The organism is Paenibacillus sp. P46E (assembly GCF_001909095.1).
Classification (GTDB): Bacteria; Bacillota; Bacilli; order Paenibacillales; family Paenibacillaceae; genus Paenibacillus_AQ; species Paenibacillus_AQ helianthi.
The window spans coordinates 57,672-288,357 of record NZ_LVYZ01000033.1; the positions used below are offsets into that span (position 1 = coordinate 57,672).

The window sequence follows — 230,686 nt, forward strand, 5'->3', positions numbered from 1 at the left end:
AGGTCTTACGCTCCACCAGAGAAAATACGGTCAGGCCGCGCTTGCGCAGCTCCTCCATCGCGGCCGGCTTATCTGAAGCAGTCAGCTTGCCTTTGATCGGCCTGCCTGCGGCAGTTTTTACCTGATATTCAAACAGAGCCATCAGGCGTTCACCTCATTTATGTATACTTTGGCCACTTCCGGGCGAACAAGCCCCTGTGCCAAATAGTCACGGATGCTCATCTCCAGCGTATGCATACCCAGCGCACGGCTCGTCTGCATGACATTCTTGATCTGATGGGTCTTGTCAGTGCGGATCAAATTGGCAACAGCCGGAGTATTCACCAGTATCTCCGTTGCGCACAAGCGTCCCCGGCCGCCGGCTCTTGGCAATAATCGCTGGCTGATGACAGCGAGTATGACGGATGCAAGCTGGGAGCGGATTTGCCCCTGCTGCTGTCCCGGAAAAGCATCGATGATCCGGTCAATCGTCTGCGGTGCATCTGTTGTGTGCAGCGTGGCAAGCACCAGATGTCCTGTTTCTGCGGCTGTGATGGCCGCAGCCATCGTCTCCAGATCCCGCATCTCCCCGACAAGAATCACATCAGGGTCCTGCCGGAGTGCGGCACGCAGTCCGCTTGCAAAGCTTCCAGTGTCACTGCCCACTTCCCTCTGGTCCACCAGGCATTTGCCATGCCTGTGAAGAAACTCGATGGGATCTTCAAGGGTAACGATATGCTTGCTCTCCGATTGGTTAATGGAGTGGATCATAGCGGCGAGCGTAGAGGATTTTCCGCTGCCCGTCGGGCCGGTAACCAGAATGAGGCCTTGGGGTTTAGTCGCCAGGAAAGCCAAAAGTGGAGGCATGCCCAATTGTTCCAGAGAAGGAATCTCTGCCGGAATCGACCGGGCAGCAATGCTGATGCCGCTGCGCTGCCGGTAGACATTCACCCGGTATCTGACCCCATTATCCAGCGGGAAGGAGAAGTCGATCTCTCCCGCCTCATCAAAAACCCTACTATGGCGCTCCCCCATCAGTATTCCCGCCATAGCCGCTGACTCCCCGGATGTAACAAGCTCTCCTTCAATGGGATGAAGTTTGCCGTCAATCCGTATCACCGGCGGAGAGCCTACAGAGATGTGCAGATCAGAAGCTCGGGAAGAATATGTAGTGTGCAGCAGTTGAACTATGTCTCTTGTCGATGTCGGCATGGTCTTCCTCCTCCCTTAACACTCTCGATGAATCATCCAAGTTCAAATTAGTGGGACACTGTTTCGCGCATAACCTCCTGAAGCGTGGTCATGCCTTGCGCAACCTTGAGGAAGCCGTCATCCATCAGCTGCACAAGCCCATGCTTCCGGGCAGCCCCCTTCAATTCTTCGACCGGGGCCATGTTTGTAATCAGTTCCCGCATAGAGTCATCAATCGTCAGCACTTCATGGATGGCGATGCGTCCGCGGTAGCCCGTCGTATTGCAGCTGCCGCAGCCCCGGCCGCGGTGCAGGCTTTCTGCCGGCAGGCCATGCTTACGGAGCACTATTGCCTCCTGTTCGGACGGCTTATACGTTTCCTTGCAGTCATTGCAGATCTTACGGACTAGCCGCTGGGCGACTACACCGATCAGCGAGGATGCGATGAGATACGGCTCGATCCCCATATCCCGAAGCCTGGAAATGGTGCTGATGGCGTCATTGGTGTGCAGCGTCGACAACACAAGGTGGCCTGTCAGCGAGGCTCGAACCGCAATCTCGGCGGTCTCCGTGTCGCGGATCTCCCCAACCATGACGATATTCGGGTCCTGCCGCAGAATGGACCTTAGCCCGGCCGCAAAGGTCAATCCGACCGCAGGATTGACATGAACCTGATTGACTCCTTCCAGCTGATACTCCACCGGATCTTCAACAGTAATAATATTGGCGCTTTCCACATTAAGCTGGTTCAGTGCAGAATACAGGGTCGTCGTTTTGCCGCTGCCGGTGGGTCCGGTAATTAGCAGAATGCCGTAGGGCCTGGCGATCATTTCCCTGAAGGCGGCCGCATTCCGCTCGCTGAAGCCGAGATTTTCCACCGTTTTGATGCCTGAGCTTAAATCCAGCAGCCGCAGCACGATTTTCTCCCCGTGCATGGTCGGCAGCGAGGATACGCGGATATCGACCATTTTGTAGTCGAACTGCATCTTGATCCTTCCGTCCTGTGGCAGCCGCCGCTCCGCGATGTTCAGCTTGGCCATAATCTTCAGCCTGGCTGTAATAAAGCCCTGCATCTGCTTCGGAATTACCCGTTCTGTCCGCAGCGATCCGTCGATCCGGTAACGGATCGTAAGATGGTTCTCCCCCGGATCGACATGAATATCGGAAGCACGCAGTGCAACGGCTTGCTGGATCATCTGGTTGACCAGCCTGACAATCGGAGAATCCTCATCCGTGATTTCGGTTTCTTCAATTTCTTCCTGGGTCGGCAGCTCCACCATCATCTGGCTCATCGAATCACGCATGCCGTAATGACGGGCTATGGCCCGCTGCAGCTCATCCCGGGTGGAAATAGCTGGTTCAATCCGAAATCCGGTGCTCATCCGCAGGTCTTCAATAGCGAAATAATCCAGAGGGTCAGCCATGGCAACCATCAGTTTGCCGCCCTCCTTCATAAAAGGCAGAACCTGATAGCGCTTGGCCATGCTCTCCGGAATAATCTGCGTAATGGCCGGATCAATCTGATACTTGAACAAGCTGACATGTGGAATACCGAGCTGAAATTCCAACACTTCAATGAGCTGTTGTTCGGTAATGTAACCTTGAGAGATCAACAGGTCACCGAGCTTGCGTTTGCTCTTTCTCTGTTCGCCGAGAGCCTCAACCAGTTGTTCCTGAGAGATGATCCCGTTCTCTACCAGCAGATCTCCAAGTCTTTTTTTTATGATTGGCAACGTCTGCTCATCTCCACACTATCTAGTTTTAGTTTCCAATCAGATACGCACGGTAACATAGTTTCGAGGAGGAGTAGTTCTAAATCACTACTTCTCTTCAACAATAGGTGAAAATATGTAATTAAGTAGGATTCACTCAACAAAAATAAGTATACATTGCCGAAAAATAGTTCCAATTACTTAAAATATAGGGTATTTTTTCATAGATAATTATTGCCTATACATGTAAATTGTCCTAGAATGATATATAGCATATAACTGTTTTTTTTACAATTCGGATTTCCATTTCCGGTCAATTTCATACAAGATTCGTAGTTTATAGTATGTTCAATCTATTATTCGGGGGGAATGGGCAGATGGAATTCATAAGACGGAGAAAATGGATCTTTATCCCTGGAATCGTACTGCCGATTCTTTTGATCGCCGCATTTATTCAAGGTTATGTATTGCCGGTGAATGCTACCGACAATCATTATTCAATCCGTATTCTGGAGATTACCGATCCAACCAGCCCGAGCCTGAAGCTGAGTTCTGCCGACCTTTTCCCCCTAAGCGAGCTGGACGCTCTGCATAATCAACCCAACGTTCAGATCGACACCATGACCATGAAGAGGTTCGTCTCGCTGCGTGAGAACTGGGACGGCAAATATGATGCTGTCTATATCGGCAAAGGCGATTTCAACACAGCAAAAGTCAACAGCACGGGTAGCAGCAGCAGTGATGCCCGAAGCAAAGCCCATAACACCACAAGTGTGGAGAACGACATCACTCTTCTTAAGGCTAAGGAAATAACCGATTATTATATCAACAAAGGCTTATATGTGTTTTTCAGAAACGAGACTTTCGACGCGCAGGAATCATCTGTTGCCAAACAAGGCCATTTGTATGCCTCCTTCAATACATACCGTACAGCATCAGGCTCCAAATCCAATGTCGTTTTCCTTCCAAATCTGACTGGTCTGAACGCCTTTACTGATAAAATAATAGACGCCTCCTCACCCTATATTGCCGGCCTGACCCAGCGGCCAAGACTCACGCTGACCAATAAGACGAATATTGTAAGCTACCGTGATAAGCCTGATCATGTCTACGTATCCGGGGACACTCTCAGCTTCGATGTCAAGCTGGACAATGTTTCCGACTTCACGCTACATCCCATAAGGGTCCGCTTGTTCATCAATGTGGATTCTTCACTGCCCATGACCGAAAGCAATGTCGTCGCTACCGAAATGATGACCTCTTCTTCGGGTACAATCCGCTACAAACTGCCGTCAACCTATTCAGGACCGCTATACTGGAAAATGGAAATCAGCGATACCCTTACCGGATTAAAGGATTTCGACGCAGATGTTATCCGGTACAGAGGGATTAAACCGGAGATTCATGTTCTTCAGGTTATGCCTGCTGACAAACCGGACAGCAACCTGCTCAGCACGACCAATAAGAACATGACTGCTTCCTACTTATCTAATACCGATTACGAACTGAAAATCACTGTGCTCGACATGAAGGGGTTCAACACCTACATCGCCCAGCATATCAGCGCCACGGACCGGACCTCCGGTCTGAACGGCAACTACGATATGATCGTATTTGGCTTTCAGGATATGTACGACCGCGTAACCACACCGATGTTATCCCAAGCTGCCGCCGATGCGGTCAAGGCCTTTGCTGAAGAAACCCGGCAAAGCCTGATGCTGACGCATGACACCATTTTCCGCGAGGTTGATGCGAATCCGGCTACACCGGCTTTGGACCCATACGTGGAGAGTACCGTCAATGGCGTTAAGAACTACAATTACTGGAGTTCATACTTCCATGACATGGTCGGACAAGCATTACCAAGGACTTACCTGGGCGGTCAGGCAGTCAATCCTTCCACCTCAGTCGTGCCCGTTAACGAAGGGCTTTTGACACAGTATCCTTTCGATCTAGGCAGGGTTGCCTTAAGCTCAAGCACGGGACGGTACACGGTAGCAACGACTCATGACCAGTTCTTCCCGCTGAATCTGGAACGGGCCGACGTCATTCCCTGGTACAACATTTCAGGATCGAATCGGGATACCGATGACAGCTACAACCATTTCTATACGTATTCTGTAGGTAACATCACCTTTTCCGGTACGGGCCATACCAACAAGAACTTCCCCCAATGGGAGCAGATGCTGTTCGTAAATACAATGTACCGTGCCTTTACCGGAGCCAATCACGCTCCCGAAATTACAGTGGCCATGCCGCAGGATCACAGCACCAAACCGTCTTATCAGAACAAGCTTGTTGTCAGCTATACCGTCAATGACTGGGATCTTAGTGATAAGAATCTGATCACTGGTATCAAGTTCAAGGCAGGTAATGAATACTTGCCTGATTATGCGATGGCCGACAAGACTGTGCAGTCCGGGGAGACGGTAACACAGACCTTTAACAATCCGCTGCCCACCGGTGGTGCTCTCCAAATTGAGATTACGGCAAGGGACAGCCAAGGAGCTCTGGCGACCCAAACAGTGAATGTGGCGGTAGAATACGTGGAGTCCAAACTATCCCTCAGCCGCACCGTTTCGTCGGACACGGTGGAACGCGGAAAAGCTGTGACCCTTGCCTACACAATCACTCCCAACCCTATCCCGGCCTATACTGTACCAAATGCTGAGGCCAGCAGCCAGTTGATCATTTCAAATATCGGGTATTCCGAGAAATTCCCGGCCACGCTGGAGTTTACAGAGCCTCTGCCGGCAGGAATCACCAAAAGCGGCAGCCTTGCGGAGGGATACACACTAACGGGGAGCTTCGCTGATATCAGGTATGGATTATCCAGGGATGGAACAACTTTTGAGCCCGAGTCCAGCCAGCCTGTCACATTCAACCTGACCGTTGTCCCAAGTGAGAAGCGCTCTTATGACCTGGCTGAGTGGAGTTCAAAATTGACGTACAATGAGGTACATTCCGTCAAGACGGGGGGAAGTACTTCGGAGGTATTCGATTCCGTAAGTACACTCAGCAATGAATATAACGCGTTCATTTTAGGAAATGTGAATTTGAGGAGCACCAGCACGGAGGGACGTATCGCCGCGGCCGGCAATGCAGAGTTCACCAGCTACAGCCTCAATGGACAAGGGGGCACCCGCAGTAATGCATTGGTCGTCGGAGGGAACTTTATCTTCAACGGAGGAAACGGCGCTGCCATCCGCGGGAACGTCACCTATGGGGGCACCTCGGCCATTACGCCGAACAATTCCGTTACGGGTACCGTAACCCAAGGGGCTCCCATCAACTTCGCAGACAGCCAGAAGCTCCTGCTTCGCCAGTCCCAGGCCCTTGGTTCTTTAACGGCAAACGGCAGTGTGGACAGCTATCTTAATTTTACAGGTACAGATAATAATCGGAATGTTTTTGAGGTCAAAACGAATGTATTGAATAATATAAAAATCAAAGCTCCCCAAAGCTCGACCGTTATCATCAATGTACATGGTGAATCCGTCTCGGTTTCGGGCGGGTTTGATTTAACGAATATACAGAGCAGTCATATTATTCTCAATTTTCCGGAAGCCACATCCATAACCATCAACGGTGTTGGAGTCCAAGCAAGCGTGCTTGCTCCTGTAGCCAGTGTGCAGTTCGATAATGGTCAGCTTACCGGAACCCTTATCGCCAAAGAGCTGCGTACCAATAACGGAGGTTATCTGCGACTCGGGGCATTTACCGGGACTCTTCCAGAGGTAGTTAAGGACCCGGAACCTGTCTATCCGCAGAAAACAATCTACTTTAATCCGGCAAGCTTCAAAGCGATTGTTAAAGTAACAGGGCTCACCCTGCAGAATGCGCGGATTAATGTAGACACTGAACTGGGGATGAAACCCATGGTCACGGTCCTCCCTGACGATGCAGACAACAAGGATGTCTTCTGGTTATCCCTCAATCCCGAAGTTGCTACAGTTACCGATGAGGGAGTAGTGAAAGGGCTTCAGGCGGGTACCGCCACTATTCAAATTAGGGCAAGAGACGGCAGCGGCATCACGGCAAGCGCTTCTGTGGAGGTAATTTCTCCCGACCTTAACATTATCGGTTCCAACACAGCTTATGTGGGGGAAGAGGCCCGCTTTGAAGCTCTGTACAGTACCGCTGATGAGATTACGGGGTATGAATGGAAGATCAAACCGGGAAGCGATACCGCCGGGGCAGATCTAGTGGTATCTCCCGATTCACCTTTGAAGAACCATGCTTTTCTGGTGGCTGATCACTCCGGTCAGGCTACGCTCGTGGCACAGGTCAATACCAACGTCTCGCCTGCCGGGGCCGCCACCAAAGAGCTTACGGTGACCTTCACGAATCCGGTACGCCAAATCAGGATTGATGGATTATCACTGGTCAACGTCGGGCAGCAAATCCCGCTGCAGGTACGGGTAATTACGCCAGCCAATGCAGATCCTGCAGTCTACACCTGGAGTCTGGAAGGCGACGGTGGAACCTACGCAGAAATAATTAGCGGCACGGACACCAGCAGTATTCAACTAAAAGGATTAAAGGTCACCGCTACAGACCACCCTATCACCGTTAAAGTTACTACACCGGGACCGGTGCCGGAACAACCGGTAACGGCCACAGCTACCCTTACCGTTGGTGCCAGATTAACCGGTCTTAACCTGCCGGATTCGATTAGCATTGGAGTAGGGAGTGAGAACTCACACAACTTATTCAATACCCATGAACTTACCCTGTTCCCTGAGAGCATGACACTGGCAGATATCCAGGGCAAACTGGAATGGACGAGCAGCAACCCGGCCGTGGTGACAGTACAGGACGGACTTATTACCGGACTCGTCAAAGGCTCTGCCTTCGTCACCGCTGTCTATAAGGACGATCCTTCCATTCAAGATACCATTCTGGTCAAAGTCACCAATGAAGACCGGTATTAAGTAACCACACCCAAACACCCCCCTGCTGCCTACAGCATCAAGTGCTGATAGGCAACAGGGGGGTGTTCATGTATCTGCTGAAGTCAATGATTAACTACTATGGATTCTGCTCAATTCAGCTTCAATCCTTCTACACGGATATTGACCGCTTTGACACGGGGGAGACCTGCCTGCTGATCGTTGAAAATCTGATCGTTATAGGATGCTTTGAACCGGATCAGGCGGTTGTCAGGGGTAATATTGATATCACTTGCACCTCCGGCTGCACTGCCCCGCACCGCATTTATGGTCAGATCCCCCTTGGCGAAGAAGCCCCCGCTCAGTGAGAAGATCGACCCTACACCATACAGCTCCGCTGCGGAATCCGTATAGAAAAAAGCATCGAGCGGTGCCGGTTCATCATTGGTGAAAGCGGCCAGCCGGTTGATCAGAATCGGGCCTTGCGAGATAAGCACCAGCTCCTTGCCGTTCAGGCCCTTAATCGACGCATCCTCAACGGTGGTTGTATATTCTTCTTGCCCATTGATGACTTGCGGCTTCTTATACACAAAGAGGGTAGAATCAAACTCCACTTTGCCTCTGATCTCTACTTTGCCTGTCACGAGAATATTAGCACGTACCTGTATGGGTGTAGCGCTGCCGTAATTATTGATCCTCAGATCGCCGTCAATGATATACCAGTTGCGGGGTGAGGCCGAATTCTTGGCGTTCCCCGAATACGTGATTCCCCTCAGTTCAGTACCGTCCAAGGTCAAATCCCCGTCGTAAATCACTGATCCTTCAGGCTCAGTCAGACGCCGAACCGCATCAGCGTATTCTTGTTGAAGCTGCTTCCCATGGTCCGAGACATCATCATGGTCAGGCTTCGGCGGAAGAACCGGGTGGTCAAACAGACTGGAGTATGTGCCTGTCAGGTAGGCCGCCAGTGTACCGTTCTTCAAGTTCCGGGAGATGTCTGTTCCACTGGCTCCGCTGCCTATGGCCTCGGTGACTTTATCAATGAAGGAGGATTCGACATCCATTTCAACAAAGCTGCGGTGGTTTTTGATTTTGACATTTTCCTGTGGAATCTTCCCGGTCATCGATATGGCTGGAGTGATTGTATCTGCTGTACGATCCGGTAACCCCTGCTCCTTATACACCAGTTTACGCAAAGATTGAATATGGGCTTCGCCCGTCAGTTCAAAGGGCTGGGATGTAAAAGTATGATTAATGGTTTTGTAGGTGTATTGAGCAGTATCATTAATAGTCAGCGTATCGCCGGCATAAATATTACCCTGGATATAAGGTGCACCGTTAATAGTCAGATTCTTCTCTGACCCTAATGTATATTTAAGAAAATCAGGAGATGTGTCGATAACCACCGTCTGAGTCAGCGTGCGCTTTACCCCGTTGACCTCAGCCTCAGCGTTCAGAGTCAGTCTGTAGCTGACAGATTGGCCGGCTTGACCCGTTCCCATTCTTTCCGAATGAATGTTTGTAATTTTACCAACTGCTTTTCCCCCATCGGCTTGGAGCAGATCAGTACTGGTAAGAAAACCATTGGAACCCGCAGGCAGATCCTGAAGGAAACTGTTGATTTTGTTATCCAGATCGGCTTGGCTTACGTCCACACCTCTATTAATTTCATCATTCAGGCCAGCCGTAATGTAGGCAACCGCCTCGTCCAATGTCTTTTCCGCCAGGTGAAGGCTCTGAACATCGTTCTTTCGCGTCTCTGTCCGCTGGGCTCCTCCAACCGTTGCACTGAGCACCCCCATCCCCAGAATGGTCAGCAGCAGAACAATAAACATGACCAGTACAAGTGCGGAGCCCTGTTCTCCATGAAGGTGCCGGACCGGATCTCCAAGCCTTCTCTTAAAATTCATTTTGCCCGTTAGTGGTTCAGACATCGGCCCTTGGCCTCCTAAAATCCGAATTTGCTGTTCAATTCCATGCTGTAAGTTCTGCCGTCATATTCCTGTGCCAGTTTCAGTGAGATATGGATCAGTCCGCTCTCGTAGGGAAAAGAGATTTGAGGTGCCCTCCCGTCAGCCGCAGAAGAAGAAATGCTTGAACCGGAGAGACTCGAATGCACTGCAGTCCTCGGATCATCCTTGTCAGGAGCCGCTGCTTGCGCACCGATTACAAGCTGGCCTTGGGCAAAAGCAATTTTGATCACTTCGTCTGCAGCCCCTTCTCTTGTTTTTTTCAGTAGAATGCCGTCAGTGGTATTTTCCACGATTTCAGGAGAAAACGTATATAGCTCATTCATAATGGAGGACATCACAATGTCCGCTTCATCTCTTAGTGAATTTTCAATCGTAATTTTGTGATAGCTTCGTATACCAAACATCGTAACCACTGAAATCATGCCGACAATCAGCGAGAACAGCGTCATGGCAGCAATCATTTCGATCAAGGTAAAACCCCGTTCGGACTTCAAACGCTCAGCGTATTTTCTCATCCGTGATATAACCCTCCACTACCGTACTTGAAGTACGGCCTTGAGGGCCGCCGGGTCCCGTGACAGTGACTTCAACCGGAATTAAATAAGGTGCCATTTCCTTCTTACGTTCGTCCATTTCACTCTCATCACCACCACTGATTCTGCCGGCCAGCATGTCCTGATGAAGATTCACCTGGTAGACAATGTTCACCTGATAGCTGATATTATTGATTACCGGATTCAGTACGTTGGCGAGTGCATTGGCGTCCGTAACGACGGTTTGATACGCCCCACAGCTTGCCGCGGCTTCTGTAATGGGTACACAGTCTGAGGCCTTAATGCTGGAATGCCCCGGTATGGCGGGATTTGCCCCCTCTGCCTGCTTCCCCTGAAAATATAAACTCATCGCCTCAAAATCCTGCTTCTCCGCATAAAACAGCGCATTGCGCGCCAGGTTGACCATGATCGTTCGGTTCTGGTTCGATTTGGAGTAGGACATGGCGTTAGTGAAATAGGAGGTCAGCACCAATGAGACAATCGAGAGAATAACGATGGCTGCCAAAACCTCAATCAAGGTAAAGCCCTGCTGTCTGTTCCATAGAGGGCTATGCTTGTCCTTCCGATGCATTCCGTCCGCTCCTTGTTCCAGATTTGATCTAGCCTGCATTTAATTTCATTGCCGGTGGGCCAGTTATGTATTTGTGATTTCAAAAGAATACCGTGTCTTCAGTCCTGTATCCAGATCTAAATCCATGAAACTTTATACCTATTTCCATTATATTCTTTCTGTTCCTGAACCAGCAATCCTTGTGTGTAAGAATTCTAGAGATTTCTACAATTTATATCTAATTTGTGCTGTGCTATCATTTGGGCTGAATGGAAAGGAGACAACAATATGGCTTTGATCGAATGCAAGTTTTATTCGGATGTACTGGGACTGAGCACCTCTATGACGGTGATTCTGCCGCAGCAGACCACTACACAGATCGGCATGACTAATGTAACTAAAGGCAAGCTTCACCCCACACTCTATTTACTGCACGGCATGTCGGATGACGATTCCATCTGGCTCCGCCGCACCTCCATTGAGCGTTATGTAGCCCAAATGGGGATCGCCGTGGTGATGCCGCAGGTACACCGGAGCTTTTATACGGATATGGCTGAGGGAGGACGGTACTGGACCTTTATCAGTGAAGAACTGCCGGCACTCGCCCGATCCTTTTTCCCGCTGTCACCGGAACGTGAGGATACCTTTGTGGCCGGGCTCTCGATGGGCGGTTATGGGGCGATGAAGCTGGGACTGCGTAAGCCTGAAACGTTTGCGGCAGCGGCAAGCCTGTCAGGAGCACTCGATATGGCGCATAATTTCTTAAATTGGGAGGATCCAGCTAAGAAGACTCCGGAGTACGAACAGATTTTTGGCAAAAAGAGTATTGAAAATACCCCCGATGATCTGCTCTGGCTACTGAAAGAGGCCGACCGCTCCAAGGGACCGAAGCCGCTCCTCTATCAATGCTGTGGCACGGAGGATTTCCTGTACACGGACAACCAGAGCTTCCGCAAGGCTTGCGCCAAAACTTCATTGTCCTTAACCTATGAGGAAGGCCCCGGCGAACACGAGTGGGGTTATTGGGATACCAAGATCCGTGATGTGCTGGCTTGGCTGCCTCTAGGTAAATGAATGAAGACCTGTACCTGAGCCAAGTGGAAAAAGTAAACTGAATTCTCACCACTTCGGCTCCTCTGCAGGTCAAAATGCCCCACACAAACCTCTCATAAAAATGATTAAAGGCTCATTTAAGTTCACTAATTCCACACCACTCCAATGAAGCTAAGGTTCCAATTGGGTGTCATGGTAAAATGAAGCCCCTGGACTCGCAATGAATTCATCAGTCCGCTTGTCTTCATTCTTTAGTTTTTATAGAGCAAAAAAGACTATCTTCCCCACATCCAGTGATGTGGCAGGAAGACAGTCCCTTGATTCCAGCAGTCTATGTTCAGCCAATCGGCCTCTTCTTACCCTATAGTATTCACATGCTGCGCTATCCACTCACTGGTGTCATTCAGCGCTGCTTCTGCCCGCTGGGTCGCGGCAATGACTTGCACAGATGCCGTACCGCCATAGACGTTGCGTGCATTCACAACAGCCTCCGGCTGGAGCACGGCATAGATCTGCTCATCGAACAGCGGGGAGAACTGCTTGAATTCCTCAAGTGTCAGATCCAGCAGGAATTTCCCTTCGTTAATGCAGTACAGCACCGTCTTGCCAATCACCTCGTGCGCCTGGCGGAAAGGCAGCCCTTTGCCTACCAGGAAGTCAGCGATATCAGTCGCATTGGAGAAGTCTGTATTCACGGCTTCACGCATCCGGACTTTGTTCACCTTCATGGTGGAGATCATAGGAGCGAACAGCTGCAAGGCACCCGTCAGGGTAGCTACGGTGTCGAACATGCCCTCTTTGTCTTCCTGCATATCCTTATTGTAAGCGAGCGGCAGGGACTTGAGCACGGTCAGCAGGCCGATCAGGTTCCCGTAGACACGGCCCGTTTTGCCGCGTACCAGCTCTGGTACATCCGGATTTTTCTTCTGCGGCATAATGCTGCTGCCTGTGCAGAAAGCATCATCCAGCTCTACGAAGCTGAACTCCGTGCTGCTCCACAGCACCAGCTCCTCACTGAGCCGGGAAAGGTGAGTCATCACAAGTGCGGCGTTAGCCAGAAACTCGACGATGAAGTCACGGTCACTGACGGCATCCAGGCTATTCTCATAGACACTGTCAAATCCGAGCTGCTCCGCCACAAAATGACGGTCAATCGGGAAGGTAGTTCCCGCAAGCGCCCCTGCTCCCAGCGGCAGTACGTTGATCCGTTTGTAGCTGTCCATCAGACGCTCCGCATCGCGGCGGAACATGGACACATATGCCAGCAGGTGATGGGCGAACAGAATCGGCTGGGCACGCTGCAGATGCGTGTAACCCGGAACGATGGTCTCCACATTGTCCTTGGCTTGCCCAATCAGCGACTCCTGCAGCTCATGCAGCAGGGCTACCAGTTCCACTACGCGGTTACGCAGATACAGGTGCATATCCGTAGCCACCTGGTCGTTGCGGCTGCGTCCGGTGTGCAGCTTGCCGCCGACCGGGCCGATCTCCTCGATCAGATTCTTCTCGATATTCATATGAATGTCTTCATCCGCTACGGAAAAAACAATCTCACCCGCACGTACCTTATGCAGCACCTTGTTCAATCCGTCCTTGATGGTTTCTACATCCTCCAGCGGCAGGATGCCGCATTTGCCCAGCATCGTGACATGGGCCAGACTGCCCTGCACATCCTCTTCTGCAAGTAGCTTATCGAACCCGATAGAGGCAGTGTATTCCTCCACCAGCTTATTAGTCCCTTTGGTAAAACGTCCGCCCCACAGCTTGCTCACCTGTTGTATCCTCCTCTATTGACGTTAGAAGGGCCGCTCCTGTCCTGACGGGAGGAACGGCCTTCTGCTGTCTGCTTATGTTTGCCTTATCTATATGCCTAACGCTTATCTATTGATTCGATTCCGCCACGCCCGCAGAAACCTTCAGACGCAGGGCATTCAGGCGGATAAAGCCTGTTGCATCCCCTTGATCGTAAGCCTGAGTCGGATCAGCTTCCATGGTGGCGATATTCGGATTGTACAGGCTGACCGGAGACTTCACACCGGCTCCGATGATATTGCCTTTGTACAGCTTGACGCGCACGGTGCCTGTAACGTTCTTCTGGCTTTCCTTCACCAGCGCCTGCAGTGCAAGGCGCTCAGGTGCGAACCAGAACCCGTTGTATACGAGTGTGCTGTATTTGGTAATCAGGCTGTCGCGCAGGTTCATTACTTCACGGTCCATTGTAATGGACTCCATTTTGCGGTGGGCTGTGAACAGGATCGTTCCACCCGGCGTTTCGTACACACCCCGGCTCTTCATGCCGACAAAACGGTTCTCCACCATGTCGACGCGTCCAATACCATGCTTGCCGCCCAGCTCGTTCAGCTTCTCCATGACTTGCAGCGGAGTTAACGGCTCGCCATTCAGTGCGATACAGTCGCCCTTGAGGAAATCCAGCTCCAGGTATTCCGCTTCATCCGGAGCATCCTCCGGTGCGTTACTGAGAAGGAACATGCCTTTGTTCTCCGGTGCACTTGGATCGAACCAGGGATCTTCCAGCACACCGCTCTCATAGCTGATGTGCAGCAGGTTGCGGTCCATGGAATAAGGCTTGGCCGCCGAGGCCTGAACCGGAATTCCATTGGCTTCCGCATAAGCGATCATTTCCGCACGGCCCGGGAACTGGTTGCGGAATTCTTCAAGCCGCCAAGGCGCAATCACCTTGATGCTTGGCGACAAAGCCGCCGCATTCAGCTCGAAGCGCACCTGGTCATTCCCTTTGCCGGTTGCGCCATGGGCAATAGCCGTCGCGCCTTCAGCAATGGCAATGTCCACCATACGCTTCGCAATCAGCGGACGGGCGATGCTGGTACCGAGCAGATACTGGCCTTCATATAAAGCGCCCGATTGGAACATCGGGTAGATGAAGTCATTCGCGAACTCGTCGCGCAGGTCATCGATATAGACCTTCGATGCACCGGTAGCGAGGGCTTTTTCCTCCAACCCTTCCAGCTCTTCCTTCTGTCCGATATCAGCTGTAAATGCAATAATCTCAGCGTCATACGTTTCTTTCAGCCATTTCAGGATGACCGAGGTATCCAGCCCGCCGGAATAGGCGAGCACTATTTTTTCTTTAGCCATGGGGGTGTAACTTCCTTTCGTGTGGGGGGTATAGGATGAACTTCTTAAGACTGCTTATAGAAATCGGTGCCCGGGCGCAGCTGCGTGAAATGTTTGGACTTTCGGCCGCTGTTATAATCGGATTTCTGTGATTTTAAGCCCGCAGGCTGCGGGGGAAATCCGATTATAAAGGCGGACGCATTCGCTCCTACAGTTCCAAACTTTCACTCCGCTGCTTCGCACCAGATTCTAACGCTCAATATTAAGTTCAACCTATATAATGTTTTATATAGTATAAGATCAAGCAAGAGCCTTGCCTGACTTGCATAATCAACCTTCATTTATCCATATCGCTGCTAACTCTGAGCTTTAGTTTAGCCCGGCAAATCGCTACTTAGCCCATCAAAGCAGCCATCAGCGCTTTTTGTGCATGCAGACGGTTCTCAGCCTGGTCGAAGATGACCGAGTTCGGGCCGTCGATTACGCCGGTGCTAACCTCTTCCTCACGGTGGGCCGGCAGGCAGTGCAGGAACAGATAGTCGCTCTTCGCGCCTTTGACCAGTTCTTCGTTGACCTGATAGTCCTTAAAGGCGGCCTCACGCGCGAGTTGCTCGGCTTCGAAGCCCATGCTTGCCCATACGTCCGTGTAGATGACATCCGCGTCCTGTACGGCTTCCTGCGGGCTGCGGGTAACCACAATCACTGAGCCGGTTTCCTTGGCAATCTCGCGTGCCTCTGCCACTACAGCCGCATCCGGCTCATAGCCCTCGGGTCCGGCAATGGAGACATGCACACCCAGCTTGGCACCGCCGATCAGCAGGGAATGTGCCATATTGTTGCCATCGCCGATATAAGCCAGCTTCAAGCCCTTCAGCTTACCCTTATGCTCATAGACGGTCTGGTAATCGGCCAGCACCTGGCAGGGATGCGCCAGATCGCTTAGTCCGTTGATGACAGGAACCGAAGCATATCGAGCCAGATCCTCCACTTTATCATGGCCGAAGGTACGGATCATAATGCCGTCCAGATAACGCGACATCACCTGTGCCGTATCGCCCACGGTTTCTCCGCGTCCAAGCTGGATATCATTTTTACTCAAGAACAACGCATGACCTCCAAGCTGGAACATGCCCACTTCGAATGATACACGAGTCCGAGTTGAGGATTTTTCAAAAATAAGCCCAATCGTCTTCCCCTTCAGCGGCTGGTAGACCTCACCGCTCTTCTGCTTGCGCTTGAGCTCGATCGCCAAATCAATCAAATACGTGATTTCCTCCGGGCTGTAGTCGTTCAGCTCCAGCAAATCACGGCCTTTGAGCTGCTGCGCGAGTTTTCCGGTATCGCTGTGTACTCCCTGGCTCATGAACCTGCCTCCCATTTTCCATTGTTATAGAACGTGAACTTAAGAATGTAATATACGGAGTTGCCAGAAAGCCTTAAGTATAAGGCTTTACGGCAACTCCCTGCTTCATTCTTAAGTTCATCTTATTTAGCATAAGTATGAATGAGTTCCGAAAGGATGTCCACCGCCTGGTGGATCTCCTCGGTGCTTACATACAGGTTAGGCAGCAGTCGAATGACATTCGGTCCGGCCTGTACGAAGAGCAGCCCGCGTTGCTGTCCGGCCAGCACGATATCCGCTACAGGTGCCGCACATTCAATGCCGATAAGCAGGCCTTTGCCGCGGATCTCCTGCACAAAAGGTGTATCTGCCAGCTTCTCTCCAAGCAGCCCCTTCAGATATTCGCCCATCTCGGCAGCACGCTGCGCCAGATTGTCTTCAAGCATCGTTTCGATCGTCGCTTCCATCACTGCTGCCGCAAGTGGCGTTCCGCCGAAGGTGGACGCATGGCTGCCTGGGCTGAAGGCTTCACGCAAATAACCTTTGCCAAGCATCACACCTGCGGGGAAGCCACTGGCGACTCCTTTGGCCAGAGTGAATATATCCGGCTCAATGCCGTAGTGCTGATGCGCAAACAGCTTGCCTGTGCGCCCCATACCGGTCTGCACCTCGTCCACGATCAGCAGCAGTCCGTGCTCCTTGCACAGTTCTACCACCGCATCCAGGAACTCCTGCTGCACCTCCAGCACGCCGCCTTCAGCCAAAATCATTTCCAGCATAATCGCTGCTGTATTCTCAGAAATAGCCGCCTTCAGCGCCGGAAGATCATGCAGAGGCACGGTCTTGAAGCCTGCCGGGAGCGGCAGGAAGCCTTCTTTTACCTTCTGCTGTCCGGTAGCCGTCAGCGTCGCCAAGGTACGTCCATGGAAGGATTGCTCGAAGGTAATCACTTCATAGCGGCCCGTTCCCTTCACCTTCTGGTGATAACGGCGCGCCAGCTTGATCGCTGCTTCATTCGCTTCGGCCCCGCTGTTGCAAAAGAACACCTGATCCGCACAGCTGTTAGCCGTCAGCAGCGCCGCCACCCGGTCCTGCCCCGGAATGTGGAACAGGTTCGAGACATGCCACAAGGTATCAATCTGTGCCTTCAGCTTGGCCCCAACCTTCTCCGGTGCATGTCCCAGACTCGTTACAGCCAGGCCGCACATGAAATCGAGGTACTTGTTGCCCTGATCATCCCATACCCAGCTACCTTTGCCCTTGACCAGACTGATATCGTATCTGGCGTAGGACGGGAATACCGCACTCAGCTTGGCAGGAGCAGCCTCCTGAACCTCCGTTTCCACTGAACGGTCCTGCGGCGCCCCTGTCAAAGAATCCTTTTCCGCTTGCGTAAGCTCACTCATTCTTAGTCACTCTCCCACCATGCTGCTTCCGGTATTCCCGTCAGCGCTTGTTATTAGTTATGAACGAATAATCCGTGTTCCCAGCTCTTCACCCTGCAGCACCCGGCTGAGTACCCGCGGCTCTTTGCCGTCAACAATCACTACTTCGGACACACTGCCCTGAATACAATCGATCGCCGCGCGTACTTTGGGAATCATCCCGCCATAAATTTCGCCGCTTTCGATCAAGTCTTCAATCTGTCCCACCGTCACAGACGGGAGTACGGTTTTAAGGCCATCCAGTGTACGCATTATGCCCGGAACATCTGTAACGACGATCATTTGGGGCGACCCGGTAAAAGAAGCCACCGCTCCCGCCGCCGTATCCGCATTAATGTTGTATCGCTGACCTCCGGCATCTACACCAATCGGCGCGATTACAGGGATATAGCCCATCGCCAGAACCCCCCGCACAATCTCCGCGTTGACCTCTGTCACTTCACCAACCAGCCCCACTTCAGCACTGTTTGCGACCAGCCGGGCGGTGATCAGCCGTCCATCCACACCGGATAAGCCTAGCGCCTGCCCCCCGCTGCCCTGAATCCTTCGGACAATCGCCTTGTTAATGCTTCCGGCCAGCGTCATCTCCACCACATCTAGTACTTCCTCGGTCGTCACCCGCAGGCCGTTCACGAAGCGGCTCTCAATGCCAAGCTTCTCCAGATTGCCGGAAATTGCCGGCCCACCTCCGTGCACGATGACGGGCTGGGCACCGCTCTCTTGCAGCTCCCGCAAATCATCAAAAAATGAATCCGGAAGCGCCGCCAGCGTACTGCCGCCACATTTCATCACGAACAGTCCGCCAGCCTTATGATCCTTAGTAGGTTCTATAGTCATTTTTCGTTATCCTCCCCGTAAGCGGAGTGCCAGCCATAAATCAGGTACGGTATGCAGCATTAATGCGCACATAGTCATACGTCAGGTCGCAGCCCCAGGCGGTAGCCTTGCCGTCTCCGTCAGACAAAGCTACGGTAATCAGCACGGTATCGCTTTTTTGCAAATAATGCAGAGCTTTCTCTTCATCAAAAGCCACTGGCCGGGACTGCTTGAGCACCTCAATCCCGCCAAGTGATATATCCACCCGTTCCGGCGATACCGGCACCCCTGCGCGTCCTACTGCGGCAATCACTCTCCCCCAGTTGGCATCCGCGCCAAAAATCGCCGATTTCACAAGACTGGAGCCAACCACCGTCTTGGCAATCGCAGCAGCAGCCTCATCATGCACCGCACCACTGATCTGCACCTCAATCAGCTTCGTCGCCCCTTCACCGTCACGGGCAATGGCCATGGCCAGACTCTGGCAGACATGCGTAAACGCCGCGGCAAAAGCATCCCAGTCCGCATGCAGACCTGTCAGCTTCTCATTCCCCGCAAGCCCGCTCGCCATCGTAACCAGCATATCATTCGTGCTTGTATCCCCATCTACCGTAATCATATTAAAAGTCGTATTCGTCGCTGCGCGCAGCAGATTAAGCAGATCCTCGCCGTCAATTACAGCATCCGTGGTCATGAAACCCAACATCGTTGCCATATTGGGATGAATCATCCCCGAACCTTTGGCTGCTCCGGCAATCGTTACTTCTGTATCCCCGACCTTTACTTTCACACAGCATTCTTTTTTGACCAGATCTGTGGTGAGGATCGCCTGGCAGAATTCCTCCGCGCCGGCAGCTCCTCCATCCAGCTTCTCAGGCAGTCCGGCAATCCCGCTTCGCACACAGTCCATCTTCAGCAGTTCACCGATCACACCGGTAGAAGCAACCGCAACATCCTGATCATTCACGCCTAAGCGGCGGGCAGCGGCAGCACGCATTTCATAGGCATCGGCTTCGCCTTGATCACCTGTACAGGCATTCGCATTCCCGCTGTTCACGATAACTGCCTGAAGTGTACCATTCACCAGACTCTCCCGTGTTACCTTAAGCGGTGCAGCCTGGAAAACATTCGTTGTATATACAGCAGCCGCTGTCGCCGGAACTTCGCAGAGGATGGCTGCCAGATCATTGCGCTCTGTTTTTTTGAGGCCGCAGTGCAGCCCGCCAGCCTTGAATCCCTTAGGTGTCGTAACACTTCCGCCTTCCACGACGGTAAAACCTTGCTTCTCATTCATTGTATTGTTGACCGCCGAACCTTAAGGATACACTGGTGTGTAGCCCAGGCCGCGGGTTTCCTCCCATCCCATCATCAAATTCAGGTTCTGAATCGCTTGCCCTGCTGCGCCCTTAACAATATTGTCAATGACGGATACAATGGTCACCCGGCCTGTACGGGCATCTGTGGCAAAACCGATATCACAATAATTAGAGCCGCTGACCTCTTTGGTTGCCGGCAGCACACCAGCGTCACGAACCCGCACAAACGGCCGTCCTGCATAATATTTACGATATAAGTCTACAAAATCCTGCTCGTTGTACCCACCGTTCATCCCGGCGTACATCGTACTCATAATCCCGCGGGTCATCGGCACCAGATGTGTAGTGAATGTTACCGTCACTTTCTCTCCGGAAATTTCCGTCAGGGTCTGTTCAATCTCCGGAATGTGCTGATGCTTGTTCACCTTATACGCTTTGAAATTCTCGTTGATTTCGGAGTAATGAACCATCAGACTCGTTCCCCGGCCTGCCCCGGACACACCCGATTTCGCATCAATGATAATGCTGTCATGCTTGATCCAACCCGCCTGCAGCGCCGGAATCAAGCCCAGCAGCGAAGCGGTAGAATAACAGCCTGGATTGGAAATGAAATCTGCCCCGGCCGTACGTTCGCCGAACACTTCGCATAATCCGTATACAGCCTGCTGCAAATAGGAATCTGACGGAGCTGGATGCTTATACCATTGTTCATACTCTGCACCGTCCTTCAACCGGAAGTCACCGGACAGATCGACGACCTTCAGACCTGCCTCCAGCAGCTGCGGCACCAGCTTGGCACTGACCCCCGACGGCGTTGCTGTAAATACCACATCCGCCCTGCCGGCAATCTCCGCCGCGTCCACTCCATCCAGATTGCGCTGCACAATCCCTGTTAAATGCGGAAACCCTTCCTCAATAGGCGCACCTGCGCTTGAAGAGGAAATCACTGAAGTAATCTCTATATCCGGATGGTTCTGCAGTAGCCTGATCAGCTCCACGCCCCCGTAACCCGTTGATCCAACAATTGCCGCTCTCAGCTTGCCTGTCACTGTCATCCCCGCTTCCTGCCTGTTATGAATATCATGAATACCGTCCTTGGAAATATGTATTATTATACGACCCAATTAATATAAATACAACATGTAACGTCAAGTTTATTAAGCAAGAAAGATACTAGCTTGAAGTACATTACTCCTTTTTTCAAAAAAAGAGTGCAGACCCCTAAGGAGACTGCACTTCTCTTTTAAACCCTTCGCCCAGCACTTCATGTGCCTCTGTAATAATAACGAACGCCCCCGGATCAACGGAACGCACAATTGCCTTCAGCCGGGTAATCTCATTTTGGCCCACAACGACCATAAGCACTGTACGGTTATCGCCCGTATAGCCGCCTTGCGCATTCAGCTTGGTCAGACCACGATCCAGATCGTTCAGAATCGCCTGAGAGATCTCTTCCGTCTTATCGGCAATGATGTAGGCCACTTTGGTCGTGCTGAAGCCAACCTCCAGCGCGTTGATGACCCGGCCCGTCACAAATAGGCCAATCAGCGCATACATTGCCTGTTCCATTCCCAGTACAAAAGCAGCCAGCGTAATCACCGTACCATCCAGCAGCACCACAGACAGCGAGAAGCTGAATCCCGTAATCTTCTGAATGATTTGCGCCAAAATGGTCAAGCCTCCCGTGGAGCCGCGCCCGCGGAACACCAGCCCAAGACCCAGCCCCACCCCAATCCCGCCATAAATAGAAGCAAGCAGCGGATTCGTGGTCGGCACAGGCCCGTTTTTCGTCAAAAAGATAAACAGCGGCAGCACAAAGCTGCCCAGCAGCGAACGGATTCCATATTGCTTGCCCAGGAATATTACCCCAAGAATAAACAGCGGAATATTCAGCGCCCATTGTGTGAACGCCGGTTCAGCCCCCAGCCAGGCCTCCGCGAGTACGGATAACCCCGATACCCCTCCGGAAGCGATTTGGTTCGGCAGAAAAAACAGATTAAAAGCAAGCCCCGTAATCAGTGAGCCCACCAGAATCAGCACAATATCCACCGTATGGCGCAATGGCCCGTTCAGCGGAATCAGCGGGGGTTTATTGCGTGAATTGATTTTTTGCATGCAGAATTATTCTCCTTAACGTTTATACTTGAAGCTATTATACACCCTAAACTTCTCAAAAAAATTCCTACACCTCCGAAGACGCGTAGGAATTATCGTTATGCACTTATTCAGCTTCTGTCTTAATCTGGCTGCGCAAATATCCGTCGATAAAAGCGTCCAGATCGCCGTCCATCACCGCTCCAACATTACCGGTTTCCACGGAAGTACGGTGATCCTTTACCATACTATAGGGATGGAATACATAGGAGCGGATCTGGCTCCCCCATGCAATATCCGATTGCTCGCCGCGGATCTCATCGAGATGCTGCTGCTGCTCCTGCAGCTTGCGCTCATACAGTTTGGAACGCAGCATTTTCATGGCCTGTTCCCGGTTCTTGATCTGCGAGCGTTCATTCTGGCACGTTACCACTACGCCGGTAGGCAAGTGAGTAATACGCACCGCAGAATCCGTTGTATTGATATGCTGACCGCCTGCGCCACTGGCCCGGTACGTATCGATCTTCAGATCCTCGGTACGGATATCCACCTCTACATCATCTGCAATCTCGGGTACCACATCACAGGATACAAACGAGGTATGGCGTCTGCCTGAGGCATCGAACGGGGAAATGCGCACCAGCCGGTGTACTCCCTTTTCAGCTTTCAGATAGCCATAGACGTTGTAGCCTTTGATCAAAAGCGTAACACTCTTAATCCCTGCTTCGTCGCCCGGCAAGTAATCCAGGACTTCTACCTTGAAGCCGCGCTTCTCCGCCCAGCGGGTATACATGCGCAGCAGCATCTGCCCCCAATCCTGGGACTCCGTTCCGCCGGCACCGGGATGCAGCTCCAATATGGCATTGAGCTTGTCATACGGCTGGTTGAGCAGCAGCTGCAGCTCGAATTCATCGACCTTGCCAGCCACACTGCGAATCGTTCCGGCGACCTCTGCCGCCAAATCCTCATCGCCCTCTTCATCCGCCAGCTCCGCCATCATCGCCGCATCATCATATTCCTGCTGCAGCTTCTCATACTGATCCACGGATGATTTCACCGCATTCATCTCGGCGATGACGCCCTGCGCCTTCTCTGGATCATCCCAGAATCCGGGCGCTGCCATCTTTTCCTCGAAGTTGGATATCATCTCCTGCTTCAGATCTAAGTCAAAGAGACCCCCTAAGGTCGGTTAGTTTCTTGCCTATTTCACGCAGGTCCTGCTTAACATTAGGATCAATCATGTGTGATCACTTCACCTTTCAAAATAAAATCATTGCGCCGGGGCGGCTGGATTGGACATTGTCCATATAGTTGATACCCTCGCAGTCAGAAGCTCGTTCTCTTCAACACTTAGTTTCGGTGGTTGCCGTAACTGCGGGGAATGTTTGGACTTCCGGCCGCTGTTGTTCACAATTTCCTGATTGGAGACCGCTGCTCGCGGTTGAAATCTGTGAACAAAGGCGGACGCTACCGCTCCTACAGTTCCAAACTTCCCCTCCGTTACTTCCACCTCATCCAGGTTTCAAAAATTACGCCTTCCGCTTCGCTCAGGAATCAACATAGCTCCCAAAACCCAAAAAAGCGGCCGGGCCGCAAACGGGGAGTCCCCCGGGCCCAGCCGCTTTTTATTGTCATTATAACCCTTGAACTGTAGAGCAAGACATCAAGTACATGAAGTACAGTTCTGTAAACAGCTTTTGCAGATTAATGTCTGCGCACTGGTTTACTGAAAAAGATAAAGCTGAAAGACAGAAAATCAAAAGGCCCGCTGTACTTACGCGTTCTGTCCATGGCAGTTCTTGTATTTCTTGCCGCTGCCGCAAGGGCATGGATCGTTGCGGCCGATAGCCGCCTCAACATGCACAGGCTGCTTCTCGGCAGGCTCGCCATTGGTGGAGATCTTATTCTCTTCCACTACGGATTGCCGTTCCTGATTGGTTTCAATATGCGCCTTCATAATGTAGGTCGCAACTTCCTCCTGAATGGTAGCGGTCATGGCATTGAACATTTCAAAGCCTTCAAATTGATATTCGCGGAGCGGGTCAGTACCGCCATACGCGCGCAAGTGAATCCCTTGACGAAGCTGATCCATCGCATCAATATGATCCATCCATTTGCTGTCAACCGAACGCAAGACGATAACCTTTTCGAATTCACGCACCAGCTCAGAGCCAAGGCGTTCTTCACGGGCTGCGTACTTCTCCAGCACACGGCCGAAGATGAATTCGATGATCTCTTCAACTTCTTTGCCCCATAGATCGTCCCGTGTCAGCTCGCCTTCTTCCAAAAGCTTGCTGTTCACATAATCAGCAACCTCCTGCAGCTCCCAGTTCTCGGGAATATCGTCACTGCAGTGGGCATGAACAATACGGTCAATAACCGGCTTGATCATCTCAACTACAACGTCTTTGATATTGTCAGATTCCAGAATCTCGCGGCGCTGCTTATAGATAATTTCACGCTGCTGATTCATAACATCATCATATTGAAGCACAACTTTGCGAATATCGAAGTTGTTGCCTTCGACACGTTTTTGGGCGGATTCTACAGCACGCGTGATCATACGGCTCTCAATCGGCTGATCCTCTTCAAACCCAAGACGGTCCATCATGTTCAGCACGTTGTCCGCACCAAAACGCTTCATTAATTCGTCGCCGAGCGACAAGTAGAACTGAGTGGAACCCGGGTCGCCTTGACGTCCCGCGCGGCCGCGCAGCTGATTGTCGATCCGGCGTGATTCATGGCGTTCTGTACCAATAATATGCAGACCTCCGAGATCTGTCACCCCTTCACCGAGTACGATATCCGTACCGCGTCCAGCCATATTCGTAGCAATGGTTACGGTTCCTGGCTGACCTGCATGGGAGATGATCTCTGCTTCCGCCGCATGATGCTTGGCATTGAGCACCTGGTGTCTTACACCTTTGCGTTTCAGCATTTCCGATACACGTTCGGAGTTCTCAATAGAAACCGTACCTACCAGCACGGGTTGATTCTTTTTGTGGCGCTCTACAATTTCTGCTACCACTGCATTAAACTTACCGTTTTCGCTTTTGTATACAACGTCCGGCATATCCGCACGCTGGTTCGGTTTATTGGTCGGCACCTGCAGAACTTCCAGACCATAGATCTTCTTGAACTCTTCTTCTTCGGTCTTCGCTGTCCCCGTCATACCACCCAGCTTACGGTACATCCGGAAGTAGTTCTGGAAGGTAATAGTAGCCAGGGTCATGCTCTCATTCTGCACCTGAATTTCTTCTTTGGCTTCGATAGCCTGGTGCAACCCGTCACTATAACGGCGCCCTGCCATCAAACGGCCGGTGAATTCATCGACAATAACAACCTCGTCCTCATTCACTACATAATCAACGTCGCGGCGCATAATTACGTTCGCCTTGAGCGCTTGAACAATGTGATGATTCAGGGTTACATTGGCATGGTCATACAGATTCTCCACTCCAAAAGCGCGCTCTGCTGTAGCCACACCCTTTTCAGTCAAAGCCACGGATTTCACCTTGATATCAACTGTATAATCCTCTTCCGCGGTCAGTCTCTTTACGAAACGGTCTGCCGCATAATACAGCTCGGTCGATTTCTCGGCCTGTCCGGAGATAATAAGAGGAGTCCGCGCTTCATCAATCAGAATGGAGTCAACTTCATCAATAATACAGAAATAGAGCGGACGCTGAACCATTTGCTCCTTATAGAGCACCATGTTATCGCGCAGGTAGTCAAAACCGAACTCGTTGTTTGTGCCATACGTAATATCGCAGGCATAAGCTTCTTGCTTATCAGCATGGTCCATGCCGTTCAGGTTTACCCCAACCGTCATACCCAGGAAGTTATAAATTTGTCCCATCTGCGCACTGTCGCGCTGGGCCAGATAGTCATTGACCGTTACAACATGTACACCTTTGCCGAGCAAAGCGTTCAGGTAGACCGGCAGTGTACCTACCAGCGTCTTCCCTTCACCTGTCTTCATCTCGGAGATCCGGCCTTCATGCAGCGCCATGCCTCCAACTAATTGAACGTCAAAATGCCGCATGCCCAGCGTCCGTTTGGAAGCTTCGCGTACGGTTGCAAATGCCTCGGGAAGAATTTCCTCCAAGGTTTCGCCCTTCTCAATCCGGGCACGGAATTCATTGGTTTTGGCTTTCAGTTCTTCATCCGAAAGTGATACGAAATCGGGCTCCAACCCATTAATTACATCGACCGTCTTCATGAGACGTTTGACATCACGTTCATTGGTGTCGCCGAATATTTTTTTTACAAGTCCTAGCATGGTTAACCCCTTTCATGCAACACAGATGGTGGAACCGAGCCCATCCTCACTAATATTGAAAGGGCCATATATGATTTCGATTCCGCTGCTTCATAAATTGTAACAGTTTGTAAGAGAAGCCGCAATACAAGCAGCCGCAACCTTATTTTTCAAGTGATCTCATTACTGCCAAAGTGCCGCTATTTTGTCATAAACACGTGTATATACGCACAAGAGCCCTATTCGCTTATGGCGAATAGGGGCTCGGTTAATTTTCTTTTGTCAGACTGAAGTAAATCTCTGCTCCAAGTCGGTTTACGGCTTCATGCATCCAAACCTAGTCTTGTTCGATCAGGCCATACTTGCCGTCATTGCGTTTGTAAACAACGCTAACTTCAGAAGTATCAATATTGGAGAACACGAAGAAATTATGTCCAACCATGTTCATTTGCAGGATCGCTTCTTCTACATCCATAGGCTTCAAAGTGAAGCGCTTGTTCCGCACGACTTCCAAATCATCGTAATCCTGTTCCTCAACAGCAATGCTGCTTGGTGCTCCTTCCACAAAGAGCGTTTTCAAGCTTCCTTCCTGGCGGAACTTACGATTGAGCTTGGTCTTGTGTTTGCGAATCTGGCGTTCCAGCTTGTCCACCACGGCATCGATGGATGCGTACATATCATCGCTGCGGTCTTCCGCACGAAGCGTTACACCTGCCAGCGGGATCGTGACTTCCACCGTATGAAGGCCGCGAACAACGCCAAGCGTCACATATCCTTCTGAGGTAGGGGGTGCATCGAAGTACTTCTCAAGTCTGCTGAGCTTCTTATCAACATAGTCTCTCAAAGCGTCGGTCACTTCAATTTGTTGACCTCGAATGCTGAATTGCATGGGCACTCCTCCTTTGTTTACATAGCCATTATACCAAATTGTCAGGGCTAAGTAAAAAAAAAATCATGACAGTGTTTACATCTAGCTAACAAAAGATGTCACAGCCCCTCCATATACATAAACAGTCCGGCCAGAGCAACTTGAGCTGCCTTGGCCGGACCTAGTGTTATCGGTTAAATATTGCAATTATCCAGCTCTTACTTGGTTTGAATACGCAGAATTTCTACGGGTGACCAGACACTGCCGGAACCTGTAATAAAGTACACCTTGTAGCTCGTATTGGCAGTCAGCCCAGTCAAGCTCAGTGTCTGTCTTACCGCCGGTAATGGCGCTGGAGTAATCCAACCTGTCCAAGGTGCGGCAAGTTGGGTCCCTGAGCTATCTTGACCGACAGCAATCTGCGCTGCAGTTGGATTAGCCGCATTCGCCGGCAGGACAACATATCTTACTGGAGCCGAAGCACCGCCTGTCTGCCCATATTTCACATAGACATCTGCTGTCACTGTTCCCATCTGACCTGGTTCAACCAGCGTGATCGATGTCGGAGTGCTTGTAGTTGTCTTCAAACGTAGCTTCGATACCGTTGACATGTTTCCGGCAGTATCAGTTGCGATGATGTATGTTGCATATTCTGTATTAGGCTGCAGGCCGTACACTGAAAAAGAAACGGTGGAGCCTGCCATTGCAGCTTTCGTTCCGTAGTTCACTCCTTGGGTTCCAGCACTTGTCATTCCCTGTTTCACCTGTGAGGCACTAGGGTCCGGCATGCTGCTGCTGTATGGAGCCACTACATAATAGACCGATCCGGTTACTGACGGAGTAAGGTACACATCTGCTGTCACTGAACCAACATGTCCATAAGTTACGCCACTTACTGTTGGTGCAGTAGTACTACCTCCACCTCCACCGCCACTACCACCACCTGGTACAGGGGTTGCAGTAGGAGTAGGAGTTGCGCTAGGAGCAGGTGTTGCCGATGGAGTTGGTGTAGGGGTTACTCCAGGGGCAGAAGGTTTAAATACAACCGAATTGCTGATAATCCCTACAGCCTCTGCCCGGGTCAGCGATCTCTTGGGACCAAAGGTTCCATCCGGGTACCCGTTGATGATCTTTTTACCTGCTGCGGCTGCCACTGCCCCTTTTGCCCAAGCGGCAATTTGAGCATTGTCTTTAAAGGTTGTAGAAGTTGCGGCGGTATTCAGGCTAAGCAATTTGGCAGCAATGACTGCTGCTTCTTGTCTGGTCAATGGATTAGCGGGACGGAATGTTTTATTCTCATAACCACCGATATAACCGGCTTTCACGGCTTTCGCCACCTCGGAGTATACCCAGTTAGTCTTGTTCACGTCGGTGAAGCTGATCGTTCCCGTATCCTTGAATCCGAACAGACGATTAATCAACGCTACATATTCGCCGCGCGTTATCGCCTTATTAGGCTTCACCGTACCATCCGGGTAACCGCCTAGATACCCTTTATTCAGCCAATCCTGCAATTGCGTCTGCGCCCAGTGTCCTTGAATATCCTTGGGGGCAGGTGCAGCAGAGACACTACCTAGAGATCCGAGTAACATGCTTGCACCCAGTATCCCTGTCATTAATCCACGCCACGTCTTTTTCATTCTGCTTTTCATCCTCCTGAGTGTTTGATGGGCATAGGCTTACTGCATCGCTCCTGAACAACGGTCTCGTCCACAAAGCCACACGCCTAAGCATAAAGAATGTACGTCGAGGCAAGATAGAAAGCCCAACGTCTCCTATTACCCAAATCCTGGAGAATGTTAACGTTTTCCGTTAAATTAATTTTACACTTTGTCTAATTCCAACTTAATTTCGACACATTTGGAATGACTTTTTGTAAAAAATAAGCATTAAAAAAGACCCTGTGGGGAGATCCCCAGGGTCTACGCTAGCGTTGTCTCAATTGCTAACCATCTACCATATATGTAGGTCGGCTGCGCCGGATGATTATAATTTGATGACGTTAGCTGCTTGTGGTCCGCGTGCACCTTCAACGATGTCGAACTCTACGGATTGGCCTTCATCCAAAGTCTTGAAACCGTCAGTTTGAATCGCGGAGAAGTGTACGAATACGTCGCCACCATCGGCAGTTTCGATGAAACCATAACCTTTTTCTGCGTTAAACCATTTTACTTTACCTTCCATTGACTAAACATTCCCTTCGTCATCAGATGAACGTGAGTCTTGCTCACAACTCGACTATACCACCGCTGCTTCTCCATTGTCAATTGGAATAGTAAATGTTTACTTTCAATATTTTACCATTCAATAATCAACCAAATTCAAGCACAAAAATGTGATATCAAGATCAAAAAAGGAGCAGACGGTATATAATACCCGGCTGCTCCTGAGATGAAACATTTGGAAAAACATTATTTTCGGCGGTCCATGAGAATGCTGTCCGCACTGTATTTCGCTTCATATGCACTCCGCTGCACTTTGGCATGGTTGCGCTTCTGCAGAAAGTCCTGGGCCTCCAACCGCAAGACATTCATGCGGTCTAGCAGGGCATAGTCATGCTCCAAAATTCGATGAATTTCTTCCTTTTGTGCAGAAGTGGACTGACAAATTGCGACTTGTTCTGCAATCGAATCGACAAGCTCTTGCCGTTCCTCTACGAAAGTCTCAAGCTCCTCATACGTCGCTTCCTGAAGCCGGCCCATCATCTCCCGAGTGAGCTGGTCCAGACTGCGGATAAGTTCATCCATTCGCGATCTCGGTCTGGCCTGCCGCAAGCTTCGAGGCTTGGAGCCAGGTTTCACGGAGGTCGGTCAGATAGCCCAATGCTTCTTCAGCCTTCTCCGGGTTTTTGCGGATGTTGGCTTCTATTAACAGATGATTCGTATATTCATATAGAGAGAAGAGGTTCTTGGAGACTTCATAAGACTGGTCCAGTGTACTCATCAGTTCACTAATGATTGTTTGGGCTTTGCCGAAATTAAGGTTTGTTTTCTCATAATCCATTTTGTTCAATCCATCCATTGCTGTTCTTACGAAACGAATGGCTCCATCGTAGAGCATCATTACCAGTTGGGCAGGCGTAGATGTCTGAACAGAAGATTGCCGGTATTTCTCATAGGGAGAAGTCATCATGCGTATTCACCTCTATCGGTTAATGTGCTACGAAACTGGACAAGCTGGCGGACTGGGAATTGTATTTATTCATAGCTGTTTCCATGGCTGTAAATTGTTTGTAATAGTTTGTCTCCATATCGGTTAGGCGGGTAGTCAGTGTACTGATACGCTTATTTATATCTTTTAACTGCTTGCCCATAGTGCTCTCTTCTTTGTACGTTGCGTTCAAATCAGAAGAGGTTTTCAATGTTCCTGCTTTATCTGCCATAACACTAAGTACATTATTTAGGCTATCAGAGATTTGAACAAAAATTCCACTCGGCTTAGAAGTATCTGTCGATGAATATTGGAATAAATTCATTACACCCTGAGGATTGTTATCTATTGCACTCTTAAGCTTGTCCACATCTTTAATATAGATCTTACCTTCTTCATAGTACTTACCTGTTCCAATACCGATGGAGGCAAGATCCACACCACCTATACCATTTAATCCCGATTGGATGGCAGATCTCATTTTGCTTATAGCCGAAGTAAGAATACTATCATCTTTCAATATACCGCTTTTGGCCCTAGCTTGCCAGTTTTTAACATCATCATCATTCATACCCTTTTTCTGATCGTCTGTCAGAGGGGGATATGAGCGATATTTTTCTTCACTTGTCTTAGTGTTCAATGTATTCAATAATTCATTGTAATCTTTAATAAAAGAAGTGATAGTTTCCAATGCCTTTGATGAATCGACTGAGGTTGTGATTTTTGATGCTTTTCCATCTTCGGTTTTTCCAAGTAAAGTAATAGATACACCGTTTAAAAGAAATTTATTACTTTCAAAATCTTTGCTTATACCATCTACTGTAATATTAGCTTTTTGTGCAAGTGAGGTTGTCGAGGGTCCACCGGAAGTATTAAATACATTTAACAGTCCGTTCTCGGCAGCTCCTGGGGCCGATACGGATATATGCTTATCAAACTGATTCGAGGTTAGAATCATTTGGCCTTTGACCTGATCAAAAGTAGCTGTAAGCTTCACATCGTTATTGGAATTGATGGTGTTAACGACTTCAGATATTGTCTTACTCTCATCAAAAGAAAAAGTCTGGCCATTTACGATCATTTTATAAGTAAACTTACTTGGATTACCAGGATCAGCTTGCGCAGTAAAACCAGTAGCCGCTGCAACTTGTTTCAATGTGCTTTTGGAAGTAATATCAGTCAATACAGATGTAGTTGTTACCTTCTCATTTGATGCCAATTGATTGACAGTCACATTCATCGGTATTTGGTTAGCATCTGCGGTTGCCTCTGCAGACAATGCAGTCGTATTTCCACTTACTGTGGCCTTCATCGCATTCATCGCTGAGGACTTTTTATAGGTATCCAGTTTATTATTACGAAAATCAACAAGCTTGCTGTTCATTTCCCGGTAACTATCTCTTGTCCACTCCATAATTTGTTTCTGCTGATTCAATTTGTTCAAGGGTTCACGCTTAGCTGTCATTAACTGCTTAACCATGGAGTCTACATCCATACCGGATGCTAGGCCACTAATTCTCATATTATTCTCCTCCTCACTCTATATCCGTTCATCTATTATAATTCCGGCGAGTTCCATCATCTTAGCCACAAGATCCAAAGTTTTCTCGGGAGGGATTTCCCGAATCAATTCTCCAGTATCCTTGTTAAGTACTTTTACCATTATGGCATGAGTTTTCTCATGAATACTGACTTCAAGAGTAGTGGTAGGTCCCTGAAGGGCTTTTACCGCCTTTTCAATATTCCGTACGAGTTGTTCTTCACCTACCGTGACACTTGCACCCTGTTTTTCCATTTTGTTAAGTTCTTGGGCGTTAGCAGGTGTTTTTATGTCGGATACCTTGTCTTTTGCCAAAGATGTCCCTGCAAGATTGTTCGAAGCCTGTCCTCCACTTGCTGACAAAGAAAACTGTACATTCATCATTGAGCCCTCCGGAAAACAATTTACTATATATATCGGCTTTCGTTAGCTGAAGTTTTAGGAAAGCTCAAATAAATAAAGAAATAAAAGGAATTTAGATACTGATCAACTCACCAGAATGACAAATTTAAATAGGCCCTCAAAAGAGAAGGCCATACAGTATGTATATAGGGTCGAATCTATAATATATATTCTTGTTTACACTTAGTTCAGTCAAAAAGAAAAGAAGACCCTAGATAATCTAGGATCTCCTTGAAGTTCGTTAAGATTAACGAAGCAATTGAAGAACGCCTTGTGGCTGTTGGTTAGCTTGAGCCAACATTGCTTGTGCAGCTTGAGCAAGGATGTTGTTCTTAGTTTGCTCCATCATTTCCTTAGCCATATCTGTATCACGGATACGTGATTCAGCAGCTGTCAGGTTCTCGGACGAAGTGTTCAGGTTGTTGATTGTGTGTTCCAAACGGTTCTGGAATGCACCCAATTTAGCACGTTCGGAGGATACTTTTGTCAATGCATCATTGACAGAAGTAATTGCCGCTTCTGCACCTGTTTGAGTAGTGATATCAATGTTATTGATACCCAGACTTTTTGCATCGATTTTGTTGATATCAACTTTCATCGATTGGTTTTGGTTAGCACCGATGTGCATTGTTAATGCGTTGTTAGTAACTACTACGCTTGTATTGCCAGCAGCAGCAAGAGCAGTATCCACTGTCATTTTGAATTGAAGACCGCCTGCTTGGAAATCGCTATCTGTGATTTTCAAGTTAGCTCCATTGGAATAAGTTGTTGAAGCAGCAGTATTAGTAATCGCAAAAGCACCTGCACCAGCATAAGTAGCATTCAAATTAAAGGACATTTTACCTTCAGCAACTGTACCAGCAGCTGCCTTAAGTGTAAATGTAGTTGCTGTTCCATCTGGGGCAGTACCAGTGAGTGCACCACCAGCTGCTGTATCAATTGCAGATCCACTAGCTACAACAACGCCATCTTTATTTTTCAGCGAGATATCAAACTTAGTTCCACCAACAGCTTTTGTTTCCATTGTATAGTCGCCAAGGTCCAGACCTACAATCTTAGTTGCAGCCATATCAAAGTCGCCAGCAGCCAACCCAGTTGTGTTAGTTTTAACATCAGCGTTAATTGTTGCAGCAGCAGTAGTGGTAATCTTGTACGTGTCAGTTGCCAAGCCGGAGTCAACAACATTAACTGGCTTCAAAGCAAGTGCATTAGTGCCTGTGAAATTTGCATTGTTACCAACAGAACCATCCAACAATTTCTTGGTATTGAATTCAGTTGTGCTGGAGATACGATTGATTTCGTCTGTCAGCTGGGAAACTTCTTTTTGAAGTTCCTTACGGTCGGAGTCAGTGTTCGTATCATTGGAAGATTGAACGGCCAGCTCACGCATACGTTGCAGAATGCTATGGGTTTCGTTCATTGCACCTTCAGCTGTTTGAATCAAGGAGATACCGTCTTGTCCGTTTTTGGAAGCCATGTCCAAACCACGGATTTGACCACGCATTTTTTCGGAGATTGCCAGACCGGCAGCATCGTCACCGGCACGGTTGATGCGAAGACCGGAAGACAATTTCTCGATGTTCTTGTTAGTTGCTGCAGTGTTGCTACCCAATTGACGATGTGTGTTCAACGCCGCGATATTGTGGTTAATAATCATTTGATATTTCCTCCCTGAAATTAAGTTAGTTCCACATCCATGTGGTAAACGCCGAACCATTAAGGTCGGCCGCCCTGCCGGATCAGCGTCTAATACATATATCGACGGCATGCCCCCAACTGTTTAGAGCATTTCAAAGATTTTTTTATTTATTATTCGAATTCCTCAGAAATAACAAGAACCTACCCTTGATTAGCGGGGGTAGGTTCTTATCTCAATATATGCTATATGATCTTAATCTTTGCTACTGGGCCCACGCAACCGATGAATCAACGCATTCAAATCAGATTGCTGAGGCGCTGCAGACTCGCGGTTAGCCTCCTGTATGGAGAGGTAGACTTCCTTACGAAAGATATCAACATGCTTGGGAGCTGAGATTCCAACCTTCACCGTATCTCCATCTACACTTAAAATGGTTAGTTCTATCTGATCCTGAATGACAATGGACTCTCCTTTTTTCCGGGAAAGCACAAGCATATCACCCACCAACCTTTCCATCCATAGCCTGCTGCTCTTGTATTAGGCTATGTTTTGTATGATAAGGAGCTTTATGCAGTACAATTTGTTTGCCGAAACGGTCAGAAGGATTCAATACAATAGGAGCAAGCAGATTAATTGTAGAATGCTCCACCTGTTCCTTTAATGTTATGATGCAGCGAACGGCCACATTCGAGTGGATTCCCAACTCCTCTGCTTCATCATCAGGCAATTCAAACTCATAGGTGGGGTAGAAGTCAAACGGATCACCCAATAAAAAGGATAACCCCTCCTGCTTCACAGATTGCAGCACCCAAAAGGGGGACTCTTCCATAGCAATTAAGGCGAAATCAGTTTCTTCGTCAAACCCAGGAATTCCTTTGGAGAAATGGTATAGCTGTTCCTCATTCACTTCAACTTTTCCCCAAGATAACGTTTCTATAATCAAGTTTTTCACTCCTCAAAAGTTTTGCCAGGCAAAACTGTCGTCTTAATGATTCTCTTAATCGCATATATGATAACAGAAAAGCTATAGAAGCGCTCTCGGCACATCTATAGCTTAAAAAGCTACATTTGAACATTTACTTCCGGGGGAATAAACTGCACGGAAGCATACTGCTGCATATATATATTTAGCTTACCACGAGTGTATTCAATTTCCGGGCGGTGTCTCTCTACTTGTATATCGACTTGGGCAGGGCGGAAATCAATCTGAGGTGCTCTCGTTTCAAAGTGTATATCTACATTGTCATAGGATGCCGGACCTCGAATCTCAGGAAACGAGTTCGGTTCAGTATCCGTACCGTAGACCTCAGCAATAGTATTGCCTGGTTTGAAAAACTCAGCCATACGGTTCCCCTGATCTACCTTTCTGGCGATTCCCTGAAGATAAAGCTGCTGAATTCCAGAATAAATCCGCTTATTCATTTCCAGCATGCCACCACCATAATAGGCCGCCCTAGCCGCAGATTGATCTATCTTTAGCTCAGGACGAGTGGATTGAACCGTGAGTTCACTAGGAGTGGTAGTAATATTCACTTCAGCTTTGGGCTGCGAAATAGAGTATGCGCCCGGATCAGCGTCAATGCCGATCAGTGCTGGCGTCTGTCGAATCTGCAGTATAGGCTGCATTGGCGAGTACCTCCTCAGTTATCTGATGAAGTCCACGAGAGAGGTTGATATGATCTTGGCTCCCACTGACAGTGAAGCGTTATAGATATTTTCTTGAATCTTGGACTGCATAATTAGTCCCTCGTAATCTGCATCCTCAGTCTTGGCCTGCAGATCGGTCAGATTCGTATTCAAATCACCTAAGCGATCCTGCATTAATTCCACACGATTGGTCTTGGCACCTATCTCAGAGCGGGCTGTCAAAAGCTTCTCAACACGTGTATCGATATTATTGAGTTGGTTAGACACTCCCTTATAGTCACCAGACTTCAATGCTGCTGAAATATTGTTGAAAATCGTAAAAACATTGTCAACATCCCCTGTGTTACCAAACACGTCATTTCCAGTCATATTAATAGGTAGTTGTACTCCTTCACCCACAATATAATTTATCTGCCCCGGATCTGTAGTGATAGCTTGAGACACATCATAGGTCCCGTCTGCACCTTTGACAAAGTCATATGGTTTGGAATCATATTTCTCGCCGTTAAAGATATACTTCCCGTTAAGTTTACTGTTCGAGATATCCACAAATTGTTCCTTCAATTGCATTACTTCCTGATTGATGCTATCTAATGCTGACTGAGGGTTAGTACCATTGGAAGCCTCAACAGTCAATTCCCGAAGACGTTGAACGACATCCCCAGCCTGACCCAGAACGGTATCATTATAATCAAGCCATGAAATTGAGCTGTCTACATTCTTAGTATACTGCTCGTTAGATGACAACTCGGCACGGTATCGCAAGGAGTAAGTAATCCCTACCGGATCATCGGAAGGCTTGTTGATTTTGCGGCCGCTTGACAGCTGGAGCTGGGTATCGTTCATGGTACGCGCATTCCGGTTCAGGTTAAGCAGCAGCTGTGAATTCATCATATTGGAGGTTACCCTCAACATAAGCTGTTCCTCCTTTATCTGCCGACGGTGCCGGTAGAATTAATTAGTTTGTCGAGCATTTCGTCATAGGTCGTCATAAACCGCGCAGCGGCACTATAGGCATGCTGGAATACCAGCATATTCGACATTTCCTCATCCAGGGACACTCCGCTTACAGACTGGCGCCGGGAATCCACCTGTTCTACCAGATAATCCGCATTTTTCGTCTGGCGTGTGGCTTCCTGGGATTGAATCCCTAATTGACCCACCATGGAGCTTAAATAAGATCCAACAGTTCCGGTCTTGGAGCCATCCGCTGTAGTGAATGTTTTGTTGTCCTTCATATTGCTGAACAAAAGGGCAAGTGTATTATTGCCTTTAATTACGGATATATTTCCTGCACTGTCCGTACTGGTCCGGAGCGAGGTCGCGAACAAGCTAGGATCTGCAGCAATTTCCGGATTCAGCCGAAGGTTGCTCGCGGTGATCGCTTCCCCGGCCACAGATGGTGTGAAGAATGGGCGGCCTGTACTGCCATTCATCGCATACCCCAACTGATGCAGGCCATTCAGACCCTTGACTGTAGTTTTCAAATCGCCTGTTAACGGGATAGGGACTGCAGCACCCGCAAGAAGTGTTGTTTTGGTGCCATCGGCATTGACAATTTCTGAATCCTTGAGCACGGTGGTGCCAGCAGGAAGGTTTGAACCAGCGGGAATGGTAACCTGCACTTCGCCATTGGCGATTGTATTGGCCATATCATCCAACTGTTTCTTATAATCCGCGACGTAGGTTTTGCTGGAAAAGATCATGCCGTAAGCCTCTCCGGCCTTGAGATCACCAGAGGCATACGCCGTGTTGAGAAACGCACTGTCTACAGTTGCTGTAACGGCTGGTCCTTGAACCAGCTGCTGCGAACCCAGCGATATATTATAACCGGCATCAGTCTCCAGAACCGTGATGTTCGCAATCTTGGACAGCTTGTCTGTCATCAGGTCACGCTGATCCCGCAAATCATTGGCGTGATCGCCCATACCTTCGATTTTGGCAATGGATTGATTCAGGTCAGCGATAGAGCTCAAATAGCCCTGAACCTGTTTTCCTTTGACATCAATATTGGTACTGAGATCCCGGTCCAGATTGCTTAATTGAGTACTCATGTAGTTCATTGCATCCGTGAGTGACTCCGCAGTCTGCACAACAATCTTACGGGCTGTAGGATCTTCAGGGTTCTTGCTGAGGTCAGACCAGGATTTCCAAAAGTTATCCAGCACCGTGCGAATGCCTGTATCCGAAGGCTCATTCACGATGGCTTCGAGCTTGTCCAGTGTATCGGATTGGATGCTCCAGTTGCCGCTGGCGGAGTTCTCTCCCCGGTACTGATCGTCCAGGAACATCTCGCGGATACGCTCGATGGAAGTGAACTCGACCCCGGTACCCATCTGACCAGGAACAGTGGAATTCGTAAGACCGTATGCTTCAATGGGAGAAGCGGCCTTCATATTCACGCGTTGGCGGGTGTAGCCCTCCGTATTGGCGTTGGCGATATTGTGTCCGGTTGTGTTGAGCGCAGCGGTCTGTGTGAACAGGCTTCGTCTTGCCGTCTCAATTGAGTGAAATGTGGATGTCATGCTACTGGTTCCTCCCTTATGATAGCTCCGGCAAAACGGCTTGCAAGAACGATAAGTCTATCCGCGTGCGTCAAAAAGACCCGGCCGAGTGGAGCCACTGCCCTTGTCGGACGGATGATGGTAAGTAAAATCCTGGTTCGGTCTTCCGACCAGTAAATCCAGGGAATAATCTATAAAGGTAAGCGACTGCTCAATCAGCTTTTGATTCAGCTCATTGGCCTGCTTCAAGCGGCGTAGCGTGCCTGAAAGCTTCTGCTGAATATGCAGCAGCCGCGACTTGTCTTCAGGATCAAATACAAGACGTGAGAGCTCAGAGAGGTTCAGGTTCAGGTTGGAACGAATCCCGACCCCCTGCAGAAAAGCATATGCGGCCTGCGCACGCTGCTCTTCGAGCTGCTCAATTAGCTTCATTAGCTTGGATTCCCGGTTCAGGATGTCAATCAGACCATCCACCTTGTTATCCATAATCGTCTGTTTCTTAAAAGCGGCCAGATCCAGCATTTGAATATGTGCTTCGTCCAGCCGCTCAAGCAATTCCAGCAATGTTGTCAATGGCATGGGTGTCTTCACCTAATTCTCGGAGGATTGCTTAAAGTAGGGGGCGAGTGTGGCTGCGAGCTTGGCTGCATCAACTTGGTAGGTACCTGCGGAAACTTGCTGTTTCAAGCTTTCAATCTTGCTTGCACGTTCGGCGTCAACTTCTCCGCTTTTCTGTGCCTGCAATAGCTTTATCGCTTCATCTGAGATCGAAACCTCATCCTTGCGTGTGCTTTTCTTCAGTTGTTCCTGTCTAGGCGATTCCGCGCTGCGTTGATACGGGTTGATCGCATTAATACGTCCGGTCTCGTTAATTTTCATAACTTCCACCTTCCTTTTAATATAAAAAAGCCGATAATCTTTACTAAGTTTATCGGCCATCTTTGAAACATTCTTTATACCTGCAAGTGTTATTTTGCAGATTTAATTATTCACGCATCTTGTCAACGGCCCGGTAAGCACCTTCCCCAGACTTTTTGGAGGGTTCAGCCGGAGTATCTTCTTTTACTGCATTGGTCAGATCTTTGCGCAGACGGCTGCGGCAGCTGTCGCACATATGGCCTTCCCGGATTAAGGTTCCGCAGACTTCACAAGGGTACATCATATTCGGCGCATTCGCTATAGAGATCCGGCCTTCACGAATAAAACGGGTAATCTCCTTGATCGAAATTTCCGTTGCATCGGACAGCTCCTGAATATTAGTGCCTCTGTTTTCGCGTAAATAACTTACGCAGGTTTCATATTGATGTTCCAAATCCTTAATGCAGGGCTGGCACAGGTCCATAATATTTTTGACGTATAACCGGCCGCACCGTGGACAATTGTCTAGATTCATTTTCAGCAGCGGCTCCCTTCCATACATTTTGTGCAGCTTGTAATATCTTATGCTCCTAGATTACATGATTGCATAAGCTTCGTCTATCATTAGTATCGGCTAATGAGGTGCAATCTGTTTATATTAATTTTACAAATAAATACTGAAACGTTGCTTAGATTGGGCAGAATCACGAACGTGCCCAGGTCAAACTATATATATCCGCTGTACAGCCCAGGCTGTCAATCAATAATTGAATAGTTTCTGCACAGGCCCGGATCGTACTTCCTGTCGTATAGATATCATCAATAATAATGATTTGCAGGGGCTGTGACTGAATCTGCCGTCCGGCTGACTCAAGCCAATGGGTAAACTGTGCTCTAATGGCAGGATCCGGGTTGACTGCAAAAGCATGCTTCATATCCGCCAGCCGGTCGGCTCGGCTTTTGAAGCTCTGTTTACCGGTATGACGGGTACGGACCAGCAGCGGCAGCTGTGGGATCCTTCTGCGCCGGGACAGAACGTCCGCCAGACGCTCGGCCTGATTGAACCCGCGCTCAGCCAGCCGGGCGTTACTAACGGGAACCGGAACCAGCAGATCCGCCTGCCATAGGCCGGCACGACTGATGCACTTGAATTTGCCTTTGATAGCAGGAAGCCTCGAATGGTTTTGCCGGGAACCTTCACCGCGCGGTTGCCCCCGCTCTGCTTGTAGGACCATATATGCCCGATCCAGCATCAGACCGAGTACGGGAGCCAGACGCTCGTTCCCTCTGTATTTATACTGGCCCAGTACCTCACGCATTACACTTGTGTAGGCTACCGCACTGCGGTTGCAGATTATCGGAATCGGGTCGCTACTGCGGCTGCAATCTGGACAGCCCACATGGCGGCCGCATTTGGAGCAGCGCGGATTACGAATCCAGGGAATGGAGGTCTGGCAGATCTTGCAAACTTCTGGAATCTCTGATGAGACTTGAGTTTTTTGGCCGCAAATGAGGCAGTCCGAGGCGGAAGGAGCAAGCAGAGACCTGGCGATTTGGAACCATGTGCTCATAGGGTTCATAACCCCACTCCCTTGCTTATGTACCCTTGTCTGCGGGCAATGGTATTCATCGTTCGAATCTGTGCGACTGCTCCCCGTTGTGATTTGGTCCATTGCGGAGAGAAAAACAAAACGGTTCCTGCCGGATCTTCTTTGGAACGCCCTGCTCTGCCAGCCATCTGCACCAGTGAGGCTTCATCAAAAAGGCTGCTGTCCGCATCCAGTATAAAAACATCACTGCGGGGAACGGTAACTCCCCGTTCGAGGATTGTCGTCGTAACAAGAAGTGAGATGGCGCGGCTGCGGAAAGCCTCAACCTTCTCCGCTCTTGCCGGGTCCCGGGAAGAGGTGCCCTCCATAGCTGCTCCGGGAAAGTCCTGGCGGAGAAGAACCAGTAACCCTTCGATGTGGGCTATTCGCGACACAAACAGAAAAATTTGCGCCTTACGCGTAAACGACCTGCGAAGTGCCTGCAGCAGATTTCCGGGCAGCGCGCCCCGCTTCAGGCATACATGGACGGAAGACATTCCAACATGCCGGGGCACCGGCAGCGGATGTCCATGGAAGCGGACAGGTACCCTTGCATGCGGCAGCTTGCCTGCACGGGCTAAACGCTGCAAGTCCATTGGCGGTGTAGCTGACAGGTAGATGAACGAACCCCCTGGCTTGCAGGCATGCTCTGCCGCATAGGCTAGCATAGGATCGTTGTGGTAGGGATAGGCATCGAGTTCGTCGATGATGACAAGATCAAAGCTCTGATAAAAGCGCAGCAGCTGGTGGGTAGTGGCCAGAGTCAACTGGCCGTGGGTCCAGCGGTCTGCACTGCCGCCGTATAGCACGGCGAGCGTCTCCGCCGGGAACGCCTTGGATAGCCGCGGCGCCAGCTCCAACACGACGTCGCGCCGCGGTGTGGCAACGAGCGCACAGCCTCCAGCAGCGAGCACGGCCGCAAGGAGCGGGAACGTGATCTCCGTTTTCCCCGCTCCCGTGACGGCCCAGAGCAGGAACCGCTCTGGGCTCCGGGCGGCGGAGCGCTGCCGCGGCTCCGCCAGGAACCCCAGCGCAGCGCCGGCGGCCCCCGCCTGCGCCGCGCTAAGTCCCCACCGGCGTGCCGCCACGGTGGGAGAAGCCCCGGCCGTGCACCGCACGGCCGGAGAGGCCGCGCTGCGCAGCAGCAGCGCGCAAGCCCGGCTGCGCCCGAGTGCGAGGCAGGCCTCGCAATAGGCGCAGCCCGCAAGGCCGCACGCGGCGCAGGCTGTGCGGCCCGTGGTGGCGCTGCCGCAGCGCAGGCAGCGCTCTTCCGCGCGGCGGGTACCCGCGCCGCGCCGGAGCAGGCGCAGCTGTGGCAGGCGGAGCGCCGCAGCGCGCAGGAGACGGCCGGTGACCGCAGGGAGCCGGCCTGGACCAGGCAGGCGCGCGGAGCCAGCGCGCGCCGTGGGCCATGCCCCTGTGCTGCGAAGCGCAGGGGCTGTGCCAACAGCGGCCTCCACGCTCAGCCGCCCCTGCAAATGGCAGAGCTGAACAGCCTCTTGCCACTGCCCAGCTAATCCGGGAAGCCGTTCCTCCAGCAGCGCCTCGACTTCAGGCTGGAGTAAAGAACGGCCATCCAGTACTTGCATCAACTGCTCTGCCGCAGCTCCAAGGGCAGCCGCGCATATCGCTTTATCACTACCTATAGCTGATTTGTAGTTTCCATCGTCAATGAAGATCCTCTGGTCGTGTTCAGCTGTTTTTTCCCTCTCCTTCAAGAGTCGGCCCATATTCCAGCTGCCGCCGCTAATTCTCTCCACGTCAATTTCAGCTCTGAGCACCCCAGCCATATATTCCCCCCAGTCCGCCTCCTCCCATTGCCGCGCTGCCAGGGAGGAATCCCAATGCTCCCTCAGCTTCACCGCCCAACCGAGAGGAAGCGCCGAAGAGAGGAGCACTAGCTTGTCCGCAGCCCTACTATTCCATCCATCCCTTTCTCCCCCGGTACCGCTCCACCATATCCTGTCAACCTTCATATGGAGTGAAACCCACAGACTCCATTCTCCTTCAAGCTCTACCGCATATACTGCTGCCTGCACCTGCTATACCTCCTAGAATTTGTTTTGGCAACTTCCCGATAAGTTGAACTGTGGATTTTCGTATTAAGATTGGTCGTAACAGCAGAGAATGTTCGGTCTTCCAGCCGCTGCCCAATTGCAGATTCGCAATTCTATTTTTTATGTTTTTTTAAGTTCAGCTTCTCTAATTGGATAAAACCAAATTAATACTCTTTATTTCTGGGTTCTCCTTACCTGCGACTTCCAAAACAACACAAAAAAGCACACTTCCCCATTTCTGAAGAGTGTGCTTCACCCGTTTCCTGCTTTGTTTGCATATGTTATGATTATTCGCCTCGCTTTGATCTGCATCCCCTGCTCCACGGTATTTGCAGAAAAGGCAGCGGCACCGATTGTCCGGTCCCCCGTAAATCCACTATGATTCCAGATTGAAGATTTAGATCCGATTCAAAAGCACAGACCGGCATAGCAGGAACAAATTCAAGTGCGGATCCGTTCCGGGCAAGCCTAGTAGCTACATCCAACGTTGCATCACTGGATCCGTCATCCATCAAGGTTACCTGTAGCATCTTTCCGCTAAGAAACGAATGGAAGGTCAGCGCTCTGATATACCATTCCACTACATATTCATGATTACGGGTAATGAGAATGTAATGAAGCCGTTTGCCAGATTGACTACCCTGCCGGGATTGTTCCCGTTTACTCAGCATATGAACCAACACTACTGCAAAAACATAGATGGCCGCAATCCATATTAACTGGGCTACCATGGAGATACACCTCCTCTTATACCGACAATATATGCCGGTGATAAAAGGTCGGTGACTGCCCAGAACAGACTGTATTCCCTTCAAATATGCTGCAGACTCAACCAATACTTTGACTGCAGCAGAGCAGCTGCAATCATTATATGTAAAAGCTTAACCTACCACCTACAGGGTTACCCACCCATATTTAATCGAATTAATAACAGCCTGTGTTCGATCGTCAACCTCCATTTTTTGGAGAATACTGCTTACATGGTTTTTGACGGTTTTTTCGCTGATAAACAGATATTCACCAATCATCTTGTTGCTCTTGCCTTCAGCCATCAGCCGAAGCACTTCTGCTTCACGACGGGTCAGCGGATTATTATCGCCTGCAACAAATTTGACACCAGCCTCTTTAACCGCAGTTTCAGCAATAGCCCCTGTTTCATTGAGGTATGTCATTCGGCGCAGCTGGTTGATGAGCTTACCCGTTACCTTTGGATGAATGAAGGCATGGCCTTCACAGACTGAACGGATTGCATTAATAAGCGATTCCGCCTCCATATCCTTCAGCAAATAGCCATTGGCACCTTTGCGCAGCGTTTCAAATACATAACTCTCATCATCATGAATCGATAAAATAATGACTTTGACATCCGGGAACATTTCCCGCAGCTTTTGTGTGGCTTCCACACCATTTTCAATCGGCATATTGATGTCCATTAGTACAATATCAGGTTTGGTTTCATTGCAAAATTCAAGTACCTGAATACCGTCACCGCATTCCCCTATGACCTCAATATCTTCCTCCATATTTAAAATCCGCTTAAGCCCTTCACGAAACAACTGATGATCATCGGCCAAAAGAACTTTAATGGGCGACTTGCCAGGATTCTGGTTTTCCATCACATTACTCCTTCCCTTTTTCCACATTCGTCGGAATGTGAATTACGATTGTTGTGCCCTGATTCTCGGCTGACAGTATTTCCATTCTTCCTTCGAGCAGTTCCACGCGTTCACGCATGCCGACCAACCCAAAACTTTCCCGATTTGCCTGTTCACTGATTTTTTTCACATTGAAGCCTAATCCATTATCCTTCACGACAATCTTGATCAGCTGTGCCTGATAGGTGATCTCCACCAATACGTAGCTTGGAAAAGCATGCTTGGCCGCATTCGACAACGCCTCCTGGACCAGACGGTATACGGCTGCCTCCATAGCTGAAGACAGCCGGTGCTCCTTGCCCCTCGTTTCAAAGGAGGTGCGGATCTTTGTCTTTTCCTCATAATCATGCACGTATTTTCGAAGTGTCGGAATCAGACCCAAATCATCGAGCGCCATCGGACGCAGATTAAAAATCACCTTACGCATTTCTTCCAGACTGTATCTTACCTGCCCTTTCAAGTCTATTACTTCGTCCTGTACCAGCCCGAATTCCTGCTTTACCAGCATTCTTTCTACAATTTCCGTCCTTAGGACTAGATTCGCCAGCATTTGAGCGGGACCGTCATGAATTTCCCGGGCAATTCTTTTCCGTTCCTCTTCCTGAGCCAGGATTATTTTGAGTCCAATCATCTGGCGGTTCTTCGCAGATTCGACAATTCTGGTCACTTGTCCTAGTTCTCCGGATAGATATTCCAAAACAACACTCATTTGCGAACCAATAGATTCTGCCCGCTCTACCGAATTTTCGACACTGCGGACCCGCAGCTGCAGCTCGTCCCGCCTGCTCCGAAGATAGACTTCCCTCTCTCTGGTCATCATGAGCTCAAGCTGGAGCTCTGTTGCTTTCTCGTACGCGATCCGGATATCCTTCTCGGAGTAGCGGACAAAGTCCCGGCTGACCTCCGTCAGCCGAATACGGGAGCGGTGGTACTGCAGCTCCAGCTTGTCTACCTTTTGCAATGTTTCATCCGTTTCATCCATGACCCGCTGCAGTTCTTTGGTGAGTGCAACAAGCTCATCCCGTGCAACCTGCAATATTTCAAATATCTGATACTTGCTGCTCTCCATCACGTCGATGGTATTCTTAATGACGCGATCTATCGCATCGGCTTGAAATTCCACGGATGCTTGCCCCATTTCTATCGGATCATATTAAAGGCTTTCCTTTAATATTACCATATCACGATTCGATAGTTACGGTCTTCGTTTTCTGTTCCCATTTTACGGTCAATCCCAGTTGTTCTGAAACCAATCTGAGCGGTACTAAAGTCCTGCCTTGTAGGATTAAAGGCGCTACTTCAGCACTTTGACGTTTACCGTTCAATACAAATTCCTTCATGTTTACGGTCAGATCAAGCGCCTTGGCTCCACGCAGCACCAGAATTTTTTTGGTGTTCTGATCCCATAAGGCACTTCCGCCAAATGCATCCATAACTACCTTTATCGGCACATAAGTGCTTCCATTTTTGACAATTGGAGCCACATCAATCGGATTCTTCACACCGTTTAGTGTAATAGATTTGGACCCGATGCTCATTGCGGCAGTTCCCTTTGGAAGTCCGGCTTCACTCGATAGAGAAGGCATGACGAATGACAGATTGTCAAAAGCAACTGTGCCTGTCTTAGCCCTTTCATCCTGGCCTTCCTCCACATTCACCACATACAGACGCTTCAAGGATGCCGGGAACTTGATGCCGGAACCTGACAAATCAATATTGAGGTTTTTCCAGCCGTTCCAGTCGATCACTTTGGCCAGATCGATATATGAAATAGCTCCGCTTCCATCCACCACTTCTGCCCTCAGCCAGTTAAGGCTCATATCCCCCATCACATCAAGTGACATCGACGTTGCCGCAGCCGGTATGCTCTTGCCGCTGGTTCCGTTAAGCTGGGCATATGCGTACATTTTGCCGCTGCCCGCAGTCATATCATAGCTGAGTGACAGTACTTTGGAGCCCGCTTTTTCTGCGCTGCCGGCTGTAACTCCTGCAGTTCCCTTAACACTGCTTACATTGGATGTGAATGCGACAGGATAGCCAACATTTTCAAAATCCTCCCACGGGGTAGCAGTTGCTGCAGACAAGACAACTGCAGTGCTGAATCCGTCATAACGGGCAATAGCATATCCTGTCGTGACCCCAGGATCTACGGAATCAACCGTCAGCTTGCCGTCATTCACACTGCCCTTAAAGCCTATCAGTTCCCATTTCAATGATGCTGGCGGAACGGTAAGTGAAGAACCATTTTGGCCCACAGCTGTCACAGGTACTGATACTGATGCACCGGCTGCGAGTGGCGCTGTGGCTGTTCCTACCGTTAGGCTTGAGAGGTTCTCTCCACCTAGTACCGTAACCTTGGTAGAGGCAGAGGCAGACCCGCTGGAGGCTGTCAATGTAGCTGTGCCTGCTTTGACAGCAGTAGCTTCCCCGCCGTTTATGGTTACACTTCCGTTACTTGAAGTCCACGAAGGATTTCCCGAGGCCACATCGATTGGATTGTAGTACGTATCATAGCCTTTTAAAGAATAGTTTGCCTTTTGTCCAATCAGCATTGCCGAGCTGCCGCTAATCTTGATCCCTTTCACTTCCCCTTGCGGAGCCGAGGTATAAACACCCACCCCGTTGACAATACTCCGCTGCTCGGTACCATACTCGGTATTGAAGGTCAGGGTTGTCGAGGTTTCGGCAAGCGGCCTGTCTACCATGGTTGTAGAACCGCCTCCGTCCAGATTCAATCCTTTCCAGACACCGATATTTGTCATGAAGGTTTGCAGCTCAGTCAGCGACATACCCGCACTGTTGGCGTTGTCTTCGACTGCAATTACGTACACATACCGTCCATCCTGTGAGTAGCCCAGCGCTGTGCGTGCACGATAGCCTCCGATACTGGAGGTCGAGCGGGAAAACGTTGCCGCTTGTCCGTTATTTACCAGAATGGTATGCCCGCCAATCATCATCTGCAGGCTGGCTGGATCAAGCTCCTGCTGCGTGGTTTTGGAACGCAGCGTGTATACACTGCTAAGCTTTTGTCCTACAACCAGATGAGCTTTGACGAACTGGGCTCCCAGCCCGTGTGTCCGCAGGATGTAGGCTCCCTTTGGAACCGCTACTGGCAAAGCTTTGTCCGCTGAAATTTGGGTAATGATATCGTTTTCTACAAGCACCTCGGTAGGTGTAGTCGAGCTGTTCTTTGGCCGGTCCAAAGCCGTCCAGGCATCTGTATAGATATACGCTGCGTTGGCATGACTATAAGTCGAGCTGCCGCCCTCCGGGCTGTATGCACCTTTATTGATACCTGATAACGGAAATTGGGCTCCGTCCTCCGCAGTAACCAGTCCTTCGAATGAATACTCATCGATCACGGGTTTGCGGTCTTTGGTTACAGCAAAAGCGTACATTCCGTCAAGCTGTGAAGGTGTGGATACCACAACCCCGCCGGACACCTGCCCACCAATGGGTGCACCTTCACCGCCTGTATTGAAATAATCTCCGTTAACTGCGGCTACTGCCCCAGTCTCTGCAGCCATACCTCCGGTGCTTTGCCGCGTAGTCAAATGCCCGCCCTTGCCGGTCATGACATCGAGGGATACGTAAGCATTATTAAGATCGACGCGGATGACATCCGCAAGACCGCTGGCTGATTTCCCGGAACGGGCTGTTGTGTATTTATATTTCATCATAATAGCGCCTGAAGTAATAACCTCTTCACCCAGCTTGGTAACGGCAAAGGAGGAGGCTGCCTCCGCGACCGGTGCCGGCCCTGAACTAAATTGCGGCATACCTTCAATGCCTAGGACGGGCATGATCCACAGTACTCCTGCCAATGAAGCTGCAATCCACTTTTTGGCGGCTGGCTGCTTCTTCATTTCCTGCAACTTCTCTCTACTTTTCTTCCCCATGAAAACTTCATTCATTTCAGCGTAACTCTCCCATCTCTTTTTTAAATATCAAGAATCTCTCAAAGGCTGGGAACACATTCCTAGTTTCCCGCTACCCTTTAATAGACTGATTTTAAGAGGAAAAGTTGCGAATATTGCTAGATTTAAGCTAATTCCTCTTCTTCTTGGAGTGGAACAGAGAATGCAAAAAAGGCCCCGCAAAAGCGGAGCCTTAAGTATATTTCATTTGATTATTTTACAGATATCCTGCCATGGTCAACATCCGTTGCAGCATCACTGCAGCTTGGGCACGTGTGGCATTACCCTGAGGCTGGAATTTGGTGGTAGTCATTCCCAGGATAATTCCTTGCTGTACAGCCTTAGCCACAAATTCAGCAGCCTGACTTTGAATGCTGGAACGATCCTTGAATGCCGCCAATGCGGAAGCGGAGCTTCCATTCAGGGTGATCGGATGCCCGGTATACTCCATAGCCCGGATCATCATAATTGCCATTTGCTCACGGGTGATATTATCACTCGGACGGAACGTAGCATCCGTATTTCCGGTAATAATCCCAGCTTTGGCGGCTGCGCCAATATAATCGCCTGTCTGGGTTGAAGGCTGTACGTCTCTGAAGCGCTGTGCCGTCTCCCGGTCTCCCAGCAGCCCCAGTCCCCGGCTGAGCATAATAGCAAACTCAGACCGTGTAATCTTCTGCTCCGGCATAAAAGTACTGCCATAGCTGCTGTCGATAATATTCTTAGCGGCTAATTGAGAAACGACCGTTTTGCTCCAATGGCTGCCCATGTCGGAAAAACTCCGGGTCGAAAGGAATGTACCGACTACTTGATTGCCGGTTGTGCTGGCTTTGATCACTGTATAACTGCCCGCTGCGCTGATTTTGGTTGGGAGATACGCAGCATCATAGTATGCAAGATCTAATCTGGCAGCCGAAGTCTGGTCACCATTCAGCGTAGCAGTTGTACGCACTGTATATTCTGCAGGGACACTCAACGCAGTAGTGCTGGTATAATTTCCGTTAACCGCAGCACTTAGACGGATATCCATAAGTCCGGTTATGGTCCGAAGCCCCTGTGACTGCAGCTTTTGCTCAAATGGTGTAAAGGTGCCGGCAGGGACCTTCTCCATTCGTAAAACAAGTGAGATATTGTTGCTGTCGGCAATCAACGTTGCGGCAAGACTGTTCATATTCACGTCATTTAAGCCAAGGCTGTATAGATGGTCACCATAACGGACCAGAAATACCGCCTTGCTGTCACGGTTCACTGCATCCAGCAGAGGTTTGAGCGGTACACTCACATAAGCAGATGATTCCGTTGAAGGTACCTCAAAAGCCACTGTAGAACTGCCGAGTTTGTATACATAATCGTAACTGGCCTTCAGGCGGTCAGCGGTCAGGTTATATCTTTTTGCAGATTGGCTGTACACCGAACGGTCATCTACCGGGGTAGAGGAATCGCTTTTGAGCAGAGGATATTCTTTTCCAAACTCACTGGCTGCCAAGGTCCCCAGATAAGAGGGGCGGCCTGCTGTAGAGGTATTCCCTGCAACGCCCGTCAGATTTTGTACCGAAAGCGCGCTAAAGGAAGATAAGATAGTCCCGCTTTGATCCGAGATAGTACCTGAACTAGACATGTAGGATACGTCCACTGCTTGACCGGTCTTTGCCACGCTGGACAGTACCAATTTGAGTGTATTGCCGGACAAGTAATAGTTCTGCACACCAATACTGCTGCCGTCAAATCTGACACCGAATTGACTCGCATTCAGTGTTGATGAAGCCTGCATGGTTTTGCTGAAGGTCAAAGTCAGCTCATCCCCTGTAATGGTTGCTGAACTGATATTAGGGACTGTAGTACCGCTTGTACCGGAAACACTCACGGGCTGAAGGTTAAGGTATGGTCCACGGTTGCCGTTCAGATCGCTGATTCCTGTTGTTCCTGGTACGTACGAGACTGTAGTCGACTGATTCACTACCAGCGCACTCTGCAGCGTTAAGGTGACTAGCGTTCCACTAACATCCACTCCCGTAACGTAGTTCGGTGTACTGCCTACCAGAACTGAAAACTGGCTGTTCATCGGAAGACTGGTTGAAGATAATCCCTCATTATAGGTCAGTACAATTTTGTTGCCTGAACCGGTCGCATTCTGAAACGCTGGTGCAACCGTGTCCCCGCTATTACGGATATAGACATCGCTGAAATTTGCTACATTCTGTCCATTTGTATCCTGTACCGGATAAGAGCCCGCAGAATATGACACGCGAATGTTCTGGGTGTTTGTCGCTGCATTATTCAAGCTCAAGTAAACCGTTGCCCCACTGGAGGTAATCGTATTCACCCCAAGAGAAGAACCATCTGCATATACATTGAATTGGCTGTAAGCATTAGAATTGGCCGCTTTTAGAGTATCATTAAAATTCAGCAAAACAGTTTTCCCGGTAAGTATTCCGTCTTTAAGAGTCGTTAAAGCGGATTGGACTCCATTGGTAACCTGACGCTGGGAGAAGGTACTCGCAACATTCCCGCTCAAATCCTGAATGGTCCGAAGTCCTCCTGTATAACTGATCTTGATAACCTGGCCCACAGCAACTCCTGTACTGAGCGTGATATAGATACTGTCTCCCTGAATGGAGATGCCATCAATCGCACGCTTCTCATCGTTAACAGTCACGATAAAGCTTGAGGGCAGCAGCGACGCATCAGTCTTTAGTATTTCATCATATTTCAGACGGATAGTGCGGGTATTATCCAGTTGGGCAAGCGTGAGCACGGGAGCTGTCTTGTCCAGCGAATAGGTCTGAAAGCTCCAGGCATTTTTGCCGCTTAGTCCGCCATAGATAACCTGACTATTGTTAGCATCGACAAAAGCGCCATTGGCAATATCCAAGTAGTACGTCGTATTATTCTCTAATGCCGCGGATGGAGCTACGATAAACTCTTTGGCCGTAGCACCCGCCGATAAGTTTGAAAGCAGTTTTGTACCATCCCCTTTATAAAGGGTTACCGGATTTGCCACCGTAGTATTCTGTACAACATTCCTGTTAAATGTAATTTTGATCGTCGGATTAAGTCCTACAGCTTCGCTGCGGTCTACCGGGGTAAGCGATTCGATACCAAACCCTGTAATCTCACTTGTAGTATAGCTCCATGTAAGTGGCCCGGAGGCAGGGAATAAATTGCCGTCCTGATCATAAAAGGCTCCTTGCGGCACAGAAACGGTATACATGGTTTTCTCCAATAACATGTTCGCAGGCGAGGCCGCATCTACTGTGATAGTTCGTGTACCGCCTCCTGTAACCGCTGTAGAATTGACATTAAAATATCTTGTACTCCCTGCACTGTTGTTAATGGGGGTCAGTGAGATTGCGCCTGTATTCGGCATCATCGGGCGGTCAAAACTCAGCTGGATATCACTTGCAGGATGAACACCAGTAGAACCTCCAGCAGGTGAAACGGTCCCCCCCACTCCATTGCTTTTGGCCGTAAAACTCCATACGCTGCCGCTGGATATCCCGGAAAAAGTGCGGTTATCGTCATCTTTGAGCGCATAGTTGTCGATCAGTACATAATAAGTACCGCCTGGCGTCAACCTACTGGCCAAGGTCATACTTACAGTAGTGGTAGTACCATCGCTCTGCACATTAACATAGGGTTCTCCGTCTCTGAATTTGAACTCCTGAACAAGTGTATTGTCGGCTGAAGAGATGAGCTTTGCGGACCCTCCGCCTTTTTGCAGCTTCTTGTTGAGCTTGAAGTTTAACTGGTTCAGTGTTGTAGAATCAGGCCGCGAGTTGTTCACTGGTGAGAATTCAGTAATAGACACGGCGGGACTTACTTCGGGAGAAGTGGTGAATGTCCAGTTTGTCGCCGATGACTCCGCTCCCGAGCTATCTTTGAATAATCCTCTCGGAAGTGATACATTATAGCTTTTGTTGGGTTCGAACGGCTTATTAGGCCCCCATTTAATTTCAAAGTAATTAGAGGTTCCGACCAACCCGAGACTCCCTACGGGAATAGTGGCAAAAGGTGTTCCTGCCTGGGTAATTGTGATATCTCCGCTCTGCGGAGTCACTACATGGTCAAAACTCAGTTTGATCGAGGAGCCTATGTTGATATTCGTCTCCCCTGCAGCAGGTGAAGTAGCAGACAACCCGAACTCACTCGCGGCGAATACCGGCGATGTCCCAAGGCCTAGTGAAGGAGAGACTGTCCCCAAGAGTAATTCCCCTGCCAAAATGAGTGCTGCCCATATGGTAACTTTTCTTTTCATGTGGTGATAGACTCCTCTCAAGCCATACATTCGTTTTTACATATATTCTTATATTTCGGCTACAAGGCTTCCAAAGTTTAGAAGGCTTCCAGGATGGGGTAGAGGGGAATACTAACCATCACATTTCCAGGCGCACAAAAAAGCCCGCAGCAGCTGGCTCTAATGATCAAAGCGCTGGCCTGCGGGCGAACATATAATAAGGAAGAGATCCGTTATATCAGAACAATAGGCATGCCTGGTGTTGTAAAAATCACCTGTTTCTTACAGTCCCGCCTGTGTCTTTAGCATTTCGGCTTTGTCAACCCGTTCCCACGGAAGGTCGATATCCGTACGTCCAAAATGGCCATACGCTGCGGTTTGTCTATAGATAGGCTTACGCAGATCCAGCATCGAAATGATTCCGGCTGGACGAAGATCAAAATTGCTGCTAATCAGCTCGGCAAGTTTTTCTTCACTGATTTTACCTGTTCCGTATGTATCTACATTAATCGAGACAGGATTCGCTACCCCAATGGCATAAGCCAATTGAATCTCACATTTGTCAGCCAAGCCGGCAGCGACCAGATTCTTAGCCACGTAACGGGCAGCATATGCCGCAGAACGGTCAACTTTGGTTGGATCCTTCCCTGAGAATGCACCGCCTCCATGGCGGGCATAGCCACCATAGGTATCGACGATAATCTTACGTCCGGTCAGACCCGCATCGCCTTGTGGACCACCAATGACAAAACGTCCGGTCGGATTAATAAAGTACTTCGTGTTTTCATCAAGCAGTTCAGCCGGAACTACAGGCAGAATCACATATTCCTTAATATCAGCTTGAATCTGTTCAAGTGAGATTTCTTCTGCATGCTGTGTAGAGACTACGATGGTGTCCACTCGAACCGGTCTATCATTGTCGTATTCAATAGTTACCTGTGTTTTACCATCGGGACGCAAATATTCCAAGGTACCATCCTTACGGACCTCAGACAAGCGTCGGGCAATACGGTGAGACAATGCAATCGGAAGCGGCATTAGTTCAGGAGTTTCATTGGTAGCAAAACCAAACATCAGTCCTTGATCACCGGCACCAATATTCGCAGTTTCCTCAGCAACCTGTGCAGGGTCTCTGTTCTCCAGTGCAGCATTCACCCCTTGGGCAATGTCTGCCGACTGTTCATTTAATGAGCTCAAAACGGCACATGTATTATAGTCAAAACCGAATTTCGCACGCGTATAGCCAATTTCCTTGATGGTATTGCGAACAATTGCCGGGATATCCACATATTCCGATTTGGTGCTGATCTCACCAATGACCAATACCAGACCTGTTGCAACCGCAACTTCACAAGCCACACGGGCATTAGGATCATTAGCCAAAAAAGCATCGAGAACCGCATCAGAGATCTGATCGCAGATTTTATCCGGATGTCCCTCGGTTACGGACTCTGAAGTAAACAAATGACGTCCTTTAATAGACAATACAACAACCTCCCATATTGTTTATTTGACACTGTATAAAGGGATTTTTCGTGAATACCAGACTAAATATCTCATAAAAAATAGAATTGGACCAGCCTGTCCACTTCCGTCTAGCATTACTTAATTCCCTCGACTCAATAATCATAGTTACTGTTGAATAAGTTCAAAAAATGAACCTTTTCCGATTGGAAAAGGTTATGGCTTTCCTCAAAAGTCATATTATCTTATTTGCCGGATGGTGTCAATTCAAGGCATTTTTATTTAAAAAGAGACTGCTCGGCCTGTTTCACAAGCCTCTTGGTAATTTCTCCACCAACAGATCCATTGTCTCTGGAAGTAAGATGTCCCAGATAAGAAGATCCATACCCCATGGAACCACCGGTTACACCAAGCTCAGAGGCAAATTCAGTATCTGCCCCCACGTTAGAAGGAGCACCATATAAACCAAACTCAGAAGCAATTTCGTACTGCATTTGTTTGAGCATTGCCCGGCTTTCGGGTACCACTGTACGATTAGCACGTGCCATAATCAAGCACCTCCTGATGATTTTTAAGAATACAGGAAGTATTGTGCGCTTGATCCATAATCCCAAGTCATTTCAATGTTTGTCAGTCGTGGCAATACGTTCCGAGAGTATGATCAAGCTATCTTTAGGGTATCCTATCTGGTAATACGAAACGGCTTAGCCGTCATTCAACGTGAAATATAAAAATCATTTATTGTGTGAAACATATAAACCCTATAACAAAAAATAGTTATGCACTTTCTAAAACACGTGTATTCAGTGTTGGTTATTTTAATGTATATGTGCCGCGAACCATGACAACCAGCCCCAACGTTTGACCATCTTGGACGGTTATCCCCCGGCCTTCACGTGGAAAAGATAGCAAGTGGTTTGTCGGAGCTGCAGTTCCATTGGCAAGATCTATTCCGTCGGTCAGGTCACCGACGCCATTGCTGTCTTGCGTAGTGATTACTGCCTTACCAGCACGTACAATAAACTCCGCACCCGCTCCGGCAATCAGGGTTTGACCTGGCTTCACATCGACGATAACATACGCAGTTGAGGCAATCTGGGCCGGTGTACTTGATGGTGCAGGGGGAGGCGTTTTGGTTGGCGCGGCAGTTGTTGCGGGGGTAGCTGTTGCCACTGGTGCTTGAGTAGCAGTCCCACCACCCTGAAGCGCTTTCTGAATTTGCTGATCCACATAACTTTTGGTTACAACCGGATCATCGGCTGTTCCTGGCTGTGAACCCACACTTGCTCCTTCGGCAGTCAAGTTCAACATTAATCCAGCCCAGACACCGCCGGCCATCACCGCTCCAACCACTATTGTTTTCCAGAGAGTTTTCATTGAATTCCTCCATTTGTGGGATGAAAGCCACTAATAAAAAAAGAATAGCCTCCGAAGAGGCTATTCTTGGACTTCGGTAAAACTTAATTACTTGGCAACGTTGATGCTTGTGCCAGTAGTAATGTTGTTGCCTTCACCATCGGTGATGGTAGCAGTGTCTTTAACAGCTACAGAAATTGCATTTACATATACCGCGTTCAGGCTCAGTGCACCTGCTGCATCGGAAGTGTAAGCAACGATTTCTTCAGCTTGAACGCCTGCAGTAGTACCATTTTCGATGTAAAGTACCGAAGCGCCATTGTAAGTTCCAGAAGCAACGTTAATGTTTGCGAAGTACTTGCTGCCAGAACCATTGATTGTAACGTTCTTAGCTTCAACGTTGTTCACTTTGATTGTCAGGTCGCTTGCATCTACGCCAACTACATTTTCAGAGAAGTTGATAACCAGTCTAGTGGAATCATCAGCAGAAATTGTAGCAGTTGTAAGTGTTGGAGCTACACCATCAACCAGAGCAATGCTTGGAGTCAGGCTTGGAGTGATTACATTACCCAGAGTATCCTGGATACCTGTGATCAGCAATGCATATCCCTTAGAAGCAGAAATTCCGCTTGTTGGAACATACAAGCTAACTACTACTGGAGTAGAAGCAGTACCGCTGTAGTTAGTAGTGATATAAGAACCAGCTGGAAGTGCTTTTGCATCCAATGTGTAGTTATTGATATCACGAACTGTTGTCAAGTTAAGTCCGTTTGCATCTTGAATAGTGAATTGGATGCGTTGGTCAGTACCAACTTTACCTGTAGCTACTGGAGCAACTGTAATAGCAGGTTTAGTAGTATCTGTTGTGCTTGTAGCAGAAATTGCTACAGTTTGAACAGAAGCTGCATTACCGTTAGCTTGTGCGGACAGATCCTTAACGAATCCAGCATCCAAACGCAGTGTGTAGTTACCGGATGCGAATCCAGTTACATTGTTAAATGTTACAACTCCATCAGTATTAGTGTAAGTTGAAGTTGCTACAGTAATAGGAGTTGCAACACCAGTGGAATCATTGATCAGTGTGAAGCTAGTTCCCTTAACATTTACGTTTTCGGAGAACTTCACAACCAGACCTGTGCTTCCGTAAGTCGCACTTGTAACAGTTGGAGCAACGGTGTCTTTTGTGAATGTAACTGCTTGAGTGCTAGTTGCACTTGTAGTGTTACCCAGAAGATCTCTGATTCCTGTTCCAACAACGACTGTACCATTAAATACACCGTTGGTAAATGTGAATGCTGGTGCAGTCAGTGTGAATGTCTTGGAATCACTACCCGCTGCAGGAGTGAATGCTCCTTGGCTTACACCGCTGGAGTTAAGCAAAGTGAAAGTACCATTCAAGGAGTTGATATCAACTGCTTTGCTGAATACCACTTTGACTGTCTTCTCACCATTTACAGTGAAGCTCGAAATTGCAGGAGCATCAAGATCGGACACTACAGTAACAGTAGCTTTTGTTGGGTTAGGTGTAATGAAGTTTCCAGCAAAGTCTTGAACATTCAAGAAGGAAACATCATAAGTTTTGCCAGTTACCAGTGTGGAACCAGTAGTCAGAACGACTTCGTTCAAGCTCGATCCAGTGGCAACACCAGCGGCAACGCCATCTACATAAGCGATAGATCCAATTTGCACAGGCTCACTGAATTTAACGGTTACTTTGTTAGTAGTAGCTTTTGCAACAGAAGTTACAGATACGATTGTAGGAGCAGTGGTATCAGCAACAGTCAACAATGTAGTGTAAGGAGCTACTTTTTCTGCGGAACCAGTTTTGATAGCGTCTGTTACAGTTACAGTGTATTGACCTTTGAAGTACTGAGTGCCGGACAATGTCAGAGTAAGCTCTGTTTTGTCATCGGACAATGCAGCACCTGCAGTGTTAATAGTAACTCCTGGTGCAGTACCCAGATTAGTAACACTTACGTTTCCATCAACCAAAGTACCATCGCTGGCAACTACAGTATCAGCATCAAGCGGACGGTTGAATTTAACAACCAGCTGTTTGCTGTTTGGAGTTGTTACAGAAAGTACTTTTGGAGCTGCCAAAGTTACTTTTTCTGTATAGTCATGATCTTTGTATTTGAAAGTGATTGGAGTTTCTACGCCCTGTACCAGAGCGGTAGTCAAAGTTACTGTAACAGTTCCTTTGTCAGCGAAAACAACAACAACGTTCGTTGGGCTAGTTGCTTCGATGGAAGTCACAGCTGGCTTAGCAGAAATTTGATCAACTGCATAAGCTGCTTCTACTACCAAAGAGCGAGTAGCGTTAGCTTTGAAGTTAGTACCTTTAGCTACCAGACCTGCATTAATAACGGCTTGAGCATAGCCCTTAGCCCATGCGGATGCGGAGTTATCAGTTGTAGCTGGAGTTTCAAGTTTCAAAGCGCGGAACAATACAGCCGCTACTTCTTCAACTGTTACTTTACCGTTGTAGTCGAAGATACCTTTAACAGTATCTTTACCTTGCATCAAGTTAGCTGCAGTAGCTGCTTCGATGTAAGGCACTGCCCAGTTGCTGGCTGTGTAACCTTTATCTTTGTAAGACAGTTTGCCAGTAACTTCGGAAAGACCGAACAATTTAGTAACGATCTTAGCGAATTCAGCACGAGTCAGATCTTTTTCAAGATGAGCTTGACCGTCTGGGTATCCATTAAGAACACCTTTAGCTGCCAAAGCATCAAATTTTGCTTGTGGAGTTGTTGCAGTTTCACCAAACGCTACAGAGGCAAACATCGAGAATGCCATTGCTGTAGATAATGCTACGGATAAAATTTTCTTCATAACCTTTTTTTCTCCTCCTTGGACGTTCATGAACTGAGATTTTTCTTTAGTTGGGTAGCTCATGTCACTCATTAGCCGATGCACCCCCTTTCCCGAGTTGAGCATATTAAGTATAAATAATGTCTGTGACGGGTATCACAGAAACTTGTAAACAGGTTGAAGACAGAGTAATACTAGATTCCTAATTCTACCTAAGTATTATACAATGTGCCTCAAGTCACGTAAAGCTAATTTTTCCAATCGGCTATGCTCTCCGATATTGCAAATGCCGTGGGTAAATGACTCTACACCTTAAACGCAGAAGATTCAGAAAAGTTGCGCTTTGTTCAAAAATATTTTTCGAAGCAACTGACCCGGAACCTTTCCATTAGAAGATACAATATGTATGTTCTACTAACTATTGTTAATGATGGGCGGCTACGGGACTCAGTATAGCATAGAGGCTTTAAAAACGTCATTAAGCAATATTTGCTAAGTTAATAAACATAATCATCCTATTTCAAACCTTTTATTGATAATCCGCGCAAACAAAAAAGCGCCGTTCTCGGCGCTTGTCTCTATAGCTATGGTCTAACGAATCTTCATTGATAGCTGAATCAATTCCTGACGTTTCTCAGGACTAGCGTTTACATTCTCGTACATTGCATCAATGGCCCCGCGATTTTCGCGGTAGGTCTTCTCATGTTTGATTGTAGTATGGGACCATTCAATTAGAGTATTCTCTGCAGTGACAAGATCATTGTATGCATCATGGAATCCCGTAGCCTGTACAAGTTCTTCCATAACCTCCTGCGTAATCTCCTGCAATGCACGTTTTGCGGCAATTTCCTTTTCCATAACTTTTGCTCTATTCTCAAACGCATTCTTTGCTTTCATGTAATCCAGCTGTGCTTTTGATAAAATCGGTTTCATCGATGGCTTTCACCTTTCAGAAAATATTATTTTCTAAGTTATTGTAACGTAAAACGATACAGATTACAAAGTTAATGTCGATGGCAGATATTTTCCATTACAAAAGAACAGGCCCGCGAACAGTTTTCGCGGACCTGTCGTTCTATTCCTACATTAATTGAAGGTTTTTGGGAAAATGCTTGTGCTCTTCTGGAAGAGTGCCACAGCAATCTTTCCTGCTTCCGCTCTGGTCAGCTTGCCCTTTGGATTGAAATTATATACCGGCTTGGTTTGACCCGTAATGGTTACTGCACTACCTTCCATGATTTTAGCTTTCGACACCGCGTCTATGGCTGGTCTGGAGTAGAAATCCATACTTCCCGAATCCACAAATGATTTGGTGAGGGTGGTCAGCAGCTTGGCATCATTGAGGGCCATTTTAAGCTTAAGGGCTCTTGCAATCATTACTGCAGCTTGTTCTCTTGTTAGTGGCTGATCCGGACCGAAGAATCCATCGCTTAAGCCTGTTACGATCCCTGCTCTGGCCGCGGTCTCAATATGTTTGTAGTTCCATGTTGTCGAAACTGCCTCCGGCACAATATCAAAGAAAGTTTGCTGGCTGTTATTGTAGCTTAGAGGGATATTTAATCCTTTTACCAGCAAGGTGGCAAATTCACCACGTGTAGTCGTATCATCGGCTCCAAATTGGTCAAATCTAAGATTTTTCATAATACCTTTGGAGTACAGCCCGTTCAAAAGGTTTCTTGCCCATGGATGATTCGTGATGTCTGTGTATCCACGACGAAGTTTCATTACTGTATAATATCCGAATTGATCAAAAGGCACGGTGATCGTGTGTTTCTTCGTATCAACCTCACCGCCAATGTTTTCCCATTGTCCCGAATCCGTATAACGGTACACTGTTATTGTTGACCCAACTTCATCCACAATATTCGGACTAAATGTCAGGGTCAGATCTCCACGCTCTGAAGGAACAATTTTACGTTCTGCTTCTATTTGTGTGAAGTTACCTTCTACCGAGTATGGCGCAATACCATTTGTAGCCGGTTTGTAAAGTGCAGTTCCCTTAGTTCCCTTTTCCCCAAGACCCCCGCTAATCCAGTAAATATCGGAAACCCGGGAGAAGTTATTGGTTTCTACGGTAGAGTTAAAACGTAAAACCAAATCGGAAGGAATCAGCAATGTGCTTTGGCCTCCTGGTGTACGTGCATCTGCATCAACGTTAATCGTGTTACCATAATCATTTTTACGTTCAACCACACCGTCCACCGGATCTGCAATTCCGAATAACAGCTTGGTATCAGGATAGTACTTGGCCGCACCGGAACTGTTGTTGCCTTTCATTAGTGTGCCCTTTGGAAACGAGAGCTGTAGTTCTTTGTTAAACACACTATACTTAGCAGCAACCTTTTCAGCCATAAATTGCGTGTCTACTTGAACGGCACTAGCGTAGTAGACAGTGATAGTATCATTAATGGTTGCCGCAGCACGGACAATCTGAATTTTAATTGTAGTAGCCTTATCCGGCTTCAAGCCAACATAATCCAGAGTAAATCTGTTCGGTAAGTCTGTACGTGGAACAGCTTCAAACTTATCAACTAAAACCTTTGTTGCCCCTTCAGCTTCAATATCAAAGCGGACAAAGTTTTTATTGACGACGATCTGTTTTCCGACCGTTTCTACTGGAGATAAAATACGGTATGGAGAAACTTCGCGTTCCACTTCCATACGTTGATTCGTGCGCGCACCGGTTTCATTAATTAATTCCAGATTATATACAATGCTTCCTGCGGTTTCTGCCGGAATATCCATGATCCGGAGAATGAAATCCTTGCTGCTACCCACAAAATCATAGTAGTAAGTCTTTCCTCTGTAAGTGAACGACTCTGGTCCTTTTTGAATCGAGTCTGTACCCAGTGTTGCATTATCCAGGGAAAGGAACAATTCAGAACCTTGGTACAGGTTAAGCTTGTTCGCCGCTCCACCTCTGAGTACCAAATCGTAGCTGGTTTGACTTGTAACATACTTTTCGTCCTTATAGATGAACTCAGAAGTCAAACCAAGAATATCGTTAAGCTCTTTATCCGTATAGACCTTTATATCCGTATGGCTGAGCGCAGCTCTCCCTTTTGACAGTTTAGGATGGAATTGCGACAGGTTAGAAACATTGGTATCTACAATATAGATTTTCAGTTCTTTGCGTATCTCCCTCTTATTCCCAACATTGTCCATAGAGGTCCCGGTGAATACAATTTTATTCTCTCCATATACAAGTGGCCCCTTCGCGTCTATGTTCAATGTAAATGAGAATTTTGGGTTACTTGTTGGATCAAATTTGTCAGAAGACTTAAGTGGCGGATCCAGTTTGGCATTTGAAGTTCCGTTGACGAAAAATTGGGCATTGCTGATATTCTCGAACCCGATATATTCACCTGATACCAACATAGTATTTGCATTGCTAGCTGAACTAAACGTATAGGTCTGTCCATCATTTAAGTTTGCTACATAAATATAGTTCTTAGAGACATAAGCTATATCCGCATTATAGAAGGATTGCGAGTTTTTAAACTGAAATTTCACCTTCTGCTGTCCATTGGAAAAGCCTTTAACTTTATAGACAACCTCATTGGTACCAAGATTAGAGAGGTTAAGCTGTGGCTCTAGCTCCAGCGATGCCCCCAAAGGTAGGTAAGAACCCAGTAAGGTTGTAGGTGCCGCGCTTGACTTCACCATAATGAAAAAATTAGGCGTTTCAACTTCAGCACCGTTTAAAGGAAGTTTTGATAAGGTTTTAGCGTCAATGGTAGCTGTAGGATCTTCTTTATAACCTGAAAGATAGTACATATCCGTAATGACGTTCTCACCCGACAGAAACTTATAGGTTTCTTTAACCGATGTAGTATAAGTCCCGTAAGTAATTCCAATGATTACATTGGAAGTTCCTGCAGTAATCGTGAATGGATTTGTAGTCTGGAATGTGATCAGACGGTATTGAGGCGTCACGCCATCCGGAGCCGGGATAATAATTTCTTTCTGTGCTGTTGTGCCAGGAACTGTTATGAGACCACCGTCAGCTGCAACTGTATATGATTCAAGTATATCGACTGGAACCACTGTGTCATTTATCTTGACTTCATGGTCGACTTCAAAGGATTTAGTACTCGAATTATAAGGCAGCAACACCTGGCCGATGATTTTGGCAGATGTGGCTGTATCGGTTAATGTAGGGACATTATCTAGTATACTGTAAGCTTTATCAAGTGGTGTTGCAGATGTTGTTTTGCCGTGAACAATTTTCAGATCAGTAAATGGCTTATTGGTGTCAAAGTAATATACCGAACGTTTAATTGAAATGGAGTCGGCTGCATTCTGCACAACAATGTCCAGCGTATTCTCTCCGGATTTCAAAGTTAGAGCCGGTGTAAAGAAGGTTCCATCCTCAAGAAGAGAGGTTTGCAGGGAAGAACCCCCGTTGAGGGATACGCCTACCTTGGTCGCGTTCGTCACATTACCTTGCAGTGTAATCTGCTGGTTAGGTACAACAACCTTTGTACCTTCATTTAAATTAATCGCTGTAGGTCCTCCTCCAAGCACTTGGAGCGAAGAAATGTACGGGACCTTATCATAAAGGACATAAAACGATTCGGAGCGTGTCAATGAGCCCTGCATCCCTGAGAAAGTGACTTTATTATATCCTGTGAAAAGGGTGAGGCCACTTGCAATGAACCGGTTATCAGGGTTTAATGTGTCTGTAGTTACCGCACCAGTAGTAGTATGTGTCTCATCGGTAACCCACTTCCCCCCACTCTGCGTCATCTGTTGCACAGTCACTTTCATAGTGGAAGCTGTTACCTGTGCATAGGTACCCGTAATGGAGAAGTTAGGGGCGCTTGTCTTATATACTGTATTTCTGTTAATTTCCGTCAAAGAACCTGCGGCAGCTGTCTGGTCAAGACTTGCTGTATTCCGTAGCGTGAGATCATCCGGACTGAAGTAGGTCGTGGTCGCAGTAGTTGCTGCCGCTGCTTGCGGCGTGTATTTGCCTGGAAACATGGAAACGATCAGAGCCGCCAGCAGCAGCCAAACGAATGGTCTCTTAAAGCGTAACATGTGTTGTATCTCTCCTTTGAGTATATGTTCTCGATATCCTTCACTTTGTTCTTTATCGGTTATAGTGGCAGAATTTTTTAGGAATACAATAAAAAAGCTCATCCTAAAAAGGATGAGCTTTGTAAATTAAAGGAATATAATTGCATATTTCCGTATTTATTGCCTTTATGACTTGGAACCGCGCTCCGGACTGACCTTCATCCGCATTCTTAGCAGGAAGTCAATTAAAGGACGTTTGGTCTTACTGATGACACCCGTGATCTCTGCGCCGATCTGAAGAAAGAAGAGCATCACGCAAATGACGACGAAGGTTACCCAGTTGGCTTCATATAGGGACGCAGACGTTTGGATCACAGCCAATACCCCAAAGAATGCGGCAATCCCATATATAATCAATACTGTCTGTCTGTGGCTGAAGCCGAGCTCGCGCAGGCAGTGATGCAGATGACCTTTGTCCGGAGCGAAGATTGGTTTCTTCTGCAGCTTCCGGCGGACGATTGCAAAAAACGTATCCGACAGCGGAACTCCGATGATCAACAGCGGTGTAATAAAGGATACAACCGCAATCTGTTTGAATCCGAGCAGGGCAAGAAGCGCAAGGCAGAAGCCCAGGAACAGCGAGCCTGTATCACCCATGAAAATTTTGGCGGGATGAAAGTTAAAGAACAAGAAACCCAGAATACTACCCAGCAGAAGCAGACAAAGCAATGCAACCATCGTGTTGCCCATCAAAAATGCCATGACAGCAATAGTAGCAATCGCTATACCTGAAACCCCGGCAGCAAGCCCGTCCAACCCATCGATCAGGTTAACGGCATTTGTCACTCCGACGATCCAAAAGATGGTCAGCGGAATGGCGATCCAGCTTTCGAGAGAAGAATACGTATTATTAAATGGAATGTTTACGAAATCAACGGTAATCCCAAATCCAAAAACAACGATACACGCTGCGGCAATCTGGCCCAATAGTTTCACCTTTGCCGAAAGTTCGAACCGGTCATCCAGTGCTCCGATAAGAACAATCAGTCCGCCGCCCGATAGCAGCGCTTTGATGAAACTTGCCTCCCGCGGAGTAAAATCATAAGGGATAAGCGGCAACACGGCAAGCAGACCTAACACAAACGCCAGAAAAATACCTAGTCCGCCGAGGCGGGGCATGATCTTAGTATGCACTTTACGGGCATTCGGCACATCCGTGGCACCAATCTTAATTGCGAATTTCTTCACCAGTGGTGTCAAAAGCAGTGCAAGTCCCATGCACACAATGAATCCGGCGATGTATATGATTAACATTTGACCAGTCGACCTCCATTTCTCTACCGCATTGAATTATACGCTGAACGTAAAACAAATTCCAATTCCGTTTTTAGGCTGTTGAACGGATTTTTGTACTAAATAACCGCGTTTCTCTAGACTTTTGTCACTTTATCTTTCTCACGCAGCACTTTTACTGCGAATTTCGGCAGCGCAAGCATTCTTTTGTAACGGGTTGGCTCCTTAAGAAGGCGATATAACCACTCTGCACGAAGTTTCTGGAAGGCTTTTGGCGCCCTGCGGCTCTTTCCAGAGATCACATCAAAGCTCCCGCCGACACCCATCATGACCGGGATGTTCAGCTGGGTTTTGTATTTGGCGATCCAGGGCTCCTGACTATCTGCTCCTCTGGCGACAAAAAGCAGGTCAGGCTGAGCTTTGACGATTTCACTAATAATCGCCTCATCCGCATCGGGACCAAAAAAGCCGTCGTGATAGCCCGCAATGATGATACCGGCATACTGAGTTTGTAACCGGGACGCCGTCTCGCGAATCACCTCAGGTGTCGAACCCAGCAGATATACCTTCCAATTGTAGCTTTCTCCCCGGTGCAGCAATTCATGTAACAGATCAAACCCTGCTACGCGCTCAGCTACAGGCTGTTTGCAGTATTCCGCAGCCCACACGACACCTGTTCCATCGGGTACCACCAGTTCGGCTGATTTCATAATTTCCATATACGCCGGATTCTCCAATGCCGTCATTACCATGATTGGATTGGCTGTAATAACCTGATGCGGCTCACGTTTTTGGATGGCATCAGTTAAATAGGACACGGTGGCTTTCATATCAATTTTGGATACCCGGATGCCAAAAATCGGCACCGTGGGGATCACACTGTCTGCTTTCATGTATCAATCACCCTTTACGGCGGAAATATTCAACAATTTGCCGGGCTGGTGCCTCTGCCTCCTGCACTAGTGAAGCAATAAGCGGCTCATGTTCAAGCTTCCACCCATCCGCCGCTGACAAAAGTTGCAGCACTTCTGCAGCGAGCTTGCCGCTGTCCAGTGAAGACGTCGTTCCAATAGGCTGGCAGCCAACCCTTTCTAGAAAATGGTCAATCTTCGGATCGTAAGAAATGCCAATGAGAGGCACCCGTCTGCCTGCAGCATAAATCAAGCTGTGCAGCCGCATTCCGATTAGAATATCACATTCCCCTACCTCCCGCAGCATTTGCTGCGGATGCAGTGCATCCTCGCTGATACTGACTACCCCACCATACTGGGAGATTTCATGCTCCAGCTTCTGCATGATATACCTTGAGGCCTCATTATCAGATGGATGGTGGAAAGGCAGAAATTTAAGATGAAGCGGAGTCTGCCTGCAGGCCTTCAGCAGCCCCTCAGCGATAGCATCCAGCTCTCCCCGGGATTGTTCCCAGAAGCGTACCGAAATCCCAACAGTCTGAACTGCCTGCGGTGAAAGAGTTCCTTTGCTGCTCGCAACTTGATCTTCCGGAAGGCTTAAGCCCATCACCGGGTCAGGGACCACTTCAATCTTATTCTGGCCTAACCCCATGGACTGCAGCAACTCACACGACTGCTCATCCCGTACTGAGATATAGCTGCATTTGCGGAAAACCGATTTGATCAACGGGTGAAAAAGCTTGCGGTTGACCGGGCCAATTCCCTGAGCATAAATAAAGGTCGGTTTACCCATCCATTGAGCGAGCTTGATAATACCAAGGTAGTATGGGATAGTCTTGCTCCCGGTCACATCCTGCAGCAGGCTGCCTCCCCCGCTAATCAATCCTGCACTTCCGGCAATGGCGCTTCGCACCTCTCCCAGCTTCATGCGGTGTACGGACTTTACGCCATAGGCCGCTGTCGTCCATTCGGGATCTATCGATAGTACAATAGGTTCGATAACTATCCCCGTCGCCAGGGAATGCTTCTGCAGTGCAATAAGGATAGACTGCAGCACCGCTTCATCTCCACTGTTTCGGAAACCGTAATACCCCGAGATGATTATTTTCTGAGGAGCGGCGACCATCGTTTCCAACACCCTTCTACCAGCTGCCATACCCCTACTGCGATCAGACCAATAATCAGGCCCAGTCCAAGTCCCAGAAGTCCACGAACCAGTGAAATCAGAACTGGAGAGTGAATATGGGCAAAGGTATCAACCATGGAGAGCTGGCCGATAACAGCAATGATCATGATAAAAGCGGCATTCCGGTATTTATAGGCCATAAAAGCCCCAAGGATAAACAGCGGATGAGCGAGCAGGAATTCCTTGTTGCGCGGACGGACCCCGACTGCATTCTCAAGGAAGTTACGGAAAGACATTTCCAGAGAGCTTACATTGCCGTTATTACCGGTCCGGCTCAGATAGTACATCCCCAAGATTCCCAGCACCCCGGCAGCTATTACCCAGGCTAAGGTAATTGGCGTCTTCAGAAGCTTACCGGTCTTGCTCAGAACGAACTCTCCACGGTACAGCAGCACATAGACAGCAATCAGCGCAATTGGCGCCAGATGCAGCAGACTCACACCACGGAACTGATTGAGCACGAGGCTATAGGTGATATTGTTCAGCAGCGCGATGACAAATGGCACGGCACTCAGGGAGATCAGTGCAGTTTTGATATAGAGTACCAGACTGTGGGTCAGGCGGCGCTTCGGTGTCATAACCACAAAAGTCAATGGATTAGTCCTAAGCGGAGGACCCATTTCATTAATTTTGCGTATCGCCAGTATGGTTGCAACAGTCGGTGCGCTAATCGCTACTGCAAGTGCTAAAGCCTGTTCGAACAATTCAGGTTTCAGCAGCATAAGTCGGGCGCTCCCCACAAGACCAAGGGCCCAGGCAGGCAACGTAAGCCATGGTATAAAATAAGAGACCAAAAGAGCTACCATCGCCAATGCACCTATCACGGCTATCAATTTGAAATACCGCTGGAAAGAGGAATCCACAACATCAAAGGCAGTGGCTTGTCCCAAAGTAAATCCGTTGCTCATGATTTTTTCCACCGCGCCCCCTGGCTCACTGAGGCTTGTAATGAGATTATCCAAAGTGTCTTTGATCTGCGCTTTGGAGGTGTCACGTGATGGAATCGTATTGAGGTAAATCATACGGATGTTCCGGTCTTTTGTGGCAAGTGCAAAGCGGTCGGCAATCGTTTCCGGAGAAAGGGCAGAATCCCCTTCACTGAGCGAGTACAGACGGGTTACATTGTAATCCAACAGATACGCTAATTTATTGAAGCCTTTTTGCTGTGCTTTGATGTTCTCAATGGCAGCAATCCCCATTCCCCGATCCTTAAGAAGATCAGCAAACGCAGTAATACTCTTCAAATCAGCATCATCGTTAAATCCTTTAACAGACTCGCCTTCAAAAAGCAGACGTTTGACACCCAGCTCCTGGTACCGATCCAGCAGTTTGGTGACGGCAGCCTCATTGTATGGCAGGGAATCTACAAGCCGAGGTACGATATTAAACCCTTTGTCATGGAGCATCTCCAGAGTAAAAGGGTCTGGTTGCAACGGCTTCAATGTAGCATCCTCCAGCGGGGTTTTGATAATAAGCCCCTGTTGCCCGCGGAAGCTCCAATCCTCAGTAGCTATATCCAGGCCGCTAAAACCATCACGAATGATAGGTGCAAGGGCTTCACTGTTCTCCGGGCTGGTAAAGAGGACATATGTATAGTTCTCATTCTCCGGAATCACGGTGTTCATGAGGTTGGCGATATCCGCCGCTCCCCATATCATCAGCCGGCGGGCTTTGCGGTAATCTTCCAGCGTGTTCTCGTAAATAGCCATACTGCCTACTCCGGCAGCCTTCAAACGATCAAGCTGCTGGGAAATGTAATCCTGCGGATTCGCCCGGTAGCTGGCCACCTCCACTAAGTCGCGATAATCAAAAACAAATTCAACAGTCTTGGAAGATTTCTCCGTCTGTAGACGGTCATAGACGACAGGCAATGCGGCAAGCACACCAATCACCACTATTATCCACAACCACTTCCGTGAAGCGATGTTCCAACGTTGCCATTTCTGCTGCACTCCAAAGTACCTCCTCTTTCACTTAAAGCCTGTTCAAGGCTAATTTCAAGCAGAAACGGATGCGCGTCCTTAGAGGAGCGGTATCCGTTTCGCTTGAATCCTGTTCTTCTATTATTTATTTCCCGTCAACACGGGACATAACCTGTTCTGTAAGCTTAGCAACCTTATCTTTTGCATTCTGCAGCGATTCTCCGCGTACTGCAAAATACACTTTAATCTTCGGCTCTGTGCCAGATGGCCGCAAGCAGAACCATGAACCGTCAGACAGCAAATACTTTAGAACGTTTTCTTTAGGGAGTCCGTTAAGTCCCAGTGAATAATCCAGCACCTCGCTTACAGCTGCACCGGCGATTTCCTTCGGTGGGTTGCTGCGCCAGTCATTCATAATCCCCTGAATCTGCGCCACACCGTCTTTGCCTTTCAAAGTACGTGATTCCAGGCTCTCCAGGAAATAGCCAAACTGTTCGTAAAGCTCCTGAAGTACATCATATAGCGTCTTGCCTTGGGCTTTGTAATATGCACCCGCTTCAGCAATCAGCATGGAAGCGAGTACGGCATCCTTGTCACGGGCATAATTACCGGCAAGGTATCCATAGCTCTCTTCATAGCCGAACAGGTAGGTATATTCACCGGACTGCTGGAACTGGGTCATTTTTTCGCCGATATATTTGAACCCGGTAAGGGTATTAAATACGGTAGCCCCGTAATGCTCAGCAACAGCTGCACCCATTTCACTTGTTACAATAGTCTTAACGACTGCTCCATTGCTTGGTAGCTTGCCCTGTTCTTGCAGACGGCTCAAATAGTAATGAATCATGAGGGCTCCAGACTGGTTGCCGGAGAGAACGACGAACTTCCCTTCATTGTCGCGTACGACAGCGCCCATGCGGTCTGCGTCCGGATCTGTACCAATCAGCAGATCTGCACCGAGCTCCTCACCAAGCTTCATTGCAAGAGTGAAAGCTTCCCGTTCTTCAGGATTAGGTGATTTCACTGTGGAGAATTCCGAATCCGGCTGCTCCTGCTCGGGCACCACATGCACCTCAGTGAAACCAATTTTGTTCAGTACACTGCGGACCGGCAGATTGCCTGTCCCATGAAGCGGTGTGTATACAATTTTGAAATCACGTCCCAGCTTGGATGCAATCTCATCACGGGCCACACTGACAGCCGCCACCGTATCAGTGAATGCTTCATCTTCTTGCTCACCTAGCCAGTGAAGCAGCCCTCCAGCCTCTGCCTCTTCTTGGGACATGCGCTTTACACCATTAAAGGAGTCCACTTCCATGATGTAGGAGATGACTTTTTCAGCCTCATGAGGAACAAGTTGTCCACCTTCGGCATTATATACTTTGTAGCCATTGTACTCCGGAGGATTGTGGCTTGCAGTAATCACTATGCCTCCAGTAGCCTTCAGATGACGCACAGTAAAAGACAGCTGCGGCGTAGAGCGAAGAGATGTGAACAGATGAGTCTCAATACCGTTTCCGGCCAGTACCAGCGCAGCCTCAAGGGTGAACTCCGGCGAGAAGCGGCGGGAGTCATGCGCGATTACCACAGAAGGTCTGCCTTCACCAGTGTGCTGTTCCAGAATATAATTGGCGAAGCCTTGAGTCGCTCTGCCTACCGTGTACCGGTTAATCCGGTTGCTGCCTGCTCCGATAACTCCGCGCAAACCGCCGGTACCGAACTCCAGATCTCTGTAAAAGCGTTCTTCCAGTTCCTGCGGCTCATTCTCGAGTGCCTTCAGTTCCGCCTTGGTGTTCTCGTCAACGGATGGGTCCTGCAGCCATCGGGATAGGGTTTCTGCGGCCTTCGGGCTTAGTTGAGTCATATCAAATCTCTCCTTCTCCATTTATGATATATGATTTTATAACAGGTCTTAGCTGAGTGCGAACATTATTTCACCGGACGCAACCACTTTGCCATCCACTCTCGCTGTAGCTTGACCTTTACCTATGCTGCCCTTAAGGCGTGTAATCTCCACTTCCAGCTCAAGCGTGTCTCCCGGAACAACCTGACCACGGAAACGGAATCCGTCCAAGCCTGCCAGAAAACCGATTTTCCCTTTGTTGGCCTCCACGCCAAGAATCGCTACAGCACCTACCTGAGCGAGTGCTTCAGTGATCAGTACACCTGGCATAACCGGATATCCGGGGAAATGGCCTGCAAAAAAAGGTTCATTCACTGTAACATTCTTGATGCCGACTGCCCGCTTGCCCATCTCTATTTCGGTAATTTTGTCCACCAGCAGAAATGGGGGCCGGTGGGGGATTATTTCTTGAATTTCATTGATATTCATCATGGATACAAAGCTCCTTTCGGATATAAACCGCATCTTCTACACTGTCTGCCGCTGCAGCGTTTGTTTTATTCTTCACGGTACTGCATAAATATGGGCAGCATCGGGAAATATTATAATATCCTTCACCACCTGCAGCAGTGGAGGTTGAGATAAGGGGCTTTCTCCACCACACATGGCGGAGAGGGCCCTTTTTGTCTCAGGGGCCTCCATCATTATACATTTTCCAGTATAAAAAAGAAAACTCCCCTGTACAACAAGGGAGTGTGAATATTTATGCTTATTTATGGCGCAAACACTAAATCGTAAACATGCTTCCAGGTGCTCCACTGAAGCACATCGCTGAAATCTTTTTTACCGAGGACAACGTAACCGGTCACCAAACCACCGGACAGTGCTGCTATCAGCAGTACGGGAATTAGAAACCATTGAACAATGGTCCATTTGGAGATCCCCCGGCGCTTTACAGGTTGCTGCTGATGTTCTTCTTCGGTTGATTCCGGCTTACCATTGATCTGACGAGCCATTCCTTCACCTACCCGCGCATGTTATTAGCCAGGCCTTGCATTTGATCACTGGAGGATAGTGCCCGGGAGGCAAGCTGATAAGTGCGCTGAATTTGCATCATTTCCGTCATTTCCTTACTTATATCCACGTTGGACTGCTCCAGATACCCAGACCTTACGCCTACCGTCGAAGGCAATCCTGCCGCTTTAAAAGCCTGCTGTGTAGTAACTCCGGCAGCAAGCACGTAGAAATTCCCGTCAACCGCCTGAAGTGCACTCTTGCTGAGAGGCTCTACAATCATTATAGTTCCGGCTACCTGAGCAGGGGCATTCTCATCCGTCTTGGTCAGCACACGTCCGCTCTCATCAATAGCGGCTCTTACATTAGCCGGTACTGTCAAAGGCTTGCCTTGCGTATTGAGCACTGGGTTGCCAGTGTTATCGACCAGCATCATGTTAGCTGGATTAGCGGTGTCCGGTACAAAGTGAAAATCCCCTTGGCGTGTGTAGGCCGTAGCACCGTTCACCTGAACTCCAAATAACCCGTTGCCTTGAATAGCCAGATCGGTTGGGTTCCCGGTCTCCTTGAGAGGACCTTCCTCCCAGTTGGTTGTCACCGTAGGTACACGGACCCCAAATCCGATATTAAAACCAAGCGGTGTGCTTCGGCCCGGCTGATCATAATCCTTGGACTGCTGCTGAACCCGGGTCAGCACATCCTCAAAAGAACCTTGTTTGCTCTTATAACCCTCAGTATACATATTGGCGATATTATCAGCAATAATATCCAAACGCTGCTGGAGACTGGACATTGAGACGGATGCGCCTATTGTTGAGTTATTCATCGGTTACTCCTCCTGTCCTAGACTCTGCCGACTTCGTTTACAGCCTTTTGCAAGCTGCTGTCATAGATTTGGACAACCTTCTGATTCGCTTCATACGCCCGGTAAGCCGCATTCATATCCACAGTCACCTTGGTCGCATCAACGTTGGAATTCTCGAGATACCTCTGCCGTACCTGCAGATTGTCCGTGCCGTTGGCGAAGCGGATCTGTGCGTTCTCAACATCTTCTGCATGGAAAACACCGTTCCCGTCCCGAACTAGTTCCTGGGGTCTGGTAACTACACTGATGCCTATTTTGGTCCCAGAAGGACGCCCCGTTGCAGGGTCTAGCAGATTACCCTGTCCGTCTACTTTAAGATTGTCCTGCGGACCTGTCAAGATGAGCGGTTTGCCGTTGCTGTCGAGCACTTTGAAACCGCCTGCGCTCAGCACATCTCCTGTCGGGCCTACTCTGAAGCTGCCGTTACGTGTATATAGTTTATTACCGTCATTATCCTGTACCGTAAAAAAAGCCTGTGGCCGGTAAATGACCTCGCCTTCAGGGGTTATATACTTGCCCGAGCCGTCAAAATTAATATTACCGCCTGTAGCCGGGTCTGCCACCTGCAGATCCGTAGATAATGCGAAATCGGCCGGCTTGCCGCTTTCAATGAGATCTCCCTGTAAATATTGGGAGACAGACTGTTCGGCAAACACGCCTGTATTCATTTTACCAACGGGTTTCACGATGCCGCCGCTCATTGCGGAAATAAGTACCTCGGGAAAAGCATGGCTGACACTGTCTACCTGCTTGTATCCTGTTGTATTCAAATTGGCAAGGTTCTGCGTAGCCGTATCATGTCTACGCTGCTGCGTTACCATTCCGGCAGCGGCCGTGTATAATCCTCTAAGCATTAGGGTAAGTCCCCTTCCTGATTGTGCTGTTAACTTATATTATCGGCAGCCTAGAATTTTTTCTTAACATTCTTGTCCAATTGATCAAGCATAATTCCGGTACCCTTAACCACACAATGCATAGGATCCTCCGCCACCCAGACTGGAACATGCAGTTCCTCAGAGAGCAGCTCGTCCAATCCGTTAAGCAATGCGCCTCCGCCGGTCAATACGACCCCGCGGTCAATAATGTCTGCTGACAGCTCTGGCGGTGTGCGCTCCAATACCGATTTGGCAGCAGCCACGATGGAGGAAACCGGATCCCACAGTGCTTCCTTCACCTCACCGGAAGAAATGGTCAGTGTCTGGGGAAGTCCGCTTACCATATCCCGTCCGCGAATATCCATTTCGGATTTCATGCCGCCCGGACGGACGGAGCCGATAGTTACCTTGATATCCTCTGCCGTGCGCTCGCCGATCAACAGCTTGTACTTCTGTTTAATATATCTTAAAATGGCCTCGTCGAACTTGTCCCCTGCAACTTTGATCGAGGAGGCGGTGACGACGTCGCCCATGGACAACACGGCTACATCCGTCGTTCCGCCGCCAATATCGACGACCATATTTCCACTTGGCTGATAAATATCCATACCCGCACCGATCGCTGCGGCTTTGGGCTCTTCTTCCATAAAAACTTCCTTAGCCCCGCTGCGTTCCGCCGCTTCCCGGATCGATTTCTGTTCAACGGAGGTAATATTTGTGGGGGCGCAAATCAAAATACGGGGCCTTGCATACCAGGAGCGGCCGCCTACGCGGTCAATGAAATACTTCAGCATCATTTCCGTAATTGCAAAATCCGCAATAACCCCGTCCCGGAGAGGACGGATCGTGGTAATATTTCCCGGTGTACGGCCTACCATACGCCGCGCTTGTTCGCCTACTGCAAGGACTCTCTTCGTATCACTTTCGAGCGTGACCACGGAGGGTTCATCCAGAACGACTCCCCTTCCCTTGACATGAATGAGTACATTGGCCGTGCCGAGATCGATTCCGATATCCTTGCTAAGCATAATGAAAGAGCCCCCAAAGTGTTATTTTAAATGAGAAAATAGTTAGTTAGTCCCAAATTTAAAAATACCATACTTTAGGGGAAGGATACAATGTAATAAAACTGAATTATTCCTTAAATTTCCGAAAATCTTATGGCTTTGAGGCTACGGCAACCTCACGCTTTTTCCCTGTTGTTTTTTTATATTTAATTTTTGTGGCTTCTCCCCCCCGAAGATGACGAATCGATTTGTGATATTCGAGAATGTGCTTCACCTGATCGGCCAGATCAGGGTTGATCTCCGGCAAACGCTCCGTTAAATCTTTATGCACCGTGCTCTTTGAAACGCCAAATTCTTTGGCTATGGTCCGGACCGTGTGCCTGGTTTCCACGATGCAGCGTCCGATTTTGATCGTACGTTCCTTGATGTAATCGTGCACGCTCCCGCCTCCCAACTGTGGATAGTTTGGTACATTATATGAGGGGCGGGCCTATATATTCACGCTTTCAGGACGTGACAAGCTTCGGAAGGCTCATTTTATTTCCTGGACAACCTAAATATGTCCCTGATTGGGCGGTATGACTTCAAATGTGACTCTCCAAGGCATAGGGAACGGCTTCGCCGTCCTTTTAGGGAGGGTATCCATTTCACTGAGAAATATAATTTACAGTGTGAAACATATAAATACTTATAAAAAAACAGGAGGCCCTATGGCCTCCTGCGGAGTTCTCAAGTTTAGCGCTGTGGAAGCAGATCGGACGGGTTAACTACCTTGCCATCCTCATACACTTCAAAGTGAACATGGTTGCCAAGATTCTTCTCAATCTCACTGCGGCCAGCTGTTGCCAGCGTATCGCCCTGCTTCACTTCGTCTCCCTGCTTCACCTTGGTGTCGCCGAGGCTTTGGTAGACGGTCTTCAAATTACCTGCGCTGGTGACCTCAATCACTTTGCCGAATACGGCAACATCTTCTACCCGGGTGACTTCACCGCTGAGTGCGGCTTTGACATCAAAAGACTGATTGTCTTCACGGGCGATGTCGATCCCTGCATTTGGCACGAAGGTGTCATTATATTGCACCATAGCCGCCACATGATTCTCTTCGGTTCCCTTTTCGTCATAGAACGGCTTAACCACTTCTACATCTGCCGGACTGGCTACCGGCCAGGCCAGAGTTTCTGCAGAAGCAACAACTTCCAGTGCGGCAGGGTCATTCTTGGTGGAACCTGCCTCAGTACCTGTACCTCCAGCTTCCTGTGAAACAACAGCGGCGGTGTCTGGATTCAGCGGCTTCTGGCCTGCGTCCTGATAGACCCACACCAAGGTTAGTATAATTGCCGCTGCCGCCGTGTAGACTGCCGGAAATACCCACCGTTTGGACAACAGTCTGTTCCATGAAGAAGGCTGTGCGCCTGAATCTCCCTGCTTATTTTTGAGAGATTCATCATGGTTTGTTTTGTTTTTGTCTTGTTCATTCATATGCTTATCACCTCAGTAACCAGTGTTACCGGGCGCTTCGCTTTTATACGTATCTTTCAAGTTATTTTTTCAGGAGAGTTGAGACTTGGTTAAAAGAGACGCCGCTATAATAGTGTTTGAGAATTTGCGTAGCAGTATTCCCCTCCCTCGCCATCCCGTTCGCCCCCCATTGGCTCATACCGACACCATGTCCGTTGCCATAGGTTGTAATCGCTACTTTGCCGCCCTGCCGCTTCCAGGTGAACTGGCTGGAGCGCAGTCCCAGCTTTTCGCGAACCTCCCGTCCGGTGAACACCTTGCCTGCGATAGAGATTTTCTTGACCCGGTGCCCTGCTGTCAGGGACAGCACTTCCACAGGCAGGCTCGATGAGGATGAGGAGACGGGTCTTGCCAGGGAAGAAGTTGCCCGATGGCCGGAAGCCGGAATGACCCTATCTGCAATCCCCAGCTTCTGTACCAGTTCGGAAGTCGTGAATGTATATGTCACCGCCAGATTCGGCGTGATTTCCTGATCCCATGGGCTGGCCACACTGCGAAGGTAAGGTACAGCGGCGTTCCAGTAATCCTCGGAATTTTCGGTATAACCTCCGCTGGAGGCGAAGAAGGATGCGGTGATGGGCTGTCCTTGATAGGTCATGACCACTCCGCGCGTCTCCAGGACCGCGCGGCGGATCTTGGCCAGCCCGGCGCTCTTGCCGCCGAGCTTCCATTCCCGTTCCAGCACGGCCCGGGATACGTAAGCCTGATGGCTTACCGTATCCGTCACATCCGCGCCCGGAACGGGCACGCCACTGCTGTCGCCGGCCCGCAGGCGGCGGACAATAAAGGTGCGCGCCGCGACGGCTTGCGCTTTGATCGCCTCCAGCTCAAAGTCCGCCGGCATCTCGGCCGCAACCACGCCGCTGACGTAGTCCTCCAGCGGCAATGTCTCTATTTGTCTGCTGTGCGACAAATAGACGGCGACCTTCGGCTGCGGGGTTTCCTCCGCGGCCGCACCCGGCGGAGCCGGGGAAGCTGTGACCTGCGGCACAGCGGGGGGCACCGGTTGTCCCCCGCGCAGCAGGACAACTGCCAGCGGCAGCAGCAGCCCCGCCAGCAGGGGCGCTGCGAGCCAGGCGGCCGGGGCCAGCCGCTTTAGGCGGGGCATCGTGCGCCGCGCGCGCATGATACGGCGCGGGGGTTTGATTTTACGCCGCAGCAGATAGCGGTAATCTTTCATCTCTATGTCTCCTTCCGTCAGCCACCGTTGATTCTTATAGATATGAATTACGTGCAACTGCTAGAACGATATTCTAAGAGAAAGAGAGATCAACGAAAAAAGACCACCTGCAAATAAAGGTGGTCTTGAAGAGCTATGAATTGCGATTATACCCAGGTTGGCTGAACCTGAAAGCGGGGCTTAACCTCTTCGCTTTTGAAGGATTCGCTTCTGGAAGCTTCCGGTTTAACAACCTCTTCCTTGACAGCCGCAGCAGCCGCTTCTGACTCTTCCATGGAAATCCGCCATATGTCCGCACCAAGTCCCGACAGTTTCTCGGCCAGATGCACATATCCACGATCGATATGATGGGTTCCGCCAACTTCTGTCGTGCCTTCTGCAACCAGTCCTGCCAAAATCAGTGCAGCACCTGCACGAAGGTCTGTAGCGGTTACTTTGGCTCCGACCAATTCCGCATTGCCGGTTACGATCGCAGAACGTCCTTCAATTTTAATCTCAGCATTCATATTGTGGAATTCATCCACATGCATGAACCGGTTCTCAAATACCGTCTCGGTCACAACACTCGTGCCTTCCGAACGAAGCAATAACGCCATCATCTGTGATTGCATGTCAGTTGGGAAACCGGGATACGGCAATGTCTTCAGATCCACAGCCTTGAGAGGCTTGTCACTGATGACACGAACACCGTTCTCATCCGGGATAATCGTCACGCCCATCTCTTCCATCTTGGCAATCACAGGACCCAGGTGGTCTGCAATTGCGCCTTCCACGTAGACATCGCCTCCCGTAATCGCAGCGGCCGCCATATAGGTGCCTGCTTCGATCCGGTCAGGAATGACATGGTGCTTGACGCCATGCATCCGTTCAACGCCTTCGATGCGAATGACTCCGGTTCCCGCACCGCGCACTATGCCGCCCATTCCATTCAGATAGTTAGCCAAGTCTACAATTTCCGGCTCTTTCGCCGCATTCTCAATTACAGTCACGCCTTCGGCGAGTGCCGCCGCCATCATTATGTTTTCGGTCGCGCCAACGCTGGCTACATCCAGATATACCTTGGCCCCGCGCAACCGTCCGTTTATTTTCGCTTCAATGTAACCCTGGCCCAGACTAATTTCAGCACCAAGCGCCTCAAAGCCTTTCAAATGCTGGTCGATCGGTCTTGTACCGATGGCGCAGCCGCCTGGCAAGGAAATACGTGTATGACCCAGTCGGGACAAAAGAGGGCCCATTACCAAAAAAGAAGCCCGCATTTTCCGCACCCATTCATAGGGTGCTTCACAGGAAGTAAGGTTTCTGGCATCAACCTCAATGATATCGTTCTGGTATGTAACACCCGCACCCAGAGATTCCAGTACTTTGCTGATTGTCATTACATCGTCTAGCGGAGGTGCGTCCACAATGACGCTGACTCCTTCTTCTGCCAATAGAGAGGCGGCTATGATCGGTAGTACGGAATTTTTTGCGCCGCTAACTTTCACGCTCCCGGTCAATCTGTTGCCACCGCGGACGATAAATTTGCTCATTTCGGTTTCCCTCCGCGTCCATTATTTCTTAATTAAGGCTTAGTATGAAATTCTTATATTACCATTCCCTGACCTGCGCCCGAGGTGCGGGCACGCTCCTTAAACATCAGTGTTGACATAATAAAACCGTATTATTCGACACTTTTTTCACGCCTTTGGCCTAACAGAGATATAACCAAAGCACCTCTGCTTAAAACATGTTGCGAATCTGCCCGCTCCAGCCCAGATAATCCAGCAGGAAGCCAGCCACAAAGTGGCCCAGTACGATAGCCAGCAATAAATGCAGCAGTCTTGCCTGAGGGCTCTTGGGATATCTTATGACCAAATCGAGCTTAAGGTTCTGAAGTGCCCACCAAGATATTGCAACACAAAATAAAGATATGACCATAGAAACCAAACCACTGCTGCCGATTGAGCTTGACAACTCATCATATAGCCCTGTATCCATGTTAGCCCCCTGTGTATTAGGTTACTCGGAAATCGACTCTTATATCATACTTGCGTAGGGGAAAAGAATCCAGTACTTTTACGAATTTTTAAACATTTCAGACAATGTAAGCTGCAATGTTTACGAGATATTCACTTTCCAAACGAGAATGGTTTTGACGACCATCCACCAGCGAACTGTTTCAGCGGGATAAATGATGGATATTGGACAACTGAAACTTTCGATATCTGCAAAAAAAACGGCCAAGCCACAGGCTTGACCGTAATTGCTATTGTTGTCCTTTTCTGGTGGACACTTTGATCCGTGTAACGGCGCGCTGAAGCGCCAGCTCCGCACGGCGGTGGTCAATCTCATCCTGTTTGCTGCGGGCCTGAAGGCGGCGCTGTGCGCGCTCCTTCGCCGCTTCGGCGCGTTCAACATCGATTTCCGTAGGCAGCTCAGCACTTTCGGCCAGAACGGTCACCTTGTCTTTATGCACTTCCACGAACCCGCCATGAACAGCGATAGTGATTGTAACACCATCCGCCTTGACGAACATTGGAGCAACCTGAAGTGGAGTCACAAGCGGAATGTGTCCCGGTAAAATACCCAGATCGCCATCGACACCCTTTACCGTCAAGCTGCTAACCTGCTTGGAGTAGACAAGATGCTCCGGCGTGACAATTTCCAACAGAAAGGTATTCACTTTCATTCCTCCTCAGAGCTTTACGAAATAAAGCTCGCATCGAAAGCCATAGTTCAGGGTTACATCGTTTTCGCTTTTTCAACTGCTTCTTCGATTGTTCCTACGAACAGGAACGCTGCTTCCGGAAGATCATCATGCTTGCCTTCCAGAATTTCTTTGAAGCTGCGTACGGTTTCTTTGATAGGCACGTATTTGCCTTTGAAACCGGTGAATTGTTCTGCTACGTGGAATGGCTGCGACAAGAAACGTTCAACCTTACGTGCACGGGATACAATGATTTTATCTTCTTCGCTAAGCTCATCCATACCCAGGATGGCAATGATATCCTGAAGCTCGGTATAACGCTGCAGCAGCTGCTTAACGCCCTGTGCCACGTCATAATGCTCTTCACCAACAATTTCAGGAGCCAGCATACGCGAACTGGAAGCCAGAGGGTCTACAGCCGGGAAGATACCCTTTTCGGAGATTTTACGCTCCAGGTTGGTGGTTGCATCCAAGTGGGCAAACGCCGTCGCCGGAGCAGGGTCAGTGTAGTCATCCGCAGGCACGTAGATCGCCTGAATGGAGGTAACCGAACCTTTTTTGGTGGAAGTGATACGCTCTTGCAGCTGGCCCATTTCTGTTGCCAGAGTAGGCTGGTAACCTACGGCAGAAGGCATACGGCCAAGCAATGCTGATACTTCGGAACCCGCTTGGGTGAAGCGGAATATGTTGTCGATAAAGAGCAGCGTATCGCGGCCTTCCACATCACGGAAATATTCCGCCATGGTCAGCCCGGTCAGAGCTACACGAAGACGTGCGCCCGGCGGCTCATTCATTTGTCCGAATACCATTGCTGTCTTCTTGATAACGCCGGAATCGGTCATTTCATGATAGAGGTCATTACCTTCACGGGTACGTTCGCCAACGCCTGCGAATACGGAAATCCCGCCGTGTTCCTGGGCAATGTTATTGATCAGTTCCTGAATCGTTACGGTTTTACCTACGCCGGCACCGCCGAAGAGGCCGATTTTACCGCCTTTAGCGTAAGGGGCAAGCAGGTCGATAACCTTGATCCCGGTTTCCAGAATTTCCGCTTGTGTTGACAGTTCATCAAATGTCGGAGCCAGACGGTGAATCGGATTTCTCTCCGCAACCACTTCAGCACCGTTATCAATAGGATTTCCCAGTACGTTAAATACCCGTCCAAGGGTAGCTGCGCCAACCGGAACCGAAATCGGCCCTCCCTGATCAAGTGCTTCCAAGCCCCGAACCAGACCATCTGTGGAAGACATGGCGATACAACGCACCAGATTATCACCCAGGTGATTGGAAACCTCCAGGGTTAAATCAATCGTGCGGCCGTTTGCCAGGCTGGTTACAATCTTGATAGCGTTGAAAATCTCGGGCAGCTGGCCGCGTTCAAATTCAATATCGACAACCGGACCCATAATGCTTACAACGCGTCCTTTGTTCATTATATTATTTCCCTCCTCGAAAGCTGTTGCATTAAAAAGAAATCACCGCACCGCATAAGTGGGATAAATCTCTCTTATGCGGCACCCGTTTCTTGTGAAAATATAAGCCGAAGAGTTTGGCTTCGCATATATTTTAAGACTGCGCGTTCGCTCCTGCCACGATCTCGGTAATTTCCTGCGTAATTGCCGCCTGACGGGCACGGTTATACGTAAGTGTAAGATCTCCGATCATTTTTGACGCGTTCTTCGTTGCACTGCCCATTGCTGTCATTTTCGCGCCCAGCTCACTGGCCTTGCCATCCAGAATAGCGCTATAAATCAGCGTTTCTGCATACTTTGGAAGCAGTACTTCAAGCACGCCTTCAGCGGAAGGCTCATATTCGTACATTGCGTGTATACCTTCTGCCTTCTTCTCATGCTGTTCTACCGCTTCCATAGGCAGCAGCCGGTCAACGGTAGGCACTTGACTGATTGCATTCACAAAACGGTTATAGCAGATGTACAGCTCGTCATAAACGCCTGTTTCAAACTGCTGCACCGCCGAGTAGGCAATCGACTTGATGTCGGCAAACTTCGGTGTATCGGAGAGCTCAGTAACTTCCTCCACAATCGGATATTCACGGCGGCGTAGAAAGTCACGGCCTTTGCGGCCGATAACGAACAGAGCATACTCATCCTTAGACTTGTGGCGCTCCGCGAGCAGCATGGTCACTTTACGCAGAATATTCGCGTTGTATCCTCCTGCCAGACCTCGGTCGGAGGTCACAATCAGATACGCGGTTTTCTTCACGGGACGGCTGACCAGCATGGGATGCGTAGCATCCTGTGAGCCGGAAGCGATACTCGCTACGACCTCTTTCAGCTTTTCTGAATAAGGACGGGCAGCTTCGGCCTTTTCCTGTGCTTTACGCAGCTTGGAGGCGGCAACCATCTCCATGGCTTTAGTGATCTGTCTGGTGTTCTGAACGCTCTTGATTTGACGTTTAATATCACGCATGCTTCTTGCCATGATTTCACCACCTTAGAGCTTTGACGAAGTCAAAGCTAACTTCGTAAGCATAATCTGAGCTTTGACGAAATAGTACTAACTTCGTAAGCATAATCTGAGCTTTGACGGTAATCAAAACTCCGTTTGTAAGCATATTCCAGAGCTTTGGCTAGGCCAAAGCCCGGTTTGAAACATCCATAGAATGACTGTAAAGCTTAGCTTGTCGCGAAGCCTCTTTTGAACTTGTCGATAGCTTCCTTAAGGGCGGCTTCGTTATCAGCAGTCAGATCCTTGGTGTCTGTAATGGATTTAGCAATTTCAGCCGCATTGCTGTCTACATAAGCCAGGAATTCCTTCTCAAAACGTCTAACGTCTTTGACTGGAATATCATCCAAATGGCCTTTGACAGCGGTATACAAGCTGATAACCTGATGCTCAACGGAGAGCGGCTGGTTAACGCCCTGTTTCAGAATCTCCATCATGCGCGCACCACGGTTCAAACGGGCCTGCGTAGATTTATCGAGATCGGAACCGAACTGGGAGAACGCCTGAAGTTCGCGGTATTGGGCCAAATCCAGACGGAGTGAGCCGGCAACCTTCTTCATCGCCTTGATCTGTGCCGAACCACCTACACGGGATACAGAGATACCCACGTTGATCGCCGGACGCTGACCGGAGTTGAACAGATCGGATTCCAGGAAGATTTGACCGTCTGTAATCGAAATTACGTTCGTAGGAATGTACGCCGATACGTCAGAGGCCTGTGTTTCGATGAATGGCAGAGCGGTTAATGAACCCCCACCAAGCTCATCGCTAAGCTTAGCCGCACGTTCCAGCAGACGGGAGTGCAGATAGAATACGTCACCAGGGAACGCTTCGCGGCCCGGTGGACGGCGGAGCAGCAAGGACAATTCGCGGTAAGCGGAAGCTTGCTTCGAAAGGTCATCATAGATAACAAGAACGTGTTCGCCTTTGTACATGAAATATTCGCCCATTGCGCAGCCTGCGTATGGAGCGATATACAGCAGCGGTGAAGGCTCGGAGGCCGACGCGGTTACAACAATTGTATAATCCAGTGCGCCGTGGCGGCGAAGGGTTTCAACAACCTGTGCTACTGTTGATTGCTTCTGGCCAATGGCAACATAGATACATTTCATGCCATTGCCTTTTTGGTTGATAATCGCATCAATAGCGATTGCGGTTTTACCCGTTTGACGGTCACCGATGATGAGCTCGCGTTGTCCGCGGCCGATTGGCACCATCGCATCGACAGCCTTAAGACCGGTCTGCATAGGCTCATGCACCGATTTACGGTCGATAACGCCTGGTGCATTGTTTTCCACCGGACGGAATTCCGTTGTTGCAATCGGACCCTTACCGTCTACCGGCTGACCCAGTGCGTTCACTACACGGCCCAGCAGGGCTTCGCCTACGGGAACCTGCATAATTTGTCCTGTACGTTTTACTTGATCGCCTTCACGAATTTCCGTGTACTCACCCAGGATAACAACACCGACGTTGCTTTCTTCCAGGTTGAGTGCCATGCCCACTACTCCGTTGGAGAACTCCAGCAGTTCCCCTGCCATCGCGTTTTCCAGACCGTAGACACGGGCGATACCGTCGCCGACTTGAATGACGGTGCCGATTTCGGCCACTTCGATTTCGGCTTTATATTGCTCAATTTGACTTTTGATCAAACTGCTGATCTCTTCAGGTCTAATGCTCAATATCCTCACCCCTATCTTCTATGCTTATCATTAAAAGATTTCTCAAGACGCGCAAGTTTGCCGAACAGGCTGCCGTCATACAGCGTATCGCCGATAACGACCTTCAGTCCGCCAAGCAAGCTTTTATCAACCACATTTGTGATGCGGATATTCCGGCCCGACAAATGGCCGAATTCCTCGGCAACCTGGGTTAACTCGCTACTACTGAGCGAATAGGTTGAATAGACGGTGGCATCTGCCTGACCAAGACTATCCCCTTCAATCTTGATATAGCTGTCCAGCAGATCCGGAAGAATATCCATTCTGCCCCGCTTCATCAGGATTTCCAGAGTGTTGATAACCGCCCCCGACAGCTTGCCTTCCAACGCTCTTTTCAGCACGGCAAGCTTGTCTTCACCGGAGATTCGCGGAGAGCTGATAAATCTCTGCAGCTCTGTATCCGAATTCAGCGCAGTAACCAGGCTTTTCAGATCCTCTTCGATTTCAAGGGTCTGCCGCTCTTCAAAAGCAACCTCGAACAATGCCTTCGCATATCTTTTGGCGACTATCGTATCCCGACTCATGACCGGCCTCCGACCTCTTTGAGGTATTGGTCAACAAGCCCTTCTTGCGCAGGATCGGTGCTAACTTCCTTTTGAAGCAGCTTGGAAGCAATCTTGACGGATGCCGCTCCGAGCTCGCCGCGCAGTTCTTCGACCGCTTTGTTCTTCTCGTTCTGGATGTCACGTACGGCTTCATCCTTGATCCGGGAAGCTTCAACCTTAGCCAACTCGATCAGCTGCTCGGTCTGCTTGCTGCTGGTTTGTCTGGACTGCTCGATGATTTCAAGAGCTTCTTTACGTGCTGTTTGAAGCGCCTGTTTCTGTTCTTCAACATAAGCAACCGCTTGTTCACGAGTCTGTGAAGCCTCAGTGATTTGCTGCAACACAAGTTCGCGCCGTTTCTCCATCACGGAGAACAGAGGCCCGAAAGCATACTTAGTGAGTAGGAAATACAAAATCAAGAAGGCTACCAGCGCCAACACTAGTGATGTAATTGAAAAATGCAATTAGGGTCACTCCTTTCCACTGAACATTCTATATCCTTAAAAGGCTAGCCTTAAATTCAAAAAAGAAAGCGCGGAGGGCCATGGCCTTCCCCGCCGTAAACGATACAATCCTTCTTAAGCCTGACCGTAGAAAATGAACGCCAATACTACACCGATGATCGGAAGGGCTTCTACCAGACCTACACCGATAAACATAGTTGTTTGCAGTGTGGACTTAGCTTCCGGCTGGCGGGCAATACCTTCTACCGTTTTACTTACAATCAAACCATTACCGATACCAGCGCCAAGTGCGCCCAGACCTACTGCAAGAGCAGCCGCAATATATGCCATAACTCCCATTTCTTAAATCCTCCTTAGATATCTGTAGTATTGTGAATTATATTTATTTCAAAGCAAGATGCAAACGAGTTGCATTCAAGCCTAGAATTAATGTTCTTCGTGCGTATCCAGCGCTTGCGAGATATACACAAAAGTCAAAATAGTGAAGACAAAAGCTTGGATTGAACCGATAAATATACTGAATCCCTGCCATACCATGAGAAGCGGAATGGATGCGATGCCTCCAATGATTCCACTTGATCCTAGCTGAATCAACACAGAGATCAATACCTCCCCGGCAAAAATATTACCGAACAAACGCATGCCATGTGTCAGCAATTTGGAAAACTGTTCGATTAAATTAATCGGGAAGAAAAACCAAAACGGCTGGAAATAATGTTTGAAATACGCTTTGGTATTACGTGTGATTCCGAGGAAATGAACCAGTACGAAGATCAAACCTGCCAGTCCCATCGCTACCGCAGGGTCTGCAGTCGGAGATTTCCACCAGCTTACACCAACCTCTTCGTGGTCTTTAAGCATTTCAACCACCGGGATAATCTCTTTTCCAAAGATGTGAGCACTGCTTGCATCCGTGTATTCTGTGACGATCCCGAACGGAAGGCCGAGCATATTACCTACGAAGATAAACAAGATAAGTGTCAAACCCAGTGAAAGGTACGGTTTCCCCTTTTTCAGGTCCATGGTATCGGAAATCAGGTTCTGAACAAATTCAACCACCCATTCCATGAAATTCTGCAATTTCCCGGGGTTTTCAACGGAAAGGTTACTGGTTGCGAGACGTGCAAGGACAAAGACGATTGTGCAGGTTACCAGCAACATCAGCACGATGGACAAGTCTACTTGTAGTCCCAGAATTTTTATAATTGGTGATTCATGCATGTTTACTCACCCCTTTCTCAGCAGTAGCATTTCAATCATCGTTGAGCACTAATATAAACCCTATAATGAAGAGAGTAAATTGTCCAGCCGCCAGGCTGGCACAAACTGCTATCTCATTAAAGTAATGAGGATACTCTAAAGCCAGAACAATCGCTAGTATTGAACTCGCTACTCTAACCCCAAAACCAAGTGTTGCCCTGCCTTTTCGATTGCCTGCCGCTGCATTGGCGATATTCTTAATCTTATAAGCCATATAAAGGACATTCAGACAGCTAACAGAAGCACCTAAAACAATACCGTGAAAAACAGTTCGCCGATGAGGCATCAACTCTGCGATGATGAGACAGACCACGATTATTCCTAGTACAGTATAAGTCAAAAGCTTATTCAGTTTCCTGCTGTCATCCATCGCCATCCCTCATCACTTTCTTGATCACAGCAGCTAGGCTTGCAGCTCCTGATAACATACCGAAAAGAACACCTAAACCAATCCATAAACCAGGATTGCCCCACATGCCTCCAAGCCATTTCCCGAGGAGGTAACCACCTATGGTGCAGCCGGCAAGATCTACTCCAATGGCTGTGACAAGACCCATAGCCTGGAATGATTTACCGGCATTTCGGTTGTCATTATTTGACTGACCAGGTTCTTTCATTGTATCCCGCCCTTGGAATTCCAATTCATTTTACTGAATGTTACAATACTTTGTCAATCCAGTGAAAACAGTGGATTTTTCGGATGAAAATATGAAAATAATCACAGCAAAACATTCCAAAACCATATAAACCGTACAGTTTCACTGTATGTTGGTTTTGGTTATTTGAGAAGTTCATTTTCCATGCCATCTGACTGTATTGTGAACATTCTGTGAAACTCTTCCGGACGTTCCTGGACCACACCGAAATGATGCAAAATCGCATTGACAATTCTTTTGGAGGCTTTACCATCTCCATACGGGTTGGCGGCCCGGCTCATCGACTGATAGAGGTCCTGATCAGTCAAAAGGGCATGTGTCCGTTGATACACCTTCTCCTCGTCCGTCCCTACAAGTTCCAGTGTTCCGGCTTCGATCCCTTCCGGGCGCTCAGTGGTATCACGCAGCACAAGCACAGGAACTCCAAAGGAGGGAGCTTCCTCCTGCAGGCCGCCGGAATCGGTTAATATCAGGTGGGTATGCGGATAAAAGTTATGCAGGTCAACGACATCCAGCGGATCAATCAGCTTGATTCTAGGGTGTCCGCCGAGTATCTCATGTGCCGGTTCCTTGACTGCCGGACTCGGATGCACAGGATAAACTATGGCTACATCTTCAAATTCATCAGCGATTCTTTTGACAGCACGGAAAATATGACGGTGCGGTTCGCCTTGGGATTCTCTGCGGTGCGCCGTCATTAAAATAAGTCGTTTTCCTGAAGCAAAATCCAGCACAGGATGCCGGTAGTCCGGCTGTACGGTATATTGAAACACATCGGTTACGGTGTTGCCTGTGATATAAATACTTGATTCTTTTTTGTTCTCGTGTCTCAGATTGCCCGCTGACCAGTCAGTCGGAGCAAAGTGCAGGTCTGCAAGAACTCCCGTCAACTGACGGTTCATTTCTTCAGGATATGGGGACAGCTTGTTCCAGGTCCGAAGTCCTGCTTCCACATGGCCTACCTGAATTTGCTGCAGGAACGAAGCGTAGCTGGCCAGGAAGGTGGTAAGTGTATCTCCATGCACCAGCACAAGGTCCGGCTTAGCTTCCCGAAGCACCGGTTCCAGCCCCTCCAGCACCCGAATGGTAATTTCGTTCAGCGTCTGGCGGTCCTTCATCACATCCAGATCATAATCAGGAGTGATTCGGAAGACCTCCAGTACCTGGTCCAGCAGTTCGCGGTGCTGCGCTGTTACGCAAACCACGGATTCAATGTGTTCGGGATGTCTGGCAAGCTCCAGAACCAAAGGCGCCATTTTGATCGCCTCGGGGCGCACTCCGAAAATCGTCATCACTTTAATTTTGGACATAACCCCTACCCTCTCTTCAAAACACTTAAGTATTTTCTTTGTTCTATACTACTGTTACTTAATTATATTTACTTGGTTCCATACAGACGGTCACCGGCATCCCCGAGTCCCGGAACAATATAGCCGTGATCATTCAGATGGTCATCCAGCGCAGCCACATAGATATCAACATCGGGATGTGCAGCTTGTACAGCAGCAACACCTTCCGGAGCGGCAATCAGGTTCATCATCTTGATCTGTGTGCATCCGCGGTTCTTCAGCGAGGTGATAGCGGCAATAGCGGAGCCGCCTGTAGCCAGCATCGGATCGATAACAATCAATTCACGCTCCTGAACATCTGTAGGAAGCTTAATGTAATATTCAACCGGTTGAAGGGTATCGGGATCACGGAACAATCCAACATGGCCTACCTTGGCAGCAGGCAGCAGCTTCAGTACGCCTTCAAGCATCCCCAGTCCAGCCCGCAGAATCGGGATCAGGCCCAGCATTCTTCCGGAAATCACTTTGCTCTCCGTTTCCGCTACAGGCGTCTGCACAGTAATGGTCTCGAGTGGAATATCACGCGTAATCTCATATGCCATAAGTGTAGCGACTTCATCAACATGCTCTCTGAACTCTTTCGTGTTCGTCCGCACATCGCGAATAAATGTTAATTTGTGCTGAATCAAAGGATGATCGCAAATCACCAATTTTCCCATTCTTGTCCCTCCGGTAATTGTAAGTCTTATTTATAGCCGTAGAAAGCGCTTTTGCTTCTCCCCTGGCTAAATCTTGTCTATTATATCATCACCCGAGGTGTATTTCACCTAGGAAGGCCTGGTTCTGAAGAACGGAATTATATTTGCTGCTGCATCGCTTTGCCGAAAAGGCCGTAAACTGGATCTTTCTGTACAAAAAACAATCCGCCTTAGTTTATGCTCTTTTATTCAATTCATACTTTTCACATTTTTTTCACTTATTTCGTTGAAAATTCCATGAACTTTCATGAATTTTTCACGAGTATTTTCGACAAAACAACAGGAGTAAATGTGAACATTATGCAACAACTCTCTTCGAATCAGAGCTTCAACGAGAACTGCCTGTTCGGAAACGCCACTGCATTTAAACATGCGCACATACAGTTATCAAATGTAATAACCTCCGTTTAAATATATCCATACCATGTCTGCAAATGGTAACGTTTCGCCGTCCTTCTTAAATCTTATGCATCTGGAGCAGCGACACCGCGGTATACCTCCAGGTATCCGTTTCAGCGGGAAAACAAAGAGTCATTTATAACGTGAAACCTATACGTTCTTATCTTTAAAAAAAAGCCTCTACAGCACCGGGAATCACCGGTGTCTGTAAAGGCTTTTGAAACAACAGGCCGGGTATGGGTCTCCAGCTGTTGCCTTTTAGTTTAGTATTGAAGACCCGGATAGATTGGGTATTGTTCAGTCAGTGCAGCAACATCACGGGCAGCCTCAGAGAGCTTACCTTCATCAGCAGGATTCTTCAATACGTTAGCGATTATACGGCCGATGGTAACCATCGCCTGCTCGTCCATTCCGCGCGAGGTGACTGCAGGTGTGCCAATACGGATTCCGCTTGTCACAAACGGGCTGGTAGGATCAAACGGAATAGCATTCTTATTGACCGTAATACCGATAGAATCGAGAACTTTCTCGGCATCCTTGCCAGTAATATTGAGATTGCGGGTATCAAGCAGCATCAAGTGGTTGTCAGTACCGCCGGATACAATGTTAACTCCTTCACCAATCAATGTTTCCGCCAGCACCTTAGCGTTTTTTACTACATTTTCGGCGTAGGTTTTGAATGATGGCTGAAGGGCTTCACCAAAGGAAACCGCCTTGGACGCAATCACATGCATCAGTGGTCCGCCTTGCGAGCCCGGGAATACGGCTTTATCGATCGCTGCTGCCCAAGGCTGTCTGCATAGAATCATCCCTCCACGGGGACCGCGCAGGGTTTTGTGCGTGGTTGTGGTTACGAAATGGGCATGCGGAACGGGACTTGGGTGAAGACCAGCAGCCACCAGTCCGGCAATATGGGCCATATCCACCATGAACAAGGCGCCTACATCGTTCGCAATAGAGCCCAAGGCTTCAAAATCAATCGTACGGGGATACGCGCTTGCTCCGGCAACAATTAATTTCGGACGGTGTTTGAATGCAGCCTTGCGCACTTCATCATAATCAATCAGGAAGGTATCTTCCTGTACACCATAAGCGACAAAATTATACAGGAGCCCGGAAGCATTCACAGGGCTGCCGTGTGTGAGATGGCCGCCATGTGCCAGGTTCATCCCCAGAACGGTGTCACCGGGATTCAGCGCAGCAAGATATACCGCCATATTAGCTTGGGCGCCGGAGTGCGGCTGTACATTGGCATGATCCGCACCGAAGAGCTGCTTGGCACGGTCACGGGCCAGATTCTCTACGATATCTACATCTTCACAACCGCCATAATACCGTTTGCCGGGGTACCCTTCGGCATATTTATTCGTGAGCACAGAACCCATCGCTTCCATTACGGCTTCGCTGACGATATTCTCTGAGGCAATAAGCTCAATGTTGGCACGCTGACGGCTTAGTTCCAGTCCCATCGCTTCCAGTACTGCAGGGTCACTCTTACGCAATTGTTCCATGATTCTTATTTCCTCCCTAGTGCTCTTTAGTTTATGTTGTGTAAAGTCAAACTCCATATTCAGTGGCATTCCGTCAAAAATTCCCGCTGTCCTTGTACGCGTTCAACACTCAGCCTGCGTTATTAATTGCCATAGTACCGGAATTTCAAGCGTACTAATCGCAATTGCCCATTCCGCTGGTCTCCGGCGCACGGTAGACCGCACGTTCCCCGCCGATCAGCGGAGGTCTGCTCCAGGCTGCATTCACCCGGGCCGAACCAATGTAGCGTAAGCTAGGCCGGAAAGGCACCGCCACCCGGCGCAAGTGCATCCCGATTAGCGTCTCGCCAATATCTATGCCGGCATGGGCTTCCACCGTTTCTGCAAGTACCGGATCAGCCATCGAACGATAAGCAGCCGCAGCCATAGAACCTCCGGCTCCCGGTATTGGCACAGCCGATACTTCCCTAAGCCCCAGCTTCTCCAGCAATGAACGCTCCATCACCAGCGAGCGGTTCAAATGCTCGCAGCACTGGTATACCGGATGAAATCCCTTCTCCCCAGCGACTTGAGCAATACCCTCCAGCAGCTGCTGCGCCACTTCCAGCGCACCACCGGTACCAATACGGACCCCGGCTACCTCGCTCGTGCTTGCACCAACGACTAGGATTTTACCGGGTCCCAGATTTCCGGCTTCTGACAGCTCCCGTATTACAGCAGCGGTTGCAGCCGATAAAGAAAGCTCCGCTCCCGCCGGTTGACCAGCATCACCGGATAGATGGCCAGGTGCCGGATTCGCCCGTGAGTCCTGCTTCATGACTTGATTCATCACTTCCGCCTCCCTCAAGCAAGTAGAAACTCAACCTAAATGCAATCCTGTATTTTAAACAAAAAAGAGCAGTCCGCAACCTACTGCGGATGTGCTCTTTTGCCCAGGCGACCGGCCGTTTATTCCAGTGCTCCATCGTGGTTTGATCCACATCTGTCGCCAGTTACACCGGAACCGGATAATATTTAATTTTATCTTAAAGGAATGGCTGCGAAAAATCAACCACCATTACAAACGGCGTAAGGACTCCAGTTTATCCAGAAGACTGTACAGCGCTGTACGGATCTCGGCAGCGGCCAGCTCGTAATCTTCCCTGGGACCTCCAAACGGATCGGAGATATCAAAGCTTGGAATCCGTTGGCGGATTTCGATGATCCGCTGCAAATCAGAGGACTTCGGCTCTGCTCCCAGTGCAAGGCTAAGCTCGGCGTCCGCATACAGGCTATCCAGCTCGCGGATATCCGCGTTCACGGCTTCTTCATCGTAGACATATTCTTTTAGCGTATATGTCTTCGCAACAGCCTCCGGAAAATACTGCAGCAAGTGGCGTTTGTGGCCTCCCGTGAGGGTAAGCACCAGATCCGCCCAGGCTACTGTCTCTCCGCTCAGCTGCGTGGACTGGATATGATCATGAATTCCTTCGTCCCGCAGAATCGCCGCGGCATGTCTGGATATGGAAGTACCGGAAATGGCGGAAACGCCTGCAGACCGCACTTCCACGTCGATTCCCCGCTCCTTCGCAAGCTTCCGGAGAAGCCCCTCAGCCATAGGACTACGGCACGTATTTCCTGTGCAGACGAATAAAATATGCAGCATACTTTCCACCTCCATTAACAAATAAATTGAAATATGAAATATTGTTGTGCCGTTATTGTATCAGAAGATGAACAGTAATCCAAACGCAAGCAGAATCCCCCCGCCCAGCGCCTCCCCGTAATCACCAAGCCCACGGCTGACTCTCCTTCCCAGCAGCAATCCGGAAATCGACATCAGCCCCCCGCAGGCCCCAAAGGCGAGCACGGTTAACACTACGCTATTCACAAACATCCCAAGGGAAACCCCTACCGAAAATGAATCTATACTCACACTGAGCGAAATCAGCAGCATCCCCCAGAAATTGCGGTGATCCACAGGATTACTCCGGGTATGCTCTGTCCGAAAGGAATTGAATACCATGTGTCCGCCGAGCAGTACCAGCAGCCCTCCGGCTGCATAGGTGGTAACTTGTCCGAGAAAATGTCCGACATAACTGCCGGTGAACAAGCCAAGCAGGGGCATCAGCACATGAAAAAAAGCAATCAAGAGACTGAGCTGCAAAACATGCAAAAGACGGATGCCCTTCATCCCGATGCCTACACCGAGTGAAAAAGCGTCCATCCCCAGCGCGATTGCCATAATGGCTATCGTAACTATTTGGCCCCAGCCAGCATATACTCCCCCTATGTCCATGCCCATACCCCCAAAGTCCGAAAGTCTTGTACCACAACCATATGCGGACAAGGGGGGATTCATGACTCTAGTACGCTACCCGCACGGAGAGTACAACATAGGAACTTTAACAATCAGGGTATACGGCAACGAAGCTACCCGAGGGTTATCCCGCTTCTATGACGGTTCCTCCGGCGGCTTTCATCAGCCGGTTCATGATGGCTGCGCCGAGGCCGGTATCCGGGCAGGCCTCGGCCAGAATGTAGGTCGCTCCCGCTTCATCGAAGCGCCGCAGCGCGGAATACAGGGAGCGTGCTCCTTCCTCCGGCGAGGCCAGCAAGCCGAGGGACACCACGCAGGCGGCCACGCTGGCGGGATACAGGGCCCTATGCTCCTCGAAGAGGAGCAGGCCCGTGATCTCGCCGTCGCGGCGCGCCGCCTGCAGCAGGTCCGCGGCGGCTTCCGCCACGCGCTGCGCGGAAGCCCCGCGCACTACGCCAAGCGCTCCGCGCGGGGCGTAGTGCGTGTACTTCATGCCCGGCGCGCGCGGCGCCGGGCTGTTGTCCCCGGCGGCATGCGCCGCGCCGGGGGAATAGCCGGAAGCGGCCGCAGGCGCTTCCGCAGGGTCCGTGGACGCGCCGGGAGCCCCGGCGGCAACGTCCACGGCAGAGGCCGGGGCCGGGGTGATGGCCCCGGGACCGAGCACCGCCGCGAGCTGCTCGGCGGTGATGCCGCCGGGACGGAGCACGGCGGCCGTCCCGTCCGGCTGCACCTGCACGACGGTCGACTCCAGGCCGACTCCGGCCGCGCCGCCGTCAAGCACCCCGCCGATGTATCCGGCGAGGTCCTCCAGCACATGGGCGGCCAGCGTGGGACTCGGCCGACCGGAGCGGTTGGCGCTGGGCGCGGCCACCGGACAGCCCGCTGCGCGGATCAGCGCCAGCGCGAGCGGATGATCCGGCATGCGCACGCCGACCGTATCCAGACCCGCTGTCACCAGCGGGGACAGCACGCCTGGCCGGACCGGGAGCACAACAGTTAGCGGTCCCGGCCAAAAAGCATCGATCAGCGCCGCCGCGGAAGGATGCACCTCTGTCACCAGCCCGTCCAATTCGCTCCGCTCGGCAATGTGCACGATCAGCGGATTGTCGGAAGGCCTTCCCTTGGCAGCAAAAACCGCTTCTACCGCAGCCGTGCTGCGGGCGTCCGCCCCCAGTCCGTACACCGTCTCGGTCGGAAACGCGACGGTACTTCCTTCGCGCAGCAGTGCTGCCGCCTCTTCAATAGCTTCCTGGTCTGCCGTGCTCTGCAGATAAGGAACGCAATCCGTACCATTGGGTTCTGCCGGAGACAGCTTCCAATACTGGGTGGATTCGATTTGGCTACTGCGGCGCTGGACCGCAAACGAAGATTCTTGAAGTTCTGTCATTCTCATCACAAGCTTTCTACATAGGGTGACTTTATAGCCTCAGCATGTAAAGCCTTATATATAAATTCTTATAAGTTCAACAAAAGCGGCCCCACCAGGTGGCGCCGCAGGAAATCTGATTCAGTTCACACTATATCGTAACATAGGCCGTATTAGATTCATAGAATCTCAGCTGAATAATCCGCTGATCCAGCTCCATAAGTTCTCCAGCAGCTCCCAGAAGAAGAACCGCACCTTCGGCGTTTCCGCTTCCCCGCTTGCAGCAGATGCCGCTGTATTTACAGAGGCTGTGGTTACCGCCCCTCGATCCGCAGTCTTCACTTTAACTCCTTCTCCGGTTGCTGCCGCTGAGGCAGTCTTGGCTTTGGCCGCGGCAGGTGCCGCCGCATCCCCCGACCCTGCATCAATGAAGCAGAGCGGCGGAAACAGCACGCACCACCAATTCTGTCCCTTGCCGGCGCCCAGCGTGATACGCACCGCTTCATACTCTCCCGCCGGATAGACCTTGCCGCCATACATTTTGGTCGGGAACGGGACGATACCCAGCTCTACGTTATAGCCATACTCTATCCCCCGCTTATTCAGCTCCCGGGCCACCAATGCATTCAGCTCCGGCAAATGGCTCCGGATCAGTGTCCGGGCCTGTTCCAGACTCTGCGGATCTTCCAGAAGAGCCACCCACTGGTTCATCTGGTCAACTACACTGTCACGGATCTGGCGTTTGACGAGCTGATCACCTGCAGCATCCGAATTCGCCAGAATGCGCAGCCGGATCGAATCCTGCGGAATGGACACTTCTGCTACGGCCGCATCGGTTTTTTGCCCTTCCCAGGCCATCATAAGAACCATAAAAAAACAAATTAAAATGGCAGTATACTTAAAAGTTACCCGTAAGGAATCCTGTTTCCCAGTCTTGTTCCCTTCCATTTCCTGCAGCCCCTCTCCCTCAAAAACGCTTATGTCCCCAGTATGCCCGGGAGGGAGAGTCTGCAAACCTATCAATCTATTGATTTTACAAATTTCAGAAATGTACCGTCGGCGCTGGCAGGTCTTCCTCTACATCCTGGCCATACAGCAGCACACTCATCGCAATACCCATGCTGGCCATATTAATTAGAACAGAGGTCCCGCCATAGCTGATGAACGGCAGCGTTATTCCGGTAAGCGGCATCAGGCCGATGTACGCGCCAATGTTCTCAAGAATCTGATACAGCAGCATGGCTACAATTCCGATGATCAGATAAGGTCCGGCGCGGTCCCTGCATTCCAGGGCGATCAGAATCATCCGGTGGATGAGAATAAAAAACAGCAGTAGCAGCAGCGCCGACCCCACGAAACCAAACTCCTCGGCAATCTGTGCAAAGATCGCATCTGTATACAACACTGGTATTTTACCAGACTGTACCGAACCGCCCTTCATATAGCCTTCCCCGCTGAGCCCGCCTGAGGCAATGGCTATTTTGGCATTGCGCGTCTGATAGCTGTCGTCGCTGCTTGCCAGCTCCGGCACCAGCCAGGGGTCGAAGCGGGCCACAAAATGCTTGCGGCCAATGGTTTCAGAGAGGAAATGAGTCATCTGCTCATGATAGTTAATGTAGCTGTAAATAAATCCTCCCACCGCTACGCCCCCAACAATCAGTCCAATCAGCGCATTAGACCATTTAATCCGGCCAATCCACAGCAGACCGAGCAGGATGACCATATAGCTTAGCGCGTTGCCCAGGTCGTTCTGGCTGATGACGATCGCAAACGGCAGCAGCGCAATCATACCAAGCGGCACGACATCCCGCCAGAACTGAAGCTCATTTTTATTTTTGCGGACCAGCAGTGCAGCCAGCGCGAGAATCAGAATCAGCTTGAACAGCTCCGCCGGCTGAACACTTAGTCCCCCTACCTCCAGCCAGCCCCGTGCACCGTATTTCACCTTCCCGAAAAGGCTGACCACCACCAGAATCACTATGCCCAGCGTATAGATATAATGTGCATACTTGACCAGAAGACGATAATCAAACAGGGATAATCCGAAGAACACAACAAAGCCCAGCCCGTACCACTTCAGCATCTGTATGTGCAGCCCGTCGTCATCTCGTCCGTGCGTAACACTGTATATCGATAAAATACTGATGACCATCAGCATAAGCAGAACAACAACGATGACACCATCGATCTTTTTGAACCTCTGCAGCATGGAGCTAGCCCCTAACTGTACCTGGATTCGGTTTTCCGCTGGAGCACACATTCAGAAGAAGCCCGTTAATTTCCATTTTAAAACAAGCTGCATTACAAATACAATTTTTAGGAAACGTCCATACCATCCCTGACCCTTATAGTAAAATAAAAAACCGCCGGAGCCCATCATCAGATGTGCTTCAGCGGTTCCAGGTATATCTTTTCAACAGCTATCCCTGCTTCGCAGGAGAGGCATATAAAGACGGATTCGGCAGATCTTCTTCCACTTCCTGACCATGCAGACGGACACTCATGACCAGGCCGATGCTGGCCATATTGATCATCAGCGAGGTCCCCCCGTAGCTAATGAACGGCAGGGTAATTCCGGTCAGCGGCATCAGGCCGATGAATGCACCAATATTCTCGAAGATCTGGTACAACATCATGGCGACAATGCCGACAATGAGGAACGGTCCGCCCCGGTCCTTGCACTCCAGCGCAATCAGAATCATCCGGTGGATCAGTATAAAATAAAGCAGCAGTACCAGCGCCGAGCCAACAAAACCGAATTCCTCAGCAATCTGCACAAAAATAGAATCGGAATAGGTGTAAGGCACCCGGTCCGTCTGCACGGAGCTGCCTTTCATGTACCCCTCACCGCTCATGCCTCCCGAGGCGATGGCCAGCTTGGCATTTTTGGTATGATAGCTCGCTTTGGCAGTCGCTTCATTGGGGACCAGCCACGGGTCAAAGCGCTCCACCCAATGGGAACGTCCGATATCGGTAAGGAAATTCTTGACTTCATCATGGTAGTGAATGTAGCTTATAATCCCCCCGGCTGCCGTCCCGCCTATCACCAGCAATCCGATCAGCGCATGGGTGAACTTGATATTGCCGATCCATAGCAGGCCAACCAGGATGACGATATAGGAAAGGGCATTACCAAGGTCATTCTGGCTGATGACGATCAGGAACGGCAGTATGGTAAGCAGTCCCAACGGTACGACATCCCGCCAGAACAACAGCTTGTTTTTGCGCTTACGTACCAGCACAGCCGCCAGAAAGAGAATCAAAATCAGCTTAAAGAGCTCCGCCGGCTGAAGGCTGAACCCTCCGAGCTTAATCCAGCCCTGGGCTCCGTTCTGCTCCTTACCAATGAAGCTGACCAGCACCAGAATCCCTATTCCCGCAATATATACGTACAGTGCATATTTCACGAGCAAACGATAATCCACAAAAGTCAGGCCGATAAAAGCAATCATGCCCAGTACATAGAACTTGATCATCCGGAGATGCGCCCCATCCAGCTTATCCCGTCCATGCGTGACGCTGTATATGGAAAAAATGCTGACGACCATCAGCAGCAATAGAATGATTACAATGACACCGTCGATCTTTTTAATCTTCTGAAGCATATTCTGTCTCCTTACTCCTACTCCGTACTGGGTCTTCTGAATTCCTGTCTGCACCGAAGGCCCGTCCATTCTATTGTAAAGGAAGGGGCAGCAAAAATACAATTTTACGCGGGGACCGTTCTGCTCCGCTGCGGCGGCACGGCCCAGCCTTACATCACAGGGATTCACCGAATCGCAAGGTTAGATTCTTAAGTTCACTCTACATAGTGGAAAAAGTAAAACTAAATCAGCGGTAATCAGCTTCCGTAACATCATTAGTGGGAATAAGTAGAATTAATCTGGCAATCTAGAGTGAATGACCTTAATTTCACCCTGAATAGGTGGAGGTATTCCCACTAACTGTCACTTTGAGGGGGATACCTGCTGGATATGTGGAGAAATTCCACTTCACCTAGAGCAGTTTATACTCAATAAAAATATTATTCTTGGGACTGCCTCCGGCTCGTCCACCCTTCCCTAGCAGCCTTGTTCGGCGGTGATGGAACGCGTGAACGGGCAATCACCCGCAGCAAATAGCACTTGGCCGTTCTAGCGCGCTATCCCCAGCACATGGCGGGGGATGCCCGCGAGATCATCGATCGTGATGATCTCCTCCCAATGGCCTGCCGCCCGCAACAGCCCGGCCACCTGCCCGGCTTGACCTTGGCCGAGCTCGAAGCCGACCAGCCGCGGGGGCGCGGGAAGCAGCTTCAGCTGCTCCATCATGCGGCGATACGGGTCAAGCCCGTCGTCGCCGCCATCCAGAGCGGTGCGCGGCTCATGGTCGCGCACTTCGCGCTGTAGCCCGGCGATGTCTGCGCCGGGTATATACGGCGGGTTGGAGACGAGAATATCCGTCTCCATCCCCGCAAACGGCTCGAGCAGGTCGCCGAGCCGCAGGTCTAGTGCCGTGCCGTGCCGCTGCGCGTTGCGCCCGGCCACGGCCAGCGCGCCGGGCGAGATATCGCCGGCGCAGACCCGCCACGCCGGCGCTTCCGCCGCCAGCGTGACGGAGATCGCTCCGCTGCCGGCGCCGATATCGACGGCGGTCAGCGGACGCGGCGCGCGCACACCTGCCGCGCCGCTCTCCCGGCGGGCTGCCAAGTTGCCCGCCTCTGCCCCGCCAGCGGTTGCTTCACCCTCAACCGCCGTACTGTCCTGCGCCACTCCGCCCGGCGCACCATCACGCGCTGCTTCACCCGCAGCCGCCGCACTGTCCCGCGCCACTCCGCCCGGCGCAGCCACAAGGCCGTCCGGCCACAGCTCCGCGCCGTACTTCAGGATCGCTTCGACGAGCAGCTCCGTCTCGGGCCGGGGAATCAGCACATCGGGCGTCACCTCAAAAGCCCGCCCGTAAAACTCCTGCTCGCCGATGATATACTGCACCGGCTCACCGGCCGCGCGGCGGGTGACGGCGGCTTCCCAGGCCACACGCACCGCAGGCGGAAACGGATCAGCCAGAGTCATATAATAGGCCGCCCCGGACAAGCCCAGCACATGCTCCAGCAGCAGCTGGCTGCTGCGCTGCGGCTCATTGCACCCGGCTTGGTCCAAAAAAGAAGAAGCCTCCGCAAAGGCTTCCCGGATGCTTTGCACATTTGGCATGACATAAGCGTCGTGTTTCAAAGCATTATTCTCCTTTTTCCATCAATTCCGCTTGCTCGGCAATCGACAGCGCAGAGATGATCTCTGTGATATCTCCATTCATAACCCGCTCCAGGCGGTGCAGTGTAAGGCCGATACGGTGATCGGTTACACGGCTCTGAGGGAAGTTATACGTACGAATCCGCTCACTGCGGTCACCCGTGCCGACCTTGCTCTTGCGTTCTCCGGCATATTTCGCTTCCTCTTCCTGTCGTTTCATATCCGAGATCCGGGCACGCAGAACCTGCAATGCCTTCTCCTTGTTGGAGTTCTGGGATTTTCCGTCCTGACAGGTAGCCATTATCCCGGTTGGGATGTGGGTTACGCGAACGGCTGACTTGGTGGTATTAACCGACTGGCCGCCTGCGCCACTGGAACAGAAGGTATCAACGCGAATATCCTTATCGTGAATTTCAATTTCGAATTCTTCCGCCTCAGGCATCACCGAAACCGTAGAAGTCGAGGTATGAATACGTCCGCCTGATTCCGTGGCCGGAATACGCTGAACGCGGTGCGCGCCGCTTTCGAATTTCATTTTGCTGTAAGCGCCACGTCCATTAATCAGGAAGATAACCTCCTTGAATCCGCCGAGGTCATTCGTATTGACATCCATCAATTCAATGCGCCAGCCTTGGGTATCGGCATAGCGGGTGTACATCCGGTACAGATCGGATGCGAACAATGCCGCCTCATCCCCACCGGCTGCGCCGCGGATTTCCACAATCACGTTCTTGTCGTCATTAGGATCCTTCGGCAGTAACAGAAGGCGGATTTTCTCCTCCAGGACAACCTGGCGCGAGGAAAGGTCGTCAATCTCCATCTTGACCATTTCCTTCATTTCATCATCAAGCTTTTCACCCTGCATCATCTTAGCGGCTTCAAGCTCTTCCATTACATTTTTATATTCGGCATACGCCTCAAAGGCGGGCTGCAAATCGGATTGTTCTTTGGAATAGTCCCTCAGTTTCTTACTGTCGCTTGCAACATCCGGGTCACAAAGCAGTTCACTGAGTTTCTCATAGCGGTCCGCCAGGGATTGCAATCGGTCCAACAAGGGAATTCACCTCTCCTGATTCAATTTCATATTCAATATAAAAACTTTAAATTGTTAATACAATAAAAATAGATATACGACTTTATATTATACCACCGATCCTGCCAATTGGCTACAGTGCCGCACACCAGGTCACGTATATTTTTGCAGCCCGAGAAATCCGCTCCTTATTATGTAAAAACAGCTGAAATGTTATTCACACAGGCGGACTTCCTACGGTTCTATGCAAAAAAGCCATCCGCAGTAGAACCCTACCCGAATGACTTCCTCCTGCTGCTATAACTTGATTAGCTTGCTTATACGTTGAAACGGAAATGCATGACATCGCCGTCCTGCACCAGATACTCTTTGCCTTCCAGACGCAGTTGTCCGCGTTCCTTGGCACCGTTCATCGAGCCTGCAGCAAGCAGATCGGCGTATGCTACTACCTCCGCACGGATAAATCCGCGTTCAAAGTCTGTATGGATGACACCTGCGGCACCCGGTGCTTTGGTTCCCTTGCGGATTGTCCAGGCACGAACCTCCTGCACACCTGCAGTGAAGTAAGTGTAGAGTCCGAGAAGTTTGTAGGCTGCTTTGATCAGGCGGTTCAGCCCGGATTCCTGCAGGCCCAACTCTTCCAGGAACATTGCCTTGTCTTCGCCTTCCAGCTCAGCAATCTCCGCTTCCACTTTGGCGCTGATCGGTACCACTTCGGCATTCTCGGCAACGGCAAACTCGCGTACCTGCTGAACATAAGGGTTCTCTTCAGCACTGGCAACTTCATCCTCGCCCACATTGGCCGCATACAGTACCGGCTTCAGGGTGAGCAGGTGAAGATCGCGCACGATCAGACGCTCGTCATCGGACAATTCCACGCTGCGCGCAGGCTGGTCTTGATAGAGCGCTTCTTTGACGCGCTCCAGAACTTCAACTTCCTGGGCGTATTTCTTGTCGCCGCCCTTGATGTTTTTGCGGGAGCGTTCGATCCGTTTCTCGATACTCTCCAGGTCAGCCAGAATCAGTTCCAGGTTAATCGTCTGGATGTCGCTGATCGGGTTCACCTTGCCATCAACATGGGTAACGTTCTCATCCACGAAGCAGCGTACGACATGAACGATCGCATCCACTTCACGAATGTGAGCCAGGAACTTATTGCCGAGGCCTTCGCCTTTGCTCGCACCGCGCACCAGACCGGCAATATCCACAAATTCAAAAGCCGTGGGAACCGTCTTATTCGGCTGCACCAGCTCTGTCAGCTTATCCAGACGCTCATCCGGCACTTCCACAACACCTACATTCGGGTCAATGGTACAGAACGGATAGTTGGCGGATTCAGCTCCCGCTTGTGTAATTGCATTGAACAATGTGGATTTCCCTACGTTCGGAAGTCCTACGATACCTGCTTTCAAAGCCATTTATATGACAACTCCTATTTTCGGTTGGATTGATCACCGCATAATTTCCGGGGCTTGATCTCAACCATTATATATTAGAACAAAACCGCCAGCAACAGCGGATCTCCGGCGGATGTGTCCGTTAAAGGGCAGCGGCCTGCTTATAGTGATCAGCTCCACCCCCACGTTCATGTATAAAAACGCCAAAAAGACCTCTCCTGAGGTCTCTTCCGTGCCAGCACGGCCAGCCTATTCTTTTCTAGAGATCTTTCGACATGGTGATATCCGTGATGAGAAAACCCATCTTTTTGTACAGCTCGAAGGCGCGGTTGTTCTGGCCGAACACATGCAGTCCGATTTTGGTTACATCCAGCTTGCGGGCTTCCTCATCAAGCGCAAGCAGCGTCTGCTTGCCGTAGCCTTTTCCCTGGAACGGTTCAAAAACATAAAAATCATAAATAAAGGCCTCACGCCCGCTGCGTCCCTCGATCACGTTGAACCAGATATATCCGGCCTGTGCATCCGACTCTGTCTCTACGATGGAAAAGATGTAAGCCCCCTCGGTGTTGAGCCCTTCGGGCAAGGATTTGGTCATCTCGTCCTGGGACAGCCGCATAGCAGTCTCGGTATCCCACGATCCGGCCTTTATTTTATCTTCTGCATAATCCCGTGTAGATTGGCTCAAGAAAAATTGAAATGTGGTTTCGTCCATTTGGACCAGTTTGATCATCGTTTTGTGCCCTTCCTTATTTCCGTATTCTCTACTCGTCTCAGTGCTTTATTAGGCGGGGAGTATTACGCAGTGCAGCCAGATCAGGCGCACCGATACCGAACATTGCGGTCCGCAGCTCCAGCTCCACCTGAGCCAGCGCATGGTCAAGGGCCTCCTCGGATTCTACTGCCGGACCGAGCAGATTCCGCCCGAAGCCGGCCAGATCGGCCCCAAGCGCGAGTGCTTTCGCTGCATCGACGCCGTGTCTCAGCCCGCCGCTGCCGATCAGCGCACCATGCTTCGATGCCGCCCTTACCTCCGCGATGCATTCGGCAGTGGAAATCCCCCAATCCGCGAAGGCCTCTGCAGCGGCCCGCCGGACCGGATCACTGCTGCGGAACTTCTCCACCTGACTCCATGATGTTCCACCAGCTCCGGCTACATCGACAAAGGCAACACCGGCATCATACAGCCGGGAAGCCGTTTCTCCGTCAATTCCCCAACCGACCTCCTTGACTCCGACAGGGACCTCAAGTGCCCGGGATACCTGCTCAATCCGCGACAGCAAGGAGGCAAATCCGGTGTTGCCCTCAGGCTGAAAGACTTCCTGAATCCCGTTCAGATGCAGCACCAGCCAATCCGCACCGGCTATCTCTACAGCACGGCGGCATTCATCCACGCCAAAGCCATAGGACAGCTGCACCGCTCCGATGTTGGCGATCACGGGAATTCCTGGAGCTCTATCACGGACTTGGAAGGTGGAGGCAAGCTCGGACCGTTCCACAGCTGCCCGGATGGAGCCGACCCCGAGCGCCCAACCCCGGCGCTCGGCTGCCTCAGCCAGTCTGGCATTAATAGCGCCGGTAGAACTGCTTCCGCCGGTCATGGAGCTGATCAGCAGCGGCGTACGCAGCTCCCGTTCCAGGAAGACTGTCCGCAGCGAAATATCATCGTAATTCAGCTCAGGAAGCGCATTGTGGCGGAAGCGGTAATGCTCGAAGCCAGTTGTAATGCCGCTGCCGCCAACTTCCTCGTTCAAGCAGAGCCTCACATGTTCAATCTTGCGTTCCCCCGTTGTGGATGAAGGCAGCAGAGACTGATGTCCGTCAGATTTCACTGCTTGCGGGGCTGTGCCTGGATTCTTGCCTACGTTGTATGGTGATTCATCCTGCGGCATCCGGTTCATGCTGTCATCCCCCATTCCTAACGATCTATAATATGCAGGGAGGTACTCTCTCCCGCATGAGCTTTTCCATCCACTGAATATCTGCCAGCACGCTTCATTATAGCATATCCCTAATCCACATCCATGCACGCCGTCTTCTTCATTAAAAATAGCGGATCGCTCAGGTGTGACTGGCAATGTATTCACCAACCAGCCTTCCGGATAAGGATACCACCGGCGTTCCGCCGCCGGGATGCGTTGTGCCGCCTACATACCACAGCCCTTGGATATCTGCGGAACGGTTCCCTGGACGAAAAAAGGTCTGGCGGACGGAATTGGAGGAGATTCCATAAATGGCTCCACGGTACGCCAGCGTATCGTCCGCAATATTCTGCGGGGTATAGCGCCTGAGCACTTCAGCCTCCCCAATCCCGTCAATGCCATGACCAGCCAGTACTTCAAGCACCCGTTCGCCATAGGCTTCGGAGTCCTGGCTCCAATCTGTCTCATCGCTCAAGTAGGGTGCATTCGCCAAAATAAACAAGTTGCTTCCCCCCTGAGGCGCCATTTTCTGCTCGGAATAGCCAGAGTGGCAAATGTAGACTGTGGGATGCTGCGGAGGCCGCCTGCGGACAAAAATATCCTTGAATTCAGGCTCATATTGTTCCGGGAAAAACACAGTATGATGCAGCAGGCCCGAATATTTACGCCTTACACCCGCAAGGGTGACAAGTCCTGATAAAGAAGGTTCATAGGAGGATATTCTACGGTCGCTCATTCCCGGCCGGGTCTCCTGTGGGAGCAGCTTCCGGTTAATGCTCAGCACATCGCCTCCGGCGATGACAGTCCGTGCCTCATAGAATCCCTTCGCCGTATCTACCCCCTCCACCCGGCCGTTCACAACGGAAATCTGCGTTACCTCTGTTCCGGTAATCACCTGCACTCCCAGCTGTTTCGCCAAAGAGACAAGCCCCTCCACCAGCTTGTAGGTCCCCCCGCGAACCCCAAAGACCCCTCCCTGGCTCTCTACATGTCCGAGCATGGCAAAAATCGCTGGAGCCTTGTACGGTGATGAACCTACATAAGTCGCATACCGGCCCATCATTGCTAGCGTATGGGGATGATGGAAATAACGCTTCAGTAAGGATTGCAGACTAAGGAAAGGCCTCACGCGCAGCAGATCACGCACCAGAACCGGAGAGATTTTATCTTTCCAGGAGAGCAGCAGCCTGTTCAGGAACTGCTTCTCGCTGAGCATGTACAGAAGTGCGGCTTCAGCCATGAACGCCGGATAGCGCGCGGCATCCCCGGGACTATAAGCGGCAAGCTGCTCCTGCATATATTCGTTGTTCCTGGAGAAATCCACTATCGTTCCATCAGCGAACACATTGCGTGTACGCGGCTCCAGCTCATACAGCTGCACATAATCCTCCATGCGGGCACCCGCCAGCTCGTACAGCGAACGGAACACATGGGGCATTGTAATAGTGCTTGGCCCACGGTCAAAGGTGTACCCGGCTTCTTCAATACGCTGCAGCTTCCCCCCCGGATGAGACTGACGTTCCAGCAGAGTTACATCCCAGCCTTTGGCAGCCAGGGTGACTGCAGACGATAAGCCGCCGAAGCCGGCACCTATAATCACTGCCTTCTGTTTCATCGGTAGCGCCTTCCTTTCCATAAGTAGCCATGAGGTGAGCGGTTGCCCCGCCAGGAGCCCAGGGCAATCGCAGCCAGGCACATGATGCTGGCCGGCATGAAGAGACACAGCCAAACGGGCTGTCTGCCCGAAGCATCGCTGGTTCTTTTGACTGCGGCACCTGCCAAATAACAGAGGACGGACCCGAACGCCGCTGCCTCCAAACCGTTCAGTATACTGTAGACGGCCATTCCGACAGGCACCACATACAGAAGGATATAAAAGGCCAGCATGAGTAGCAGAAGCAACGGATTACGGCCGAGGCCGGCATAAATGTTCTTGCGGTAGCCGTTCCAGACTTCGGAAGCCTGATGATACATACGCATTTCGGCCACAGCCGTAATATCTACCAGGGCCACTGGCTCCCGCGCCCGCTTCACCGCCCGGGCCAGCGACATATCATCCACCAGATCGCTGCGGATGGCCTCATGCCCGCCGCAGCGGACATAGCTGTCACGATGAATCAGCATGAAGCCGCCGTGCGCCGCTACGAAGCGGGGATCGTTCGATCCCCGGACAAGGGGAACCGGCAAATGTGAGATGATCGTGAAGCCCATAAGAGGCACAACAAGCCGCTCCAGCCAGGTGCCGGTAATCTGCCGGGGAAACCCGGTAATCAGACCCGAACTCTGGATTTGCGCTGCAGCTACAGCGGCTCTAAGCGCACCCGGCCGCAGCCGGACATCGGCGTCCAGAAACAGCTGCCATTCGCCGCTCGAGGCTTCCGCCAGTTGAGCACAGGCATACGATTTGCCAATCCAGCCGTCAGGCAGCTCGCGGCCCGCCAGCACCTGAACTCTCGCCCCTCCGGCTGCAGCGGCAAGCTTCCCCGTACCATCTGTAGAACGGTCGTCCAGCACAAGAATCTCAAGCTCCACTCCGGCATCCCCGCAGGACAGAACGGATGCAAGACAGGCTGCAATATTATCCGCTTCGTCACGGGCGGGGATCAGAATAGATAGCCGCCTGAGCGGCTGGCCGGATACAATCACGGAGGGGTCTGGACGTCTCTTCTGCCTCGAGTCTTCCATTACGGGAAGCTGTGCCGCATTCCACAGCGCAAAGAGCAGCTGCAGCAGCAAGATCATGAACAGGAACTGCAGAAAAAGGGTCATCGGCTGTCCCTGCCGCGTATGGCATCCAGCCATTCATTGGTCGATCTTCCCTGCTTCATCAAGGGACGGAACTGCTCCGGAATATGTCCTTTATGTTCAAAGATCAGCTGCCGGTGAGTATCCAGCTGTGCCTGGAGAGTCGTTTCCAGCATTCCGGTGATGTGGCTGCGGTTCAGATCCCCCCAAGGAAGCATAAGCGCTGCGCCGGCAAGCAGCGTCGCATCTGGCTTGGAATGCCGGAACAAGCCGTGATAGAGGGTGACGGGTACGACAGCAGCCTGCGGACACATGCGCAGGACCAGCGCTACCCCTTCCTTCAGGATAAGCGGAGCACTGCTGAGCGGCAGAATCTCCCCTTCCGGATACATCCACACGCTCCCCCCTGTATGAAGCAGATTCGCTGTATATCTTAAAGACGCCCGAAGATCTCCCGTCCGGTCACGGTTAATCGAGTAAGCCCCCAGCTTGCGAAAAAAAGCGTATTTGCGGAGCTGCTCCTCTTCCATCATGAAGTAATGGGTACTTCCTTTCAGCCGTCCTGCAGCATGATAGGCCAGCAGGCCATCCCACCAGGAGCTGTGATTCATAATATAGAGAATAGGCTTGCCTGCGGCAGCATCAGGCTGAAGCTCACCGGAGATGCCCAGGAAGTGAAAGTGCCGGCGGAGCAGATATAGGGAATTATAGCGGTAGAATATCTGATCAAAGCTTTTGGATCTGACGGCTTCCAGCATACCTCAGGCCCCCTTCCGACAATGCGGCCCCCAGACCGGCAATCACTGCACAGAGCGGTAGCCCTTCACGCAGGCTGATCAATCCGAACAGGATCAGGATCGCCTGGTAGAGCCGTGTTCCCCGGCGTGTGGCTGAACGGGATATATGAACATTCGGCAAGCATAGGGACAGCAGGGCAGAGACGATGAACCATCCGGCAAAATTGCTCCATGGCACATGATAAAAGCCCCCACCGCCCCCCCATTGCCAGAAATTGCGTGCATGGGCAACCGGATCAAGCACTAAATCCAGCAATACGGTCCAAAAGCCGACCTGAATGGATCTTACAGCCAGCAGCCGGAATCCTTTTTGTCCAAAATTACAGCTCAACAATGCAGCATTGCAGATCACTGCGATCCAGGCAAATCCAAGGGTGACGGGTACGCCGTAGATCAGCGGGCCGAGCACACGGGTATATTCGTATTCACCGAACAAGCGCCCGGAATGGACACCTATCCACTCCACCGTCATTCCACCCGTCCAAATCAGGGCAGCAGAGATCCATACGGAATGCCCCTTTAGTTTATTCTGAAAAATGACTGACTGGTCGGACATAAAAAGTGAGGTTTGTCCCTTGGCCGATAAATCAGCAGCATATACAGCATACAGAATTAAAAAGATTCCACTGGAAAATTGCAGACTCTCGGGGATGCTGAACAGGATCAGCAGCAGGGCGCCAATGGCATACCACACCCAAAATACATATTTGATCATTAGTACGCCGCCGCTCTGCCCTTGTCAGCATACCGCGCAGCTGTGCGGCGGAACATCTGAAGCTTCGCCTCATCGCTGACGTAGGCTCTGCGGCGGAAAACATCATAATCTGCGGCTTCAACATCATCCAGAATGGCTGCATAGAAGGCAGCTGCCAATTCTACCGCCAATCCGCTCTCGGGCGGGTAGGTATCCACATTCGCCAAGCCTTTTTCAAACCAGGCCAGTGCCTCGCGTCTCAGCTCATGAACTACAGCCACGAATGGTTCGTTCACTTCGCCGCGTTCCAGTTCCTGCTCCCGGTAACCGTTTCTTCTCATAATATCCAGCGGTACGTAACGCCTCCCGCGTCTTAAATCCTCCCCGACATCGCGGATAATGTTTACAAGCTGCATCCCGATACCAAGAGATATCCCTGCCGCCTGTGCTTCTTCATTATGGTCATCCCTCAGAACCGGCAGCAGCATTTCTCCGACTGTGCCTGCTACAAGATAGCAGTAAGTCTCGAGCTGCTCCATAGTTTCGTAATGAGTGAATGTAAGATCCCGGGTTTGTCCTTCCATCTGCAGCAAAAACGGCTCCCGCTCCAGCTGTGGAAAGGTATCGAACAGCCAGCGTAAAGCCGGCCAGATAAAATGCCCTTCCGCCTGCCCCAGATTTCTGAAAGAATCGCGGAGTTCATAAATGGTGTATAGGGAGTTATCCGGTTCGTCTACACTGTCATCGATCATCCGGCAGAAGGCATAAATGACATGTACGGCTTCCCGGCGCGGGCTGGGCAGGCCGTCAAAGGCCCTGTGAAACGAAGAGGAGCCTTTCTTCATGAGTTCCTCACATTGCTGCATTATCCTTTTATCCATGACCGCTCATCTCCTTCATAAGTTCATGCACTGCCAGTCGGGCTCCCTGCATTACAATTGGTACCCCGCCGCCCGGATGCACCGAAGCACCGGCGGCGTATAAGCCTTGTATGGAATAGGGTTGTGCCTGCGGCCGGAACACACCGGATTGGCTCAGTACCGGAGCGATGCCAAAGCTTCCTCCGCCAAACATACCCTCTTGCTCCGCTTGCGCCGGTGTGCGAAGCTTGCGCCAGACGATGCTGGCAGACAGCCCCGGAAATCCTCTCTTCTCCGCATCTGCCAGCACCTTGTCAGCCAGAGGTCCGGCAATGTTATCCCAATCCAGCTCAGGTGAAGCCGGTACCGGAATCAGGAAGTATAGCACACTCTCTCCCGGAGGAGCCGCGCTGTCATCCAGCGCTGCAGGATTGAACACGTAATAGGAGGGATGTTCTGAAATCTTTCCTTTATCGAACAAATCACGAAGATTGTCATTCAGGCTATCCGGCAGGAAAAACTGATGGACCATGGCATCCGGCCAGCGTTTGTTGGCTCCGGCATAAATCAGCAGACAGCCCGAGGAGGGCTTGAATGCACCGCGCCGGATAGGCTTTAATGTCACAGCAGCATCCTCTTCGGCAGGGTCCGCGCGCTGTCCGGTCGGTTTGAACATCTGCTGGGGCAGCAACTCCTCCAGTAGCGGAAAATCACCGTTGTATAGGACCGCATCATACGGGATACTTTGGCCTTGAACCCTGACTCCCTGGCAGCGTCCGCTGCTTATTTTCAGCGACTCTACCTCAGTGTCCGTATGAATGACCACGCCCCTGCGTTCAAGCTCACGGGCCATAATCTGCGGAAGACGTCCATACCCGCCCTTCAGCATCCAGATGCCAAAGGCATGCTCAGCATACGGCAGCATCGTGTAAATGCCCGGAGTACGGAACGGCGCCCCACCGATGTACAGGCTTTGCAGCGAGAAGGCATCCTTCAGCTCTTCGCTGCGGAAATACTGCCCGACTGCCGACCTCAGACTCCTATAAGCTCGAAGACGCCCCATCAATGACAGGTTCCGGGGGCTGAAGAAATCTCTCCGCCGTGCAAACCCCCGTTCCAGAAATGAAGCCTTACCCTGCGGATAGAGTACCGACATTTCCTTCATAAAACGGGTGAACCCCTTGCCTTCCCCAGGATACTGCCGTTCAATCTCTGCAGCCTGCGCTTCGGTTCCGTCAACCTTGGTCAGGATACGTCCGCTCCGGAAGTGGACACGGTATAGCGGATCGCAGCGCAGCAGCTTCAGGCTCCCTTCCGGCAGACCCGCTTCCTTCATAATGCCTAGCAGCATCTCCGGCAGGAGCACAATCGTCGGCCCCCGGTCAATCCGGTAAGGCCCGTTCTCTTCAAATGCCACCCGTCCGCCCACCTGCGGGCCGCGCTCGTACACCACAACCTCCTGACCCTGCTGGCTGAGCAGCAGGGCTGCGGTAAGCCCGCCGATCCCTCCGCCGACGACGGCGATCCGGCTCACAGCGGAACCCCCGTTCCGGCAGATGCCGGAACATAGGCGCTGCCGCGGGCGGCACGGTCGTGCTCCCGCAGCAGCCTTGCACTGATCTTCGCCGACTCAAAAATCGTCGGCAAACCGCTGCCCGGATGCGTTCCGCCGCCGACCAGCCAGATGCCGCCCACCTCCTGGAAGGTGTTGTGCGGGCGCAGGTACATCATCTGGCCCAGATTGTGGGCCATGTTAAAGGTTGCGCCATTATATACATCCAGCTTATCCTGCCAGTCTTGCGGGGAGAAGAACAGCCGCTCCTCCACCCGCCCGGATATACCGGCAAGCTGAGGGATATGCTGAAGCTGTTCCATCATTTGGGCCTCTACGGCTGCGCCCTCTTGCGCCCAGTCCACCTCCGCCGTCAGATTGGGAACGGGCATCAGCACATATAATGAAGATTTGCCCGCCGGAGCCAGGGTTGGATCGATCACGGACGGGTTGTGAACGTAGATTGAAGCATCCTTCGACAACTTGCCCAGCTTCGTGATTTCCTCCACATTACGCCGGTAGTCCTGCGCGAAATGAACGGAGTGATGAGCCAGATCCACTTCCCCGTCCACTCCTAGGTACAGCATGGCCGTTGAGCAGGAATAGCGTTTCCGGGAAATTTTGGAAGGTGTATTCCTTTTAAGTACCCCTGGTTCGAATAGTTTAGTCATGGCAGAGCCAAAATCAGCCCCGATCACCACATAATCTGCTTCCACCGTATCCCCGTTCTCCAGTTGAAGGCCTGCGGCATGCCGGTTTTTCACGATAATGCGTTTGACACCGGTGGAGGTATGGACTCGCCCGCCGTGCTCTCTAATAATATCTGCCATTGCCCGAAGTACACGGTTGATGCCGCCAATCGGATGGTAAAGGCCATAGCGGTGCTCCATATATGAGAGAATGGTGAACGTCCCCGGGCATTCCCAAGGCGACATGCCAAGGTATTTAGCCTGAAAAGTGAAGGAATACCGCAGGCGTTCATCATCAAAATAACGGGACAGCCGGTTGTAGACATTATCCGCGGCATTCAGCTTGGGCAGTGCATGAAGCACATCTCTTTTGACATAGTCACCCAGGGATTGAAACGGCCGCTGCAGCAGCGGGATTACACGTTCCAGCTTCTCCCCTTCTTCAGACATAAACCGCCGATACCCCTCCCCGTTTCCCGGAAATAACCGCTCAATCTGTTCTGCTGTATACTCCTGGTCTGTCGAAGGCGTAAAGACCGTGTCTCCAAAATGCAGCGAATACAGGGGATCAAGTTCCTTTAAATCTACATAGGAGTGCAAAGAGCGCCCTGCGGAAGCAAACAGCTCCTCCAGCAAATGCGGCATCATCAAAAAAGTAGCCCCACGGTCAAATCGGTACTCTCCAAGTCTTAGCTCTCCCGACCTGCCTCCAACCTCGTCCTGCTTCTCATACAAATCGACTTCATATCCTTCAGCGGCGAGGAGCATGGCGGCAGCCAGTCCTCCGGGACCTGCTCCGATTACCGCTACCTTTGCCGTACGTTTTCCTCCGGTCATCTTCTCTGCCTCCTCAACAAACCTTATACAATAACTATACATATATGATACAAATATCATACATACTTTAGGCGGGGTTGTAAATACTGCGGATAAGCTTACCAATCAAGAGTTTCGGAAGATTCTCTGCAAAGACCGCCCGCATAGCAAAAGAGCCCTCCAAATCTCAGGGGATTCGAAAGGGCTCCATGTTCATATTGATCTTTTAGTATCTAATTTCCAGCTTCATAAAAACCTCTTGAAACCACGTCTGCCAATGCTCCGGCGACTCATTCATGACATAACGCGCCTCAGAGAATTGAGGAGCTACCTCCTCATACCCCTTGCCGCCCACCAGGAACTGAAGGTTCGGAAATGCTTCCTTCAACCGTCTCATCAGATCCTCTGTGGCAGCCACCCGTTCTTTGCCTGTCACCGACAGGCAGACCAGTCCGACCCTGCTCTGCTTGTTTAGCATTTCCAGGATGCCTTCCTCAGGCGTATTGGCCCCCAGGTAGATCACTTCGACTCCATTCTTACGCAGAAACAGCGCAAACAGCAATAGTCCGATCTGATGATGCTCGCCGGACGGACAGAACGCCAGCACCTTCGGAAAATGGGCTTGTACGGGAAAGACATGAAAGAACTGATAAAACCGGTTGGATATCATCTGTGTCATATAATGCTCCTGGGCCACAGTCGCCAGCCCCGCCTCCCATGCATCACCCACTCTGACCAGAATCGGCACCAGCACCTGATGGAACATCGACTCATAGCCGTAGAGGGAAAAGCCAAAATCAATCAGCGCGTTCGCCCGCTCCCCCTGGAATTCAAGCATCGCTGTGTAGATTTGATTTTTCATTTTTTCAAAAGCATCACCCGGCATTCCACCAGCCATTGCTGTATGTTCTTCCAGCTGCTTCTCTTTGCCTGCTCTAAGCAAACGGACCGCGTGTGAAATACTGATGCCCTGCTTCTCGGTCTGCTCCTTCAGCCACCGCAGGTCATCGATATTCTCCTGGCTGTACAGCCTGTAGCCGGATTCCGTCCGTTCGGGGATAACCGCCTTATATCTGCTCTCCCAGGCTCTCAGCGTAACAGAAGGAATATCCAGCATTTCGACGACCTGTTTGATCGAATACACGTTGCACCCCACTCTCTTCCCTGACCCTCTATATATTTGAATGCTCAAACCTTATACAAATTGTTTACACTCATTATACATACGCTACCCGGTTATGTCATCAGGCATTACAGCTGCTTCAATTTACTGCTTCGGGTGTTAATAGTTGAATACTATGCCGGAGCATACTAAATTCACACGCTCTCTGCAGTACATCAGGAGGAACCTATGAATCAAAACAACTCTACCGCTCCGTCCGGGTCAACAGATCACAACAAAACCAATGGCGGGGACTATCCTGCGCTTCATCACAAGGGATCACCCCGCCGCCGCAAATGGATTTGGCCGATGCTCGGACTCCTCATTCTTTGGCTGGCCGGGGTGATGGTATATCAGACCCACAAACCGCTTCCTGCGGGAATATCCTTTGAAAGTCCCGTGTACCAAGTCGACAAGGTGTCTTTCTGGCATGATCTTACCTATCCGGACAAAAGCGGGCGCGAGCAGCATGAAGATCAGATCTTGCCCCGCATCCTGCAGATCATAGAAGAATCCAGGCAGTTTTTGGTGATCGATCTGTTCCTGTTCAATAATTACACCCATAAGGATCAGCACTTTCCTGCGGTAAGCCAGGAGCTGGCCGACAAACTCGTCACACAGCAGGCAGCCCACCCCAATATGGAGATCGTCTTCATCACGGATGAGGTCAATACCAATTACGGCTCTGCCCCGAATCCACTGCTGGAAGAGATGAGAGCCGCCGGAATCAAGATCATCCTGACTGATGTTGACCCGCTGCGTGATTCGACCCCTGCTTATTCGGCCGTATGGCGGACCTTCATTCAATGGTTTGGCCAATCCGGTACAGGGTGGATTCCCAACCTGATGGCAAGCGGAGGGCCTGATATCACCGCCCGATCCTATCTGAAGCTGCTAAATGTAAAAGCCAATCACCGCAAAGTGGTGGTCAGCGAGAAGACCGCACTGATCTCTTCGGGTAATGTGCATGATGCCAGCGCCTATCATTCCAACATTGCACTTGAAGTGCAGGGGCCCATCATCTCCGATATTCTGAAAAGCGAGCAGGCGGCAGCCGATCTGTCTGAAGCAGGGCCGATCCTCAGCAAGATGCCCGTATTCTCCCAAAAGAATGCAGTAAAGGCCGGCGGCCCACTGGAGGTGCGCTACTTGACCGAAGGCAAAATCTATAAATACGCACTCGAAGGCATCCGTTCCACCGGCAAGGGCGACACACTCTGGATGGGCATGTTCTATCTGGCCGATGACAGAATTCTGGACGAACTGGTGAAGGCATCCGCACGGGGAGCAGACATCCGCCTCCTGATGGACCCTAACCAGAACGCCTTCGGACGCGATAAAATCGGCATACCTAACCGTCCGGTGGCTATGGATCTGAACAAGCGCACCGGGGGAAAAATTGCCATCCGCTGGTACAATACAGGCACAGAACAATACCATACCAAGCTGATGTTCATTGCCAAGGCCAGCAGCCAGTCCGTAGTTCTGGGCGGCTCAACCAATTTCACAGCCCGCAACCTGGATGACTTCAATCTGGAAAATAATCTGTGGGTCGGCCTGAGTAAGGACCAGCCGCTGTATGCCGAGATGGAGAGCTATTTCAACCGGCTATGGAGCAATGAGGATGCACAGTATAGTCTGCCGCTTGAAGAGTATCAAAGTGATGTGACCTGGATCAAATACATCCTGTTCCGCATGCAGAAGAACCTGGGGTTCACTACTTTTTAAGTCCTGAAGCAGCATACATCCCTGACTACGCAAAAGACCGCCGGACAGCTGCAGATGCAGCCTTGTCCGGCGGTCTTTTCAGGTTATATATTGGACTGGCCGATTGCTTAGCCGTCTGCGTTAGCCCGCTTAAGCCTGACCTACAGCAGCGGGGACATCAGTCTTGCCGCCGATTCCAGCAGCCGCTCCAGCAGCCGCTTGTTCATGAAGGTCTCATGCACAATCTGACGGGTGGACAGCAGGTCGCGTTCGAAATCCGCTACGATCCGGGAGACACTTTCCGTCTGCAGCAGCAGCGCATTGACCTCGAAGTTGAGATGGAAGCTGCGCATGTCCATATTTGCTGTTCCAATCGTGGCAATCTGACCGTCGGTAATCAGCAGCTTGGAATGAATGAAGCCCTTCTCATATTCATAAATCTTCACACCCGATTCCAGCAGAGCCGGGAAATAGGAGTGGGAGGCCAGAAAGGGAATCCACTTGTCCGGTTTGGCCGGGAACAGCAGCCGCACATCCAGCCCGGACATCGCAGCCACCCGCAGTGCCGTTAAGATATCCTCATCCGGAATAAAGTAGGGGCTGGCGATCCATACTGATTTTTCCGCCGAAGTGATCATGGAAAAGAAAATATTTTTGAGGGCACGCCGCTCGTTGTCCGGACCGCTGGCGATAATCTGCACCGCCCCGTCCCCCGTCGTAAACCGCAGCTGCGGGGAGAGATAATCCTGTTCCAGTATTTTTTCACCTGTTGTATGCATCCAGTCCTGCAGAAAAATAATCTGCATCGTCCGCACCGCTTCGCCCCTAATCAGCATATGGGTATCGCGCCAGAAACCATATGTCTTGCTGCGGCTGAGGTATTCGTCACCCACATTCAATCCGCCCATGAATCCGACATCTCCGTCAATCACCACGATTTTACGGTGGTTCCGGTAGTTGACCCGGCTGGAAAAAAAGGAAGTGGAATTGCCATAAGACGCTACCTGAACTCCGGCATCGCTTAATTCCTTAAGAAAAGCACGGGACAGCTGAATACTTCCCACCGCGTCATACATAAATCTGACAGTTACACCCGCACGGGCTTTCTCAATCAGAATCTGCTGGATCCGCGTCCCGATATGGTCGGCCCGGAAAATATAATATTCCATATGAATATGGTGCTGCGCTTGCCGCAGCTCCAGCAGCAATGTGCCAAAGGTCTCTTCGCCATTTGTCAGAATGCGCGTCTCCGAGTTGAATGAAATAGGCGTCCGCGCCAGCCTCTGTGATAATCCCAGCAGCTTTTGGCGGTTGGGATCAAAGATGGACCAGTCCTGATGCATACGCAGAGCGTCATTCTCAATCCGTTCATAGGCCATTAGGTCACGTTGAGCCTTTTTATCATATTTGCGCCGTTTAAACACATTCTGTCCGAACAGTACATAGAAGACGAGCCCCAGCACTGGAATCAGCGCAAGCAGCAGAATCCAGGCCATCGTCGTGGAGGGATTACGGTTCTCCATAAAAATACCAAGACCGATGGAGACGACGGTGAGCGTGGAGAGAACACCCATAATTGTCCCGGCAGTATTGCCAAATACCCCGAAGCCAAAGTAAAAATATGCCACTAATGCTGCAATAATGACTAAAGCCTGCAATCCTCTTCTCATAGATAACCTACCTTCTCTTTCTGCCTTCCCTCACTAAAATGACACATTTATATATTACATGAAGAAAACCTTTCTTCCTACAGCAATCGGTTGCAAAACAGAAATTACAACAATACTGTAACCACTTGACTGCCTCCTGCGTAGCTACATTTGTATTGGCTTAATATATATACTATAATCGGTTTGACCCAATAGTCAATTATAGAACTCATTGGTCAGAAAGGAGCCAACATCCTTGTCAGCCGATAAAAATGCTATGAAAAAAGAACAAATTATTAAAACAGCCATGCAGCTATTCGCTGTGAAAGGTTCATCCTCCACCTCGATGCAGGAGATTGCAGAATTATGCGGGATATCCAAAGGCAGTCTCTACCTGGTGTTCAAATCCAAGGAGGAGCTGGAACGCAGCATTTATATATATTGCTTCCGTATGATCCACGACCCTCTGCAGCAGGAAGAGGAGAGCTCAAGGCCTCCCCGCGTGAAGCTGCGCAACCAGATTGAAATTCTGCTTCATCATGTGTATGAGCTGAGGGAATTTTTTCAGCGGCAAATTCAGGAGCTGGCCGGAAAAGGCATGCCCGATGCACCTGAATGGCTGCGCAAAATCAACGGCCCCCTGCTGAACTGGTCCCGGGACAAGCTGGAGATTATGTATGGTAAGGAGATCATTCCTTATACAGGAGAGCTATTCTTGCTGGGGCATGGAATCCTCCATTCCTATATCTGGGTTCTTTTCAACCACGAATCCGCAGTTTCCATTCCGCGGCTTGCCGATCATCTTGTGGACCTTCTGGATATTGTGGTTGCCGGTCTTCTCACCGGACATCATGTCCCTCTGATCGCTCCTATCGTTCTGGACAGCTGGATAGAGAATCATGATGGCAACAGCCTTCAACGGAATCCCCTGCAACTGATCAAAGAAATGAAAGAGCTGCTGAATTCGGCCCAGGGCATGGACCTGCAGAGCATCGATGACGGCCTGGAATCGTTAGCCATTCTGGAAGGCGAAATTCTCATGCCCCACCCCCGCAAGGCCATTATCCAAGGAATGCTGGGTAACCTGCAGGGCTGTTCCGCCGTTCAACAGCAACTGGAGGATCTACAGAAGCAGATGCCGCTACAACCACCGGGCATATGCGGTTTCCACTGATTAAGTACGTGTAAGCAGCAAAGAGAGAAAGATGTATAGGAGTAATAGTCACTATTTAAACTGAGGTTTTCCCTACGGAAGGCCCGAGAGGAGCAGAAACGTAACTTATGAAGAGCTTAATTAATTTCTCGCTCAGAAACAAATTTGCTATTTGGCTTCTGACGATCATCATTGTGTTCGCCGGTCTCTACAGCGGTCTGACCATGAAGCAGGAGACGCTGCCTAACATCAGTATCCCTTATCTCAGCATTACAACGATTTACCCGGGGGCTGCCCCAGAGGGCGTGGTGAACGATGTCAGCAAGCCGCTGGAGCAGAAGCTCCGCAATGTGGACGGCGTGAAGACACTAACCTCGAACTCGCTCGAAAATGCCTCCAGCATCACCATTGAATTTGATTATGGAACGAATCTGGATAACGCTACGGCAGCTGTCCGGGAGGCGCTGAACGAAGTCACCTTGCCGGAGAATGTGCAAAAGCCGCAAATCTCCCGGTTCAGCCTGAGCTCCCTGCCGGTCATTTCACTCAGCTTGTCCGACAACAGCTCTGAGAATCTGGAAGGACTGACCCGCATCGCGGAGAACGATATCCGCCCTGCTCTGGAAGATATCGAAGGCGTAGCCTCCGTGCAGATTGCCGGACAATATGTGAAGGAAGTTACCCTTAAGTTCAACCAGGATAAGCTGAAGCAATACGGGCTGACTGAAGATACGATCAAGGGGATTGTCCAAGGCTCTTCCCTGCGTGTGCCTCTTGGACTCTTCACCATGGAAGATTCGCAAAAAGCAGTAGTAGTAGACGGAAATGTCACTACCGTTGAAGATCTGAAAAACCTGAGTATTCCGGTGGTACCATCTGGTGCGGCTGCAGCTCCAGGTGCTAGTGCAGCTGGTGCTTCGGCTGGCGCCGCAGCAGGTACGGGTGCTAGTGCTGCTCCTGCTCCTGCTCCTGCTCCCGGTGCGGCTATGACCGGACTGCCCACAGTTAAGCTGGGAGAATTGGCATCTATCGAAGTTGTCGGCAAATCTGAGTCAATCTCCCGCACGAACGGCAAGGAATCCATCGGGATTCAGATTGTAAAAGCCAATGATGCCAACACCGTGGATGTGGTCAACGGCGTTAAGGATAAAACGGAAGAACTGAAGAAGCAGTTCAAATCGATGAATCTCACCGTGCTGCTGGATCAAGGAAAGCCGATTGAGGATTCTGTGAATACGATGCTGTCCAAGGCTGCCTTTGGCGCCCTGTTCGCCGTGCTGATTATCCTGCTGTTCCTGCGGAATATCCGCTCGACGATTATTTCCATCATCTCTATCCCATTATCCCTGCTGATTGCGATTCTCTGCCTGCGTCAGATGGATATTACGCTGAATATGATGACGCTTGGAGCGATGACGGTTGCCATAGGGCGTGTCGTCGATGACTCGATCGTTGTCATAGAGAATATCTTCCGGCGGCTGACCCTGTCCGGAGAGAAGCTGCGCGGCCGTGAGCTAATAAGCGCGGCAACACGTGAAATGTTCGTGCCAATTATGTCCTCCACCATCGTAACGATCGCTGTATTCCTGCCGCTCGCTTTTGTCAGCGGTATGGTAGGCGAGCTGTTCCTGCCGTTTGCCCTCACGATGGTATTCGCACTGCTCGCTTCACTTGTAGTTGCCATTACCCTGGTGCCCGCACTGGCACATACGCTGTTCCGCAACGGCCTGAAGAAAAATAAGAAAAGCCACAGCGGGAAGCCCGACAGAATGGCTGCCGGCTATCAGAAGATTCTGAATTGGTCGCTATCCCATAAGCTGATCACATTCGGCGTTGCTGTACTTCTGCTGATAGGCAGCGTGTTCCTGATTAAACCTATCGGTGTCAGCTTCCTGCCTTCCCAGGAAGAGAAGAACGTTACGCTCACCTTCTCTCCAAAAGCAGGACAAACGCTGGATGACGTCAAGGAGCAAGGCCTGAAGGCCGAAAAATATATTCTGGCTCAAAAGTATATGGATAAAGAGCATCTGGATAAAATGCAATATTCCATCGGAGGCAGCAGCCCGTTCGGGATGGGCTCAGGAAATTCGGGGCTCTTCTATGTAACTTTCGACAGTGATACTCCTGATTTCGATAAGGTAAAAGAAAATCTGATTGAAGGTCTGACCAAAGAAGTTCCGAATGGTGTCTGGGGTGATTTGTCCGGCATGTCCGGCGGTGGTCTTGGCGGCAGTACGCTGACCGTGAACATTTTCGGCGACAGTCTGGATCAGCTTAAGCCGGTAGCCGACAAGATTGCAGGTATCGTGAAGGCCGACACTGACAACTTCAAGGACGGGAAGACCAGTCTCTCTGAAGCATATGATCAATACACTATTGTCGCCGATCAGGCAAAACTCAGTTCACTCGGCCTAACTGCCGGACAAATTGCTATGAAGCTTAGCCCTGCCGGTACCCGCCCTGTACTGACAGAGGTAGCGATGGACGGCAAAAACTACAATGTCTACATTGAAACCGACAAAGATACGTATACTAGCATTCAGGAAATGGAAGATGCTACACTGACTTCCCCGCTGGGTATTACGGTGCCGATTGGTGAGGTAGCCAAGATTGAGAACGGCACTTCGCCGGACTCCATTACCCGGGAAGACGGTAAAATGAAGGTCGATGTTACCGCTGAGATTATTGCGAATGATGTGAACAGCGCTTCAAACAGCGTCAAGGAAAAAATCGATGCCCTCGATCTGCCGGATGGCGTAACCGTCACCTTCGGCGGTGTAACCGAGCAGATTAATGATACATTCGGACAGCTCGGCATTGCCATGGCAGCCGCTGTTGCCATTGTGTACTTCGTGCTTGTGGTTACGTTCGGCGGCGGTCTGGCACCGTTCGCGATCCTGTTCTCCCTGCCATTCACAATTATTGGTGCACTGGTTGCCCTGCTGCTGGCAGGAGAAACGCTGAACGTCTCAGCACTTATGGGCGCACTGATGCTCATCGGGATCGTCGTCACCAATGCGATTGTCTTGATCGACCGTGTAATCCACAAAGAAAAAGAAGGATTATCTACGCGTCAAGCCTTACTTGAAGCCGGAGCTACCCGCCTGCGTCCGATTCTGATGACCGCACTGGCGACCATCGGCGCACTGCTGCCGCTCGTATCCGGCCTCGAAAACAGCGCCGGCATCATCTCCAAGGGTCTCGGTGTAACGGTTATCGGCGGTCTTGTCAGCTCCACCCTGCTGACACTGGTCGTTGTGCCGGTCGTGTATGAATTCCTGATGAAATTCCGCAGCAAAAAGGTATATGAATAAGGCTTAATCTCCAAAGAGCACGGCGTCTTTCCTTAAGGGAAGGCGCCGTCTTTTTTTATGGATAGACTACACTTTGATTTGCGTTCTCTTATATAGAACGGGTATTGCCGCTGCTATAAGGATCACACCCATAAAAGCAGGCGCGGCATGGCCAAGTGACACATAGATTTGACCTCCGATGATAGGCCCGATCATTCTTGCCAGAGCCTGAATAGACTGGCTCCCTCCTTGAATCCTTCCTTGTTCGCTCGAATCCACAGATTTGGAGAGCATCCCATTGAAAGAAGGCCCGAAGACCGAATCGCCAAAACCAAATATAAACATTCCGGCGATAAAAAGAGGATAGAACGAGAATAAAGCAGATAGCGCAAACAGACTGTAGCCGATCATCTCCGAGACCATTCCAAGAATGGCTATCTGTTCATCACTGAACCTTTTCAAAAGCTTGGGCATGATGAGACCTTGGGAAATGATATCCTGGAAGCCCATGATTGAGAACATAAGACCGATTATTGCAGGCTTCCAACTGAAAGTATCCATTGTAAATTGTGAAAAAACGGCCTGTAAAGATCCGTTCGGTATCCAGAGCAGGAATGCTGAGATAAGCAGCCTGCTTAAGTTCTTCATGGAAAGTATGCTTGCAAGCTGTATAAATGGATTCAGTCTTACCAAGGTAATCTCTTTCAATCTGTTATTCTTGCCAAGGCTCTCAGGCATAAAGAAGAATCCATAGGCAACATTCAGTAAAGTGATTACTGCTCCAAAGTACATAGGTACAGAATAACCAAACTTGGCAAGTAACCCGCCCAGAGTTGGGCCAATAACGGTGCCTACCCCTACAACCGCACTCACCCACCCAAAGTATTTGGTTCTCTGCTCCGGAGGAATGATGTCGGCAAAATAGGCGAAGATCGTGCTTATGCTACCGCCGGTTACACCTTCAATTATGCGTCCGGCAAACAGTACCCATAGAGCTCCTCCTATGCCAAAAACCAAGTACCCGACTGCGGAACCGAAAAGGCAAATCAAGAGCAACGGACGACGGCCATATTTATCGCTCAAGGCTCCAAGTACGGGGGCAGCAAAAAATACGCAGAGTGCATAAACAGAGGTAAGCAGCGTAACAACTATTGCTTGTTCTCCTGGATTACTTGTATAAGGCTGTACTAAGAATGGGACGACAGGCGCTATGATGCTAAAGCCTATTCCACAAAGAAAAACAGATATAAGGCCGAATATTAATGCGTGCTTATCTACGGTTTGTTCAGTTTTCTGTTCATTGTGTGAGCTGAATTTGGACACTTAAGTTCTCCCCTTAAAAGCTATCGTTTTATTTCCTAGGAAACAAATTCATCGTATTATATTTTTGTTTCCTAGTCAACAATAAAATAACCAAAAAAAAGCAGCCCGTTCTGCATAGAACCCGGCTGCCTGTGGTTTGATTTTTAGTATCCAAATTTATTCCGTCCTCGTATCTGCACCGAGTTTCTTTATTTCTGCATCCAGATGCCTGTTATACCTTTCCACAAAAATAAGCATACTGTCAAATTGCTCCTCAGTTACCTGCTCAAATACAGCTTTATCCCGCTCTCGAAACTCTTGGTGCAGTTCCTCATGGACTTTGTTAATTTCTTTTCCCTGCTCAGTAAGTCTAAAGTAGATTTCTTTATTGTTATCCGGTTTCTGGTAGCTTTCGATAAGGCCTTTTTTTATGAGCTTCTTAGTGATTTTACTTATGGCTCCTCTAGTCATATACAAGGACTCCGCAAGTTTTGTCACGTTGGAATCTGTATTTCTCTCGATGTATTCGATGCAATGTACTTCTGAAGACTTATGGCCTTTTAGACTGTCTTCCATCTTATCCTTATTAAGCCAAACCATCTTATTATATAAGTCCCTGAAACCCGTTAAGACCTGTTCTTCTTTGTTCATGGCCTGTCCTCCCACCCGCTGGTGCATCCACAATATAACTCTACCTTACCAAAAACAAAAACAGAGTGATAGTCCTGCTCTCACCCCGGAAATTCATCAATACTTATCTTAATAAAAATAGACCGCCCTGACTTAGGACGGTCTTATTTCAGTCTGTATATACATCTTTTAGGCCATCGCCGATTCGGAACTCTCGAGCGAAGCTTTCCAGGCCCGCAGCATTTGCAGGTCCTGCGGCAGGAATTCCTGCAGCATATGGCTGAGGCCAAGATAGAGCGGGCTATCAGTTGCCGCATTCAGGCGCTCGCAGAACTGCGGCGTCCATTTCAGCAGATGCTCCTCCAGGAACTGCTCCTGGATCTCCAGCAGGTCCATAGCACTGCGGATCGAGAAGCTGTTGTACAGCATACGCTCATGCAGCACAGCCATAAATTCCAGCTCAATGGAGATGTGGTCATCGGCTTCACCGCCGCATTTCTTGAATACAATTCCCGCCGACGCATACACATCGGAGAGCACGTTACAGAAATCTTCCTCACGGCCAAGCTCTGCTGCTTCGCGCGCCACAATAGTACTAGCCGCACGTTCATTCATCAGGCGCATGTATTCACGGTTCTCCCGCTCGCAAATCTGCGGCAGCGCTGAAGGCTCCTGGCTGCATAGGTAGCGTTTGAGCTCCCGGCCGCCTTCCGTCATCTCGGCTGCGACACTGATCTGGCGATTGCGGCTCCACTGGGCGACCAGAGACAGACTGGGCTTTCGTCCATAAAAGTCCACTAAAAGTTGATATATTAATCCCCGGCTTTCCAGCCAACGAGTGAATGCCTCCGGCACGACAAGCGATGGAACAGTGGTTATAGTCATTTTGCAAAACCTCCCTATTGGTTTGCCGGGCGCTTATCGCCAATAGCATGTTAGGCGCGCGTTATCCGGTCTCCTGGCTGTGTTCTTCGCAAAAAGTGAGTGAATGTAAACGAACAATACTTCTGCACCTAGATTATATCGGAATCAGGAAGCGCTTTCGGTGAGCATTCTATGACCATTCCCTTAAATTGTCGCACTTCTGTCAAAATTGAGCTTTGCCATTTGGGTTTCGTCACATATTATTTAGGTTGTCTGTTTCTATTCATAAACAACAGGCGTCACCCTCTTCCACTTTCATTTACGATACGATACATGCCACAGTCATGGTGCATTGACGCGGACGCCAACAATCCTTAAAATTTAAACCAAGTGGAACCGGCTTTCGCTGTCCTTATATGGACGGCATCCGTTCCAGCTTCAAAATACGACGCTGAAGGGAGCACCTATGGAACCGTTGATGGACCCTTTTGGACGATTGCATGATTATATGCGCATTTCGGTTACAGACCGCTGCAACCTGCGCTGCATTTATTGTATGCCTGCGGAAGGAATGCAATTCCAGCCCCAGGACGAGATTATGAGCTACGAAGAAATTACCGCTGTGGTGGAATCGCTGGCCCCTCTGGGGTTACGCAAGATCCGGCTAACCGGAGGCGAACCTCTGGTCCGCAAGAATCTGGATCAGCTGGTTTCCATGATTGCCTCCATCCCGGGCATTGAAGATATATCCCTTACGACCAACGGCCTGATGCTTCCCGCCAAAGCCGCGCTGCTCAAGCAGGCGGGCTTGTCACGTGTGAACATTAGCCTGGATTCACTGCAGCAGGACCGCTTCGCCATGATTACACGCGGCGGAGAAGTCGCCAAGGTGCTCAAAGGGATTGAGGCCGCTGAGGCTGCAGGCCTCTCCCCGATTAAGCTCAATGTGGTGCTGATGAAAGGCATCAATGATGATGAGATCAAGGACTTCATCTCGCTGACCCTGAACAGCCCGCTGAATGTACGGTTCATCGAATATATGCCCATCGGCAGCGCGAGCGATGCCTGGCGTCAGACGTATCTGCCGCTGGAAACGGTAATTGAAGCCTGCAATGAAGCAGGCTGGGCTACAGAAGAAGCGGACATGCCTTCGGGCAATGGTCCTTCCCAGAACCGGCGGGTGGTCGGTGCGCGCGGGACCTTCGGGCTGATCCATCCGGTAAGCGAGCATTTTTGCGACAATTGCAACCGGCTGCGCCTTACGGCAGACGGACACATTAAGGCTTGTCTCTACTGGGCAGATGAGTACAATGTACGCCCTCTGACCGGCGATCCAGCAGCCGTACAGGCCTTATTCCGCCAAGCCCTAGGCAACAAGCCGCATAACCACGAAATGGCGCTCGCCCTGGAGCGCAAAACGCAAAGCCATACCCCAACCGCGAGACGCATGTCGCAAATCGGCGGGTAGCGGCCAGGCAACGCCAAACAACCGGCCGTGCGATCCTAAGCAGGATCACACGGCCGGTTTGTTATGCAATACTTATGCACTCAGACCTTCCTTTACGGGTTCCGTGTTTGCATTCCACGTTAAATATTGATTTCAAAATCTACCAAAATCTTGCCTTTGATCACTTTGCGCTCATTATCGACTTCAGCAGTGAAGTCCACGCTGCGCATGGCAATTTCATTGCCTCCAAAGCGTCTGCGGGATAAATAATAGGTAGCCAGTTCACTGCGGAACCGGGCATGTTCGTCATCGTTAATCTGCTTATTTCGTTTGGTATAGATACCGGAGTACCTTCGGTAAGGAATGTAGTCAGCAAAGCGTGTCAGGATGTGATCCACATCCCAATGATACCGATTGGCCGTCTGCACAATTCTGAACAAGGCCGTAAAGATCTCATTTTCCCTTGTCGATACGTACTCCACATAATCATTCAACACTTCCATTTGTCCATCCATTAAACGGTACAAATATGTGTTTGCGGTTCCCCACTCCTGAAACTGCGTAAGCGTTCTGTGGGCTTCTTCATCGTCCTCCTGTATCCAGCTCCCATCCATATACAGCGGCACAATTTCCAACGCAGTCTTATAATCATTGCGTTCCTCGTAGGCATATGCCCGCATTAAATGTGCATATAGAATGTATGAGTACAGAGGTCTCTCATGATGCTTTTCCTTATTAAGCTTGCGGTTAGATTGATAATGAAGCTTATACTGGACAGAAGCAAGCCTGAGTAACTCTACTGCCAGCTCATCCACCTTATCCCACTTGTGAAGCGCACCATATATATGTGCCAAATGCTTCAACGCGTCCAACTGATAGGCCTCATCCAGCCGAGTCACATAGTTTTCAAATAAAGTGGCCACTATCAAATTACGCTGAGGATCATCACCTAAAGCCACTACAAATAATCGATATTGGCAGAGCGCCAGCCGCTCCGAATGCTGGTACTTCTCGCTGATAGCCACATTCTCATAGATTATGGCTGCCGACTGCTGTAATTCCTGCTGGAATAGTTCTTCCGCAAGTTCAAACAGCAGAGGTGCATAGATGAGATTATCCAGCAAACTACGTGCCAACCGCTCGATGCAATCCAAACGTTCAAGCTGCGCGGAACGCAAAATAAAAGGCCGAATCCGCCGCCAGGTCGGTGCCGAATGATACAGACATTCTTCCACATATTTAGTAAAAAAATAATCCTCTGCTAATCCCAGTGTTCGGGTAATGCGTTCCAGATGGCTCATAGCCATCGCCTGTTGACCTTTCATGATTCGGCTGAGTGTTCCCGAATGGATCCCGCAGAGTAGTGCGAACCTGTTAATCGACAGGCCCTCTTGAGTTAAGTACGCCCATATCTCATCGCGGATCGTGACAGTCTGCTCCAAGTCTATCCCCCCTTTATTTAGAACTTTTATTCAACTTATCTCCAGGACATAACATCCTCTATAGGCAAGGCTGATAGCTACATAGTGAAAAAATACACTTATGCAGGCGGTCGTCTCTGTTTTAAAGCATTTGCACCTGATGAAGCTGACGTCTTGCCCGCTCAATACGAATTCTAGTGAATACAGCATTATTCATATCAGTCCGGCCTCCATGTGTAATATTTTAGGTATTTATGTAAAATTATAAAGTGTTGCCAGAGTTGCATCACCTTAACAATTTACCGTAATAAAGACTTTTCAAAGGATTGTCCATAAAAAAGACGCCCCTGATTAACAGGAACGTCACTGGGTAAACATTTATTTGATTCATACCTACTGTTCTAAACCGCTGGTCAATCACCCGCACCGTGTATCATTGGTTTTATTAACGATTGATAGTTCTCGACTCCAAGTCCGATAGTACTAACAGGGAAAATAATAAAAGCAGCTAAACTACACGAAGCTAACAACATTAAAAGTTTTCTTTTCATTGGCATCCTGCACCCTTCTGATTTGAAATTGGTACTGGCATTTTTCTTCTTCGCTCGCCTCATGCCGATACCGTTCAAACAAATCGACACATTTCATCATTATACTTTCACAGTTAATTTTTGCAGCAGATTCCAAACTAAGTAGTATGAGCTGAATCCCTTCTTTTCGTCTATTATGTAAGTAGTATGCCGCCAATTCTACAAGAAATCTGGTATATTGGTCCGTTATTACCTGTTGATTATGGGTACCAAAATCATTAAGGTCTGTTCTATAAGCAACATAATCGGAGAAACGTTCAAGAACATGATCAACATCCCAATTATAACGGTTTGCAGATTGAATAATTCTATATACGGCCATAAATATCTCGCTCGGTTGAGTTGAAATATACTCAACATACTCCATGATTACATCTTGTTGTCCTTCCAGCATACGGATGAGATATTTATTCGCTTTGCCCCATTCCTTAAATTGAGCCAATACTTGCTGCACTTCCTCATTTTCTTCCTGTATACAGAGTCCATCCATGGAGAGGTCTACTAGTTTCAGTGCAGAGTTGTAATCTCCCCATTCCACACAAGCACCTGAACGCATAAGATATGCATATAAAATGTAATAACACAAAGGTTTGACAGATCTTTTTTTGTTAGCATTACCGCGCTCCGAGCGATACTGAAGATCGTATTGGATCTTGGCAAGCCGCAGTAGTTCCTGTGCTAACTGATCTACTTTATGCCAATGACGAAGAGAATAATAGGCAATCATTAGATGCCTTAAAGCATCCAGCTGATCCGCCTCATCCAGTCTGGGAACATAAGGTTCGAACAGCGTCGCCGCACGCAGATTCTCACTCTGGTCATCCCCAAGCGCGATTCGGAACAAACGGTACTGGCACACCGCCAGACGTTCGGAATACTGGTATTTCTCGCTGGCGCTCACATTCTCGTATAAGATTGCTGCCGCCTTCCACTGACCATGCTCAAACAGTCCCTCGGCTACGTCGAATAACGTTGGCACGTTGCTGAGATTATCGAGCAGAATCTGGACCATTCGTTCAATGCAATCCATGCGTCCAAGCTCTGCACACCTGATCATGAATGGCCGCAGCCGCCGCCAGGTGGGAGCCGAATGGTAGAAGCATTCATCCACATACAGGCTAAAAAAGCGATCCTCCACCTCCCCTATTCCTTTGGTAATCAGTTCCAAGTGACTCATTGCGATAGGCTGATGCCCTTTGACAATCCGGCTCAGTGTTCCGGAATTAATGCCGGATCTGTCTGCAAACTGATTAATAGACATGCCTTGTTCAGATAAATAACTCGCTAGCTGATCTCGAATCGTGGCTGTAGCCTCCAAGGAAACACCGCCTTTCAAATTCCAGAAAATAGGATTTTTCTTTGATATCTGTAATACTATGTGATAATATTCCACTGGTCAATATGCTAGATTAGTATAAAAAGTGAACAAAAATAAATATCTTAAAATTAAGGCAATCCGGTTGCCATTTCCCAATGAAACAAGGATTAACATGTCAAAATGATCTCCAAAGCTGTACTCCCATGTATACCGCAATGCCCCAAATCAGCAGGGCTGAAGCAGTATTCAGCAGCCGGATCATTCTGCCTGAGGAATCAGTTCTGCCCAGCAACCGGCCGGCTGCCGCCAGGCTCAGGAACCATATCCATGAGACGCCGGCTGTGGCGGCCGCAAAAGCCCAGCGTTCAGCGCCGGTATATTGCAGCGAATTAGTACCGATGACACCCACTGTATCCAGCAGAGCATGCGGGTTCAGTAAAGACACCGAGAGGGCGTAGGCCACTTGGCCTTTCAGGGACAGCATCCGGGCCTCTCCCTCCGCCGGAGCTGCGTTCCAGATTTTCCAGCCCATGATGCATAGAAATAGAATTCCCGCACCATACACGATTGGCGTCACCCACTCCACAGACAGCAAAATGAGCGAAATCCCGCCAACGGCAGCAGCAATCAGCAGTGTGTCGCATACGGCTGCCGTAAGAACCACTGGCAAGGCTCTGCGGAACCGGGACTGAAGCGCCCCTTGGTTAAACACAAATATATTCTGTACGCCCAGCGGTAAAATTAGCCCGAAGGCCAATATGATTCCATGTACTACTGCTTCCCACATTACTCTGTTCCTCCCAGTCTGCTGCGGATTATGATTCGGGTTCCACCGCATTCCTGATAGTACCTGTATGAACGGGATACGTAACCAGCCAAATCCTCCAAATGCTGCCCAACCAAACTAAGGAAAGCAGGACAAAGGTGGTATACTGCAAATAAAAGAACACTTCCTAATCAGCTTGTGTATATAACTCTCCAAAAGGAGCTGGGCTTGTGACAGAAGAACATTGCACGGAACAAAGCCCCGGCAAGCGATGGACACCTGACCCGGCATCACCACTGCCACTGCACAGGCAGATCTCCAATTATCTCATGGATAAAATCAGCAGTGGGGCCTGGCCGCCCGGCATGCGGCTGGCCCCTCAGCGCGAGCTGTGCCGCCAGTTTGGTGTGAACCGCAGCACGGTGGTAACCGCACTGGGCCAGCTGTCAGCGCTGGGGCTGATTGAGGGCAGGCGGGGCGGCGGAACCCGGGTGGCTGAAGTACGGGCAAGCGCAGACGAAGCGGTCTCATCTGATGCGGCAAGAACAGATCTATTGCCAGTGCCGTCTGCCAGAAGCTGGAATGCATACGTTGAAGAGGGCGTACACTACCCTAATTTGCCTACGGTACAGGACATCAACCGCCTGGAATATGAGGGGCTGATCCGCCTTGGCACCGGTGAGCCGGCACCGGAGCTGCTGCCCGGCCCGGCCATGACCCGTGTGCTGGCCGAGCTCTCCCGGCAGCCCCTGCCTCCCCTCTCCTATGAGGAGCCCCTTGGCAGCCCCGGACTGCGGAGAGCGGTAAGCCGCGAGCTGGCGAAGAACGGCATACAAGCTGATCCCGACTCCATTCTGATTACTTCCGGAGCACTTCAGGGGCTGCAGCTGATTGCGGTTGGCCTTTTGCCACGAGGGTCCACCATACTGCTGGAGAAGCCATCCTATCTCTATTCCATTCATGCCTTCCAATCCGCCGGCGTGAAGTTCAGCGGTTTGCCTATGGATGAGCAGGGGCTGCTACTGGACGGGCTGGCCCGGGAAGCCCGCCGGTCCAAGGCAGCTATGCTGTACAGCATCCCGTCTTTTCATAATCCAACAGGGGTTCTGATGGACGCAAAGCGGAGGCAGGCGCTCATGGAGGTAACAGGCCAGCTTGGCCTCCCGATCCTGGAGGACGGAGCCTATCAGGAGCTCTGGCTCGATACACCCCCGCCTCCACCGCTAAAAGCACTGGACCGCGAAGGCAGAGTACTGCATCTCGGCACCCTCTCCAAAGCAGCCAGCCCCGGACTGCGCATCGGCTGGATTGTAGGCCCGGAGCCCGTCGTGCGGCGGCTGGCCGACATTAAGATGCAGACCGATTACGGCGCCAGCTCATTATCACAGCTGGCCGCCGCCCGGTGGCTGGAGGGCGGCTATCACGAAGAGCATCTCCAGCACCTGCGGGCCCGGCTTCGGAAACGGCGCGATGCCGTGCTGGATCTGCTGCAGCACCATTTTAACGGACTGGCTGCATGGAACGTTCCGGCGGGCGGCTTCTACATCTGGCTGTCCCTGGACAAGCCGGTACCGCTGCGGACGCTGTTCTGCACGGCCCATAAAGCAGGGCTGCTGCTGAACACCGGCGATCTGTATGACCGTGGCGACAACCGCCATCTGCGGCTGTCCTATGTCTACGCCTCGCCTGCCGAGCTTGAGCTTGGCCTCCCTCTGCTAGCCGCACTGATCCGCAAGCTGCAGCAGCCCGGTGTTTGAACAGTGCAACAAGCTAACAGCTACATAGGCCTTAACCTGGACTGCGGAGCCGTTTGTAAGTTTGTAAGTTACAGGATTGCCGGGCGTTCCCGTTCGCATAATGAAGGACAAGCATACTTCCCTGTACACAAATAAAGACCGGCCCTGTGTATTACACAGGAACGGCCTTTATTTGTCATCTAGATCGAGAGCGCTGTAAGCAGCTTATAGATTGCTGCTGCCGCTTCCGCACGGGTGGCTGTCATGTCCGGCCGGAAGGTGTTGTCTTCGTACCCGCCCAGAATGCCGGCTGCGATTCCGGCCTTCACCGATGCCTGCGCCCATGCCGGGATCGCTGATTGATCGGCAAGGACAATGCTGCTGCCCGTAAGTGTGGCGGAGCCGGTGCTAAGGGCATTGGCAAGCATCACAGACATTTCGGCGCGGGTAATCTTCTCCGAGCCCCTGAATACGGCTTGGTCCCCAGATGCATAGCCTTTGATGATCCCGGATTCTACAGCTGCCGCTACATCACCAGCCGCCCAAGCAGGAATGTTGCCCTGGTCAGCAAATCCAGCGGCACTGCCGGAAGCCTGCAGTCCCAAAGCTCTTGCAATAATAGAAGCGAACTGCGCCCGGGTGACCGGTTCATTCGGGCGGAAGCTCTGGTCTTCGAAGCCCTTCATGACGCCCATCCCGATCAGACGGTCCGTATACTCTGTAGCCCAGTGGTTGCTCAGATCTGTGAGTGATAGAGGCTGATAATCCATTACAGTATAGGTCGCGAAGCGGTTGGCATTTGCGGTGATTGTCCCATCCGGGTTGGAGGTGCCCCCCACGTAAGTCCAGTTGCCGCTCTGCTCATTGTAATAATATACAGCCGCTTTATGACCGGATGTGACCTGCCCCGGATCATAGGCGAGGGACAATGCCACGGGCTTACTGAGCCTGCTTTTACTGCTTGCAGCGAAAGCCACTGCTGGGCTTAAGGACTTGAGCTGCCCCGCAGCCGGTGCTTCATTTGCTGCCAGAGCTTTTAGTGTGAGCGTGGCATTTGCAGGTAATGCTCCTGCTGGAACAGAGAAGCTCGCCACACCTTGAAGTGAGCCTGCAGCGGCCTGCTGTGCCGCCACCTCAACCTTCACCTCTACAACAGGAGGCTTCACTACAGGTGTTACAGGCGGAGTAGTAACCGGATTGATGGTCGTACCACCACCGCCTCCATTACCAGTGTTGGAAGGTGCTGTTACCACTACCGTCCGAACCACTTCAAGGGCTGCGTTCCCGGCCAGATCACTGGCATTGTAACGCAGTGTATAGGTTCCCGGAGTCAGGGTGTCTACCACTCCGGTTACTGTTACCAGTCCCGCAATGCCCAGCCTGTCAGTAATCTCTGTACCCGGATCTACGAAGCTGATCCCTTGAGCAAGGGTCAGGCTGCTGCTGCCCTTCAGGGAAATCACGGGCGTTGTCCGGTCAATATTTACCGCAAGCGGCAGTGAGGCTGTATTCCCCAATGTATCCACCGCTTGAAGCTCCAACTGGTGCTGGCCTTCTGCTGTAAGCTTGATAGGCTGGCCCTTCTCATATGGCTGGCTTTCTCCGCCATCCTGACGAACCTTAAAGAATATTTCACTGCCTGGCACGTACACATTGGCGTACACACTTACGGTAACATTCTGGTTCGTCCAGGCACCGCTAAGATAGGCATGTCCATCCGATGTTTGCAGAGAGCCGTGGAGCGCAAGCGGAGTCGCGCTGGCATCGCCGCTAAGTCTAACTTCGAAGGTTTTTACTTCTGCGGCATTCCCGCGCCGGATCGTTGCGGTCAGGGTCAGTTTCGTGTCTTGCTGCGGACGGTAAGCAAGCTTCCCGGTACTTGTCATCAGCAGCGGACTTGAGCTCTCCCAGCTGATGCTTGTACCCTGTTCCCCCGCCGCCGGGAGGTACAGGTCACTTTTTACAGCACTTATGTCTCCGAGCGTCAGCTTCTCTTTGGCGAGCTGCACAGCTTCATCGTCTGTGTATTCCATAGCTTTTATAGTAAGATCGAACGTCTTCACTTCGTTCTCATTTCCGCGGCTTGCTGTTGCCTTCAGCGATACTGAAGCATCGGGCTGCCCTGCTGCCGGACGGGTGATATGACCCTCCCCATCCTGTATGCTAAGCACAGTTGCATTACTGCTCTCCCACTTCACCTGTGCGCCATGCTTGCCGCCCTCAGGAAGTTTCAGATCAGCGGTCACCCCGACAGTGTCTCCAAGGTCCAGCGACGCCAAAGTATCATCCACTGCCTGCTTGTCGCTGTACGGTGCCACATTCACGAAGATCGGATTGGAATAGAACCACAAGTCTTTATAGTTGCGGTCGTTGATCTGGTTGTAGCGCGTGGTGTCGTCGGCTTCGATCGTCTCCGGATCGAGGAGCGGATTGCCTTGCTCATCGGTCTCTCCGGCTACGTTATAGCCCAGATTCGTGCCGCGCAACCGGAAGTATTGCGACTTCTTCGCCGAGCCCAAGTCATAAGTGATTACACTGTAGCCTTCCGCATCCGTTACCCAATCGTCCGAGGTAAACGAAGCGAGCACTTTGGTCGAATCGTTGGTGTCCTTGTTGTAGGCGGTCGAGTCGGACGGGTCTGCCAAGCCTGTAATATCGCCGGCAATCAGGTCTACATGATCCACATGGGGCTTCATGCCGCCCGATATCCCGCTGTCCACTGGATTCTCATAATTGTTGCTCTTGGGGCTCTTGAACCGGATCGTAAGTTTACGGTGATCGCCTTCGGTCACCGTTACGTTCGGATTGCTCGCTCCCATCTCCAGCTTGCCGCCTTCTCCATCGATGTGGAAGTCGAGTGCATTGATAAGGTCGCCATAGACGGAGAACGATTTGCCCGAACGCATTCCGTTCAGGACGGCTTGCATGTCGTTGCCTTGCGTCCAGGTGTAGTTCTTGGCGTATTCACCCGGCCAGTATCCGCTGGTGTAGGGGGCGATAATCTTGAAGTGATAGTCCGAGTTGGCGAAGTTCCAATAATTCCGTCCTTCTCCGAGCAACGCGTCCCAAACGCCTCCAACCTTGGCGACCATATAATCCGTACCGCCGAAGGAACGGTTCTTGTACTTGTTATCGGCCGTCGGGTCGGAGATATTGTAGCTGGTCGTATATCCGCCGCGATTCGGCTCCATCTGCCCGCCGATCATGCCTTCGAACCCGAAGTTGATGTCCGGCGCCGCATTGTTGAAGTCGCGAAGAGCGGATACCGTCGTCTTACCGTACCCTCTGGAAGGGTGGGTGACGATAAAGTAGCTGGTGTCCGCGAAGTTCTTCTTCAGCCATTGAATAGCAGCTAGGGCATCGGCGTGATTGAAGTTGCTGATGCGGGTGTCCTGTTGATTCCAGGCCGCCACGTCGGCCGGATTGAACATGGATTCGGAGCGGTTGGTGAACAAATATTCGAATTGGTTCTCGGCCTTCAGCGCGTCGGCCGATCCCGGCTGGTCGGACAGAATGCCTACGGCCGCATGGTCATGCGTCGGAATGTCCCATTCGAAGGCGGAAAATATCGTTTTGCCCGCATATTTCCCCTGAGCCTGCAACGCTTTTATTTTGGGGACTTCGTATTCGCTGGCGCCCTTGGAGAACGGGATCGGTCCTCCCGGCACGTCGGCTCCGGTATCGTCCCGTTTGGACGATCTCAAGTGATTGGCGGTTGCGATCCAATCCAGGCCGTATTTATCGAAGGCGGCATCTAATACGCTCTCGAGAGACGATTGGGCGTCGTCGGATTCATAGGTGTGGGCGTGGAATTCGCCCGACATCCATTTCCCTGTACTTGCGGAAGCCGCAGGTTCCTGCGGGGTTAAGGTTTCGGCAGGCGAGCCGTAGGCCAGTGGTATGGACAAGCCTTGCCACATAAGCGCTGCAGCAAGTGATGTGGATAAATAGAAGCGGATATTTCTTTTCTTCAACATGTGTTCCTCCAATATTCTTAAATTACGTGCAATCTGTATTAAGAATAGAGGGCGAATGTAAAGCGATGTCGAAATTTGTTGAACACTTTTGTAATCTTAAATCATTTATCAAATGACAAATAATATTATTTGTCATTTGATAAAATCAATGATATGCTGTGTATCAGAGGAGGGTGAGCTCATGAACAAGGCAGGCTCATTTTTGAGTAAAACGGAGATTATGGATGCCGCAGAACAGACGCTGCGAAGATTCGGGCCTGACAAGACCTCGGTAACCGATGTAGCCAAGCTGCTTGGTGTCAGCCACGGCACCCTGTACCGCCATTTCCCCAGCAAAGCGGCACTGAGGGAAGCCGTTACGGAACGCTGGCTGGAAGAGCAGATCGTTGTCCCGCTGGACCAGATTGTGAATGCCCCGACAGAGAATGCGCTGGCGCAGTTAAGAATATATATCGCCCGGCTGATTGAGCTGAAGCGTCACTATGCCGAGCAGGACAGTGAAATGTTCAAGATGTACGCGGATGTTACGATGGAAGCCGCTGAGCTGATCCAGCTGCACATTCAGCGGATTATAGATCAGATGAGCATCCTTATTGACAGAGGGGTCCAGCAGAACAGGATTGTACAGAGTGCCGAAACGGGGGTGCTCGCCCGCACGATTTTTCATGCTACATCCAGGTTTCACCATCCGGCTCATGCCTATGAATGGCAAAGTGCAAGCACCAGGCAGGACTTCGATCAGCTATGGCTGCTTCTGGAACAGGGCCTTACTGCTTCAGTTCTTAAGTAAATCCATATCACATTCTGGGAGGAATATATGATGAGTCAATCCCTGCAAGGCAAGGTTGCAATTGTTACCGGGTCGTCAAGAGGCATAGGACGTACTGTCGCGGAGAGATTAGCGGAAGAGGGGGCTTCGGTTGTTATCAACTATTCAAGCAGCCCGAAACAGGCGGATGAGGTGGTACAGGGCATCCAAGCCAAAGGCGGAACCGCCGCCGCGGTTCAGGCCGATATCAGCAAGCCCGCACAGATTGAGCAGCTGTACAAGGATACGAAAGCATTGTTCGGACAAATCGATATTGTGGTCAACAACGCGGGAATTATGATCAACAGCCTGGTCGGGGAGGTTACCGAAGAGCAGTTCGACAAGCAGTTCGCCATTAATGTCAAAGGAACCTACTTCTCTTGCCAGCAGGCCTTCTTTCACCTGGAACAGGGCGGGCGGATCATCAACTTCTCCACTTCTGTTAATGGGCAGATGTTCCCGGCCTACAGCATCTATGCCGGAACCAAAGGCGCCGTGGAGCAGTTCACCCGCCAGCTGGCCAAGGAGTTCGGCAGCAAAGGCATCACTATCAACGCGGTTGCGCCCGGCCCTGTCGCCACAGACTTGTTCCTGGAGGGCAAATCCGAAGCTCAGCTTGAGGGCCTGAAGAAGATGAATGCCTTCGGACGTCTGGGCCAGCCGGACGACATCGCCGGCGTCGTCAGCTTCCTCGCCGGAGCACAGTCCGGGTGGATTACCGGCCAGACCCTCCGCGTGAACGGCGGATTTATCTAAGCTTCAGCGGCAAGGCCACTACACAAGCCGTCCCCTCTCCGGGGCGGCTTGTGATGGTTATAGTGCCATCGTGGAGCTCCACGATTTTTTTGACCAGAGACAAACCTAATCCGCTTCCGCCCCCACTGATGCTTCTGGCCTGGTCCACCTTATAGAAGCGTTCAAAAATGCGGGGCAGCTCCTCCTCGGCAATACCGATGCCAGTGTCTCTAATCCCAATCTCTATCCGGTTATCCAGTGTCTGCAGCCGGACCGTGATCATTCCGCCCTGCGGGGTGAATTTGATGCTGTTATGCAGCAGGTTGGTCCATACCTGGCTTAAGAGATCCTTGACCGCTTCTACAGTGACCTCCTCCAGTTCAGCCTCGACATCAATGTTCTTGCCCAGCCACTGCGGCTCACAGGCCAGAATCATCTCCTGCAGCTGCTTATCCAGCCGGTAGGCCTTGCGTTCGAACGGAAAGCTCTCCGCTTCGAGGACCGACAGCTTCAGCAGGTTGTCACTGAGCCCGGAGAGGCGGCTGCCTTCGGCTTCAATGATATCAAGATAATGCGCCCTGCTCTCCGCACTAAGCCCTTCATCCCTCAACGCGCGGGCGAAGCCGCGGATGGAGGTGAGCGGAGACTGGATCTCATGGGAGACATTCGAGATGAAATCCTGGCGCATGGTTTCCATCCGGTTCAGCTCACTGGCCATTTCGTTGATGCCTTCAACAATACTGCCGAATTGCCCATAGCGCCTGTCGTTCTCCAGCTCCACCTTGAAGTCCCCCTTGGAAATTTGCCGCATCGCCGTAATAATCGGGATATAGAAGGCCCGTTCGCCTCCTCTCAGGCGTCCGATCAGCCCCGCGATGCCGGCCAGCAGGAACAGAATGAGAAACTGCAGCACCATCGTCAGCAATTGGAACCTATAGGGTGTAAGAGACCATTTATAATGCTTCTCGAGCAGCCTTAATCCGAAGTACCCGGCGTTCCAGGAAAGATAGAAGCCTGTGATGACCATGATCATCCCCATGACTGCTTTTACAATCTCTCCTGCTCTGCTTCTGCTCATTTATTTATCCACCTCCAGGCGGTAGCCGAGACCACGAACCGTGCGGATGGTAAAACCAAAGTCCTCCTGGGCGAACCGATCTCGCAGGCGGCCCACGTGCACATCCAGCGTGCGTTCGTTCCCATCGAAGTCATATCCCCAAATTTCTTCAATCAGCCGGTCACGCGTCAGCGTCTGCCCCGGATAGCTGGCCAGCTTGAACAGCAGCTCAAATTCCTTAAGCGGCAGCGTCATATTCCCCTGATCCGTGACGACCTCGAACGTTTTGCGGTTCATGCGCAGATGTCCTACCGTTACGCTCTGCGCGGCAGAAATCTGGTACCGTTTCAGCAGCGCTTTAACCCGGGCAATCAGCACGGGAGGCTCGAACGGCTTGACCAGATAATCGTCGGTCCCCAGCTCGAAGCCCTTGACAATCTGGGAGGTCTCCCCTATGGCCGTCAGCATCAATATTGGAAACTCATAGCTTTTCCGCAGCTGCCGGCACAGCTCCCAGCCATCCATATTCGGCATCATGACATCAATGACCGCCAGATCCACACTGTTATCCTCAAGGACCTGCAGCGCCTCCACTCCATCAGAAGCGCCGTAGACCTCTTCCATGCCTTCAGCCCTCAAAAAGACTTCCACCAATTCGCGGATGTGCGGATCGTCGTCCACTACCAGAATTTTGGCCATATCCTGCTGAACCCTCCCCTTCTCCGCTGCCTGGAAGCTCCGGTGTATTCAGCTGCAGCTGCTGGTTAGCGAATTCCCGGTATAGCTCATGCTCTCTTAGCAGCTCCTCATGTGTTCCCCTGCCGGTAATCCGGCCCTTTTCCATAAAAATAATCTGGTCCGCATTCACTACAGTCGCCAGCCGGTGGGCAATGACAATCGTCGTCCGTCCCTTCATCAGGTTGGACAAAGCTTTTTGCACCACCGCCTCCGACTGGCTGTCGAGACTGGAGGTCGCTTCGTCAAGCATCAGAATCTGGGGATCGCGCAGCAGCGCCCGTGCAATGGCGATCCTCTGACGCTGGCCTCCCGACAGCTTCACCCCGCGTTCTCCGACATCCGTATCATAACCCTGCGGCAGCTCGCTGATGAAGCCGTCGGCATAGGCCATCGCCGCCGCACGGCGCAGCTCATCCATGCCAACCTCCCGGTTCAGGCCATAAGCAAGGTTGTCGGCAATGGTGCCGGAGAGCAGCGGGCTTTCTTGAGACACGTAACCGATCAGCTTGCGCCAGGAACGAAGGGAGAAGGTCGACACCGGCTTCGCCCCCAGCTTGATCACCCCGCTCTGCGGTTCATAGAACCGTTCCAGCAGCGAGAAAAGAGTGGTTTTGCCGCCCCCGCTGGGTCCGACAATCGCCGTCACCTGTCCCGGAAGCATAGAGAAGCTCACTCCGCTGAGCACCGGTTCACCTGTTTTGTAACCAAAGCTTAAATCGTCGATCACGATAGGCTCCTCAGCCCCCTTAACCTCCTCTACACCCTCGTAAATTTCTTCATCGGCCGCCAGGGTTTCAATGATCCGCTCGGAGGCGCCTTTGGCTTTTTGAATCTGGGTGAAGAACTGGGTCAGTTGGGTCAGCGGCATCACAATCTGAATTAAATACAGGATGAACGCGACCAGCTCCCCTGCCGTCAAGACACCTGAAGATACCTGCATTCCGCCGTAGCCGATAATCACTACCAGCAGCATCATGAATACGAAGGAGACGAGCGGGCTGATCATGGCGCTGATTTTGCCCTCACGGATACCGAAGGACAGCAGGTTCATGATTCCGGTACGCCCTGCTTCATATTCTTTTTGCTCCGCGCCGGAGGATTTCACCAGCCGGATTTCAGACAAAACGCCGCTGAGTGTAGCGGTAAAGGAAGCTGTTTCGTCCTGTGTGCCCTTGGATATTTTGTACATCTGCCGTCCCAGCGGAACCAGAATCAGTGCGGACAACGGGAGTACCGTGAACAGCACCAGCGTCATTTGCCAGTTCAGATAGAGCAGTACAGCAATCGAGCCGACGATGGAGATCACTCCGGTGAACAGGCTCGCCAAATGCTCCGAAATCAGCGTCTTGATGATCCCGGTGTCGTTCGTCATCCGGCTGACACTTTCTCCGGTACGGTTGTCATTGTAGTACGCTACCGGAAGCACAAGAAATTTACGCCACAACCTGTCCCGTAAGCCTGCCACTGTCTTCTGACCAGCATAGTTCAGCAGGTAGATCGAGATTCCTCCAGCAAGGGTCTGGGCAATAAAAGCCCCCGCAATACCGGCGATCTGCAGCTTGCTGATGGATGCCAGCGAGAACCCGTCGACCATGTTCTTGGTGAACATGGGAATCACAAGACCCACAAGAGTCGATATCATGCTAAGCGCAACAGCAAGTGTTAGCAGTCCATAGGAAGGTCTGGTGCCCTGCAATAGCTTCAAAAAAGGCCTCAAGGATGCACCCTGTTTCTTGTCAGGCTGATTAGTTTTCATAGGAATTCCCCTTTCCAGCGGATTCATGCAATGACGTCGTCTGCCGTCTCTTCCGCGTTAATCCCCACATTATCCTAGCCGTGTAAACTGAAGTTAAACGGCTGACTATTGTACAGAGGAATCATCCGGATAAAGCGGGGCCAGCTTGAGGGCGGCGGCATAGTCCTCCGGTGTGTTCATGTTCATCAGGGAAACTGTATGTGTTCGGGGGCCTTCCTCATAATCACTCTCCCGGACATAATGAACATCAAGTACATCCAGGAACTCCATTACCCGCAGTTGCCGCCGCGACAGGAATTTCTCCAGAATCGGGAGGACGCTCCGGTTATAGAGCGCAAGCAGCGGCTGGACCCGGCCTTCGGAGGTTACAGGAACAACGGCCTGTATGTCCCCCCCTCCGTACGCAATCTCCAGCATATGCAAGAACAGTCCTTCCGAAGCAAAAGGCAGGTCACAGGCCAGTACAGCTACCCATTCTGTATGAGATCCCTGAAGTGCGGCATGCAGCCCGGCTAGCGGTCCAAGTCCCGGATAGATATCCGGGATCAACGGCAGGTGTAACATGCGGTAAGCCCTCCGTTCTTCTTCACCGCAAGCAATGACTACATGTTCCGTTACGGAGGATAACCTGGCTGCGCTGTAAGTGATCAGCGGCTTCCCCTCCAGCATAAGCAGCGCTTTGTCGGCTCCCATCCGCCGGGAGCGTCCTCCAGCCAAAATCACTCCTGTAATTCCCATATATATCCTCACTATTCCATGGATTTGGCAATGATTTAAACGCAGGTTTGTATCCCTTTTCAACAAGTGTTACAGTGGTAGAAGCAGCCTCTTTCAAGACTGTTGTGAATGAATGCAAGGCATCTGGCAGGAAAGGAGTGCCCAATTTTGCGGGAGAACCTTGATAAGCAGTTTTCCTTCACCTCATTGAAGTGGTACAACTTCTTCTTATATGGGACAGTCGTCCTCTTCACCAGCTTCTTTCCACTATACCTGCAGGAAGTGGGAATGAACAAGCTGGAGATCGGGAGTTTAATGTCTGTTGGGGCGCTTGTCTCCATTATTGCCAATCCCTTCTGGGGCATTTGGACAGACCGGTACCAGAATATCCGGCGGATTGTTCTGCTGATGCTGACAGGGACGCTGGTGTTATCCCAGGTTGTGTTTCAGGCAAATACATATGAAATGATCTATGTCTCCATACTGTTCTTTTATTTTTTCCAGGGCCCGCTGTTTGCCGAGAGCAATACCATGATTCTGAGCTACATTGACGGTACAAGGCACCGCTTCAGCTCTTTCCGGCTGTGGGGATCATTGGGTTGGGCCTTTACGGCTATTCTGGCCGGACCGGTAATCGATTGGGGCGGGGTGTCCGTGCTGTCCTACCTATTCGCGGCGCTGCTCTGTGCAGCCATGATCTCTCTGATTGTCCTGCCCAGGCTCGACCATTCCATCGGCATTGCGCCGCTGCCATTCAAGGGGTTCGGGCAGATCTTTTATCATCCGTTTTTTCTGAGCTTCATCTTCTTCGGGATTCTGGTCTCGATCCCCAATACGATGAACAACACCTTCGTGTCTCTGTATATCACGGAGCTTGGGGGCAGCAAAACCATGATTGGTCTGGCCGTGTTCCTCTCCTCGATTCTGGAGGTGGCTGTTCTGCTGTTGTGCGACCGTTACCTGAAACGCAGCATACCGGTACTGCTCGGCTGGCTGGCGCTGGTCAGCGCGCTGTTCGTCCTGCGCTGGTGGCTAATGGCCGATGCGACTACTCCGCTGCAAGTGGCTTTTATACAAATCCTGCATTGCGTTACATTCGGGGGGTTCTTCTTTGTCGGCACCCGGCTGACCATGCTGCTGGTTCCGAAACCTTACCGTTCCTCGGGACAAGCGCTGTATACCCTGACCTGGAGCGGCCTCTCCGGGATTATGGGCGGTGTTCTCGGCGGCTGGCTATACCAGTATCTTGGCGCACAGAACATGTACCAATCCAGCGTCTTTCTGACGCTGATCGGAACCCTGGGATTCGGCGCAATGTGGCTGCTCGTCAGCCGCGGGGGCTATCACCCCCACGGCGGGCATCCGGACGAAGAACTAGAAGACATTTGAACTGAATTGTTGATGCCCGAGACTCAGGGCCATAAAAATTAGAAAAGCAGCGATCTTCCAGTCCCTTGGCTGGAAGATCGCTGCTTTGTATTTTTAGTCAACTGCCGCTCCTGCTCATTCAAAGGTATTTCTACCTTTGATTCGGCTCTACTTCGCTGGTTTGGCTCATTCAAAGGTATTTCTACCTTTGATTCGGCTCTACTTCGCTGGTTTGGCCCATTCAAAGGTATTTCTACCTTTGATTCCGCTCTACTTCGCTGGTTTGGCTCATTCAAAGGTATTTCTACCTTTGATTCCGCCTTACTTCGCTGGTTTGGCTCATTCAAAGGTATTTCTACCTTTGATTCGGCTCTACTTCGCCTGTTTGGCTCATTCAAAGGTATTTCTACCTTTGATTCGGCTCTACTTCGCTGGTTTGGCTCATTCAAACGTATTTCTACCTTTGATTCCGCTCTACTTCGCCTGTTTGGCTCATTCAAAGGTATTTCTACCTTTGAATGGGCCACTTTCGCCCCAGAGCAAAGGGGCTGCCTCCGTCAGTTCATGACTCCAGGCAGCCCCTTGTGGCATTTCAGATGTTACAGCCTTATTTGGCCGGCTGGAACGAGCTTTTGAGGGAAACGATAAGATTGAATACCAGGTGATCCGGTGCCGAATATTTGCTGTCCACGTTGAAGTAGCCATGACGGAAGAATTGGAACTTGTCCTGCGCTACGCTGTCCTTCAGCCCCGGCTCCACAAAGCCATGGAGGATCTCGATGGATTTGGGATTCAACTGATCCAGGAAGGTGGGTTCCGGCTTGTCAGCAGCAGGCTCCATGCCTTCGACTTCAGCCTCCTGGTCCGCCTCCTCGGCGGAAATCAAAGGCTCATAGAGGCGGAATTCTGCCGGCACAGCCTGGCTGGCATCCACCCAGTGCAGCGTTCCCTTTACCTTCCGGCCGGTAAAGCCGCTGCCGCTCTTGGTTTCCGGGTCGTACGTACAATGCAGCTCGACAACTTCGCCGTTCTCATCCTTGATGAAATCCGTGCATTTGATGAAATAAGCATTTTTCAGGCGCACTTCATTGCCAGGGAACAGGCGGAAATACTTGTTCGGCGGGTTCTCCATGAAGTCATCACGCTCAATATAAATCTCACGGGAGAACGGAATTTGGCGGGTGCCCATAGCCTCGTTCTCCACATTGTTCTCGATTTCGAACCATTCTGTTTGGCCTTCCGGGTAGTTGGTGATAACCACCTTCAACGGACGCAGCACCGACATGGTCCGGGGAACCGTCAGCTTGAGATCCTCACGGATAAAATGCTCCAGCATTTGCAGGTCCACCAGACCCTGGCTCTTGGAGATCCCGGTCTCATGCACAAAGCTGCGGATTGCTTCCGGTGTATAGCCACGGCGACGTAGCCCGGAGATCGTCGGCATGCGCGGATCGTCCCAGCCGTCAACATGGCCTTCATCCACCAGCAGCTTCAGTTTGCGCTTGCTTGTGACCGTCTGGGCGAGATTAAGGCGACCAAATTCATATTGATGCGGGGAAGCCGGCATTTCACATTCGGCTACCACCCAATCGTAGAATGGCCGCTGGTCCTCGAACTCCAGGGAGCAGAGCGAATGCGTTACATGCTCAATAGCATCCTCAAGCGGATGCGCAAAGGCATACATCGGATAGATACACCATGCATCGCCCGTATTATGATGATGAGAATGGGAAATCCGGTAAATGACCGGGTCACGCAGGTTGATGTTTGGGGAGGACATGTCGATTTTGGCACGCAGCACCTTTTCTCCATCTTTGAATTCACCTGCCCGCATGCGGCGGAACAGATCCAGGTTTTCTTCGATTCCGCGCTCCCGGTACGGGCTGTTCACTCCCGGCTCGGTCAGCGTACCCCGATGCTCACGAATTTGCTCAGCCGTAAGGTCATCCACGTAAGCTTTGCCTTTTTGAATCAGCAGCTCTGCTCTTTCGTACATGTCCCCGAAGTAATCCGAAGCAAAACGCAGCTCTTCCCATTCATAGCCGAGCCACTTCACATCTTCCTGGATAGAGTTCACGTATTCCGTATCCTCTTTGAGCGGATTGGTGTCGTCGAATCTCAGGTGCGTCTTGCCGCCGAATTCATCAGCCAGGGTGAAATTAATCCAGATCGCTTTGGCATGCCCGATATGTAAATAACCGTTCGGTTCCGGCGGGAAGCGGGTGACCACTTCCTTCACTTTTCCCGAGCTCAGATCTTCGGTAATGACATTCTTGATGAAATTGGAGGGTGTTCCACGGTTCTCCACAGTTATCAACCTTTCATTCTGTAATATTACTACTTCCTTGTATGAACATGTTTCCTACTAATATACCCGTTAACCGGGGAATGTTCAATAAAAGTCAAGAAGAAACGGCGGGGAGGTCCAGCTTCAGAGGCCTGTTTTCCCGGGGTGCTTTGACTTATTTCACAGCTATAGAGTAGCATGAGGATTATGGGAGTATATATCTGTAAATCTAATAGAGGAGGACTCATTCATGAAGCCAATCAAGCTGCCCAAAGAACAGCGGGAGATCATTACCGGGAATATTCAGGCCTACTTCGAGGCCGAGCGCGGAGAAACCATCGGTCATCTGGCGGCGGACAGTCTGCTGGAATTCTTCCTGCAGGAGCTGGGCCCGGCGATATATAACGGAGCACTGGGCGACTGCCGCACACTGGTAGGTCAACGGATGCAATCGCTGGAGGATGACATTTACGCATTGGAATGGAAGAAACGCTAATCTCTATACCGCAGAGGGGGCAGCCTCATGTTCAATTATGTCATTGATGAAGAGCTTACGCTGAAGCTGCTGATGCCTGAGCATGCACGCCGCATGTTCGCGCTGGTGGAGCGCTCGCGCACCCGCCTCAGACAGTGGCTGCCTTGGGTTGACGGGGTGACGGAGCAGGCTCATCTGGAGTCATTTATCAAAAATTCCGTAAAGCAGGCCAGTGAGAACGGCGGTTTCTCCGCCGGACTGTGGGTCCGGGGCGAGCTGGCCGGCATCATCGGATACCACGAGATTGACTGGCATAACCGCTCGGTCGGCATCGGCTATTGGCTAGGTGAAGGTTATGAAGGCAAAGGCTACATGACCAGCGCCTGCCGGGTCCTCGTGGATTACGCACTGCTCGAAATGGATCTGAACCGCGTCGAAATCCGCTGTGCCACCGGAAACCGGGCAAGCCGGGCTATACCTGAACGGCTGAGCTTCATATTCGAGGGAGTCATCCGCCAAGCGGAGAAGCTACCGGCCGGTTACGTAAACCACGCTGTCTATGGACTGCTGCGCAGTGAGTGGAAGCTGCTGGGGTGAAAAGGTGGGGTTGAGGCTGCTAGGACGGGAAGCAGTACGGAAAGTATAGGTGCGCTGGCACAGTATACGATGCAGAAAAAGCAGGTTTGGTGCTTCAGTATGCGTTACGGAAGGTGCAAGCTCGTTGGAATGAAGGGCCTATGCTTGGGTTTGAACCTAAACGAATGCAATCCCCAAACCCCCGGAGGATTCCCCCGGGGGTTTGATCTGCCTGGACACATTTCAAATGTTAAACCGTCTGGATGGAATCCTAGCGTACACCGTGCATGATTAATTATGGTAAGCCAGACATTCGTCCTAATCTCCGGCTATAACAGCCCGGACGCTCTAGCTCTCCTCCGCATCCAGCCAGCCCTGGAATTTCGCCCGCGTCACAGCAGACAGGGTCTCCAGCTGGGCAAGCTCTGCCAAGCCAGTCTTGACCTTGCGTCCGTGCTCCATGAGATAGAGCACCTGCTTGACGGGAAAGCTGCCCTCGCCGCTTTCCCGTTTGATGATTGGGTCGCCAGTGGCCACCTGACCCTCACGCAGCACACGGAAGTAGAAGCCGCTGTATCCGGTTTTTAACACCTGGGCCGGCATATCGGCGGGCCCGTGTTTTTGCGCCAGCTTATAGCACGGAAAACGCGGCTGGCTAACCTGCAGCAGAGCCGAACCCATCTCGTACACATCGCCGATGCAGACCTCCGTCTCCAGCAGGCCGCTGGCTGTGATATTTTCGCCAAACGCAGAATACTCCAGCTTCTTGCCCAGCCACTCCTCCCAATAAGCATAATGCTCAAAGGGATATACGCACACTGCCTTGTCGGGACCGCCGTGGTTCACTAGATCCGCTTGTCCATCTCCATCGAACCCTTCCGAATAAAGCTGCATCCTACCGGCTGCCGGCAGTTTGTAAATGCCGGTTTCCAGCGGTTTCCCCCGGTAATCCACAGTCTTAGGCTTGCCTACATTAAGCGAGATGACTTCCATCCGTATTCCCTCCAATCAGCTTGCAGCTCATAAAGACCTCATCTACATAACGCCCGCTGAGATAGAACTCCTCATGCAGACGGCCTTCTTCCACGAACCCGCATTTGCGGTAAAATGCAAGCGCAGGCTCGTTGCAGGACAGCACACGCAGCCGCAATTTGCGAATTCCATTCTCTGCCGCATGGCTTTTGATCGCCTGGATCAGCTGGCGCCCGATACCCAGTCTCTGAAAACGGGGATGAACGGCGATATTGACCTCACACACATGGCGGTTACTCTCCATACCACTGGGACAGCCAAAGCCGACATAGCCGCACAGTTCCCCATCCTGCAGAGCCACCAGCTGCGAGCCGGGAGGGGCATGCATCAGATAATCCTCGCGCGAACGCCACATTAACGGTCCGGGTGTTGTATCCTCGGTCCAGATCATATTATCAAGAACAATTAGCTCCCGGGCATCCTTGATTTCCGAGGGCCGGATTGTAAAGGTTTCGCTATTCAGTTGTTGCATCGCTTTTACACCCCTTGCCTTACTCTAATCACCCGGAAGCGGGCTACTGTGTTCAATTAAGGATATCCACTTGCAGATTTATACCGCATCCCGTTCCAGTGTACGGGTCAGCCGGTTGATGTATGCATGGAATCCAAAGAACCCTACCGACAATACAGCCATCCCGCAGGCCAGCCACCCCGTCGGTGCAAGCCCTCCGCTATCAAACTGGACGCCCAGCAGATAAGGCCCGATCACTCTGCCAACCGCGCCGATGCCACCACTAAGTCCCAGGTAGAATGGAGCACTGTGGCCGGAATGATCTGAGATGAACGAAGGCATCGCGGGTGAGATCAGCATCTCTCCAAGTGTAGCCAGCACCATTGCCAGCAGCAAGCCCGGATAGCTTGGCATAAGCAGGATCACCGCATAGCCGGCCAGATAGAACACGGCACTTGCTGTCATTTGTGCTGTTGAGGTTGCCGCGAACCAGCGCTTGATCAGGCTGACCAGCGGCTGGGCGGCAAAGATCAGAATTCCGTTCAGCGTCCACAGGAAGCCGTAGGTCTGTTTCGGCCAGCCCTCCGAAATAATAAACGGGGATACGCCGGCATTCCAGATCGAATTCCCGATCAGCAGAAACATCGAGCCAATGGCCATGAACAGATAAATCCGCGTGTGGCCCATAAGCCTCCAGCCGGATTGTTCATGCTGAGGTTGTTTTCTCAGGTGCTGCTCATCCGGGGATGCTGTTCCCACCTTGCGCAAATAAAAAAAGAAAAATACGGCAAATACCGCCGAGGTCACTCCGTTCAGCACAAAACTAAGCATATAGTTGCCCAGAAAGCCGCTTAGTGACGTTCCAATGGCTACTCCTATATTATTGCAAACATAGATAATGTTAAACAGCTCCGCACGCTGCTCGGCAAAGCGGAATCCAACAAACGCCTGGATTGCCGGCAGTGACAGCGAGTTGAACAATCCGAATAATCCCATCAAGATGATGAATAAATGCCAGTTGTTGCTTGCCGCAGGAATGGAGAACAGGGACAAGGCAGTCAGGGCAAGAGCCCCCACAATCAGGCGGTTAACACCGACCTTATGATAGAGCGAGCCACCCAGCAGCTGACCGGCTATCCCGCCGAGTGCCTGAACAAGCAGCACGATACCGGCATCCTTCATACTACGGCCGAGCTCATCGTATACATACATGGTCACAAGCGGCCACATAAGCGCGCTGCCGGTTGCGTTGATCAAGCTGGCAATGAGAAATACTCTGACTTCCTTAGGATATCCTTGCAAAAACTTCATATTTTGTCTTTCATCCCCTGTTACCTATGTGTCATTATTCCATCCAGTATCATCCCAAAACAGGGTCAAGAGCAAGCATATGAATTGACGCATTGGCGCGTCACCCGAGCATAATATTTTCCACTCAAATTAAACAGATTCCCCTGCAGGCTGCGCTTCCCCGCTTCGCTTCACTTCTACCGTTGCTGAGAAAAAAGTGGCCCCGTTGCCCATATCGCTCAGCCGGTCCGGTGTCAGCACGTTCACCCTCTGTCTGCGTCCCTTGCCTTCCCACCACAGCCCCTGGCTGATCACGGTGCCCGGAAGCATCTTGTCCGTTACCATGGCCCACAGCTCGATAGCGCCTCTGCCGTTATACACGGTCAGTTCGTCACCGTCCGCAATGCCTCTTGCAGCTGCATCTACGGGATGAATCTGCAGCATCGGCCGCTTCTCCATGCGCTGGTGCTTCTCTACATTGGAGAAGGTGGAGTTCAGGAAATTATGGTTCGGCGGCGATACGAACATCAGGGGATACGGCGTCCCCGGCTGAGGTAGCCGCTGACCGTCATAGCCTTCCTTCAGCGGCATGTATGTTGGCATCGGAGGCAGCCCCGCCAGCTCCATGGCCTTGGAATAGAGCTCGATTCTGCCGGATGGTGTCGGCAGGTGTTCCAGATAATGCGCTTGCGGCGACATATCCAGCTTCACGAACCGTTCAGCCGCCAGCCGCTCCAGCGTGACCCCGTTCATATAGGGGTTGCGCGGATAATCCAGCGCCTGACGGATCATATCATATTCGGAATCGCTGAAAGCTGCTGTATCAAAGCCCATCGCCAGACCAAGCAGCGAGAAAACCTCCATATTGCTCTTGCATTCGCCCGGCGCATCCAGCACAGGCTCCTGAAGCTGCATATAGTGATGCCAATACGAACCGTACAGATCCACATTCTCAAACGTGGAGGTTGCAGGCAAAAGGATGTCGGCATAACGAGCCGTGTCAGTCATAAACAGATCATGCACTACTGTGAACAAATCCTCGCGGGCAAATCCCTTGCGCACACGATCCGCATCGGGAGCCACCACTACAGGATTGCTGCAGTAGACGAACATGCCCATTACCGGCTGCTCTGTCGCCTCCAGCGCTTCACCGATCCGGTTCATGTTGATTGTGCGTGTTCCGCGATTTGGACGCAGATCAGGACGCGTCAGTGCGCGGGCATTCGTTGCGGTGTAGCCCCCGTTTGACTTGATCGCTCCGCCTCCAGTCTTCAGCCAAGCACCTGTAAGTGCCGGAAGACAAGCAATCGTGCGCACATTCATGCCCCCATTATCGTGGTGCTGCAGGCCATTGCCGATGTGGATATATGATACCTTAGCTTCGCCGTACAGCTTGGCCAGCTTCTCGATATCTGCCGCTGCAATGCCAGTAATCTCTGCTACCCGCTCAGGCGGGTAGGCAAGCACATGCTCACGCAGCTCCGTATGCCCGGTTGTATAACGCTCCATAAATGCTTCATCCGTCATGCCATCCCTGAACAGGATATGCATCATCCCTAGCGCGAGGGCTGTATCTGTGCCGGGATACAGCGGCAGGAACCAGTCTGCCCACTGCGCCGTACGGTTTCGGTGCACATCGATCACAACCACTTTTGCCCCCCGTTTGCGGGCCTGTTCAGCATAGACGACCTGATGCATATTCGTGCTGACAATATTGCCGCCCCAGACAATAATCAGATCGGCATTGACCGTATCCTCAGGGCTTGTCCCGCCATTGAATCCCATGGTATATTTCCAGCCGGCAGTGCCTGCTGCACTGCAAATGCCCTGCTCCAGACGACTTGCACCGAGTGCATTAAAAAAACGCCGGTCCATCCCGTCCACACTAAGCACACCCATATTGCCGTAGAAGCTGTACGGAAGAATGCTTTCCGGCCCATAGGTACCGGACAGTTCCTTGAAACGGCCGGCAATTTCGCCGATAGCCTCCTCCCAGCTGATCGGTGTGAAAGAACCGCTTCCTTTCGGCCCTGTACGACGCTGAGGCTGCAACAAACGTTCGGGGTGATGCACCCGTTCCGCCATATGCCGTACCTTGTTGCAGATCGCCCCTTTGGTTACCGGATGCTCGGGGTTGCCTTCCACCTTAATGATTTTGCCGTCCTGCTTATGCACTAGAAGTCCGCATGTGTCAGGGCAATCCAGCGGACATACCGCCGGAAAAACCCCATCTCCGCTGTAACTCATGGGCGTTAGTCCCCCCTTGTCACTTGAATATGTATATTCTATAACTGCACCTGTTCTACGTAAAGAAAATAGGCGAAAACAAACTGATTCGTTCCAACTATGTCAGGGTAATAGAGCATATGAAACACTCCCTATGAATTCGCCGTGAGCCCGATTTCGTTCCCCCGAGTCGGATATGCACGGCGAATTTTGTGTTGTCCGGGATACAAAAAGACACTCCCCGATAACATTTCGGGGAGTGTCTGTATAACCGTCCGGCCATGCAGAACGGAAGTATTTTATGCGTGTTTTTTCACACCGGCAGCAGAAATACCTTCCACCGATTGAACAGCTGCTGGCGCTTTGCGCAGGTAAGCCATCCAGTATGCGAAAGCGACAAAGATGGCGCCGCCTGTGAGGTTGCCCAGCCAGACCGGAGCGAAATTGCCGAAATACTGGGACCAGGTAAAGTGACCTTCAAAAATAGCAGCAGGGATAAGGAACATGTTAGCTACAACGTGCTGGAAGCCGATAGCTACAAACGCCATGGTCGGAAACCAGATCCCGAGGATTTTACCGCTGAAATTATCCGCTCCGTAAGAGAGCCATACCGCTAGAGCAACGAGCCAGTTACAACCGATACCGGAAACAAAGGCCTGCAGGAAGGTGGCATCAATCTTGTGTCCGGCCATATCCACCAGTTTATCCAGATACACGCCATCTGCAGTGAGGCCAACAACGTGGCCGAAGAAATAAGCGACGAACAAGGCACCGGCGAAATTACTGATTGTAATCAGCACCAGATTCTTGAACATTTCCCATAGCGAAATCTTCTTCGCCATAAATGCCAGCGGCACAGCCATCATATTACCGGTCAGCAGTTCCCCTCCGGCCAGCAGCACCAGGATCAGACCTACCGGGAACACGGAAGCGCCGATAAAGTTAGCGATAGAGCCCCATTCCTTCGGTGCGCCTGCGATAACGCGAATGTCCAGCAAAAATCCGAGCGCAATGAACGCTCCCCCCAAGAAGCCAAGAATAAGTACGGTACTGAGTGAATTATGTGCCTTCTTAATTCCGTTCTCTACCGTGACTTCGGCAATCCCCTGCGGTTTGTTATAAGCCATGATTCCTATCCCCTTCTAATTACTTAAAATTTGTTCCTTTATGCCATTGTAGCGTGTCAACTAACACATTTACGTGATAAATATCACTCTTGCAAAAACTAAGTGAAAGTTTTCACTGACATGTCAAATTTACCACAAAAGCATCCGCTGCGGAATAATTTTTATCTCAGAAGAGACGAATTCCCCATTTTCTGCAGGATACATCCTCCGTTACCCCCAAAATGCTGGAGCACAGCAAAAAGCCGGAGCCACAAAATCGGCTCCGGCTTACGGGGACAGCCTTAGGTTCAGACGGTTACGGTTTCCTTACGGGCAACTGCTGCAGGCAGGGCTTGAAGTCCCGCTGTATTCAAGAAATTCCACGGCTTGTTGTAGTGCGGCTGGAAGAAGAAATCGATGAAGGCCAGCTGGTCCACAGTCATTTTATTCTGAATGCACACCGACACGGTATTGATCGACTGTGTCAGATCCATCTTGGACATGATCTGTGCGCCGAGAATGCGGCGGGTCGAGCGGTCATAGACCACTTTTAGCTGCACCTGCTCGAAGGTTGGCATGAACTCGGGACGATAGTTGTCGGTCAACAGAACACTCTCGATATCCATTCCTTCTGCAATAGCGGCATCCTCTGTCAGCCCGGTTCCGGCAATATTATCTTCATAAATCTTAATTCCCGAAGTTCCCTGTGTACCCATGTATGGGATCGTCTGCGATACCAGGTTGCGGGCTACCAGTGTTCCCATACGTACAGCGTTGGTTGCCAGCGGAATGTAGGCATGTTTGCCGGTTGGATTATAATGAATTGCACAGCTGTCACCGGCGGCATAAATATCCGGAAGGCTGGTCTGCATATAGTCATTGACGATAATCGCGCCGTTAGGCAGCATATCCACCTTACCCTTCAGCAGTTCGGTATTCGGACGGAATCCGATACAAAGGATAACCAGATCTGTCTCATGCTCGCCTTTGCTGGTGATTACCTTGGTCACTTTGCCGTTCTCGCCAACAAACGAGCTAACCTTCTCGCCAAGTGCAAGAGTGATTCCGTGATCCTCCAGCGATTTTTGAATAGGAGTCGTGAATTCTTCATCCAGATATTTGCTCAGGATACGGTCCTCGCCGTCAATCAGCGTAACCTGTTTGCCATTCATTTGAAAAGCCTCCACCAGCTCGACTCCGATATACCCGGCGCCGACAACAGTGATTCTGTCTACCTGCTGCGCTCTTTCGATGATGGTGTTGGAATGATTATAGTTCTTGGAGAGGAGAATACCGTCAAGCTCCATGCCCTCCAGCTTGGGAACAATCGGCCATGAACCGGTAGTCATGATCAGCTTGTCATAGGAGTCATCGAATTCCTGGCCTGTCGCCAGATTGCGGGCACGCAATGTTTTGCGGTCGGTATCAATCCCGATAACTTCGTGACGCATGTTCGTCTTGACACCAAGCTCTGCCAGCTTCTCCGGCGATGAGTAGAACAGACCCTGAGGGTCTTTGATGACTCCACCCACATAAAGCGCGATCCCGCATGACAGGAAAGAAATATTATCATTGCGTTCATACACAGTAATCTCGGCATCCGGGTAAAGCTGGGCGGTATTGACGATTGCCGCGGTTCCGGCATGGGTACATCCTACGACTGCTACTTTCATGGTTTGTTCCTCCTCCAAATTGGGTATTTCATTTATTTGTGTTTGTATGTGATTAATTTCACTTTATGGGTTGATTATATTGTGATTTTTCTCACATTACAAGCCTTTTTGTGATTTTTCTCACATTGTTCACATTTGATGTGGATAAATAGTCCCCATATTTCCGGTGCGTCTGCATTAGTTTCTCCCCGGGCGAGCACATTATGTCTGGAGAGCTGAGGAAGGAGCAGGGAATCCTCCATCCGGCAGACCGCGCAGCAAAGCCCCCATACTTCTGCTTAAGTCGCAGAGATACGGGGGCTGAAGTCTTGAATCAAGATGACTTTGATTTATTCCAAGCCGTTAATAACGCCATCCTCATCTACCTGTATACCCTCTGCCGCCGGTGTGGCCGGAAGTCCGGGCATAGTGACCATATTGCCGGTGATGACCACTGCAAAACCCGCTCCAAGCGACAGCGTGATATCGCGGACACCCATGGTGAAGCCTTCGGGTGCTCCCAGCAGTCTTGGCTGGTCCGAGAATGAGTACGGAGTCTTCGCCATACAAACCTGAAGCTGCTGCAAGCCGAGCTTCTCAATGATGTTCAGGCTGCGTTTCGCTGCCGGCGAGAAGGACACTTCAGCTCCACGGTAGATTTCGGTTACGACTTTATTGATTTTGGCCGGAATGTCCAGATGGTCCTCATACAAAGGAGCGAAAGACGAGAGCTGGTCATCTCCCTGTTCCAAGAGCTTCTTCAACTCCAGGGCGAGTTCAAGGCCCCCGGCACTGCCTTCCGCCCATACTTTGGAGATGGCTGCCGGCACACCCAGACGGCGGCAAGCCTCCAGGACATCATTAATCTCCGAAGGGGCATCGCCCTCGAAGTGATTAAGCGCCACAAGCACCGGAACGCCGAATTTACCCAAATTCTCAATATGACGCTCCATGTTGGCAATTCCGGAGAGCAATGCTGCCCGGTTGGTTGTGTACAGCTCATCTTTACGGACACCGCCATTGTATTTCAGCGATTTCACCGTCACTACCAGTACAGCTGCAGCGGGAGTGAGTCCGGCTTGGCGGCATTTAATATCCATGAACTTCTCTGCGCCCAGATCCGCACCGAACCCCGCTTCCGTCACTACCACATCCCCCAGCTTCAAAGCATAACGGGTTCCGATTACACTGCTGCAGCCGTGAGCGATATTGGCAAACGGTCCGCCGTGCACGATAACAGGCGTACCCTCCAGAGTCTGCACCAGATTAGGCTTCACGGCTTCCTTCAGCAGCGCCGCCATGGCTTCTACTGCTCCGATTTGCTTTGCCGTCACCGGCTGTCCCAACTGGTCATATCCGACCAGCATGCGGCTGAGCCGGTTTTTGAGATCGGCAAGATCGTCGCATAGACACAGTACGGCCATAATCTCTGAGGCAGTCGTGATCTGGAATCCGCTCTCCCGCACGGTACCGTTGCCATCACCGAGGCCGGTCACAATGCTGCGCAGGCTGCGGTCATTCATATCCATTACGCGTTTCCAGACTATACGCTGAGGGTCAAGTCCCAGTGCATTACCCTGGAAAATATGATTGTCGATCATAGCCGACAGCAGATTATGCGCCGAAGTTACCGCATGTATATCGCCCGTAAAATGCAGGTTGATCTCGTCTGCCGGAACAATCTGTGCCTTGCCCCCTCCTGTTGCTCCGCCCTTCATGCCCAGACATGGACCAAGCGATGGTTCACGCAGTGCAGCTACTGTCTTGATTCCCGCTGCATTCAGCGCCTGGGAAAGTCCGATCGTCGTCAGCGTTTTACCTTCGCCTGCCGGGGTCGGATTCACTGCGGTAACCAGCACCAGCTTTCCGTCCTGCTTGTGCTTAAGCTCGTCCCATAGAGATGGCGACAGCTTGCTTTTATATTTGCCGTACAGCTCCAGATGCTCTTCATGAATCCCTGCTGCCGATGCCACCTCTGTAATTAATCTCATGCCCTTATAAAACCCTCCTGCCGTTATTATCCTGCTTCATTCTGCCCTTTTATTCAATTCCCCATGATGTACCTTATTCCTCTTCAAAGAATACAGTGTCTGTGAAAAGCGTCAAGGATAATTTTCATAAGCCGTAACTGAAAAATCCCCCTAAACACAGCAAATGCCGTCATTCAGGGGGTGTAGGTATACATTCAATTTATAAAAGACAGCAACGCGGCTAGGATTCGAAAGAAATGCGCATCTTAGAGTAGGGCTTCGATCTGTGCCTTCATGCCTTCCGGTGATTCCTTCGGCTCTACACGGGCTACCACATTGCCGCTGCGGTCCACGAGGAACTTGGTGAAGTTCCATTGGATATCACTGCTCTCGCCATCACCCGGCTGCTGGCCCTTCAAATACTGAAAGAGCAGGCTGGCATCCGGCCCGTTCACATCCACCTTGGCAAAAACCGGGAACGTTACACCATAATTAATCTGGCAGAACTCTTCCGCTTCTTCACTGGTTCCGGGCTCCTGTCCGGCAAATTGGTTGCAGGGAAAACCCAATACGACGAGACCTTGGTCTCCGTATTGTTCATAGAGCTTTTGCAAGTCCCCGTACTGTGGTGTAAGTCCGCATTTGCTGGCCGTGTTGGCAATCAGCAGCACCTTGCCTTCATAGTCCTTGAAAGGCACTTCTGTACCCGATGGTTTCACTCCGGCAAAACTGTAAATAGACATTCTGCATCCTTCCCTTCATCCGTGGATTGATCAACCGGCTATGCTCTGTACAGCCAACCTTTATCTTACCCTATTGCCGGAGGAATACAAAATAAAGGCAATGTACCCTGACAAGCTAATGCTCCCCTTCCGTTCGGGACAATCCGCAGACATCTGCAATCAGCCGGAGAGATTTCAGCTTATCCTCTAAGCCGTGCATCGGCATGGCGAACATAATCTCCTCGCAGCAGTATTCCTCCATGAGCGCAATAAACTGCTGCCGAACCTCCTCCGGCGATCCCAGGACCGTCCGCCTGCGGTTCTCCTCAATCCGAAAGCGGTCGTACGGTGTATAGGTGTAGTCCAGAGAGGTCTCTACTGAAGGTGTGCCTGTTGAGACATGGCCTTTCTCCAGCAGAACCAGCGACAAATCCATGCTGGCAGCCAGCCGGTCTGCTTCTGCGGAAGTTCCGGCACAGACAGCAAACACCGATACCAGCGCCCGTGGAGCAGCGGCTGCGGGAGAGGGGCGGAAGCTGTTCTGAAAGGATTGTACCGTCCTCCCGCCCCCGTCACCGTTAATGAATCTGGCATAGGCAAAGCGGGTGCCCAGCCTTGCGGCAAGAGCGGCGCTGTCCCTGCTGGACCCGAGCAGCCAGAGCTCCGGTGCGGTGCTGACCTGCGGACTGGTCTCCAGTCCGGCAAAACGGTGTGCGGCATCCGGACCGCCGTACAGATAGCTGAGCAGGTCCCTGATCTGCAGCTCGTAAAGATCTGCACCGCCTGTCCGGTTCTCCTGAAGCGCTCTTACAGCAAGTGCCCCGCCTCCTGCAGCACTGCCCACCCCTAGATCGATGCGTCCGGGATATAAAGCTTCAAGTACGCGGAAATTCTCGGCTACCTTGTACGCGCTGTAATGAGGGAGCAGCACGGCTCCCGAACCAATGCGGATCGTTGAGGTTACTGCAGCCAGATGGGCCATCAGCACCTCGGGACTTGAACCGGCCAGTCCGCGTGCGGCATGATGCTCGGAGACCCAGAAGCGGTGATAGCCCAGCCTGTCAGCCTCTCTGGCAAGGCTTACAGTCTGGGCGATTGCCTCGGCGGGCGTGCAGCCCTCAGAGACGGGTGATTGATCCAAAATGCTTAATTTCATAGACTGAGCATCTCCAAGTCAGGTAATAGGGAATGATAACCATTGCTGTCTCCATTATATCATCCCGTTCCCCGCGCCTTCACCATGATTTCCGGAGGCTCTCATTCGCAAAAAACCGCCCCGTACAGGGCGGAAGTCTTCAAACCTACACCTCGGGATAGCCCACGCAGCAGCATCTGCCGGCTTACCGGGCCAGCTTCACCAGCATATGGGCCAGCCGGTGGCGTTCTTCCTTGCTGCCCACCTTCCACAGTTCCTGAAGCAGCTTTTCCTCACTATTGCGGGGTTCCTCATGGGCAGCCAGATAGTCGGCGATTTTCTCCGCCGCCACCGCCAGCTGTTCTTCACCCAGACCGATTTTCCGAGCCAGATGAATGCGCTTTCCTAAATAAGCCTTGAAATCCTCGAAATTGTTCAAAATGACTTCCTTCTGTTCCGGGTCAATCCGGTCCAGGGCTTCATTCACTTTGCCTAACGCAACATTTCCGTCCTTATCTACAACATGATTATGCTCCGACATCTGAAATTCCCCTTCCGCTGGAAAATTCATGGTTTCCCACTACTTAACCAAGGGTCAGACAGATGAATCAACGGGAGATGGCTGCCTTCAATGGAAAAGGCAGCCACAGCATGGTCAGCAGGCGAGAACTTTTCCGCCAATCCCTAATTCACAACAAACACAGAGGTACAGGCCGTACTTCGTCCCTTGTCCAGCCTAGACCGCCCCTATGGACGGCCACTCCAGCTCAAAGCCGTTATTGCGCAGACGGGTCTGGAAGCTGCTCAGCTGCTGGGGAGAATTCCGTACCTCACGGGGTGTCACCCCGTTATCCAGACAATATGCGGCCAGCATGCCGGCAGCCTCTCCAATATTCCATTCCACCGGATGAAGCCGGTAGCAGCCGTTGGTGATATGCGTAGTCCCAATGTCTTTGGCAGCAGCGATCAGGTTGTTCACGCGAATCGGGATCAGCGCTCCCAGCGGGATCTGGAACGGCAGTGAAGGAATGTCGATAAAGGTCCGCAGCGCGGTGCTAGGGTGAAGATCAATCCGGTAGCTGCCGATGCCAACCGTATCCGGGTATTTCTCAGCCCGGCCGTCCGGGCGGTCTGCCGGACTCAGATGCTGCTCCAGGATGGTGAACTCCGCCCGGATTCGCCGTCCTTCCCGAATATACGGAGCTTGCGCAAGGCCATGCGGCGCCCCCGTAGCATCGGGGCGTGGACGCAAGCCGGGATAACCTATGCCGCCATCCTTGCGCGGTGCCTCCGTCTGCATCCAGTACAGCAGGGAAAGACTGAGCTGCTTCGCATGCTCCAGGTGGCGCTGCCTTTCCCCGGGAGAAACGTCAATAATTGACCCAAGCCAATAGTCATTCTGCGGCCAGTTGACCACACTGAGGTCTGTCTTGTAGACCCCCGGCTGAAAATTACTGCGGTCCGCCAGTCTACGGTAAGTAAACAGCGGATTCCCCCCCTCCTCCGGTAAGAGCACGTAGGTTACAGGCTTTAGCGTCGAAGGGGAAGGAACCGTCCAGCTGAGCTGCGGAGCAGGCCAAAAATCGGCCTGGTAGCTTCTCCAAAAGTTATATTCCCGCGGCTTGGCAATCGTATAATCCTCGCCCTCGGTAAAGTCTACTGCCAGACAATGCGTAAACGCTTGAATATCCTGCGGATCGGCCGGACCCGCAAGCGCATGCCTTTCCCCGGTCTCTGCAGCGGACTCGGCGCCCGTTACGTACTCTACGCCTGCCAGCGGCAGCACATCCCCTTCTTCAGTCGCATCCAAAAAGTAGCTGCCGGTCAGGACGAGCTTCTCCCCATCCTGACTGCATACGGTTACCGAAATCACATCATCGCCATCCGTTTCCGCCTGCACAGGCTTGTATCCTGTCCAGATCTGCAGCCGCCCGCTATGTACATAGGGGGCCAGCATATCCTTGAGTACTGCCAGCGCCGTACGCGGCTCATGAGAGAGCCGGCTGACCCAGGCATTTCCGGGATTGAGGGCCGCCCGGGCACGTGCCTGCTCCGTAAGCGGGAATAATCTGCGGTAATAGTCGCGCACTGCATTGCGATAAGTCCGGTAGCTTGCCGTACACCCAAACTGCTCGATCCACCGGTTCTCGTCAGGCGGCACCACCTGGCTGGTGAGCTGTCCGCCGATCCAATCATATTCCTCGGTCATTACTACCGACCGTCCTGATCTGGCAGCACCCAGAGCGGCCGCACAGCCTCCCGTCCCTCCGCCGATAATAACAACATCTGCCTGAATCTGCTTGGTCATTTCATTCCTCCTCCGCTCCATAATTGAATGAGAATGAGTGCTGTATCTCCCTGCCTCTAACTTATATGTAGTTTGTAATGACATTTTAACAACCTATATTTATAAGTGGGCTTAGAAACAGGGCGAAATTGTGCATTGGCAGCTACAAAGATTGCTATAAAGACTACTGGTCATGAACAGGACAGCGTAGCCGCTATATGATTTCTGATATATAGCGGCCTGGAGGGCCTTCATTAGATTGGGCGGCAAGTCCAAGTGGAAAAAGTGAACCTAATGCTGGCCTGTCCCCCTACTGCGTAAGCGTAGTTGGAAAAAAGAAACCTAATCCGACTGATTTCCATCTTTTCGGATGAATTCGCTTAAATGAAGTCTACTTTTTCCAACTTCCCCCTACACAGGACAACTTTCCGTCTATTTAAGTGTACTAACTCCACTTCACTTCTTGCAGTTCCCCACGCGCTACCCTTTTGACTTCCGGTTCGTTCCACTACAAAGAAAAAAGCACTGCCTCCCCCTTGCGGCGGGCTGCAGTGCCTGTAACCTTTTATCAACTCCATTACTTCGACACCGGAACCGCATCAAAATACTCTTCCAGCGTAATGCCTCTCTCCGCGATGGATGTGGCAATGTCCTTGCCTACATAACGGACATGCCAAGGCTCATACATGTAACCTGTAATGGCCTGCTTGCCTTCAGGATAACGGATGATGAAGCCGTACTCCGCCGCATGGGCTGCAAGCCAATTGGCTTCCTCTGTTCCGGCAAAACAGCTCTCTGCGGCACATTTGCCGGTAGTGCCGGAAAGGTCGATAGCCAAACCTGTCTGATGCTCGCTGTGCCCAGGTACAGCACTGTAGGTGCGGGCCTTCTCTTCGCCATCTTTGGCTACATAATTGTTGAACAGCCGCGTCTGTGTAGCTTCTGAACGGTAGCCGGATACCCCGGCCAGGTGTACGCCGTCTTTCTTGGCTCCTGCGAACATTCTTTCCAGCGCGGTAGCCGCGGCCTTGCGCATCATGCGCTTCTCAATCTTTTCGGAGAAAATAAACGGCACGTCCGGATAGACCAGATCAGCTGGTTTATAGCCGTCCGGAAGCTTGTACTGCTTATTAATGATTGCCTCCAGGCTCTCCGGCTCGGCAGCCGTAAGCTCCGCCGACGGGTCGCCTGAACCGCCGCTTCCTGCATCTGAAGGTTTATCAGTAGCGGTTGCAGTCGCCGTTGGTGAAGGCTCTGCACTTGCCTGATTGCCGGAATTGTCCGGTTTGTCAGTTGGTGCAGTTGAAGGCTCGCTCCCCGTGTTTGCGCCTGTCTCCTCCGGAGTGTCAGAGGCCACGGCTGAAGGCTCAGGAGCTGTGCTTGGCTGTGCCTGAAGATCATTGCCCGCGCCAGCAGATGCCCCCTCTTCCTGTGAAGCTGAAGGCGAAGGTGAGGAGTATTTACCGATTCCCCAGCCCACAGCGATTACGATGATAAATAAAATAACGATTTTGCCGGTTTTAGACATATGCCGTGTTTCCTCCCAGAAAGGTTTATGAATGTTTCACCTGCTGCTGTATCCATTATAGACAAGCATTGTATCCAAAATGTTTCAAAACCTTAATCACAACTAACCAGGCCAGCAGACAGGCGAAAAAAAATGTTACCACAGAACGTCAGCCCGTAAGCTGACCGTCCTATGGTAACAAGGTTCAATACTGAAATCCAGCGCCTTTATCTGGACGAGCCGCGGCCCCCGCGCGAGCCGCCGGAACCGTTGCCACGGCCGCCACGCGATGAGGCATTTCCACCGCCGCTGCGTCCACCCGAGCCAAAGCCGCCTTTGCCGCCCTTGGAGCCGCCGCGTGAACCGCCGCCTTTTGCTGGCGCTGCCGAACTCCAGCCGCCGGCGTCATTGCTGCGGGCCACATTCGCTCTATGCTTAGGGCTGGCCTGAGCGCCGCCCGGGTTATACCCGCTGCCCGAGCCTGCCCCTTTGGAGGCTCCATAGCTGAAGCCTCCGGCATCCGCGCCACGCGAGACATTGGCGCTGTAGCCGCTGCTTGGGCCGCCACCTGAACCGGCGGCCCCTCTGCCGCCGCGCGGGCTGGCGGCATTCCCTCCGGCTGCAGAACCTGCAGCCGGGTTGCTGCGGGCGTCGAAGCTGCCGTAGCCGCCGCCCGTTCTTGGCTTCGCCGCGCTTTTGCCGGCGGGCCCACCGTCCCTTGGCGCAGCCGCGCCATAGGCGCTGCGCTTGCCGCCAGCCGCATCGCCGCGGCTGCGTCCTTCTGCAGGCGCGCCCCAGCCGCCTGCTTCCTTGCCACGGCCGCGTCCGCCCGGCCGTGCTCCGGCCTCAGCGCGCGGTGCTCCGCCGCTGCGCCCCTGGCCACGCCCGCCGCGTCCAGCGCGGGCCGCTTCCGGTGCGGCGTTCTGGCGTCCGCCGCGAGGCGAACCGACGCCGGCCTGTACAGAGGTGAATTCGCCTACGCCGAATTCATCCTTCTCGTACCGGCGGCGGTCCAGCCGCTGGGAAATGCCGTGCTCGATCAGGTCGAGCCCGGCGCGTTCGCGCGGCGAAGAGAATGTGATCGCCAGTCCCTTGCCGCCTGCGCGGCCGGTCCGGCCGATCCGGTGAATGTAGCTGTCCGCATCCAGCGGCAGATCAAAGTTAAAGATATGGGTAATGCCTTCAACGTCCAGACCGCGGGCGGCGACGTCCGTAGCAACCAAAAGCTGCAGCTTAGCTTCGCGGAACCGCTTCATGACCGCTTCGCGTTTACCCTGCGACAAATCGCCGTGCAGCTCGTCGCAATCATACCCGGCCGCTTGCAGCGCTTCATTCAGCTTGGAGACCCGGCGCTTGGTCCGGCAGAAAATAATCGCCAGATACGGACGGTCCCGCTCGATCAGGGCGATTAGCGCCTCTTCCTTGTTACGGTCCGAGCATTCCACGACCTGCTGGCGGATATTGTCCAGTGGAATAGGTGAACCGCTTTTAATAATGATATCCAGCGGCTCTTTCATGTAGTTGCTGGCCAGCCGTTTAATCGGATCCGGCATCGTCGCAGAGAAGAGCATCGTCTGGCGGCGGTAAGGCACAGCCGTAATAATCGTCTCCACATCCTCCAGGAAGCCCATATGCAGCATTTGGTCGGCTTCATCCAGCACGAGCATTTTGACTCCATTCAGATCGAGGGTTTCCCGGCGCATATGATCCAGCAATCTGCCCGGAGTCCCGATAATCAAATGTCTGCCGCCTTCCAGTTTGCGCAGCTGCTTCTCCACGTCCTGACCGCCGTAAACCGCCAGAATCTTCACACCGGTATGGCGTGCCAGCTTGCGTGCTTCTTCCGTAATCTGCAGTGCCAGTTCGCGTGTCGGTGCCATGATGAGCGCCTGCGGATACGCCTGCTCCACACGGATCTTGTCCATAATCGGCAGCAGGAACGCAAGTGTCTTCCCTGTTCCTGTCTTGGCTCTGGCAATAACGTCCAGCCCCTGAACCAGCGGCGGAATGGCTTCTTCCTGAACTGGCGTAGGCTTTACAATCCCCTGACCCTGAAGCAGTCCGTTCAATAATTCAGATACTCCTAATTCTTTAAAACCCGGCATAGTCTCCACCTCACAATTTTCTTTAATGTTGTTCAATTCATAACACTATAGTCATCCATTTTCTGGAGTAATGTAGGCATATTGCACTTGCCGCCAGCGGCTTATAGCCACGTATTCAAGAAGAAACGAATTGCCGTCCTGTGATGGGACGGAACCATTTCAAACAAAAGCGGAAGAACCCCGTCACCCGGAGCCCTTCCGTCTCACTAGCCGCCCTTTGCCCTGCAGATGTGCGGTCCAAGGTTCGGTTTCTGGGGCAGCAGCGATCCACCGGACGTTCAGACGGCATTCCATTTGCGTTCCATTACACTCTTTACGAATAGCTTCTTATAGGATTAAGAAGTTAACCTATATATTGTACTTGATCCAGCAGGGTTTGTGTGCAACTATCGAAGAATATTTATTCGCTAGAATCTCCCCGACTTGAAAATAGAGTACAGCAGCCACAGAATCATCAGCGCGGCAATGACGGAGCCGATCTCAACAATCGGGAAATCCCAGAGCATAGAGGGCTCTCCGCGCAGCGAGGAAGCGACAATCAGACCGGCCATAATGATGCTGAAGGCAAGGAGTACAATGCTGAAGGATAAGCGGTTTCCCACCCGGCTCAGCTTCTGCTCTATTCCCTTCAGCTCCGGCAGCCCGATCTCCACCTTCAGCTTACCCTTACTAATCAAAGAGGACAGTTGTCTAGCCTGGGCAGGCAGCTCCACCAGACTTTCTGCAAGATCAGCGACTCCACTGAGAATCTTGCGCTGTAGGCGGCTGCCGCTGAACCGTTGTCTCACCAGCCGCCTTCCGAAAGGCTCAGCCATCTGCACAATGCTGAAGGCCGGATCAAGGTTACCTACGACACCCTCCAGCGTCAGCATCGTCTTCCCCAGCATCGCCAGATCCGGCGGAATAACCAGCCGGTGCCTGCGGGCGATACCAAAGAGATCGTTCAGTGCCTTGCCGATGCTTACCTGATTGAAAGGAATATCATAATAGGATTCACGCAGCCGGTCCATATCATCGTGCAGTGCCAGCCGGTCGGCCTCCTCAGGGATGACACCGAGCCGCAGGATAGCCCTTACCATAGAGTCGGTATTCTTCCGCATCAGCGCGATAACCAGCGCCGACAGGTTGTCCTTCATTTCTTCGCTAAGTCGTCCCACCATACCGAAATCAATCAGTGCCAGCTTGCCGTCATCCATCCTCATGACATTCCCGGGATGGGGATCGGCATGAAAAAAACCATGGATAAAGATCTGATTCAGCATCATCTCCACGAGCTGCTGGGCAAGCGCCTTCAGCTTCACGCCTTTCTGCTGCAGCTTCTCACGGTGGTTCAGTGTGATTCCTTCCACATATTCCATCGTGAGTATACGGGTAGAACTGTAATCCCAATAAATTGCCGGGATATACACCTGATCATGTTCAGTCAGCTGACTTGCAATCCGTTCTGCATTGCGCCCTTCCTGACCGTAGTCCAGTTCGGCCAGCAAGGCGCGGGAGAATTCCTCGACCATACGGGTAAGCCCGTATTGTTTCGCCCAGTCCATTCTTCTCTCGGCCAGGGCGCTGAGATCCTGAAGAATCTCCAGATCCCTTGTCATGGTCCGCATAACACCAGGACGCTGTATTTTGACCGCTACACTCTGTCCTCCATGCAGGACGGCCCGGTGGACCTGGCCGATGGAAGCTGCAGCGAGCGGGGCATTCTCAAAGTAACTGAACATCTCATCAATAGACTGGTCAAGCTCTTGCTCCAAAATATTGCGTGCAGTTTCTGCCGAAAACGGAGGGACACTGTCCTGAAGCTTCACCAGTTCCTGAATAATGGAATCGGGCAGCAGATCAGAGCGGGTGCTGGCCAGTTGGCCCAGCTTCACAAAGGTTGGCCCCAAATCCTCCAGCACCCGGCGAATCCGCTCCCCGAGTGTCAGACTCTCGTGAACCTCCTGGGTAATCATCCGCCGCGGAAGGGACAGAAGATGGTAGAGGCCGAGTTCTTCCACCATATAACCGAAGCCATGACGCATGAGCGCCATGGCAATAGACCGGTACCGTCCGGCATGTCTTATACGTACCGCCATTTAATCCGTACGCGTTTCCGGCAATGTCTCCTCCGGGGAAGGAGTGCCTTCCAGTTCGGCCACACGGCGCTCCAGAACTGCAATCCGTGCTTCCAGCCCGGCAACGTCACTCTGGACAGGGATCTTAAGCTCTTTTAGCACACGTTCAACCTGCTCATGAACCGCAGACTTGAACATTCCGCGTTCTTCCTCGCCCCGCTCCACAAGCCGGTCCACCAGAGCCTTGGATTCAGACGGAGCAAGCTCGCCCTTTTTCACCAGCTCTTCCACTACCTTCTCTACCTTTTCCTTGCTGACAATGGTGAGGCCTACTCCTAAAGAGATTGCTTTCTTGAACAAATCACTCATGGCACTTTCCTCCCAATGATTCCAGTTATGGATAAAGTATACCCTTTAGCGGACAATTTCACAAAGCCTAAGGCTGCTGAAGCCCGTTGCCGGAATCATTATCTGGGAATCCGTGCTGCCCAGGTGGCTGCCCGGAGAATCAGCTGGCGGATCGCCGGATGGGTGAAGGAAGGCTCATGATGACCAGGCATCAGAAATACCACCCGCCCAAGCCCGAAGCTGTGGCACCAGGCCGCCGGCCGCATTTCACCTTCCGCTTCATACTCAAGCAATATGGTTTTGTCCGTAAATGGATCGAATTCGAAGGTATACGGCTCCTCATCAAGCTGAAAATCTTCAATACCCTCCGTGATGTCATGCTCCAGCACTTTGAAGTTCAGCGGAGCATAAGGCGGATGACCGGTAAATCTGCCGCCGATCAGCTGCGCCAGTTCGTTACGCTTGGCCAGTGAGATTCCGGTATGCAGGACGATCAGTCCGCCGCCGCCGCTTACATAGCTCAACAGACCGGCCGTCTGCTGGGGAGAGACCGTCTCATTCCATAATTCATTGTATGCGATGCACAGATCATACCCGGCCAGATGCTCACTGAGCAGCAGCTTTTTGTTCTCCGAACACTGAACAATCAGCAGATCATTCAGGATTTCACTAATTTGTTTATCCACGCCCTGCAGCGGGTGGAAACGGGGATGGGTATAGTCACCCAAAAGCAGACATTTTCTCTTGTCCATAGGGGGCCTCCTCCTTCTTTCTGTATCTGTAGTTGTAGTTAATAGCGTTGTGCTGCGATGTACTTGCCAAGCTCCACGAACATGCTGCCCATCCGTTCATGCTCAGGCATCACAATTCGCGTTATCCCTTCGTCTTTCAAGGACTCCGAGGTAATCCGGCCTACAGAAACAGCCAGTACCTTGTCTTCAAAAGCCTGCACGAGTTCCTGGAGCTTCCCCTGCTCCCTGGCATACTGGGCCAGAAAGCGGAATTGCGGAGCACTCGTGAAGGCTACAGCATCGACTCTGCCTTGAGCGATATCGTCATACAAAAGAGCAAGCGCTCCCGGCTCCGGAGGGGTATGACGATAAGGCTCCACTTGAAGCACGGACGCTCCTGCATCCTTCAGCCAGGACACCAGATGAGGGGCCGGATCGCCGTGCAGCTGTACCACAACCGATTTACCGCGCAGATTCCAGTCTTTGAGGCCCCGTATCACTCCGGCTGTACTGCCGTCGTCATCGCGCACCTCAGGGTGGAGCCCGCGCTTCTTCAGCGCATTAACGGTCTTATAACCACGGGCCGCTATCGGCGCAGCGGAAAGAACCTCGAGAAAGCGATTCTCCAGCTTCATCTGCAATGCCATATCAAACAGGGCTTCCAGCCCCATCCCGGTGGTCAGAATAGCAAGGTCCGGCGGATGGGCGGTCCAGGCCGTGATTCCCTCCCGGAGCGCCTCATCATCCAGAAACACGGTTCCTTGCGCAGGCCGATGCAGTGCGGTGCCACCCATATTCTGTACCAGCTTGGCCATTTCCTCCGCTTTGCGCGGACCCGCCAGGGCGACGGTAATCCCCTGCAATTGCTCTGCCATATCCTTTCTCCCCCTCATCAGCCCAAACATTATTGCTTATCAGTATACTTGCAAAGGGAGGAAAAAGAAAAGACACAAAGCTATTTTTAGCTTATGGTTTTGTCGAATACAACCTAAAACGTCCCACGAGCTTCTGCAATTCCTCAGCAAGATGACTAAGATCGGCCGATGAAGATGCGATCTCCTCTACTGAAGCGAGCTGCTCTTCAGCAGCTGCAGAGATCGTCTCCGTATTACTGGCTGCCTCCTGGGAGATGCCTTGGATCTCGCTAATGGCTGCCTGCATACTGACTGCTTCTGCTGTCAGTGTGTCGACGGCTCCTTTCATAGCTTCAATCTTCTCTGCTGCCCCCTTAACGGCTCTGCGGATGCGGGAGAAGGAACGCCCCGTTGAATCCACCGCAAGAATCCCCTCCGACACCTTGCCCTGGGCATCCTCCATCGTCACCGTTGCCTGCTGCATCTCTGTGTTAATGGAAGAAATCTGCTCCGCGATCCTACGCGCCGATTTCTCCGATTCCTCGGCCAGCTTGCGGACCTCCGATGCCACAACGGCGAAGCCCTTGCCCTGTTCACCGGCTCTGGCCGCTTCTATGGAAGCATTGAGAGCCAGAAGATTCGTCTGACGGGCAATGCCGGTAATCACACCGACAATCCCGTGAATCTGGCTGGTGCGGCCATTCAGCTTGTCGATTACACCGCTAAGCTCCTCAACCGTTTCATGGATGCCGTTAATTTTGTCCACTACGCTAATCACAGAGTCGTTCCCCTCTGCTGCGGACAGCGAGGTTTTATCCATCATTGCTGATACCTGCTCCATGAACCCGGAGATTTGCGCTACTTCGTTTGCGGTTGCGGCTGTACTCTCGGTTCCTTTGTGCACACTCTGCACCTGCCGCTCCGTGCCTGCCGCTACTTCCTGAATCGCTATTGTTACATGTTCAATGGCCTTGGTTGTCTGTTCGGCCCCGGCGGTCAGTTCTTCTGCGGAGGCTGATACATTGTCCGTCATCTCCTGTACATTGATGATCATATCGCGCAGATTTACGACCATGGTGTGGAAATTATTTGCCAGGAGTCCGATTTCATCACTATGGAAGCCACCAATATCTTGCGAGAGATCTCCCCGGGCAATAATCTCTGTTGCCTTACGCAGACGAGTCAGCGGCTTCAGGATAGAGGACACATTGAAATAGATCAGCACCAGTGCCAGCAGCACCGAGATGGCGATTACGATCAGAGCCTTATCCCGAATTGCGCCCGTAGCGGCAGTCACCTCATCTTTGCTGATGGTCCCCCCGATTCTCCAGCCGGTGAGCTCGTTGACCTGATAGGTCATCTTTTTATGGGCGTTCTTGTAGGTATAATCAAATGAACCGCTCTCCCCCTCAAACATCTGCTTCACGAAATCAAGTGAGGTTTCCTGTCCAATTTTTTCTGTAGGATGTACGAGAAACTTTTTGCTGCTGTCGATAATGAAGATGTATCCTTCCTGGCCCACCTTAATGTTTGTCAGATTCGCCAATTCAGCCAGGTTGAGGTTCAGAGTCATAACTCCTCCGCCATCTTCAAGCACAGCGGAAATCGCTACTGCTGTTTCATTATTAACCGTCTGGAAAGCCGGTGAAATCACCGCTCCCTTCCCGTGCTTCAGTGCATTCACATAAGCGTTCTCCCTGCGCGGGTCATACCCTTCCGGGAACTTGATATCCGCCGCATGCACCATCTTCGCCCGGCTGGTCGCGACATGAATATCCAGCACATCAGGGTGAAGCACGGCATACTCCTTCAACCTTTCTTTTATCGCAGTACTGGCGTCTCCAGACTGTTCTCCATTCAGTGCTGCCGAGGAAACCTTCTTGGCAAAATACTCGATATCATTCATTTTGGATTGAATATTTGCGTCAATGATTTCATTTACCGCCGCTACACTTTCCTTGGCATTGCTCATAAGCTGGTCTTCCACTTTGCTGCTGGCTGAATCGTAGGTTTGCCAGCCTATAATCATGCTCGGTACCAGAAGGACAAGCAAATATGTGGTAATTAGCTTCATACGGATGGTTAATCGGGACTTGAGTTTCATAAATATGTTCACGCTCGCTTTCTTTTGGGTCTTAAGCATGACTTGATCTGTCAGTCTAATATATAATTATCTATCAGCCTAACAAACCCTTCTTTATTTACTAACTCTTCAGTATTATCATACTTATCTGTAGAATTTTCATATAAACACAGCAAAAAGACCGTTTCTATGAAAACGGTCTTTTCTTATATATGTTCATGATTGCCGGATTATAATTTTTCACTCCCAGCCAGTGCTTAAGACCTCTTGACCATTTTGCTTCTGCAGGCTGGACATACCCCTCCGAACACCACATGCGCATGAGTAATCGAATAGCCTGTCTCCTCACTGACCTTGTCTGTCCATTCCTGTGGTACCTGGGTCATGACCTCATCCACCGCTCCGCAAACCTCGCAGAGGATATGCTGATGGTCATCGAGACGGGCATCATATCGGCTGGCGGCCTCACCCAGCTTCAATTCGCGGATCAATTGTTTGTCCGACAGATAGCGCAAAGAGTTATATACGGTCCCATAGGCGAGATTATGCCCCTGCTCTACCAGCCGGTTCATTACTTCTGCGGCAGTGGGGTGGTCATGTGAACCCCGGACAATATCATACACGGCTTGACGCTGGGAGGTCAGATTCAGGGTCTTCATCTTTATCATCCTCTAGTTTATTTTTAGATCAAGTATAAGTCTAGAGGATGATATAGTCAATCCGGCAGGGCAACACACAGAAATACCGCAATTTCATTAGGCATGCTCCCTTCACCTGGGTTTCTTTTGGCAGGAGTGTGGTAATAAATGAAATGAGTCTTACAGTAATGGAGGAAACTAACATGAAGGAGAATAGGATGAACAGCACACCACAGTTCCCGCAAAGTCTTCCACAATTTCCGCAATCATTCTGGAGAGCCAGCAGCGAAATCCCTTCCTTTCCACCTCTTGCCGAAAACCACGATACCGATGTTGCGATTGTCGGCGGCGGAATTACCGGGATTACCACGGCCTACCTGCTGACCAAGGCAGGATATAAGGTGACGCTGCTGGAAGCGGGGGAACTTTTTGCCGGGACTACCGGATTCACAACCGCCAAAATCACCGCCCAGCACGGGATGATCTATCATGATCTGGTCAAGGATTTCGGGGAAGACGCAGCCCGGCTCTATTTCCAGTCAAACAGTGAGGCACTGGAGTGGATTATCCAAACGGCGCAAGAACTGAACCTGTCCTGCGGACTTACACGCGAAGCAGCTTATCTCTATGCCGATAAGGACGATGAGAAGACGCTGAAGCAGCTGGAGGCAGAGTTCGAGGCCTATGGCAAGATTGGGCTTCCGGGGGAGTGGAAGGATCATATTTCGCTTCCCCTGAGGGTTGACGGTGCCATTAAGCTTCCGGGCCAAGCCCGTTTTCATCCGCTCCACTATCTTAAGGGACTGCTGGACGTTATTGTGGATAAGGGCGGGATGATCTACGAGCATACGATGATTGGAGAACAAGTGGACAAGGATGGCGGCATGCTTACACTGCATACCGAACAAGGAAAGCTTACCATCAGCTGCAGACATGCCGTGTCCGCATCCCACTTTCCTTTTTATGACGGCGGCGCCCTATATTTCTCCCGTCTGCATGCGGAGCGCTCCTACTGTCTGGCTATTGAACCGGAAACCGACTATGAGGGTGGAATGTATCTAAGTGCGGGAACTCCCGCCCGTTCTCTGCGGGCAGTGGAATGGAATGGCAAAAAGCTGGTCATTGTCGGCGGTGACAACCACAAAACCGGACAAGGCATCTGCACCTTTGGCCATTATGAGAATCTGGAGAAGTTCGCCGGGGAGCTACTGGGCATCCGGGGTATTCCCTTCCGGTGGTCGACCCAGGACCTGGTCACTCTGGACCGTGTGCCTTATATCGGCAAAACAGCCGAGGATGAGGAAATCTATATCGCCACCGGCTTCCGTAAATGGGGCATGACCACCGGAACCCTGGCGGCACGCCTGATCGCAGACGGCATCCAGCGGCACAGCAATCCGTACACAGAACTGTACGACCCCTCGCGCTTCAAGGCCCGGCCTTCGATCAAAAACTTCATCGTCCAGAACGCCAATGTCGCCAAGGAGCTGGTCGCAGGCAAAGTAGAGATTATCCATAAGAAGACGCATGATCTGAAGCAGGATCAAGGTGCAGTCGTCTTTCATGACGGCAAGCGGGTTGGGGCCTACCGCGATCCTGAGGGACATCTGCATCTGGTGGACAGAACCTGCACTCATATGGGCTGCGAAACGGAGTGGAACGAGGGAGAACGCTCCTGGGACTGCCCTTGCCACGGCTCCCGCTACTCTTTTGAAGGAGAGGTGCTGGAAGGTCCGGCGACACTTCCGCTCACCAGGCTGGAGTCCGGGGAGTAAGCTGAAGCAGACCCCTCCTGTCTGAGACGTGATTCTCCCTTCCCGCTCGGGTATAATGGGAGCTGAATAGCAGCCCTATTAATAAGCATTGCAAAGGAGCGTGACGTTAGATCATGGATTTGAGAGGAAAAAGTATTGTCATTACCGGTGCCGGCAAAGGGATCGGCAAAGCTCTGGCTATGGCACTGGCCAAAGAAGGCGCAAATCTGGGGCTGATCTCCAGAACAGCGGCTGATCTGGAGGCACTGAGATCGGCGCTGACCGAAGTGTATGATGTCAAGGTAAGCATTGCAGTGGCAGACATTGCTGTGCGCGAGGAAGCAGAGCGGGCCGTAGTTGCCCTGCAGAATGACCTTGGTGCGTTCGATGCGCTGATCAACAATGCGGGTATCGCCAAGTTTGGTACTTTTCTTGAGATGGACCCAGCAGATTGGGAACGCCATATGCAGATTAACCTCTTTGGCAGTTACTATGTGACCCGGGCCGCTCTGCCGGCCATGATTGAGCGCAGCAGCGGCAATATCATCAACATTTCTTCCACAGCCGGAGAGCGGGGCTTTGCCACCGGGTCTGCTTATTGTGCTTCCAAGTTCGCGCTCATGGGCATGACTGAAGCGCTGGCACAGGAAGTCCGTAAGCATAACATCCGAGTGGTTGCACTTACCCCAAGCACCGTTAACACCGGACTGGCGGAGAATGCAGGCCTGAAGATCGGCGACGAGGACCGGATGATGCAGCCTGAGGATGTAGCCGAGCTAACGCTGGCCGCCTTGAAGCTGCCGGACCGTGTCTTCCTGAAAACTGCAGGAATATGGACTACTAATCCACAGTAAACGGGAGAGTTAACCTTTCGAAGGAGGACTGGACATGATCGTAGTAACGAATACCATTAAGGTAAAAGAAGGTCACGGAGATGGCCTGGCCAGCCGTTTTGGCCAAGCTAATGGCGTACAGGACATGCCTGGGTTCATCCGCCTGGAGGTATGGCACGGCACGCCCAAGGACGGTGTAGAAGAACTGAAGATATGCACCACATGGGAGGATGAGGATGCCCTCAAGGGCTGGACCACCAGCCCGGCCTTCCGCGAGTCTCACCGCGGCGCCGGCAAGAACGAGAACATTATTGAAGCCTCGCTCGACAAATACGAGCTACTGCTCAGCCGTACGCCAGGAGAGTAGGCTTCCGGGTGGCGGAAGGGGTGCGGGTCAGACCTCATCGCGCAGAAGCGTTGTTGGGTTCAGTTCCGGCCTCGGCCCACCCAATAACGGCGTTTCTGCCGTTGTTGGCTTCAGTTCCAACCTCGGCGCGCCCAACAACGGCGTTTCTGCCGTTGTTGGCTTCAGTTCCGGCCTCGGCGCGCCCAATAACGGCGTTTCTGCCGTTGTTGGCTTCAGTTCCGGCCTCGGCGCGCCCAATAACGGCGTTTCTGCCGTTGTTCAAGCCACTGCCAAAACAGGGATGCCCCGCTGACCTATACGGTTCAGCAAGGCATCCCTTTGTATATCCAATAGTATCGGAGACGCCAGGTCACTCCTTACTTAAGGCTCCTGACACCCCATCTCCAATATGTCCAGATACTTATCAATCCTCGCTCACTGACAGTGTCCGATCCAGCTCCTTATGCTTGCCAGGCCAGAAGGACCAGCGGCCCAAGAGTACAGTAATCGCGGGCACCAAGAACGGGCGGACTATAAAGGTGTCCAGCAGCACCCCAATGGCGGTGATGATGCCGAACTGCACCAGCACTTGAATCGGCAGGCTAGCCAGCACCGCAAAGGTTCCGGCCAGAATGAGCCCGGCTGAAGTGATAACCGATCCGGTTTCATTTACGCCCTCGGCAATGGCTTGCTTCAGCGGCATGACCTTACGCTTTTTCCAGATGTTCGAGATCATGAAGATGTTGTAGTCCTCCCCTAGCGCAACCAGGAACACGAAGGAATATAGCGGGATCGCCCCCTGAATGGCGTCTGCCCCCATAATATAATGAATAATAATCCAGCCCAGCCCAAGCGCAGAGAAGAAGGACAGGATTACAGTAGCTACCAGATAAACTGTTGCTACCACAGACCGCAGATAGATTAACAGCAGTATGGTGATCATCCCGATCACGACAGGAATAATCAGATCTGTATCCCGTTCTCCGAGCTCCTTGGTATCGTACTGTGTAGCCGTTTGTCCGCTGATCCATACGCTGTCCTTGGCGTTGTCCAGACCGGATTCAGCCAATGCCTGTTCGGTAGAAGCCTGTAGCGCAGGAATGTGATTCATGGCTTCCAGGGAATACGGATTGCTCTTGAATTCAATATCATAGCCGAGAATATTCTTGTTAACTGCCCCCGGCTGCGGATCGGACACCTTATCGATATAAGAAATGCCGCTAAGGACAACCTTGATATCTTCTCCGTTCACCTTACCCTGTGTATCAATCATCAGCTTGGCCGGAGCCAGCTCACCGGGAGAGAACTGCTTGCCGATCAGGTCAAAGCCCTGACGCGACTCCATATCCTTCGGGAAGGATGAGAGGATATCATAAGTAAACTTGATCCCGCTGGAAAAGGACGCGAGGATACCCAGAAGGACCACCGTTATGCCAACAATCGCCCAAGGGCGGGAAACAACCAGATCGCCGATTCCTCTTTTGCGGGTGGGATTGGGCTGCGGAGCCGGCTTGCCTTTGGCCTTTGCCCGGGCAGCTTCCATCTGCGGAGTGCGCGGGATGAACGGGAAGAAGGACGTCCGGCCAAAGATCGCCAGCAGAGCAGGCACCAGCGTCAGACTGGCAATCCCCATAATCAGAATCGAGACGCTGAACGGAACTGCAAACCGGTGGTACGCACCATATTTGGCCAGCAGCAACGCAAACAGCGCCAGCACAACGGTAAATCCGCTCATCGCGATCGCACCGGAGGAATGGGTGATCGCACGCAGCAAGGCGTGGCCCTTATGCTCCTCCACCTTCAGCATCTGACGGAACCGGGAAATCAGGAACAGGCAATAGTCTGTACCCGCGCCGAACAGCAGAACAGTCATAATCGAAATCGCCTGCGAATCTACGGTGATCCAGCCCTCCTGGGCCATTTTACCGAGCACAGGGCTGGTAACTCCATAAGCAAAGCCAACCGCTACCAGTGGGATCAAAGCCAGAATTGGTGAACGGTAGATCAGCAACAGGAACACCAGCACCAGCACAACCGTTGCGATCAGTAAGGACACGTCGGCGTTCTGAAACAATCCTGTGGCATCGACGGAAATCCCTACCGGTCCCGTTACCCGAAGGCTCAAATCCTTACTGTCTGTCGCCGCCGCAGCCGGGTCGCCGCCCGTTTCTGCGGTTATAATCTTTTTCAATGCTGTTAAAGCTTCACCGAGTTGGTCGCTGTCAGCCGTCTTATCAAATAACACAGGAGTGACCAGCGTGCTGCCATCCTCCGACAACGAAGCCTTCAGCGCCTGCGGCGGCAGCTGTCCCAGCGGAGGAACATAGTTCTGATGTGCCAATGGCTGCTGCTCAAGCTTACTGTAGACAGCAGTGATATGTACAAGGTCCTCCTCAGACATTCCGCCTTCCCTATGCCATACAAGCAAGGCAGGAACGCCGCTGCCGGCCGGGAACTCTTTTTCTGCAACCACAGACGCACGTACCGACTGCGAGTCTCCAGGCAGGTTCGACGCGTTATTCAGCTCCTGTGAATTCACCGAAGGCCATAACATGGTGAGTGCTCCTATGACCGCAATCCAGACAACAAGGGTAATCCATTTGGTCTTACTGCCTGCCACCCATTTTCCGTAGCCTGACATTCCTTTCATCCTCTCTTCGTACCCAACGGCATCAAAATGAACCGCGGGTCATTTTTATTACCTTTATCATATATACCCTAAAAATTTTAATCAAACCTTTTTTTCAAAAGATCTAAATATTCATTTATGAACAGCCTATATCTCTATATTTAACTGCAGACGCTGCGCTGAATCAGATGTTTTTTGTCATTTGTGTGCACATCAAAAAAGCCCCCCATTCACAGCAAGTAACTAGCCTGCTGGAAGGAGGGGCCTCTCGTGCGGCAACTGCCGCAACTGATGAAACTATCCGGTGTATATTATGAGCACTGATTAACCAACATCAGGCAGTCCCTCATCGGAGAACTGGCTGTTGTACAGATCGGCGTAGAATCCGCCTGCTTCCAGCAATTCCACATGAGAGCCTTTTTCAATGACACTGCCCTGGTTCATCACGAGGATCAGATCGGCGTCACGGATGGTGGACAGACGGTGGGCGATGACAAAGCTCGTTCTGCCTTTCATCAGCGTATTCATCGCTTTCTGAATTTGCACTTCGGTCCGTGTATCGACGCTGCTTGTCGCTTCATCGAGAATCAGAATGGTAGGATCGGCCAAAATTGCCCGGGCAATGGTCAGCAGCTGCTTCTGCCCCTGCGAGATATTGGACGCTTCTTCGTTCAGGATAGTGTTATAGCCCAGCGGCAGTGTACGGATAAAATGATCGGCATGCGCCGCCTTAGCGGCCCGCACCACATCGGCTTCCGTAGCCCCTTCGCGTCCATAAGCGATATTCTCACTAATGGTCCCGTTGAACAGCCACGTATCCTGGAGCACCATACCGAATTTGCTGCGCAGCTCGCTGCGCTTCATATGGGTAATATTGACACCGTCAATGATAATCTCACCGCCGCTGATTTCATAGAACCGCATCAGCAGGTTGATCAGCGTGGTTTTGCCGGCACCGGTAGGTCCTACAATGGCAATGGTCTGTCCAGGGCTGACTTCAATATTCATGTCTTCAATAAGAATGGCATCTTCTTTGTAGCCAAATTTGACATGACGGAATTCAACAGAACCTTCTTCTGCATCTGCCGGACGTTTGGCCAGGGAAGTACTGACTTCAGGAATTTCCTCTTCTTCATCCAAAAGCTCAAATACACGTTCTGCCGAGGCAATCGTCGATTGAATAATGTTGGCAATATTGGCCGTTTGCGTAATCGGCATAGTGAACTGGCGCGAATACTGGATAAATGCCTGAATATCTCCGACATCAATAATTTTCTTGGTGACAAAAATACCGCCGACCACACAGACCAGCACATATCCCAGGTTCCCGATGAACATCATCAACGGCATGATAATCCCGGAGATGAATTGTGCCCGCCAGCCGGAGTCATAGAGGGAATCGTTAATTTTATTGAACTCGCCCAGCGAGTGCTTCTCACGTCCAAAAGCCTTAACGATGCGGTGACCCGTGTACATTTCCTCCACATGCCCGTTTAACTGGCCCAACGATTTCTGCTGGCCGATGAAGTAGGTCTGTGAACGTTTGCTGATCCCCATAATTACCGCAAAGCTCAGCGGCAGCGTAATTATGGTAATCAGGGTAAGCCAAGGACTGATGGTCAGCATCATAATAATGACCCCGATAATCGTTACAATGGCCGTAATCAGCTGCGTCAAGCTCTGCTGCAGCGTAGTGCTGATATTGTCTACGTCATTGGTCGCGCGGCTCAGAATTTCCCCGTGAGTACGGGAATCAAAATATTTCAGCGGCAGCCGCTCCAGCTTGCTGTTGATCTGCTCGCGCATATCAAAAACAACCTTTTGCGCCACACCGGACATCACATACTGCTGTATATAGCTAAACAATGCGCTGAACAGATACAGAGCGCCCAGAATAATCAGAATATCATTAATATAGCCAAAATCAATCTTGGCACCCGGCACGCCCATCAGCTTGCCATATGCGCCTTCAAATAATTTGGTTGTCGCTTTACCCATGATTTTCGGACTGAAAATACTGAATACCGTACTGGCAATCGCCATAACAAATACGATAATGAGCTGCAACTGACGCGGCCGCAGATAGCGGATCAGACGGCGCAGCGTCCCTTTAAAATCCTTGGCCTTTTCAGGAGGCAGTCCCATACCCGGACCGCCCGGACCGCGGCCGCCGCCGAACCCGCCTTGCCGGCGGGGAGCCGATTTGCTTGCACTATTCTGTTCACTCATGCTATTTCCTCCTCTGACAGCTGCGAGGATACGATCTCGCGGTACACTTCACTGTTATCCAGCAACTCGCGGTGTGTGCCCATTCCGGCAATCCGGCCCTCATCTAGCACAATGATCCGGTCAGCATCCATAACCGTGCTTACCCGCTGGGCAACAATTACTACTGTCGACTCCGTAGTCTCACCTTTGAGTGCGGCCCGCAGCTTGGCATCGGTCTTGAAGTCAAGCGCCGAGAAGCTGTCGTCGAACAGATATACCTCAGGTTTTCTTACCAATGCACGCGCAATGGATAGACGCTGCTTCTGGCCGCCGGAGACATTGCCCCCGCCTTGGGAAATTTCCGAATCGAAGCCTTCTTTCATGGCGGAGATGAAGTCAAAAGCTTGGGCGACTTTGGCCGCATGGATAATTTCTTCGTCCGTGGCGTCTTCTTTGCCGTAGCGGATATTCTCATTAACCGAACCCGTGAACAGTACAGCCTTTTGCGGGATATAACCAATCTTGCTGCGCAGTTCCTCCTGCGTCATGTCACGCACATCCACTCCATCTACACGCACTGCACCTTGGTCCACATCATAGAATCGCGGAATGATGCTGAGCAGAGTGGATTTACCTGAACCTGTACCTCCGATAATCGCAGTAATCTCACCGGGCTTCGCACTGAAGCTGATGCCTGAGAGCGCCGGCTGTTCGGCACCGGGGTAGGAGAACGATACGTTGTCGAATTCTACATAGCCATGCATGTTGTCCCGTCCATCCTTACGGGTAGCATTGGCAGTGGTTTGGAGCTGTCCAGCGGTTGGATCTGTAATTTCAGGCTGCATATCCAGCACCTCGTTAATACGAAGCGCAGAAGCAGACGCCCGGGGAATCAGCACAAACATCATGGAGACCATGATCAGAGAGAACATAATCTGCATGGCATATTGAATAAAAGCCATCAGCGAGCCGACCTGCAAATCGCCGTCCCCAATCCGGATACCGCCGAAATACAGAATGGCAATCATCGAGAAGTTCATGACAATCATCATCAGAGGCATCAGACCTGCCATGATTTTATTAACCTTGATAGCCGTATCCGTGAGATCTTTATTGGCTTCTGTAAACCGCTCGTTCTCATGATTGATCCGGTTAAAGGAACGAATGACCCGAATACCGGTCAGATGCTCGCGCAGCACACGGTTCAACTTATCCAGCTTAACCTGAATCGCTTTGAACAGCGGCAGCCCCTTCATCCCTATGAAAAGAATCGCACCCACCAGCAGCGGAATAACGACCACAAAGATCAGGGAAAGCTTAGCATCCTCCGATACCGCCATGATGATCCCGCCGATCATCATCATCGGGGCACCAATCATCATGCGGAGCATCATTGTCAGTACGGTTTGTACTTGTGTAATATCATTGGTAGTACGTGTAATCAGCGAGGCTGTTCCCAGCTTGTCAAATTCATGCAGGGTGAAATTCTCCACATGATTGAACATTCGTGAACGGGTATTCTTGCCGAACCCGGCAGCGACTTTGGCTGACAGGTAACTGGCTATGATGGAGCATAAAGCTCCTCCAGCGGCAACCAGCAGCATGAATCCGCCGATTTTCCAAATGTAGCTGCGGTCTCCTTGTACAATCCCTTTGTCGACAATGTCACTCATTAGGGTAGGGAGATACAGATCGCCCATGGACTGCAGGAATACAAGGATCAGCACGGCTGCGATAGCCAGCTTAAAGGGCTTCAATTGTCTCATTAATTTAATCAAGTTTCTCATCTCCGTTCATTTGTAACCGGTCCAAATTGGGCGGCGGATTGTCCTCAACGAATCTGCGCACCTTCAGCAGCAGCTCCGCCAGTTGATCGCTCTCGTCTTCGCCCAGATACTCCACCAGGTGATTTAACGTCTGGTTCATGTGATCCTTTGCCCTGCGGGTAATCATTTCCCCCTGTTCCGTCAGCTTGATCCGGACGACCCTGCGATCGGTTGCATCCGGCATTCGTTCCACCATGTGCTTGGCCTCTAGGCTGTTAATCAACTGTGTGACGGTTGGGGGCGTCAGTCCCATGTAACGGCTGATTTCAGAAACCTTCAGTCCCACAGCACCTTCATGCGACCTTTTTGCGATAGATATTAATAAAGTCATCTCACTTGGCTTATGGCCCTCTACCGTGTGCTGCCAGTGTGTTTTGCGCAACTGCCGGAGTGCGGCAAAAAGCTTGTGTGCGACTGGATTTTCATGATTTATCCCAATGCTTCCACCTCGATTTTAATTAGGTAACCAAATTATTAAATACTATATTAATTAGGTTACCTAATTATATTTTCGGTTCTGCACTTTGTCAATTCATGAATGCGTTATCAATTATTACGGAACGAAGAACACTTTTATAAATATCAAGGACACAAAAAAAACCGCCAGAGTTGGCGGTCAGTTGCACTTGCTTGTCCAGCCTGAAATGGATCTTAATAACCCATTCCATGCTCCATTGTTGTAAATGATCCGCCTGTCGATCCTGTGGTTTCATCAGGCACTCCGGGTCCGATCAAGATAAAGCTAAATAATGCCAGAACGCTGAATGCCGTTAACAGTGTTTTCTTCATTTTTTCTCAGCTCCCTTATGGTTTCACCATATTTCTTCTGTTGCTGTTCCGTAGCATAGTTCCTGTACGTCTCAAATAAAGTTACACAATCAATCACGTTGCCCGCACCATTCAGCCGAATGGCCAAATGAAGAGACTGAAGAATAGTCTCTACTCCTTGATTATACTGCCCACGGTCCAGAAGGTACATCGAAATCTGGTAACGCAGACGATATAACCGGTCAATATTAATAGGGTCCATAAATTGCTCAAAGCGCACCATTTCACGGGAAAACTGCGCCAGCACTTTATCGACAGAGAAACCGTAACGGTTCGCAGCCTCGACAATAACTACCAATCCGGGCAAAATCTCACCAGGGTTGTTGGCCAAAAAGGCCGAATATGCCGGAAGAGCCGCTTTATTGCCTACCATCATCTCCAGTGTAAAGCTGTTGGCTACTGCAAAAAGGCTGAAGTCCTTAACCACTTCCCGTCCTTCATCATCCAACATTTCAAACCAGCTTAGGTCGGCATATCCGGCGGTATACTTCTTCGCTTCCTCATATTTACCTTGTTTGGTAAGTGCGGTTGCCTTAGCCAGATAGCCATGACCATAATAGATGACCAGAGGGCGTTCTAAATCCAATTCTTCCTCGCGTCTCTTTGATTTCTTCCGAAGTTGTTCCCTGTAAATCCCATTGGCCAGCGCTCTCAATTCGTCGGCGAACTTCTCTACGTCCTTCCACTTATGGAGTGTGAAGCAGACGTTAGCCAGCTTCAGCAGTCCATCCAGCTGCATCTTCTCCGGAAGACGCCCGCGAAAGGGCTCAAAGGTAATGACCGCACGGAGCTGCTCCTCTTTATCTACTATGGATTCAAGCGACTTGAAGATGCGGTATTGGCAAATAGCCATTCGTTCGGAATAGCCATCCAGCTCGTTATCTACGATAATCCGGTAAAAAACCAGTGATTCTTGAATCTTCCCGCCTGTAAACAATTTCTCTGCCACAGAGTACAGGATATCCAGTGGCTTGGGGTACTCCATAATCCGGTTCAGAGCATCTTCAACACAATGCATTTTGCCGATTTCTGCACACCGGATCAAAAAAGGTTCTATTCTTCTGCGGGAAATCCGCTCCTCACTGAAGCATTCGTCCACATATAGCGGATACAGCCATCCTTCAGGAAATCCGAAGGCTCGGGTGACTGCATCCAGTTGCCCCAGAGACATCGGCTTAGGAGGATTCCCGTGCAGAATTGCACTCAGACTTCCGCGGTTCAGGCCGGAAACCTTGGCAAACGAAGCGAGGTTATGGCCCGAGCGGGACAGATGCTTCTCAATTTCGGAGCGTATGGTCTTCAATTTTGCCTCCACCCGGCACCTCCTCCGTCAATTTCAAGATGAACCTTCTATTAATTGACATTATAGGTGAAGCTTATAGAAAGCACAACAAAATGACCCCAACAAAATGGGGCCATTATTTTCGTAAGCTTATATCCAGAGACAAACTACTGCTGCAACGCAGCTTTATTGCGTATTCTCTGGCTATTGGTATTCTTTCCGAAGGCGTTCACAGTGTTCTTGCGGCTGCGCAGACTCTCCATCATTTTGTTCTGGGCAAGTACAATATAACCGTCCAGCCGTTGACTGAGCTCCAGGACTACATGATCGCTGAGACTGCGCTCCTGTGCAACCTCCAACAATTCACACCTAAGACTCTCTATAGTAATAAATAACTCATCTTCTCTATATTCTTTTCCAAGTTCAACCGGAGAATTTTGGTAAAGGTTCACGGTTACTCACCTTCTCTCTATCAACTTCTCCCTTATCATAATTCATGATGCCAAAAAACATATTTTGAAAAAAAAGAAAAATATGTCGATCATCACATAAGTAAAACTTTCATGATTGTGGCCATTCTTCTCCCCCGGGCGGGAGGTAGCGCTCTCCCAGAACCCCCATGGCAAAATGAATCCATTCGCGTGCCGCAAAGGATAAATAGCGGTCCCGGCGCCAGATCATGCCCAGCTGCCAGGGAATAACCGGCTCGGTCAGCGAAACCACAGAAATACGTGTGCGGTCCATATCCCGGCAGATGGTCTCCGGCAGAAGGGCGATGCCCATTCCCGCTTCAACCATCCGGCTGATCAAATCCCATTGCGAGCTCTCATAGACGACCTTCGGCTGAAAGCCCACCTTTACGCACTCCTTAATAATCCGGTCATGGAGGGCGAAATCCTCCCGGAACAGCACAAACTCCTCCTCCGCCAGTTCCCGGAGCGGCACAGAGGCAGCTCCTGCCAAGCGGTGGCCTGCCGGCACTAACAGCTCCAGTTTCTCCTCTACAAAGGTGAAGCAGTGGAACAATGCTGTATTTACCGGCAGTACAATTGCACCGATATCGAGCAGCCCGGTCTCGACATCATCCTCCACCTTTTTGGCTCCATCCTCATGCAGGCGGATCGTGACCTCCGGGTAGCGGCGGTGAAATTCGCCGATGACTGCCGGGAAGAAGCTTGCACCCACCATGGGCGGCAGCCCGATCCGGATGTGCCCCTTCTTCAGATTGCGCAGACTGTCCAGCTCTGAAGACAGGTTCACGAACGATTCCACGATATTCTGCGCTTTGGCCAGAAGGATCTCCCCTGCATCTGTTAGACGAATGCTCTTCCCTTCACGGTAAAAGAGGTCGGCTCCCAGTTCCACCTCCAGACCCCGGATCATTTTGCTAATGGTGGGCTGCGAGATGTACAGCGATTCTGCCGCTTTGGAGAAGCTGTTCAGCCTGGCAACCTGGACAAAATACTGCAGCTGGCGGATATCCAAATTTTTCGCCTCCATGTATAGATGAATGGAATGTCAGTTATTCGATCTATTCATTTTACCTATGAAAGAAAAGGATGTAAACTTTCAGTAACAAGGGAAGCACACGCTGCCCTCTGAACGAAAGGAGCGAAGCCTTATGAAAAAGCTTGGCATAGGCTTGCTGCAGGTAGCTGGACTCACCGTATTTTCGATGCTGGTTAATTCTTTAACCCCATATCTCCATATTCCCATTCCCGGAAGCATCATCGGCATGATCCTTTTATTCGCACTGCTGGAATCCGGTATCATCCGTCTGAATTGGGTAGAAGTTGGCGCTTCCTGGCTGCTTGCCGAACTGTTGCTGTTCTTCATCCCATCAGCTATAGGTGTTATGAAATATTCGAAGCTGCTGGAGGCAGACGGTCTTCAAGTGCTGGGAGTTGTGCTCGTAGGCACTTTTGCCGTCATGGCCAGCTCAGGGCTGCTAACGGGAGCCATATTTAAAGTAAAGGAGCGTAGAGGCTCATGATGACCGGACTGCTTTTGCTTGCAATGACTATCGCTGTGTATCTGCTGGCGAAGCGAATCTATGCTGCCAGCGGCAAAATGTATACTTCTCCGCTCATCATCACGCCATTGTTGATTATCAGCTTTCTGCTGATGACGGGAATTCCCTATGAATCCTACAATGCGGGAGGCAAATGGCTATCGGATCTGCTGCAGCCGGCAACCATCGCCTTTGCAATCCCTCTTCATAAAAACTTCAAGGTACTCAAAAAGCACGCCGCCGAAATTGCGGCAGGCGTGCTGTCAGGAACGGTTATGGCCGTGCTCTCCTCGATGCTGCTGGCCAAATGGCTGCATCTAAGCGGCGACCTGGCAACCAGTCTGGTACCTCGTTCGGTGACTACACCGATCGCCATGAGTATCTCGCAAAGCATCGGCGGCGTTCCCAGTATTACGGCAGTATTCGTAATTCTGACAGGCGTTCTGGGTACACTGATGGGGCCTTCCGTCCTTCGCCTCTTCCGCATTGACAACGAAATTGCGCGCGGTGTATCGCTGGGAACCGCCGCGCACGGTACGGGCACCTCCAAGGCTTTCGAGCTGAGTTCGCTGACCGGCACCATCTCCAGTATCGCGATGATTCTGACCGCGCTGTTCTCCATAGGGCTTGCGCCGGCGCTCCTCGCGGTTTTCCTCCACTAGGCCGCCCCGGCTTGGGCCACAAGACCTGACCACTCGCAGAGTGGTCAGGTCTCTTTGTGTGCATGAACTTGCTAATTCACGGTCTGTTCTTACAGTTTCACCGGCAACCCGCTCTGCGCTGATTCATAAGCTGCACATGTCACCTTTAGCGTCTTGTAGCCGTCTTCGTAGTCACTGAGAATACGCGACCGGTCGCCGGTCCGCACGGCATGCAGAAAGGCTTCGCTCTCCACCTCGTAGGGGTTGCCTGAATTGGCATATTCCTGGCTGTCACCGCTGCGAACCTCAAGCAGACGCTCCGGATTCCAATCCAGCATTCCCTTGTCATTATAAAAGCTAAGTCCTACCCGGCCTACTTCACCCGGAAGCACACAGGTATTTGAGATATTCGCAACAATACCATTGTCCAGCTTCAGCGACACCGTCCCTACATCTGCTACCGTTACGCCCTCATGCTGCTCATGCATGATGCGGTTGCCGAACATAGCGTAGACCTCCGTCACCTCTCCGCCAAGATAGCGAAGCAGATCGACGATATGGGTGGTCTGCTCGGTAAATTGTCCACCCGACTGCTCCTGATCGCGCCACCAGACTACACCCGGCATACCGCCCATCCATTGTCCGACAATCATCCCCACCTTATCACCGCTGAGTGATTTCTTCAGCCGGGCAATATTCTCCTGATAGCGGAAGTGGTAGCCAACGGAGGTCAAGAGTCCATGCTCCTTAATATCCTGCAGCAGACTGGCCGGAATCTCCGTACTCGAGCCCAGGGGCTTCTCCACGAAAAATGGGATGTCCCTGCGGATCAGTGCCCGCTCTATCGTTCCATGAGACTGGGGAGGCACACAAACATACACCGCGTCCAGCTTGCGGGCATCCAGCATCTCTGTAATTTCCCCATACCCTTCCGCACTGTAGGCACGAGCCATCTCTTCGCCTTTTTGCTTAGTGCTGCCGCAGACGGCCTGGAGCTTCACATCTTCCATTCCAGCCAGCAGGTCGGCATGCACCTTGGAGAACCAGCCCGTTCCTACAATCCCTATATGAAGTGTCATCATTTTACCTCCCGTAATTCTGGATGTATACCTTTTCAAAGATTATACCCGTTTAGGTGCGGATAAGGTAGTCCCGCCACTCTTCGGGCAGCAGGTCCGCATAAGGCTGCTGCAGGAAACGGTCATCGGCCAGCACGATAATCCCGCTGTCACTCTCGCTGCGGATCAGCCGTCCGCCCGCCTGCTGCACTTTGCACATGCCCGGATACACATAAGCATAGTCAAATCCGTTCTTGCCTTGGGACTGGAAGTAGCCGCGCAGCAGATTGCGCTCCAGCCCGACCTGCGGCAGGCCGACGCCGACAATCATTACACCGTTCAGGCGGTCTCCAGGCAAATCGACACCCTCCGAGAAAATCCCGCCAAGCACCGCGAAGCCAAGCAGCGTTTCCGGGTTGTCCGGACGAAACGAAGAGAGGAATTCCTCCCTCGCCTGCTCGCTCATCCCGCTCCCCTGCACCAGTGTCCGTATCTCAGGATACTTGTCCGTGAACACCTCGAAGACGTTCTGCAAATACGCATAGGAAGGGAAAAACACCAGATAATTCCCCTTTCTTGCAACCATTCCCCGCAAAGCATCACTCAGCGGCACCAGAGACTGGGCACGGTCATGATAGCGGGTGGATACCGGAAGCACAGACACCTCCCACTGCTCTTTGTGAAAGGGGGAAGCGACACGCAGGCTGTAATCCCCCTCCGCCGAACCAATCATGTCCCGGTAATAGGACATGGGCGAGAGTGTCGCAGAGAAGAGAATCTGGCTGCGGAAGCCCTTGGCCATCTGCTGCAGCAGATGCGAGGGGTCCAGATTGAACAGCTTCAGCAATACATCGCCGCGCCTTACCTCTGCGTAGGTGACATACCGTTCATCATAGGTCTTGAATGTACGCAGCATGCCCTGGACCGCATAATAAGTATCCAGCAGGCTGCCTTCCTCTTCATCCGGCAGGGCAATGAGCGAAGAGGATGGACTCAGCAGCTCCAGCTCCGCTTCAGCGGCAAAAACCTCCAGTAGCAGCGGAAGCTCCTCCGGATATTCAGCCCATTGTCCCTCTCCGTCTTCACTACAGCTTTTGCGCAGCGCAATGAAAAAAGCATTCACCGCCTTGGACGCAGCACCAAGCTTGCGGTTTACCGTCTTATACTGCCGCTGCAGGCTTAGAAACGGCGCCTTGGTCAGCGAGGCGGAGAACATTTCCCTGCCCCGGTCGACCAAATTATGAGCTTCATCCACCAGCAGCACCGTCTTCTTCTTCCGTTCCTCCGGCAACCGTTTCAGGCTGATCCGTGGATCATAGATATAGTTGTAGTCGCAGATGACCATATCGCAGGCATAAGCCGCATCCAGCGAGAACTCAAACGGGCATACCTCATGCCTCCGGGCATATCCGGCGATAATTTCCTGTGTCATCAGGGTTTCATGCTCCAGCATGTCCAGCAGCGCCGCATTTATCCGGTCATAATAACCCTCGGCAAAAGGACAGCCCTCCTTGCCGCATTCCTCCCGGAAGCAGGCCTTCTCCTTGGCCGTCAGGGTGATAGCGTGCAGATGAAGGCCGCCGGCAACCAGCAGCAGGACCGCTTCCTGCGCCGCAAACCGGGTAACCGTCTTGGCGGTCAGATAGAAGATACCTGATACTATCCCTTCACCCAGTGCTTTTACCGCCGGGAAAAGGGTCGACATTGTTTTGCCTATGCCTGTGGGTGCCTGGGCGAACAGATTCACACCTTCAGCAGCCGTCTTATAGACTGCGGCAGCGAAATGCCGCTGACCCTGCCGGTAGTCCGGGAAGGGAAAACCCAGACTCCGGATACTCTCATCCCTCAGCGCCCCATGGCGTATCCGCAGTTTCGCATAAGGTGCATACCTTGCAACCGTGTCAGCGGCAAAGGCTGCAAGTTCTTCGCGGGTAGCCTTCCGGTACAGGCTGCGCTGCTCGTCGCTGCCCCTAAGAACATAGGTGAGCTTCACTTCAATAGAAGCAAGCTCCTGCTCAAGCGTGATCATATAGGCATACATTAACGCCTGCGCCCAATGAACCTCCCGCCCTTCCTGGGTGGAATCCAGAGGTCCGGCAATGGATTTGATCTCTTCTACAATCAGAGTGCCATCTTCTCCGGCTAACAGTCCGTCACAGCGCCCATCGATGATGAACAGCAGGTCCTCATAAGGAATTTCTGTCTTGAGATAGACCTCTTTGCGGTCTCCTTCTTTATATTGCTTCTGAATTTGCTGGTGGATACGTGTGCCCTCAGCCATAGCCGCCCCGCTCCGGAATCCCGGTTCCAGGCTGCCGCTGCTGAAGGCATATTCCACAAGTGTCCTTACCGAAAGAGATACCTCTGCACAGTCCATGTTCCTTCCTCCTCCACCGCTACCCCCGCCTTTTTCCAAAAGGGGCCATTTCCGTCCTTTTTCCCCGGCATCCCGCCATTACGTGTTAATCTTCAGGACTTCACAGGTCTGCATTTCAAATTGCTCTTTACCAGGGGGCTATACGGCATTTCTGATTTTTGACAATCGTCGCCCAGCGCTGCATAATTAGGTCTATTGATAATGGAATTTTTATGTCCGTGCCTCTTCCTCCTAGCCGGGAATTGGTGTTTATTATGCAGAAAGAAGGCGAAGCTGTGTCATCCTTAAACGTTAAACGATGGCTGATCAAACCATTCGTGTTTTTTTCCATTCTTTTTATCCTGAAGAGTTTTCTTGCCTGGGGTGTAATCTTTGGAGATTTGGTCTCCTGGAAAACACTCTTAACAGAGATTCCCTTTGTCTGGGCCTTATTTGCCCTGATCGAACGCTTCGCTTCCAAACGGAAGCTTGGCTATTACATGACGGTTAATCTGCTTGTCACCGCAATCTTTTTTGCCGCCATTATGTACTTCAAATATTACGGTGTCATCGTTACTTACCATGCGGCCGAACAGGTCAATCAGGTCACGGCTGTACGCAACAGCGTATTCTCGCTAATGGATCCGTATTATCTGCTGATTTTTGCCGACATCATCGTCCTGGGCTTCTATTTCTTTATTAATAAGAAGGGCCGGACCTACAAGAAGGATAACATTAATCACCGTAACGGAAAACTCTCGCATAGTCTTCTGTTTGCGGTTTCCCTGGCTCTTTGCCTGTTCAATATCCTGCCCAACAAGGCCAGCATGAATGAGATCAAGAAAGCGCAGGAGATGGGCATTCTGAATTATGAGGCGTACACGATTTTTGCCAAAGACAAACCTGAACTAGTGAATGCCAGTGAAATCACCCAGGATGCAATCAACAAGCTGAAGGGAATAGATACCGCTGCAGTCTCACCGCTTCAAGGCATAGCCAAGGGCAAAAACCTCATTATTATTCAATTGGAGTCGTTCCAGAGCTTTCTACTGGGGCTTAAGGTAGACGGACAAGAGATTACACCGAACCTGAACCGTCTGATGGAGAACAGTCTGTATTTCCCCAACTTCTATCAAATGGTCGGACAGGGGAATACATCGGATGCTGAATTTGTAGTGAACTCTTCCTTCTATATTCCACCGCAGGGTGCCGCTACCATGGCTTATGTAGACAAAGAGCTGCCCAGCCTGCCGCGTCTGCTGCAGAACAACGGCTATCAGACAGCTACCTTCCATACCAATGATGTGGAGTTCTGGAACCGAGGTGAGCTCTACAGCGCACTCGGCTGGGAACATTATTACGATCATAAATTCTTCGGAGACGAGGATTCCTTTTTCTTCGGACCCTCTGACGAGGCGCTCTACCGCAAGACCTCTGATAAGCTGAAGGAAATGGATACGGACAGCAAACCTTTTTATGCACAGGTCATTTCAATGTCTGCCCATCATCCATTCACCATTCCTGAGGAAAAATACAAGATGAAGCTCCCGGAGCGGTATGAAGGCACTTTTGTCGGGGATTATGTCCGGTCCCAGAATTATGCGGACTATGCCTTTGGACAGTTCGTGGATGAGCTTAAGGCCAATGGGGTCTGGGATAACAGCCTGATCATGGTCTATGGAGACCATATGGGGCTGCCAATCTATTCACTGGATCATGATGATAAGGAATTAATGACGGAAATTTACGGGCATGACTACGAATATGCCAATATGCTCAACATCCCGCTGATTGTCCATGATGAGGGGACGATTCAGCCTCAGACGCTGGATCATGTCGGCGGCGAAGTGGATATCATGCCAACCGCAGCCAGTCTGCTGGGGGTGTCCATGGACAACAACATTCACTTCGGACAGGACATGACAAGCCAGGCCTATAACCTGCTGCCGCAGCGTTATTATCTGCCTACTGGATCCTTTATTGCCAGCTCCGGGCTGCTGATCCCCGGCAACAGCTTTGAAGATAATACGCAATTCACTCTGGCCTCCGGGAAAAAGGCTCCTGCCGGAACCGAGGATGAGTACAATCGCGCGTTGCGCCTGCGCCAGCTCTCGGACAGCTATGTCACGCAGCTCCCGGACAAAGTTAAGGCTGCAGAATAATACGCCCATCCAAAAAACAGTCTTGCCCCAACAGAAATATACAAAAGAAACCTCTCCTTTGAAATGGTTGTGTAGTAACTCCATTTTACTAAAAGAGTGGTTTCTTTTTTTTGCGTTCAGCCATTGATCAATCTATATCTCAAAGGCTCGATGCATTCCAAATTTAATGTTGTCCATAATAATATTTGCCACATCAGCCGGGATCATGTGGGGTGAATATTCGTACCACCACTTCACCGTAGTCATTGCAGACGATGCAAACAGACGAGCTAGTAACTCTTGTTTTTCTGAAAGCTCCTTTTCCTTCCCTGTTTCCGTTCCCTTCCTGTTTTCACAAAGACATTCCCGGGTCCTTCTTTCAAATAGCCGCACCATATCTTCATAGATAGATAACTCCATATTTTTATTCCACAAAATAAGATACCAGTCTTTATGATCATACATAAATTCGAGTTGGTTTTTAAAGCATTCAGTGATTCATTGGTTTGTTTATTCTCCAGATTAAAAGAGGCTAAATTAACATTGTTTGCAAGGTCTCCAAGTGTTGATTTCACGAGTAATTCTCTCAGCTGGTATTTATCCTCATAATACTTGTAGAATGTAGAACGGTTAATTCTGGCAGCAGCCGTAATATCTCTTACAGAAATAGACGAAAAGGTTTTTTGGCGAATGCATGCTTCAAACCCATGCTTTATATTTTCAATGGTTTTGATCACGCGCAAGTCTGTAATATCCTTCAACAGGGTTCACACTCCAATACGTTCACAATAATCATAGATTGAGAACAACATATTCCATATGATGTGTTGCATAAGCAACAATCGGGGCAGGCTTTACTGATATTTTTTATATTTTTCCTTAATTATAATATTCATATAAATAACCATGCACAAGCATAGAAGGAGAAGTTTGTATGTCCAAGAATCGATTGAGCGCAGTATTGGGGATTGAAAAACCAGTAATCCAGGGACCTATGGCTTGGATATCAACAGCACCCTTGGTGGCAGCAGTTTCTGATAACGGGGGACTTGGTGTACTGGGAGTAGGTTTTGCCCCTGCGGAGTTTATTAAGGAACAGATTATAGCTACGAGAAAACTAACGAGTAAGCCTTTTGGTGTTAACGTTATTATGATTCCTGAGCTATTAGATCATGTAACAAAAGTGGTTCTGGAGGAGAAGCCGCCTGTAATTTATGCAGATACCCTATTGGGGCTTGATCTGGAATTGTCCAAAAAGTACTTTTCAATCTGGCATGATTTAGGCCTGAAAGTGATTGTGAAAGCAAGCACAATCCAAGACGCCATTACGGCAGAGCAGGCCGGGGCAGATGCAGTAATTGTAAAAGGCTGGGAAGGAGGAGGACATACATCCTATGAGGCAACCACTGTCCTTGTTCCGCAAGCAGCGAACTGTCTATCCATACCTTTAGTAGCCTCTGGCGGTATTGCAGATGGACGGGGAATGGCGGCAGCAATTGCCCTTGGTGCAGATGGTATTGAAATGGGAACAGTTTTTATGTGTGCTGAGGAAACAGTAGTGCATCCGAATGTCAAAAATGCCATGATCAAAGCTGGTGATATGGAGACTGTGATCACAGGATATTCAACGGATGAGCCATGCAGACAATTAAAGAACAAACTCTCTGAGGAAATGATCGACATCGAGAACCAGTTCAGCAAAACAGAGGCGGCTGTAAAACTGAAGGAGGTTGCTGAAAGTTCTTTGAAAAAGGCCATGCTGGAAGGTGATGTTGAAGAGAAGGGTGCTGTTATGGCTGGACAAATTGTCCCTTTGATCACTGAGGTTAAAAGCGTTAAGGCTATTATAGATGATGTGCTAAGCGGATATCATGCAACCATCTCTAAGCTAGTTGTATTCGAAGTTTAAATAATTGTTTTAGCGACCCACGGAAAAGCAGCAGTGTCCTTCTTTGGACCAGGCACCGATTAACAATCGGTCCATTCGCGAAGGATCCTCCTCGAGCACAACCGTCTATCCGGCTCCAAAAACAAGAGCTGTCCCAGTAGCCATTTCATGGCTTATGGGACAGCCCTTTTGTTATATAGGCCTGTACTATTTTGATCCGGAATGGCAATTACCTTCCGAAATTAACGCTCCTGCCGGTCCAGCATCAGATAATAGTCAGCCAAATTGTGCAGCTCCTCCGGCTTCAATATGGCTAAATGCTCGCTAAGCAGCAGCAAGTAGCGGTATCTTGCCTCCTCCAGCAGCTTTTCCCCCTTGGCGGTAAGGGTCACAATGACGGCTCTGCGGTCTTGCTCATCCGGCTCGCGCACACTAAGTCCCAACAGTTCCAGGCGATCCAGCATCACTGTTACCGCACTCGACTTGACCTCCATTTTGTCCGCAAGCTGAATCACCCTGGCATTCTGCTCCTGGGCGATCATACGAAGCAGGCCAAATTGCGGCACGGTAAGTCCCATTTCTTTGTGCAGAGACATCTGTGATGTGATTTTTCGCTGTACCTTCCACATGGATAATGCCAAACGTTCTACCAGCGGATCGATGGGTTGCGACATTCCTTTCAGCTCCAGTCCGTTTGTCCTTGATCAAGCGTACCATTATCACAGTCCATGATTCAATGCTTTTATATATGATTTTTTTTACATGATTCGGCATTTCCCGACACAAAAATACTATATTCTCTCAAGCCGCTGATGAGCTATAATCGTAGAAGTGATACAGACGTATTGCTGAAAACATTAGAAACAGGGTTGGTGGTAGAAAAAATGAAGCTGGCAACAAAATTAACCTGGATGATGCTTATTGTGTTGCTTTTGGTCGGGTCCTCCATTGGATTCTTTGGTTACCGCGCCGCTTATCATCAAGTGGATGAGGCTGCTGGAATCGAGCTGGTGGGCTGCGCCAACATCACGACTGGCCTGATTGATCCCGCAGACATTGCGGCACTTGTTGGTGGAGATAACAGCAAGGTGGCTGCTATTGAAGACCGGATCGGCTGGATTGTGGCTCATAAGCCAATTTTCAAAGAAGCATTCATCCTTTCTCTGGACGGTAAGATTCTCGCCGCCGATGCCAGCATGAAGAAAAGAGGCTACAAAGCCGGTGATACCTTCTACTTCGCAGAAGAAGATAAAGCTATGATAACTACCATGAAGCATTCCGCATACTCCAAAGTTTATACATACCAAGACACCTCGCTCAAAACCGGATATGGCCCCATTTATCAGGATCATGATCCCAGCAAACCCATTATTGCACTGATGGCTATCAATTTCGACGGACCTTTAATTCAGGAACGGACCAAGGATATTATTGTTCAGCCTTTCATTATCGGCGCATCAATTCTGATCGTAGCCATACTTGCCGCTTATCTGTTGATCCGCCGTATGGTCAGCCCGCTTACCAAGCTGTCAGGTTCTGTGAATACCATCGCCCGAGGCGACCTTACCCATGAACCGCTGCTCTTCAAAAGCAAAGATGAAATCGGGACACTGGCCCGCAACTTCAATGATATGACGTTGAGCCTGCGTGAGCTAATCACCCAGGTGAATGACACCTCCATGCTTGTAGCGTCTTCCTCCCAGGAGCTGTCTGCCAGCGCTCAGGAGACGAACCGGGCCGGGGAACACAGCGTGAATGTTACTATTGAGCTTGCCGATGGCGCGAATACCCAGTTGAAGGACCTGGAAGGCAGCTACAAATCCGTGCAGGATATGTCCCGCTTCATCTCCGAGATCGCCGACAATGCCGACAGTGCGAGGGATACTGCTGCGAGCAACGCCCAAAAGGCCCGTCTGGGCCGGCAGTCCATTGACTCCACAACGACACAGATAGGCGTTGTGAGCGGAAGCATCCAGGATCTTTCAGACATTATCACTACATTGGGCAGCCACTCCAAAGAGATTGAGAACATTGTCGGCACGATCGCCAGCATTGCCGAAGAAACCAATCTGCTCGCATTGAATGCGGCTATAGAAGCCTCCCGGGCCGGAGAAGAGGGACGGGGCTTCGCCATTGTCGCCGGCTCCGTCCGCAAGCTGGCTGAGCGTTCTGCCAAGTCTGCCGGACAAATCGGGGAGCTGGTCAGCCTGATTATCAGCCAGATGGACAATGCCGGTGAAACGATGAGACGCTCTACGGAAGAGATGCAGCAAGGCAAGGAACTGATCGTGTCTGCGGGCCAGTCTTTCTCAGAGATCGAAACCTCAGTCTCTGACATGTCTTCTCAAAGCCAGCAGATTTCTGCGACAGTCCGTGAGCTGGGATCCATCTCAGGCGGGCTGGTAGAAGCGATTCAGAATATTGTCAGGATCTCCAATCATACGGCTGAAGGTGCCGAGACCCTCTCCGCCACTTCCCAGGAGCAGCTTGCAGCGATGGAGGAAGTAGAGTCCTCCGCGGCTTTCCTCTCATCGCTGGCGGAGAAGCTTCAGGTTCTGGTAGAGAAGTTCAAAATCTAGGCTCTTATGTACAAGCAAAAAGCGCAGAATCCCCGCTGGGGTTCTGCGCTTTTTGCTGCCTGAGGCAGGTTTATGCCTATGTATTTATTACGCCGTATTCTCAATAAACCATTGGCCCAGCTCGCTGACTGGCATCGGCCTTCCGTAATAAAAGCCCTGCATCACCCGGCAGCCCAAGGACTGCAGCAGTTCAATCTGCTCAGGTGTCTCCACGCCTTCGGCAACAACCTCCATGTTGAGATTGCTGGCGATGGCAATGATATTGCTGATGATCGCCTTCTTGGAATGCATCTTGCTCTTGCGGATGAATACCTGGTCAATCTTCAGCGTATTCACCGGAATTTCATCTAGATTGCCCAGAGAGGAGAAGCCTGTTCCAAAGTCATCGAGCGATACCCGTACTCCAAGGTTCCGCAGCTTGGAGAGCTGCGCTACCGTCTCTTCCATATTGTTCATAGCGATGGACTCTGTAATTTCCAGTTCCAAAAAGTGAGGTTCCAGACCGGACCGGACCAGCGCCTCTTCGACTACATCGTACAGGGAGCCGCCTTCAAACATCCGGGCTGACATGTTGATGGAGACGGCAACATTCGCGACCTCCGCTTTGTGCCAGAGCATATTCTGGCTGCATACATCATGCAGCATCCAGTAAGTAATCGGCACGATAAGCCCGGTTTCCTCCGCAATCGGAATGAATTCGGCAGGCGAAATAATACCGTGTTCCGGATGTCTCCAGCGCAGCAGCGCCTCCAGCCCGACGGTTACATTCATAAGAGAATCCCATTTAGGCTGATACACTACCATGAATTCCGAACGGGCAAGTGCCTTGCGCAGATCCTTCTCCAGCGACATCCTGCGTAGCTGGTTACGGTTCATTTCCTGATCGAAGACACTGAACTTATTCTTGCCGGAGTCCTTAGAGGTATACAGTGCCGTGTCCGCAGCCTTCATCAAGGCAGAACGGTCAATCCCATGGACAGGAGTCATGCTGATGCCTACACTCGCTGTGACGTACAGCTCATTCCCCTCAATACTATAGGACTTCTTGACTTCTCCTAGGATATGCTGAGCCTCTTCCCGGGCATCTTCCATGGTGCAGACCGGAAGGGCAATCAGAAATTCGTCTCCTCCCAGGCGGAAAACCCTCCCCTTGGTACCGATCACACGTCGTAATCTTTCGGCAACCTCCTGCAGCAGCATATCCCCGATGTCGTGTCCCAAGGTATCGTTAATGGACTTGAAACGGTCCAAATCAACAAAAAACACAGCACCTGAGGGCCCGCCAAAAAATTCATTCTTGAAGTACCGTTCCAGCCCATGGCGGTTCGGCAGCTCGGTCAACGGATCATGATAGGCCATACGCTCCAGTCCGTGCCGGTCGAGCAGAACCGCGCCGCCGGATACCGCTAGCATAAATAATGTGACAAGAGAAACCCCCGTCAGCAGAATGACGTTTGTCTGGACGAGAACAGGCCTCGCACCAAGCCAGCTGTTAACATCCAAATGACTGGCCCTCAGGCTGATGTAATGCATCCCCGTAACCGCAATTCCGATGAACAGTGAGGAGTACAGCTTCCAGCGGCTGAAACCGGGATAATCCTTGAACCTGCGAAAGAGGAGCACTCCAGTATACGAGGCCAAACAGGCAACGACAACGGCTAGCCCTTGGAAGGGCATCTCATAATGGATTCTCGCCCACATCTTCATGGAGGACATGCCCACATAATGCATAGCAGAAATCCCGCTGCCCAGAATCATACCGCTGAGGAACAAACGCCCCGTTCTCTGGCGGGGCATAGTGGCAATCCATAGCGACATATAACTGGCAAGCATGCTGATTAACAACGACAAAACCGCCATCCCGCCTTGATATCTAACCTCGAAGGGCAGACGGCTGGCCATTAGCCCCACAAAGTGTATAGCCCATATGCCGCTGCCAAGCACACAAGCTCCAGAGAGCAGCCACAGGCGTCTTACGTTCCCTGCCGAACGGGAAGCCTGCGAAATCAAATTAAGCGCTGAATAGGCTGCAGAAGCAGCTAGCGCAAAAGATAGTAAAACAATCCATATACTATATTGGATTCCCATTTGATCCATAGTCGACCTCTTCACCCGTTTAATTATCATCGTCGCCGCAGTAGATGTATGAATTAATAAATAATATACGAATATCAGATAAATGGAAGAGTGCGGAAAGATTATAGGCCATCCCTGAAAGTTAACTTTAGCTGTATTCTACCCTGTATTTAGTACACTGTCTAAGTAAATACTGGATTTTGCATCCTTTTTTTAGTGTCGGCAAAAAATGTCCATATTTGCGTGTCCGCATCATGCGCCGAGGGTTGGGATTTGACCGGACTGCGAACCTTTACGCGGAAAGGCTGCGCGCCAAGCCCATACATTTACAGCTGCCAAAATTACCAAATAGATGTAAACGCCCGGTGAGATAAGAGTGAACATATAATGAAGGCCCGCCATTCCCATTAGGATAAAAATCAGTACAAATCCGCTCACTGAGAACTCCTTCTGCTTCGCGGCCTCGTATTTCTCCGAGAACGGAAGCGCCGGCGGCAGCACCCGGAAGCAGATTAACGCAAATAACGGTAATGCCAGCATTACAGCGGCCAGATCCGGGAGAATCCGGGCTCCGAACAGCCAGAGGAAAACGGCCGACTCCAGAACAAACAACGGAAGCATCAGCCGCAGAAGTGCGGCCTTAAGCATTCCCCGGTACACGGGAGCTGTTTCGGGCAGCGGAATGGTTCTGTAAATCCAGGCGCCCTTGTAGCTGGCAGAATAGCGGAGCATTTGCACTACTGTCAGCAGCAGCAGCGCACTGAGATAGATGAACAAATGGGCTTTGGATTCTGTATGCACCGCCGGATCACTGCTCCACACCTGGTTGAATATGAAGATAAAAGGCAGCACTAACGATAACCCGACAGTCGGATATACCTTTAGTTTGAAATCCCGTTCATTTCTCATCATTGCCCAGGTGAACCGGAAGAACATGGCTTCTGCCTTATCCCGGCATAAAAGTTCTGACAACAGGCGGGGATAGCGGCCACTGTCTTTACCGGCAGCCCCCTGCTCCGCCAGCTTCTGCAGACTCCGTTCGAACAGCGGCATTAGCTTAATATACGTAAACAGCAGCAGCAGCGGGATGGTGACAGCCAGTACCGCCAGCACCGTAAACTCCGTTCCCCTGCTTCCACCCACCAGTACCTCAAACGGAGCAGCAAACCAGGCAGGTGCAATGAAGTATTGCCACCAGACGGGCTGGAAGGAGCCTGTCAGGTCTGTCATATTGAACAGCCGCGGAACCAGCTGATACCCTACCGCAATCCCGATGGACAAAATAATTTGGATATAGTTGATAATATCCTTGAGCTTTTCCCCGTCAAAGACCCTCATAATCAGCAAATAGAGCAGCGCGGTAATCACAAGAATAAAACCATCCATCAGCAGAATTTCCACTGCATAGATCAGAAAAAACAGCACTCCTTGTTTAAACAAGGCCACTAACAGCGAGGGTGCCGTCAGGGTCAGCGTCAGCGTAATCAGATAAATCAGAACGTGGAGGCTCTTAGCCATGTTCAGCGTCCTGCGGTCCACCGGCTTGGAGAACAGAATGTTCTTGTCCCGTAAATCCAGCATGACTGAAGAGAAATCAGAGATCAGGGTGGTGGTGATCATAAACATAACAGCTGCAAACAGCACACTCATGGTCATCATGTAGTTGCTATCGGGTACAACGAAGAGGATCAGCATAAGTCCAAACAATAGATAGATCCACTGTACCCGGAGCGGTGAACCCTCGGTTCCCTGGCCACTCTTCTGTGTTCCAAGCACTGTAGGTGTCCGCCTTCCGTCCATGGTCAGCTTCACCTGCAGAATGCTGCGCAGCATTTCATAGTCCACACCTGCCCTCTTGAATACACCCTGCAGCCGGTCGAGCAGCTTCAATACCCAGAAATCATTCATGCGGAGCACCTTCACCAAGAACGGCTACAAACTCGCCGGCGATATCCCGGTACTTATCGAATCCGGTCAACTGATTAAAGATATCCTCAAGCGACCCTTCCCTGCTCTGCTCCTGAAGCTGTGCAAAGGTTCCATCCGCCACAATGTCCCCGCCATTAATCAGGATAATCCGGCTGCTGATTTTCTCCACGACATCCATGATATGCGAGGAATAAAAGATCGTTTTGCCCTGCGCCGCCAGTGAAGCGAAGATTTCCTTCACCACCATGACGCTGTTCGCATCAAGGCCGCTAAGCGGTTCATCGAGGAACAGAATATCGGGATCATGCAGCATGCTGGAGATAAGCAGCACCTTCTGCTTCATCCCTTTGGAATAGGAGGCAATCCGCATATCGTAGGCCTTATCCAGATTGAGCAGGCCCATTAGCCGTTCTGCCTTGGCATCGGCTTCGTTCCGCTTCATGCCATACAGCTCGCCAATGAACGTCAGATACTCCCGGGCGGTCAGGCTGTCATAGAGCTCGGCAATCTCGGGCACATAACCGATTCTCCGCTTGTAGGCGGTATCTCCGTCTGCAATATCCCTGCCAAAAATCCGTACCGTGCCCGTGTAGCCTTCCACCAGACCCAGCATGATCTTTACCGTCGTACTCTTGCCTGCCCCATTCGGTCCGATATAGCCGATAATCTGTCCCCTGTAGACTTCGAGGTCGATCCCCCGCAGCACCATCCGGTCACTGTAATTCATCCATAATCCTGATATCGAAATGACCGGTTCTTCGGTAAGTCCCATAACCTGCGCCCCTTTCAAAATTACGTTATACAATTCCATATTTATGTAATTATCAACACAAACCCTATTCTATCAAATTTCAGATCGTCTACCTATAAAGAATCGCAACATTGGAAAAAAAGAAAAAGAACGGCCAGAGGCCGCTCCATATAGAATCCCTATATTGTATTCTCACTCGGGCTACAGAGTGATTCTCTCCCGCTGCCGTGCGGATGCAAGGCAGGTTTCAAGCAGCAGCATGTTCTGTACCGGGTCATCAGCGGCAACCGCCGGCTCTGCTCCAAAGACAGCGGCAGCAAAATTATCGGCCTGCCGGACGTACGGATTGGCCCCCGTTGCCCGGGCACGTCTGACTTCCCCTGCGGCGTATACAAAAAATTCAGCATCGTCAAATCTGGCATTGAAAGGCATCGGAATCTCGATCCGCCCTTCTGTCCCGAGCACCTCCAGCAGTTGGCGGTTGTAGGCCCACATGCCGCAGTCGAAGATCAGACTGACGCCGCCCGGGAATTCGACCAGCCCGGAGGCCATCATATCTACATGATCATGCTCAGGGGAAAAGATCGCCTGGACTGTAACCGCCTCCGGCTCGGAGCCGAATAACAGCCGCGCCGCAGTGAGCGGATAGCAGCCGACATCGTACAAGGAGCCTCCGCCCCATGCCGATTTGAAGCGGATATTGGAGGTGTCTTCGGCATCGTTGTAGGTAAAAGTTCCCCGTATGGACCGCAGTTCACCGATTTCACCACTGGCGATAATCTGCCGCACCTCGGCAATCCGCGGATGATGCCGGTACATATAGGCTTCAGCCAAATGCACCCCCGCCTTCCGGCAGGCTTCCACCATCTCTGCCGCCTCCCGGCTATTCAGGGCAATCGGCTTCTCGCACAGCACATGCTTGCCGGCTTCCGCCGCGCGGATCGCCCATTCCCGGTGCAGATGGTTCGGGAGCGGAATATATACCGCATCAACATTCGGGTCCGCCAACAGCTCCTCATAGCTGCCGTAAGCCTGCGGCACGCCAAATTCCTTAGCGACGGCACTGCTTTTGTCCAGCCCCCGGCTCGCTACCGCCTGAATCACGCCCGTCTCCGATTCCTGTATGGCCGGCATGACCGAGCCTGTCGCGATTTGCGCACAGCCCATGATGCCCCAACGCAGCTTTTGTGTCATCGGTATACACCTTCCCTTGTCATAGATTTTCTGGCTGTCTCTATTGAAACAATATCACAGATTCCGGCACATCTCTATTAATGGAAGCGTTTCTTACAGCAGGACATTCAGCAGGATTGCCACACCCAGCACCACAATTCGGGCCACGCTCATCAGAACAAAATTTTTGACGGACAGTATGAAGGTGGTAGCCTTCTCCTGCTTGTGGGCAAACTTCGCAATATTCCGGCGCAGCGGAATCAAGGTCAGCAGCAGGAGCGCGGCCAACACCGGATTCACTCCCAGCAGCAGCAGCACGGCGAGGTCTACAAAGGAGACATAGTACAGCAGCTTAAACAACAGAAGCGCGTTGCTTCGTCCGATATACACAGGCAGCGTATACCGCCGGTTGTCCACATCATCCTCAATGTCGCAGATATTGTTGGCCAGCATAATTCCGGCAATTCCGAGAATCGCCGGTACGGAGAACCAGAAGAGGTACAGCACTTCCAGGATGTTAACGTGCAGACTGATCCAGCCCTCGGAGAACAGAAGCGTCACCACACTTTGATCGGAGTGTATATAGGCCGAGATGAAGATGATCACAAAACCCATAAACAGCCCGGAGAACAATTCGCCCAGCGGCATCCGTGAGATCGGTATCGGACCGAATGAGTACAGAATTCCTATCAGGAAGGACAAGCCTCCCAGCAAAAACACGAGCAGCCCTGTCTCGGCTACCAGCGCAATTCCACCACCTACCGCAAGCACCAGCAGGATAACAATGGTAACAACGACCGTAGTCTCTTTCAGCTTGTGGCGGACGATAGCATTATGCGTTTCATAGCCGTAACCATGAGTTTTGGACGCTTTTTTAAAATCATAGTAGTTGTTAATTGCCGTTGTTGCCATGTCAAAGCTAAGCAGGGACACGAACATCAGCACAAAACGCAGTACATAGAAATCCTCAAACCGGTACAAGGCGTACAAGGTCCCCAGCAAAAAAGGCAGCATGCTTGCCACCTTCGTCGGCAGCTCGACAAATCGCAAAAAACTTTTCACATTCACGTCCATACATCCTTATCTGTCAAATAAATGCGGGGTAGAACAAGGTTTTTCTCCTTCAATTATCATTTAATAATCATTATCATCGAACTATTATACATCAAAATTCGACACATTAGGGAGAAAAGCGCTGCAAAATATTCCCTAATCGTGGTACACTAATAAACATGGTACTTATTTCCTATTCATTTGAAATTCATTAAAGGGGAGCATCATGAAGCTACGCAAAAAAATGATCATTTTTACTTTTGTTGTTGCCTTGCTTTCCTTAGGGGTTACCTACCTGCTTCTGCACCTCATCATGCTCAACCGCTTCGAGAAGCTGGATGAAGCCGCTCTGAAGGAAAGCCTGGCGGATGCACTCTCTTCCTACCAGGAGGATCTGCGGGATATGAAGATCGGACTGCTCAATTATTCACTCCAGGATGAGACATACCGGTTTGTAGAGCCGGGCAGGAAAACCGAAGGTTCCATTGCGGCAGACGATGCTTTTATCCGCAGCACCTTCAATAGGACAACCTATGAAGTGAATCACTTCGATATGATTGCCCTGCTGGACAAGTCGGGACAGCCCCTATATGGAGGTATATATGATTCAAGCCTCAAGAGGATTTCGCCGTTAACACCGGAGCTTCAAACGCTATTCCGGTTGATGAACAGCCGGATACCTGCCTTTTCCGGTGCAAACGACAGTAAGTCCGGGATCGTGATGCTGGATGAGGGCCCAATGCTAATTACACTCACACCTATAGTCAACAGCCTCAGAGATAAACCGGTAATCGGTACCGCCATTGCCGGAAGAATGCTTCACCAGGAGGAAACCACCCATATCTGGGGGGAAGGCTCCTCCAGTATTCAAATTTCAAAAGTGAGCTCAGAGATGCTGGCGCAAAGCAAGGGAAATCAACTCTGGATGAGTCCGGTCTCCAACAGTATGATGTCGGCTCATACCATCGTAGATGATCTGTTCGGCAATCCGGGCATGGTCATCACACTGAAGCAGCCCCGCCAGATCTATGAGAGCGGACAGGAATCCATATACAGCTTCCGGATATCCTTCTTTATTATAACTGCTCTGAACTGCCTACTGAGTCTGGCCTTCGTGAACCGCTCCATTCTGGAAAGATTGTCTTCCCTGATTTCTAATATCCGCGCTATTGGAAGCAGTAAGGATCTATCCATCCGGATCCCGAGCACCGGAAAAGATGAATTCAGTGACGTGGAGCATGAGTTCAACCGGATGATTGATTCTCTGGAACAGGCCCAGGATGAGCTCAGGCAGCAATCCACACTTGATCCGCTCACCCGGCTACCTAATCGCTCGCTCTTTTTTGCAAAGCTCAACGCTGCGATTGCCGCCGCGAAGGACAGCAGCCGGCAGATTGCACTCGTCTTTATTGATCTGGACCATTTCAAGACCGTCAATGATACGCTTGGCCATGATTTTGGTGATGCTATGCTCAAAGAAACGGCCTTCCGGATTACACAGGCTGTCGGCCAGCATGATGTGGTGTCACGCCTTGGCGGCGATGAATTCACCATACTCCTCTCAGACATCCCCGATTCCGCTGCGATTGCCGCTCAGCTAACGAGTATTCAGGAGGCTCTCTCCATGCCGCATCATATCCAGGGGCACCTCCTCTATAATACTGCAAGCATCGGCATCAGCATCTATTCCCAAAACGGGGAGGACGCGGACTATCTGGTGAAGCAGGCCGATCTGGCGATGTTCCATGTCAAAGAGACGGGGAGGAACAACATTTTTCAATACTCCGAGGACCTGGAAAAAAGTATCCGGCGCAAAAAGGTGTTGTCCCAGCTGCTCCTGTCTGCAGCGGCTAATGATGAGTTTGAGGTGCATTACCAGCCGATTCTCAGAAGTATGGACCTGCAGGTGCACAAAGTGGAAGCCCTTCTGCGCTGGACTACTCCTTCCCATGGGTCCATTTCTCCTGCTGAGTTCATCCCGCTTGCGGAAACGAGCGGCTCCATTGTCGGAATCGGGGGCTGGGTGCTTCGCCAGGTTTGCACTGATTTACAGAAGTTCCAGGAGCAAGGCCTATTCCTAACAGCTGCGGTCAATATTTCAGGAGTCCAGCTCATGCAATCCGGGCTGCTGGATCTGCTGCAGGGTTTGCTGAATGAATTCGGGCTGCCCGCCTCCTGCCTGGAACTCGAAATTACAGAGAGCGTACTGGTCTCCGGTGACAGCATCCTCCAGTCGCTGCAGCAGCTTAGGGCGCACGGCTTCCGCATATCACTTGATGATTTCGGCACCGGATTCTCTTCCTTGAGCTATCTGCGGCGGTTCCCTGTCGATGTAATCAAAATCGACCGTTCCTTTATCTCCGAAATGACCCCGGCACCCCAAGGCGACGTGCTGGTCAAAGCCATTATCGAGCTAAGCCATAATCTGGGACTGTGCGTAGTGTCCGAAGGCATTGAGCTGCCGGAGCAGTTCGATATGCTCCGAAGCCTGGACAGTGACGAGTTGCAGGGCTTCTATATCAGCAAGCCGGTAACAGCCCGTGAAATCCCTCCCTTATTGTCACAGAAAAATTCAGGAAATGAACGGTTCCTTTATAGGCAAGGTTCAGGCGATATGATATGATAGGCAAGCTGATAACAGCACCCGCTCCGGGTGCTGTTATCCTATGCGAACACTTTTGAAAATTGGAGGCATTTATTGTTATGTCAGCGCAATCGCCAAACACTCAATCCGTCAAAATCATCACCGCCGACCCTAGCGCCATCGGCCTGTTCGGATTGGCTATCGTTACCCTGGTCGCTTCTTCACAAAAGCTCGAAATTACAACAGGTCTCAGCTACTGCATCCCATGGGCAATCTTCCTCGGAGCCTTCGCCCAGCTGTTCGCATCCATTCAGGATGCCAAGCACAACAACACTTTCGGCATGACTGCTTTTGGAGCTTATGCATTCTTCTGGTTCGGCATGGCTGCAAGCTGGCTGATCAAGCTCGGAGTATTTGGAACAGTTCTGGCAGAGGGTGTAGATCCCAAACAGCTCGGATTTGTTTTTCTCGGATATCTCGTCTTCACATTATTCATGACGCTTGGTGCGGTAGAAGCGAACCGGGTGCTGCTCATCATCTTTGTGTTAATTGACTTCCTGTTCCTCGGCCTGACCATGGATTCCTTCGGGGTCGCCGCTGAATTCTTCCACAAGCTGGCTGCCTGCTCCGAAATGGCTATTGGTATTGTATCCCTTTACGGCTGTGGCGCATCTGTGCTTAACGCTCATTTTGGCCGTACCTTCCTGCCGGTTGGAGCTCCGCTTGGGATCTTTAAAAAATAGTTTTTCCAACGCAACGGATAAATACAATCTGCTCTATGGCAGAACGTGTTTATCCGTTTTGATTTTGTAGGAACATGTAAGCTTTTCCCTTGCACAATGACGATAAAAATGACATGCTATAGAAACACCTGCGACATATATCGACATTTTCCTCTGGTGCAGGAACCCGGGCGAAACCTCTTTCAAACTGACAGCGTAGCTGTTTCTACTTGTGACAAATTTAATGTTGAATTTTTTCGATATCGGAGGCAATCCATGGCTTTCATTAATAAAAAGCCCTTAACCATCATCATCGGCTTCTTAGTCGTGCTCCAGCTGTCTCTGTTCTACTATTACTCTCTATCAGTAGAACGGGAATACCGGGCTGAAAAAGCCGATTTGTCCTCACAAGCAGTCATGCTAACATCGAATATTGAAGAACAAGTTTCGATTGTCAAAGGCGTCAGTTCCTTTATCCAAACGGTCGGCTTTGACGCTGATCCAGACCTGATTAACCAATATTTAGTCACCGCATACCGCATCAATTCTAACAACGTTATGAATATCATGATCGCTCCGGACGGCCTCATCCGTTATTTATACCCTCTCCCCGGCAATACAGCAATTCTGGGCAAGAGCTTACTGCTGGATTCGGCACTCTCCTCACCCGGGATGATACAGGAAACGATCCGCTCCCGCGGCATTACCATAGACGGACCACGGATACTGGCTCAGGGTGACTACGGTATGGTGATCAGGCAAGCCATCTATAAAAACAGCGCATTTGCCGGCATTGTCTCCGTCACTTTGAAGATTGACAATATCGTGGACCAGCTCCCGCTGAAGAACACTCAAATTTCCGTCACTGCAGACGACCACACCTTTCTGTTCGGCAGCCCTTCCCCTGCGGAAGAAACGCAGCTTACAGTTCCTGTTACCGTCTATAATCAGCACTGGCTCATGAGCATCCCAGTACCCTCACAGAAGAAATGGGAGGTGCTGCGCAGCGTGCTCTGGATCGATATCGCCTTCTTGCTGGTCATCGCATTTATTCTGTATATCTTCTGGCATCAGAGCCGCTTCAATCGTGAACTGGAACGGGTGGTCAGCATCCGTACACGCGATCTGCGCGTATCCAAACGTCTGTATGAGAAGCTTGCCCATTACGACAGTCTGACTGAAATACCCAACCGGCGTTATTTCATGGACGAATTCGAACGCTTACTGCAATCTGCAGAGCTGACCCAGACCTACACGCTGTTCTTTTTCGATCTCAACCGGTTCAAGGAAATCAATGATACGCTGGGACACTCCATCGGGGACCAGGTGATCAAGACCCTTGCCACCCGGCTGAAAGATGGCCCGCTGCCCTTCAAACTGTTCGCTCGCACCGGCGGAGACGAGTTCGTCATGATCTTCTCCGACCTTCCCCGGGAGGATATTCGCCTCATAGCCGGCCAGATCAGCGGGCTGATCTCGGAGACGCTGCTTATTTCCGGCGCGCATTTGAGCTTATCGACCAGTATAGGTGTCTCTATATATCCGGAGCATTCACTGAACAAGGATGATCTGCTGAAGTTCGCTGACATGTCGATGTATCAGGCTAAAACACTGGAAGACACTAATTTCTTTATCTTTGATTGGGAACTGCGCGAGAAGCTGGAGCAGAAGAAGATGATCGCCAAATATCTGCACTCTGCTCTGGAGCGTGAAGAATTCGTGCTTCATTATCAGCCGCAGATCAACGCCGTTACCGGTAAAATGATCGGCATGGAGGCGCTAATCCGCTGGAACCATCCCGAGAAGGGCCTGATCGGACCGGGGACCTTCATTGCTGCCGTGGAAGAAGCCGGACTGATGATTCAGCTTACGGACTGGGTCATCCGCGAGGTCTGCCGCCAGCTCTGTGAATGGAGAGCGATGGGCTTGCCGCTGCTTCGGACCTCGATCAATATCTCCAACAGCTGGTTCTATAACCGCAACCTGATCGAGAATTTACTTGCTGTTCTCGACCATTATGGACTGGAGACAAGTGTGCTGGAGTTCGAGATTACGGAGAGCACTGCCCTCCTCGAAGAGCATTATCCGCTGCTGCAGCAGATGCGCGATCATGGCATCATCGTCTCGATCGACGATTTCGGAACCAAGTATTCATCACTGAACTACCTGAAGCATTTTCCCGTGAACAAAATCAAGATCGACCGCACCTTCATTACTGGCATCGGCGTCAGTTCGATTGATGAAACGATTATCAAGTCTATTGTATTCGTCGCCTCTCAGCTCGGTTATGATCTGATCGCCGAAGGCGTGGAGACGCAGGAACAGCTTGAATTCCTGATTAAGCATAATTGCCCGCATATCCAGGGCTTCTTTTTCTTCCCGCCGCTGCCTCCCGAAGATATTCATAAGGTTGATTCATAAGCTATAGCCAGTATAATAAGAAGAACCGGCTGCGCCGTCCTTCAAGGGGCGGCAGCAGCCTGATGTTAAACCGAAAGGATTTTGAGAAATATGAATACGCTAACAACACCGGAATGGCTTGCAACCATTGCCTTCGCTCTAATTCTTGCCCTGATCGCATTTCGCGTCATCCGCGGTATGCCGAATATGGCTGGAGATATTTCCGCTTTCCGCAAAAGAACTTTGGTCTGGACACAGGTCGCGCTGGTGCTGACGGTTCTCCAGCTCAACTTCAAGGCAGGAGACTGGCGTTTTGGGATCATTCTTGGCCTCATCGTGCTGTTCACCGGCAGTATTTGGCTGGCCGCCCGCCATTATGACTTGCGCCGTCCAGAGGTTGTTGAATCTGCCGAACAGGATACAGGCAAGGAATAGCAGCAGCTGCAGAATCCCCCTATCATCTTATAAACAGCTCCCGGCAGGGGGCTGTTTTGGTATACAGATAAGAATTCATATGCTTCGCGCAATACATTATCGTCATCTTTCACGCTTAACAAATATTTAAAATTTGTTGTTCTGTACTGTAGATTCTATGTACAATAAGCTAAAATAAACATTCTGTTCTACAGGGAGGGATTCTGTGACACACAAAAACAGCCACGGAGTCTTCGGCTTCCGCTTCGGCGAGTCTGACCGTCTGTCACTCTGCCATCTTTTCGCAGTCGGACATGAGATCGTGACGGACTCTTCCTATCACTGGAACGGCATGAGCCGTACGGATGGACCACTGCTGCTGTTCCAATATACCGTAGAAGGACACGGAATGTTCGAGACGGATCTGGAGACTCACCGCATCGGGCCGGGACGGGCGTTCCTGACTGAAATCCCCGGCAGCCACCGTTATTATCATCCCGGTGATTCAGGGCCATGGGAATTCTATTTCCTGCTCTTCCGGCCGAAGTCCCTCCTGCCTCTCTGGGAAGACATTAAGTCCAAGCTCGGAGCCGCTCCTGCCATTGTCCCCGGCAGCAGGCCGATCCGTATCCTGCGCGACATTGCCCGTGAAGCCCATTCGGGAAGAATTTCAGATCCCTATATGGCCTCCTCCCTGCTGCATCAATTCATGATGGAGCTTGGCAGACTCTCTCTGGGCGGAGCACGGGACGCATTGGAATGGCCTGCAGCTATTCGGGATTCCGTCCAATTCATCGACACCCATTACAGCTCCATGACCGGCCAGGAGCAGCTTGCGGGGCAAATGGGCCTATCCAAATTCCACCTGCTGCGTACATTCAGCAAATATGTCGGCCTGACCCCCAATGAATACTTGAACCGGACCCGGATTGAACGCGCTATAGAACTCCTGGGAACCACTGATTGGAGCATTGAGACTATTGCATCCCAGGTCGGATATTCCAGCGGCAGCTACTTTATCAGGGTCTTTCAAAAGCTGACCGGCCAGACTCCAGGCTCTTTCCGGTCCGGAAGCGGCGGGTTGAATTACAGCCGTCTCTTTTTCTGAACTCCCTCTCTCTACATAATTTCATACCATTAAATCCCCTATTTTATTGTGAAATTCAGTTTTCAGGAAGCATACTTCCTCCCTCCATAACCATACTAAAGACATCTTGGCTATCCATGGAGGGATAAGAGGAATGGGTAAACGAATGAACCTGCTGATGTTCAGCGGGGAGTATGACAAGGCCATGGCGGCGCTGATTCTAGCCAATACCGCCCGGGATATTGACGTCGAGGTCACGATGTTCTTCACGTTCTGGGGATTGTTCCTCGTCCGCGATCCGGACAAAATGACACTGGAGGATAAAACGATTTACGAAAAGCTTATGGATGTGATTACCCCTAAGGGGCCGGAGCAGCTTCCGCTCTCGCGGATGAATTTCAGCGGCCTCGGGAAGATGATGCTGGAGGAAATGATCGAGGATCAGGGGGCGCCGAAGCTGATCCACTTTTTGAAGGGAGCCCGCAAAAAAAACATCAAGTTCTACGCCTGCAAGCTGAGTGTTGAAATTATGGGCTTCAAGCCGGAGGAGCTCCTGCCCGAGGTCGAGATCATTGATGCGGCCACCTATCTGAAGGATGCGATTGAAAGCGATATGCAGCTGTTCATCTAGCCAGATCCTATCCGGCTGGCTCTGGGCTTTAACCTATTTCTGCAAGCGGGCATATACTGGGGCCATACGAAGAAACGGCTTCGCCGGACATTGAAGGGCGGTACCCGTTTCAAGAAATTATTGGCTGGAGGGATTGTCCGTGCTGAGTATCCACCGCACTTCTAAGGCAGGAGAGCCCGCTTCCTTGCAGGAGCACTTCGCAGCTTTTCGCGAGCATACGATTGGGAGCCGGCATGTGATTTCAACGCCCTATGGCCGGCAGCCGCTGCTCTATGCCGACTGGACAGCCAGCGGAAGGCTGTATGAACCCATAGAACGTAAAATCCAGGAGAGCTTCGGCCCCTATGTAAGCAACCCGCACACAGAATCCAATACCACGGGGCTGACGATGACTGGGGCCTATAATGAAGCGCGGAGAATTATCAGGGACCATGTGAACGCCGGACCCGGGGATGCTCTGCTTTTCTGCGGCAACGGTACTACAGGTGCAGTGAATAAACTGATGCGCCTGCTGGGCCTGAAACTCCCGGAGTGGATGCAGGAGGAGTATCTCTGCCCCCCCGAAGACCGGCCGGTCATCTTTGTCAGTCATATGGAGCATCACTCCAATTTGCTGCCATGGCAGGAAGGCATCGGTGAGGTTGTCACCGTCCCTGCCGGTTCAGATGGAACGATGGATCTGCGGCAGCTGGAGCACCTGCTGATACTCTACCGGAGCCGCCGCTTCAAGATCGGCTCCTTCACCGCCTGCTCCAACGTAACCGGTATTCAGACTCCTTACCATAGGCTCGCCGCGGTGATGCACCGCCACGGCGGAGTTTGTTTTGTTGATTTTGCCGCCAGCGCTCCATATATCCCCATCAATATGCATCCAGATGATCCGCTGGAGAGGCTGGATGCCATCTTCTTCTCACCACATAAATTCCTGGGCGGCCCCGGCACAGGCGGAGTACTGGTCTTCGATGCAGATTTAAAGCGGGGCCGTCAGCCGGATGAGCCGGGCGGGGGGACGGTGGTATGGGTCGATGCCTGGGGAGGACGCCGCTATATCCGTACAGTTGAAGTCAGTGAAGACAGCGGGACTCCAGGTTTCCTGCAAGCCTTCCGTACAGCGCTGTGCCTGAAGCTGAAGGATGCCATGAATGGCGATGGCGGATTCATGATGGAGAGAGAGCATCAGCTGTGCAGCCGGCTGCTCGCCGGACTTGACTCTATCCCGGGCTGCACAATTCTTGCTGGGGAACACACGCGGCGCCATGGGATCGTCTCTTTCAATGTACAGGGGATTCATTATAATCTCGTGGTCAAACTGCTTAATGACCGGTTTGGTATCCAGGCACGCGGAGGCTGCTCATGTGCAGGACCTTATGGCCATCATCTGCTGGGTCTTGACCGGGAACGTTCACGTGAATTTATCCAGGCCATTCATGCTGGCGACCAGTCGCTTAAGCCGGGTTGGGTCCGTCTCTCCCTGCACCCTATAATGACTGACGGCGAGGTGGAGCGGATGATATGCGCCGTCGGAAGCATTGCCCGCCACATTAGCGTATGGCGGCAGGATTACCGCTATAACCGCACGACTAACAGCTGGGTTCACTTTGCCGAAGAAGGCGTAACCGGTAGGGCTGTCCGCGAACTATTCGCGTTGTAGCGATTCACCGGCAGGAAAATCCTCCCCCCTTACCCGCGCGGCTCGGGCGAACCGGGCCTCAATGGCCTTAACCCCCCAGAGTGAGACTCCGATAAAGAGCAGCACATAGAGGATTTCCCAGGGATGGCGGATGAACCGTTCCATATCATTTCCGATATAGGACACTGCAAATACCATGATGGCTTTGCCTGCGCACAGCGCAATGAGGTACGAGCGCAGCCGCATCTGGGCCAGCCCCGCAGCCATGTTGATTACGACAAACGGTCCGACCGGGAATATGCTGAGCAGAAACACATAGCTGAAGCCGCTGTTGCGGACCCAGGTCATGCTCTTTGCAACCTTGGGCCGCAGCGCCCACTTGCGCAAGTAAGGGTGCGAGGCGATTTTACGGATAATCAGGAACGTAGTTACACAGCCCGCAACCAGCCCGAGCCAGGAATACAAAAAGCCCAGCCACAGCCCGTACACCGCCCCATTAAGTCCCACGATCGCAATCGTCGGCAACGGCGGCACAAAGGATTTCATAAAGGTGAGCCCGACTCCGGGCAATGGCCCCAGCGACCGGTATTGCTCCAATAGCTGCCGGAGGCGCTCCTCCGTAAGCCATGACATGATATCTAAATAAAACATAGGATTCCGCTCTCCTCATCCATAGTAGAAATGGCTTAACATTGAGCCTCAATTATACAATACTTTTCATTGGATGCGGTGTCTTGACGCACATCGGATGGACAAGCGGAGAGAAGCCCGGCAGGGATAACCAAAAAGGCCACGATCCTAAGATCGCAGCCTTGTAATGCTTATGACAGCTCAGATATGTGTTTCCATGGCGGTAACTGGTCTGATTCCGGCAAAAAGCAGTGTCGTCACATGCTTGCGCGCATCAGCTGTAAGCAGCAGCAGCTCTTGGGAGCTTTTACCCCGATCGCTGCTGATGAACTTCACTCTTGCTCCGTCCAGATCCTCCTGGATACTGGTAATGGAGTAACCCTGCCGCAGCAACGTGTCAACCTCCAGCCGCTCCTTGTCGAACTCGGCATATGCAGACATTTAGACCACTCCTCCGCTGATTTCTGCTTGAGCGGGACGCGGCGCTTCGGCTTCAAAGCGTTTGCGGTGCAGATATTTGCCGCAGCCCGCCTTGCCTACATACTGCTTGTCACGGATGACGAATTCCCCCCTGCTCAGCACGGAGACGGGCTCACCCTGGACCTCCATACCTTCAAAGGCATTGTAATCCACGTTCATATGATGGGTACTGGCAGAAAGGGTCCTTGTCACAGCAGGGTCGAAAATAACGATATCCGCATCGCTGCCTACAGCAATGGTGCCCTTCTGAGGGAACAGCCCAAACAGCTTGGCGCTGGACGTTGAAATGATATCAACAAATTGATGAAGCGAAATACGGCCTTTCTGCACACCTTCGGAAAAGAGCACGCTGAACCGGTCTTCAATAGTTGGTCCACCGTTCGGAATTTTCGAGAAGTCACCCAGACCCAGATCCTTTTGCCCCTTGAAGTTAAAGGAGCACTGGTCGGAGCCGATCGTCTGCAGCGTACCGCTCCAGAGTGCATCCCACAGCACATCCTGGTTCCACGCTTCTCGCAGCGGCGGAGACCAGACATATTTGGCCCCCTCGAAGTCCTGCTTCTCAAGCGCCGTCTGATCAAGTACCAGATACTGCGGACAGGTCTCGCCGTAGACCCGCAGCCCTTTCCGGCGCGCTTCAGCGATCTTCCAGGCGGCTTCCGCACAGGTTACATGCACCACATAGAGCTGCGAATCGGTCAGCTCTGTCAGATAAGCAGCCCGCCCGGTAGCTTCGCCCTCCAGCTCCGGAGGCCGGGTCAAGGCGTGGTAGATCGGATCGGTGTTGCCGGCAGCCAAGGCCTGCTCTACCAGATATTCAATCACATCGCCATTCTCGGCATGGACCATGACTAGTGCACCCTCCCGCTTGGCGGCCTGCAGCGTCTTGTACAGCACGCCGTCGTCGGCCTGGAACGTGTTCTTGTAAGCCATGAACACCTTCAGCGAGGTGATGCCTTCCTTCTCAATAATCTGCGGCAGTTCGCCGAGCACTGTATCGTTCAGCTCTGAGACCATCAGATGAAAGCTATAGTCAATGACAGCCTTATCCTGCGATTTCCGGTGCCAGGTATCCACAGCCTGCTGCAGCGGCTGGCCTTTGGTAGTCAGGCAGAAGTCGATGACCGTTGTCGTCCCCCCGTAAGCGGCGGCAATGGTTCCAGTCTCGAAGTCGTCAGCGGTTACCGTACCTCCAAAGGGCATATCCAGATGGGTATGGGGATCGATGCCCCCTGGAAAGACATATTTGCCGGAAGCGTCGATGATCTCCGCACCCGGCGCTTCCAGATTCAGGCCAATTCCGGTGATTATCCCGTCTTCCACCAGGATATCTCCTTTATAGGTGTCCGCTGCGGTAACTATAATCCCATTTTTGATGATCTTCTTCATCCTTATACCACCTCCGCTTCCGAGTATGAGCCGTTCAAACCGCTGATCACTTTATTCCGCTGATTCCAGGTCAATGGCGCTGCCCCGCTGTCCAGAGCGACCATATCAATTGCACCGTCTGCCGGACAGACAATCGAACACAGATTGCAGCCTACACAGTCTTCCTCACGTACTTGCAGAATCGCCTTGCCCTCGGCATTGGTCAGCATATCGATACATTGATGCGAAGCGTCCTCGCAGGCAATGTGGCATTTATTACAGTTGATGCAGTTCTCTTCATTAATCCGGGCCACCACTTTGTAATTCAGATCCAGATCGCCCCAGTTGGAGTATTTGGGCACCGACTTGCCGATTAGCTCTGTGACTGAAGCGAGGCCTTTGTCATCCAGATAGTTGTTCAGGCCGTCGATCATCTCCTCGACAATCCGGAACCCGTGATGCATCACCGCCGTGCAGACCTGGATGCCCGTTGAACCCATTAGCATGAACTCCACCACATCCTGCCAGGTGGAGATGCCGCCGATCCCGGAGATCGGCACACCTACCCCGCGGTCGCGGGCACATTCAGCGACCATGCTGAGAGCAATCGGCTTCACCGCCGGACCGCAATAGCCGCCGTGCGCGCCTTGGCCGCCCACATTGGGAATCGTATTCCAGCTGTGGATATCCACGCCAGCCAGGCTGTTGATCGTATTAATCAGACTGATCGCATCCGCGCCGCCCTTGACAGCGTGGCGGGCCACCACCGTAATGTCGGTAATATTCGGTGTCAGCTTCACAATGACGGGAGTGGTCGCCACTTCCTTGACCCAGGTCGTCTGGGCCTGCACCAGATCCGGCTGCTGGCCGGAGGCAGCGCCCATCCCGCGCTCAGCCATGCCGTGCGGACAGCCGAAGTTAAGCTCCAGCCCGTCTACACCGACGGCTTCGACCCGCTTGACGATTTCATGCCACTTCTCCTGCTTGGGTTCCACCATCAGGGAGGCGATAATCGCATGATTCGGAAATCTTTTCTTCGTTTCATAGATTTCCTTCAGGTTCACCTCAAGCGGACGGTCTGTGATCAGCTCAATGTTATTAAAGCCCGCTACACGCTGTCCGTTAAAATGTACCGCTGCAAAACGCGATGAGGTGTTAATCACCGGCTCTCCGAGCGTCTTCCACACCGCACCTCCCCAGCCTGCCTCAAAGGCGCGCTGTACCTGATAGCCTGTATTGGTAGGCGGGGCAGAGGCCAGCCAGAACGGATTGGGTGACTTGATTCCTGCAAGATCAATACTCAAATCTGCCATTAATGTTCCCTCCCTGTCATGTATGTCCGGCAAGAGCAACCGGTCTTGTACTTCGCACAGTAATCCCAATTTATACAGCAGAGCCCAATACGCTATCCTGAAGGCCCGACATTTGCTTCATAATGGCATAAGCCGCATCCTTGCCCTGCTGGGCAGCCGAGACCACCATCGCTTCACCTTTGCCCGAGCCGAAGACGATATCCCCGGCGGCATAGATCTGAGGGTCGGAGGTCAGGCCGGTCCGCTCATCGATCTTAACGACGCCCCATTCGTGCTCCAGGCCCAGTGCTTCAATGAGGTCAACCCGCCGTTTCTGCCCGATGGCCACCACCACCGCATCCACCGGTATGAGGAATTCCGAGCCTTCCACAGGCACCGGTGTCAGACGCCCGTCCTTGCCGGTCTCTCCGGTCAGCTTCATCTGTACACACTCCAGAGCGGTTACATTGCCCAGTTCATCCCCGATGATTCGTTTGGGCAGGGTCAGCCAGCTGAATTCTACGCCTTCCTGCTTCGCGAATTCATATTCAAAATCATAAGCCGTCATCTCCGCGAGCGTCCGGCGGTAGACCATCTTCACATTCGCCGCTCCCAGCCGCACTGAGCAGGTAGCCGCATCAATCGCCGTGTTGCCTGCGCCAATAACGGCGACCCGCTGGCCCATCAGCTCCAGCGCCGGAATGCCTGTCTTTGTGGTTTCCACGAGTTCAATAGCATCATAGACCCCGGAGAGCTTCTCTCCGTCAATACCCAGCGGCGGAACATAGCCCATTCCTGCAGCCAGTACGATGGCATCATACCCGGCCTTCAGTTCTTCCACGGAGACATCAACGCCCACTTTCACCCCTGTACGAATCTCTACGCCCAGCTTCCCGACCTGTTCTACTTCCCACAGGGATATGGACTGCGGCAGCCGGAACGAGACGATTCCGTGTGTATCCAGTCCGCCCGCAAGCTCCTTCGCTTCATAGATCACCACACCATAACCTTCACGCGCCAGTTCTCTGGCCGCAGAGAGTCCGGCCGGACCGCCGCCAATCACCGCGACTCTTTTACCGTTCGGAACGCCTGCCTTAAATAATTCCACCCCGCTGTTGATCGCCCAATCGGTGGCATAGCGCTGCAGCAGCCCGATTTGAATCGGCGCAGAAGCATCATTCAACACACATGCCCCTTCGCACAGCTCCTCCGTCGGGCAGACACGTGCGCAGCTTGCGCCCACCGGATTAGCATCCATGATGGTTTGTGCCGAGCCCTTCAGATTGTCCGTGGCAATACGTTTAATGAAAGAAGGAATATTAATGCTGGTCGGGCAGGCCTTGATGCAGGGGGCATCGTAACAATACAGACAACGATTGGATTCTTCGATTGCACCTTTGCGGGTAAGGCCTCGTTCGGCCTCGGCGAAACCCCGCATGAACATATCTGGCGTAAATGTGTTTAACGGAGAAGAATGCTCCATCCGTATCCCTCCTTCTGTATGTGTGGTTTCCGCTTGAACTGCATGTTTGTGTTATATAATATAACATTATTACGAGTATTGCCTTAATATTTTACTTACTTCTCAGGATTATTGTAGTAAAATGAACAATAAACCTAACTACATTTCTGATTTCTATCGATTTGGGTTAACTATCCTGACACGTTATATTGAAACTATAGTAAATTCCATTTTTCGTTACATTAGACAGATTGTCTAATTTCAAAAGTGTATTTTTTACACCAGGCAGGAAGCCGGTCATACGTCAAGCGAGGGGGAAGTTTATGGATTGGGAGCTTGTATTTACGATTCGCGATGCGCTGAAAAGACCGCTGTTCGCCGAAGCAGAAATCGCCGGTGGAAGAACCGGCCTGGGCCGGGCCATCCGCTGGGTGCATGTGCTGGAGAGCGCGAGCTTTGAAAGTCTAATCCACGGGGAAGAGATGATTCTGACCACCGGCATAGGGGCAAGCGCCGATCTGCCCTCATCCTTATCTTTTATGCAGAATCTGATTGATAAGAATGCAGCCTGCTTATGCATTGAGCTGGGAGCCTATTTCAGCAGCATTCCGCAGGAAATGATTGATCTCGCCAACCAGCATGACTTCCCGCTGATTATTTTCACCCGCACGGTACGCTTTGTAGACATCACCCTTGACCTGCATTCCCTCATTATCAACCGCCATCACCGCATGCTTCAGGAGCTAGAAAGTATCTCCCGTGAGTTCCACCGTCTGACGCTAACCTCTCAAGGTGCGCTCAAGGTTCTGCAATTATTATGCAAAAGCACCCGCACGCAAATTGTATATATGCAGCCGCAAGGGAAGCCCCTGTTCTTCCCGGCGCTCCCGCCCGAGGAGCAGACTCCGCTCCTGAGCTTCTTCGAAGCCTTCGGCGAAGAGATGGAAGGCGTGCAGCCGGATGCAGCCCCTTATATCCGCGACTACGGCCACAAGACGATTGCCCTGAAGCCGGTAGGTGCGCTCGATCAGACCTGGGCTTATATTCTGATGGTCTGCAATCACAAGCCGCAGGAATTCGACTGTCTGCTACTCGACTCTGCCTCACTGTCCATCGCACAGGAGCTGCTGCGCACACGGTATATGGAGGAACGCAAGCTGTTCTCGGAGAATCTGTGGGTGGATGAGCTGATTGGCGGACGGACCCAGGATGACAACCGGCTCAAAGGGCTGGTCGGTCCCGACTTCAATGTCGTGAATGAGCTGCCGTACCGCGTGTGCCTGATCGAAATCGAAAATCCCCGCGACGTGAAATGGAACAGCTCAGAGAACGACTGGGAGTCGATCACCTTTCACCTGTCGCTCATCCTGCGCTCCATCTTCGAGAAGTACTCGCTGCGCCCGCTGATTACACTGAAGAATAACCGCCTCACGGTTATCGCCCTTGATATCCAGTCCAAGCTGCCGGGCAAGCTGCGGCTGCAGCAGGCACTGGATGCGCTGCAGCACATCCGTTCCGACGAGAAGCTGAAGGACCTGCAGCTCGTCATCGGAGTCAGCAAGTCCCACCGGGGTCTGAAACACGCCTATGCCGGTTACCAGGAAGCCGTACAGGCACTGTCTCTATATTCTTGTTATCAGAAGTCTATTCTGTTCTATGAAGAGCTCGGCGTCTTCCAGCTGCTGCTGAGCCTGAATGACGGCAAGACACTGGAGAACTTCATCCGCAGCTATCTCGGCCCGCTGATCGACCATGATATGGCCAAAGGAAGCGAGCTGCTGCTGACCCTGCGTGTCTACCTCGACCACGACGGCTCGAAACAGATCGCCGCCCGGAATTTGTTCATCGTCAGACAGTCCCTTTACTACCGGCTGGACAAAATCACCGAGCTGCTGGGTGAAGACTTCATGCTTCCCGAGAACCGCATCTCCATCCAGGTCGCCCTGCGCGCCTATCAGCTTCTCTATCCTGAGAAATTCACTCTGCCCAGCTCCCGTTCAGCACAGCTGTAACGGTGTCGATGATGAACTGGATATCCTCATCGGTGGAGGATAGCGGAGGCGCAAGGGTAAGCACATTATTGAAGCCAGCTACCGTATCGCCGTTTTTGCCGATGATCAGACCTTTCGCTTTGCATTCGGCAATAATTCCCTTCACGACAGCCAGATCAGCGGGCTGTTTGGTGACTTTGTCCGCTACCAATTCAATGCCAATGACAAGTCCGAAGCTGCGGATATCTCCCACCAGCTTATGGTCCAGCAGTTCAGCGAATCCGGTAGTCAGCTTCTTGCCCAGAATACCCGCTCGTTCCACCAGGTTCTCCCGTTCCAGGATTTCCAGATTGCGCAAGGCAAGCGCACAGGCTGCCGGATTGCCGCCAAAAGTGTTCACATGGCGGAAATGCCCGTAGTCGTCGCTATTGTCCTTGAAAGCCTCGTATATATCCTTGCGTACGGCCGTTGCCGACAGTGGAAGGTAGGCACTGGTCAACCCTTTGGCCATGGTGATTATATCCGGTTTCACACCAAAGTTCTGATGCCCGAATTTACGGCCGGAACGCCCGAAGCCGCAGATCACCTCGTCAATAATCAGCAGGACTCCGTGCTTGCGGCAAATCTCCTGAACCCGGTCCAGATAAACCTGATGCGGCACAATGACGCCTCCGCCGGTAATGACCGGCTCCATAATAACTGCCGCTACCGTCTCCACGCCTTCCCAGACGATCGTATCCTCAATAGCCTGCGCACTCTGAAGGTTGAATTCCTCCACGGTCATGCCCGCTGGACGTCGGTAGCTGTCCGGCGGGGCTACATGCAGAAACCCGCCGCTCAGCGGCTCGTATTTATATTTCCGCTGCGCCTGGCCGGTGGCCGAGAGCGCACCAAGGGAGCTGCCATGATAGCCCCGGTAGCGGGCGATGAATTTATGACGGTAATGCTGGCCGATCTGCTGCTGGTATTGGCGGGCGATTTTGAAGGCTGCTTCATTGGCTTCTGACCCGCTGTTGGAGAAGAAAATAACATAGTCGCCTTCCAGCCATTCATTCAGCTTCTCGGCCAGGGCAATTGCCGGCATGTGGCTCTGGGTGAGCGGGAAATACGGCAGGCTAAGGAGCTGATTGTAAGCCGCCTCCGCCAATTCCTTACGTCCATAGCCAACATTCACACACCACAGGCCGGACATGCCGTCCAAGAATTTGTTGCCGTCAATATCCGTCACCCATGAGCCGCTTGCTTCTACAGCGATCATCGGCGGATTCTTTTCATTGTAAGGGGTTATATTATGCCACAAATACTGCTGATCCTTTTGGATGGCCAGCTCGCTATCGTTCCCCAGGCTTTGCATGGCACTCTCTCCTCTCAACATTCCATAGTAGTCAATAACGTGCGGTAACCATTTTTTTGCGGGTATAGAACTCTACGCCGTCCCTGCCGTTCGCATGCAGATCTCCATAAAAGGATTTCTTGTAGCCCGAAAAAGGGAAAAAGGCCATTGGCGCAGGCACGCCCAGGTTAACCCCCAGCATTCCCGCATCAATCTCTTCCCGGAATTCCCGGATCGCCTTAGCGCTGTCCGTATAGATGCAGGCTCCATTGGCAAAAGGGGACTGATTGGTCACGGCAATGGCTTCGGCCAGATCTTTGACCCGCACCACAGCCAGCAGCGGCGCAAAAATCTCATCCTGCCAGATCGTCATGCCCGGCTGCACACGGTCAAATAGGGTTGGCCCGATGAAATAACCCGCTCCGGCAGCCGCATGGTCCAGTCTGCCGTCCCGCACCAGCTCCGCCTGTTCCTTAATCCCCGTTTCGATATAAGCGATCGTACGCTCCTTGTTCGATTGGCGTATCACCGGGCCAAGAAACACCCCCTCGTCCTTGCCGTCGCCGATCTTCAGGCCATCAGCAGCTTCACTCAGGCGGCTTACCAGCCTATCTGCGATCCCCTCATGCACAACCACCACAGAGCAGGCCATACAGCGCTCACCTGCTGAACCAAAGGCGGCGGAAATGATGTTTTTGACCGCGTTATCGAGATCGGCATCGGGCAGTACTATAGAATGGTTCTTAGCCCCTGCCAGGGCCTGCACCCGTTTGCCGAACGATGTCCCGTACTTATAGACATACTCCGCAACCGGCTGGGAGCCTACAAAGGAAATAGCTTTGACTTCCTCGTGCTCGAGCAGACCGTTCACCACCTCATGCGCCCCGTGCACCACATTCAGCACCCCTGGCGGAAATCCCGCTTCCGCAAACAGCTCGGCCAGCCTGTTCATCAGCAGCGGCGTACGCTCGGAGGGCTTCAGGACAAAGGTGTTGCCGCAGGCGATCGCCAGCGGGAACATCCAGCAGGGCACCATCATCGGGAAGTTGAACGGTGCAATGCCGCCAACCACTCCAAGCGGGTAGCGGTACATGCCTGACTCGACACCAGTAGCAATGTCCGGCAGCTGACTGCCCATCATCAGTGTGGGAATGCCGGCGGCAAATTCCACGCATTCAATGCCGCGCTGCACTTCTCCAAGCGCTTCCTCCAGGCTTTTGCCGTTCTCCAACGTGATCAGTCCGGCCAGCTCGTTCCAGTGCTGAACCAGCAGCTGCTGGTACTGGAAGAAATAGCGGGCCCGGCGCGGTACAGCAACCTTTTTCCAGGAAGAGTACGCCTCTGCTGCCGCTTTCACTGCATCATCCAGCTCCTCCCGGCTGGAGAGCGGCACATAAGCGATGACCTCACCGGTCGCCGGATTGAACACTTCTTCCTGCTGTCCGGAGGAGGACTCCACCCACACTCCATTCACGTAGTTCTTCACTTTCTCCGTATGTCTTACAAGCAGAGACATCTTCTGCACCTCTTTCCACCTTCTGGGCTGCTGATTATAATAGATGACCGCCCCTTCCGGCGGTCATCTATCAGGAATATGAGTGTATCCGCGTTATTTTGCCGCCATCTCCACAATTTCGTTCGTATAGGCTTCATCCACCTTGGATGCGGTCTTGATGACGCCGAACTTAAGAGCGATATCTGCCGTCTGCTGGAACGCTGCCGCATCGGTATAACCCATCTTGGAAGCGTCGAAGCCTTCCGGCTGAATCAGCTTGGCAACCTCGGTCATCATCGTCAGCTGATGCTCCCGGGTGGTGCTGCCCTTCTCAGCCAGCTTCATGACACTGTCAACCGCTGCTTCCGGATCGGCAATCGCGTCCTTCCAGCCTTTCAGGGAAGCACGGACAAACTTGGCGGCTGTTTCCTTATTGGCTTCAAGCCATTCCTTGTTGGCGAAGAGGTTATCTTCCAGCATCGCCACACCTTCATCATTCATGTCGATTACATTCAGATCCTCTGCCTTGATACCCGATTCCAGCACGACCTGGTATTCGTTATAGGTCATTGCTGATGCCGCGTCGATCTCCCCGCCGAGGAACTGGTCCATCGTGAAGCCCTGCTTGGTAAACTTCAGATCTTTATTCGAATCCAGTTTGTATTTATCGAAGAGTGCCAGAATCTCGAACTCGTTGCCGCCCATCCAGTTACCGACCTTCTTGCCCTTCAGGTCAGCCGGTCCGTTGATGCCCGCATCCTTTTTCGATACCAGCACCAGTCCGCTCTTCTGGAAGATTTGCGCAATCTGCACCAGCGGCATTTCCTGCTCCTGGCTGGTCAACAGACTGGCGACCCAGTCCACGCCGATATCCGCCGATCCCCCTGCGACCTGCTGCTCCGGCACAATGTCCGGACCCCCGGGCAGAATTTCAACCTTCAGCCCTTCTTCCGCGTAATAGCCCTTGTCCTGGGCCAGGAAGTAACCGGCGAATTGAGCCTGAGGCACCCATTTCAGCTGCAGCTTGACCGTGACCGGATCTGCAGCGGGTTCCGTTGTTGCCGCCGCTTCCGGCGATGCAGAAGCCTCTGTTCCGGCCGTCGCCTCAGCCGACGGAGCCGCATTGTTATTATTGCCGCCACACCCTGCCAGCAAAGAAATCATCATGATAAACGCCACTACCAGCACCCCGCCACGAAACTTGCCCTTCTTCCTGTTCATCAATATAACTCCCCCTACCCGTTTGAGTTTTCATTTCGGCAAAAGCCACAGCATGGTTACCAGCGTGATGCTCTATGCATACGGCCTGCGGAGGGGTTCTCTGTCTCCCTCTTCGCAGAAACCGGATGTAACGAATTCAGGTATCAGGACCGCTGAGAGGAGTGCCACTTGATGAACACCTTCTCCAGCCGCTCCACAATCAGGTAAAAGAGGACTCCGGCAATGGCAGCCAGCACAATGCAGGACCAGCCGAGCGGCATTTTGGCTACTTTGATGGAGTTAGAGAGCAGATAGCCGAGGCCCTGCGAGGAGAAGAAGAATTCCCCGACAATAGCTCCGATCATACTCGCTGTAGCATTGATCTTCAGCGCGGTGAACACATAAGGCAGACTGTTCTGGATCCGCAGGTAGCGGAATACCGCTGGCTTGCCGGCTGCATACGAATGCATCAGATCCAGAGCAAGGGGGTCAACTGCAGCCATTCCCTTATAAGCATTAATAGCCATCGCCGCCATCGTTGTCGCTGTAACAATCGCGGCCCGGGACCCGATGCCGTCCCCGAACCACAGGTTCATAATCGGAGCAAGCGCCACAATCGGCACAGCGTTCAGCGCAGCCACCAGGGTCAGACTCCCTCCGCCCCAGCGGGGCCAGGCCGTTGCCGCCAAGGCGATCAGGAAGCCGCAGGCCGAACCGATCAACATCCCCACCACCGCCTCAGTCAGCGTATAGCCGGTATAGGAGAGCAGCAGGCTGAAATGCTCACGTATTGCTTCTGCAATGGCCGAGGGCAATGGAAGCTGATATTTCTTGAGATCAAAGAGCTTGTGGAAGACCTGAAACTCCCAAAGGATCAGAAACAGCACACCGGCCAGCACGGGCAGAATCACACCCGGATTCAGCCATTTGAATAACCGCCGGGGACTTCGACGCTTGTCAGGATCTGTTGAAATTTCGTTGTTAGTTGATGTTATTGAAGTGTGTACTGCTTCTTTTCCTGATGATGCAATGAAGGGTATATCTTGCACAGTAGTATTGCTCTCCATCAGCGGCTGCCCCCTTTCGGACGGAATTCCGGCTGCCATGGCGCTGCCAGGCGTTCCGCCAGACTCATCAGCCAATAGCTGACCATCCCCAGCAAGGCTCCGACAAGCACTGTCGACCAGAACATGTACGTATGGGAAGGACCATAATAGAGATTACGCAGCATGAGGACACCAATGCCATGCTGTGCGCCCATGAGCTCCACGAGGATCGCCCCGGTTACTGCGAGCGGAGCTGCAATCTTCAGGCCGCTGAAGAGGCCCGGCAGCGCAGCCGGAAAGCGCAGCTTCCAGTACACCGCCCAGGGCTTCGCGGCATAGGAGTGCATAAGCTCCACCGCCGGCAGATCCACGCTCCGCAGCCCGCGGAGCATATTCAGCGCGACCGGAAAAAAGGTGATGTAGCCGGAGATGATAATCCGCGACACTTGCTCGTCGCGCACAATGCCATAGATGATCGGCGCCAGGCCCAGAATCGGAATCATCTGCGAGGCAACCGCATAAGGGAAGGCAAGCTGTTCAATCGTCTTCGAGAGACTCATCAGCACCGCGAGGATCACTCCAGCCACTGCACCGATCAGAAATCCGACTCCGGCATTGCCGAAGGTGGCTCCCCCCTCCTTCAAGAGCGTGCCGCTATACTTCCACAAGGTGGCCGCCACTTCATGAACGTAAGGCAGCTTGGATTGGGCCAGCGGCGTCTTCGCCACATTCAGCAGCCACCAAGAGACTGCCTCCCATACCACCAGCAGGCCGAAGATCCAGACGAACAGCGGCAGCACGCGGTCCCGCATAAACGTACTGTTCTCCTTCATCTCTACACCCCTTCGAAGCTGTCGCGGATATGGGCGATCAGTTCAAAAAACTGTGGACTGTTTCTCATCTCCGCCGTGCGCGGACGAGGGAGTGGAATATCCACAATCGCGGACAGCCTGCCCGGATGCGGAGATAAAACGAACACGCGGTCCGAGAGAAAAATCGACTCGGGAATGCTGTGGGTTACGAAAACAATAGTGCTCTGCACCTTGTTCCAGACGGACAGCAGCTCCTCATTCAGACGCTCGCGGGTGAATTCATCCAGCGCGGAGAACGGTTCATCCATCAGCAGGATCTCCGGCTCCATCGACAGCGCTCTGGCGATGGCTACCCGCTGCTGCATCCCTCCGCTGAGCTGCCACGGATATTTGTCTGCGAAGCCCTGCAGGCCTACAAGATCCAGCAGTTCCAGCGCTTTGTCCTCACGTATGGATTTCTTCACACCCATCAGTTCCAGAGGCAATGTAATATTATGCTTCACCTTCCGCCAGTCGTACAGGACCGGACTCTGGAAGACAATGCCGTATTTTTGGGCCAGACGGGCTTCGCGGGCACTCTTGCCAGCCACCGTAACGTCCCCGCCGGTTGGTGTTATAAGATCTGCCATCAGTCTCAGCAGTGTAGTTTTGCCGCAGCCGGACGGGCCGAGCAGAGAGACGAACTCTCCTTTGGCAATATCCAGGCTCACTTGATGCAGCGCAAGCACATCGGCAGTGTCTGTCTGGTAACGCATCTCTACGTTCTGCAGCTGTATTTCAGGAATTCTTGCCGCGACTAATGACATATCCAGCTCCCCCTTTACTCCTGAATCGGATTTTCATTCCCTTATTTATGTTATATAACATAACACAATTTTGCGTATAACGATTACTCCCCTTCATTCATGTAGGATTAACTAACATGTTACACTTTGCTCCGGTGACTCTCACTAGACAAAAAGTAAAATAGCGTCTGAAAAATTCCGTCACTTTGTCTAGGTGGAGCCTATTCAGTATTAAAAATTGAGACTTTTTCCGATAAAGTAGGTATATATCATCATGCGGACAACCTTCATACCAAAGATTACAAAATTTATGATTGATGCTATCTCACTATATCTTTCGACGATTAGGAGACAATCTGCCTATGCTCAACGCTTATGTCCATCCATGGAGGTCTGAACGATGGGATCCATGATTTCGAATTATATTGTGATTGTTGCGATCTCCGGTGTGCTGAATGTGCTGCTGGCTCTTTTTGCCTACTATAAAAGAACCGATTTCCCAGGAACCCGGGCCTTCATCCTCAGCTCCTTCACTTCAGCAGTCTATACCTTCGGCTTCGCTCTGGAGCTGTCGGGCCGGACCATGCCGGAAATCAGCTTCTGGATTAAGGTCGAGTATCTCGGACTCCCCTTCATCGCTCCCTCTAGTCTGATTATGATTATGTATTTTGTTGGACTGGAGCGGCTGATCCGAAAAGGGCTGGTTACCGCGCTCTATGCCGTGCCCTTCATCTCCGTCCTGCTCGTATGGACCAACGATTATCATCACTTGTTCTATCAGTCAATGTATTTCCGGGAAGGCGCACCCACACCGCTGATCGATATCGTGATGGGACCCTGGTATATTGTTCAGGGCAGTCTGACTTTTGGCTGTATGCTTGCGGGCATGTGCCTGATTCTCTGGCAGTGGAACCGGATGAAGCGCGTCTACCGCAGGCAGCTGTCCATTATCTTCATCGGGCAGTTTCTCCCGGCTCTGGGGGCATTCCTCTATTTAATGGATGCAACCCCTTATGGGATGGACCCCGTACCCGTGATTATGAGTGTCACCTCGACCCTCTATATATGGGCTATCCTTTCCAGAGGTATGCTGACCGCCGCTCCGATCGCCCGCGAGAATCTCTTCGAGAGCATGCGCGACGGCGTGCTGGTTACGGATCTCTCCGATATGCTGGTGGATTACAACCAGGCCGCTCTGGACATGCTGCAGGATCTGGATGCCTCAGCCATCGGCAAACCTTTGGCCCAGCTCTTCCTTCCGGCGGGGCAGGATGCCGTTGACTATGTCATGAACTCTGATCCGCAGCTCAGTGAAGAGCGCGAGCTGGGCTGGAATATCCACGGTGAAACCCGTTATTACCAGGTCAGATCCTCTCCGGTGCAAAAGCACGACGGACATTTGGTGGGAAGGATGATTATGCTGATTGATGTCACAGAGCGGACACTGCTGCAGGAGAAGCTGCTCCAGTTGGCCACCATCGACAGTCTCACCGGTATTTACAACCGGATGCATTTTATGGAGCTCAGCCGGCAGCTCCTGGAGGAAGCCTCATTCAACCTGACGCCGGTCTCAGTGATTTTGCTGGACATCGACTTTTTCAAAAGTATAAACGACCGATACGGCCACCATTATGGAGATATGGCACTTCAGCATATTGTAACCGTCTGCAGCAGGCATTTGCGGGAGGGTGATATTTTTGGGCGTTACGGGGGCGAGGAGTTTGTCCTCTGTCTGCCTGAAACTCCGTTGAAGCAGGCCGCTCTGTTATCTGAAGCGATCCGTAAGGATATTGAGCGCAGCTCCGTCTATACAATTTCCGGGTCCATTCATGTAACAGCAAGCTTCGGAGTGGTGGATTCCTCAAGCAAGAACCTTTCTCTCGAAGAGCTGCTCTCCGAAGCGGATCATGCCCTGTATACCTCCAAGCGAAATGGGCGTAATGCGGTTCACGTATCCAGCGGCTCCTCTATCACCCATTTCACACCGGTGTAAGATACGATGCCCGCCGAGGGTGCTACAGCAACGGCATTTTTGCCGTTGTTTCAGGGCAAACCCGCCGGCGGCGCTACAGCAACGGCGTTTCTGCCGTTGTTGCGGGGCAAACCCGCCGGCGGCGCTACAGCAACGGCATTTCTGCCGTTGTTGCGGGGCAAACCTGTCGGCGGCGCTACAGCAACGGCATTTTTGCCGTTGTTGCGGGGCAAACCCGCCGGCGGCGCTACAGCAACGGCGTTTCTGCCGTTGTTGCGGGGCAAACCCGCCGGCGGCGCTACAGCAACGGCATTTCTGCCGTTGTTGCGGGGCAAACCTGTCGGCGGCGCTAAAACAACGGCATTTCTGCCGTTGTTTTGGGACTTAAACTGTTCTTCACTGAACAGCATAGCCGTTGCGGATTCCAGTTAAGAGTTGCACGGATGGCCTCATTGGACACAGCGCAGAGCTAGTTGGAAAAAGAGAACTTAATTCGTCCTCGCCCACTTCTCAGCAGATACATGTTGGAAAAAGTAGACCTAATTTGCCCAATTTCCGCCCTTTGGGGTGAATTCGCTGAAATTAAGTCTACTTTTTCCTACTATTCTCCCCGCTGAAGGCTTTTCCGTCTGTTTAAGTGAACTAATTCCAACATCCTGCGGTTCCCCACACGCTCCCCCTTTAATTTTCCTAAGCAAGTATAAATGTACAAATCCGTCCATGAGACGGTACATTTCCTATAATAACAATAAGACCCCGTTTCTAAGCAGGCTTATCGCTTGCAAAGAAACGGGGCTGTTCTGCGTTAGGCATCCGCCGTTAACGCGCATTATTTTATTGTGATGGGCTTTATTCATCCTTCATTAATTCATTAATTCATTTATTCATTCATTTATTCCTTCATTCATTCATTAATCCCTCTATTCACTCATTTACTCCCGGCCAGAAAATACTCTACACCCTGCAGCAAATCAGCCGGCAGCTCCTGGAGCTTCAGATAATCCCTCAGCTCCTGCACTACGCGTTCACGGTTGTGCCCGAAAACATCCACAATCCGTGCCAGCCGTTCCCACGGTGCCAGATCGGCACGAAATTCCGCTGTGCTCATTGGTACGCCGTGCGATTCCACAACCCACTGGGCATTATAGCCGTAAGCAAGTCCAAGTAAATTCAGAAAGCCTGTGCTGCTATATTTGCGGGGACCACCGTATACGGAAGGACCCAGGGCATCCCCCAGAAAGAGGACGTTGTCTTCCTTCACGTGAAGAATACAGGAATCTGCGGAATGGTCACCGCCCACATGGCTCAATTCACAGGTGACTCCTCCCAAATCCACATTAATACTCTCCGTAAACACGATATCCGGCTGCACAACCGTTATGTTCCTGTTGTCCCCGTATTCCAGACGAATATGCTGCGCGCTCTCTTCACTGAGGGTTCCGGTTAGAACCAGTTCCTCCAGATCATCATCCGACCAGCCGCGCCCGGCAAGACTACCCAGTACTTCTGCCGTTCCTTTATGAGCAATGACCGGCACTTTCCAGGCGGACATGCCAAAAGAATGGTCCCAATGCCAATGTGTCAGAACGATTAGCTCCGGCTGTCTCATACCGCGCTTGGCCATTTCCTGGCGGAAGAGCTCCGCGTGAGCTGGCGAATTCCCCGCATCCATCAGCAGGGTGCGCCGCTCCCCCGTAATTGCTGCAAGAATGGGCCGGTCGGTCTCATGCTCCGCATGCATGATCAAAATGTGCGGACTGAGTTGCTGAAATTCATGCTCCATGTTTAACTCCCTTTCTGTGTCCACCTTTATGGCAATGACCAGAGATTACTCTGTATCGTATATCTGCTGCATGATTGGGTGATAACAGCTCCCATAACCCTATAACCGGCTCCGCCGCTTGAACCGCATCTCTATTCCCATGTTGCATGAATTCCAAATATTAATCAACTACCCGTTGTTTGTGAATAGTGGTTTTCAGTTTAATAAGAGTTAGCCGATTCATTTAAGCACGCTTCGAGCGGGAGAGGGGGAGGTTCCATGATCAAAATCGGGCTAACGGGCTTTGGGGATCACGAGGAGCTGTACGGCAAAATAAAACCGGCTGAACGGCTGCCTGTCTACAGCGCTCATTTCCCCATCGTGGAAATCGACAGTTCCTTCTATGCAGTGCAGCCGGTCAGGAATTACGCCAAATGGGTAGCACAGACCCCGGATGAATTCCAGTTCATCGTCAAGGCATATCAGGGCATGACCGGACACCTGCGCGGTAAAAAGAATTACTATGATACCTCTGAAGAGATGTATCAGGCTTTTCATACCTCGATAGAGCCTGTACGGTCAGCCGGAAAGCTGGCTATGACTCTTTTTCAATTCCCGCCCTGGTTCGACTGTACCAAAGACAACGTGGAGCTTCTGCGCGAGGCCAAGGAAAGGATGCTGGATGTTCCTTCAGCAATCGAATTCCGCAACGAATCCTGGTACAGCCCTGAAATGCGCGACAACACACTGAGCTTCCTGGAGAAGGAGGGCTGGATTCATACCGTGGCAGATGAGCCGCAGGCGGGGTCCGGTTCGATTCCCATCGTGCCGGTATCCACTACCTCTGATGCAACTTATGTCCGGCTGCATGGGCGCAATATCAGCGGCTGGAATCAGAGCAGCCACCCGGATTGGCGCAAACTTCGCTACCTGTACCGCTACAGTACCGAAGAGCTGACAGAGTGGCGGGACCGGCTGCTGGAACTTGAAAAAACATGCCGCGAGCTGTATGTTGTGTTTAATAATAACTCTGGTGGAGACGCCACTGACAATGCAAAAGAGCTGCAGTCGCTGCTCGGAATCGATGACGGACTGGCTCCGCGCCAGCTGGATTTATTCTGAATTGCCCGGGTGATGCCTGGAGGTCTACATAATCTCTTCCACTCCTTGCTGAAGCACTAAGCCATATACTACAACCTATTTATCCGTTTCATATCTATGAAGGAGGCTACAGGAAATGAAGAGAAACCATACTATGATGCAATTTTTCGAATGGCATGTCGCGGCGGACGGAGAGCACTGGAAGCGGCTGGCCCAAATGGCTCCTGAGCTGAAAGCGATAGGCATTGATTCCGTATGGGTGCCTCCGGTAACCAAGGCCGTCTCCGCTGAGGACACGGGCTATGGCGTATACGACCTCTATGATCTGGGCGAGTTCGATCAAAAAGGGACCGTCCGCACGAAATATGGCACCAAACAGGAACTGATCGACGCTATTGCCGAGTGTCTCAAGAACGGCATTGCCGTGTATGTGGACCTCGTCATGAATCATAAAGCAGGCGCAGATGAAACCGAGGTCTTCGAAGTGATTGAGGTAGATCGGAATGACCGCAATAAGGAGATCTCCGAGCCTTTTGAAATCGAGGGCTGGACCAAGTTCACATTCCCCGGCCGGGGTGACGAGTACTCCTCCTTCAAATGGGATCATAACCATTTCAACGGCACCGACTTCGATGCCAAAGGGAAACGGAGCGGAGTCTTCCGGATCAACGGCGAGAACAAAAGCTGGAATCAGAACGTGGATGACGAGTTTGGCAATTACGATTATCTTATGTTCGCGAACATTGACTACAGCCATGAGGAAGTCAAGAACGAGATGCTGGAGTGGGGCAAATGGCTGGTGGATACGCTGCAGTGCAGTGGTTACCGTCTGGATGCCATCAAACACATCAATCATGAGTTTATAAAAGAATTCGCGGCAGAGATGACCAAGAAGCGCGGAGAGGATTTCTACATTGTAGGGGAATTCTGGAACTCGAATCTCGAAGCCTGCCGGGAATTTCTCAATACGGTTGACTATCAGATAGACCTGTTCGATGTGTCGCTGCATTACAAGCTGCATGCGGCTTCTCTTGGCGGCAGAGACTTTGATCTGACACATATTTTTGACGACACGCTAGTCCAGACGCATCCCGGCAATGCCGTGACCTTCGTGGACAACCATGATTCCCAGCCACATGAAGCACTGGAGTCTTGGGTCGGGGACTGGTTCAAGCAGAGCGCTTATTCCCTCATCCTCCTTCGGCGTGACGGATACCCGGTAGTCTTTTATGGTGATTACTACGGCATCGGCGGGCCTACTCCGGTGGAAGGTAAAAAAGAAGCCATCGATCCCCTGCTGTACGCCCGTTGCCACAAAGCCTACGGCGAGCAGGATGATTACTTCGATCACCCGAACACCATCGGCTGGGTACGCCGGGGCATCGAAGAGGTTGAAGGCTCAGGCTGCGCCGTGGTCATCTCGAACGGAGACAACGGCGAGAAGCGGATGTTCCTCGGTGAAGAGCGGGCTGGAGAAGTGTGGGTCGATTTCACCCATAACCGCGGGGAGTCCGTAACGATCGGTGAAGACGGCTGGGCGGCATTCCCGGTGAACGGCGGAAGTGTCTCCGTGTGGGTGCTGCCGGATGCGGATGAAAAGGAGCCCGCTGCAGAGGCGCAGGGCACCACGGACAGCGGTGCTTCGGACAGCAGTACGGATGACGGTAC

General features: G+C 51.2%; 185 protein-coding genes and 1 riboswitch (2 of these 186 only partly in view). Of the genes, 32 read left to right on the forward strand and 153 right to left on the reverse strand.

Annotated elements, in window-relative coordinates; all coding sequences use genetic code 11:
* The 3 genes in view from A3849_RS09875 to A3849_RS09885 are tightly spaced (at most 47 nt apart) and all read right to left on the reverse strand, a layout consistent with a single transcriptional unit that may run on beyond the window.
* Positions 1-142, reverse strand: partial view of a type II secretion system F family protein gene (locus tag A3849_RS09875; protein WP_074111247.1) — the 5' portion only. It extends 1,064 nt beyond the left edge of the window; only the first 142 of its 1,206 coding nucleotides appear in the window; its start codon is at positions 140-142; its stop codon lies off the left edge, out of view.
* Entirely contained in the window at positions 142-1,191 is a 1,050-nt protein-coding gene (locus A3849_RS09880; RefSeq protein WP_074111248.1) for a type IV pilus twitching motility protein PilT, read from the reverse strand. Before A3849_RS09880 ends, A3849_RS09875 begins: the two co-directional genes overlap by 1 nt.
* A gap of 47 nt (positions 1,192-1,238) precedes the next feature.
* Entirely contained in the window at positions 1,239-2,903 is a 1,665-nt protein-coding gene (locus A3849_RS09885) for a GspE/PulE family protein (RefSeq protein ID WP_074111249.1), read from the reverse strand.
* A gap of 356 nt (positions 2,904-3,259) precedes the next feature.
* Here A3849_RS09885 and A3849_RS09890 point away from each other — a divergent pair, with 356 nt between their 5' ends.
* The gene (locus A3849_RS09890) at positions 3,260-7,816 is read left to right on the forward strand and encodes a collagen-binding domain-containing protein (protein ID WP_074111250.1); all 4,557 of its coding nucleotides are present in this window, start codon (positions 3,260-3,262) and stop codon (positions 7,814-7,816) included.
* Positions 7,817-7,926: 110 nt separating this feature from the next.
* Here the strand turns inward: A3849_RS09890 and A3849_RS09895 are convergent, their stop codons facing one another.
* The 3 genes from A3849_RS09895 to A3849_RS09905 are packed head-to-tail and all read right to left on the reverse strand — an operon-like array spanning position 7,927 to position 10,872.
* Positions 7,927-9,708: a hypothetical protein gene (locus A3849_RS09895; protein ID WP_074111251.1), complete on the reverse strand. Its 1,782-nt coding sequence runs from the start codon at positions 9,706-9,708 to the stop codon at positions 7,927-7,929.
* Between the two features lie 14 nt (positions 9,709-9,722).
* On the reverse strand, positions 9,723-10,262 hold the full coding sequence (locus A3849_RS09900) for a PilW family protein (protein WP_074111252.1): 540 nt from the start codon (positions 10,260-10,262) through the stop codon (positions 9,723-9,725).
* Positions 10,246-10,872: a prepilin-type N-terminal cleavage/methylation domain-containing protein gene (locus tag A3849_RS09905; RefSeq protein WP_074111253.1), complete on the reverse strand. Its 627-nt coding sequence runs from the start codon at positions 10,870-10,872 to the stop codon at positions 10,246-10,248. The genes A3849_RS09900 and A3849_RS09905 overlap by 17 nt, the downstream gene beginning before the upstream one ends.
* 267 nt (positions 10,873-11,139) lie before the next feature.
* Here A3849_RS09905 and A3849_RS09910 point away from each other — a divergent pair, with 267 nt between their 5' ends.
* On the forward strand, positions 11,140-11,925 hold the full coding sequence (locus A3849_RS09910) for an alpha/beta hydrolase (RefSeq protein WP_074111254.1): 786 nt from the start codon (positions 11,140-11,142) through the stop codon (positions 11,923-11,925).
* Positions 11,926-12,260: 335 nt separating this feature from the next.
* Here the strand turns inward: A3849_RS09910 and argH are convergent, their stop codons facing one another.
* The 87 genes from argH to A3849_RS10345 all read right to left on the reverse strand — a co-directional run bounded on the left by argH (position 12,261) and on the right by A3849_RS10345 (position 112,877).
* Positions 12,261-13,676 carry an argininosuccinate lyase gene (argH, locus tag A3849_RS09915; protein WP_074100456.1) on the reverse strand — a complete coding sequence of 472 codons (1,416 nt, stop codon included), beginning with the start codon at positions 13,674-13,676 and terminating at the stop codon, positions 12,261-12,263.
* Between the two features lie 109 nt (positions 13,677-13,785).
* Entirely contained in the window at positions 13,786-15,021 is a 1,236-nt protein-coding gene (locus tag A3849_RS09920; RefSeq protein ID WP_074111255.1) for an argininosuccinate synthase, read from the reverse strand.
* Between the two features lie 373 nt (positions 15,022-15,394).
* Positions 15,395-16,363: an ornithine carbamoyltransferase gene (gene argF / locus A3849_RS09925; RefSeq protein WP_074111256.1), complete on the reverse strand. Its 969-nt coding sequence runs from the start codon at positions 16,361-16,363 to the stop codon at positions 15,395-15,397.
* A 122-nt stretch (positions 16,364-16,485) separates the two neighbouring features.
* Entirely contained in the window at positions 16,486-17,748 is a 1,263-nt protein-coding gene (locus A3849_RS09930; RefSeq protein ID WP_256700720.1) for an aspartate aminotransferase family protein, read from the reverse strand.
* A gap of 57 nt (positions 17,749-17,805) precedes the next feature.
* The gene (gene argB / locus A3849_RS09935; RefSeq protein WP_074111257.1) at positions 17,806-18,624 is read right to left on the reverse strand and encodes an acetylglutamate kinase; all 819 of its coding nucleotides are present in this window, start codon (positions 18,622-18,624) and stop codon (positions 17,806-17,808) included.
* Between the two features lie 40 nt (positions 18,625-18,664).
* Positions 18,665-19,897 (reverse strand): bifunctional glutamate N-acetyltransferase/amino-acid acetyltransferase ArgJ, encoded by a 1,233-nt coding sequence (gene argJ, locus A3849_RS09940; RefSeq protein ID WP_074111258.1) that lies wholly within the window; start codon positions 19,895-19,897, stop codon positions 18,665-18,667.
* Between the two features lie 21 nt (positions 19,898-19,918).
* The gene (gene argC / locus A3849_RS09945; RefSeq protein WP_074111259.1) at positions 19,919-20,974 is read right to left on the reverse strand and encodes an N-acetyl-gamma-glutamyl-phosphate reductase; all 1,056 of its coding nucleotides are present in this window, start codon (positions 20,972-20,974) and stop codon (positions 19,919-19,921) included.
* Positions 20,975-21,140: 166 nt separating this feature from the next.
* Complete coding sequence (locus A3849_RS09950; RefSeq protein WP_074111260.1) at positions 21,141-22,034, reverse strand: YitT family protein; 894 nt, start codon at positions 22,032-22,034, stop codon at positions 21,141-21,143.
* Positions 22,035-22,140: 106 nt separating this feature from the next.
* Positions 22,141-23,254, reverse strand: a protein-coding gene (prfB, locus tag A3849_RS09955) for a peptide chain release factor 2 (RefSeq protein WP_143191777.1) whose coding sequence is annotated in 2 segments (ribosomal slippage) — positions 22,141-23,181 and positions 23,183-23,254 — 1,113 coding nt in all. Because the reading frame shifts where the segments join, the coding sequence is not laid out codon by codon here.
* A 533-nt stretch (positions 23,255-23,787) separates the two neighbouring features.
* Positions 23,788-26,295 carry a preprotein translocase subunit SecA gene (gene secA, locus A3849_RS09960; protein WP_074111261.1) on the reverse strand — a complete coding sequence of 836 codons (2,508 nt, stop codon included), beginning with the start codon at positions 26,293-26,295 and terminating at the stop codon, positions 23,788-23,790.
* A gap of 316 nt (positions 26,296-26,611) precedes the next feature.
* Entirely contained in the window at positions 26,612-27,163 is a 552-nt protein-coding gene (hpf, locus tag A3849_RS09965) for a ribosome hibernation-promoting factor, HPF/YfiA family (RefSeq protein WP_074087283.1), read from the reverse strand.
* Positions 27,164-27,360: 197 nt separating this feature from the next.
* A complete protein-coding gene (locus tag A3849_RS33870; RefSeq protein WP_074111262.1) occupies positions 27,361-28,782 on the reverse strand; it encodes an S-layer homology domain-containing protein in 1,422 nt (473 codons plus the stop codon).
* Positions 28,783-29,128: 346 nt separating this feature from the next.
* Positions 29,129-29,326, reverse strand: a complete 198-nt coding sequence (locus A3849_RS09975; RefSeq protein WP_019915069.1) for a cold shock domain-containing protein — start codon at positions 29,324-29,326, stop codon at positions 29,129-29,131.
* Positions 29,327-29,553: 227 nt separating this feature from the next.
* Positions 29,554-29,889 (reverse strand): flagellar protein FliT, encoded by a 336-nt coding sequence (locus tag A3849_RS09980; RefSeq protein ID WP_074111263.1) that lies wholly within the window; start codon positions 29,887-29,889, stop codon positions 29,554-29,556.
* Positions 29,882-30,274, reverse strand: coding sequence for a flagellar export chaperone FliS (gene fliS / locus A3849_RS09985; RefSeq protein ID WP_074111264.1), 393 nt, complete (start codon positions 30,272-30,274; stop codon positions 29,882-29,884). The genes A3849_RS09980 and fliS overlap by 8 nt, the downstream gene beginning before the upstream one ends.
* 19 nt (positions 30,275-30,293) lie before the next feature.
* Positions 30,294-31,814 (reverse strand): flagellar filament capping protein FliD, encoded by a 1,521-nt coding sequence (gene fliD / locus A3849_RS09990; protein ID WP_074111265.1) that lies wholly within the window; start codon positions 31,812-31,814, stop codon positions 30,294-30,296.
* Positions 31,815-31,832: 18 nt separating this feature from the next.
* Positions 31,833-32,213 carry a flagellar protein FlaG gene (locus A3849_RS09995; protein ID WP_074087288.1) on the reverse strand — a complete coding sequence of 127 codons (381 nt, stop codon included), beginning with the start codon at positions 32,211-32,213 and terminating at the stop codon, positions 31,833-31,835.
* A 268-nt stretch (positions 32,214-32,481) separates the two neighbouring features.
* Positions 32,482-33,891: a flagellin N-terminal helical domain-containing protein gene (locus tag A3849_RS10000; protein WP_074111266.1), complete on the reverse strand. Its 1,410-nt coding sequence runs from the start codon at positions 33,889-33,891 to the stop codon at positions 32,482-32,484.
* Positions 33,892-34,125: 234 nt separating this feature from the next.
* Positions 34,126-34,368: a carbon storage regulator CsrA gene (gene csrA / locus A3849_RS10005; RefSeq protein WP_074111411.1), complete on the reverse strand. Its 243-nt coding sequence runs from the start codon at positions 34,366-34,368 to the stop codon at positions 34,126-34,128.
* 1 nt (position 34,369) lies between these two features.
* The gene (gene fliW / locus A3849_RS10010) at positions 34,370-34,816 is read right to left on the reverse strand and encodes a flagellar assembly protein FliW (RefSeq protein WP_074111267.1); all 447 of its coding nucleotides are present in this window, start codon (positions 34,814-34,816) and stop codon (positions 34,370-34,372) included.
* A gap of 119 nt (positions 34,817-34,935) precedes the next feature.
* The gene (locus A3849_RS10015; RefSeq protein ID WP_074111268.1) at positions 34,936-35,499 is read right to left on the reverse strand and encodes a DUF6470 family protein; all 564 of its coding nucleotides are present in this window, start codon (positions 35,497-35,499) and stop codon (positions 34,936-34,938) included.
* A gap of 18 nt (positions 35,500-35,517) precedes the next feature.
* Positions 35,518-36,435 (reverse strand): flagellar hook-associated protein FlgL, encoded by a 918-nt coding sequence (gene flgL / locus A3849_RS10020; RefSeq protein WP_074111269.1) that lies wholly within the window; start codon positions 36,433-36,435, stop codon positions 35,518-35,520.
* Between the two features lie 14 nt (positions 36,436-36,449).
* A complete protein-coding gene (flgK, locus tag A3849_RS10025) occupies positions 36,450-38,045 on the reverse strand; it encodes a flagellar hook-associated protein FlgK (RefSeq protein ID WP_074111270.1) in 1,596 nt (531 codons plus the stop codon).
* Between the two features lie 57 nt (positions 38,046-38,102).
* Complete coding sequence (locus A3849_RS10030) at positions 38,103-38,603, reverse strand: flagellar protein FlgN (protein WP_074087294.1); 501 nt, start codon at positions 38,601-38,603, stop codon at positions 38,103-38,105.
* A 12-nt stretch (positions 38,604-38,615) separates the two neighbouring features.
* Positions 38,616-38,903, reverse strand: coding sequence for a flagellar biosynthesis anti-sigma factor FlgM (flgM, locus tag A3849_RS10035; RefSeq protein WP_074111271.1), 288 nt, complete (start codon positions 38,901-38,903; stop codon positions 38,616-38,618).
* A 106-nt stretch (positions 38,904-39,009) separates the two neighbouring features.
* On the reverse strand, positions 39,010-39,417 hold the full coding sequence (locus A3849_RS10040) for a TIGR03826 family flagellar region protein (protein ID WP_074111412.1): 408 nt from the start codon (positions 39,415-39,417) through the stop codon (positions 39,010-39,012).
* Positions 39,418-39,586: 169 nt separating this feature from the next.
* Positions 39,587-40,462 carry a ComFC family protein gene (locus A3849_RS10045; RefSeq protein WP_083613432.1) on the reverse strand — a complete coding sequence of 292 codons (876 nt, stop codon included), beginning with the start codon at positions 40,460-40,462 and terminating at the stop codon, positions 39,587-39,589.
* Positions 40,459-42,510, reverse strand: coding sequence for an ATP-dependent helicase ComFA (locus tag A3849_RS10050; RefSeq protein ID WP_074111272.1), 2,052 nt, complete (start codon positions 42,508-42,510; stop codon positions 40,459-40,461). The genes A3849_RS10045 and A3849_RS10050 overlap by 4 nt, the downstream gene beginning before the upstream one ends.
* A gap of 305 nt (positions 42,511-42,815) precedes the next feature.
* Positions 42,816-43,259, reverse strand: coding sequence for a glycosyltransferase family A protein (locus A3849_RS10055; protein ID WP_074111273.1), 444 nt, complete (start codon positions 43,257-43,259; stop codon positions 42,816-42,818).
* A gap of 162 nt (positions 43,260-43,421) precedes the next feature.
* Complete coding sequence (locus A3849_RS10060; protein ID WP_074087298.1) at positions 43,422-44,144, reverse strand: response regulator; 723 nt, start codon at positions 44,142-44,144, stop codon at positions 43,422-43,424.
* Between the two features lie 4 nt (positions 44,145-44,148).
* Positions 44,149-45,306 carry a sensor histidine kinase gene (locus tag A3849_RS10065; protein WP_074111414.1) on the reverse strand — a complete coding sequence of 386 codons (1,158 nt, stop codon included), beginning with the start codon at positions 45,304-45,306 and terminating at the stop codon, positions 44,149-44,151.
* 58 nt (positions 45,307-45,364) lie between these two features.
* Positions 45,365-48,097, reverse strand: a complete 2,733-nt coding sequence (locus A3849_RS10070; protein ID WP_083613433.1) for a stalk domain-containing protein — start codon at positions 48,095-48,097, stop codon at positions 45,365-45,367.
* Positions 48,098-48,317: 220 nt separating this feature from the next.
* Positions 48,318-52,355, reverse strand: a complete 4,038-nt coding sequence (locus A3849_RS10075) for an Ig-like domain-containing protein (protein WP_074111274.1) — start codon at positions 52,353-52,355, stop codon at positions 48,318-48,320.
* Between the two features lie 261 nt (positions 52,356-52,616).
* Positions 52,617-53,819, reverse strand: a complete 1,203-nt coding sequence (gene metK, locus A3849_RS10080; RefSeq protein ID WP_074087300.1) for a methionine adenosyltransferase — start codon at positions 53,817-53,819, stop codon at positions 52,617-52,619.
* Positions 53,820-54,076: 257 nt separating this feature from the next.
* The gene (locus A3849_RS10085) at positions 54,077-54,346 is read right to left on the reverse strand and encodes an alpha/beta-type small acid-soluble spore protein (RefSeq protein ID WP_074111275.1); all 270 of its coding nucleotides are present in this window, start codon (positions 54,344-54,346) and stop codon (positions 54,077-54,079) included.
* Positions 54,347-54,611: 265 nt separating this feature from the next.
* A complete protein-coding gene (locus A3849_RS10090; protein ID WP_074111276.1) occupies positions 54,612-55,175 on the reverse strand; it encodes a hypothetical protein in 564 nt (187 codons plus the stop codon).
* A gap of 87 nt (positions 55,176-55,262) precedes the next feature.
* Positions 55,263-58,061, reverse strand: a complete 2,799-nt coding sequence (locus A3849_RS10095; RefSeq protein WP_074111277.1) for a beta strand repeat-containing protein — start codon at positions 58,059-58,061, stop codon at positions 55,263-55,265.
* A gap of 498 nt (positions 58,062-58,559) precedes the next feature.
* Positions 58,560-58,901, reverse strand: coding sequence for a hypothetical protein (locus A3849_RS10100; RefSeq protein ID WP_074111278.1), 342 nt, complete (start codon positions 58,899-58,901; stop codon positions 58,560-58,562).
* A gap of 153 nt (positions 58,902-59,054) precedes the next feature.
* Positions 59,055-63,011: an S-layer homology domain-containing protein gene (locus tag A3849_RS10105; RefSeq protein WP_074111279.1), complete on the reverse strand. Its 3,957-nt coding sequence runs from the start codon at positions 63,009-63,011 to the stop codon at positions 59,055-59,057.
* A 165-nt stretch (positions 63,012-63,176) separates the two neighbouring features.
* Positions 63,177-64,304, reverse strand: a complete 1,128-nt coding sequence (locus A3849_RS10110) for a glycosyltransferase family 4 protein (RefSeq protein WP_074111280.1) — start codon at positions 64,302-64,304, stop codon at positions 63,177-63,179.
* Between the two features lie 116 nt (positions 64,305-64,420).
* Positions 64,421-65,176, reverse strand: coding sequence for a WecB/TagA/CpsF family glycosyltransferase (locus tag A3849_RS10115; protein WP_074111281.1), 756 nt, complete (start codon positions 65,174-65,176; stop codon positions 64,421-64,423).
* 7 nt (positions 65,177-65,183) lie between these two features.
* Complete coding sequence (csaB, locus tag A3849_RS10120; RefSeq protein ID WP_074111282.1) at positions 65,184-66,320, reverse strand: polysaccharide pyruvyl transferase CsaB; 1,137 nt, start codon at positions 66,318-66,320, stop codon at positions 65,184-65,186.
* Complete coding sequence (locus A3849_RS10125; RefSeq protein WP_074111283.1) at positions 66,296-68,332, reverse strand: DUF5693 family protein; 2,037 nt, start codon at positions 68,330-68,332, stop codon at positions 66,296-66,298. The genes csaB and A3849_RS10125 overlap by 25 nt, the downstream gene beginning before the upstream one ends.
* Positions 68,333-68,447: 115 nt before the next feature.
* Positions 68,448-70,166, reverse strand: coding sequence for a phospho-sugar mutase (locus A3849_RS10130; RefSeq protein WP_074111284.1), 1,719 nt, complete (start codon positions 70,164-70,166; stop codon positions 68,448-68,450).
* Positions 70,167-70,214: 48 nt separating this feature from the next.
* Positions 70,215-70,637, reverse strand: a complete 423-nt coding sequence (gene fabZ, locus A3849_RS10135; RefSeq protein WP_074087310.1) for a 3-hydroxyacyl-ACP dehydratase FabZ — start codon at positions 70,635-70,637, stop codon at positions 70,215-70,217.
* Positions 70,638-70,918: 281 nt separating this feature from the next.
* Complete coding sequence (locus A3849_RS10140; protein WP_074111285.1) at positions 70,919-71,161, reverse strand: DNA-directed RNA polymerase subunit beta; 243 nt, start codon at positions 71,159-71,161, stop codon at positions 70,919-70,921.
* Positions 71,162-71,169: 8 nt separating this feature from the next.
* A complete protein-coding gene (locus A3849_RS10145) occupies positions 71,170-71,985 on the reverse strand; it encodes a flagellar hook-basal body protein (RefSeq protein WP_074111286.1) in 816 nt (271 codons plus the stop codon).
* Positions 71,986-72,002: 17 nt separating this feature from the next.
* The gene (locus A3849_RS10150; protein WP_074111287.1) at positions 72,003-72,878 is read right to left on the reverse strand and encodes a flagellar hook-basal body protein; all 876 of its coding nucleotides are present in this window, start codon (positions 72,876-72,878) and stop codon (positions 72,003-72,005) included.
* 50 nt (positions 72,879-72,928) lie between these two features.
* The gene (mreB, locus tag A3849_RS10155; RefSeq protein ID WP_074111288.1) at positions 72,929-73,927 is read right to left on the reverse strand and encodes a rod shape-determining protein; all 999 of its coding nucleotides are present in this window, start codon (positions 73,925-73,927) and stop codon (positions 72,929-72,931) included.
* 130 nt (positions 73,928-74,057) lie between these two features.
* Positions 74,058-74,345, reverse strand: a complete 288-nt coding sequence (gene spoIIID, locus A3849_RS10160; RefSeq protein WP_019915029.1) for a sporulation transcriptional regulator SpoIIID — start codon at positions 74,343-74,345, stop codon at positions 74,058-74,060.
* Between the two features lie 296 nt (positions 74,346-74,641).
* Positions 74,642-75,385, reverse strand: a complete 744-nt coding sequence (locus A3849_RS10165; protein ID WP_074111289.1) for a M23 family metallopeptidase — start codon at positions 75,383-75,385, stop codon at positions 74,642-74,644.
* A 61-nt stretch (positions 75,386-75,446) separates the two neighbouring features.
* Positions 75,447-76,604, reverse strand: coding sequence for a stage II sporulation protein D (gene spoIID / locus A3849_RS10170; RefSeq protein WP_074111290.1), 1,158 nt, complete (start codon positions 76,602-76,604; stop codon positions 75,447-75,449).
* Positions 76,605-76,750: 146 nt separating this feature from the next.
* Complete coding sequence (gene murA, locus A3849_RS10175; protein ID WP_074111291.1) at positions 76,751-78,133, reverse strand: UDP-N-acetylglucosamine 1-carboxyvinyltransferase; 1,383 nt, start codon at positions 78,131-78,133, stop codon at positions 76,751-76,753.
* Between the two features lie 190 nt (positions 78,134-78,323).
* The gene (locus A3849_RS10180) at positions 78,324-78,581 is read right to left on the reverse strand and encodes a DUF1146 family protein (protein ID WP_074087318.1); all 258 of its coding nucleotides are present in this window, start codon (positions 78,579-78,581) and stop codon (positions 78,324-78,326) included.
* 268 nt (positions 78,582-78,849) lie between these two features.
* Positions 78,850-79,266, reverse strand: coding sequence for a F0F1 ATP synthase subunit epsilon (locus A3849_RS10185; RefSeq protein WP_074111292.1), 417 nt, complete (start codon positions 79,264-79,266; stop codon positions 78,850-78,852).
* A gap of 59 nt (positions 79,267-79,325) precedes the next feature.
* Positions 79,326-80,723 carry a F0F1 ATP synthase subunit beta gene (atpD, locus tag A3849_RS10190; protein WP_074111293.1) on the reverse strand — a complete coding sequence of 466 codons (1,398 nt, stop codon included), beginning with the start codon at positions 80,721-80,723 and terminating at the stop codon, positions 79,326-79,328.
* A 133-nt stretch (positions 80,724-80,856) separates the two neighbouring features.
* Positions 80,857-81,732, reverse strand: a complete 876-nt coding sequence (atpG, locus tag A3849_RS10195; RefSeq protein WP_074111294.1) for an ATP synthase F1 subunit gamma — start codon at positions 81,730-81,732, stop codon at positions 80,857-80,859.
* 194 nt (positions 81,733-81,926) lie between these two features.
* The gene (gene atpA / locus A3849_RS10200; RefSeq protein WP_074111295.1) at positions 81,927-83,438 is read right to left on the reverse strand and encodes a F0F1 ATP synthase subunit alpha; all 1,512 of its coding nucleotides are present in this window, start codon (positions 83,436-83,438) and stop codon (positions 81,927-81,929) included.
* Between the two features lie 11 nt (positions 83,439-83,449).
* Positions 83,450-84,001, reverse strand: a complete 552-nt coding sequence (locus A3849_RS10205) for a F0F1 ATP synthase subunit delta (RefSeq protein ID WP_074111296.1) — start codon at positions 83,999-84,001, stop codon at positions 83,450-83,452.
* Positions 83,998-84,486: a F0F1 ATP synthase subunit B gene (gene atpF, locus A3849_RS10210; RefSeq protein ID WP_074111297.1), complete on the reverse strand. Its 489-nt coding sequence runs from the start codon at positions 84,484-84,486 to the stop codon at positions 83,998-84,000. The genes A3849_RS10205 and atpF overlap by 4 nt, the downstream gene beginning before the upstream one ends.
* A gap of 114 nt (positions 84,487-84,600) precedes the next feature.
* The gene (gene atpE, locus A3849_RS10215) at positions 84,601-84,825 is read right to left on the reverse strand and encodes a F0F1 ATP synthase subunit C (RefSeq protein ID WP_074111298.1); all 225 of its coding nucleotides are present in this window, start codon (positions 84,823-84,825) and stop codon (positions 84,601-84,603) included.
* An 87-nt stretch (positions 84,826-84,912) separates the two neighbouring features.
* Complete coding sequence (gene atpB / locus A3849_RS10220; RefSeq protein ID WP_074111299.1) at positions 84,913-85,707, reverse strand: F0F1 ATP synthase subunit A; 795 nt, start codon at positions 85,705-85,707, stop codon at positions 84,913-84,915.
* A gap of 31 nt (positions 85,708-85,738) precedes the next feature.
* Positions 85,739-86,116: an ATP synthase subunit I gene (locus tag A3849_RS10225; RefSeq protein ID WP_074111300.1), complete on the reverse strand. Its 378-nt coding sequence runs from the start codon at positions 86,114-86,116 to the stop codon at positions 85,739-85,741.
* On the reverse strand, positions 86,109-86,363 hold the full coding sequence (locus tag A3849_RS10230) for an AtpZ/AtpI family protein (RefSeq protein WP_074111301.1): 255 nt from the start codon (positions 86,361-86,363) through the stop codon (positions 86,109-86,111). Before A3849_RS10230 ends, A3849_RS10225 begins: the two co-directional genes overlap by 8 nt.
* A 161-nt stretch (positions 86,364-86,524) precedes the next feature.
* On the reverse strand, positions 86,525-87,712 hold the full coding sequence (gene wecB, locus A3849_RS10235) for a non-hydrolyzing UDP-N-acetylglucosamine 2-epimerase (RefSeq protein WP_074111302.1): 1,188 nt from the start codon (positions 87,710-87,712) through the stop codon (positions 86,525-86,527).
* Between the two features lie 68 nt (positions 87,713-87,780).
* Positions 87,781-88,410: a uracil phosphoribosyltransferase gene (gene upp, locus A3849_RS10240; protein WP_074111303.1), complete on the reverse strand. Its 630-nt coding sequence runs from the start codon at positions 88,408-88,410 to the stop codon at positions 87,781-87,783.
* A gap of 701 nt (positions 88,411-89,111) precedes the next feature.
* Complete coding sequence (locus A3849_RS10245) at positions 89,112-90,362, reverse strand: serine hydroxymethyltransferase (protein ID WP_074111416.1); 1,251 nt, start codon at positions 90,360-90,362, stop codon at positions 89,112-89,114.
* A gap of 151 nt (positions 90,363-90,513) precedes the next feature.
* Positions 90,514-91,167, reverse strand: coding sequence for a TIGR01440 family protein (locus A3849_RS10250; protein ID WP_074111304.1), 654 nt, complete (start codon positions 91,165-91,167; stop codon positions 90,514-90,516).
* A gap of 94 nt (positions 91,168-91,261) precedes the next feature.
* Positions 91,262-91,344: riboswitch (ZMP/ZTP riboswitch) on the reverse strand.
* A gap of 51 nt (positions 91,345-91,395) precedes the next feature.
* Positions 91,396-91,983, reverse strand: coding sequence for a low molecular weight protein arginine phosphatase (locus A3849_RS10255; RefSeq protein ID WP_074111305.1), 588 nt, complete (start codon positions 91,981-91,983; stop codon positions 91,396-91,398).
* A gap of 60 nt (positions 91,984-92,043) precedes the next feature.
* A complete protein-coding gene (locus tag A3849_RS10260) occupies positions 92,044-92,616 on the reverse strand; it encodes a manganese efflux pump MntP (RefSeq protein WP_074111306.1) in 573 nt (190 codons plus the stop codon).
* 145 nt (positions 92,617-92,761) lie between these two features.
* A complete protein-coding gene (locus A3849_RS10265) occupies positions 92,762-94,024 on the reverse strand; it encodes an L-threonylcarbamoyladenylate synthase (protein ID WP_074111417.1) in 1,263 nt (420 codons plus the stop codon).
* Between the two features lie 168 nt (positions 94,025-94,192).
* The gene (spoIIR, locus tag A3849_RS10270) at positions 94,193-94,951 is read right to left on the reverse strand and encodes a stage II sporulation protein R (protein WP_074111307.1); all 759 of its coding nucleotides are present in this window, start codon (positions 94,949-94,951) and stop codon (positions 94,193-94,195) included.
* A 94-nt stretch (positions 94,952-95,045) separates the two neighbouring features.
* Positions 95,046-96,212, reverse strand: a complete 1,167-nt coding sequence (locus tag A3849_RS10275; protein WP_074111308.1) for an FtsW/RodA/SpoVE family cell cycle protein — start codon at positions 96,210-96,212, stop codon at positions 95,046-95,048.
* Positions 96,213-96,423: 211 nt separating this feature from the next.
* A complete protein-coding gene (locus A3849_RS10280) occupies positions 96,424-97,608 on the reverse strand; it encodes an FtsW/RodA/SpoVE family cell cycle protein (RefSeq protein WP_074111309.1) in 1,185 nt (394 codons plus the stop codon).
* A 528-nt stretch (positions 97,609-98,136) separates the two neighbouring features.
* Positions 98,137-99,213, reverse strand: coding sequence for a HemK/PrmC family methyltransferase (locus tag A3849_RS10285; RefSeq protein WP_083613436.1), 1,077 nt, complete (start codon positions 99,211-99,213; stop codon positions 98,137-98,139).
* A gap of 4 nt (positions 99,214-99,217) precedes the next feature.
* The gene (gene prfA / locus A3849_RS10290; protein WP_074111310.1) at positions 99,218-100,285 is read right to left on the reverse strand and encodes a peptide chain release factor 1; all 1,068 of its coding nucleotides are present in this window, start codon (positions 100,283-100,285) and stop codon (positions 99,218-99,220) included.
* Between the two features lie 296 nt (positions 100,286-100,581).
* Positions 100,582-101,682, reverse strand: coding sequence for a redox-regulated ATPase YchF (gene ychF, locus A3849_RS10295; protein WP_074087341.1), 1,101 nt, complete (start codon positions 101,680-101,682; stop codon positions 100,582-100,584).
* A gap of 238 nt (positions 101,683-101,920) precedes the next feature.
* Entirely contained in the window at positions 101,921-102,391 is a 471-nt protein-coding gene (locus A3849_RS10300) for a GNAT family N-acetyltransferase (RefSeq protein ID WP_256700727.1), read from the reverse strand.
* Between the two features lie 40 nt (positions 102,392-102,431).
* On the reverse strand, positions 102,432-103,559 hold the full coding sequence (fni, locus tag A3849_RS10305) for a type 2 isopentenyl-diphosphate Delta-isomerase (protein WP_083613437.1): 1,128 nt from the start codon (positions 103,557-103,559) through the stop codon (positions 102,432-102,434).
* Between the two features lie 160 nt (positions 103,560-103,719).
* On the reverse strand, positions 103,720-105,195 hold the full coding sequence (locus A3849_RS10310) for a phytoene desaturase family protein (RefSeq protein ID WP_083613438.1): 1,476 nt from the start codon (positions 105,193-105,195) through the stop codon (positions 103,720-103,722).
* Positions 105,192-106,349, reverse strand: a complete 1,158-nt coding sequence (locus tag A3849_RS10315; protein WP_074111312.1) for a glycosyltransferase family 2 protein — start codon at positions 106,347-106,349, stop codon at positions 105,192-105,194. The genes A3849_RS10310 and A3849_RS10315 overlap by 4 nt, the downstream gene beginning before the upstream one ends.
* Positions 106,346-107,083 carry a lysophospholipid acyltransferase family protein gene (locus A3849_RS10320; protein WP_074111313.1) on the reverse strand — a complete coding sequence of 246 codons (738 nt, stop codon included), beginning with the start codon at positions 107,081-107,083 and terminating at the stop codon, positions 106,346-106,348. The genes A3849_RS10315 and A3849_RS10320 overlap by 4 nt, the downstream gene beginning before the upstream one ends.
* Positions 107,052-107,837 (reverse strand): carotenoid biosynthesis protein, encoded by a 786-nt coding sequence (locus A3849_RS10325; protein WP_074111314.1) that lies wholly within the window; start codon positions 107,835-107,837, stop codon positions 107,052-107,054. The genes A3849_RS10320 and A3849_RS10325 overlap by 32 nt, the downstream gene beginning before the upstream one ends.
* On the reverse strand, positions 107,837-108,697 hold the full coding sequence (locus A3849_RS10330; RefSeq protein ID WP_074111315.1) for a phytoene/squalene synthase family protein: 861 nt from the start codon (positions 108,695-108,697) through the stop codon (positions 107,837-107,839). The genes A3849_RS10325 and A3849_RS10330 overlap by 1 nt, the downstream gene beginning before the upstream one ends.
* Entirely contained in the window at positions 108,690-110,210 is a 1,521-nt protein-coding gene (locus A3849_RS10335) for a phytoene desaturase family protein (protein WP_074111316.1), read from the reverse strand. The genes A3849_RS10330 and A3849_RS10335 overlap by 8 nt, the downstream gene beginning before the upstream one ends.
* The gene (locus tag A3849_RS10340) at positions 110,207-111,754 is read right to left on the reverse strand and encodes a phytoene desaturase family protein (RefSeq protein WP_074111317.1); all 1,548 of its coding nucleotides are present in this window, start codon (positions 111,752-111,754) and stop codon (positions 110,207-110,209) included. The genes A3849_RS10335 and A3849_RS10340 overlap by 4 nt, the downstream gene beginning before the upstream one ends.
* Before the next feature lie 205 nt (positions 111,755-111,959).
* Positions 111,960-112,877, reverse strand: a complete 918-nt coding sequence (locus tag A3849_RS10345) for a MerR family transcriptional regulator (RefSeq protein WP_074111318.1) — start codon at positions 112,875-112,877, stop codon at positions 111,960-111,962.
* Positions 112,878-113,084: 207 nt separating this feature from the next.
* On the opposite strand from A3849_RS10345, the gene A3849_RS10350 reads away from it, so the two are divergent.
* Complete coding sequence (locus A3849_RS10350) at positions 113,085-114,623, forward strand: phospholipase D family protein (RefSeq protein WP_083613439.1); 1,539 nt, start codon at positions 113,085-113,087, stop codon at positions 114,621-114,623.
* Between the two features lie 140 nt (positions 114,624-114,763).
* Here the strand turns inward: A3849_RS10350 and cls are convergent, their stop codons facing one another.
* On the reverse strand, positions 114,764-116,272 hold the full coding sequence (gene cls, locus A3849_RS10355) for a cardiolipin synthase (RefSeq protein WP_074111319.1): 1,509 nt from the start codon (positions 116,270-116,272) through the stop codon (positions 114,764-114,766).
* A 235-nt stretch (positions 116,273-116,507) separates the two neighbouring features.
* On the opposite strand from cls, the gene A3849_RS10360 reads away from it, so the two are divergent.
* Both A3849_RS10360 and A3849_RS10365 read left to right on the forward strand, forming a co-directional pair.
* Entirely contained in the window at positions 116,508-117,425 is a 918-nt protein-coding gene (locus A3849_RS10360; protein WP_083613440.1) for a TetR/AcrR family transcriptional regulator, read from the forward strand.
* A 107-nt stretch (positions 117,426-117,532) separates the two neighbouring features.
* The gene (locus tag A3849_RS10365; protein WP_074111320.1) at positions 117,533-120,718 is read left to right on the forward strand and encodes an efflux RND transporter permease subunit; all 3,186 of its coding nucleotides are present in this window, start codon (positions 117,533-117,535) and stop codon (positions 120,716-120,718) included.
* Between the two features lie 66 nt (positions 120,719-120,784).
* On the opposite strand, the gene A3849_RS10370 is transcribed toward A3849_RS10365, so the two are convergent.
* From A3849_RS10370 to A3849_RS10380, 3 genes are all read right to left on the reverse strand, one after another.
* The gene (locus tag A3849_RS10370; RefSeq protein WP_074111321.1) at positions 120,785-122,020 is read right to left on the reverse strand and encodes an MFS transporter; all 1,236 of its coding nucleotides are present in this window, start codon (positions 122,018-122,020) and stop codon (positions 120,785-120,787) included.
* Positions 122,021-122,176: 156 nt separating this feature from the next.
* The gene (locus A3849_RS10375; protein ID WP_074111322.1) at positions 122,177-122,650 is read right to left on the reverse strand and encodes a MarR family transcriptional regulator; all 474 of its coding nucleotides are present in this window, start codon (positions 122,648-122,650) and stop codon (positions 122,177-122,179) included.
* A 168-nt stretch (positions 122,651-122,818) separates the two neighbouring features.
* The gene (locus tag A3849_RS10380) at positions 122,819-123,514 is read right to left on the reverse strand and encodes a TorD/DmsD family molecular chaperone (protein WP_074111323.1); all 696 of its coding nucleotides are present in this window, start codon (positions 123,512-123,514) and stop codon (positions 122,819-122,821) included.
* Between the two features lie 445 nt (positions 123,515-123,959).
* Here A3849_RS10380 and moaA point away from each other — a divergent pair, with 445 nt between their 5' ends.
* A complete protein-coding gene (gene moaA / locus A3849_RS10385) occupies positions 123,960-124,961 on the forward strand; it encodes a GTP 3',8-cyclase MoaA (protein ID WP_074111324.1) in 1,002 nt (333 codons plus the stop codon).
* Between the two features lie 119 nt (positions 124,962-125,080).
* Here moaA and A3849_RS10390 read toward each other — a convergent pair whose 3' ends face one another.
* The 3 genes from A3849_RS10390 to A3849_RS10400 all read right to left on the reverse strand — a co-directional run bounded on the left by A3849_RS10390 (position 125,081) and on the right by A3849_RS10400 (position 129,056).
* A complete protein-coding gene (locus A3849_RS10390; protein ID WP_083613441.1) occupies positions 125,081-126,382 on the reverse strand; it encodes a helix-turn-helix domain-containing protein in 1,302 nt (433 codons plus the stop codon).
* A 492-nt stretch (positions 126,383-126,874) separates the two neighbouring features.
* Entirely contained in the window at positions 126,875-128,269 is a 1,395-nt protein-coding gene (locus A3849_RS10395) for a helix-turn-helix domain-containing protein (protein WP_083613442.1), read from the reverse strand.
* A 175-nt stretch (positions 128,270-128,444) separates the two neighbouring features.
* Positions 128,445-129,056: a LysE/ArgO family amino acid transporter gene (locus A3849_RS10400; RefSeq protein WP_074111325.1), complete on the reverse strand. Its 612-nt coding sequence runs from the start codon at positions 129,054-129,056 to the stop codon at positions 128,445-128,447.
* 209 nt (positions 129,057-129,265) lie between these two features.
* Here A3849_RS10400 and A3849_RS10405 point away from each other — a divergent pair, with 209 nt between their 5' ends.
* Complete coding sequence (locus A3849_RS10405) at positions 129,266-130,792, forward strand: aminotransferase-like domain-containing protein (protein ID WP_074111326.1); 1,527 nt, start codon at positions 129,266-129,268, stop codon at positions 130,790-130,792.
* Between the two features lie 179 nt (positions 130,793-130,971).
* Here A3849_RS10405 and A3849_RS10410 read toward each other — a convergent pair whose 3' ends face one another.
* The gene (locus tag A3849_RS10410) at positions 130,972-134,748 is read right to left on the reverse strand and encodes an immunoglobulin-like domain-containing protein (RefSeq protein WP_074111327.1); all 3,777 of its coding nucleotides are present in this window, start codon (positions 134,746-134,748) and stop codon (positions 130,972-130,974) included.
* A 181-nt stretch (positions 134,749-134,929) separates the two neighbouring features.
* On the opposite strand from A3849_RS10410, the gene A3849_RS10415 reads away from it, so the two are divergent.
* Together A3849_RS10415 and A3849_RS10420 are read left to right on the forward strand one after the other, a co-directional pair.
* Entirely contained in the window at positions 134,930-135,538 is a 609-nt protein-coding gene (locus A3849_RS10415) for a TetR/AcrR family transcriptional regulator (RefSeq protein WP_074111328.1), read from the forward strand.
* Between the two features lie 30 nt (positions 135,539-135,568).
* Entirely contained in the window at positions 135,569-136,312 is a 744-nt protein-coding gene (locus A3849_RS10420) for an SDR family oxidoreductase (RefSeq protein ID WP_074111329.1), read from the forward strand.
* Here A3849_RS10420 and A3849_RS10425 read toward each other — a convergent pair.
* The 4 genes from A3849_RS10425 to mobA form a co-directional block, all read right to left on the reverse strand.
* A complete protein-coding gene (locus A3849_RS10425) occupies positions 136,305-137,369 on the reverse strand; it encodes a sensor histidine kinase (RefSeq protein ID WP_074111330.1) in 1,065 nt (354 codons plus the stop codon). The genes A3849_RS10420 and A3849_RS10425 overlap by 8 nt on opposite strands.
* The gene (locus tag A3849_RS10430) at positions 137,370-138,047 is read right to left on the reverse strand and encodes a response regulator transcription factor (RefSeq protein WP_074111331.1); all 678 of its coding nucleotides are present in this window, start codon (positions 138,045-138,047) and stop codon (positions 137,370-137,372) included.
* Positions 137,977-139,842 carry an ABC transporter ATP-binding protein gene (locus tag A3849_RS10435; RefSeq protein WP_074111332.1) on the reverse strand — a complete coding sequence of 622 codons (1,866 nt, stop codon included), beginning with the start codon at positions 139,840-139,842 and terminating at the stop codon, positions 137,977-137,979. The genes A3849_RS10430 and A3849_RS10435 overlap by 71 nt, the downstream gene beginning before the upstream one ends.
* A 105-nt stretch (positions 139,843-139,947) precedes the next feature.
* On the reverse strand, positions 139,948-140,580 hold the full coding sequence (gene mobA, locus A3849_RS10440; RefSeq protein ID WP_074111333.1) for a molybdenum cofactor guanylyltransferase: 633 nt from the start codon (positions 140,578-140,580) through the stop codon (positions 139,948-139,950).
* A 147-nt stretch (positions 140,581-140,727) separates the two neighbouring features.
* Between mobA and A3849_RS10445 the strand changes: the two genes are divergently transcribed.
* On the forward strand, positions 140,728-141,948 hold the full coding sequence (locus tag A3849_RS10445) for an MFS transporter (protein ID WP_074111334.1): 1,221 nt from the start codon (positions 140,728-140,730) through the stop codon (positions 141,946-141,948).
* 586 nt (positions 141,949-142,534) lie between these two features.
* On the opposite strand, the gene A3849_RS10450 is transcribed toward A3849_RS10445, so the two are convergent.
* Positions 142,535-144,235, reverse strand: a complete 1,701-nt coding sequence (locus A3849_RS10450) for a glutamine--tRNA ligase/YqeY domain fusion protein (protein ID WP_074111335.1) — start codon at positions 144,233-144,235, stop codon at positions 142,535-142,537.
* A gap of 229 nt (positions 144,236-144,464) precedes the next feature.
* Between A3849_RS10450 and A3849_RS10455 the strand changes: the two genes are divergently transcribed.
* Together A3849_RS10455 and A3849_RS10460 are read left to right on the forward strand one after the other, a co-directional pair.
* On the forward strand, positions 144,465-144,710 hold the full coding sequence (locus A3849_RS10455) for a DUF2164 domain-containing protein (RefSeq protein WP_074111336.1): 246 nt from the start codon (positions 144,465-144,467) through the stop codon (positions 144,708-144,710).
* A 27-nt stretch (positions 144,711-144,737) separates the two neighbouring features.
* Complete coding sequence (locus tag A3849_RS10460; protein ID WP_074111337.1) at positions 144,738-145,286, forward strand: GNAT family N-acetyltransferase; 549 nt, start codon at positions 144,738-144,740, stop codon at positions 145,284-145,286.
* A 327-nt stretch (positions 145,287-145,613) separates the two neighbouring features.
* Here the strand turns inward: A3849_RS10460 and A3849_RS10465 are convergent, their stop codons facing one another.
* From A3849_RS10465 to A3849_RS10555, 19 genes are all read right to left on the reverse strand, one after another.
* Positions 145,614-146,273, reverse strand: coding sequence for an MOSC domain-containing protein (locus A3849_RS10465; protein ID WP_083613443.1), 660 nt, complete (start codon positions 146,271-146,273; stop codon positions 145,614-145,616).
* The gene (locus tag A3849_RS10470) at positions 146,239-146,769 is read right to left on the reverse strand and encodes a GNAT family N-acetyltransferase (protein ID WP_074111338.1); all 531 of its coding nucleotides are present in this window, start codon (positions 146,767-146,769) and stop codon (positions 146,239-146,241) included. The genes A3849_RS10465 and A3849_RS10470 overlap by 35 nt, the downstream gene beginning before the upstream one ends.
* A gap of 78 nt (positions 146,770-146,847) precedes the next feature.
* Entirely contained in the window at positions 146,848-148,059 is a 1,212-nt protein-coding gene (locus A3849_RS10475; protein WP_074111339.1) for an MFS transporter, read from the reverse strand.
* Positions 148,060-148,188: 129 nt separating this feature from the next.
* Positions 148,189-150,285 (reverse strand): molybdopterin-containing oxidoreductase family protein, encoded by a 2,097-nt coding sequence (locus tag A3849_RS10480; RefSeq protein WP_083613444.1) that lies wholly within the window; start codon positions 150,283-150,285, stop codon positions 148,189-148,191.
* A gap of 278 nt (positions 150,286-150,563) precedes the next feature.
* A complete protein-coding gene (locus A3849_RS10485; protein WP_074111341.1) occupies positions 150,564-151,391 on the reverse strand; it encodes a formate/nitrite transporter family protein in 828 nt (275 codons plus the stop codon).
* Between the two features lie 287 nt (positions 151,392-151,678).
* Positions 151,679-153,043: an FAD-dependent oxidoreductase gene (locus tag A3849_RS10490; protein WP_074111342.1), complete on the reverse strand. Its 1,365-nt coding sequence runs from the start codon at positions 153,041-153,043 to the stop codon at positions 151,679-151,681.
* 329 nt (positions 153,044-153,372) lie between these two features.
* Positions 153,373-155,013, reverse strand: coding sequence for a formate--tetrahydrofolate ligase (locus tag A3849_RS10495; RefSeq protein ID WP_074111343.1), 1,641 nt, complete (start codon positions 155,011-155,013; stop codon positions 153,373-153,375).
* Between the two features lie 245 nt (positions 155,014-155,258).
* Positions 155,259-155,735 (reverse strand): glutathione peroxidase, encoded by a 477-nt coding sequence (locus A3849_RS10500; protein ID WP_074111344.1) that lies wholly within the window; start codon positions 155,733-155,735, stop codon positions 155,259-155,261.
* Between the two features lie 115 nt (positions 155,736-155,850).
* The gene (locus tag A3849_RS10505) at positions 155,851-156,870 is read right to left on the reverse strand and encodes an LLM class flavin-dependent oxidoreductase (RefSeq protein ID WP_074111345.1); all 1,020 of its coding nucleotides are present in this window, start codon (positions 156,868-156,870) and stop codon (positions 155,851-155,853) included.
* A 184-nt stretch (positions 156,871-157,054) separates the two neighbouring features.
* Complete coding sequence (locus tag A3849_RS10510) at positions 157,055-157,390, reverse strand: DUF3243 domain-containing protein (protein ID WP_074111425.1); 336 nt, start codon at positions 157,388-157,390, stop codon at positions 157,055-157,057.
* A 195-nt stretch (positions 157,391-157,585) separates the two neighbouring features.
* Entirely contained in the window at positions 157,586-159,157 is a 1,572-nt protein-coding gene (locus A3849_RS10515) for an FAD-dependent oxidoreductase (protein ID WP_074111346.1), read from the reverse strand.
* Positions 159,158-159,713: 556 nt separating this feature from the next.
* On the reverse strand, positions 159,714-160,664 hold the full coding sequence (locus A3849_RS10520; protein ID WP_083613445.1) for a D-alanyl-D-alanine carboxypeptidase family protein: 951 nt from the start codon (positions 160,662-160,664) through the stop codon (positions 159,714-159,716).
* Positions 160,665-160,870: 206 nt separating this feature from the next.
* Positions 160,871-162,748, reverse strand: coding sequence for a DEAD/DEAH box helicase (locus A3849_RS10525; RefSeq protein ID WP_083613446.1), 1,878 nt, complete (start codon positions 162,746-162,748; stop codon positions 160,871-160,873).
* 407 nt (positions 162,749-163,155) lie between these two features.
* Positions 163,156-164,826 (reverse strand): ABC1 kinase family protein, encoded by a 1,671-nt coding sequence (locus A3849_RS10530; protein WP_074111347.1) that lies wholly within the window; start codon positions 164,824-164,826, stop codon positions 163,156-163,158.
* Entirely contained in the window at positions 164,827-165,174 is a 348-nt protein-coding gene (locus A3849_RS10535) for a phasin family protein (protein ID WP_074111348.1), read from the reverse strand.
* A 98-nt stretch (positions 165,175-165,272) separates the two neighbouring features.
* Entirely contained in the window at positions 165,273-165,905 is a 633-nt protein-coding gene (locus A3849_RS10540) for a ThuA domain-containing protein (RefSeq protein WP_074101983.1), read from the reverse strand.
* Between the two features lie 38 nt (positions 165,906-165,943).
* Positions 165,944-166,759: a uroporphyrinogen-III synthase gene (locus A3849_RS10545; RefSeq protein ID WP_074111349.1), complete on the reverse strand. Its 816-nt coding sequence runs from the start codon at positions 166,757-166,759 to the stop codon at positions 165,944-165,946.
* Positions 166,760-166,850: 91 nt separating this feature from the next.
* A complete protein-coding gene (locus A3849_RS10550; protein ID WP_074111427.1) occupies positions 166,851-168,842 on the reverse strand; it encodes a methyl-accepting chemotaxis protein in 1,992 nt (663 codons plus the stop codon).
* A gap of 236 nt (positions 168,843-169,078) precedes the next feature.
* On the reverse strand, positions 169,079-169,480 hold the full coding sequence (locus A3849_RS10555; RefSeq protein ID WP_074111350.1) for a Fur family transcriptional regulator: 402 nt from the start codon (positions 169,478-169,480) through the stop codon (positions 169,079-169,081).
* 197 nt (positions 169,481-169,677) lie between these two features.
* On the opposite strand from A3849_RS10555, the gene A3849_RS10560 reads away from it, so the two are divergent.
* The 3 genes from A3849_RS10560 (at position 169,678) to A3849_RS10570 (ending at position 172,413) form a co-directional block, all read left to right on the forward strand.
* Positions 169,678-171,234, forward strand: coding sequence for an FAD-dependent oxidoreductase (locus A3849_RS10560; RefSeq protein WP_074111428.1), 1,557 nt, complete (start codon positions 169,678-169,680; stop codon positions 171,232-171,234).
* A gap of 113 nt (positions 171,235-171,347) precedes the next feature.
* On the forward strand, positions 171,348-172,067 hold the full coding sequence (locus tag A3849_RS10565) for a 3-ketoacyl-ACP reductase (RefSeq protein WP_074087374.1): 720 nt from the start codon (positions 171,348-171,350) through the stop codon (positions 172,065-172,067).
* A gap of 34 nt (positions 172,068-172,101) precedes the next feature.
* Positions 172,102-172,413 carry an antibiotic biosynthesis monooxygenase gene (locus A3849_RS10570; protein WP_074111351.1) on the forward strand — a complete coding sequence of 104 codons (312 nt, stop codon included), beginning with the start codon at positions 172,102-172,104 and terminating at the stop codon, positions 172,411-172,413.
* A gap of 403 nt (positions 172,414-172,816) precedes the next feature.
* Here A3849_RS10570 and A3849_RS10580 read toward each other — a convergent pair whose 3' ends face one another.
* The 7 genes from A3849_RS10580 to cidR all read right to left on the reverse strand — a co-directional run bounded on the left by A3849_RS10580 (position 172,817) and on the right by cidR (position 182,650).
* Positions 172,817-175,042, reverse strand: coding sequence for an MMPL family transporter (locus A3849_RS10580; RefSeq protein ID WP_074111353.1), 2,226 nt, complete (start codon positions 175,040-175,042; stop codon positions 172,817-172,819).
* A 303-nt stretch (positions 175,043-175,345) separates the two neighbouring features.
* Positions 175,346-177,250, reverse strand: coding sequence for an ABC transporter ATP-binding protein (locus tag A3849_RS10585; RefSeq protein ID WP_074111354.1), 1,905 nt, complete (start codon positions 177,248-177,250; stop codon positions 175,346-175,348).
* Positions 177,247-179,007: an ABC transporter ATP-binding protein gene (locus A3849_RS10590; protein WP_074111355.1), complete on the reverse strand. Its 1,761-nt coding sequence runs from the start codon at positions 179,005-179,007 to the stop codon at positions 177,247-177,249. The genes A3849_RS10585 and A3849_RS10590 overlap by 4 nt, the downstream gene beginning before the upstream one ends.
* Positions 179,000-179,386, reverse strand: a complete 387-nt coding sequence (locus tag A3849_RS10595; protein ID WP_083613448.1) for a MarR family winged helix-turn-helix transcriptional regulator — start codon at positions 179,384-179,386, stop codon at positions 179,000-179,002. The genes A3849_RS10590 and A3849_RS10595 overlap by 8 nt, the downstream gene beginning before the upstream one ends.
* A gap of 411 nt (positions 179,387-179,797) precedes the next feature.
* Positions 179,798-181,198 (reverse strand): DNA-binding protein, encoded by a 1,401-nt coding sequence (locus tag A3849_RS10605; protein WP_074111358.1) that lies wholly within the window; start codon positions 181,196-181,198, stop codon positions 179,798-179,800.
* Positions 181,199-181,332: 134 nt separating this feature from the next.
* A complete protein-coding gene (locus A3849_RS10610; RefSeq protein ID WP_074111359.1) occupies positions 181,333-181,617 on the reverse strand; it encodes an aspartyl-phosphate phosphatase Spo0E family protein in 285 nt (94 codons plus the stop codon).
* A 109-nt stretch (positions 181,618-181,726) separates the two neighbouring features.
* Positions 181,727-182,650 carry a cidABC operon transcriptional activator CidR gene (gene cidR, locus A3849_RS10615; RefSeq protein ID WP_143191782.1) on the reverse strand — a complete coding sequence of 308 codons (924 nt, stop codon included), beginning with the start codon at positions 182,648-182,650 and terminating at the stop codon, positions 181,727-181,729.
* A 136-nt stretch (positions 182,651-182,786) separates the two neighbouring features.
* On the opposite strand from cidR, the gene A3849_RS10620 reads away from it, so the two are divergent.
* Positions 182,787-183,158: a CidA/LrgA family protein gene (locus tag A3849_RS10620; RefSeq protein ID WP_074111361.1), complete on the forward strand. Its 372-nt coding sequence runs from the start codon at positions 182,787-182,789 to the stop codon at positions 183,156-183,158.
* A complete protein-coding gene (locus A3849_RS10625) occupies positions 183,158-183,838 on the forward strand; it encodes a CidB/LrgB family autolysis modulator (RefSeq protein WP_074111429.1) in 681 nt (226 codons plus the stop codon). The genes A3849_RS10620 and A3849_RS10625 overlap by 1 nt, the downstream gene beginning before the upstream one ends.
* 89 nt (positions 183,839-183,927) lie before the next feature.
* On the opposite strand, the gene A3849_RS10630 is transcribed toward A3849_RS10625, so the two are convergent.
* Both A3849_RS10630 and A3849_RS10635 read right to left on the reverse strand, forming a co-directional pair.
* Positions 183,928-184,896: a Gfo/Idh/MocA family protein gene (locus tag A3849_RS10630; protein WP_074111362.1), complete on the reverse strand. Its 969-nt coding sequence runs from the start codon at positions 184,894-184,896 to the stop codon at positions 183,928-183,930.
* Positions 184,897-184,948: 52 nt separating this feature from the next.
* Positions 184,949-187,252, reverse strand: a complete 2,304-nt coding sequence (locus tag A3849_RS10635) for a helicase C-terminal domain-containing protein (RefSeq protein WP_074111363.1) — start codon at positions 187,250-187,252, stop codon at positions 184,949-184,951.
* Positions 187,253-187,506: 254 nt separating this feature from the next.
* Between A3849_RS10635 and A3849_RS10640 the strand changes: the two genes are divergently transcribed.
* A complete protein-coding gene (locus tag A3849_RS10640) occupies positions 187,507-189,393 on the forward strand; it encodes an LTA synthase family protein (protein WP_074111430.1) in 1,887 nt (628 codons plus the stop codon).
* 269 nt (positions 189,394-189,662) lie between these two features.
* Here A3849_RS10640 and A3849_RS10645 read toward each other — a convergent pair whose 3' ends face one another.
* Complete coding sequence (locus tag A3849_RS10645; RefSeq protein WP_074111364.1) at positions 189,663-190,133, reverse strand: TetR/AcrR family transcriptional regulator; 471 nt, start codon at positions 190,131-190,133, stop codon at positions 189,663-189,665.
* 173 nt (positions 190,134-190,306) lie between these two features.
* Here A3849_RS10645 and A3849_RS10650 point away from each other — a divergent pair, with 173 nt between their 5' ends.
* The gene (locus A3849_RS10650; RefSeq protein WP_074111365.1) at positions 190,307-191,281 is read left to right on the forward strand and encodes an NAD(P)H-dependent flavin oxidoreductase; all 975 of its coding nucleotides are present in this window, start codon (positions 190,307-190,309) and stop codon (positions 191,279-191,281) included.
* 221 nt (positions 191,282-191,502) lie between these two features.
* Here A3849_RS10650 and A3849_RS10655 read toward each other — a convergent pair whose 3' ends face one another.
* The gene (locus A3849_RS10655; RefSeq protein WP_074111366.1) at positions 191,503-191,934 is read right to left on the reverse strand and encodes a MarR family winged helix-turn-helix transcriptional regulator; all 432 of its coding nucleotides are present in this window, start codon (positions 191,932-191,934) and stop codon (positions 191,503-191,505) included.
* 210 nt (positions 191,935-192,144) lie between these two features.
* Here A3849_RS10655 and A3849_RS10660 point away from each other — a divergent pair, with 210 nt between their 5' ends.
* On the forward strand, positions 192,145-193,839 hold the full coding sequence (locus A3849_RS10660; RefSeq protein ID WP_074111367.1) for a methyl-accepting chemotaxis protein: 1,695 nt from the start codon (positions 192,145-192,147) through the stop codon (positions 193,837-193,839).
* 87 nt (positions 193,840-193,926) lie between these two features.
* Here the strand turns inward: A3849_RS10660 and A3849_RS10665 are convergent, their stop codons facing one another.
* The 5 genes from A3849_RS10665 to A3849_RS10685 all read right to left on the reverse strand — a co-directional run bounded on the left by A3849_RS10665 (position 193,927) and on the right by A3849_RS10685 (position 200,836).
* Positions 193,927-195,936 carry a putative bifunctional diguanylate cyclase/phosphodiesterase gene (locus A3849_RS10665; protein WP_074111368.1) on the reverse strand — a complete coding sequence of 670 codons (2,010 nt, stop codon included), beginning with the start codon at positions 195,934-195,936 and terminating at the stop codon, positions 193,927-193,929.
* Positions 195,937-196,167: 231 nt separating this feature from the next.
* Entirely contained in the window at positions 196,168-197,823 is a 1,656-nt protein-coding gene (locus A3849_RS10670) for a hypothetical protein (RefSeq protein WP_074111369.1), read from the reverse strand.
* Positions 197,816-198,616 carry an ABC transporter ATP-binding protein gene (locus A3849_RS10675; RefSeq protein ID WP_074111370.1) on the reverse strand — a complete coding sequence of 267 codons (801 nt, stop codon included), beginning with the start codon at positions 198,614-198,616 and terminating at the stop codon, positions 197,816-197,818. The genes A3849_RS10670 and A3849_RS10675 overlap by 8 nt, the downstream gene beginning before the upstream one ends.
* Before the next feature lie 180 nt (positions 198,617-198,796).
* A complete protein-coding gene (locus A3849_RS10680) occupies positions 198,797-199,789 on the reverse strand; it encodes a Gfo/Idh/MocA family protein (RefSeq protein ID WP_074111371.1) in 993 nt (330 codons plus the stop codon).
* A 93-nt stretch (positions 199,790-199,882) separates the two neighbouring features.
* Entirely contained in the window at positions 199,883-200,836 is a 954-nt protein-coding gene (locus tag A3849_RS10685; RefSeq protein ID WP_074111372.1) for a 1,4-dihydroxy-2-naphthoate polyprenyltransferase, read from the reverse strand.
* Between the two features lie 211 nt (positions 200,837-201,047).
* Here A3849_RS10685 and A3849_RS10690 point away from each other — a divergent pair, with 211 nt between their 5' ends.
* The 7 genes from A3849_RS10690 to A3849_RS10720 all read left to right on the forward strand — a co-directional run bounded on the left by A3849_RS10690 (position 201,048) and on the right by A3849_RS10720 (position 210,310).
* Complete coding sequence (locus A3849_RS10690; protein WP_074111373.1) at positions 201,048-203,444, forward strand: bifunctional diguanylate cyclase/phosphodiesterase; 2,397 nt, start codon at positions 201,048-201,050, stop codon at positions 203,442-203,444.
* Between the two features lie 80 nt (positions 203,445-203,524).
* Complete coding sequence (locus A3849_RS10695) at positions 203,525-204,148, forward strand: acetate uptake transporter (RefSeq protein WP_074111374.1); 624 nt, start codon at positions 203,525-203,527, stop codon at positions 204,146-204,148.
* A 255-nt stretch (positions 204,149-204,403) separates the two neighbouring features.
* Positions 204,404-206,548 (forward strand): putative bifunctional diguanylate cyclase/phosphodiesterase, encoded by a 2,145-nt coding sequence (locus tag A3849_RS10700; RefSeq protein ID WP_074111375.1) that lies wholly within the window; start codon positions 204,404-204,406, stop codon positions 206,546-206,548.
* A gap of 90 nt (positions 206,549-206,638) precedes the next feature.
* Positions 206,639-206,962 carry a hypothetical protein gene (locus tag A3849_RS10705; RefSeq protein WP_074111376.1) on the forward strand — a complete coding sequence of 108 codons (324 nt, stop codon included), beginning with the start codon at positions 206,639-206,641 and terminating at the stop codon, positions 206,960-206,962.
* Positions 206,963-207,167: 205 nt separating this feature from the next.
* Positions 207,168-208,049 (forward strand): helix-turn-helix transcriptional regulator, encoded by an 882-nt coding sequence (locus A3849_RS10710; protein ID WP_074111377.1) that lies wholly within the window; start codon positions 207,168-207,170, stop codon positions 208,047-208,049.
* Between the two features lie 133 nt (positions 208,050-208,182).
* The gene (locus A3849_RS10715) at positions 208,183-208,659 is read left to right on the forward strand and encodes a DsrE/DsrF/DrsH-like family protein (protein ID WP_074111378.1); all 477 of its coding nucleotides are present in this window, start codon (positions 208,183-208,185) and stop codon (positions 208,657-208,659) included.
* A 139-nt stretch (positions 208,660-208,798) separates the two neighbouring features.
* Positions 208,799-210,310 carry an aminotransferase class V-fold PLP-dependent enzyme gene (locus A3849_RS10720; RefSeq protein WP_074111379.1) on the forward strand — a complete coding sequence of 504 codons (1,512 nt, stop codon included), beginning with the start codon at positions 208,799-208,801 and terminating at the stop codon, positions 210,308-210,310.
* On the opposite strand, the gene A3849_RS10725 is transcribed toward A3849_RS10720, so the two are convergent.
* From A3849_RS10725 to A3849_RS10745, 5 genes are all read right to left on the reverse strand, one after another.
* Positions 210,296-210,940, reverse strand: a complete 645-nt coding sequence (locus A3849_RS10725; RefSeq protein ID WP_074111380.1) for a TVP38/TMEM64 family protein — start codon at positions 210,938-210,940, stop codon at positions 210,296-210,298. The genes A3849_RS10720 and A3849_RS10725 overlap by 15 nt on opposite strands.
* Before the next feature lie 180 nt (positions 210,941-211,120).
* A complete protein-coding gene (locus tag A3849_RS10730; RefSeq protein ID WP_074111381.1) occupies positions 211,121-211,360 on the reverse strand; it encodes a hypothetical protein in 240 nt (79 codons plus the stop codon).
* Positions 211,361-212,788 (reverse strand): dihydropyrimidinase, encoded by a 1,428-nt coding sequence (gene hydA / locus A3849_RS10735; RefSeq protein ID WP_074111382.1) that lies wholly within the window; start codon positions 212,786-212,788, stop codon positions 211,361-211,363.
* 2 nt (positions 212,789-212,790) lie between these two features.
* Positions 212,791-214,080, reverse strand: a complete 1,290-nt coding sequence (gene preA / locus A3849_RS10740) for an NAD-dependent dihydropyrimidine dehydrogenase subunit PreA (protein WP_074111383.1) — start codon at positions 214,078-214,080, stop codon at positions 212,791-212,793.
* Positions 214,081-214,150: 70 nt separating this feature from the next.
* On the reverse strand, positions 214,151-215,542 hold the full coding sequence (locus A3849_RS10745; protein WP_074111384.1) for an NAD(P)-dependent oxidoreductase: 1,392 nt from the start codon (positions 215,540-215,542) through the stop codon (positions 214,151-214,153).
* A 302-nt stretch (positions 215,543-215,844) separates the two neighbouring features.
* Here A3849_RS10745 and A3849_RS10750 point away from each other — a divergent pair, with 302 nt between their 5' ends.
* Positions 215,845-217,533 (forward strand): PucR family transcriptional regulator, encoded by a 1,689-nt coding sequence (locus A3849_RS10750; protein WP_074111385.1) that lies wholly within the window; start codon positions 215,845-215,847, stop codon positions 217,531-217,533.
* On the opposite strand, the gene A3849_RS10755 is transcribed toward A3849_RS10750, so the two are convergent.
* The 6 genes from A3849_RS10755 to A3849_RS10780 all read right to left on the reverse strand — a co-directional run bounded on the left by A3849_RS10755 (position 217,499) and on the right by A3849_RS10780 (position 224,204).
* Positions 217,499-218,866, reverse strand: a complete 1,368-nt coding sequence (locus A3849_RS10755) for an aspartate aminotransferase family protein (protein WP_074111386.1) — start codon at positions 218,864-218,866, stop codon at positions 217,499-217,501. The genes A3849_RS10750 and A3849_RS10755 overlap by 35 nt on opposite strands.
* Before the next feature lie 31 nt (positions 218,867-218,897).
* The gene (locus A3849_RS10760) at positions 218,898-220,361 is read right to left on the reverse strand and encodes a CoA-acylating methylmalonate-semialdehyde dehydrogenase (RefSeq protein ID WP_074111387.1); all 1,464 of its coding nucleotides are present in this window, start codon (positions 220,359-220,361) and stop codon (positions 218,898-218,900) included.
* Positions 220,362-220,454: 93 nt separating this feature from the next.
* Positions 220,455-221,561 (reverse strand): ABC transporter substrate-binding protein, encoded by a 1,107-nt coding sequence (locus A3849_RS10765; RefSeq protein WP_074111388.1) that lies wholly within the window; start codon positions 221,559-221,561, stop codon positions 220,455-220,457.
* 143 nt (positions 221,562-221,704) lie between these two features.
* A complete protein-coding gene (locus A3849_RS10770; RefSeq protein ID WP_256700730.1) occupies positions 221,705-222,682 on the reverse strand; it encodes an ABC transporter permease in 978 nt (325 codons plus the stop codon).
* On the reverse strand, positions 222,607-223,419 hold the full coding sequence (locus tag A3849_RS10775) for an ABC transporter permease (protein ID WP_074111389.1): 813 nt from the start codon (positions 223,417-223,419) through the stop codon (positions 222,607-222,609). Before A3849_RS10775 ends, A3849_RS10770 begins: the two co-directional genes overlap by 76 nt.
* Positions 223,420-223,421: 2 nt before the next feature.
* A complete protein-coding gene (locus A3849_RS10780; protein WP_074087412.1) occupies positions 223,422-224,204 on the reverse strand; it encodes an ABC transporter ATP-binding protein in 783 nt (260 codons plus the stop codon).
* A gap of 379 nt (positions 224,205-224,583) precedes the next feature.
* Here A3849_RS10780 and A3849_RS10785 point away from each other — a divergent pair, with 379 nt between their 5' ends.
* Positions 224,584-226,176, forward strand: coding sequence for a histidine kinase N-terminal 7TM domain-containing diguanylate cyclase (locus A3849_RS10785; RefSeq protein WP_074111390.1), 1,593 nt, complete (start codon positions 224,584-224,586; stop codon positions 226,174-226,176).
* A gap of 6 nt (positions 226,177-226,182) precedes the next feature.
* Positions 226,183-226,587 (forward strand): hypothetical protein, encoded by a 405-nt coding sequence (locus A3849_RS32830; protein ID WP_178382655.1) that lies wholly within the window; start codon positions 226,183-226,185, stop codon positions 226,585-226,587.
* 496 nt (positions 226,588-227,083) lie between these two features.
* Here the strand turns inward: A3849_RS32830 and A3849_RS10795 are convergent, their stop codons facing one another.
* Entirely contained in the window at positions 227,084-227,938 is an 855-nt protein-coding gene (locus A3849_RS10795) for an MBL fold metallo-hydrolase (protein WP_083613452.1), read from the reverse strand.
* A 258-nt stretch (positions 227,939-228,196) separates the two neighbouring features.
* Between A3849_RS10795 and A3849_RS10800 the strand changes: the two genes are divergently transcribed.
* Both A3849_RS10800 and A3849_RS10805 read left to right on the forward strand, forming a co-directional pair.
* Positions 228,197-229,039 (forward strand): DUF72 domain-containing protein, encoded by an 843-nt coding sequence (locus A3849_RS10800; protein ID WP_074111392.1) that lies wholly within the window; start codon positions 228,197-228,199, stop codon positions 229,037-229,039.
* A gap of 115 nt (positions 229,040-229,154) precedes the next feature.
* Positions 229,155-230,686, forward strand: the 5' portion of a protein-coding gene (locus tag A3849_RS10805) for an alpha-amylase (RefSeq protein ID WP_083613453.1). Its footprint extends 130 nt past the window's final position; 1,532 of the gene's 1,662 nt are visible here — the first part of the coding sequence; it begins with the start codon at positions 229,155-229,157; the stop codon falls past the right edge of the window.

Excerpts from the sequence above, each read along its gene's own strand:
- A3849_RS09880 (WP_074111248.1), bottom strand. The coding sequence starts at position 1,191 with ATGCCGACATCGACAAGAGACATAGTTCAACTGCTGCACACTACATAT.
- A3849_RS09890 (WP_074111250.1), top strand. The coding sequence starts at position 3,260 with ATGGAATTCATAAGACGGAGAAAATGGATCTTTATCCCTGGAATCGTA.
- A3849_RS09895 (WP_074111251.1), bottom strand. The coding sequence starts at position 9,708 with ATGTCTGAACCACTAACGGGCAAAATGAATTTTAAGAGAAGGCTTGGA.
- A3849_RS09900 (WP_074111252.1), bottom strand. The coding sequence starts at position 10,262 with ATGAGAAAATACGCTGAGCGTTTGAAGTCCGAACGGGGTTTTACCTTG.
- A3849_RS09905 (WP_074111253.1), bottom strand. The coding sequence starts at position 10,872 with ATGCATCGGAAGGACAAGCATAGCCCTCTATGGAACAGACAGCAGGGC.
- A3849_RS09910 (WP_074111254.1), top strand. The coding sequence starts at position 11,140 with ATGGCTTTGATCGAATGCAAGTTTTATTCGGATGTACTGGGACTGAGC.
- A3849_RS09920 (WP_074111255.1), bottom strand. The coding sequence starts at position 15,021 with ATGGCTAAAGAAAAAATAGTGCTCGCCTATTCCGGCGGGCTGGATACC.
- argF (WP_074111256.1), bottom strand. The coding sequence starts at position 16,363 with ATGAGCCAGGGAGTACACAGCGATACCGGAAAACTCGCGCAGCAGCTC.
- A3849_RS09930 (WP_256700720.1), bottom strand. The coding sequence starts at position 17,748 with ATGAGTGAGCTTACGCAAGCGGAAAAGGATTCTTTGACAGGGGCGCCG.
- argB (WP_074111257.1), bottom strand. The coding sequence starts at position 18,624 with ATGACTATAGAACCTACTAAGGATCATAAGGCTGGCGGACTGTTCGTG.
- argJ (WP_074111258.1), bottom strand. The coding sequence starts at position 19,897 with ATGAATGAGAAGCAAGGTTTTACCGTCGTGGAAGGCGGAAGTGTTACG.
- argC (WP_074111259.1), bottom strand. The coding sequence starts at position 20,974 with ATGACAGTGACAGGCAAGCTGAGAGCGGCAATTGTTGGATCAACGGGT.
- A3849_RS09950 (WP_074111260.1), bottom strand. The coding sequence starts at position 22,034 with ATGCAAAAAATCAATTCACGCAATAAACCCCCGCTGATTCCGCTGAAC.
- secA (WP_074111261.1), bottom strand. The coding sequence starts at position 26,295 with ATGCTAGGACTTGTAAAAAAAATATTCGGCGACACCAATGAACGTGAT.
- hpf (WP_074087283.1), bottom strand. The coding sequence starts at position 27,163 with ATGCAATTCAGCATTCGAGGTCAACAAATTGAAGTGACCGACGCTTTG.
- A3849_RS33870 (WP_074111262.1), bottom strand. The coding sequence starts at position 28,782 with ATGAAAAAGACGTGGCGTGGATTAATGACAGGGATACTGGGTGCAAGC.
- A3849_RS09975 (WP_019915069.1), bottom strand. The coding sequence starts at position 29,326 with ATGGAAGGTAAAGTAAAATGGTTTAACGCAGAAAAAGGTTATGGTTTC.
- A3849_RS09980 (WP_074111263.1), bottom strand. The coding sequence starts at position 29,889 with ATGGATGAACTTATCCGCAGTCTGGACCAGCTCACTCGGGAGATGATG.
- fliS (WP_074111264.1), bottom strand. The coding sequence starts at position 30,274 with ATGATGACTTCTCCCTATGAGAAATACCGGCAATCTTCTGTTCAGACA.
- fliD (WP_074111265.1), bottom strand. The coding sequence starts at position 31,814 with ATGAGAATTAGTGGCCTAGCATCCGGTATGGATGTAGACTCCATGGTT.
- A3849_RS09995 (WP_074087288.1), bottom strand. The coding sequence starts at position 32,213 with ATGAATGTACAGTTTTCTTTGTCAGCAAGTGGAGGACAGGCTTCGAAC.
- A3849_RS10000 (WP_074111266.1), bottom strand. The coding sequence starts at position 33,891 with ATGATTATTAACCACAATATCGCGGCGTTGAACACACATCGTCAATTG.
- csrA (WP_074111411.1), bottom strand. The coding sequence starts at position 34,368 with ATGCTTGTGCTTTCCCGGAAAAAAGGAGAGTCCATTGTCATTCAGGAT.
- A3849_RS10015 (WP_074111268.1), bottom strand. The coding sequence starts at position 35,499 with ATGCAGCCTATACTGCAGATTCGACAGACGCCAGCACTGATCGGCATT.
- flgL (WP_074111269.1), bottom strand. The coding sequence starts at position 36,435 with ATGTTGAGGGTAACCTCCAATATGATGAATTCACAGCTGCTGCTTAAC.
- flgK (WP_074111270.1), bottom strand. The coding sequence starts at position 38,045 with ATGACATCCACATTTCACTCAATTGAGACGGCAAGACGAAGCCTGTTC.
- A3849_RS10030 (WP_074087294.1), bottom strand. The coding sequence starts at position 38,603 with ATGCCATTGACAACATTGCTGGAATTGCTTGAGCGGCTGGACGAAGCA.
- flgM (WP_074111271.1), bottom strand. The coding sequence starts at position 38,903 with ATGAAAATTAACGAGACCGGACGTATTAATGCGATCAACCCGTATCAA.
- A3849_RS10040 (WP_074111412.1), bottom strand. The coding sequence starts at position 39,417 with ATGAATCTAGACAATTGTCCACGGTGCGGCCGGTTATACGTCAAAAAT.
- A3849_RS10045 (WP_083613432.1), bottom strand. The coding sequence starts at position 40,462 with ATGAACCCTATGAGCACATGGTTCCAAATCGCCAGGTCTCTGCTTGCT.
- A3849_RS10055 (WP_074111273.1), bottom strand. The coding sequence starts at position 43,259 with ATGGTAGCCCAGTTAATATGGATTGCGGCCATCTATGTTTTTGCAGTA.
- A3849_RS10060 (WP_074087298.1), bottom strand. The coding sequence starts at position 44,144 with ATGGAAAACCAGAATCCTGGCAAGTCGCCCATTAAAGTTCTTTTGGCC.
- A3849_RS10070 (WP_083613433.1), bottom strand. The coding sequence starts at position 48,097 with ATGAATGAAGTTTTCATGGGGAAGAAAAGTAGAGAGAAGTTGCAGGAA.
- A3849_RS10075 (WP_074111274.1), bottom strand. The coding sequence starts at position 52,355 with ATGAAAAGAAAAGTTACCATATGGGCAGCACTCATTTTGGCAGGGGAA.
- A3849_RS10085 (WP_074111275.1), bottom strand. The coding sequence starts at position 54,346 with ATGGCACGTGCTAATCGTACAGTGGTACCCGAAAGCCGGGCAATGCTC.
- A3849_RS10090 (WP_074111276.1), bottom strand. The coding sequence starts at position 55,175 with ATGAAAACTCTCTGGAAAACAATAGTGGTTGGAGCGGTGATGGCCGGC.
- A3849_RS10095 (WP_074111277.1), bottom strand. The coding sequence starts at position 58,061 with ATGAGTGACATGAGCTACCCAACTAAAGAAAAATCTCAGTTCATGAAC.
- A3849_RS10100 (WP_074111278.1), bottom strand. The coding sequence starts at position 58,901 with ATGAAACCGATTTTATCAAAAGCACAGCTGGATTACATGAAAGCAAAG.
- A3849_RS10105 (WP_074111279.1), bottom strand. The coding sequence starts at position 63,011 with ATGTTACGCTTTAAGAGACCATTCGTTTGGCTGCTGCTGGCGGCTCTG.
- A3849_RS10110 (WP_074111280.1), bottom strand. The coding sequence starts at position 64,304 with ATGTTAATCATATACATCGCCGGATTCATTGTGTGCATGGGACTTGCA.
- A3849_RS10115 (WP_074111281.1), bottom strand. The coding sequence starts at position 65,176 with ATGAAAGCAGACAGTGTGATCCCCACGGTGCCGATTTTTGGCATCCGG.
- csaB (WP_074111282.1), bottom strand. The coding sequence starts at position 66,320 with ATGGTCGCCGCTCCTCAGAAAATAATCATCTCGGGGTATTACGGTTTC.
- A3849_RS10130 (WP_074111284.1), bottom strand. The coding sequence starts at position 70,166 with ATGACTCAACTAAGCCCGAAGGCCGCAGAAACCCTATCCCGATGGCTG.
- fabZ (WP_074087310.1), bottom strand. The coding sequence starts at position 70,637 with ATGATGAATATCAATGAAATTCAAGAAATAATCCCCCACCGGCCCCCA.
- A3849_RS10140 (WP_074111285.1), bottom strand. The coding sequence starts at position 71,161 with ATGGCTCGTCAGATCAATGGTAAGCCGGAATCAACCGAAGAAGAACAT.
- A3849_RS10145 (WP_074111286.1), bottom strand. The coding sequence starts at position 71,985 with ATGAATAACTCAACAATAGGCGCATCCGTCTCAATGTCCAGTCTCCAG.
- A3849_RS10150 (WP_074111287.1), bottom strand. The coding sequence starts at position 72,878 with ATGCTTAGAGGATTATACACGGCCGCTGCCGGAATGGTAACGCAGCAG.
- mreB (WP_074111288.1), bottom strand. The coding sequence starts at position 73,927 with ATGCTTAGCAAGGATATCGGAATCGATCTCGGCACGGCCAATGTACTC.
- A3849_RS10165 (WP_074111289.1), bottom strand. The coding sequence starts at position 75,385 with ATGAATGAACAAGACAAAAACAAAACAAACCATGATGAATCTCTCAAA.
- spoIID (WP_074111290.1), bottom strand. The coding sequence starts at position 76,604 with ATGAAAGATTACCGCTATCTGCTGCGGCGTAAAATCAAACCCCCGCGC.
- murA (WP_074111291.1), bottom strand. The coding sequence starts at position 78,133 with ATGAGCAAATTTATCGTCCGCGGTGGCAACAGATTGACCGGGAGCGTG.
- A3849_RS10180 (WP_074087318.1), bottom strand. The coding sequence starts at position 78,581 with ATGGATACAGGGCTATATGATGAGTTGTCAAGCTCAATCGGCAGCAGT.
- atpD (WP_074111293.1), bottom strand. The coding sequence starts at position 80,723 with ATGAACAAAGGACGCGTTGTAAGCATTATGGGTCCGGTTGTCGATATT.
- atpG (WP_074111294.1), bottom strand. The coding sequence starts at position 81,732 with ATGGCAAGAAGCATGCGTGATATTAAACGTCAAATCAAGAGCGTTCAG.
- A3849_RS10205 (WP_074111296.1), bottom strand. The coding sequence starts at position 84,001 with ATGAGTCGGGATACGATAGTCGCCAAAAGATATGCGAAGGCATTGTTC.
- atpE (WP_074111298.1), bottom strand. The coding sequence starts at position 84,825 with ATGGGAGTTATGGCATATATTGCGGCTGCTCTTGCAGTAGGTCTGGGC.
- atpB (WP_074111299.1), bottom strand. The coding sequence starts at position 85,707 with ATGCATGAATCACCAATTATAAAAATTCTGGGACTACAAGTAGACTTG.
- A3849_RS10225 (WP_074111300.1), bottom strand. The coding sequence starts at position 86,116 with ATGGATGACAGCAGGAAACTGAATAAGCTTTTGACTTATACTGTACTA.
- A3849_RS10230 (WP_074111301.1), bottom strand. The coding sequence starts at position 86,363 with ATGAAAGAACCTGGTCAGTCAAATAATGACAACCGAAATGCCGGTAAA.
- wecB (WP_074111302.1), bottom strand. The coding sequence starts at position 87,712 with ATGTCCAAAATTAAAGTGATGACGATTTTCGGAGTGCGCCCCGAGGCG.
- upp (WP_074111303.1), bottom strand. The coding sequence starts at position 88,410 with ATGGGAAAATTGGTGATTTGCGATCATCCTTTGATTCAGCACAAATTA.
- A3849_RS10250 (WP_074111304.1), bottom strand. The coding sequence starts at position 91,167 with ATGAATCAAGTCATGAAGCAGGACTCACGGGCGAATCCGGCACCTGGC.
- A3849_RS10255 (WP_074111305.1), bottom strand. The coding sequence starts at position 91,983 with ATGCTGCATATTTTATTCGTCTGCACAGGAAATACGTGCCGTAGTCCT.
- A3849_RS10260 (WP_074111306.1), bottom strand. The coding sequence starts at position 92,616 with ATGGACATAGGGGGAGTATATGCTGGCTGGGGCCAAATAGTTACGATA.
- A3849_RS10265 (WP_074111417.1), bottom strand. The coding sequence starts at position 94,024 with ATGACAGAACTTCAAGAATCTTCGTTTGCGGTCCAGCGCCGCAGTAGC.
- spoIIR (WP_074111307.1), bottom strand. The coding sequence starts at position 94,951 with ATGGAAGGGAACAAGACTGGGAAACAGGATTCCTTACGGGTAACTTTT.
- A3849_RS10275 (WP_074111308.1), bottom strand. The coding sequence starts at position 96,212 with ATGCTGCAGAGGTTCAAAAAGATCGATGGTGTCATCGTTGTTGTTCTG.
- A3849_RS10280 (WP_074111309.1), bottom strand. The coding sequence starts at position 97,608 with ATGCTTCAGAAGATTAAAAAGATCGACGGTGTCATTGTAATCATTCTA.
- ychF (WP_074087341.1), bottom strand. The coding sequence starts at position 101,682 with ATGGCTTTGAAAGCAGGTATCGTAGGACTTCCGAACGTAGGGAAATCC.
- A3849_RS10300 (WP_256700727.1), bottom strand. The coding sequence starts at position 102,391 with ATGATCAAACTGGTCCAAATGGACGAAACCACATTTCAATTTTTCTTG.
- fni (WP_083613437.1), bottom strand. The coding sequence starts at position 103,559 with ATGAACCGGATGCCGCAGGATGAATCACCATACAACGTAGGCAAGAAT.
- A3849_RS10310 (WP_083613438.1), bottom strand. The coding sequence starts at position 105,195 with ATGAAACAGAAGGCAGTGATTATAGGTGCCGGCTTCGGCGGCTTATCG.
- A3849_RS10315 (WP_074111312.1), bottom strand. The coding sequence starts at position 106,349 with ATGACCCTTTTTCTGCAGTTCCTGTTCATGATCTTGCTGCTGCAGCTG.
- A3849_RS10320 (WP_074111313.1), bottom strand. The coding sequence starts at position 107,083 with ATGCTGGAAGCCGTCAGATCCAAAAGCTTTGATCAGATATTCTACCGC.
- A3849_RS10325 (WP_074111314.1), bottom strand. The coding sequence starts at position 107,837 with ATGATCAAATATGTATTTTGGGTGTGGTATGCCATTGGCGCCCTGCTG.
- A3849_RS10330 (WP_074111315.1), bottom strand. The coding sequence starts at position 108,697 with ATGGATAAAAGGATAATGCAGCAATGTGAGGAACTCATGAAGAAAGGC.
- A3849_RS10340 (WP_074111317.1), bottom strand. The coding sequence starts at position 111,754 with ATGACCGGAGGAAAACGTACGGCAAAGGTAGCGGTAATCGGAGCAGGT.
- A3849_RS10350 (WP_083613439.1), top strand. The coding sequence starts at position 113,085 with ATGAATCAAAACAACTCTACCGCTCCGTCCGGGTCAACAGATCACAAC.
- cls (WP_074111319.1), bottom strand. The coding sequence starts at position 116,272 with ATGAGAAGAGGATTGCAGGCTTTAGTCATTATTGCAGCATTAGTGGCA.
- A3849_RS10365 (WP_074111320.1), top strand. The coding sequence starts at position 117,533 with ATGAAGAGCTTAATTAATTTCTCGCTCAGAAACAAATTTGCTATTTGG.
- A3849_RS10375 (WP_074111322.1), bottom strand. The coding sequence starts at position 122,650 with ATGAACAAAGAAGAACAGGTCTTAACGGGTTTCAGGGACTTATATAAT.
- A3849_RS10380 (WP_074111323.1), bottom strand. The coding sequence starts at position 123,514 with ATGACTATAACCACTGTTCCATCGCTTGTCGTGCCGGAGGCATTCACT.
- moaA (WP_074111324.1), top strand. The coding sequence starts at position 123,960 with ATGGAACCGTTGATGGACCCTTTTGGACGATTGCATGATTATATGCGC.
- A3849_RS10400 (WP_074111325.1), bottom strand. The coding sequence starts at position 129,056 with ATGTGGGAAGCAGTAGTACATGGAATCATATTGGCCTTCGGGCTAATT.
- A3849_RS10410 (WP_074111327.1), bottom strand. The coding sequence starts at position 134,748 with ATGTTGAAGAAAAGAAATATCCGCTTCTATTTATCCACATCACTTGCT.
- A3849_RS10415 (WP_074111328.1), top strand. The coding sequence starts at position 134,930 with ATGAACAAGGCAGGCTCATTTTTGAGTAAAACGGAGATTATGGATGCC.
- A3849_RS10420 (WP_074111329.1), top strand. The coding sequence starts at position 135,569 with ATGAGTCAATCCCTGCAAGGCAAGGTTGCAATTGTTACCGGGTCGTCA.
- A3849_RS10425 (WP_074111330.1), bottom strand. The coding sequence starts at position 137,369 with ATGAGCAGAAGCAGAGCAGGAGAGATTGTAAAAGCAGTCATGGGGATG.
- A3849_RS10430 (WP_074111331.1), bottom strand. The coding sequence starts at position 138,047 with ATGGCCAAAATTCTGGTAGTGGACGACGATCCGCACATCCGCGAATTG.
- A3849_RS10435 (WP_074111332.1), bottom strand. The coding sequence starts at position 139,842 with ATGAAAACTAATCAGCCTGACAAGAAACAGGGTGCATCCTTGAGGCCT.
- mobA (WP_074111333.1), bottom strand. The coding sequence starts at position 140,580 with ATGGGAATTACAGGAGTGATTTTGGCTGGAGGACGCTCCCGGCGGATG.
- A3849_RS10455 (WP_074111336.1), top strand. The coding sequence starts at position 144,465 with ATGAAGCCAATCAAGCTGCCCAAAGAACAGCGGGAGATCATTACCGGG.
- A3849_RS10460 (WP_074111337.1), top strand. The coding sequence starts at position 144,738 with ATGTTCAATTATGTCATTGATGAAGAGCTTACGCTGAAGCTGCTGATG.
- A3849_RS10470 (WP_074111338.1), bottom strand. The coding sequence starts at position 146,769 with ATGCAACAACTGAATAGCGAAACCTTTACAATCCGGCCCTCGGAAATC.
- A3849_RS10475 (WP_074111339.1), bottom strand. The coding sequence starts at position 148,059 with ATGAAGTTTTTGCAAGGATATCCTAAGGAAGTCAGAGTATTTCTCATT.
- A3849_RS10480 (WP_083613444.1), bottom strand. The coding sequence starts at position 150,285 with ATGAGTTACAGCGGAGATGGGGTTTTTCCGGCGGTATGTCCGCTGGAT.
- A3849_RS10485 (WP_074111341.1), bottom strand. The coding sequence starts at position 151,391 with ATGGCTTATAACAAACCGCAGGGGATTGCCGAAGTCACGGTAGAGAAC.
- A3849_RS10490 (WP_074111342.1), bottom strand. The coding sequence starts at position 153,043 with ATGAAAGTAGCAGTCGTAGGATGTACCCATGCCGGAACCGCGGCAATC.
- A3849_RS10495 (WP_074111343.1), bottom strand. The coding sequence starts at position 155,013 with ATGAGATTAATTACAGAGGTGGCATCGGCAGCAGGGATTCATGAAGAG.
- A3849_RS10500 (WP_074111344.1), bottom strand. The coding sequence starts at position 155,735 with ATGTCTATTTACAGTTTTGCCGGAGTGAAACCATCGGGTACAGAAGTG.
- A3849_RS10505 (WP_074111345.1), bottom strand. The coding sequence starts at position 156,870 with ATGAAATTAAGCATTTTGGATCAATCACCCGTCTCTGAGGGCTGCACG.
- A3849_RS10510 (WP_074111425.1), bottom strand. The coding sequence starts at position 157,390 with ATGTCGGAGCATAATCATGTTGTAGATAAGGACGGAAATGTTGCGTTA.
- A3849_RS10515 (WP_074111346.1), bottom strand. The coding sequence starts at position 159,157 with ATGACCAAGCAGATTCAGGCAGATGTTGTTATTATCGGCGGAGGGACG.
- A3849_RS10520 (WP_083613445.1), bottom strand. The coding sequence starts at position 160,664 with ATGTCTAAAACCGGCAAAATCGTTATTTTATTTATCATCGTAATCGCT.
- A3849_RS10525 (WP_083613446.1), bottom strand. The coding sequence starts at position 162,748 with ATGCCGGGTTTTAAAGAATTAGGAGTATCTGAATTATTGAACGGACTG.
- A3849_RS10530 (WP_074111347.1), bottom strand. The coding sequence starts at position 164,826 with ATGGCGGTACGTATAAGACATGCCGGACGGTACCGGTCTATTGCCATG.
- A3849_RS10535 (WP_074111348.1), bottom strand. The coding sequence starts at position 165,174 with ATGAGTGATTTGTTCAAGAAAGCAATCTCTTTAGGAGTAGGCCTCACC.
- A3849_RS10540 (WP_074101983.1), bottom strand. The coding sequence starts at position 165,905 with ATGGACAAGAGAAAATGTCTGCTTTTGGGTGACTATACCCATCCCCGT.
- A3849_RS10545 (WP_074111349.1), bottom strand. The coding sequence starts at position 166,759 with ATGGCAGAGCAATTGCAGGGGATTACCGTCGCCCTGGCGGGTCCGCGC.
- A3849_RS10550 (WP_074111427.1), bottom strand. The coding sequence starts at position 168,842 with ATGAAACTCAAGTCCCGATTAACCATCCGTATGAAGCTAATTACCACA.
- A3849_RS10555 (WP_074111350.1), bottom strand. The coding sequence starts at position 169,480 with ATGAAGACCCTGAATCTGACCTCCCAGCGTCAAGCCGTGTATGATATT.
- A3849_RS10560 (WP_074111428.1), top strand. The coding sequence starts at position 169,678 with ATGAACAGCACACCACAGTTCCCGCAAAGTCTTCCACAATTTCCGCAA.
- A3849_RS10565 (WP_074087374.1), top strand. The coding sequence starts at position 171,348 with ATGGATTTGAGAGGAAAAAGTATTGTCATTACCGGTGCCGGCAAAGGG.
- A3849_RS10570 (WP_074111351.1), top strand. The coding sequence starts at position 172,102 with ATGATCGTAGTAACGAATACCATTAAGGTAAAAGAAGGTCACGGAGAT.
- A3849_RS10580 (WP_074111353.1), bottom strand. The coding sequence starts at position 175,042 with ATGAAAGGAATGTCAGGCTACGGAAAATGGGTGGCAGGCAGTAAGACC.
- A3849_RS10585 (WP_074111354.1), bottom strand. The coding sequence starts at position 177,250 with ATGAGTGAACAGAATAGTGCAAGCAAATCGGCTCCCCGCCGGCAAGGC.
- A3849_RS10595 (WP_083613448.1), bottom strand. The coding sequence starts at position 179,386 with ATGACTTTATTAATATCTATCGCAAAAAGGTCGCATGAAGGTGCTGTG.
- A3849_RS10620 (WP_074111361.1), top strand. The coding sequence starts at position 182,787 with ATGAAAAAGCTTGGCATAGGCTTGCTGCAGGTAGCTGGACTCACCGTA.
- A3849_RS10625 (WP_074111429.1), top strand. The coding sequence starts at position 183,158 with ATGACCGGACTGCTTTTGCTTGCAATGACTATCGCTGTGTATCTGCTG.
- A3849_RS10630 (WP_074111362.1), bottom strand. The coding sequence starts at position 184,896 with ATGACACTTCATATAGGGATTGTAGGAACGGGCTGGTTCTCCAAGGTG.
- A3849_RS10635 (WP_074111363.1), bottom strand. The coding sequence starts at position 187,252 with ATGGACTGTGCAGAGGTATCTCTTTCGGTAAGGACACTTGTGGAATAT.
- A3849_RS10640 (WP_074111430.1), top strand. The coding sequence starts at position 187,507 with ATGCAGAAAGAAGGCGAAGCTGTGTCATCCTTAAACGTTAAACGATGG.
- A3849_RS10650 (WP_074111365.1), top strand. The coding sequence starts at position 190,307 with ATGTCCAAGAATCGATTGAGCGCAGTATTGGGGATTGAAAAACCAGTA.
- A3849_RS10655 (WP_074111366.1), bottom strand. The coding sequence starts at position 191,934 with ATGTCGCAACCCATCGATCCGCTGGTAGAACGTTTGGCATTATCCATG.
- A3849_RS10660 (WP_074111367.1), top strand. The coding sequence starts at position 192,145 with ATGAAGCTGGCAACAAAATTAACCTGGATGATGCTTATTGTGTTGCTT.
- A3849_RS10665 (WP_074111368.1), bottom strand. The coding sequence starts at position 195,936 with ATGGATCAAATGGGAATCCAATATAGTATATGGATTGTTTTACTATCT.
- A3849_RS10670 (WP_074111369.1), bottom strand. The coding sequence starts at position 197,823 with ATGAATGATTTCTGGGTATTGAAGCTGCTCGACCGGCTGCAGGGTGTA.
- A3849_RS10675 (WP_074111370.1), bottom strand. The coding sequence starts at position 198,616 with ATGGGACTTACCGAAGAACCGGTCATTTCGATATCAGGATTATGGATG.
- A3849_RS10680 (WP_074111371.1), bottom strand. The coding sequence starts at position 199,789 with ATGACACAAAAGCTGCGTTGGGGCATCATGGGCTGTGCGCAAATCGCG.
- A3849_RS10690 (WP_074111373.1), top strand. The coding sequence starts at position 201,048 with ATGAAGCTACGCAAAAAAATGATCATTTTTACTTTTGTTGTTGCCTTG.
- A3849_RS10695 (WP_074111374.1), top strand. The coding sequence starts at position 203,525 with ATGTCAGCGCAATCGCCAAACACTCAATCCGTCAAAATCATCACCGCC.
- A3849_RS10700 (WP_074111375.1), top strand. The coding sequence starts at position 204,404 with ATGGCTTTCATTAATAAAAAGCCCTTAACCATCATCATCGGCTTCTTA.
- A3849_RS10705 (WP_074111376.1), top strand. The coding sequence starts at position 206,639 with ATGAATACGCTAACAACACCGGAATGGCTTGCAACCATTGCCTTCGCT.
- A3849_RS10715 (WP_074111378.1), top strand. The coding sequence starts at position 208,183 with ATGGGTAAACGAATGAACCTGCTGATGTTCAGCGGGGAGTATGACAAG.
- A3849_RS10725 (WP_074111380.1), bottom strand. The coding sequence starts at position 210,940 with ATGTTTTATTTAGATATCATGTCATGGCTTACGGAGGAGCGCCTCCGG.
- A3849_RS10730 (WP_074111381.1), bottom strand. The coding sequence starts at position 211,360 with ATGTCTGCATATGCCGAGTTCGACAAGGAGCGGCTGGAGGTTGACACG.
- hydA (WP_074111382.1), bottom strand. The coding sequence starts at position 212,788 with ATGAAGAAGATCATCAAAAATGGGATTATAGTTACCGCAGCGGACACC.
- preA (WP_074111383.1), bottom strand. The coding sequence starts at position 214,080 with ATGGCAGATTTGAGTATTGATCTTGCAGGAATCAAGTCACCCAATCCG.
- A3849_RS10745 (WP_074111384.1), bottom strand. The coding sequence starts at position 215,542 with ATGGAGCATTCTTCTCCGTTAAACACATTTACGCCAGATATGTTCATG.
- A3849_RS10750 (WP_074111385.1), top strand. The coding sequence starts at position 215,845 with ATGGATTGGGAGCTTGTATTTACGATTCGCGATGCGCTGAAAAGACCG.
- A3849_RS10755 (WP_074111386.1), bottom strand. The coding sequence starts at position 218,866 with ATGCAAAGCCTGGGGAACGATAGCGAGCTGGCCATCCAAAAGGATCAG.
- A3849_RS10760 (WP_074111387.1), bottom strand. The coding sequence starts at position 220,361 with ATGTCTCTGCTTGTAAGACATACGGAGAAAGTGAAGAACTACGTGAAT.
- A3849_RS10765 (WP_074111388.1), bottom strand. The coding sequence starts at position 221,561 with ATGAACAGGAAGAAGGGCAAGTTTCGTGGCGGGGTGCTGGTAGTGGCG.
- A3849_RS10775 (WP_074111389.1), bottom strand. The coding sequence starts at position 223,419 with ATGAAGGAGAACAGTACGTTTATGCGGGACCGCGTGCTGCCGCTGTTC.
- A3849_RS10780 (WP_074087412.1), bottom strand. The coding sequence starts at position 224,204 with ATGTCATTAGTCGCGGCAAGAATTCCTGAAATACAGCTGCAGAACGTA.
- A3849_RS10785 (WP_074111390.1), top strand. The coding sequence starts at position 224,584 with ATGGGATCCATGATTTCGAATTATATTGTGATTGTTGCGATCTCCGGT.
- A3849_RS32830 (WP_178382655.1), top strand. The coding sequence starts at position 226,183 with ATGCCCGCCGAGGGTGCTACAGCAACGGCATTTTTGCCGTTGTTTCAG.
- A3849_RS10795 (WP_083613452.1), bottom strand. The coding sequence starts at position 227,938 with ATGGAGCATGAATTTCAGCAACTCAGTCCGCACATTTTGATCATGCAT.
- A3849_RS10800 (WP_074111392.1), top strand. The coding sequence starts at position 228,197 with ATGATCAAAATCGGGCTAACGGGCTTTGGGGATCACGAGGAGCTGTAC.